General features: G+C 63.1%; 211 protein-coding genes, 4 tRNA genes, 3 pseudogenes and 1 riboswitch. Of the genes and pseudogenes, 119 read left to right on the top strand and 99 right to left on the bottom strand.

Translation table 11 applies throughout. The features are described from left to right. Window positions 1-600 (top strand): TRAP transporter small permease subunit (locus tag V1273_RS00005; protein ID WP_334408310.1); only part of this gene is annotated, 600 nt, incomplete at its 5' end. A gap of 19 nt (window positions 601-619) precedes the next feature. Beyond that, window positions 620-2,002 carry a TRAP transporter large permease gene (locus V1273_RS00010; RefSeq protein ID WP_334408311.1) on the top strand — a complete coding sequence of 461 codons (1,383 nt, stop codon included), beginning with the start codon at window positions 620-622 and terminating at the stop codon, window positions 2,000-2,002. A gap of 118 nt (window positions 2,003-2,120) precedes the next feature. On the opposite strand, the gene V1273_RS00015 is transcribed toward V1273_RS00010, so the two are convergent. From V1273_RS00015 to V1273_RS00030, 4 genes are all read right to left on the bottom strand, one after another. Continuing rightward, the gene (locus V1273_RS00015) at window positions 2,121-2,906 is read right to left on the bottom strand and encodes a molybdopterin-binding protein (RefSeq protein ID WP_334408313.1); all 786 of its coding nucleotides are present in this window, start codon (window positions 2,904-2,906) and stop codon (window positions 2,121-2,123) included. Between the two features lie 17 nt (window positions 2,907-2,923). Further along, window positions 2,924-3,553, bottom strand: a complete 630-nt coding sequence (locus tag V1273_RS00020; RefSeq protein ID WP_334408314.1) for a cytochrome b/b6 domain-containing protein — start codon at window positions 3,551-3,553, stop codon at window positions 2,924-2,926. 180 nt (window positions 3,554-3,733) lie between these two features. After that, on the bottom strand, window positions 3,734-4,288 hold the full coding sequence (locus tag V1273_RS00025) for a fasciclin domain-containing protein (protein WP_334408316.1): 555 nt from the start codon (window positions 4,286-4,288) through the stop codon (window positions 3,734-3,736). 330 nt (window positions 4,289-4,618) lie between these two features. Next, entirely contained in the window at window positions 4,619-5,380 is a 762-nt protein-coding gene (locus tag V1273_RS00030; protein ID WP_334408318.1) for an SDR family oxidoreductase, read from the bottom strand. Between the two features lie 88 nt (window positions 5,381-5,468). Between V1273_RS00030 and V1273_RS00035 the strand changes: the two genes are divergently transcribed. From V1273_RS00035 to V1273_RS00085, 11 genes and pseudogenes are all read left to right on the top strand, one after another. Next, on the top strand, window positions 5,469-6,995 hold the full coding sequence (locus V1273_RS00035) for a malonate--CoA ligase (RefSeq protein WP_334408320.1): 1,527 nt from the start codon (window positions 5,469-5,471) through the stop codon (window positions 6,993-6,995). Window positions 6,996-7,538: 543 nt separating this feature from the next. Beyond that, a complete protein-coding gene (gene sdhC / locus V1273_RS00040; RefSeq protein ID WP_334379755.1) occupies window positions 7,539-7,937 on the top strand; it encodes a succinate dehydrogenase, cytochrome b556 subunit in 399 nt (132 codons plus the stop codon). 14 nt (window positions 7,938-7,951) lie between these two features. Further along, complete coding sequence (gene sdhD, locus V1273_RS00045; RefSeq protein WP_334369080.1) at window positions 7,952-8,326, top strand: succinate dehydrogenase, hydrophobic membrane anchor protein; 375 nt, start codon at window positions 7,952-7,954, stop codon at window positions 8,324-8,326. 3 nt (window positions 8,327-8,329) lie between these two features. Continuing rightward, window positions 8,330-10,186, top strand: a complete 1,857-nt coding sequence (gene sdhA / locus V1273_RS00050) for a succinate dehydrogenase flavoprotein subunit (protein WP_334365648.1) — start codon at window positions 8,330-8,332, stop codon at window positions 10,184-10,186. A gap of 24 nt (window positions 10,187-10,210) precedes the next feature. Continuing rightward, entirely contained in the window at window positions 10,211-10,996 is a 786-nt protein-coding gene (locus V1273_RS00055; RefSeq protein ID WP_334408321.1) for a succinate dehydrogenase iron-sulfur subunit, read from the top strand. Window positions 10,997-11,149: 153 nt separating this feature from the next. Continuing rightward, complete coding sequence (locus V1273_RS00060; protein ID WP_334365650.1) at window positions 11,150-13,303, top strand: hybrid sensor histidine kinase/response regulator; 2,154 nt, start codon at window positions 11,150-11,152, stop codon at window positions 13,301-13,303. A gap of 118 nt (window positions 13,304-13,421) precedes the next feature. Then, window positions 13,422-15,416: an ABC transporter ATP-binding protein/permease gene (locus tag V1273_RS00065; protein WP_334408323.1), complete on the top strand. Its 1,995-nt coding sequence runs from the start codon at window positions 13,422-13,424 to the stop codon at window positions 15,414-15,416. Window positions 15,417-15,668: 252 nt separating this feature from the next. Then, a pseudogene (locus V1273_RS00070) lies at window positions 15,669-16,497 on the top strand (FkbM family methyltransferase). 42 nt (window positions 16,498-16,539) lie between these two features. Next, the gene (locus V1273_RS00075) at window positions 16,540-16,926 is read left to right on the top strand and encodes a VOC family protein (protein WP_334408324.1); all 387 of its coding nucleotides are present in this window, start codon (window positions 16,540-16,542) and stop codon (window positions 16,924-16,926) included. 83 nt (window positions 16,927-17,009) lie between these two features. Then, on the top strand, window positions 17,010-17,240 hold the full coding sequence (locus V1273_RS00080) for a hypothetical protein (protein WP_083754615.1): 231 nt from the start codon (window positions 17,010-17,012) through the stop codon (window positions 17,238-17,240). 226 nt (window positions 17,241-17,466) lie between these two features. Beyond that, on the top strand, window positions 17,467-19,533 hold the full coding sequence (locus V1273_RS00085; protein WP_334408326.1) for an OmpA family protein: 2,067 nt from the start codon (window positions 17,467-17,469) through the stop codon (window positions 19,531-19,533). A 56-nt stretch (window positions 19,534-19,589) separates the two neighbouring features. Here the strand turns inward: V1273_RS00085 and V1273_RS00090 are convergent, their stop codons facing one another. Continuing rightward, window positions 19,590-20,546 carry a homocysteine S-methyltransferase family protein gene (locus tag V1273_RS00090; RefSeq protein ID WP_334408327.1) on the bottom strand — a complete coding sequence of 319 codons (957 nt, stop codon included), beginning with the start codon at window positions 20,544-20,546 and terminating at the stop codon, window positions 19,590-19,592. A gap of 202 nt (window positions 20,547-20,748) precedes the next feature. On the opposite strand from V1273_RS00090, the gene V1273_RS00095 reads away from it, so the two are divergent. Next, entirely contained in the window at window positions 20,749-21,384 is a 636-nt protein-coding gene (locus V1273_RS00095; protein ID WP_334408328.1) for a TetR/AcrR family transcriptional regulator, read from the top strand. A 128-nt stretch (window positions 21,385-21,512) separates the two neighbouring features. On the opposite strand, the gene V1273_RS00100 is transcribed toward V1273_RS00095, so the two are convergent. The 7 genes from V1273_RS00100 to V1273_RS00130 form a co-directional block, all read right to left on the bottom strand. Then, on the bottom strand, window positions 21,513-23,267 hold the full coding sequence (locus V1273_RS00100) for an alkaline phosphatase (protein ID WP_334408329.1): 1,755 nt from the start codon (window positions 23,265-23,267) through the stop codon (window positions 21,513-21,515). A 267-nt stretch (window positions 23,268-23,534) separates the two neighbouring features. Next, a complete protein-coding gene (argG, locus tag V1273_RS00105; RefSeq protein WP_334379746.1) occupies window positions 23,535-24,872 on the bottom strand; it encodes an argininosuccinate synthase in 1,338 nt (445 codons plus the stop codon). 211 nt (window positions 24,873-25,083) lie between these two features. Next, a complete protein-coding gene (locus V1273_RS00110) occupies window positions 25,084-25,845 on the bottom strand; it encodes a phosphatase PAP2 family protein (RefSeq protein WP_334365659.1) in 762 nt (253 codons plus the stop codon). Window positions 25,846-26,116: 271 nt separating this feature from the next. Continuing rightward, the gene (locus V1273_RS00115) at window positions 26,117-26,608 is read right to left on the bottom strand and encodes a hypothetical protein (RefSeq protein ID WP_334379744.1); all 492 of its coding nucleotides are present in this window, start codon (window positions 26,606-26,608) and stop codon (window positions 26,117-26,119) included. Window positions 26,609-26,637: 29 nt separating this feature from the next. After that, window positions 26,638-27,864, bottom strand: coding sequence for a 23S rRNA (adenine(2503)-C(2))-methyltransferase RlmN (gene rlmN / locus V1273_RS00120; RefSeq protein WP_334408331.1), 1,227 nt, complete (start codon window positions 27,862-27,864; stop codon window positions 26,638-26,640). A gap of 184 nt (window positions 27,865-28,048) precedes the next feature. Further along, entirely contained in the window at window positions 28,049-28,678 is a 630-nt protein-coding gene (locus tag V1273_RS00125; RefSeq protein ID WP_334408332.1) for an invasion associated locus B family protein, read from the bottom strand. A 165-nt stretch (window positions 28,679-28,843) separates the two neighbouring features. Next, window positions 28,844-29,683, bottom strand: a complete 840-nt coding sequence (locus tag V1273_RS00130; protein ID WP_334408333.1) for an SDR family oxidoreductase — start codon at window positions 29,681-29,683, stop codon at window positions 28,844-28,846. A gap of 112 nt (window positions 29,684-29,795) precedes the next feature. On the opposite strand from V1273_RS00130, the gene V1273_RS00135 reads away from it, so the two are divergent. The 3 genes from V1273_RS00135 (at window position 29,796) to V1273_RS00145 (ending at window position 33,533) form a co-directional block, all read left to right on the top strand. Then, a complete protein-coding gene (locus V1273_RS00135; protein ID WP_334379741.1) occupies window positions 29,796-30,770 on the top strand; it encodes an NADPH:quinone oxidoreductase family protein in 975 nt (324 codons plus the stop codon). A 155-nt stretch (window positions 30,771-30,925) separates the two neighbouring features. After that, the gene (locus V1273_RS00140) at window positions 30,926-32,224 is read left to right on the top strand and encodes a hypothetical protein (RefSeq protein ID WP_334408334.1); all 1,299 of its coding nucleotides are present in this window, start codon (window positions 30,926-30,928) and stop codon (window positions 32,222-32,224) included. A 145-nt stretch (window positions 32,225-32,369) separates the two neighbouring features. Continuing rightward, complete coding sequence (locus tag V1273_RS00145; RefSeq protein WP_334365665.1) at window positions 32,370-33,533, top strand: TAXI family TRAP transporter solute-binding subunit; 1,164 nt, start codon at window positions 32,370-32,372, stop codon at window positions 33,531-33,533. A 211-nt stretch (window positions 33,534-33,744) separates the two neighbouring features. Here the strand turns inward: V1273_RS00145 and V1273_RS00150 are convergent, their stop codons facing one another. After that, complete coding sequence (locus V1273_RS00150; protein ID WP_334365666.1) at window positions 33,745-34,131, bottom strand: YkvA family protein; 387 nt, start codon at window positions 34,129-34,131, stop codon at window positions 33,745-33,747. A gap of 105 nt (window positions 34,132-34,236) precedes the next feature. Continuing rightward, window positions 34,237-34,545 (bottom strand): 4a-hydroxytetrahydrobiopterin dehydratase, encoded by a 309-nt coding sequence (locus V1273_RS00155; RefSeq protein WP_334369081.1) that lies wholly within the window; start codon window positions 34,543-34,545, stop codon window positions 34,237-34,239. 242 nt (window positions 34,546-34,787) lie between these two features. Between V1273_RS00155 and V1273_RS00160 the strand changes: the two genes are divergently transcribed. From V1273_RS00160 to typA, 3 genes are all read left to right on the top strand, one after another. Beyond that, complete coding sequence (locus tag V1273_RS00160; RefSeq protein ID WP_334408335.1) at window positions 34,788-36,218, top strand: TAXI family TRAP transporter solute-binding subunit; 1,431 nt, start codon at window positions 34,788-34,790, stop codon at window positions 36,216-36,218. Between the two features lie 89 nt (window positions 36,219-36,307). Further along, complete coding sequence (locus V1273_RS00165; protein WP_334408336.1) at window positions 36,308-37,882, top strand: alkaline phosphatase D family protein; 1,575 nt, start codon at window positions 36,308-36,310, stop codon at window positions 37,880-37,882. A gap of 372 nt (window positions 37,883-38,254) precedes the next feature. Continuing rightward, window positions 38,255-40,081: a translational GTPase TypA gene (gene typA, locus V1273_RS00170; RefSeq protein WP_334365669.1), complete on the top strand. Its 1,827-nt coding sequence runs from the start codon at window positions 38,255-38,257 to the stop codon at window positions 40,079-40,081. Between the two features lies 1 nt (window position 40,082). Here typA and V1273_RS00175 read toward each other — a convergent pair whose 3' ends face one another. Continuing rightward, a complete protein-coding gene (locus V1273_RS00175) occupies window positions 40,083-41,936 on the bottom strand; it encodes a hypothetical protein (protein ID WP_334365670.1) in 1,854 nt (617 codons plus the stop codon). A 163-nt stretch (window positions 41,937-42,099) separates the two neighbouring features. Here V1273_RS00175 and V1273_RS00180 point away from each other — a divergent pair, with 163 nt between their 5' ends. Beyond that, window positions 42,100-43,350: a flavin monoamine oxidase family protein gene (locus V1273_RS00180; RefSeq protein WP_334408337.1), complete on the top strand. Its 1,251-nt coding sequence runs from the start codon at window positions 42,100-42,102 to the stop codon at window positions 43,348-43,350. Window positions 43,351-43,499: 149 nt separating this feature from the next. Here the strand turns inward: V1273_RS00180 and V1273_RS00185 are convergent, their stop codons facing one another. The 4 genes from V1273_RS00185 to V1273_RS00200 are packed head-to-tail and all read right to left on the bottom strand — an operon-like array spanning window position 43,500 to window position 46,606. Further along, window positions 43,500-43,907, bottom strand: a complete 408-nt coding sequence (locus V1273_RS00185) for a thiol-disulfide oxidoreductase DCC family protein (RefSeq protein WP_334365672.1) — start codon at window positions 43,905-43,907, stop codon at window positions 43,500-43,502. Between the two features lie 10 nt (window positions 43,908-43,917). Then, a complete protein-coding gene (locus V1273_RS00190; protein ID WP_334408338.1) occupies window positions 43,918-45,237 on the bottom strand; it encodes an SDR family oxidoreductase in 1,320 nt (439 codons plus the stop codon). A gap of 5 nt (window positions 45,238-45,242) precedes the next feature. Continuing rightward, window positions 45,243-45,710: a DUF2269 family protein gene (locus V1273_RS00195; protein WP_334379735.1), complete on the bottom strand. Its 468-nt coding sequence runs from the start codon at window positions 45,708-45,710 to the stop codon at window positions 45,243-45,245. After that, window positions 45,707-46,606, bottom strand: a complete 900-nt coding sequence (locus tag V1273_RS00200) for an alpha/beta hydrolase family protein (RefSeq protein ID WP_334408339.1) — start codon at window positions 46,604-46,606, stop codon at window positions 45,707-45,709. The genes V1273_RS00195 and V1273_RS00200 overlap by 4 nt, the downstream gene beginning before the upstream one ends. Window positions 46,607-46,896: 290 nt before the next feature. On the opposite strand from V1273_RS00200, the gene V1273_RS00205 reads away from it, so the two are divergent. Beyond that, window positions 46,897-47,406 carry a GNAT family N-acetyltransferase gene (locus V1273_RS00205; protein ID WP_057842744.1) on the top strand — a complete coding sequence of 170 codons (510 nt, stop codon included), beginning with the start codon at window positions 46,897-46,899 and terminating at the stop codon, window positions 47,404-47,406. Window positions 47,407-47,504: 98 nt separating this feature from the next. Beyond that, window positions 47,505-48,035: an inorganic diphosphatase gene (ppa, locus tag V1273_RS00210; protein WP_334408340.1), complete on the top strand. Its 531-nt coding sequence runs from the start codon at window positions 47,505-47,507 to the stop codon at window positions 48,033-48,035. 270 nt (window positions 48,036-48,305) lie between these two features. Here ppa and folD read toward each other — a convergent pair whose 3' ends face one another. From folD to V1273_RS00225, 3 genes are all read right to left on the bottom strand, one after another. Continuing rightward, on the bottom strand, window positions 48,306-49,190 hold the full coding sequence (gene folD, locus V1273_RS00215; protein WP_334408341.1) for a bifunctional methylenetetrahydrofolate dehydrogenase/methenyltetrahydrofolate cyclohydrolase FolD: 885 nt from the start codon (window positions 49,188-49,190) through the stop codon (window positions 48,306-48,308). Between the two features lie 85 nt (window positions 49,191-49,275). Continuing rightward, a complete protein-coding gene (locus tag V1273_RS00220) occupies window positions 49,276-49,593 on the bottom strand; it encodes a DUF167 domain-containing protein (protein WP_028348404.1) in 318 nt (105 codons plus the stop codon). Window positions 49,594-49,620: 27 nt separating this feature from the next. After that, window positions 49,621-49,911 (bottom strand): YggT family protein, encoded by a 291-nt coding sequence (locus V1273_RS00225; RefSeq protein ID WP_334408342.1) that lies wholly within the window; start codon window positions 49,909-49,911, stop codon window positions 49,621-49,623. Window positions 49,912-50,095: 184 nt separating this feature from the next. Here V1273_RS00225 and V1273_RS00230 point away from each other — a divergent pair. Beyond that, window positions 50,096-50,171, top strand: a tRNA-Ala gene (locus tag V1273_RS00230). Between the two features lie 130 nt (window positions 50,172-50,301). Here V1273_RS00230 and V1273_RS00235 read toward each other — a convergent pair. The 4 genes from V1273_RS00235 to V1273_RS00250 form a co-directional block, all read right to left on the bottom strand. Beyond that, complete coding sequence (locus tag V1273_RS00235; protein WP_334408343.1) at window positions 50,302-51,114, bottom strand: enoyl-CoA hydratase; 813 nt, start codon at window positions 51,112-51,114, stop codon at window positions 50,302-50,304. Window positions 51,115-51,227: 113 nt separating this feature from the next. Further along, a complete protein-coding gene (locus V1273_RS00240; RefSeq protein ID WP_334408344.1) occupies window positions 51,228-52,028 on the bottom strand; it encodes a glutamine amidotransferase in 801 nt (266 codons plus the stop codon). Between the two features lie 166 nt (window positions 52,029-52,194). Further along, window positions 52,195-52,974, bottom strand: a complete 780-nt coding sequence (locus tag V1273_RS00245) for an SDR family NAD(P)-dependent oxidoreductase (protein ID WP_334379731.1) — start codon at window positions 52,972-52,974, stop codon at window positions 52,195-52,197. A 230-nt stretch (window positions 52,975-53,204) separates the two neighbouring features. Further along, window positions 53,205-53,708 (bottom strand): tellurite resistance TerB family protein, encoded by a 504-nt coding sequence (locus V1273_RS00250; RefSeq protein WP_334379730.1) that lies wholly within the window; start codon window positions 53,706-53,708, stop codon window positions 53,205-53,207. Window positions 53,709-54,080: 372 nt separating this feature from the next. Here V1273_RS00250 and V1273_RS00255 point away from each other — a divergent pair, with 372 nt between their 5' ends. Continuing rightward, a complete protein-coding gene (locus V1273_RS00255) occupies window positions 54,081-54,557 on the top strand; it encodes a hypothetical protein (protein WP_334408345.1) in 477 nt (158 codons plus the stop codon). A gap of 6 nt (window positions 54,558-54,563) precedes the next feature. Here the strand turns inward: V1273_RS00255 and V1273_RS00260 are convergent, their stop codons facing one another. From V1273_RS00260 to V1273_RS00280, 4 genes are all read right to left on the bottom strand, one after another. Then, the gene (locus V1273_RS00260; RefSeq protein ID WP_334379728.1) at window positions 54,564-55,973 is read right to left on the bottom strand and encodes an adenylate/guanylate cyclase domain-containing protein; all 1,410 of its coding nucleotides are present in this window, start codon (window positions 55,971-55,973) and stop codon (window positions 54,564-54,566) included. 103 nt (window positions 55,974-56,076) lie between these two features. Further along, window positions 56,077-57,462, bottom strand: a complete 1,386-nt coding sequence (locus V1273_RS00265) for a cytochrome P450 (protein ID WP_334408346.1) — start codon at window positions 57,460-57,462, stop codon at window positions 56,077-56,079. Between the two features lie 519 nt (window positions 57,463-57,981). After that, window positions 57,982-58,431: a cupin domain-containing protein gene (locus V1273_RS00275; protein ID WP_334408347.1), complete on the bottom strand. Its 450-nt coding sequence runs from the start codon at window positions 58,429-58,431 to the stop codon at window positions 57,982-57,984. A 314-nt stretch (window positions 58,432-58,745) separates the two neighbouring features. Next, entirely contained in the window at window positions 58,746-58,877 is a 132-nt protein-coding gene (locus V1273_RS00280; RefSeq protein WP_442894047.1) for a hypothetical protein, read from the bottom strand. A 174-nt stretch (window positions 58,878-59,051) separates the two neighbouring features. On the opposite strand from V1273_RS00280, the gene V1273_RS00285 reads away from it, so the two are divergent. From V1273_RS00285 to V1273_RS00310, 6 genes are all read left to right on the top strand, one after another. Continuing rightward, window positions 59,052-60,743 (top strand): MFS transporter, encoded by a 1,692-nt coding sequence (locus tag V1273_RS00285; RefSeq protein ID WP_334408349.1) that lies wholly within the window; start codon window positions 59,052-59,054, stop codon window positions 60,741-60,743. A 318-nt stretch (window positions 60,744-61,061) separates the two neighbouring features. Then, window positions 61,062-62,183, top strand: coding sequence for a TRAP transporter substrate-binding protein (locus V1273_RS00290; protein ID WP_334365691.1), 1,122 nt, complete (start codon window positions 61,062-61,064; stop codon window positions 62,181-62,183). Between the two features lie 113 nt (window positions 62,184-62,296). Further along, complete coding sequence (locus V1273_RS00295) at window positions 62,297-62,899, top strand: TRAP transporter small permease subunit (protein WP_334408350.1); 603 nt, start codon at window positions 62,297-62,299, stop codon at window positions 62,897-62,899. Next, window positions 62,896-64,245: a TRAP transporter large permease gene (locus V1273_RS00300; protein ID WP_334408351.1), complete on the top strand. Its 1,350-nt coding sequence runs from the start codon at window positions 62,896-62,898 to the stop codon at window positions 64,243-64,245. The genes V1273_RS00295 and V1273_RS00300 overlap by 4 nt, the downstream gene beginning before the upstream one ends. 31 nt (window positions 64,246-64,276) lie before the next feature. Further along, window positions 64,277-65,692: an amidase gene (locus V1273_RS00305; RefSeq protein ID WP_334408352.1), complete on the top strand. Its 1,416-nt coding sequence runs from the start codon at window positions 64,277-64,279 to the stop codon at window positions 65,690-65,692. After that, window positions 65,689-65,862, top strand: a complete 174-nt coding sequence (locus tag V1273_RS00310) for a hypothetical protein (RefSeq protein ID WP_334408353.1) — start codon at window positions 65,689-65,691, stop codon at window positions 65,860-65,862. Before V1273_RS00305 ends, V1273_RS00310 begins: the two co-directional genes overlap by 4 nt. Before the next feature lie 21 nt (window positions 65,863-65,883). On the opposite strand, the gene V1273_RS00315 is transcribed toward V1273_RS00310, so the two are convergent. Further along, a complete protein-coding gene (locus V1273_RS00315) occupies window positions 65,884-66,105 on the bottom strand; it encodes a hypothetical protein (RefSeq protein ID WP_334371781.1) in 222 nt (73 codons plus the stop codon). Between the two features lie 231 nt (window positions 66,106-66,336). Then, on the bottom strand, window positions 66,337-66,615 hold the full coding sequence (locus tag V1273_RS00320) for a hypothetical protein (RefSeq protein ID WP_334365697.1): 279 nt from the start codon (window positions 66,613-66,615) through the stop codon (window positions 66,337-66,339). Between the two features lie 208 nt (window positions 66,616-66,823). Between V1273_RS00320 and V1273_RS00325 the strand changes: the two genes are divergently transcribed. Continuing rightward, the gene (locus tag V1273_RS00325) at window positions 66,824-67,852 is read left to right on the top strand and encodes a polysaccharide deacetylase family protein (protein WP_334365698.1); all 1,029 of its coding nucleotides are present in this window, start codon (window positions 66,824-66,826) and stop codon (window positions 67,850-67,852) included. A 75-nt stretch (window positions 67,853-67,927) separates the two neighbouring features. On the opposite strand, the gene V1273_RS00330 is transcribed toward V1273_RS00325, so the two are convergent. The 5 genes from V1273_RS00330 to V1273_RS00350 all read right to left on the bottom strand — a co-directional run bounded on the left by V1273_RS00330 (window position 67,928) and on the right by V1273_RS00350 (window position 72,496). Further along, window positions 67,928-68,332, bottom strand: a complete 405-nt coding sequence (locus V1273_RS00330) for a hypothetical protein (RefSeq protein WP_334408355.1) — start codon at window positions 68,330-68,332, stop codon at window positions 67,928-67,930. Window positions 68,333-68,454: 122 nt separating this feature from the next. After that, window positions 68,455-68,530 (bottom strand) — tRNA-Thr (locus tag V1273_RS00335). Between the two features lie 95 nt (window positions 68,531-68,625). Then, a complete protein-coding gene (locus tag V1273_RS00340; RefSeq protein ID WP_334408356.1) occupies window positions 68,626-70,404 on the bottom strand; it encodes a heme biosynthesis protein HemY in 1,779 nt (592 codons plus the stop codon). An 8-nt stretch (window positions 70,405-70,412) separates the two neighbouring features. Beyond that, complete coding sequence (locus V1273_RS00345; RefSeq protein WP_334408357.1) at window positions 70,413-71,630, bottom strand: COG4223 family protein; 1,218 nt, start codon at window positions 71,628-71,630, stop codon at window positions 70,413-70,415. Window positions 71,631-71,740: 110 nt separating this feature from the next. Then, a complete protein-coding gene (locus V1273_RS00350; protein WP_334408358.1) occupies window positions 71,741-72,496 on the bottom strand; it encodes a uroporphyrinogen-III synthase in 756 nt (251 codons plus the stop codon). Window positions 72,497-72,640: 144 nt separating this feature from the next. On the opposite strand from V1273_RS00350, the gene tsaD reads away from it, so the two are divergent. Genes tsaD through V1273_RS00365 form a run of 3 tightly spaced genes read left to right on the top strand, consistent with a single transcriptional unit; the run spans window position 72,641 to window position 75,112 of the window. Continuing rightward, window positions 72,641-73,714: a tRNA (adenosine(37)-N6)-threonylcarbamoyltransferase complex transferase subunit TsaD gene (tsaD, locus tag V1273_RS00355; RefSeq protein ID WP_334412141.1), complete on the top strand. Its 1,074-nt coding sequence runs from the start codon at window positions 72,641-72,643 to the stop codon at window positions 73,712-73,714. A gap of 1 nt (window position 73,715) precedes the next feature. After that, a complete protein-coding gene (locus V1273_RS00360) occupies window positions 73,716-74,696 on the top strand; it encodes an NAD(P)H-dependent glycerol-3-phosphate dehydrogenase (RefSeq protein ID WP_334365703.1) in 981 nt (326 codons plus the stop codon). 2 nt (window positions 74,697-74,698) lie between these two features. Then, window positions 74,699-75,112 carry an EVE domain-containing protein gene (locus tag V1273_RS00365; RefSeq protein ID WP_334365704.1) on the top strand — a complete coding sequence of 138 codons (414 nt, stop codon included), beginning with the start codon at window positions 74,699-74,701 and terminating at the stop codon, window positions 75,110-75,112. A gap of 166 nt (window positions 75,113-75,278) precedes the next feature. Here V1273_RS00365 and V1273_RS00370 read toward each other — a convergent pair whose 3' ends face one another. Continuing rightward, a complete protein-coding gene (locus V1273_RS00370) occupies window positions 75,279-76,433 on the bottom strand; it encodes a DNA topoisomerase IB (protein WP_334365705.1) in 1,155 nt (384 codons plus the stop codon). A 368-nt stretch (window positions 76,434-76,801) separates the two neighbouring features. On the opposite strand from V1273_RS00370, the gene acs reads away from it, so the two are divergent. From acs to cysC, 6 genes are all read left to right on the top strand, one after another. Next, a complete protein-coding gene (acs, locus tag V1273_RS00375) occupies window positions 76,802-78,754 on the top strand; it encodes an acetate--CoA ligase (protein ID WP_334408359.1) in 1,953 nt (650 codons plus the stop codon). Window positions 78,755-79,081: 327 nt separating this feature from the next. Further along, complete coding sequence (locus tag V1273_RS00380; protein WP_334408361.1) at window positions 79,082-79,594, top strand: L,D-transpeptidase; 513 nt, start codon at window positions 79,082-79,084, stop codon at window positions 79,592-79,594. A gap of 176 nt (window positions 79,595-79,770) precedes the next feature. Next, complete coding sequence (locus V1273_RS00385; RefSeq protein ID WP_334408362.1) at window positions 79,771-81,489, top strand: methyl-accepting chemotaxis protein; 1,719 nt, start codon at window positions 79,771-79,773, stop codon at window positions 81,487-81,489. A 160-nt stretch (window positions 81,490-81,649) separates the two neighbouring features. After that, entirely contained in the window at window positions 81,650-82,669 is a 1,020-nt protein-coding gene (locus tag V1273_RS00390; protein ID WP_334408363.1) for a sulfotransferase family protein, read from the top strand. A 5-nt stretch (window positions 82,670-82,674) separates the two neighbouring features. Next, window positions 82,675-83,637, top strand: a complete 963-nt coding sequence (gene cysD / locus V1273_RS00395) for a sulfate adenylyltransferase subunit CysD (protein ID WP_334408364.1) — start codon at window positions 82,675-82,677, stop codon at window positions 83,635-83,637. Then, entirely contained in the window at window positions 83,637-85,532 is a 1,896-nt protein-coding gene (gene cysC / locus V1273_RS00400; protein WP_334408365.1) for an adenylyl-sulfate kinase, read from the top strand. Before cysD ends, cysC begins: the two co-directional genes overlap by 1 nt. Here cysC and V1273_RS00405 read toward each other — a convergent pair. After that, a complete protein-coding gene (locus V1273_RS00405; protein WP_442894048.1) occupies window positions 85,498-86,109 on the bottom strand; it encodes a thermonuclease family protein in 612 nt (203 codons plus the stop codon). The genes cysC and V1273_RS00405 overlap by 35 nt on opposite strands. Before the next feature lie 48 nt (window positions 86,110-86,157). Then, on the bottom strand, window positions 86,158-86,367 hold the full coding sequence (locus V1273_RS00410; RefSeq protein WP_334365712.1) for a DUF1674 domain-containing protein: 210 nt from the start codon (window positions 86,365-86,367) through the stop codon (window positions 86,158-86,160). A 159-nt stretch (window positions 86,368-86,526) separates the two neighbouring features. On the opposite strand from V1273_RS00410, the gene V1273_RS00415 reads away from it, so the two are divergent. The 5 genes from V1273_RS00415 (at window position 86,527) to purH (ending at window position 92,203) form a co-directional block, all read left to right on the top strand. Beyond that, on the top strand, window positions 86,527-87,876 hold the full coding sequence (locus V1273_RS00415) for an RsmB/NOP family class I SAM-dependent RNA methyltransferase (protein ID WP_334408366.1): 1,350 nt from the start codon (window positions 86,527-86,529) through the stop codon (window positions 87,874-87,876). Window positions 87,877-88,039: 163 nt separating this feature from the next. Then, window positions 88,040-89,755, top strand: coding sequence for a heparinase II/III family protein (locus V1273_RS00420; RefSeq protein WP_334365714.1), 1,716 nt, complete (start codon window positions 88,040-88,042; stop codon window positions 89,753-89,755). 67 nt (window positions 89,756-89,822) lie between these two features. Beyond that, entirely contained in the window at window positions 89,823-90,101 is a 279-nt protein-coding gene (locus V1273_RS00425; protein ID WP_334412143.1) for a type II toxin-antitoxin system RelE/ParE family toxin, read from the top strand. Window positions 90,102-90,112: 11 nt separating this feature from the next. Continuing rightward, complete coding sequence (locus tag V1273_RS00430; RefSeq protein WP_334365715.1) at window positions 90,113-90,427, top strand: HigA family addiction module antitoxin; 315 nt, start codon at window positions 90,113-90,115, stop codon at window positions 90,425-90,427. A gap of 79 nt (window positions 90,428-90,506) precedes the next feature. Continuing rightward, a riboswitch (ZMP/ZTP riboswitch) is annotated at window positions 90,507-90,587 on the top strand. Window positions 90,588-90,610: 23 nt separating this feature from the next. Next, window positions 90,611-92,203 carry a bifunctional phosphoribosylaminoimidazolecarboxamide formyltransferase/IMP cyclohydrolase gene (gene purH / locus V1273_RS00435; RefSeq protein WP_334408367.1) on the top strand — a complete coding sequence of 531 codons (1,593 nt, stop codon included), beginning with the start codon at window positions 90,611-90,613 and terminating at the stop codon, window positions 92,201-92,203. A 204-nt stretch (window positions 92,204-92,407) separates the two neighbouring features. Here the strand turns inward: purH and V1273_RS00440 are convergent, their stop codons facing one another. Further along, window positions 92,408-93,793, bottom strand: coding sequence for an MFS transporter (locus V1273_RS00440; RefSeq protein WP_334408368.1), 1,386 nt, complete (start codon window positions 93,791-93,793; stop codon window positions 92,408-92,410). Window positions 93,794-93,921: 128 nt separating this feature from the next. Between V1273_RS00440 and ggt the strand changes: the two genes are divergently transcribed. Together ggt and V1273_RS00450 are read left to right on the top strand one after the other, a co-directional pair. After that, window positions 93,922-95,661 (top strand): gamma-glutamyltransferase, encoded by a 1,740-nt coding sequence (gene ggt / locus V1273_RS00445; protein ID WP_334408369.1) that lies wholly within the window; start codon window positions 93,922-93,924, stop codon window positions 95,659-95,661. A gap of 304 nt (window positions 95,662-95,965) precedes the next feature. Next, on the top strand, window positions 95,966-96,862 hold the full coding sequence (locus V1273_RS00450) for an SDR family oxidoreductase (protein WP_334408370.1): 897 nt from the start codon (window positions 95,966-95,968) through the stop codon (window positions 96,860-96,862). A 102-nt stretch (window positions 96,863-96,964) separates the two neighbouring features. Here the strand turns inward: V1273_RS00450 and V1273_RS00455 are convergent, their stop codons facing one another. After that, the gene (locus tag V1273_RS00455; RefSeq protein ID WP_334379713.1) at window positions 96,965-97,630 is read right to left on the bottom strand and encodes a glutathione S-transferase family protein; all 666 of its coding nucleotides are present in this window, start codon (window positions 97,628-97,630) and stop codon (window positions 96,965-96,967) included. 151 nt (window positions 97,631-97,781) lie between these two features. Here V1273_RS00455 and V1273_RS00460 point away from each other — a divergent pair, with 151 nt between their 5' ends. The 3 genes from V1273_RS00460 to panE all read left to right on the top strand — a co-directional run bounded on the left by V1273_RS00460 (window position 97,782) and on the right by panE (window position 100,203). Then, window positions 97,782-98,393 carry a DUF2239 family protein gene (locus V1273_RS00460; RefSeq protein WP_334408371.1) on the top strand — a complete coding sequence of 204 codons (612 nt, stop codon included), beginning with the start codon at window positions 97,782-97,784 and terminating at the stop codon, window positions 98,391-98,393. Between the two features lie 134 nt (window positions 98,394-98,527). Further along, a complete protein-coding gene (locus V1273_RS00465; RefSeq protein ID WP_334408372.1) occupies window positions 98,528-99,133 on the top strand; it encodes a 2-hydroxychromene-2-carboxylate isomerase in 606 nt (201 codons plus the stop codon). 149 nt (window positions 99,134-99,282) lie between these two features. Continuing rightward, window positions 99,283-100,203, top strand: a complete 921-nt coding sequence (gene panE, locus V1273_RS00470; protein WP_334408374.1) for a 2-dehydropantoate 2-reductase — start codon at window positions 99,283-99,285, stop codon at window positions 100,201-100,203. Window positions 100,204-100,337: 134 nt separating this feature from the next. Here the strand turns inward: panE and V1273_RS00475 are convergent, their stop codons facing one another. Beyond that, window positions 100,338-100,919, bottom strand: coding sequence for a c-type cytochrome (locus V1273_RS00475; protein ID WP_334408375.1), 582 nt, complete (start codon window positions 100,917-100,919; stop codon window positions 100,338-100,340). 87 nt (window positions 100,920-101,006) lie between these two features. Next, window positions 101,007-102,269 (bottom strand): PQQ-dependent sugar dehydrogenase, encoded by a 1,263-nt coding sequence (locus tag V1273_RS00480; protein ID WP_334408377.1) that lies wholly within the window; start codon window positions 102,267-102,269, stop codon window positions 101,007-101,009. 434 nt (window positions 102,270-102,703) lie between these two features. Between V1273_RS00480 and V1273_RS00485 the strand changes: the two genes are divergently transcribed. From V1273_RS00485 to V1273_RS00500, 4 genes are all read left to right on the top strand, one after another. Next, window positions 102,704-105,346: a DUF2235 domain-containing protein gene (locus tag V1273_RS00485; RefSeq protein WP_334408379.1), complete on the top strand. Its 2,643-nt coding sequence runs from the start codon at window positions 102,704-102,706 to the stop codon at window positions 105,344-105,346. A gap of 9 nt (window positions 105,347-105,355) precedes the next feature. After that, window positions 105,356-106,126, top strand: a complete 771-nt coding sequence (locus V1273_RS00490; protein ID WP_334408381.1) for a class I SAM-dependent methyltransferase — start codon at window positions 105,356-105,358, stop codon at window positions 106,124-106,126. A 112-nt stretch (window positions 106,127-106,238) separates the two neighbouring features. Beyond that, complete coding sequence (locus V1273_RS00495; protein WP_334408382.1) at window positions 106,239-106,940, top strand: SIR2 family NAD-dependent protein deacylase; 702 nt, start codon at window positions 106,239-106,241, stop codon at window positions 106,938-106,940. A gap of 2 nt (window positions 106,941-106,942) precedes the next feature. Continuing rightward, a complete protein-coding gene (locus tag V1273_RS00500) occupies window positions 106,943-107,413 on the top strand; it encodes a non-canonical purine NTP pyrophosphatase (RefSeq protein ID WP_334408383.1) in 471 nt (156 codons plus the stop codon). A gap of 170 nt (window positions 107,414-107,583) precedes the next feature. Here the strand turns inward: V1273_RS00500 and V1273_RS00505 are convergent, their stop codons facing one another. Both V1273_RS00505 and V1273_RS00510 read right to left on the bottom strand, forming a co-directional pair. Beyond that, the gene (locus V1273_RS00505; protein ID WP_334408384.1) at window positions 107,584-109,260 is read right to left on the bottom strand and encodes an HTH domain-containing protein; all 1,677 of its coding nucleotides are present in this window, start codon (window positions 109,258-109,260) and stop codon (window positions 107,584-107,586) included. Window positions 109,261-109,559: 299 nt separating this feature from the next. Further along, a tRNA-Gly gene (locus V1273_RS00510) sits at window positions 109,560-109,634 on the bottom strand. Between the two features lie 397 nt (window positions 109,635-110,031). Between V1273_RS00510 and trxA the strand changes: the two genes are divergently transcribed. Together trxA and V1273_RS00520 are read left to right on the top strand one after the other, a co-directional pair. Then, window positions 110,032-110,955, top strand: a complete 924-nt coding sequence (trxA, locus tag V1273_RS00515) for a thioredoxin (RefSeq protein ID WP_334365751.1) — start codon at window positions 110,032-110,034, stop codon at window positions 110,953-110,955. Window positions 110,956-111,029: 74 nt separating this feature from the next. After that, window positions 111,030-111,704, top strand: coding sequence for an LON peptidase substrate-binding domain-containing protein (locus V1273_RS00520; RefSeq protein WP_334365752.1), 675 nt, complete (start codon window positions 111,030-111,032; stop codon window positions 111,702-111,704). Between the two features lie 79 nt (window positions 111,705-111,783). Here the strand turns inward: V1273_RS00520 and V1273_RS00525 are convergent, their stop codons facing one another. Further along, complete coding sequence (locus V1273_RS00525) at window positions 111,784-114,231, bottom strand: EAL domain-containing protein (protein ID WP_442894130.1); 2,448 nt, start codon at window positions 114,229-114,231, stop codon at window positions 111,784-111,786. Here V1273_RS00525 and V1273_RS00535 point away from each other — a divergent pair. Continuing rightward, entirely contained in the window at window positions 114,187-114,336 is a 150-nt protein-coding gene (locus V1273_RS00535; RefSeq protein ID WP_334369290.1) for a hypothetical protein, read from the top strand. The genes V1273_RS00525 and V1273_RS00535 overlap by 45 nt on opposite strands. 175 nt (window positions 114,337-114,511) lie before the next feature. Here V1273_RS00535 and V1273_RS00540 read toward each other — a convergent pair whose 3' ends face one another. Then, window positions 114,512-114,862 (bottom strand): hypothetical protein, encoded by a 351-nt coding sequence (locus tag V1273_RS00540; RefSeq protein ID WP_334408385.1) that lies wholly within the window; start codon window positions 114,860-114,862, stop codon window positions 114,512-114,514. Window positions 114,863-114,954: 92 nt separating this feature from the next. Between V1273_RS00540 and V1273_RS00545 the strand changes: the two genes are divergently transcribed. Together V1273_RS00545 and V1273_RS00550 are read left to right on the top strand one after the other, a co-directional pair. Continuing rightward, window positions 114,955-115,491 carry a TetR/AcrR family transcriptional regulator gene (locus tag V1273_RS00545; protein WP_334408386.1) on the top strand — a complete coding sequence of 179 codons (537 nt, stop codon included), beginning with the start codon at window positions 114,955-114,957 and terminating at the stop codon, window positions 115,489-115,491. A 49-nt stretch (window positions 115,492-115,540) separates the two neighbouring features. Beyond that, a complete protein-coding gene (locus V1273_RS00550) occupies window positions 115,541-115,738 on the top strand; it encodes a Trm112 family protein (protein ID WP_334365755.1) in 198 nt (65 codons plus the stop codon). 116 nt (window positions 115,739-115,854) lie between these two features. On the opposite strand, the gene V1273_RS00555 is transcribed toward V1273_RS00550, so the two are convergent. Next, window positions 115,855-117,072, bottom strand: a complete 1,218-nt coding sequence (locus tag V1273_RS00555; RefSeq protein ID WP_334365756.1) for a ubiquinone biosynthesis hydroxylase — start codon at window positions 117,070-117,072, stop codon at window positions 115,855-115,857. A gap of 210 nt (window positions 117,073-117,282) precedes the next feature. Here V1273_RS00555 and tesB point away from each other — a divergent pair, with 210 nt between their 5' ends. Next, the gene (gene tesB / locus V1273_RS00560) at window positions 117,283-118,143 is read left to right on the top strand and encodes an acyl-CoA thioesterase II (protein WP_334408387.1); all 861 of its coding nucleotides are present in this window, start codon (window positions 117,283-117,285) and stop codon (window positions 118,141-118,143) included. A gap of 12 nt (window positions 118,144-118,155) precedes the next feature. On the opposite strand, the gene V1273_RS00565 is transcribed toward tesB, so the two are convergent. After that, complete coding sequence (locus tag V1273_RS00565; RefSeq protein ID WP_334408389.1) at window positions 118,156-119,043, bottom strand: DUF4339 domain-containing protein; 888 nt, start codon at window positions 119,041-119,043, stop codon at window positions 118,156-118,158. Between the two features lie 248 nt (window positions 119,044-119,291). Between V1273_RS00565 and V1273_RS00570 the strand changes: the two genes are divergently transcribed. From V1273_RS00570 to V1273_RS00585, 4 genes are all read left to right on the top strand, one after another. Then, complete coding sequence (locus V1273_RS00570; RefSeq protein WP_028348351.1) at window positions 119,292-119,630, top strand: P-II family nitrogen regulator; 339 nt, start codon at window positions 119,292-119,294, stop codon at window positions 119,628-119,630. A 91-nt stretch (window positions 119,631-119,721) separates the two neighbouring features. Further along, complete coding sequence (locus V1273_RS00575; RefSeq protein ID WP_334408390.1) at window positions 119,722-121,029, top strand: ammonium transporter; 1,308 nt, start codon at window positions 119,722-119,724, stop codon at window positions 121,027-121,029. Window positions 121,030-121,331: 302 nt separating this feature from the next. Then, complete coding sequence (locus V1273_RS00580; RefSeq protein ID WP_008142813.1) at window positions 121,332-121,670, top strand: P-II family nitrogen regulator; 339 nt, start codon at window positions 121,332-121,334, stop codon at window positions 121,668-121,670. A 38-nt stretch (window positions 121,671-121,708) separates the two neighbouring features. Continuing rightward, window positions 121,709-123,151, top strand: coding sequence for an ammonium transporter (locus tag V1273_RS00585; protein WP_334408391.1), 1,443 nt, complete (start codon window positions 121,709-121,711; stop codon window positions 123,149-123,151). A gap of 165 nt (window positions 123,152-123,316) precedes the next feature. Here the strand turns inward: V1273_RS00585 and V1273_RS00590 are convergent. After that, window positions 123,317-123,732, bottom strand: a pseudogene (locus V1273_RS00590) (type II toxin-antitoxin system VapC family toxin). A 3-nt stretch (window positions 123,733-123,735) separates the two neighbouring features. After that, window positions 123,736-123,963, bottom strand: coding sequence for an AbrB/MazE/SpoVT family DNA-binding domain-containing protein (locus V1273_RS00595; RefSeq protein WP_028348346.1), 228 nt, complete (start codon window positions 123,961-123,963; stop codon window positions 123,736-123,738). Between the two features lie 172 nt (window positions 123,964-124,135). On the opposite strand from V1273_RS00595, the gene V1273_RS00600 reads away from it, so the two are divergent. From V1273_RS00600 to V1273_RS00615, 4 genes and pseudogenes are all read left to right on the top strand, one after another. After that, window positions 124,136-125,362 carry an aminotransferase class I/II-fold pyridoxal phosphate-dependent enzyme gene (locus V1273_RS00600; RefSeq protein ID WP_334379700.1) on the top strand — a complete coding sequence of 409 codons (1,227 nt, stop codon included), beginning with the start codon at window positions 124,136-124,138 and terminating at the stop codon, window positions 125,360-125,362. Between the two features lie 13 nt (window positions 125,363-125,375). Continuing rightward, window positions 125,376-127,824 (top strand): annotated as a pseudogene (locus V1273_RS00605) (DNA translocase FtsK). Between the two features lie 118 nt (window positions 127,825-127,942). Then, window positions 127,943-128,749 (top strand): outer membrane lipoprotein carrier protein LolA, encoded by an 807-nt coding sequence (locus V1273_RS00610; RefSeq protein WP_334408392.1) that lies wholly within the window; start codon window positions 127,943-127,945, stop codon window positions 128,747-128,749. Between the two features lie 249 nt (window positions 128,750-128,998). Next, on the top strand, window positions 128,999-129,814 hold the full coding sequence (locus V1273_RS00615) for an exodeoxyribonuclease III (protein ID WP_028348342.1): 816 nt from the start codon (window positions 128,999-129,001) through the stop codon (window positions 129,812-129,814). A gap of 183 nt (window positions 129,815-129,997) precedes the next feature. On the opposite strand, the gene V1273_RS00620 is transcribed toward V1273_RS00615, so the two are convergent. Both V1273_RS00620 and V1273_RS00625 read right to left on the bottom strand, forming a co-directional pair. Beyond that, entirely contained in the window at window positions 129,998-130,438 is a 441-nt protein-coding gene (locus V1273_RS00620) for a cyclic nucleotide-binding domain-containing protein (protein ID WP_334365765.1), read from the bottom strand. 51 nt (window positions 130,439-130,489) lie between these two features. Further along, window positions 130,490-131,176, bottom strand: a complete 687-nt coding sequence (locus V1273_RS00625) for a response regulator transcription factor (protein ID WP_028348340.1) — start codon at window positions 131,174-131,176, stop codon at window positions 130,490-130,492. Window positions 131,177-131,446: 270 nt separating this feature from the next. Between V1273_RS00625 and V1273_RS00630 the strand changes: the two genes are divergently transcribed. Together V1273_RS00630 and V1273_RS00635 are read left to right on the top strand one after the other, a co-directional pair. Next, the gene (locus V1273_RS00630; protein ID WP_334408393.1) at window positions 131,447-132,016 is read left to right on the top strand and encodes a L,D-transpeptidase family protein; all 570 of its coding nucleotides are present in this window, start codon (window positions 131,447-131,449) and stop codon (window positions 132,014-132,016) included. Window positions 132,017-132,032: 16 nt separating this feature from the next. Further along, window positions 132,033-132,818: a 2-keto-4-pentenoate hydratase gene (locus tag V1273_RS00635; RefSeq protein WP_334408394.1), complete on the top strand. Its 786-nt coding sequence runs from the start codon at window positions 132,033-132,035 to the stop codon at window positions 132,816-132,818. A gap of 148 nt (window positions 132,819-132,966) precedes the next feature. On the opposite strand, the gene V1273_RS00640 is transcribed toward V1273_RS00635, so the two are convergent. Next, entirely contained in the window at window positions 132,967-133,644 is a 678-nt protein-coding gene (locus tag V1273_RS00640; RefSeq protein ID WP_334408395.1) for a YggS family pyridoxal phosphate-dependent enzyme, read from the bottom strand. 117 nt (window positions 133,645-133,761) lie between these two features. Here V1273_RS00640 and V1273_RS00645 point away from each other — a divergent pair, with 117 nt between their 5' ends. The 4 genes from V1273_RS00645 to holA all read left to right on the top strand — a co-directional run bounded on the left by V1273_RS00645 (window position 133,762) and on the right by holA (window position 139,894). Next, complete coding sequence (locus V1273_RS00645) at window positions 133,762-135,453, top strand: diguanylate cyclase domain-containing protein (protein ID WP_334408396.1); 1,692 nt, start codon at window positions 133,762-133,764, stop codon at window positions 135,451-135,453. Between the two features lie 130 nt (window positions 135,454-135,583). Further along, complete coding sequence (gene leuS / locus V1273_RS00650; RefSeq protein ID WP_334408398.1) at window positions 135,584-138,208, top strand: leucine--tRNA ligase; 2,625 nt, start codon at window positions 135,584-135,586, stop codon at window positions 138,206-138,208. After that, window positions 138,195-138,746, top strand: a complete 552-nt coding sequence (gene lptE / locus V1273_RS00655; protein WP_213286618.1) for an LPS assembly lipoprotein LptE — start codon at window positions 138,195-138,197, stop codon at window positions 138,744-138,746. The genes leuS and lptE overlap by 14 nt, the downstream gene beginning before the upstream one ends. Before the next feature lie 119 nt (window positions 138,747-138,865). Next, the gene (gene holA / locus V1273_RS00660; protein WP_334408400.1) at window positions 138,866-139,894 is read left to right on the top strand and encodes a DNA polymerase III subunit delta; all 1,029 of its coding nucleotides are present in this window, start codon (window positions 138,866-138,868) and stop codon (window positions 139,892-139,894) included. 197 nt (window positions 139,895-140,091) lie between these two features. Here holA and V1273_RS00665 read toward each other — a convergent pair whose 3' ends face one another. The 7 genes from V1273_RS00665 to hemJ all read right to left on the bottom strand — a co-directional run bounded on the left by V1273_RS00665 (window position 140,092) and on the right by hemJ (window position 148,471). After that, a complete protein-coding gene (locus V1273_RS00665; protein WP_334365772.1) occupies window positions 140,092-140,976 on the bottom strand; it encodes a ParB/RepB/Spo0J family partition protein in 885 nt (294 codons plus the stop codon). Window positions 140,977-141,167: 191 nt separating this feature from the next. Beyond that, complete coding sequence (locus V1273_RS00670; RefSeq protein ID WP_334408401.1) at window positions 141,168-142,019, bottom strand: ParA family protein; 852 nt, start codon at window positions 142,017-142,019, stop codon at window positions 141,168-141,170. Next, complete coding sequence (gene rsmG, locus V1273_RS00675; protein ID WP_334408402.1) at window positions 142,016-142,714, bottom strand: 16S rRNA (guanine(527)-N(7))-methyltransferase RsmG; 699 nt, start codon at window positions 142,712-142,714, stop codon at window positions 142,016-142,018. The genes V1273_RS00670 and rsmG overlap by 4 nt, the downstream gene beginning before the upstream one ends. Before the next feature lie 130 nt (window positions 142,715-142,844). Next, the gene (gene mnmG, locus V1273_RS00680) at window positions 142,845-144,728 is read right to left on the bottom strand and encodes a tRNA uridine-5-carboxymethylaminomethyl(34) synthesis enzyme MnmG (RefSeq protein WP_334408403.1); all 1,884 of its coding nucleotides are present in this window, start codon (window positions 144,726-144,728) and stop codon (window positions 142,845-142,847) included. 137 nt (window positions 144,729-144,865) lie between these two features. Then, on the bottom strand, window positions 144,866-146,197 hold the full coding sequence (gene mnmE / locus V1273_RS00685; protein ID WP_334408405.1) for a tRNA uridine-5-carboxymethylaminomethyl(34) synthesis GTPase MnmE: 1,332 nt from the start codon (window positions 146,195-146,197) through the stop codon (window positions 144,866-144,868). Between the two features lie 303 nt (window positions 146,198-146,500). Further along, window positions 146,501-147,766 carry a transcription termination factor Rho gene (gene rho / locus V1273_RS00690; protein WP_057834504.1) on the bottom strand — a complete coding sequence of 422 codons (1,266 nt, stop codon included), beginning with the start codon at window positions 147,764-147,766 and terminating at the stop codon, window positions 146,501-146,503. 258 nt (window positions 147,767-148,024) lie between these two features. Next, window positions 148,025-148,471, bottom strand: a complete 447-nt coding sequence (hemJ, locus tag V1273_RS00695) for a protoporphyrinogen oxidase HemJ (protein ID WP_334365777.1) — start codon at window positions 148,469-148,471, stop codon at window positions 148,025-148,027. 445 nt (window positions 148,472-148,916) lie between these two features. Here hemJ and V1273_RS00700 point away from each other — a divergent pair, with 445 nt between their 5' ends. Genes V1273_RS00700 through dnaQ form a run of 4 tightly spaced genes read left to right on the top strand, consistent with a single transcriptional unit; the run spans window position 148,917 to window position 151,757 of the window. Continuing rightward, window positions 148,917-149,756 carry a pyruvate, water dikinase regulatory protein gene (locus V1273_RS00700; RefSeq protein ID WP_334365778.1) on the top strand — a complete coding sequence of 280 codons (840 nt, stop codon included), beginning with the start codon at window positions 148,917-148,919 and terminating at the stop codon, window positions 149,754-149,756. 10 nt (window positions 149,757-149,766) lie between these two features. Beyond that, on the top strand, window positions 149,767-150,375 hold the full coding sequence (locus tag V1273_RS00705; RefSeq protein WP_334379685.1) for a Maf family protein: 609 nt from the start codon (window positions 149,767-149,769) through the stop codon (window positions 150,373-150,375). Between the two features lie 25 nt (window positions 150,376-150,400). After that, window positions 150,401-151,000: a dephospho-CoA kinase gene (gene coaE, locus V1273_RS00710; RefSeq protein WP_334408406.1), complete on the top strand. Its 600-nt coding sequence runs from the start codon at window positions 150,401-150,403 to the stop codon at window positions 150,998-151,000. Then, a complete protein-coding gene (gene dnaQ, locus V1273_RS00715) occupies window positions 150,924-151,757 on the top strand; it encodes a DNA polymerase III subunit epsilon (protein ID WP_334408408.1) in 834 nt (277 codons plus the stop codon). Before coaE ends, dnaQ begins: the two co-directional genes overlap by 77 nt. Here the strand turns inward: dnaQ and secB are convergent. Next, window positions 151,754-152,242, bottom strand: coding sequence for a protein-export chaperone SecB (gene secB / locus V1273_RS00720; protein WP_334365781.1), 489 nt, complete (start codon window positions 152,240-152,242; stop codon window positions 151,754-151,756). The genes dnaQ and secB overlap by 4 nt on opposite strands. A gap of 428 nt (window positions 152,243-152,670) precedes the next feature. Between secB and V1273_RS00725 the strand changes: the two genes are divergently transcribed. From V1273_RS00725 to V1273_RS00735, 3 genes are read left to right on the top strand one after another with little or no spacing between them, the layout of a single operon-like run. Beyond that, the gene (locus V1273_RS00725) at window positions 152,671-153,372 is read left to right on the top strand and encodes a Tim44/TimA family putative adaptor protein (protein WP_334408410.1); all 702 of its coding nucleotides are present in this window, start codon (window positions 152,671-152,673) and stop codon (window positions 153,370-153,372) included. Continuing rightward, a complete protein-coding gene (locus V1273_RS00730; protein ID WP_334408412.1) occupies window positions 153,350-154,948 on the top strand; it encodes an MltA domain-containing protein in 1,599 nt (532 codons plus the stop codon). Before V1273_RS00725 ends, V1273_RS00730 begins: the two co-directional genes overlap by 23 nt. Then, window positions 154,945-155,550, top strand: coding sequence for a Smr/MutS family protein (locus V1273_RS00735; RefSeq protein ID WP_334408413.1), 606 nt, complete (start codon window positions 154,945-154,947; stop codon window positions 155,548-155,550). The genes V1273_RS00730 and V1273_RS00735 overlap by 4 nt, the downstream gene beginning before the upstream one ends. 93 nt (window positions 155,551-155,643) lie before the next feature. Here the strand turns inward: V1273_RS00735 and hslU are convergent, their stop codons facing one another. Genes hslU through hslV form a run of 4 tightly spaced genes read right to left on the bottom strand, consistent with a single transcriptional unit; the run spans window position 155,644 to window position 158,651 of the window. Beyond that, window positions 155,644-156,945 (bottom strand): ATP-dependent protease ATPase subunit HslU, encoded by a 1,302-nt coding sequence (hslU, locus tag V1273_RS00740; RefSeq protein WP_334408414.1) that lies wholly within the window; start codon window positions 156,943-156,945, stop codon window positions 155,644-155,646. 51 nt (window positions 156,946-156,996) lie between these two features. After that, window positions 156,997-157,602: a DUF2585 domain-containing protein gene (locus tag V1273_RS00745; RefSeq protein WP_334408416.1), complete on the bottom strand. Its 606-nt coding sequence runs from the start codon at window positions 157,600-157,602 to the stop codon at window positions 156,997-156,999. Then, complete coding sequence (locus tag V1273_RS00750; protein ID WP_334365787.1) at window positions 157,599-158,084, bottom strand: GNAT family N-acetyltransferase; 486 nt, start codon at window positions 158,082-158,084, stop codon at window positions 157,599-157,601. The genes V1273_RS00745 and V1273_RS00750 overlap by 4 nt, the downstream gene beginning before the upstream one ends. Before the next feature lie 15 nt (window positions 158,085-158,099). Next, window positions 158,100-158,651: an ATP-dependent protease subunit HslV gene (gene hslV, locus V1273_RS00755; RefSeq protein WP_334365788.1), complete on the bottom strand. Its 552-nt coding sequence runs from the start codon at window positions 158,649-158,651 to the stop codon at window positions 158,100-158,102. Between the two features lie 191 nt (window positions 158,652-158,842). Here hslV and hisB point away from each other — a divergent pair, with 191 nt between their 5' ends. From hisB to coaA, 7 genes are all read left to right on the top strand, one after another. Further along, window positions 158,843-159,436, top strand: a complete 594-nt coding sequence (gene hisB, locus V1273_RS00760) for an imidazoleglycerol-phosphate dehydratase HisB (RefSeq protein WP_028348312.1) — start codon at window positions 158,843-158,845, stop codon at window positions 159,434-159,436. Between the two features lie 38 nt (window positions 159,437-159,474). After that, window positions 159,475-160,008: a DUF2628 domain-containing protein gene (locus V1273_RS00765; protein ID WP_334365789.1), complete on the top strand. Its 534-nt coding sequence runs from the start codon at window positions 159,475-159,477 to the stop codon at window positions 160,006-160,008. Continuing rightward, a complete protein-coding gene (hisH, locus tag V1273_RS00770) occupies window positions 160,005-160,655 on the top strand; it encodes an imidazole glycerol phosphate synthase subunit HisH (protein WP_334365790.1) in 651 nt (216 codons plus the stop codon). Before V1273_RS00765 ends, hisH begins: the two co-directional genes overlap by 4 nt. After that, on the top strand, window positions 160,643-161,392 hold the full coding sequence (gene hisA, locus V1273_RS00775) for a 1-(5-phosphoribosyl)-5-[(5-phosphoribosylamino)methylideneamino]imidazole-4-carboxamide isomerase (RefSeq protein WP_334408417.1): 750 nt from the start codon (window positions 160,643-160,645) through the stop codon (window positions 161,390-161,392). The genes hisH and hisA overlap by 13 nt, the downstream gene beginning before the upstream one ends. 11 nt (window positions 161,393-161,403) lie before the next feature. Beyond that, on the top strand, window positions 161,404-162,180 hold the full coding sequence (gene hisF, locus V1273_RS00780; RefSeq protein WP_334365792.1) for an imidazole glycerol phosphate synthase subunit HisF: 777 nt from the start codon (window positions 161,404-161,406) through the stop codon (window positions 162,178-162,180). 83 nt (window positions 162,181-162,263) lie between these two features. After that, window positions 162,264-162,587 (top strand): phosphoribosyl-ATP diphosphatase, encoded by a 324-nt coding sequence (locus tag V1273_RS00785; protein ID WP_334408418.1) that lies wholly within the window; start codon window positions 162,264-162,266, stop codon window positions 162,585-162,587. A 15-nt stretch (window positions 162,588-162,602) separates the two neighbouring features. Continuing rightward, window positions 162,603-163,559, top strand: coding sequence for a type I pantothenate kinase (gene coaA, locus V1273_RS00790; protein ID WP_334365794.1), 957 nt, complete (start codon window positions 162,603-162,605; stop codon window positions 163,557-163,559). A 52-nt stretch (window positions 163,560-163,611) separates the two neighbouring features. On the opposite strand, the gene V1273_RS00795 is transcribed toward coaA, so the two are convergent. The 3 genes from V1273_RS00795 to V1273_RS00805 form a co-directional block, all read right to left on the bottom strand. Next, complete coding sequence (locus V1273_RS00795; protein ID WP_334408419.1) at window positions 163,612-165,846, bottom strand: PAS domain-containing hybrid sensor histidine kinase/response regulator; 2,235 nt, start codon at window positions 165,844-165,846, stop codon at window positions 163,612-163,614. 225 nt (window positions 165,847-166,071) lie between these two features. Beyond that, the gene (locus tag V1273_RS00800; protein ID WP_334408420.1) at window positions 166,072-166,539 is read right to left on the bottom strand and encodes a hypothetical protein; all 468 of its coding nucleotides are present in this window, start codon (window positions 166,537-166,539) and stop codon (window positions 166,072-166,074) included. A gap of 481 nt (window positions 166,540-167,020) precedes the next feature. Next, window positions 167,021-167,998, bottom strand: a complete 978-nt coding sequence (locus V1273_RS00805) for an IS110 family transposase (RefSeq protein ID WP_334408422.1) — start codon at window positions 167,996-167,998, stop codon at window positions 167,021-167,023. A gap of 230 nt (window positions 167,999-168,228) precedes the next feature. Between V1273_RS00805 and V1273_RS00810 the strand changes: the two genes are divergently transcribed. Further along, entirely contained in the window at window positions 168,229-168,417 is a 189-nt protein-coding gene (locus tag V1273_RS00810) for a hypothetical protein (protein WP_334408423.1), read from the top strand. A gap of 298 nt (window positions 168,418-168,715) precedes the next feature. On the opposite strand, the gene V1273_RS00815 is transcribed toward V1273_RS00810, so the two are convergent. The 6 genes from V1273_RS00815 to rsmI all read right to left on the bottom strand — a co-directional run bounded on the left by V1273_RS00815 (window position 168,716) and on the right by rsmI (window position 175,333). After that, window positions 168,716-170,254, bottom strand: a complete 1,539-nt coding sequence (locus V1273_RS00815) for a YifB family Mg chelatase-like AAA ATPase (RefSeq protein WP_334365798.1) — start codon at window positions 170,252-170,254, stop codon at window positions 168,716-168,718. A 519-nt stretch (window positions 170,255-170,773) separates the two neighbouring features. Continuing rightward, window positions 170,774-171,745: an MBL fold metallo-hydrolase gene (locus tag V1273_RS00820; RefSeq protein WP_334408424.1), complete on the bottom strand. Its 972-nt coding sequence runs from the start codon at window positions 171,743-171,745 to the stop codon at window positions 170,774-170,776. Between the two features lie 191 nt (window positions 171,746-171,936). Continuing rightward, window positions 171,937-172,755: a hypothetical protein gene (locus tag V1273_RS00825; RefSeq protein WP_334408425.1), complete on the bottom strand. Its 819-nt coding sequence runs from the start codon at window positions 172,753-172,755 to the stop codon at window positions 171,937-171,939. A gap of 243 nt (window positions 172,756-172,998) precedes the next feature. After that, entirely contained in the window at window positions 172,999-173,946 is a 948-nt protein-coding gene (gene gshB / locus V1273_RS00830; protein WP_334408426.1) for a glutathione synthase, read from the bottom strand. 33 nt (window positions 173,947-173,979) lie between these two features. Beyond that, window positions 173,980-174,393 carry a YraN family protein gene (locus V1273_RS00835; protein WP_334408427.1) on the bottom strand — a complete coding sequence of 138 codons (414 nt, stop codon included), beginning with the start codon at window positions 174,391-174,393 and terminating at the stop codon, window positions 173,980-173,982. Beyond that, window positions 174,380-175,333: a 16S rRNA (cytidine(1402)-2'-O)-methyltransferase gene (gene rsmI, locus V1273_RS00840; protein ID WP_334379668.1), complete on the bottom strand. Its 954-nt coding sequence runs from the start codon at window positions 175,331-175,333 to the stop codon at window positions 174,380-174,382. The genes V1273_RS00835 and rsmI overlap by 14 nt, the downstream gene beginning before the upstream one ends. Before the next feature lie 231 nt (window positions 175,334-175,564). Between rsmI and V1273_RS00845 the strand changes: the two genes are divergently transcribed. After that, complete coding sequence (locus tag V1273_RS00845) at window positions 175,565-176,779, top strand: penicillin-binding protein activator (protein ID WP_334365803.1); 1,215 nt, start codon at window positions 175,565-175,567, stop codon at window positions 176,777-176,779. Window positions 176,780-176,907: 128 nt separating this feature from the next. Here V1273_RS00845 and hemW read toward each other — a convergent pair whose 3' ends face one another. The 3 genes from hemW to rph are packed head-to-tail and all read right to left on the bottom strand — an operon-like array spanning window position 176,908 to window position 179,424. Beyond that, window positions 176,908-178,077: a radical SAM family heme chaperone HemW gene (hemW, locus tag V1273_RS00850; protein ID WP_334408428.1), complete on the bottom strand. Its 1,170-nt coding sequence runs from the start codon at window positions 178,075-178,077 to the stop codon at window positions 176,908-176,910. After that, window positions 178,070-178,699 carry an RdgB/HAM1 family non-canonical purine NTP pyrophosphatase gene (gene rdgB, locus V1273_RS00855; protein ID WP_334379666.1) on the bottom strand — a complete coding sequence of 210 codons (630 nt, stop codon included), beginning with the start codon at window positions 178,697-178,699 and terminating at the stop codon, window positions 178,070-178,072. The genes hemW and rdgB overlap by 8 nt, the downstream gene beginning before the upstream one ends. A gap of 11 nt (window positions 178,700-178,710) precedes the next feature. Continuing rightward, window positions 178,711-179,424: a ribonuclease PH gene (gene rph / locus V1273_RS00860; protein ID WP_065726161.1), complete on the bottom strand. Its 714-nt coding sequence runs from the start codon at window positions 179,422-179,424 to the stop codon at window positions 178,711-178,713. 281 nt (window positions 179,425-179,705) lie between these two features. Between rph and hrcA the strand changes: the two genes are divergently transcribed. Together hrcA and grpE are read left to right on the top strand one after the other, a co-directional pair. Continuing rightward, on the top strand, window positions 179,706-180,794 hold the full coding sequence (hrcA, locus tag V1273_RS00865) for a heat-inducible transcriptional repressor HrcA (protein WP_334365807.1): 1,089 nt from the start codon (window positions 179,706-179,708) through the stop codon (window positions 180,792-180,794). A 118-nt stretch (window positions 180,795-180,912) separates the two neighbouring features. After that, complete coding sequence (gene grpE, locus V1273_RS00870; protein WP_334379664.1) at window positions 180,913-181,533, top strand: nucleotide exchange factor GrpE; 621 nt, start codon at window positions 180,913-180,915, stop codon at window positions 181,531-181,533. A 139-nt stretch (window positions 181,534-181,672) separates the two neighbouring features. Here grpE and V1273_RS00875 read toward each other — a convergent pair whose 3' ends face one another. The 4 genes from V1273_RS00875 to V1273_RS00890 form a co-directional block, all read right to left on the bottom strand. Further along, complete coding sequence (locus V1273_RS00875; protein ID WP_334408429.1) at window positions 181,673-182,101, bottom strand: VOC family protein; 429 nt, start codon at window positions 182,099-182,101, stop codon at window positions 181,673-181,675. Window positions 182,102-182,180: 79 nt separating this feature from the next. Then, window positions 182,181-183,041 (bottom strand): helix-turn-helix domain-containing protein, encoded by an 861-nt coding sequence (locus V1273_RS00880; protein ID WP_334408430.1) that lies wholly within the window; start codon window positions 183,039-183,041, stop codon window positions 182,181-182,183. 32 nt (window positions 183,042-183,073) lie between these two features. Beyond that, a complete protein-coding gene (gene pncA / locus V1273_RS00885; RefSeq protein ID WP_334408431.1) occupies window positions 183,074-183,787 on the bottom strand; it encodes a bifunctional nicotinamidase/pyrazinamidase in 714 nt (237 codons plus the stop codon). Window positions 183,788-183,905: 118 nt separating this feature from the next. Then, entirely contained in the window at window positions 183,906-184,844 is a 939-nt protein-coding gene (locus V1273_RS00890) for a hypothetical protein (RefSeq protein ID WP_334365812.1), read from the bottom strand. Between the two features lie 542 nt (window positions 184,845-185,386). On the opposite strand from V1273_RS00890, the gene dnaK reads away from it, so the two are divergent. The 13 genes from dnaK to V1273_RS00955 all read left to right on the top strand — a co-directional run bounded on the left by dnaK (window position 185,387) and on the right by V1273_RS00955 (window position 199,060). Continuing rightward, the gene (gene dnaK, locus V1273_RS00895; RefSeq protein ID WP_334365813.1) at window positions 185,387-187,288 is read left to right on the top strand and encodes a molecular chaperone DnaK; all 1,902 of its coding nucleotides are present in this window, start codon (window positions 185,387-185,389) and stop codon (window positions 187,286-187,288) included. Between the two features lie 143 nt (window positions 187,289-187,431). Next, window positions 187,432-188,565, top strand: coding sequence for a molecular chaperone DnaJ (gene dnaJ / locus V1273_RS00900; protein WP_334408432.1), 1,134 nt, complete (start codon window positions 187,432-187,434; stop codon window positions 188,563-188,565). A 207-nt stretch (window positions 188,566-188,772) separates the two neighbouring features. Next, window positions 188,773-189,372: a class I SAM-dependent methyltransferase gene (locus V1273_RS00905; RefSeq protein ID WP_334365815.1), complete on the top strand. Its 600-nt coding sequence runs from the start codon at window positions 188,773-188,775 to the stop codon at window positions 189,370-189,372. A 47-nt stretch (window positions 189,373-189,419) separates the two neighbouring features. Next, on the top strand, window positions 189,420-189,998 hold the full coding sequence (locus V1273_RS00910) for an NADPH-dependent FMN reductase (protein ID WP_334365816.1): 579 nt from the start codon (window positions 189,420-189,422) through the stop codon (window positions 189,996-189,998). A gap of 6 nt (window positions 189,999-190,004) precedes the next feature. After that, on the top strand, window positions 190,005-190,715 hold the full coding sequence (pyrF, locus tag V1273_RS00915) for an orotidine-5'-phosphate decarboxylase (protein WP_334408433.1): 711 nt from the start codon (window positions 190,005-190,007) through the stop codon (window positions 190,713-190,715). Between the two features lie 19 nt (window positions 190,716-190,734). After that, a complete protein-coding gene (locus V1273_RS00920; protein ID WP_334365818.1) occupies window positions 190,735-191,037 on the top strand; it encodes a DUF1330 domain-containing protein in 303 nt (100 codons plus the stop codon). 342 nt (window positions 191,038-191,379) lie between these two features. Further along, window positions 191,380-192,738: a calcium-binding protein gene (locus V1273_RS00925; RefSeq protein ID WP_334379659.1), complete on the top strand. Its 1,359-nt coding sequence runs from the start codon at window positions 191,380-191,382 to the stop codon at window positions 192,736-192,738. A gap of 162 nt (window positions 192,739-192,900) precedes the next feature. After that, window positions 192,901-194,586: a type I secretion system permease/ATPase gene (locus tag V1273_RS00930; protein ID WP_334412145.1), complete on the top strand. Its 1,686-nt coding sequence runs from the start codon at window positions 192,901-192,903 to the stop codon at window positions 194,584-194,586. An 86-nt stretch (window positions 194,587-194,672) separates the two neighbouring features. Continuing rightward, window positions 194,673-195,920, top strand: coding sequence for an HlyD family type I secretion periplasmic adaptor subunit (locus V1273_RS00935; protein WP_334408435.1), 1,248 nt, complete (start codon window positions 194,673-194,675; stop codon window positions 195,918-195,920). Between the two features lie 182 nt (window positions 195,921-196,102). Then, window positions 196,103-197,176 carry a helix-turn-helix transcriptional regulator gene (locus tag V1273_RS00940; protein WP_334408436.1) on the top strand — a complete coding sequence of 358 codons (1,074 nt, stop codon included), beginning with the start codon at window positions 196,103-196,105 and terminating at the stop codon, window positions 197,174-197,176. Between the two features lie 16 nt (window positions 197,177-197,192). Then, complete coding sequence (locus V1273_RS00945) at window positions 197,193-197,456, top strand: hypothetical protein (RefSeq protein WP_334408437.1); 264 nt, start codon at window positions 197,193-197,195, stop codon at window positions 197,454-197,456. 141 nt (window positions 197,457-197,597) lie between these two features. Then, window positions 197,598-198,413, top strand: a complete 816-nt coding sequence (dapB, locus tag V1273_RS00950; protein ID WP_334408438.1) for a 4-hydroxy-tetrahydrodipicolinate reductase — start codon at window positions 197,598-197,600, stop codon at window positions 198,411-198,413. Window positions 198,414-198,436: 23 nt separating this feature from the next. Beyond that, window positions 198,437-199,060: a 2,3-bisphosphoglycerate-dependent phosphoglycerate mutase gene (locus V1273_RS00955; protein WP_334365828.1), complete on the top strand. Its 624-nt coding sequence runs from the start codon at window positions 198,437-198,439 to the stop codon at window positions 199,058-199,060. 152 nt (window positions 199,061-199,212) lie between these two features. On the opposite strand, the gene V1273_RS00960 is transcribed toward V1273_RS00955, so the two are convergent. Both V1273_RS00960 and V1273_RS00965 read right to left on the bottom strand, forming a co-directional pair. Next, window positions 199,213-200,109 carry a bifunctional helix-turn-helix domain-containing protein/methylated-DNA--[protein]-cysteine S-methyltransferase gene (locus V1273_RS00960; RefSeq protein WP_334412146.1) on the bottom strand — a complete coding sequence of 299 codons (897 nt, stop codon included), beginning with the start codon at window positions 200,107-200,109 and terminating at the stop codon, window positions 199,213-199,215. Between the two features lie 56 nt (window positions 200,110-200,165). Continuing rightward, window positions 200,166-200,687, bottom strand: coding sequence for a DUF2244 domain-containing protein (locus V1273_RS00965; protein WP_334379655.1), 522 nt, complete (start codon window positions 200,685-200,687; stop codon window positions 200,166-200,168). A gap of 23 nt (window positions 200,688-200,710) precedes the next feature. Between V1273_RS00965 and nth the strand changes: the two genes are divergently transcribed. Beyond that, on the top strand, window positions 200,711-201,463 hold the full coding sequence (gene nth, locus V1273_RS00970; protein WP_334365830.1) for an endonuclease III: 753 nt from the start codon (window positions 200,711-200,713) through the stop codon (window positions 201,461-201,463). Between the two features lie 49 nt (window positions 201,464-201,512). Here nth and V1273_RS00975 read toward each other — a convergent pair whose 3' ends face one another. Continuing rightward, window positions 201,513-202,265: a sulfate transporter family protein gene (locus V1273_RS00975; RefSeq protein WP_334408440.1), complete on the bottom strand. Its 753-nt coding sequence runs from the start codon at window positions 202,263-202,265 to the stop codon at window positions 201,513-201,515. 119 nt (window positions 202,266-202,384) lie between these two features. Between V1273_RS00975 and V1273_RS00980 the strand changes: the two genes are divergently transcribed. Then, the gene (locus tag V1273_RS00980) at window positions 202,385-203,332 is read left to right on the top strand and encodes a hydroxymethylglutaryl-CoA lyase (protein ID WP_334408441.1); all 948 of its coding nucleotides are present in this window, start codon (window positions 202,385-202,387) and stop codon (window positions 203,330-203,332) included. A 267-nt stretch (window positions 203,333-203,599) separates the two neighbouring features. Here V1273_RS00980 and V1273_RS00985 read toward each other — a convergent pair whose 3' ends face one another. Next, complete coding sequence (locus V1273_RS00985) at window positions 203,600-205,996, bottom strand: heavy metal translocating P-type ATPase (RefSeq protein WP_334408443.1); 2,397 nt, start codon at window positions 205,994-205,996, stop codon at window positions 203,600-203,602. A 50-nt stretch (window positions 205,997-206,046) separates the two neighbouring features. Between V1273_RS00985 and V1273_RS00990 the strand changes: the two genes are divergently transcribed. After that, window positions 206,047-206,322, top strand: coding sequence for a metal-sensitive transcriptional regulator (locus tag V1273_RS00990; protein ID WP_334365835.1), 276 nt, complete (start codon window positions 206,047-206,049; stop codon window positions 206,320-206,322). 76 nt (window positions 206,323-206,398) lie between these two features. Here V1273_RS00990 and nikR read toward each other — a convergent pair whose 3' ends face one another. Further along, the gene (nikR, locus tag V1273_RS00995; protein ID WP_334379651.1) at window positions 206,399-206,845 is read right to left on the bottom strand and encodes a nickel-responsive transcriptional regulator NikR; all 447 of its coding nucleotides are present in this window, start codon (window positions 206,843-206,845) and stop codon (window positions 206,399-206,401) included. Window positions 206,846-207,028: 183 nt separating this feature from the next. Here nikR and V1273_RS01000 point away from each other — a divergent pair, with 183 nt between their 5' ends. Further along, window positions 207,029-209,179, top strand: a complete 2,151-nt coding sequence (locus V1273_RS01000) for a TonB-dependent receptor (protein WP_442894131.1) — start codon at window positions 207,029-207,031, stop codon at window positions 209,177-209,179. A gap of 123 nt (window positions 209,180-209,302) precedes the next feature. On the opposite strand, the gene V1273_RS01005 is transcribed toward V1273_RS01000, so the two are convergent. Next, window positions 209,303-210,283, bottom strand: a complete 981-nt coding sequence (locus V1273_RS01005; protein WP_334408446.1) for a YiiX/YebB-like N1pC/P60 family cysteine hydrolase — start codon at window positions 210,281-210,283, stop codon at window positions 209,303-209,305. A gap of 189 nt (window positions 210,284-210,472) precedes the next feature. Between V1273_RS01005 and V1273_RS01010 the strand changes: the two genes are divergently transcribed. Together V1273_RS01010 and V1273_RS01015 are read left to right on the top strand one after the other, a co-directional pair. Beyond that, window positions 210,473-211,870: a flavin monoamine oxidase family protein gene (locus V1273_RS01010; protein WP_334408447.1), complete on the top strand. Its 1,398-nt coding sequence runs from the start codon at window positions 210,473-210,475 to the stop codon at window positions 211,868-211,870. After that, complete coding sequence (locus V1273_RS01015; protein WP_334408448.1) at window positions 211,870-212,631, top strand: ATP-binding protein; 762 nt, start codon at window positions 211,870-211,872, stop codon at window positions 212,629-212,631. Before V1273_RS01010 ends, V1273_RS01015 begins: the two co-directional genes overlap by 1 nt. Window positions 212,632-212,717: 86 nt before the next feature. On the opposite strand, the gene V1273_RS01020 is transcribed toward V1273_RS01015, so the two are convergent. From V1273_RS01020 to rpmI, 6 genes are all read right to left on the bottom strand, one after another. After that, complete coding sequence (locus V1273_RS01020) at window positions 212,718-213,488, bottom strand: sulfite exporter TauE/SafE family protein (protein WP_334408450.1); 771 nt, start codon at window positions 213,486-213,488, stop codon at window positions 212,718-212,720. Between the two features lie 218 nt (window positions 213,489-213,706). Further along, window positions 213,707-216,160, bottom strand: a complete 2,454-nt coding sequence (gene pheT / locus V1273_RS01025; RefSeq protein ID WP_334408451.1) for a phenylalanine--tRNA ligase subunit beta — start codon at window positions 216,158-216,160, stop codon at window positions 213,707-213,709. Window positions 216,161-216,169: 9 nt separating this feature from the next. Continuing rightward, entirely contained in the window at window positions 216,170-216,559 is a 390-nt protein-coding gene (locus V1273_RS01030) for an ASCH domain-containing protein (RefSeq protein ID WP_334379644.1), read from the bottom strand. Continuing rightward, entirely contained in the window at window positions 216,556-217,638 is a 1,083-nt protein-coding gene (gene pheS / locus V1273_RS01035) for a phenylalanine--tRNA ligase subunit alpha (protein ID WP_334408453.1), read from the bottom strand. The genes V1273_RS01030 and pheS overlap by 4 nt, the downstream gene beginning before the upstream one ends. A gap of 225 nt (window positions 217,639-217,863) precedes the next feature. Continuing rightward, window positions 217,864-218,223, bottom strand: coding sequence for a 50S ribosomal protein L20 (rplT, locus tag V1273_RS01040; RefSeq protein WP_028347928.1), 360 nt, complete (start codon window positions 218,221-218,223; stop codon window positions 217,864-217,866). Between the two features lie 77 nt (window positions 218,224-218,300). After that, entirely contained in the window at window positions 218,301-218,501 is a 201-nt protein-coding gene (gene rpmI, locus V1273_RS01045) for a 50S ribosomal protein L35 (protein ID WP_008539890.1), read from the bottom strand. Between the two features lie 264 nt (window positions 218,502-218,765). Here rpmI and V1273_RS01050 point away from each other — a divergent pair, with 264 nt between their 5' ends. Then, window positions 218,766-219,197 (top strand): hypothetical protein, encoded by a 432-nt coding sequence (locus V1273_RS01050; protein ID WP_442894132.1) that lies wholly within the window; start codon window positions 218,766-218,768, stop codon window positions 219,195-219,197. Between the two features lie 148 nt (window positions 219,198-219,345). Here V1273_RS01050 and infC read toward each other — a convergent pair whose 3' ends face one another. Further along, window positions 219,346-219,885 (bottom strand): translation initiation factor IF-3, encoded by a 540-nt coding sequence (gene infC, locus V1273_RS01055; RefSeq protein ID WP_028347926.1) that lies wholly within the window; start codon window positions 219,883-219,885, stop codon window positions 219,346-219,348. A gap of 224 nt (window positions 219,886-220,109) precedes the next feature. Between infC and V1273_RS01060 the strand changes: the two genes are divergently transcribed. Both V1273_RS01060 and V1273_RS01065 read left to right on the top strand, forming a co-directional pair. Next, window positions 220,110-220,916, top strand: coding sequence for an alpha/beta hydrolase (locus V1273_RS01060; protein ID WP_334365850.1), 807 nt, complete (start codon window positions 220,110-220,112; stop codon window positions 220,914-220,916). Window positions 220,917-220,990: 74 nt separating this feature from the next. Beyond that, the gene (locus V1273_RS01065) at window positions 220,991-221,458 is read left to right on the top strand and encodes a nuclear transport factor 2 family protein (RefSeq protein ID WP_334365851.1); all 468 of its coding nucleotides are present in this window, start codon (window positions 220,991-220,993) and stop codon (window positions 221,456-221,458) included. Window positions 221,459-221,563: 105 nt separating this feature from the next. On the opposite strand, the gene queG is transcribed toward V1273_RS01065, so the two are convergent. Beyond that, window positions 221,564-222,787 carry a tRNA epoxyqueuosine(34) reductase QueG gene (queG, locus tag V1273_RS01070; protein ID WP_334365852.1) on the bottom strand — a complete coding sequence of 408 codons (1,224 nt, stop codon included), beginning with the start codon at window positions 222,785-222,787 and terminating at the stop codon, window positions 221,564-221,566. Beyond that, the gene (locus tag V1273_RS01075) at window positions 222,736-223,428 is read right to left on the bottom strand and encodes a glutathione S-transferase family protein (RefSeq protein ID WP_334365853.1); all 693 of its coding nucleotides are present in this window, start codon (window positions 223,426-223,428) and stop codon (window positions 222,736-222,738) included. Before V1273_RS01075 ends, queG begins: the two co-directional genes overlap by 52 nt. A gap of 290 nt (window positions 223,429-223,718) precedes the next feature. On the opposite strand from V1273_RS01075, the gene V1273_RS01080 reads away from it, so the two are divergent. After that, a complete protein-coding gene (locus tag V1273_RS01080) occupies window positions 223,719-224,525 on the top strand; it encodes an undecaprenyl-diphosphate phosphatase (RefSeq protein WP_334365854.1) in 807 nt (268 codons plus the stop codon). Window positions 224,526-224,658: 133 nt separating this feature from the next. Here V1273_RS01080 and V1273_RS01085 read toward each other — a convergent pair whose 3' ends face one another. Then, on the bottom strand, window positions 224,659-225,639 hold the full coding sequence (locus V1273_RS01085; RefSeq protein ID WP_334408455.1) for a complex I NDUFA9 subunit family protein: 981 nt from the start codon (window positions 225,637-225,639) through the stop codon (window positions 224,659-224,661). 149 nt (window positions 225,640-225,788) lie between these two features. On the opposite strand from V1273_RS01085, the gene V1273_RS01090 reads away from it, so the two are divergent. The 3 genes from V1273_RS01090 (at window position 225,789) to V1273_RS01100 (ending at window position 227,017) form a co-directional block, all read left to right on the top strand. Then, window positions 225,789-225,875 (top strand) — tRNA-Leu (locus V1273_RS01090). Between the two features lie 295 nt (window positions 225,876-226,170). Continuing rightward, window positions 226,171-226,362: a hypothetical protein gene (locus V1273_RS01095; RefSeq protein ID WP_334408456.1), complete on the top strand. Its 192-nt coding sequence runs from the start codon at window positions 226,171-226,173 to the stop codon at window positions 226,360-226,362. Window positions 226,363-226,402: 40 nt separating this feature from the next. Further along, window positions 226,403-227,017: a ribonuclease D gene (locus V1273_RS01100; protein ID WP_334365858.1), complete on the top strand. Its 615-nt coding sequence runs from the start codon at window positions 226,403-226,405 to the stop codon at window positions 227,015-227,017. Window positions 227,018-227,057 lie beyond the last annotated feature (40 nt).

Below are 227,057 nucleotides of genomic sequence, written 5' to 3' on the forward strand. Positions count from 1 at the left end.
GCGCTGCCGCGGGATGCGCCACAGCAGGACTTTGTCGCGATGACTGCATTGCTGAAGCTGTCCGAGAACATACGGCGGGCGCTCGAGTTTGTTGCCCTGGCGTCCGGTTGGCTGCTGGTCATCATGGCGTGCGTGACCACGTTCGATGTCGTCGCGCGGAAGTTTGGCTTGCAGCTGCCGTACACCAAGCTGCAAGAGCTGGAATGGCACTTCCACGCCGCGATCTTCTCGCTCTGGATGGGCTACTGCTACACGATCAACGCGCATCCCCGGGTCGACACGTTCACCGACAAGATGTCGTATCGCAACAGGGCATGGATCGAACTCGCCGGCTGCCTTGTGTTGGCGCTGCCCTACATGGCGCTGGTCGCCTACTACAGCCTAGATTTCGTTACGCAGTCCTATCGGCTCGGCGAGCAATCCGACAGCACGGTCGGGTTGACCCACCGCTGGATCATCAAGGGCGTCTACGCTGCCGGCCTGTGGATGGTGGTGCTCGGCATCCTCAGTGTACTGCTCCGCGTGATCGTCTTCCTGTTCGGTGAAAAGTCGGAGCGGGAGGTCAATCTGCAAATCGGACACGTGATTACGGACGTCTAGTCCAACGGAGGACTCCAACGTGCTCGACTGGCTGGCCGACAATCTCGCTCTGATCATGTTCGTGTCGATGTTTTTCTTCATTTTCATCGGCTACCCGGTCGCCTTCATCATGGGCGGACTGGCGCTCGTCTTTGCTGTCCTGGGCGCTTGGCTCGGCACGTTCAAGCTGATGGGCCTGTCCGATATCGTACTGCGCATGTGGGGCGGAGTCGCCAACGATCCGGTGCTGGCGTCGATCCCCATGTTCATCTTCATGGGCGCAATCCTCGAGCGATCGGGCTCCGCGAAGGACATGCTGGACGCAGCCGAGGTCCTGCTCAAGCGGTGCCCGGGCGCGCTGGCGGTCTCCGTGATGGTGATGGGCACGATCCTGGCAGCGCCGATAGGCGTGGTCGGCGCGGCGGTAATCACGCTGTCGGTGATCGCCCTGCCGCAGATGCTGGCCGCGGGTTACGATAAGCGGCTTGCCATTGGCACCATCGCCTCGGCCGGAACGCTCGGCATCCTGATTCCGCCGGCCATCATGCTGGTGGTGATGGCGGAGATGCTGGCGACCTCGGCGGGCAACCTGTTTCTCGCCGCCATCTTGCCGGGCTTCCTGCTCTCCGGCCTCTACCTCGTCTATATATTGCTCGTCGCCATCTTCAGGCCGGGCGCCGCGCCCAAGCTGCCGCCCGGCTACGGGCCGCAGACCCGCCGTGCGTTCTGGTACGCCGTCTGGCGGGGCCTGTTCCCCATGACGGCGCTGTTGGTGATCGTGCTCGGCTCGATCTTCGCCGGCTGGGCCACACCCACGGAGAGCGGTGCTGTCGGCGTGCTCGGCTCCATGTTCATCGCCGCGCTGAACAGGCGCCTGACGTTCAAGATGATGAACGAGGCGATCTATTCCTCCTGCCGCGCCAACGGCCTGGTGTTCCTGATCTTCCTCGGCGCGACCGGCTTCTCCTACGTGTTCCGCGTGCTCGGCGGCGACGACGTGATGATCTCGACGCTTACCCATTTCGGCATCGACACCAAGTGGGAAATGCTCACCTTCATCATGGTTCTGATCTTCCTGCTCGGCTTCCCGTTCGAGTGGATCGAGATCTGCCTGATCGTCCTGCCGGTGTTCGCGCCGATCCTGTTGAAGTACGACTTCTCCGACCACATCGGCAGCAACGCTGCCCTGATGACCTGGTTCGGCACCCTGGTTGCGGTCAATCTGCAGACCGCATTCATGACGCCGCCGTTCGGGGCGACGCTGTTCTACATGAAGGGCACGGCGCCGCCGGGCATCACCATGAGCGACGTGTTCACGGCCATGTATCCGTTCGTTGCGCTGCAGGTGCTCGGCTTGATGCTGTGCATTTATTTCCCAGCCATCAGTCTGTGGCTGCCGAGACTGGCCGGCTTCGTCGAATAGTCGCCATTCCCTTGGACCGTGGAAATTCGGCTTCGGCAATGGCCCGAAGCGGACTTGCGGGACATGTTCGCTTCGCGCCGATTTCGGACGACATCAAACGCGGCTGATCCGAACGTCTCTAACTCCCGCTAAACGAATTATACCCCTGGTCTTCCCAGAAGCCGCCCTTGTAGTCGTTGGTGACTTCCATCGACATCACGTATTTCGGGTTCTTGAAACCGAGCTTGGTCGGCACCCTGATCTTCATCGGGAAACCATAGGCGCGCGGCAGGATCTCGTCACCGAATTTGAACGTCATCTGGGTCTGCGCATGCAGTGCGCTCGGCATGTCGAGCGGCGAATTGTAGCCGTCTTTATCGGCGCACTGGAACCAGACATATTTCGCCCGCGTATCCGCGCCGACCAGTTTGAGGAAATCGCGCAACGGCGTGCCGGTCCAGCTTCCGATCGCGCTCCAGCCTTCGACGCAGATATGGCGCGTCACTTGCTTGACCTGCGGCAGTTGATAGAGCTCGTCCAGCGTCCAGGACCTCTTGTTCTCGACCAGGCCACGCACTTCGAGTTTCCAGGTCTTGCCGTCGACTTCCGGCGCCTCGTCGAGGTCGTAATAGGCGTTGAATGGGAACGGCTTTGTAATTGCGCTTTCCGGGAACGTCGGCGCCATCGCATTGGGATTGAACATCAATGCTTGCACGCCGTCATTGAATTTCGAGACCTGCTTCAGCATCTCCTCGGCCGAGAAACTGTCCGTCACATCGCAGCCGGTCAGAAGCGTCAGCGCGCCGAGGCTGGCGCCGCCCGAGATGAAGCGCCGGCGGGTGAGATCCGGCATGGACTTGACGGCGTCTCTGACGAGAAGCGTCTTGTCGACGCCGGGGATCAGAAGCTTGCGCATGCGGCCCATGGTCGCTCTCCCTTGAACTAGCGGCCGATGATCATGGCGCGCAGGCTCTTCGGTACCAGAAGGGCGAGCGCGACATGAACCACCATGAAGGCGACGATCGCCGCCATGCAGAAGAAATGGACGTAACGGGCGCCCTCGTAGCCGCCGAACAACGCCGCCAGGTATTGCAGTTGCACTGGCTTCCAGATTGCCAGTCCCGACAGCACAATGAGGATGCCGACGACGATGATGCCGGCGTAGAGCAACTTCTGCACATAATTGTATCTGCTGAGGTCGTCGTGCGACAGCTTACCAGTCAGCGCAGCTTTCGTATCTGAAATCACGCCCTCCGGCGTGATCGGCAGCAGCTTCTTGCGGAAGCGGCCGGTGACAAAGCCCATCACCAGGTAGATCAGGCCGTTGACCATCAACAGCCACATCGCGGCGAAATGCCAGAGCAGCCCTCCGGCGAGCCAGCCGCCCAGCGTGACCGAACGGGGAAACGTAAAGCCGAATAACGGCGAGGCGTTATAGATCTGCCATCCCGACATGATCATCAGGACCATCGCGAAGGCGTTGGTCCAATGCAGCGCCCGCACCCAGGCCGGCTGAATGACCTTTGCCTTGGTTGACGCGGCGTGCTCGTCGCTGGCTGTTACGGCCGACATGGCTCATCCCCGCTTGCAATTCGTATCGAATATACGCCCGGAACCGTGGTTTCGTTACTGCCATGATTCTATCAGAACGATGCATGGCGCGTATCGACTTTCACGAAAAAGCGAGCCGGGTTGCCCCGGCCCGCCAATCCACACGCCCCTGTTGGGACCAGTTCAGGGACGCGCGGGAGCTCAGGACGCCGGCATCAGCACGGTGTCAACCACATGGATCACGCCGTTCGACTGATTGACGTTCGAGATCGTAACCATCGAGGTTCCGCCCTTGGCGTCGACGATCCAGGTCTTGCCGTCCTGGAGCTTGACGGACAGTTGTTCGCCTTCGGCAGTCTTGAGCTTCATGCCGTCCTTCAGGTCGGACGCGGCGAGCTTGCCGGGCACGACATGGTAGGTGAGGATCTTGGTCAGGGTCGCCTTGTTCTCAGGCTTCACCAGCGTCTCGACCGTGCCGGCCGGCAGCTTGCCGAAGGCGGTGTTGGTCGGTGCGAACACCGTGAACGGACCCTTGCCTTCCAGCGTCGCGACCAGGCCGGCGGCCTTCACGGCGGCGACCAGCGTGGTGTGGTCCTTCGAATTGACGGCGTTCTGAATGATGTTCTTGGACGGGAACATCGCCGCACCTCCGACCATCACGGTCTTTTCTTCTGCGCTAACTGGCGCGGTGATGGTGGCGGTGAAAGCCAGCGCGCTGAAGACGGCGGCGGACAGAAGTGCAATACGTTTCGACATGGAATCTTCTCCCGAGGATTGCTGTGCCCGGCGGGTATCGCCGGTGATGAAAACAACGACGCTGGTCGATGGACCGGTTGATTTCGTCGTCGTTGGCCTGAGCTACGGGAGGTTTTTGGGCCGGTTTCGGCGAATAATTTATCGTGATGCTTGAAACTTTTGGGGACGTCGTCCGTGCGGCGACACGCCCCGTCGCCCCTGCGAAAGCAGGGGCCCATAACCACCGGCGTGCGTGATTGCGAGCGCTGTGGCCACCGCTGTGCGCAACCACGACCGCCTGTGGTTATGGGTCCCTGCGTTCGCAGGGACGACGATTGGAGAGAGCTCGCTTTAATCCCGGCTATTCGGCGTTTGAATAAATCCGCGATTATGCGTCGGGCTGATCAGGATCTCGTTGACGCAGACCCGCGGCGGCAGGCTGGCGACGAAGGCGATGGTGCGGCCGCAATCTTCCGGCTGCAGCATTTTCGCCTGCTCCTCTTCCGAGGGCACCACCGGGCGCGATTTCAGGATTGGGGTGGCGACCTCGCCCGGCGACAGGCAGCAGGCGCGCAAGCCATTGACGCATTCGTCCATGTTGAAGGAATGGGTCAGCGCCAGCACCGCATGTTTTGTCGTGGTATAGGCCGGGCCCGGCATCTTTGACACATGACGGCCGGCCCAGGACGCGACGTTGATGATGCAGCCGTCCTTTTGCTTGCGCATCGCCGGCAGCACCGCGCGCATGCAGTAGAGCACGCCGTTGAGGTTGATATCGACGACCTTGTCCCAGCCCTCCAGTTCCATGTCGGCCCAGCTTCGCTTGGGCACGTTGATGCCGGCACTGTTGACCAAGAGGTCGATCTGGCCGTGTCGGCTGAGGATCTGGTCCGCCGCCTTGTCTACATCCGCCTTGTTGCTGACATCGAGCGCGATCGCCTCGGCTTTGCCGCCCTTTTGGGTGATATTGGCCACGACCTTGTCGAGGGCATCTTTCCGCCGCCCCGAGACCACCACCGTCCAGCCATCGGCTGCCAGCGCCTCGGCGCCGGCCTCGCCAATCCCGCTGCCACCGCCCGTCACCCAGGCCACGCGTTTCCCGCCATTTGTCATGCAAACTGTCTCCGTTGCTTTTTGAAGGGCGTTCTTGCTATTCCAGCCTGCGAAATTCGCAGGCCAGCGCCCTCTAGGGGAAGTTTGCATGAACACGACTGCCAACGCCAACCTGTTTTCCCGCCTGTTCGACACGCTCGACGATCCGAACCGGCTCGCGATCGAGATGCTCGATGGCACGCGCATCGGCTATGGCGAGCTGATCGCCCGCGCCGGCCAGACGGCGAATGTGCTGGTCTCGCGCGGCGTCAAGCCCGGCGACCGTGTCGCAGCCCAGACTGAGAAATCGGTCCCGGCGCTGGTGCTCTATCTCGCAACCGTACGCGCGGGCGCGGTCTATTTGCCGCTCAACACCGCCTACACGCTCAACGAGCTCGACTACTTCATCTCCGACGCCGAGCCGTCGCTGGTCGTGTGCGATCCCTCGAAGGCCGAAGGCATCGGCGTGATCGCCGCGAAGGTGAACGCAAAAGTCGAAACGCTTGGGCCCGACGGCGAGGGATCACTGACGGACGCCGCCGCCAAGGCCGATGCCGCCTTCGCAACGGTCGCCCGCAGCAATGACGATCTGGCTGCCATTCTCTACACCTCAGGCACCACCGGCCGCTCCAAGGGCGCGATGCTGACGCACGACAATCTGGCGTCAAACTCTTACAGCCTGGTCGACTACTGGCGCTTCACCGACAAGGATGTGCTGATCCACGCGCTGCCGATCTATCACACCCACGGCCTGTTCGTGGCGAGCAACGTGACGCTGTTCGCCCGCGCCTCGATGATCTTCCTGCCGAAATTCGATCCAGAAATGATCATCAAGCTGATGGCGCGCGCCACCGTGCTGATGGGCGTGCCGACCTTCTACACGCGGCTGTTGCAGAGCCCGGCGCTGTCGAAGGAATCGACCAGCCACATGCGGCTGTTCATTTCCGGCTCGGCGCCGCTGCTCGCCGACACCCATCGCGAATGGGCCGCGCGCACCGGCCACGCCGTGCTGGAACGCTACGGCATGACCGAAACCAACATGAATACCTCCAACCCCTATGATGGCGAGCGCGTCCCCGGCGCCGTCGGCCATCCCCTGCCCGGCGTTTCCGTCCGCGTCACCGATCCCGAGACCGGCAAGGAGCTCGCGCGCGACGAGATCGGCATGATCGAGGTGAAAGGGCCCAACGTGTTCAAGGGCTACTGGCGCATGCCGGAGAAGACGAAGTCCGAATTTCGCGACGACGGCTTCTTCATCACCGGCGATCTCGGCAAGATCGACGCCAAGGGCTATGTGCACATCCTGGGCCGCGGCAAGGATCTGGTGATTTCAGGCGGCTTCAACGTCTACCCCAAGGAAATCGAGAGCGAGATCGACGCCATGCCGGGCGTGATCGAATCCGCCGTGATCGGCGTGCCGCATGCCGATTTCGGCGAAGGCGTCACCGCGGTGCTGGTCTGCAACAAGGACGCAGACGTCACCGAAGCGGGCGTGCTGAAAGCGCTCGACGGACGACTTGCCAAATTCAAGATGCCGAAGCGCGTCTTCGTCGTCGACGAATTGCCGCGCAACGCCATGGGAAAAGTGCAGAAGAACATTTTGCGGGATACGTACGCCAAGATCTACGCCAAGTAATTCGATGTCGTCCCTGCGAACGCAGGGGGCTCATACGCCGCGGCGGGAAATGCCGAACGCCATCTCCAGCGCGCGCTTGGACATAGGCACTGTCGCGCGGACGCATCTGGCGGCGCTGAATGGGGCTTCGCCGGCGGCAGCAAAGCGGTCCGCAAAGACCGCATATCCGGTCGGCTCTGGATGAATAGCCTCGATGCGCCACGGCCGCGAAGGGGGCGCCGGCATCGCGCGCGCCGTCGTGGCAGGCCGAGCGGATCTGGCCCGCCTGCCACCTAGTGCGGTTACTCCGCCTATTACGAGCCGGTGCCCGCTCCCGCTGCGCTCCTCAATGAACGGAATATTCATTCAGTTCTTCAGCTAGGTCAACACCCGTGGTATACCAAGCCGCTGAACAACCGCGTTTCGTAGCTCTATAGCGATGAACGATGATTCCGTTCCAAGCGATTTGGGCGTTGCGCGGACTGACTCGACTCCGTAAATAGAATTTATCTACCGCGTTCCCCGATGGGCCGGCCGCGGTCCCATAAAACATGAAGCCGCCGAATGACCGCCAGGATCGAACGACCGCTATCGCCCCATTTGCAGACCTATCGCGTCACCCTGACGATGGCGCTTTCCGTCGTCCACCGCGCCACCGGGATTGCGCTCTATTTCGGTACGCTACTGCTCGCCTGGTGGCTGATCGCAGCGGCGTCCGGCCCCGGAGCCTACGCCAACGTCCAGGCCTTCACCGGCAGCATCATCGGCAAGCTGATCGTGTTCGGCTACACTTGGGCGCTGCTCCACCATCTGGTCAGCGGTATCCGCTATTTCTTCTGGGACCTCGGCTACGGCTTCAAGGCCAACGAGCGCGAAGCCCTCACCTGGGGCGCGCTGATCGCGGGCATTTCGCTGACCGTCCTGGTCTGGATCATCGCCTACACGGTCGGAGGCGGACGATGAGCCGCCCCTCCTCGATGCGCACGCCGCTCGGCCGCGTCCGCAATCTCGGTTCCTCGCATTCCGGCACCACCGATTTCTGGCGCCAGCGCCTCACGGCGGTGGCGATGACGCTGCTGATCGTGCCCGTCATCGTGATCGTGCTGATGCTGATCGGCCGCAATCAGGCCGGCGCTGCGCAAATCCTCGGCTCGCTTCCGATCGCCATCATCCTGGTCCTCTTCATCATCGCCAGCGCCTGGCACATGAAAATCGGCATGCAGATCATCATCGAGGACTATGTGCACAACGAGACGGTGAAGCTCGTGAGCGTGATGGCCAATAATTTCTTCTGTATCGCGGTCGCCTTGGCGTCGATCTACGCGATCGTAAAATTGTCATCGGGAGTGTAACCCATGGCTGCTCAAGGTTCGCCCGCCGAAGGTAACGGCAAAGCCACCAGGGCCAGTGGCCCGGCCAGCAACGGAAAAGCCTATCCGATCGAGGACCACACCTACGACGTCGTGGTCGTCGGCGCCGGCGGCGCCGGCCTGCGCGCCGTGGTCGGCTGCAGCGAGGCTGGCCTGCGTACCGCCTGCATTACAAAAGTGTTCCCGACACGCTCGCATACGGTCGCGGCCCAAGGCGGCATTTCGGCTTCGCTCGGCAACATGCATCAGGACGACTGGCGCTGGCACATGTACGACACCGTCAAGGGGTCGGACTGGCTCGGCGACCAGGACGCGATCGAATACATGGTGCGCAACGCGCCGGAAGCCGTCTACGAGCTGGAGCATTGGGGCGTGCCGTTCTCGCGCACCGAGGACGGCAAGATCTACCAGCGTCCGTTCGGCGGCATGACGATGGACTACGGCAAGGGCCAGGCGCAGCGCACTTGCGCCGCCGCCGACCGCACCGGTCACGCCATGCTGCACACGATGTACGGCCAGGCGCTGCGCCATTCGGCCGAGTTCTACATCGAATTCTTCGCCATCGACCTGATCATGGACGACCAGGGCGTCTGCCGCGGCGTCATCGCGCTCAAGCTCGACGACGGCACGTTGCACCGCTTCCGTGCCCAGACCACGATTCTCGCCACCGGCGGCTATGGCCGCGCCTATGCCTCCTGCACTTCGGCGCATACCTGCACCGGCGACGGCGGCGGCATGGTGCTGCGCGCCGGCCTGCCGCTGCAGGACATGGAGTTCGTCCAGTTCCACCCGACCGGGATTTACGGTGCCGGCTGTCTCGTCACCGAGGGCGCGCGCGGCGAAGGCGGCTATCTCGTCAATTCCGAGGGCGAGCGCTTCATGGAACGCTATGCGCCCTCCGCCAAGGACCTCGCTTCGCGCGACGTGGTCTCGCGCTCGATGACCATCGAGATCCGCGAAGGCCGCGGCGTCGGCAAGAAGAAGGACCACATCTATCTGCACCTCGATCATCTCGATCCGAAGGTGCTGCAGGAACGGCTGCCCGGCATTTCCGAATCGGCGAAGATCTTCGCCAATGTCGACGTCACCCGGGAGCCGATTCCGATCGTGCCGACCGTGCACTACAACATGGGCGGCATTCCCACCAATTATCACGCCGAAGTCCTGACCAAGAAGGACGGCGACGACAATGCCGTGGTGCCGGGCCTGATGGCGATCGGCGAAGCAGCCTGCGTGTCCGTGCACGGCGCCAACCGGCTCGGCTCCAACTCGCTGATCGACCTCGTCGTGTTCGGCCGCGCCGCCGCGCTGCGGCTGGCGGAAAAGCTGACGCCGAACGGCAAGCAGCCCGAACTGCCGAAGGATTCCGCCGACATGGCACTCGGACGGCTCGATCATTACCGCCATGCCTCCGGCGGCACGCCGACCGCGAAGCTGCGGGACAGCATGCAGCACGTGATGCAGAACAATTGCGCGGTGTTCCGCACCGGCGAAATCCTTCACGAGGGCCAGAACCTGATTCACAAGGTGCATGGCGGCATCGGCGACATCGCGACCACCGACCGCTCGCTGGTGTGGAATTCCGACCTGATCGAGACGCTCGAATTCGATAATCTGATCGTGCAGGCGGTGGTTACCATGGATTCGGCGGCGAACCGCACCGAAAGCCGCGGCGCCCATGCGCGCGAGGACTTTGCCGAGCGCGACGACAAGAACTGGATGAAGCACACGCTGGCCTGGATCGATCCGAACGGCAAGACCGTGATCGATTACCGCCCGGTGCACGACTACACGATGACGAACGACGTCCAGTACATCCCGCCGAAGGCGCGGGTGTATTGATGACGACAGCGAAGGCTTGCAAGCATGGCTGAATTCACGCTTCCGAAAAATTCGAAGATCACCGGCGGCAAGGCCTGGCCGAAGCCGGCAAGCGCGACCGAGACGCGCGAGTTCCGGGTCTATCGCTGGAATCCGGACGACGGCAAGAACCCGAGCATCGACACCTATCATGTCGACATCAACGATTGCGGGCCGATGGTGCTCGACGGCCTGATCTGGATCAAGAACAACATCGACCCCACGCTGACCTTCCGCCGCTCCTGCCGCGAAGGCGTCTGCGGCTCCTGTGCCATGAACATCGACGGCCAGAACACGCTGGCTTGCACCAAGTCGATGCACGACGTGGCCGCAGGTGGCGCGGTGAAAGTCAATCCGCTGCCGCATCAGCCTGTCGTGAAGGACCTGGTGCCCGACCTCACGAACTTCTACGCGCAATATGCCTCGATCGAGCCGTGGCTGCAGACCACGACGCCGACGCCGCAGAAGGAATGGAAGCAAAGCCACGAGGACCGTGAAAAGCTCGACGGCCTTTACGAGTGCATCCTGTGCGCCTGCTGCTCGACTTCCTGCCCGAGCTACTGGTGGAACAGCGAACGCTTCCTCGGGCCCGCCGCGCTGCTGCAGGCGACGCGCTGGGTGAAGGATTCCCGCGATGAAGCGACCGGCCAACGGCTCGACAACCTCGAAGACCCGTTCCGGCTCTACCGCTGCCACACCATCATGAACTGCGCCAAGGCCTGCCCGAAGGGCCTGAACCCGTCGGAAGCCATTGCCGAACTCAAGCTGAAGATGGTCGAGCGCCAGATCTAGCCGTGGTGCCGTAGATTTGGGGAACGCGAACGGCCGGATTTGAATCTATTATGATCAATCCGGCTTGACCGCCCGAAGCGCAAGTTCCCTTCGCCGCTCCGCTTTATTCCTCGCACGACTTTGCGTTAAGCTTGGCACGAAGCCGGAGCGAGCGTGCAGACCGCGCAACCTAATTCGCTGAGACTGCTGCAATGGATGATGGTCGCCTCATTGGCGCTTCCGTTGGCGCTCTTTGTATTTGCATCCGCTGTCTCCTGGGTCTCGATCCGCGAAACGGCCGACCGTGAAATCGAGCGCACGCTGGATGTCGCGCACGAGCATGCGCTGAAAGTATTCGAGACCATCGACCGCAGCCTGTCGGAGATCGCCGAGATCATCCGCGACCTTCCCGACGCTGACATCGTTGCCCGCGAACAAGCGCTGCATTTGCGGCTGAAGCAGTTGGTCGCCTCCCTGCCGCAGGTGAAGTCGGCCTGGATATTCGACGCCAAGGGCCACGCGCTCGTCAACAGCCTCGTCGTCCCGGCGCCCGAGATCGATTTTTCCGACCGGGACTATTTCAAAGCCCACGTCGCCGGCGATATCGGAACCTATATTGGCGAGGCGCTCACGCCACGGCCGCCCTATCAGGGCGCGGCATTCTTCGGCGTCGGCAGACGGCGCCCGAGCGAGGACGGCAGCTTCGCAGGTGTGATCCAGACCTCCGTGCTGCCGGAATATTTCGAAAATTACTACGCCCGGATCGGCCGCGAGCCGGGCAGTTTCTTCGCGGTCGGTCGCGCGGACGGCGCCGTGCTAGCTCGCTTTCCCGCTGCAGGCCGCGAGGTCCGTCTCGACCGCAACAGCCCGATCGGAAAACTGCTCGCGGCCGATCCCAAGTCCGATCCCAAGGCCGGCCTCGTCACCGTGACCTCATCGACCGACGGCATCGAACGGCGCCTCGGATATCAGCGGCTGGCCGAATACCCGATCTATGTCAGCGCCGGCCTCGAGACGTCGGTGATCCGGGCGCGCTGGCTGTCCACCATGAGCCAGCACCTGATTTTCGGTGCGCCGGCCACCGCGCTGCTGTTTGCCCTTCTGGGGCTGGCCTTGCGCCGGACGCGCCACCTTTATTTCGAGGCCGAGAAGCGCCGGGTGGCCGAGGAAGCGTTGAAGCACGGTCAGCGGCTGGAGGCGCTGGGCCAGTTGACCGGCGGTGTTGCGCACGACTTCAATAATCTGCTGACGGTGATCCGCGCTTCCGTGGACCTGTTGCGGCGGCCCGACCTGCCGGAACAGCGGCGGCTGCGCTATATCGATGCGATCTCGGATACGGTGACCCGCGCCGCCAAGCTGACCGGGCAATTGCTGGCCTTCGCGCGGCGGCAGACGTTGAAGCCGGAGGTGTTCGACGTCGGGCGGACCGTGCAGATGCTGAGTGAAATGATCGGCACCCTGATCGGTTCGCGCATCGAAATTGTCATCCTTGGGCCGGAAGAACCGTGCTTGGTCAACGCCGACGCCGGCCAGTTCGAAACCGCCATCATCAACATGGCCGTGAACGCGCGGGACGCTATGGAAAGCCGCGGACGGCTGACGATTGCGGTCGGAATGGCGGCCAGCCTGCCCAATGCCGCCCCGCAGCCGCAGCATCCATATGGTTATGTGACCGTATCCGTCGCCGATACCGGCAGCGGTATTCCGCCGGACCAGGTCGAACGTATTTTCGAACCCTTCTTCACGACCAAGCAGGCCGGCCATGGCACCGGGCTCGGCCTGTCGCAGGTATTCGGCTTCGCCAAGCAATCCGACGGCGAAGTGGCTGTGTCCAGCGAAGTGGGCAAGGGCAGCATTTTCACGCTGTATCTGCCGCGCACCGCCGGCAGCGGCAAATCGCGACAAACGCCGGCAGCAGATGCCGCGGCGATCGACGGAAGCGGGATGTCGGTGCTCGTGGTCGAGGACAATGCCGAGGTCGGACGCTTCGCCACCGACGCGCTGGCCGAACTCGGCTACGCCACCAGGCTCGTCGGCAACGCCGTGCATGCACTCGAAGAACTGGCGGCCGGCGCCGAGCATTTCGATGCCGTGTTCACCGACGTCGTGATGCCCGGCATGACCGGCATTGAACTCGCCCAGGAAGTCCGCCGCCGCCATCCCGACCTGCCGGTGGTGCTGACCAGCGGCTACAGCCACGTGCTGTCGGAGCACGGCAGCTACGGTTTCGAGCTGCTGCAAAAGCCCTACTCGATCGAGCAGCTCTCCCATGTGCTGCACCGGGTTGGCCGGCGGAAGGTAGAGCCGAGCGCGGAAACGCGAGCGTGATCCAGGCGCCGTAAGTGCCAATGATTGGCTTCGGCGTTTTCCACGTCATTGCAATGACGGCGGAGGGATACTCGGACAACCAGCGGGAACCATCTGATTTCCCTTACGTTATCGCGGCATGGCCAGACCCGATGTGAAGCCCAAGCCATCTGTCAGGAAATCCTCAGCCAAGAAATCCCCTGAGAAACAAGAAGATTCGGAGTTCGTGGACGTCACGGCGGAAGGCGGTGAACGTGTCGAACCGCCGCCGCCGGAGGTCGTCGAGCCCGATCCGGAAATGTCTCCGGAGGAGGCCGAGCAGGCCCGCAAAAATTATCTGCTGACGCGGTTCTGGATCAGCGCGCGCGGCTATTGGGGCAGCGGCGGCGACCGGCTGGCGTGGCTGCTATCGATCGGCCTGCTGCTCCTGATCGTCACCAATGTCGGATTTCAGTACGGCATCAATGTCTGGCATCGCGCAATCTTCGACGCCATCGAAAGGCGCGACGCCGCGACCGTCTATTTTCTCACCGCGGTGTTCTTTCCGCTGGCCATCGGCAGCGCGTTACTCGGCGTGGCCCAGGTGTTCGCCCGCATGGGCATTCAACGGCGCTGGCGCGCCTGGCTCACGAATGCGGTGATCTCGCGCTGGCTGGCCAACGGCCGCTACTATCAACTCAACCTGGTCGGCGGCGATCATCAGAATCCCGAATACCGCATCGCCGAGGATTTGCGGATCGCGACCGATTCGCCGGTGGATTTCGTCGCCGGCGTCACATCGGCGTTTCTGTCAGCCGCCACCTTCATCGTCGTGCTCTGGACCATCGGCGGCGCTCTCACGATCACGCTGGTCGACTCGACCGTCACCATCCCCGGCTTCCTCGTGATCGCCGCGATCGTCTACGCTGCGATCGCTTCGGGCTCGATCACGGCGATCGGACGAAGCTTCGTGCAGGTGTCCGAAAACAAGAACCAGGCCGAGGCCGAATACCGCTATGTCCTGACCCGCGTGCGCGAGAACGGCGAGAGCATCGCGCTGCTCGGCGGCGAAGAGGAAGAGCGCGACGGCATCAACAAGACATTCTCAAAAGTGCTGCAGCAATGGGCGCGGCTCGCCGGCCAGCACATGCGCACCACGCTGGTGTCGCAGGGATCGCACCTCATCGCTCCGGTGGTTCCGATACTATTGTGCGCGCCAAAATTTCTCGAGGGCAGCATGACGCTGGGCCAGGTGATGCAGGCGGCATCCGCCTTCACCATCGTGCAAACCGCGTTCGGCTGGCTGGTCGATAATTATCCGCGGCTGGCCGACTGGAACGCCTGCGCGCGCCGCATCGCTTCGCTGATGATGTCGCTCGACGGCCTGGAGCGTGCCGAGCAGGGCGACGGCATCGGCCGCATCCAGCGTGGGAAGACGGAAGGCGGCGCCATGCTGAGCCTCAACGATCTCTCGGTGACACTGGACGACGGCACCGCCGTCGTCGGCGAGACCGAAGTCGTGATCGAACCCGGCGAGCGATTGCTGGTGGCCGGCGAGTCCGGCACCGGCAAGAGCACGCTGGTCCGCGCGCTCGCCGGGCTGTGGCCCTGGGGCGGCGGCAGCGTCAATTTCCATCCTGACCGCCGGCTCTTCATGCTGCCGCAAAAACCCTACATCCCCTCCGGCACGCTGCGACGCGCGATCGCCTATCCCGGCGCGGCCGACGACTGGCTCGCCGAGCAGATCTGCGATGCCCTGCACAAGGTCGGCCTCGACCATCTCAGGGAGAAGATCGAGGAAGAGGGACCATGGGACCAGACGCTGTCCGGCGGCGAGAAGCAGCGGCTGGCGTTTGCGCGCCTCCTGCTGCACAACCCCGATATCGTGGTGCTGGACGAGGCGACGTCCGCACTCGACGAAGGGAGCCAGGACAAGATGATGGAGCTCGTCATCAAGGAATTGCCGAACGCCACCATCGTCAGCGTCGCCCATCGCGCCGAGCTGGAGGCATTCCATAGCCGCAAGATCGTGCTGGAACGACGCAAGGGCGGCGCCAAGTTGGTCAGTGACGTCGACCTGATTCCGCGCAAGGACAAACGCCGCTTGCTCGGCCGCTTCCTGCGCCATCGGAAAGCTGCGAAGGAGGCGGCGTAGGCCTCTTTCTCGCCGAGTGGCGCGCACGATCCATCCAGCCCGTCATTGCGAGCGCAGCGAAGCAATCCAGCTCTTCACTCGCCGCGCTATGGATTGCTTCGCTGCGTTCGCAATGACGCAGATAGGCCGCAACGTACCGGTGCCCCGCCTTTGCAAGGACATAGCAGACCGATCGATCGCGACAGAAATTGAACCTGTTTCGCTGCCGTAAAACCGGCTATGCATGCGCCGCTTCTATCCGAGGACCACCGTTTGACGCCCGATAACGACCCTTCGCCCGCGCCGTTCGGCGCGTTCGCCCCGAATGCCGCACAAGCCGCTATTATCTCGCTGGCCCACCGCTCGCGGCTGAAGCGCGGTGCGTTCCGGCCGATGCTGTCGCGGCTGGTGAACCTGTTGCGGACAGGGCCTGTCGACGTGCAATACCAGGGCGCTTCGTTCCGCTTCTATCATCAGGCCAGCGCCACCGAGCGCGGCGCGCTGTTCAATCCCGACTACAATCTCGAAGAACTGAATTTTCTCCGCGCGCATGTGCCCGCTGGCGGCGTATTCGTCGATGTCGGCGCCAATGTCGGCACCTATGCCGCTTGCGCTGGCGCGCCATGTCGGCGCCGGCGGCAAGGTGATCGCGATCGAGCCGCACCCAGTCACGCATGCGCGGCTTGCCTTCAACAACGCCGCCTCCGGCTACAGGCAGGTGCGGCTGGTCGCGGCCGCCGCCGGTCCCGCCGATGGCGAGTTGATGATCGAAACCGATGGCGACAATCTCGGCGCCAGCCACATCGTAACAAGCGAGGCCTCCGGCAAGGCGATCAAGGTGCCGTCGCTGCGGCTGCAGCGCATCCTGGAGGAGGCTGGTGTCTCGCATGTCGACGCGCTCAAGATCGACGTCGAAGGATTTGAGGATCGCGTGTTGACCGGCTTCTTCGCCGACGCACCGCAGGCCTTGTGGCCCCGCGCGATCGTGATCGAGCATCTGTCGAAGGACGAATGGCAGCAAGACTGCATCGCCGACATGCGCTCGCGGGGTTATGCCGAGACCGGCAAGACCCGCAGCAACACGCTGTTGGCGCGAGGCTGAATTTCCGTTGCGAACCCATCACTCAAATCGCAGGAGAGCTTGATGATCGACCACATCGGATTTCCGGTTTCGGATTATGAACGTTCCAAGGCCTTCTATCTGAAAGCCCTGGCGCCGCTCGACTACACCCTCGTGATGGAAGTCACGCAGGAACAACACAGCCACGAACCCGCCGCAGGTTTCGGCGCCAATGGCAAGCCCGATTTCTGGATCGGCGGCGAGGGCGGAATGGACAAGCCGCTGCATGTCGCGATCGTGGCGAAGGACCGCGCCACGGTTGACGCCTTCTACAAGGCGGCAATGGCCGCGGGCGGGCGCGATAACGGTGCACCGGGGATCCGCGCGATCTATCATCCGAACTATTACGGCGCGTTCGTGCTCGATCCCGACGGGCACAACATCGAGGCTGTCTGCCACGCACCCGAGTAGCTCGGTTCCATTATTGGATCATGCGGGAACTTGACGCCCGCGTCGCCGTTATCGCTCCCGGAACTTGTAGTCCGGGAGATCTGATGCCGATTGAACCGCCGGAAGTACCGCCGGCGACACCGGGACAACCGACGGAGCCGCCGCGCGAGGAGCCACCGGGCCGTCCTCGTCCGGAGGTGCCGCCACCGGTGCATGAACCGGGCCGGCCGCCCCAGCCGCGGGAATTGCCGGGCGAGATGCCAGACGAGCTACCAGTGCGGGGGCCGAATGGCCCGCGAACACCTAACCCAGCCACCGATCCGGGGACCGAATGATACAAACTTTGAAACAAACTTTGAAAGCACCGTCTGAACGCGCAATGAACGAGGGGCCATGCAACCCTTTGCTTTCATGAAATAAAAAGCTACGGGCGATTTGTAAGCCGCCATAATCCGGCCTAATGATTAGCTGCTGATCGACCAACTGATACGTCAACACGGCACTTCCGTTACTGCCGGGCCTTTTCCACTGCCAGGCCTTTTCCGGGGACCAAAGGACATCATGACAAACCTTCGCATCGTGCTGCTTGCCACAACTGCCCTGTCGGTAACGCAGCTAGCGAGCTCCGCATCGCATGCGCAGACCGCTCCGCTTGTCCTGGCGCAAGCCAAGGAAGAGGATGGCAAAGCCAAGGGGCAGCAGCCGCCGCCGAAGGGAGCGCCGCCACCGGCGGCCGCCCCCACTCGACCGGCGCCTACTCCGCCGCCTCCGGCCGCGGCGCCGCCTCCACGTCCGGCGCCTGCCCCACCGCCGCCGGCGGCTGCCCCACCGCCACGCCAGGCACCGACGCCCCCACCACCGGCGGCTGCACCGCCGCCACGTCCAACACCGGCGCCGCCTCCTCCGGCAGCCGCACCGCCGCGTCCAACACCGCCTCCGCCGCCGCCTCCTGCGGCCGCGCCTGCGCGTCCGACTCCGACACCGCCACCTCCCGCGGCGGCGCCCGCGCGTCCGACTCCACCGCCGCCTCCGCCACCGGCGGCAGCTCCCACTGCGCCGAAGCAGCCGGCAGCGCCGACGCCTACGCCTACGCCGCCTCCCGCTCAGAAGGGGACGCCGTCTCCCGTGCCGCCCCCGCCTTCCGGTGCAAGGCAACCGCCGGCGCCGACTGCCACGCCGGCTCCAGCCGCGTCGCCGACGACCGCTCCATCGCCCGGCACGGCCGCACCGCCGGCGCGTCCCGGCGCGCCGCCCGCGACGCCACCAGCCGCGGGTACTCCGACGACACCACCGGCTGCGGGCGCTCCGACGACCGCGCCAACGACACCGCAGGGACGCCCCGGCACACCGCCTCCAGCCGCGGGTGCGCCAACGCCGGCGCCAACACCACCGACGGGCCGCCCCGGCGCGCCGGCTCCCGGCGCCCCCGCTGGAACGGCGCCGGCCGCGACACCCGCGCCGACGGCACCCCCGGCTGCTGGAACTCCGGCGGCTCCGGGCACCACGACCGCTCCCGCGGCGCCAACCGCCGTGCCCGGTGCCCCGGCCGCCACGCCGCCGGCAGGCCGGGTCCAGAACGCGCCGCCAACGGTCGCGCCGGCCTTCCAGCGTGCGCCGCAGGTCACGGCACCACTGCCGGCGCCTCCTCCGACCCAAGAGGGGCTCAGGGTGATCGCCCCGGGCACTCGGCCTGCAGGGCCGCAGCGCCTCGACGACTTCCGCGGCCAGCGTCGCGAAGTTCAGGAAGGCGGCCGTACGGTCATCACCGAACCCGGCCGGATCATCGTTCGCGATCCCGGCGGACAGGCCTATGTCCGTCACAACGAGGTCGAGCGCTTCCGCTATGGCGCACGCGACATCCAGACCCAGACCGTCGGCGGCGAGACCCGTACTGTCGTCATCAGACCCGATGGCAGCCAGGTCATCACCGTGATGGGCCGCGACGGCCAGTTGCTGCGGCGTATCCGCCGCGACGAGCGCGGCCGCGAGATCATCATCATCGACAACAGCTACCGCGATCCACGGGCGACCGGCGGCTTCTTCGTCGCGCTGCCGCCGCCGACGATACGCATCCCGTATAACCGCTACATCGTCGATGCCGAGGAGGCGGAGCCGGAGGTGATCTACGACACCTTGATGGCGCCGCCGGTGGAACGGATCGAACGGCGTTATTCGCTGGACGAAATCCGTTACAGCCCGACAGTGCGCCAGCGCATGCCGAGCATCGACGTCAACACCATCAACTTCGAAACCGGATCGTGGGAAATCCCGCCCGATCAGGCGGCGAAACTGCAGGTGATCGCCGACGGCCTCAACCGCGCAATCCAGCAAAATCCGCGCGCGGTATTCCTGATCGAGGGCCACACCGACGCGGTCGGCAACGACGTCGACAATCTGTCGCTGTCGGACCGCCGTGCCGAATCGGCGGCCACCTTGCTGACGCAGCAGTTCAACGTGCCGGCGGAAAACCTGACATCGCAGGGCTATGGCGAGCAGTACCTGAAGGAGCAGACCGACGGGCCGAGCCCGATCAACCGGCGCGTCACCATCCGCAACATCACGCCGCTGCTCACTGGCGGTCAGGCGTCGTTGCCGCCGCCCCCGCCCGGCACCGCGCCGCCGCGCTGAGCTGGCGGTCGATTAAAATGAAAATGGCCGGGAACAATCCCGGCCATTTTTTTGGATCACGCGCTGAGGGCCCGCGGTGGCACGCACGCCTCGCAAATGGCGGCGGCGTGCCGGTGATCGGTGCCGCAGCAGCCGCCAAGAATGCGCATCGTCGGAAACGCGTTCCTGAGCGCAACATAACGCCGCCCGAGATCGGCCGGGTCGCCCGCATCGAGCGTTTCGGATTCGTCGAGTTCGACATGGCTCTTTGTCGAGGCGTTGGCCCTGATGCCATGGATACGTTCGGTCCAGGCTTCGCCCGCCTTCAACGCGTCTTCGAAATGCGTGGGGTGCGCACAGTTGATCAGGAAGTATTCGGGCGCACCATCGGTCTCGCGATCCACGGTCTCGATCGCCTCACGCAACGCTTCTCCTTTCACCAGGCGGCCATTGGTCTCCACAGTGAACGAGATGGCCGCCGGTATCCCTTGCGACCGCGCGGCGCGCGCGATGCCGATCGCTTCATTGATGCTGGTAAGGGTATAGGCGGTGACCATGTCGGCGCCGCCTTCGACGAAGGCCGCAATCTGCGCCCGATGATAGGCCTCGGCTTCGTCAGCCTGCATGTTGCCTGCCTTGTAGCCGTCGCCGCGCGGGCCGATGGCGCCGCTGATGACGCAGGGTGCGCCTGGCCGCTCCCAGCCACTGCGCAGCTCCTCGAGGAATGCAATCGAACGGACATTGATCCCAGCGAGCGCGGATGCATCATAGCCGAGCTTGGTGCCCCAATCCGGATTGGCGCGCCATGTCGGGCTGTCGAGCACGAAGCCAACCCCATGCTCGCGCGCGACCGCGAGATAGGCGGCATAATACTGCTTCAGCTTTTCCCGCCCTTCGGCGCTATCCAGCAGCACAAAGGCAGCGAAATGCGGCAGCTCCACGCCTTCGTGGAAGATCAGCGTGGTTTCCATGCCGCCATCGGTGAGGAAAACGCCACCGCGGCGCTGCGGCAGGGCGTGTCGGTATTTGGCCATTTCAACATCTCCGCGAATTAGAGGACCTCGATACGTCTCTCGCGCATCGGCCAGGTCCGGCGATGTTGGTGCCTCATAGTGTCGCGGCCGGCTAGGCGGCTCGTGGTGCGGATGAACCTTGAGCTGCAAAATGATACGAAATCAAATGGTTGCCGGCAGGGCGCGAAGCTCCTGCGGCTTTCGGCCGTGGAGAAACCGTACCATGAGTGCAGTTTTGGAGATCCCGAAGGGCAAGGGCGAAGCCACCCGCGAGCGCATTCTCGAGATCGCGGAGGCGGCCGTGCTCGCCAAGGGATTCGGCGCGACCTCGATCGAGGAAGTGATCGCCGAGGCCGGCCTCACCAAGAGCGGCTTCTTCTACCACTTCAAGGACAAGAACGCGCTCGCCCGCGAAATGGTCCGGCGATATGTCGCAACCAATGATCGCCTGTTCGACGAAATCTTCGGGCGCGGCCAACAGCTATCGGACGATCCGCTGCAGGCGTTCCTGATTTCACTGAAGCTGCTTGCGGAAACGATGGCCGATCTGCCGAACGGACATCCCGGCTGCCTGATCGCCAGCATCTGCTATCAGGAACGGCTGTTCGACCGTGAGATACGCGATCTCACCGCGCAGTCCGTGCGGGACTGGAATGCGCGCTTCCGCACGATCCTCGACGGCATCGCGGAGGTCTATCCTCCGAGAGAGCCGGTCGACCTCGACGATGTCGCCGACATGCTGTCCTGCATCGTCGACGGCGCCATCATCATGTCCAAGACGCTGAACGATCCCGGCCGTCTCGAACGGCAGATCATGATCTTTCGAAGCTGCGTCAAACTGATGTTTGCACCAAACTAGGCCGTCGCCCCGGCGAACGCCGGGGCCCATAACCACAAATGGCGGTTGTTGAGAGAAAGCCATCGACCAGTGGTTCAACAATATCCGCCGCGGAGTATGGGTCCCGACTTTCGCCGGGACGACAGGGACTACCGTCCCGCCGCGGCAAGGCCGAGCGCGTCCGCCATCACGCGAAAGACTTCGGTATTGTCCATCGAGCCCCGCACCCGTTGGCTGCCAGGCCCAGCCGCGGTCAGGATGACGTCCTCGCCGGAATGCACGCTCGCGCCGACCATCGCCGGCAGGTTGCCCGGCCGCAGCACCGCGCCGGGAACGTCCTTGTATTTTTCATTGGCCTTGAAGGTTGCGGGATCGTCGCCCTTCACGGTCGGCTGGTTCGGATCGTCGAGCTTGGGACGGAAGGTCTCGTAGTGGTCGGGAAGGCTGGCCGAGAAGATGGCAAGCCGCCGGCTGACGTCGACGCGCGACGGATAGCCGTCCGCATCAGGCGCCGGATAGTTGGGGAAGCCGGCCTTGTCATAGACGCCGACGCGCTCGCGGAACGGCACGTTCGGCGTCGTGCTCATATCGTCATTGATGGTGCCGACCAGGCTGTTGGGATGGCTGTGGTCCGCCACGACCAGGATCAGGGTGTCGTCCCCGCGCTTGTTGGCCCAGTCACGGGCAAGGCGCACGGCGTTGTCGAGCATGATGGTGTCATAGACCGCGCGCTCCATGTCGAGCAGATGGGCGTATTTGTCGATCATTCCGGATTCCACCATCAGAAAGAAGCCGGCTTCGTTTCTCGACAGCACGTTCAAGGCGGCCTGAACCTGCTCGGTCAGGTCCGGCTGCTCGGGAAACTTCTTCACGCCGCCACCCTTGAGGAATTTGCGGTCGAGCGCGCCGTCCATGTTTCCGGAGGCAAACAGGCCGAGCAGCCGGCGCGTCTCGGGCTCTGCCGAGAGCGCGTTGAGCTCGCTTGCGGTGGTCGCCACGGGATAGCCGGCCTCGCGGAAGCGCGCGATGTAATCGACATCGTCCTTGCGCTTTCCGGACGCAGCCTTTGGCAGGAAATTGGCGCTACCGCCGCCCAAGAGCACGTCGGGCTTGGCCGCGAAAAACTGCTCGACAATAGGATCATACTCGGCACGGCGACGGGTATGGGCCACCATCGCCGCCGGCGTTGCATCCTCGATTTCGGTGTTGCTGACGATGCCGATGCTCAAATTGAGCCGGCGCTTGGCGAGGCTTGCGATAGTCTCGACCTTGGGATCGTCGAGCGGGTCCCTGGTGCGGTCGGCATAGACGCCCATTGCATTGACGGCGCTCTTGTGGCCGGTTGCGTAAGCACTAGCCGAATTTGCGGAGTCGGTGATGATCGAATCGGAACCCGCGGTCGCCACCAGCGCCATATGCGGCATGTCGTCCATCGCAAGCTTGCCGAGGCTTTTCCCTTCAGCGATGCCCTTGGAAAGCAACCGCGCCCCGACGCGATGGGATAGCGACATGCCGTCGCCGATGAACAGGATGACGTTCTTCGCCCTGCGCGGGCCGGTGTCGTAAACGGTCCATGTCACCTTGCGGCTGCGCGTGCCGTCTCCGGCTTCAACAACGACAGGGCCGGGCGCGGTCACCGCGACGTCGCGGAGCATCAGCGCCGACTGGTCCTTGCCGTCCTCACGCTCGACGAACGTTCCGGCGCGGCCGAAGGCAACGGCATAGTCCTGACCGTTGACCGTCACCTTCAGCTTGGCCGGATCGACCTTGTCGGGAAATTCGACCTTGAAGTCGAACTGCGCACCGGAAAGGATTTCGGCGCGGTCGATGGGATAAATCGTCTGGGCATCGGCCGCCGATGCCGAAAGCAGGAGGCCGAGGGCGATGGTGACAGGCTTGATCATGATCGAGGCTCCGGTCGGACACGCGGAACGGGCAGCGTGCGCGGCTGTTCCCGCGAGAATTCAGGCGGGTAAAATCTATCTGTCCCGGATGACGTATCCATAACGGCGACCAACCCGCGTGGCTCTCGTGCCCCGGACGCAGCGCAGCACGCAGTGCTGCGCTGCTGAGCCGGGGCCCAAAAAGTGCGTATCGGTTGTGTGGTCTTGGGTCCCGGCTTTGCGCCGCACCGCTAACGCGCTGCGTCGCGTCCGGGACACGAGAATTTCTCAGCCTTTATCGCTCTCGAGCTTGAATATCTCCGAGCCTTCGCTGCCGGACAGCAAGCCCGTGTCCGAATAAAGCTTCAGCTTGGCGCGGGTATCGGCGATGTCGAGGTTGCGCATGGTGAGCTGGCCGATGCGGTCCGCCGGCGAGAACGCGGCGTCCTCGACCTTCTCCATGCTCAGCCGCTCCGGCTGATAGGTCAGGTTCGGGCTCTCGGTGTTCAGGATCGAGTAGTCGTTGCCACGGCGCAGTTCGAGCGTGACCTCGCCGGTGACCGCGCGCGCCACCCAACGCTGGGCGGTTTCGCGCAGCATGAGGGCCTGGGAATCGAACCACCGCCCCTGGTACAGCAGTCGGCCAAGGCGCATGCCGCTGATCCGGTACTGCTCGATGGTGTCTTCGTTGTGAATGCCGGTGACCAGGCGTTCGTAGGCGATGTGCAGCAGCGCCATGCCGGGCGCTTCGTAGATGCCGCGGCTCTTGGCCTCGATGATCCGGTTCTCGATCTGGTCGCTCATGCCAAGGCCATGCCGGCCGCCGATGGCGTTGGCCTCGAGGAACAAGGCGACCGGATCGGTGAATGTCTGGCCGTTCAGCGCGACGGGCTGGCCCTCCTCAAAACGCACGGTGACCTGTTCGGGCTTGACGGCGCAGTCGTCGCGCCAGAACGGCACGCCCATGATCGGATTGACGATCTTGATGCCGCTGTCGAGACGTTCGAGATCCTTGGCCTCGTGGGTGGCGCCGAGGATATTGCTGTCGGTCGAGTACGCCTTTTCGGCGCTCATCTTGTAGGCGAATCCGTTGGCGGTCATGAATGCCGACATTTCCGCGCGCCCGCCCAATTCGTCGATGAACTGCTGGTCGAGCCAGGGCTTGTAGATCCGCAAGTTCGGATTGGTCAGCAGGCCGTAGCGGTAGAACCGCTCGATATCGTTGCCCTTGAAGGTGGAGCCGTCGCCCCAGATGTTGACGCCGTCCTCCTTCATCGCCGAGACCAGCATCGTGCCGGTCACCGCGCGCCCGAGCGGCGTGGTGTTGAAGTATGCGATGCCGCCGGTAGAGACGTGGAAGGCGCCCGATTGGATGGCGGCAATACCTTCGTGGACCAGTTGCGTGCGGCAATCCACCAGCCGGGCTTTTTCGCCGCCGAACTCCAGCGCTTTACGCGGAATCTCGTCGTAGTCGGCCTCGTCAGGCTGGCCGAGATTCGCGGTATAGGCAAAAACGCGCGCGCCCTTTTGCTTCATCCAGAGCAGCGCCGCGCTGGTGTCGAGACCGCCCGAGAAAGCGATGCCGACTTTTTCCCCCTTGGGCAGGCTTTTCAGGATCGTACTCATCGAGCTTCCAATCGGTCGAAATGGCGCATGTCGTTATAGCGTTTTCGAGCGAAGTGGATACCGGTTCGCGTGAAGAAAACGCGTCAAAACAATAATTTAGAGTTTCGGTTCTGATTCAATCAGAACCGAAACTCTGGCGGCTTGAGGCGGCGAATAACAAATTTCGCCGCAATGGGCACGCGTTTAATGGCGCCTGGCTGCTGAGGACGGACTATCCTGCCTCGCGCCCGCGCCAGCGCTGCCACAGGCGGTAGCCGGGCCAGCCCCAGCGCGCCAGCGCGGCTTCGATTTGCGCATCGGTGAGCCTGGTCGACGGCCAGCGGTAGATCCAGGCATAGGCCAGCCAGATCACGAAAAAGCTGACGAGACCGGCGGCTGCGACATCGGTGAAGAAATGTCCGCCGAACGCCATCCGTAGCACGCTGGTCGCGATACCGAACAGGGTCGCCGCCGTATAGGCCAACGGCCGCCACGGCGGCGGCGTCAGCGCCGCGGGCGCGTAGGTCCAGAATGCGGTGGCGCCCTCGCCCGAGAAGAACGAGCAATTACGCCCGCAGGCCCCGCGCGGATCCCACCACGGCACGAATTCCCAGGGACCGTTGAACTCCGTCACCACCACCGGCCTTGGCCGTCCCCAATGGCTCTTGAAGGTCAGATTGGTCAGCACGACCGCGGAGAGCAGGATGGTGACCAGGAGGAACACTGCCGCGCGTCCCGGAACCAGCATCGGCCGATCCGGCCGCAGCAGCTTCGCGACAATGGCGATCAGGGCAGGCAGCGCCAGCGCCCAGGCGATCCACATCGCGGCATCGCGCGCGAAAGCGTAAAGCCCGTTCTGTTTCGATGGAAACGAGGTGCTCGCGGGATCGTAGAACAATGCCGCCAGCTTCAGGTCGAGTTCGGGAAAGATTCCAAACAGCAGTCCGAAAACGAGCGACAGGCCCAATGCGATGACAAGTCCGGTCCGGTTCATGGCGCGGGGTTTAGCCGAGGCGATTGGGGATGAAAAGGCCCGTCATTGCGAGCCACCCGGTCGGCGCGAGGCGCCGCCGGATGACAGGCTCCGCGAAGCAATCCATTTTCTCATTCGCGGACAGAATGGATTGCTTCCGCCTTCGCGCAAAGCGCTTCGGCGGACTCCCGGCCCTGCGAAGCTTGCGCAGCAAGCGGAGAAGGGTCGTCGCTGTCGCTCCCTTGCGCAAACGCTTCGCGTTTGTCGCTGGCAATGACGGCCGTACTCTGCATCATGACAGCGGCCGTGACTGCGATGGCAGCGGCGGCGGCGGCTTTATCGGGGGCGGCGGTTCGCGCCAGGCGCCGGCGGTGCGGCCTGCGATCAACCAGTAGACGAGGCCGGCGACGATGCCTGCACCGGTCATGATTTCGAGATGACGGCGCACGATACCATCAAAAGTCAACGTCTCGGGGTCGAAGGGAACGAGGCCGAGATAGCAGGCCGCGCCAACAATCCCGCCGCCGACCGCGTAAGCGAGCACGCTGCGGATGTAGAACGCTTCGGTGATGAGCACGACCACCAGCGCAGGCAGCAGCGCAAAGCCGGACAGGAAGATGAAGCCGAAGCCGAGCACGACATTCAGCGCGCCCTGGTCGATCGGTCCGCCGCCGAGATCGCTGAATTCGGGATACAGCACCGCGCCGACCACGATCATTCCCGCCACGAAGCAGGCGGCGAGGAAGGCGAACAGGATGACGAAGAAGCGGCCGACTAGTGCCATGGTTCATGCACCGTCATTGCGAGGATCGCTCAATCCGTCATCGCCATGGCGCGGAGCGCCTGGCGCTCGCGCGCGGACAGTTTTTCGGTCTCCGACTTCAACTGACCGCAGGCGGCGAGGATATCGCGGCCGCGCGGCGTGCGGACCGGCGAGGAATAGCCGGCGTTGAAGATGTATTCGGAGAATTTTTCGATCTGCTCCCAGTCCGAGCACTCGTAGCGCGAGCCCGGCCACGGGTTGAACGGGATCAGGTTGATCTTGGCCGGAATGCCCTTGAGCAGCTTGACCAGCAGCTTGGCGTCGTCGAGCGAATCGTTGACGCCCTTGAGCATCACATATTCGAAGGTGATGCGCCGCGCATTCGACGAGCCCGGGTAGTCGCGGCAGGCCTGCAGCAGTTCGGCAATCGGATATTTTCGGTTCAGCGGCACCAGCTCGTTGCGCAATTCGTCGCGCACGGCATGCAGCGAGATCGCGAGCATGACGCCGATCTCCTCGCCGGTGCGGATGATGTTGGGCACCACGCCTGAGGTCGACAGCGTAATGCGCCGGCGGGAAATGCCGATGCCTTCATTGTCGGCTGTGATCAGCAGCGCATCGCGCACCGCGTCGAAATTATAGAGCGGCTCGCCCATGCCCATCATGACGATATTGGTGACGAGGCGACTGCCGGTCGGCGTCTCGCGATCGGCCCAGTCGTTGAGGCGGTCGCGCGCCACCATGATCTGGCCGACGATTTCGCCCGCGGTGAGGTTGCGCACCAGCCGTTGCGTGCCGGTATGGCAGAACGAGCAATTCAGCGTACAGCCGACCTGCGAGGAAACGCAGAGCGTGCCGCGATCGGTTTCGGGGATGTAGACGCACTCGACTTCATGCGCCTTCTGGAACGCGTCGCCGCTTGGCAGGCGCAACAGCCATTTGCGGGTGCCGTCGTTGGAAATCTGCTCGGCCACCACTTCGGGACGATCGACGGTAAAATGCTGCTCGAGCTGCGCGCGCATGTCCTTGGAGACGCTGGTCATCTCCGCAAAGGATTTGGCGCCGCGAAAGTACATCCAGTGCCAGAGCTGTTGCGTGCGCATCTTGCGCTGCGCAGGCGCAACGCCGATCTCGCCGAGCCGGTCGGCGATCTCGGCGCGCGACAGCCCGATCAGCGAGGGCTTTGCCGGCGGCACATAGGTTTCGAGTGGAACCTTCTCCAGCGGCGCCACGGGAGCTATCGGCGTGGATTTCGTCTCTGTCGAAACTGCGGTCATCGTATTTCTGTTCTGGAGAGGTTTCTCCCTCATCCTGAGGAGCGCGTCTTCGCCTCGTCTCGAAGGATGAGAGCCGGACCTCTTGGTTCGAGACGGCGCAAGCGCCTCCTCACCATGAGGGGAGACACGTTCAAATAGGCCTTCCAGGGCCCCTAAACAACGCCATTCTGGGCTTAAATGCCGTCTAGCGCTTGCAATCCTGCGCCAGCCGGTCGAGCGCCTGGGACAGCCCCTTGAGCGAGAAGACGTCCGTGGTCTCGGTCCCCTTGGCAGAGACGCCCTTGATGGTGACCTCGGCAGACTTGCGCATGGCCGCGACCATTTGCTCTTCCTCCGCGGCGTTCTTGATCCAGAGCCCATCGCCCTGGGTATACATCGCATAGGACGCGCCGCCGACCTCGAGCGAGGATTCCGAGCCCGGCTTCAGCGCGTAGCCGATCATGATCGAAACTTCGTTGACGACTTTTTCAGCCGGACGCGTCGAGACGAAAGCGTAGGCGGGATCGCGCGGGCGGTTCGGCGGGTTGGTCTTCGACGACGACGGCTTCGCCAACGCGAAGCAAACCTTCTTGCCATTCGGCGCCGCGGTGTAGGCGCCCCAGGTCCCGTACTGACCGATCAAGGTAGGTTCCGCGCCGCCCGCGGCAGCAGCCGCTGCCGGTTCCGGCTTCTTTGCCGCTGGTGCAGGTGCAGGTGCCGCCTTGCCTGAGTCCTTGGCGCCCTTCGCAGCAGGGCTCGGTGTTTGCGCGAGGGCTGTCGTCCCGCACAACGCCGCAATCGCAACCAGAAATGCCAGTATTCGCAACACGGACAACTGGTTCCCTCATTATTGTGACTGGAAGATGGCCCGCGGGCGCATCGCGCCGCCGGGGATGGATAGCCGGGAAATGCTTTTTTGGGAAGGCAGTTACGGTGTTACTCACCGCCGTGGCGACGCTTCGTCCCTGATACCTTCGAATTCAGAGCGCGGGTCTCGACTTCAATCCCTGGAACGGCGCTCGCGCTGCTTCTGCCACTGCGCATCGGTCCATTGCAGCAGATCCTCGGCGCCGGAACTGCGCAAATGCGCGCCGCCATCCTGCACCACCATCTCGCCATTGATGTAACCGGCCTGGTCGGAAATCAGAAAGCTCGCGAGATTCGCAAGTTCGCCATGCTCGCCGGCGCGGCCAAGCGGATTGCGTTGCGCCCAGCTTTCATCGCGACCTTCAGGACGGCGCTGACCCGACGCGCCGGGCGTCGGAAACGCGCCGGGCGCGATCGCAACCGTGCGCACACCCTTCGGTCCCCATTCCACCGCAAGGCTTTTGGTCATCGCCAGCACGGCGGATTTCGCCATCGCCGAGGGTACCGTGAAAGCGCGGCCGGTAATCGTCGAGGTCGACAGTATGCTCAGCACCACGCCCTCGTGCTTGCTGTCGATCCAGCGCCTGCCCGCGGCGAGGGTGCAGTACATCGTGCCGTGCAGCGTCGGCGCCAGGATCGCATCCGCCGCGCGGAACGAAAGATGTTCGGTCTGTGCGATGAAGGTCGCGGCAGCATTGTTGACCAGCACGTCGAGCGGCGCCTCCCGCCAGATCTGGTCCATCATTACATCGACGGCCGCGCCGTCGCGGATATCGCATCGGACTGCAGTAACCTTGCCGCCGAGTTCACCACGCATCTGCGCGGCAGTCGCCTCCAGCAATTCGAGCCGTCGGCCGCAGATGACGAGCTCTGCGCCAAGCTCGACGAAGCGGCGTCCCATCGCCGCTCCAAGCCCCGAGCCGCCACCGGTGACCAGTATCGGTTTTCCGGCCAACAGGTTGTTTTCAAACATCGTTTGAATCCCTTCACCCGCGCGAGTCATGCGTCCGAATCGGATTGTAGCCTGGCTTCAAATCCGGCATGAAGCAGTCAGCTCATCGTTGGTCCGAAAATCAGGTGTGTCCATGAAAGCCATTCTCTGCTCGCAATATTGCCAACCGGACGATCTCGTGCTGGCCGACGTGCCCGATCCGGTGGCCGAACCGGGACAGGCCGTGATCGCGATCAAGGCCGCGGCGCTGAATTTCTTCGACATCCTGATGATCCAGGGCAAGTACCAGATCAAGCCGCCGTTCCCGTTTTCGCCGGCCGCCGAAGTTGCCGGCGTGATCGAAAGCGTCGGCGCCGGCGTGACCGACCTGAAGGTCGGTGACCGCGTGGTGGCGTCCTGCGGCCACAACGGCGCGCGCGAAAAGATCGCGCTGCCGGCAAGCTCGATCGTGAAGATCCCCGACAATCTGGATTTTGACCGCGCCGCCGGGATCATCATCATCTACGGCACGGCACTGCACGCCCTGGAAGATCGTGCCAGCCCGAAGCCCGGCGAGACGCTTGCCGTGCTGGGCGCTGCCGGCGGCACCGGCCTTGCGGCCTGCGAGCTCGGCAAGCTGATGGGCCTGAAGGTGATCGCCTGCGCGTCGTCGGACGAGAAGCTGGAATTTGCCAAGGCGCACGGCGCCGAGCTGACGCTGAACTACAGCAAGGAAGATTTGAAAGAGGGCTTGCGTCGGCTCACCGGGGGCAAGGGCGTCGACATCATCTTCGATCCGGTCGGCGGCCCTTACGCCGAAGCCGCCCTGCGCTCGATCGCCTGGGAAGGCCGCTTCCTGGTGATCGGCTTCGCGGCGGGCGACATTCCGAAGATGCCGCTCAACCTCGCGCTGCTCAAGGGCTGCGATATCCGCGGCGTGTTCTGGGGCGCGTGGACCAGGGTCAATCCCGAGAAGAACCGCGCCAACCTGGAAAAGCTCGTGAAGTGGACGGCGGAAGGCAAGATTTCCTCGCATGTCGACCGCACCTTTCCGCTGGCACAAACCGCCGAAGCGCTGAAGGTGCTTGCCGGCCGCAAAGCTATGGGCAAGGTGATCCTGCATCCCTGAGGTGCGGGATCATCTGTCGAACTTAGTCGCCCACTCGGAAGAAGAGAGGAAGAAGAGGGAGAGCGGTCCGTGCGATGCAAGGACTAGCGACGCACATTTTTTCGCGTCTGCGGCATGAATTTCATCTCACCGATATAGTTTCTCGGTAACAATGCGTGTTTTCAAACGGCAGGATGTCGCTTGTTTGCCTCAATCATACCAAAATATCTCCTCATTCACACCCGCCGCCGCCGTTTTTTGAGCCCAATCCGTGTGCGATTTTAACCATCAGTCAAGGGGCTCCTGTACGTCAACAAAAGCAAGAAGTAGGTGCAGGGGAACGCCCGTCGTTGCGTTCAGTAGTGGGGAGCATCATCATGGCGGAGAACGCCAAGCCGATCCAGGCGAGAGATCCGTTCGACAGATTCGACGAAGCCATCAGCGATCCTCGGTTGTACGAGGCCGATCAGCCTCGGTACGAGCAGCTTCGATACGAGCAACCCCGATACGAACAGCCTCAGTACGAACAGCCCCGATATGAGCAGCCTCAATACGAGCAGCCGCAGTACGCTCAGTCTTTTGCGCCATCGTTTGAGCGGACAGATGTGTTGCCGGAGGAGCTCCCGCCACACGAGCCGGTGCCGCTTTTCCTCTCCAACTACGAGGAAGAGTCACATCAGCAGCTTTCCGAATATACGTTCGGCAGCGGAAGGTTCGGCAGCGGCGGCCTGAAGAAGGCGCGCGCCGGGCGCATCGTAACCGGCGTCGTGATCGTGTCGGCGATAGCGGCCGTTCTCGCGCTGTTTTCGATCGATTCGACCCGGGCCGTCATCTTCAACGCCTCGCTCGGCGGTGGTGGCGGCAGCGCGCCGCCAGCCGCCCAACTCGCCGCAGCGGTGCCGGAGCCCGCACCGCCGCAGCGCGTTGCGGCGCCGCCACTGGCCGCCGAGCCATCCGGTGCGGAGATGGCAGCCGCTCGCCGCTCGCCGCCCACCGCGCTGGCATCCGCATCGCCCACGCGCGACGAAATTGCCGCCGCCTATCAGAGCGCACTCAAGGGCAAGGTCGCGGTGCCGGAGCCGGTGGCGCGCGAAGCAGCCAACGACGTCGTCGCTGCGATCAATCCGGCGGCCCCGGTTGCTGCGGCCGCACCGGCGGCACATGAGCCCGCGCGCGAGGCGGCTCCGGCACGTCGCATCGATCCGGACGAACTTGCGGCGTTGCTAAAGCGAGCGAAGGGCCTGCTCGCGATCGGCGACATTACTTCCGCCCGTCTGTTGCTTGAGCGCGCGGCGGACGCGCAGGAGGCGGAGGCGGCATTGATGCTGGCCGGAACGTATGATCCGCAAGTGCTGGGCAGCCAGGATTTGCGGAGCGTCACGCCCGATCCGGCAGCGGCGCGGCTCTGGTACCAGAAGGCCGCCCAGCTCGGGTCGCCTGATGCGAAGCGGCGGCTCGGCCAGTTGCAGAACTAGAGCATGATCCGGAAAAGTGGGAACCGGTTTTCCGAAAGAATCATGCTCAAATCAAAGACATAGAGCGAGATGACGATTCGAAAAAAGTCATGTCGCTCTACGCAATTACTCAAGAAAATTACTCAAGACCAGCGCAGAGGAACCCATGCGGCACTTAATGGGAATGGCATTGCTTGCCATCACGGTGGCATGCAGCAATACGGCGGCCAAGGCCGCTGAGACGGAATACGATCCGGCCAAAGTCAGCGAAAGCCTGAAGGCCATTTTCCAGTTCGGTTCGGTCGCCACCAAGCAGGCGCTGAACGCCAACACAGTTACGCTGATCTCAGGAACAATCGGCGGCACCTATGTGCAGTTCGGTGCCGACCTCGCTTCCGTGCTCGACGACGGAAACAAGTTGCGCGTACTTCCGATCGTCGGGCGCGGCTCCGTGCAGAGTGTGGCCGACATCCTGTTCCTGCAGGGCGTCGACCTCGGCATCGTGCGCGCCGACACGCTCGACTATCTCGAGAAGAAGGGCTTTGCGAAGGACATCAAGAAGCAATTTACCTATGTGACGAAGCTCTACAACGAGGAGATGTACGTCCTCGCGTCGAAGTCGGTGACCAACATCAGCCAGCTCAACGGCAAGAAGGTCAGCGTCGACCTTCCCAATGGCGGCACCTTCGTAACCGCCGCGATCGTGTTCGAACGGCTCGGCATCAAACCGAATTTCCTCTATCTCGAGCAGCGCATCGCGATGGAGAGAATGCGGGCTGGCGAGATCGACGCCGTGATTGCCGTCGGCGGCAAACCGTACAAGTCCGTCGCGGCATTCAAGGACGACCGCTTCCATCTGGTTCCGGTCGACTATTCGCGGCCACTGCAGGGCGACTACTTGCCGGCCACCCTGACCTCGAAGGACTATCCCAACCTGATCGCCGAAGGCGCGAAGGTCGATACCATTGCGGTGCCTGCGGTGCTCGCAGCCTACAACTGGGCACCCAACACCGAGCGCTACCGCAAGCTGGCCCAGTTCGTGGACGCGTTCTTCACGAAGTTCCCGACATTCCAGAACCCGCCGTTCCACCCGAAGTGGAAGGAGGTCTCGCTGTCGGCGCCGCTCCCTGATTGGCAGCGTCTGCCGGTTGCCGAGCAATGGCTCAAGACTCACAATGTCGAGGCCGTGTCACGCGCCAGGTTCGATGAGTTCCTGAAGCAGAGCCCGACGACGGCGGCCAGCGTCAAGACCGACGCGGACAAGGAAGCGCTCTTCAAGCAGTTCCAGGCGTGGGAAGCGGAGCGAGGCGCCAGGGCGCAGACCCGCTAGAGCGTTTTCCAGCGGAGTGGACACCGGTTCGCGTTAAGAAAACGCGTCAAAACAAAAACCTAGAGCCCGGTTCTGATACAATCAGAACCGGGCTCTAGGCGTCTTCCGGCGGAAGCCGGCGTCGGATTTGGTCCGGGACGGCTGCCGGTTCATCAAGGCCAGAAAATCAAAAGCCCGTTCCGATTCAAGCGGAGCGGGCTTTTGGCATCCGCTATTCCGTCGCTTCATCAGCGTCGATCCCGCGCTTCAGCGCAGCGCGGGCGGCATCGCGATGCTCCTGCGTGATGTGACTTGCGACCAAGCGGATGGCGGTGGCAAGCACAGCCGCATCGTCGGTGAATCCGAGCAGCGGCATCACGTCCGGCATGAAATCGAGCGGCAGGATGAAATAGGCGACGGCGCCGATCAGCGCAGCCTGTACGTGACGCGGCGTCTCTTTGTCGAATGCACAATAGTACGCCGCGAGCAGATCCTCGGCGAACGGAAGCTGCGCCATCACCCGCTTGAACTTGATCCAGAAGCGCCGGCGCACGCTCTCGCGGTCCTGCGCCAGCCGATCGGCCGGCTCAAAACCCGCGGAGTGATCGGACGATGCCATCGCGGCGCTCCCCTTGCATCCGGCGCGGCAGATCGCCGCGGCCAACATGTACAAATGAAGAATTGGGGATGTCCGCCCCACCTCGCAAGATCGCGAGAGGTGACCTCAGGCGACGCCCAATTGCCCGGCGATGGCGTTCATGGCCTTGGCCAGATCGATATCGCGCCTGGTGACGCCGCCGGCGTCATGGGTCGCCAGCACCACTTCCACCGTCTTGTAGACGTTCTTCCATTCCGGGTGGTGGTCGGTCTTTTCGGCCACGAGGGCGGCGCGGGACATGAAACCGAACGCCTCGTTGAAGTCCCTGAAAGTGAAGGTGCGGGTAATCGCCTCGCGGCCGGCCGTTTCCGACCAGCCGGTCAGTTCCGCCAGCGCCGATTTTCGCGCTTCTGCCGACAGCCGTTCCGCCATGATCGCCTCCGCGCTTGAATCAGCCTGTTACCTAACACCCAGGCCTAACACCCAAGCCTAACACCCAAGGCCGCTTCGGGGATCCCCCATGCCCAAAATAGGCATGCAGGGCGCGTCCAATGGCGGTCCCGGACGCCGGTAACCATAACAGAGATGTAACAAAGGTTCCGCGGGAAAATTTGCTAGAATGTTAAGCGAAGCGTGCCGGCTGCGTGAAAATTCCACCCTCAAACCTACGGGGATTGATGACCGACGGCCCCCATTCTGCGGAAACGCCGGCCGCCCCCTCGCCCCGCTCTGCGAAACGACGGCTGACATTCGTGACGCTGGCCGGCGTACTGGCCGTCGTCGGGGCGCTGGCGGCCGGCTATTACTTTGCGATGCGGCCGGTGACGCTGCGGATCGCGGTTGGCCCCGCCAACAGCGACGATCTCAAGGTGGTTCAGAACCTGGCGCAGGCCTTCAATAATCCTCGAAACAGCCAGGTCCGGCTGCGTCCGGTGCAAACCGACGGCGCGCTCGCGAGCGCCAATCTGCTCGGCGAAGGCAAAGCTGATCTCGCCATCATCCGCGGCGACCTCGATGTGCCGAAGAACGCGCAGGCCGTGGCAACGCTGCGCAAGAACGTCGCGGTGTTATGGGTGCCGTCGGCCGGCAAGGCCAAGGCTGCGAGGGGCAGGAAGGCCGCGCCCGAAATCAAGAACATTACGCAACTCGCCGGCCGTCGCATCGGCGTGGTCGGCCGCACCCAGGCCAATGTCAATTTGCTCAAGGTGATCCTGCGGCAATACGGCGTCGATCCCGGCAAGGTCGAGATCGTTCAGTTTCCGGCCAACGAGGCCGCGGAAGCCATTCGCAGCCAGAAAGCGGATGCCTATCTCGCGGCCGGCCCGGTCAACAGCAAAATCACTTCGGACGCGATCGCGGCTTCGACGCGCGACGGCGGCACGCCGAAATTCCTGGCGATCGATTCGGCGGAGGCGATTGCGCAGAACCACCCCGCCTACGAGGCTTCCGAAATTCCCGCTGGGACCTTTGGCGGCGCGCCGGACAAGCCCGAGGCAGAGGTCAAGACCATCAGTTTCGCGCATCACATCGTGGCGCGCAGAGGCATTTCGGAAGCGACCATCGCCGCCTTTACCCGCCAACTATTCGCCATCCGGCAAAACCTGAAGAACGAATTTCCGCTCGCCGCAAAGATCGAGACGCCCGACACCGACAAGGACGCCACGATTCCCGTGCATCCCGGCGCCGCCGCCTTTGTCGACGGCGAGGAAAAAACCTTTCTCGACCGTTACAGCGATTACATCTGGTGGACGTTGATGGCGATGTCGGCGATGGGCTCCGCCGGCGCGTGGTTTGCGGGCTACCTCAAGAAGGACGAGCGCAACGTCAACGTCTCGCAGCGCGACCGGCTTCTCGACATGCTCAGCGCCGCTCGCCAGTGCGATTCGATGGACGAGCTCGACCAGATGCAGGCGGAAGCGGACGACATCTTGCGCCACACGCTGCTGTGCTACGAACACGGCACGATCGAGGAAGGCACGTTGACCGCTTTCAACATCTCGATCGAGCAATTCCACAACGCGGTCGCCGACCGCAAGGCGCTGTTGCTGAGCATGCCGCAAAACCTGCAACGCGCCAGCGCGCAGTTCCGCGCGGCCGGCAATGCCTGATCTGCCAACCCGGTAATCGGGCTGTCATCAATTCTTTCTAGGTCTGACGGTGCTACGCTGCACCCGCGCCAGATCCGAAAGAGGCCCGCATGAGGTTCAGGATTTCCCGCTACCGCCTTCCTGGAATTTCGCGGCGTCGTTTCCTCGCCACCGCCGGAGCAGGCGCCATCGGCGTCATTGCAACGCCTTATCTCAGCCGCGCCGCGGACCGGCCCGTGGTCACCTCCGGCGTGCAGTCGGGCGATGTCGGCGCTGACGGCGGCGTGGTATGGGCGCGCGCCGACCGGCCCTCGCAAATGCTGGTCGAGGTCGCGACGAATGAATCCTTTGCCAGCGCACGGGCTTTGCCGCCGATCGCAACGCTGCCCGAAAGCGACTTTGCCGCAAAAATGCTGCTGGAGAATCTTCCAGCCGGACAGGAGATCTTCTATCGCATCCGGTTTCGCGACCTCGCCCATACCGGCATCGAAAGCGAGCCGGTGGTCGGGCGGTTTCGCACCGCACCTGGCGACCGCCGTAACGTCAGTTTCGTTTGGGGCGGCGACGTTGCCGGACAGGGCTGGGGCATCAACCCGGATGACGGCGGCATGCTCACCTTCGCCACCATGCGCAAGCATCGCCCGGATTTCCTGCTGCACTCGGGCGACACCATCTATGCCGACGGCCCGATCAAGAGCGAGGTGACGCTTCCCGACGGCAAGGTCTGGAAGAACGTGACGACCCCCGAGAAAGCAAAGGTCGCCGAAACGCTCGACGAATTTCGCGCCGCGCACAAGTACAACTTCATGGACGAGCATCTGCGCGCGTTCAATGCCGAGGTACCGGTCTTCGTGCAGTGGGACGACCACGAGGTCGTCAACAACTGGTCGTCGTCCAAGGAACTGCCTGCCGCCTACAAGGAGCGCAACCTCGCCCTGCTCGCGGCCCGCTCAGCACGCGCCTTCCACGAGATGTATCCGATCCGCGCGAACATCACGGAGCCGGGACGGCTCTACCGTACGCTCCGTTATGGCCCGCATCTCGACGTGTTCATGCTGGACGAGCGCAGCTATCGCGGACCGAATGGCTCGAACCAGGAGACCGCTTACGGGCCGGAAAGCTTTTTCCTCGGGCCGGCGCAACTCGCGTGGCTGAAACGGGAACTGTTGAACTCGCACGCCACCTGGAAGGTGATCGCATCCGACATGCCGCTCAGCATCATCGTCTATGACGACGCGCGCAACAGAAAAGGCTCGGAAGCCGTTGCACAAAGCGACGGCCCGCCGCGCGGCCGGGAGCTGGAGATCGCCGATCTCCTGCGCTTCATCAAGACGTCGGGCGTGGTCAACACCGTGTGGCTGACCGCGGATGTGCACTACGCGGCCGCGCATTATTACAATCCCGACAAGGCGCAGTTTCAAGAATTCGATCCCTTCTGGGAGTTCGTCGCCGGGCCGCTGCACGCCGGCACCTTCGGCCCGAACGACCTCGACAACACGTTCGGACCCGAGGTGAAGTTCATCAAGGCGCCGGGACCCGGCAAACAGAATTTGCCGCCGTCCGCCGGAATGCAGTTTTTCGGCCATGTCAGGATCGACGGCGGCAGCGGACAGATGACGGTGACCTTGCGCGACCGCGCCGATGTTGCGCTGTGGTCGACGACACTCGATCCCAAGCCGGTCTAAATCGAGCATGACGAGCAAGTCTCGACCATGGGATCGCTGCGGAACCGGTCCAGCCACTGCAAAGAGGCGGCCAAAGCCCAGTTTGACCAAGTTTTGCGCAGTTTATCCCACCCCCGAAACGGGCAGTCGAGCCCGGCGCCATACCCAAAATCGGCTAACCAAATGCCAAACGAACCATTGTTTTTTGGCGTTTTCTGAATATATTGCGCCGCAACGCGTAAGGTGTGCCCGGTCCTTTTGGCCGGGCTTCCTTTTTGGGGCAGGTTTGAGCCATGGCCCCGTTCGCATCCCAGGTTTGAGCGCGATCCGGAAAAGTGGGTCCCGGTTTTCCGGTGAGATCGCGCCTCCACATGCACGACCAGAAGAAGAGCCATGAACCTTCGTAACGTCGCCATCATCGCCCACGTCGACCACGGCAAGACCACCCTCGTCGACCGTCTGCTGCAGCAATCCGGCACCTATCGCGAGAACCAGAAGGTCACCGAGCGCGCGATGGACTCCAACGATCTGGAGCGCGAGCGCGGCATCACCATTTTGGCCAAGGCCGCCTCGGTGCAGTGGAAGGACACCCGCATCAACATCGTCGACACCCCCGGCCACGCCGATTTCGGCGGCGAAGTCGAGCGCATCCTGAACATGGTGGACGGCGCGCTGGTGCTGGTCGACGCCGCCGAAGGCCCGCTGCCGCAGACCAAGTTCGTGGTCTCCAAGGCGCTCAAGGTCGGGCTGAAGCCGATCGTCGTGATCAACAAGGTCGACCGTCCCGATGCGCGTCCGACCGAAGTCATCAACGAGGTATTCGACCTGTTCGCGGCGCTCGACGCCAGCGAGGAGCAGCTCGATTTCCCGATACTTTACGGGTCGGCCAAGCAGGGCTGGATGGCCGACAGCCCGGACGGCTCGCAGGATGCCGGCATGCAGCCGTTGTTCGACCTGATCGTGCGCCACGTCGCGCCGCCGAGCGTCGAGCAGGGCCCGTTCCGGATGATCGGCACCATTCTGGAAGCCAATCCCTATCTCGGCCGCATCATCACCGGTCGCATCACCTCAGGCGCGATCAAGCCGAACCAGCAGGTGAAGGTGCTGGGCGCTGACGGCAAGACAATCGAACAAGGGCGTATCACAAAGATCCTCGCCTTCCGCGGCATCGAGCGCACTCCGCTGGATGAAGCCGAAGCCGGCGACATCGTCGCGATTGCGGGCCTGACCAAAGGCACCGTCGCCGACACCTTCTGCGATCCTTCCGTCGAGATGCCGCTGGTGGCGCAGCCGATCGATCCGCCGACGGTGTCGATGTCATTCATCGTCAATAACTCGCCGCTCGCCGGCACTGAAGGCGACAAGGTGACCTCTCGCATGATCCGCGACCGCCTGCTGCGCGAGGCCGAAGGCAACGTCGCGCTGCGCGTGGTCGAGGCCGCCGACAAGGATTCCATGGAAGTATCGGGCCGCGGCGAATTGCAGCTCGCGATCCTGATCGAGACCATGCGCCGCGAAGGCTTTGAACTCTCGGTGTCGCGTCCGCGCGTCGTGCTGCAGAAGGACGAAGCCACCGGCCAGTGGCAGGAGCCGATCGAAGAAGTCGTGATCGACGTCGACGAGGAGCATTCCGGCGTCGTCGTGCAGAAGATGAGCGAGCGCAAGGCCGAGATGATCGAGATGCGCCCCTCCGGCGGCAACCGCCTGCGGCTGGTGTTCTACGCGCCGACCCGCGGCCTGATCGGCTACCAGGGCGAACTGCTCACCGATACCCGCGGCACCGCGATCATGAACCGCCTGTTCCACGGCTACGCGCCCTACAAGGGCGACATCCAGGGCCGCCGCAACGGCGTGCTGATCTCCAACGACCAGGGCGAAGCAGTGGCCTACGCGATGTTCAAGCTGGAAGACCGCGGCCCGATGATGATCGAGCCCGGCTGGAAGGTCTACAAGGGCATGATCGTCGGCGAGCACACCCGCGACAACGATCTCGAGATCAACGTGCTCAAGGGCAAGCAGCTCACCAACATCCGCACCACGTCAAAGGACGAGGCGGTGCGTCTGACGCCGCCGATCAAGATGACCCTGGAAAAGGCGCTGGCCTATATCGAGGACGACGAGCTGGTCGAAGTGACGCCGAAGTCGATCCGCCTGCGCAAGAAGTTCCTCGACGCCAACGACCGCAAGCGCGCGGAAAAGGCCAAGGAAGCGGTGGCGTAAACTATCCTGCTGCGTTGGATGCCAGGGCGCTGTCGACCACGGCGACGGCCTTGCCAATATCCGCAAGGTCGATGGCCTCCTGAAGCGCGATGACATGCGGGGCCTGAAACGTTTCAGGCTCGCGGCAAACGTCCCAATAAGCGGTATGGGTGAAGAAGTCCGCGGCGCCATCCCCACGCGTCGCGACCGGGTAGTCGACGATGTGCGACCCGAAGATCGGCGCGAGCTTGCCACCGATCGCGTCGCCCCAGAAGATCTGCACCATCGGAAAGAAGATGTTGGTCCATCGGGTCAGGCCGAACAGCGCGCCATGATGGACCTGTTTCTGCCCTGTCTTCGGATTGCGAAAAGTAAGCAGGCCGTCATTGTCGAGACGTTTCGGCGGGCAAGTCGGGAATTCGCGCTCGGCAACGCGACGGCAGAAATCGGATTCGAGAAGACGGCGGGTATTGCCGATGCACATCAGGAAGGTCGCATGGCTCAGCGCGCTTCCTAGTGTTACGAAATCGGTTACAAGCCATGTCTTTGTCTTTTTATCTTCACCGGCCTTTTCCGCTGCCGCCGCGATGCTCGCGACGGCACGTCGCGCTTTCTCCCGCAGGGCCTTCTTGTCGGCAGCGGATGCCGTGCCGCTTGGCTGCCAGGAGGCAGTGTCGATCTCGTCAAAATCGGTTCCGAAGGTCGTGACCGGAGGCAGATCTCGGCAAATCCGGCTGAAATAGGCGCGCAGCATGTCATATGCGACGACGGTTCCGAGGCTGTGGGCCACGACGATGATGCGGTCGTAATAGCCACTCTGGTGCAGGTTATGAAGCGCGTTCACCGCCTCTACTCGGATCGCGCGGCGCACTGCGACATTGGCCGGCGAGGCACGGAAATAGCGCGCCGCGTCGCCGAGATATGGCTGGAGGAACGCAGCGTTGACGATGAGATAGATGCCCAGGATGGCAAAGGCCACCGGCGCGCTCCAGGGTGAGTTCAAGCCCCAGGGCCATGCCGTAACCAAAGTCTCCATGAAGGGCGTGTCCGAATGCCAGAGTCGGTCGACGCCGACGAACATGCCGGCCACGATCAGCGATATTAGAAGCGCACGCCAGAACGCCCGCAAGCCGGGTTCTCCGGTTAGGAGGTAGGTGGCGATCAAGCCGATCAGCGTTGGGAGTGCTACGATGGTGGCGAGCTCGGCCGCATCCGGTAATTTCTCCGTCGGCTCCCAAAGCGGATTGAACTCAACGCCAAAGTAGACCGCGCTGACAATCACGCCGATCACGCAAAACGCGGCAAGCTTTCTGATGAGACGGAAAGCCCGCCATTTCAGCGCGATAAAGAAACCGAATACCAGCGAGCTGAAGATCAGCAGGAACGGAGCGACCAGCAGATTCTGGACGACAGAGACTTGCGCAAAAATGACCGCGCCCTTTAGCGCCAGCAGGGCGAGAGAAAGATTCATGAAAGACAGGAAGATGGACGCGACCCACCAGAGCCCGTTGATCCCCTCCTTCATGATCGGGCCCTTTCGGCAAAGCTCGTACAGCCAGAGCAAAACTGCGACCGGCTTGGTTTCGCTCATCAGGTGGGCCCAATAAAGTTCGTGGAAATCGACCGCGCGCTTGTCCCTTGATTCGGGCACCTCGTTGGTTGTCATTACCGTCAGGTCGATATCCGCGCCGTCCCGTTGGGGATGGCTCCACAACCTTCGGCCCGCGTCATAGGGATTTTCACTGTTCAACCAGACGCCCTTGACGACGCCACGTACGGTTTCCAGCGCCCGCTGGCTCCCAATGCCATGGACGACGAGCACCGCCGTTCGCTTGTGAACCTTGTCGAATTCGGCATCGGTCATGGTCATGGTCATGGGGAAAATTCCTGCCTAAAAAGTAAAAAGGGAATGGTTCATTCAACACAACTTCAGGCAGAGTGACAAGTAGCTTTGCGCTGGCCACGCAAATCGGCAACTGGCTTCAAGGCGGCGTTACGGCCTATTCAGCCCTCTGCGCGAACGTGCTAGAGCCTTGCGCATGACGTCTCTCCCCTCCTCAGTCGATGTCGCCATCATCGGCGCCGGCGCCGCCGGGCTTGGCGCCGCCAATGCGCTGAAAAATTCCGGCCTCTCCGTCATCGTGCTGGAAGCGCGTGAGCGCGTCGGCGGCCGCGCGCATACCATCATGGCCTCGCCTGACGTCACCTTCGACGTCGGCTGCGGCTGGCTGCATTCGGCGGATGAGAACTCTTTTGTCAAAATCGCCGAACAGCTCGGTTTCGCGATCAACAGGTCACTGCCGCCATGGCGCGAGCGCGCTCACGGCAAGGCATTTCCGCAAGCCGAGCGCGACGACTTTATGCACGCGCTCAATGCGTTCTACGACCGCGCCGAAGCTGCGGCGGCCGAAGCCGAGAAGAGTGGCCGCGACTGCGCCGCAAGCCTTTATCTGGAGCCTGGCAATCGCTGGAACCCGATGATCGATGCGATCTCGACTTACGTCAACGGCTGCGAGCTCGACCAGGTCTCGATCCTCGACATGGACGCCTATGAAGATACCGACATCAACTGGCGCATCCGCCGCGGCTATGGCGCGCTGATAGCGGCCTATGGCGCCACGTGCCCGCTTGCGCTCAACTGCGCGGTGACACTGATCGATCATTCCACCAAGCGCGTCCGCATCGAGACGTCGCGCGGCACGCTGACGGCCGACAAGGTGGTCATCACGGTACCGACCAGCCTGATCGCCGACGAAGGAATCCGCTTTCACCCGCCGTTGCCGCGAAAGGTCGATGCCGCGCGCGGCCTGCCGCTTGGCCTCGCCGACAAGGTGACGCTGGCAGTGGATGAGCCCGAGGCGCTGCCCGTAGAGGGCAATCTGCGCGCCGCCACCATGCGCACCGAAATGGGCACCTATCACATCCGACCGTTCGGCCAGCCCTGCATCGAAGGCTTTTTCGGCGGCCGCTTTGCGCAATCGCTCGAAGATGCCGGCCCGGGCGCGCTGGCCGCAGCAAGCATCGACGAGATCGTCTCTATCCTCGGCAACGATTTTCGCCGCAAGCTGAAGCCGCTCGCGGAATCACGCTGGGCGCACGATCCTTTCGCCCGCGGCTCCTATTCACACGCGCTGCCGGGACATGCGGGAGATCGCGAGGTCCTCGCCGCGCCCGTCGATGGTCGGCTGTTCTTTGCAGGCGAAGCAACCTCGCCCGAGTTCTTCTCGACCGCGCATGGGGCAAGGGACAGCGGTGAGCGGGCGGCGGACGAAGTTTTGACCAAGCGCTGAGCCTGACATCCGTCATTGCGAGCCACCCGGTCGGCGCGAAGCGCCGCCGGATGACAGGCTCCGCGAAGCAAGCAATTTCGCGGCTTGCCGAGACATGGATTGCTTCGTCGCTTTGCTCCTCGCAATGACGGTTGAGGCGACGTTCTTTCCTACTCCATCACCCTCGCCCGAATCTCCGCGTCCGGCACGAAGCACTCGTCATACTTCCCGAAAATCCGATACCGGTTGCGCGCGACGAGATTATAGACGGCATCGCGCAGCGGCTTCGGTACGGCAAACAGCGCGCGCATCCATCGCCAGCCCGGCAGCATGCCGAGTACGGTCAAAGCGGCGTCCGATTTGAGATACGCGACGCCTCCATGCACCACCGCGTTGGTATCGGGATCATGAGGGTCGATACCAAACGCCTGTGCCAGCCGTGTGCCATAGGGCGACTGGATCGCGGTGAAACGAAACCTCCGCTCGACGTCGCGTTTCGCAACGAAGCGGACCCAGCGCGAGCAGAAGACGCAGACGCCGTCATAGAGGATCACGTCATCGTCGGGCCATCGGGTCACGGATTTGGGCTCATCGGTTATCCAGCGTCACCAGCGCCACCAGCATCAGCACGACCGCGGGTCCCGTCTTCACCAGCGCGCCGAGCGGCTCGATCCAGAGGTCCAGCGTCAGGATTGCGGCGCCGGCCATATAGCCGAGCGAGGCAATGATACCCGCCACCAGGCCAAATGCCGAGGTGCGGCGGAACGCGATCAGCACGCCGATGGTCATATCCATCAGGCTGGTACCCACCGTGATGGGCGCGACGAGCGCCGGCGGAAAGCCGTGGCTGCGCAGGATTCCGGCCGCCGCGTCATAGGAAATCACCAGCGCAATGAAGCCGGAGACGACCCAGAACAGCACAAGGCTTGCGATCATCAGCGCCTTGATCGGAAACAGCCGGGCGAACCATTTGTCCTGGATGGTCGCTACGCGTTTTCCCGCCATTTGCCCGATCGTCTTCGGTATGATGCCGGTGGCGGCCATCCAGCCTGCGGGGCTGCCGCTGACGCCGCGCCGCAGCTCCGCAATCGCCGTGGTTCGCATCGGCGGCGTCCAGCCGAGCAAGCTCGTGAGGTCGCCGAGCCTGGCGCCGAGATCGAGCAGGAACGCCGGCATCACAATGCGCCACCATTTGCCGGTGCCGAACACCTCGCGAAATTGATCGATCACGTCGCCGAGCGTGACCGGCTGCTCCTGCATCAGGTCCCACGTCACCGCGTTCGCCTCGCCCGGATCGCGCGCAGCAAGCCAGGCAATGGTCGCCGCAATATCCTCCATGGCGACCGGCTGGAATGGCGTCAACCGTTCGGCGGGCGAAAGATCGATCGGAAGTGCTGCGACCGAGCGCAGCATGGCGCTGCCGCCATAGGCAGCCAATGCCACCACGAAACCCGGCCGCAGGATCGTGTACGGGACGCCGGAATCGGCGATCAGCCGTTCGGCCTCGCGCTTGGTGGTGCTGAAAGCGGTGGCGTCGGTCTCGGCGACACCGGGAATCGAGATATGCACCAGCCGGATCGCGAGGCGGCTTTCGCGGATCGCATGCAACAGCCGCGCGACGAATTCGCGATGCACGGCGGCGGTGTCGCTGCCGGGGCCATCCTGCAGCACGCCGACGCAATTGACGACGAGGCCGATGCCGTGATCGCGCAGCAGTCGCGCAAGTGCTGCCGCATCCATCGACATGAGCGGCAGTTCGAGATCGAGCGCGCCGTTCTTTTGCGAAGCGGATAATTTCCGGGCGACGCCGACCACGCGAAACCCCCTCCCGCGCAGATCGTCGGTCACGAAGCGGCCGATCAGGCCGGAGGCGCCGAGCACGAGGATTTTTCGGATGTCGGCGTTCATGCTGCCTAGAACGGTTTGGCGATCATCAGCCAGAGAATAGCCATGACCGAGCCAAACCCGGGAATCCCAAACAGAAACCAGCGGTGGAAAAGTGCGAAGTAGCGCGACGGCAACTCCCGGTTTTGCTCCGCCGCCTTGCGCGCGAGATCGCGCATTTCAATCTGCATGAAGACGACCGGCACCCAGAACAGCCCCGCCACCGCATAGAGCCCGAGCGAGATCATCAGCCAGCGTTCGCTCCACGCGGTGGAAGACAGCCACATCAGCGCGCCACCGCTCACCGGCTGCAGCAGCACCGCCGTCAGCGTGAACAGCATGTCGGCGACCACGACGGTCTCTGCCGTGCGCGCGATGAACGCCACGTCCCGGCTGCGATGGGCCATCAGCATGAAAAATGCGATGCCGGCGCCGGTGCCGAGAATGACGATCGCGCCGAATACATGCAGATACTTGACGAGGAAATACAGCGTCATCGCTTGACGGCCGGGGTGCGGGACCGCGCCCTCAAGGCACGATCGAGTTCAGGTCCGGCAAGATTTACACCGCCTCCAGTTTCGACCAGCCAGTGGCCTTCACTGCCATGGGCCGGCAGCACGCGAAAATCGGCCTTGCCGCCCGCGGCGCGAAACGCATCGGCCAGTTGACGCGACAACGCGGGCGAAAAGTAGCTGTCATTGGCCGCCACCAGCCAAGTCACCCTCACGCGTGCGGCCTTGCCGAATTCGCCCGCGGCAGCCATCAGCGTGTGCGGCGCGCAGACGCGGCTGGAAGAATCATCGGCATGCCCGCCGCGCCCCGGCGCGAACGCGATGATGGCCACAACGTTCTTCGGATCTTCACCGGCCAGCGCCAGTGCACCCCAGGCACCGGCCGAATGGCCGATCACGACCATGCCCTCGGCACGGATGAAGGGCTGCTTGCGTATGAAGCCGGTGGCAGCGGCGATCGCATCCGCCACAACGCGGCCAGACTTGGCGTAATCAGCCTCGTCGCAACCGCCCTGATCCTCCAGGTATGTTCCGCCCGTCGCGCCGTGGCCCGGGCGTTCAGGAACCAGCACGGCAAAACCGCGGGCCACGAGCCATCCGGCGAGCGCGCGGTATTCGAGCGGCGGCATCTGCGCCCGCCGCAGCACGTTCTGGGTCGAGGCGTGCGCAATCACGGCAAGCGGAAACGGCCCCTTGCCCGGCGGCCTGAACAGCACCGCATGCGCGGCAGTGACAGGATCGGAAGCAGGCACCATCCATTGTTGCGACCGGTGCGGCTCGCCTTCGGGGCCCTGCGCGCCAAGGCTGGGCTGCGCGATGGCGGCCTTCACACCGAGCGCGGCAACGAGGACCAGCGCAGGAAGCATGTTTAGGGGACGCATGAAATGGCCTGGTGCAGCCGAGGGAAGGGCGTATTGCGAGGTCACCAACAGAATACCGCCGGCGAATCAAATCCTGCGCATTTTTCCGTGAACAGAATTCGCCGAGCCGTTTGGTTGGATGATTTTAACAACGATTCCGCCGCCACTGCCTCGGCGAAACACCTGATGAGACAGCCACCTTGTCCTCTTTCGGTACAGAACGACACGAAACTGATGCAGAAAATCCACAGGTTAACCGATAATTAACGATGGACCTTGAAGCCGGCCCGCCGACTTGCTTTGATCAGGATATGAGCACAACCCTGATAGAGGTTCGACCGGCCAAGGCTGCGGATGCAGCCGCGGTGGCGTCTACCCATGATGAAGCCTGGCGCTCGGCCTATCAGGGCATCATTCCCGGCGCCGAGCTCGAAAAACTCATTAACCGTCGCGGCCCGCAATGGTGGGATAGCGCAATCCGCAAAGGCAGCCGCGTCAGCGTGCTGGTGTTCGGCGACAAAGTTGCGGGCTACGCCAATTACGGCCGCAACCGTGCGCGCAGCCTGCATTTCGAAGGCGAGATCTACGAGCTTTACCTGCGGCCGGAATTCCAGGGTCTCGGCTTCGGCCGCCGCCTGTTCACCGCCGCCCGGCGCGATCTGATGCAGAGCGGGCTGAAGAGCATGGTGATCTGGGCGCTGTCGGACAACGATCCGGCGACGGAATTCTACCGCGCGCTCGGCGGTCGCATGGTGGCCCGCTCCTCGGAGAAGTTCGGCGCCAAATCGCTCGATAAAGTCGCTTTCGCCTGGACCAACTGAAGCTATTTCAGGCTTTTCCCTGCTCGGCCGCGGGTCTAAAGGGACCCTGACGCGCGCCTGATTCCCGGCGTGCCCCTTAACGCCAAGCGGAGCCCCTTATGCGCATTGACGCCATCCCGATCGGAGTAAATCCGCCACACGACGTCAACGTCATCATCGAGGTGCCCGTTGGCGGCGAGCCGATCAAATATGAGATGGACAAGGAAGCCGGCACGCTGGTGGTCGATCGCTTCCTCTATACGGCGATGCGCTATCCCGGCAATTACGGTTTCATCCCGCACACGCTGTCCGGCGACGGCGACCCCTGCGACGTGCTGATTGCCAATACGCGCGCCATCGTGCCGGGCGCCGTGATGAGTGTGCGGCCGGTCGGCGTCTTGCTGATGGAAGACGAGGCCGGCGGCGACGAGAAGATCATCGCCGTGCCATCCTCAAAGCTGACCCAGCGCTATGACAAGGTCCGGAACTACAACGACCTGCCCGACATCACGCTGCAGCAGATCCAGCACTTCTTCGAGCACTACAAGGATCTCGAAAAGGGCAAGTGGGTGAAGGTGCTGCGCTGGTGCGGCGCCGAGGACGCCCACCGCCTGATCCTGGAAGGCATCGACCGCGCCAAGAAGAAGTAGCTCCGCCCTTCGTGTCCCGGACGCGGTGCAGCCTAGGCGATGCGAAGCATCGTCCGGTAACGCTGCGCCGCAGAGCCGGGACCCATTGCGCCTATGCGCCGCCTCATCGGGAACGCGGCGCGGCCATTTCCGCCGTCATTGCGAGCCACCCGGTCGGCGCGAAGCGCCGCCGGATGACAGGCTCCGCGAAGCAATCCATAGCTCCGCAAGCGGAGGAATGGATTGCTTCGTCGCTTGCGCTCCTCGCAATGACGAGGAGAGAGCGTCGCGTCACACCGCCGGCTTCGGCAGCCCGTGAATCGCACAGGCCGCACGTAGCGTATTCACCAACAGGCACGCCACCGTCATCTGGCCGACGCCGCCCGGCACGGGCGTAATCGCACCGGCGACCTCGGCAACTTCCTTGAAGGCGACATCGCCAACCAGCCGCATCTTGCCGTCAGCTAAAGGCAGGCGGTTGATGCCGACGTCGATCACGGTGGCGCCCGGCTTGATCCAGCCGGCGCGCACCATCTCGGGCTTGCCGACCGCGGCATAGACCAGATCGGCGCGGGCGCAGAGTTGCGGCAGATCCTTTGAGCGCGAATGCGCGATCGTGACGGTCGCATTTTCATTCAGCAGCAATTGCAGCAGCGGGCGGCCAACCAAGTTGGAGCGGCCGATGACGATCGCGTTCATGCCTTCCAGCGAGGCATGCACGCTCTTGGTCAGGATGATGCAACCGAGCGGCGTACACGGCGACAACGCGGCAAAGCCGCCAGCCAGCCGGCCGGCATTGTTGGGATGCAACCCGTCGACATCCTTGGAGGGGTCGATCGCGTTGATGATGGTTTCGGTGTGAAGCGATTTCGGCAGCGGCAATTGCACGAGAATACCGTGCACGGCGGGATCATGGTTGAGCTTTGCGATCAGCGCCAGGAGATCGGCTTGCGCGACGTCGGCGGGCAGCTTGTGCTCGAACGAGGCCATGCCGGCGGCCTGGGTCTGGGTGTGCTTGCTGCGGACATAGACCTCGCTGGCGGGGTCGTTGCCGACCAGCACCACCGCAAGGCCCGGTGTGACCTGATGCTCGCATTTGACCCGCGCGACCTCTTCCGCGACACGGGCGCGAAGCTCCGCCGCAATGACCTTTCCGTCGACAATGCGTGCCGTCATCTCAATCCTTTGTCTTCGTCTTGACGCATGATCTTTTCGAAAAACCGGTTCTCACCTTGCGCTTCCGCGGCCCTCCGGGTCCGGATCATGCTTTGGCGGCGGCTACCTTTCGCAGCGTTTCGCCGAGAATTTTGGGATCGCCATCAACGGCGACCTGCTTGATGCGCGAGGTCATACCCGACAGGATCTTCACCCTCGCCTTCGGGACGCCGAGCACCTTGGCCAGCAGTTCCGTGACCGCACGGTTGGCCTCGCCGCCGTCGGCGATGGCGCGGACGCGAACCTTCACCACCGAGCGGCCGTTGGCGAGCGTTTCAATGCCATCGATATCGTCGCGGCCGCCGCGCGGCGTCACCCGCAGCGCGACACTGATGCCGTCGGTGGAGTAGCGCCAGGGATCCATCAGGCATTCAGCTATCAGTGCTCACGGTCAGATGACGTTGGGATAGATGTAGTAGAGGATTACCCGCTGGACGAGCATGATGATCAGGATCAGGATGATCGGCGAGATGTCGAGCCCACCCAGGTTGGGCATGAACCGGCGGATCGGTGTCAGCGCCGGCTCGGTAATTCGGTACAGGAATTCAGCCACTGCCGCGACGAACCCGTTGCGCGTGTTCACGACATTGAAGGCGATCAGCCAGGACAGGATGGCCGCGGCGATCAAAAGCCAGACGTATAGGTCAAGGACAATGATGACGATGTCGAGGATAGCGCGCATGGGAGGGGGAGCTCGCGAGGAGGGACAAACAGCTAGATATCGGTTCATCCTCTCGCAAACAAGGGAAGTTCCCGGCAAAATCACGCCAAAATCGGTACTTTCACCGTTCTTGACTTGGCCTTGGGCCGGACTGTAAATGGCGCCGATTGTCGGCTGCTTCGGACGATGTCGAGGCGGTCGCGACGGGGCCATAGCTCAGCTGGGAGAGCGCGTCGTTCGCAATGACGAGGTCGGCGGTTCGATCCCGCCTGGCTCCACCAGCCTTCGCTCGCTTCGCGAGCTTCGGCTGGGCAAGCCACACCGTGCCCTATCGTAGCGAAGCAAGCGAAGGCTGCCACGCCATAGCCCGCAGGGCGAAGGCGGGCCGACAGACCCGACCCCGATCCCCCTTCACTTCCCCGTAAACCGCGGCGGCCGCTTCTCCACAAAACTCGCTACCCCCTCCCGGAAATCGCTCCCCTTCAGCGCGATCTGCATTTCGCGGTTGGCATCGATGGTGGCTTCGGCGAGTGTCTGGAACGGCACGTCATAGAGCTGGCGCTTGATTACCGAAATCGCGCTGGGCGAGACGAAATCGGCGAGATCGCGCGCATAGGCATATGTCTGCTCGCGCAACTGGTCCGGAGGATAGATCCGGTTGACCAGCCCGATGCGCAACGCTTCCTCGCTTGAGACCCGTCGCGCCGACATCAGCAAATCCAGCGCATTGGCGTGGCCGACGATGCGCGGCAGCATCCAGCTAATGCCGTGCTCGGCGATCAGCCCGCGGCGCGCAAACGAGGTGGTGAAGACGGTATTGTCGGCCGCAAAGCGCAGATCGCAATAGAGCGCGTGGACCAGGCCGATGCCGGCGGTAGCGCCGTTGAGCATGCCGATCACGGGCTTTGGGATGGCAGGATAATAGGCGTAGCGCGTCTGCCAGTCCGCCCGGCGGTTCATGTCGAAGGGCGGAATGTTCTCGCCGCGCCTGATCTCGCTGGGGTCGATGGCCTGCAACGCCTCCATGTCGGCACCTGCGCAGAAGGCGCGGCCGGCGCCGGTGAGCACGATGACGCGGACATCGTCGTCGGCGCTGGCGGCCTCCATTGCATGGCGCACGTCGCGCTCCATGGTCGCGGTCCATGCGTTCATGCGGTCGGGGCGGTTGAGCGTGATGGTCGCGATCTTGTCGCTCACCTCGTAGAGAATATGCTGATAGGTCACCGCGGGTCTCCCTGTCATTCTTGTCATTGCCGTGCGGGCTCAGGAGCGCGATCCTATCACATCAGCAGTTTTTGAAAGACGTGCGGTGGCGCGGATGAAATTCCGCGTGGCGGCTATTCGGCCGCTTCCAGCAGAGCCGCGTGCGGCGCGCGCACGATCCAGCCTGCAATGAAATTCTTGAGCCACGCCCGCTCGACGACGTCGTGCACGGCGCGGCCTTCGAAGTGAAGGTGACGCGGCTGCGCGCCCGGCGAATCCATCCGCACGCATCCGCGCGTGGTCCAGCGATGCATCATGGCGTAGGTGACGTCGGGATGAAACTGGAAGCCGAACGCGTGGCCGTGCCGAAACGCCTGCACCGGAAAGTCATCGCCTTCGGCAAGCAGTTCGGCGCCATCAGGCAGTTGAAACCCTTCGCCGTGCCAGTGGTAGACGAGCTCCGGCCAGTCCGAACAGAGCGCGTGACCGGCAGCGGTTGGGCGGATCGGATAGTAACCGACCTCGACCCTGCCTTCATGATGCGGCGCGACCGGCGCGCCCAATTGTTTGGCAAGCATCTGGGCCCCCAGGCAGATGCCGAGAAACGGCCGCCGCTCGCGCAAGGGAATTTCGATCCAGTCAATCTCGCGGCGGACATATTCGTCGGAGTCGTTGGCGCTCATCGGGCCGCCGAAGATGACCGCCCCGGCATGCTGGGCCAGTGTTTCAGGCAACGGGTCGCCGAACCGCGGACGCCTGATATCGAGGGGATAGCCGAGCGCGCGCAGCGCGTTGCCGACCCGGCCGGGCGTCGAGCTTTCCTGGTGGAGAACGATCAGAACCGGTGACAGGGATGCGGCGTCAGGCGCGGCCAGCGCCCCCCTGCCCGGAAAGGACACGATGTTGTCGCCATTTTTGCTCGACCGGAACGACATCGACGTTGCTCAGGTGCCTCGAATCGAAACCATACCTAAGTGAGTGTTAATTTCGGGTGAGTTCACGCACACATACAAAAATGTAAGCAAAACGCGGGCCAGATGCGGTCAGCGCACTGGCCCGCGGTGCGAACGGGCAAGAACACCGGAAAAACCCGGGGTTTCTTCAGCGCTGGCGGAGCTGGAAGCGGCCGATCGCTCCGAGGACAAAGGAGCGCGGAACCAGCCGGAGCAGGAACGGCACAATCTTGATGCCGAGGCCCGGCAACACTGCCCGTTTGTTCGCCATCAATCCGCTGTAGGCCTGCTGCGCGACATCGGCCGACGACATATTGAGGATCGACGAATCATAGCCGGGTCTAAATCCGGCGCGCGCCTGAAATTCCGAAGGCACGGGTCCCGGACACAACACCGTCACGCGCACGCCATGTGGCGCCAGTTCTGCGCGCATCGCTTCGGTGAACGACAGCACATAGGCCTTGGACGCGTAATAGACCGCCATTCCCGGCCCCGGCAGAAAGCCCGCGATCGAGCCGACGTTGAGAAGGCCGCCGCGATTTCGAATCAGGTGATCGGAAAACCGCAGTGACAGGTCGGTCAGCGCGCGGATATTGACAGCGATTATCTCAAGCTGGTTGGAGCGATCACGCTGGATTGCTCTGCCAAACACGCCAAATCCGGCGTTGTTGACGAGGTATTCAACCTCCATGCCGGAGGCGGTCAAGGCCTCGGCAATCCTGTCGCCGCAGTCGGGTTGCGCTAGGTCGCAGGGAATGACGATCGGCGCCGCGCCGCCGGCCGCCTTGATTTCCGCCGCCAACGCTTCCAGGCGATCCGCGCGCCGCGCCACCAGCGCCACGCGATGACCCTTCGATGCAAAAACGCGCGCCAGCTCGGTGCCTATGCCCGCCGATGCACCAGTAATCAGCGTCACACGCTCGGTCACGGTTGAATGCTCTTAAAAATCAAATCAGGGTTATGCCGCCAGCACGGGAACGAGAGCATAGGCGCGCGGTGTGGCGCAAGCCATCCCCCAAACATGGCGCCATGCCGGCCTGTGTGCTCCCACATGCTGAAGTCCCTATGTTTTCAGGCTTATCGCGCACTGTCGCAGCCGGTTGCGGCGCACATCAAAGTTTCGTCATCTGCAATGATGCGTGGCTGCGCCGCGCATTGTCACATTGCTGCGTCTTCGGCCTTCGGCGCACCTGCAGACGAGACCGGCTGCCGCTCAGCCACCCGATGCTTGAGATCGATCCGGTCGCGCGAGGAAATGCCGAGCAGGTCAGCCGCGCGCCAGACGACGTTATCCTCGAACTCGCTGACCTGGCCGTCCGCGTATACCAGTTCCCACATCATCTCGATGATGCGAAGCCGGCCCTCTTCGTTCACCGAACGCATGATGACGCTGGTGAAACGATAGAGATCGACCGCATCGCCTTCGGCCCGCGTCGCCGACGCGATCAAATGATCCGCCGTCCCGGGATCGAGCTTGAAGCGGCTTTCGATCAAACTGTGCAATTTGCGCTTCTCGATCACGCTCGGCTCGCCGTCGAGCGAGACGACATGGACCAGTAGTGCAGTTGCCGCGAGAAGATACCCGGTATCGTCGAACGCGAAATCCTGATCCGCGTTGGGGGCGACGATGTCGGCAATGAATTGGCGCAGTCCGTCGAGCATCAATCTACCTGCAAAGTCTTGTAAAGCCTGTCGGTCGAATATGGGTTTAAAATCTGGCCTCCGCAATCAACGCCCGGCTGCGCGGGCAGATTAAATCGGCGTCACCTTTGAAGTGGCCAAAACATCTGCATCGAGAATTTGGTTGTACCTGCAGGCAGTCACAGAGCCGTCGCTTATCGGTGAGTCAAAGCGCGCCGGCTGAGGTTCAAGAGCGCCACCGCCGAGTGCGTCGAAAGACGGGACATGTCCGCCAAGATCTGACCCGCGCGATTTGCCGCAGCTAGCAAGGCGTCATTCAATTGCAAATCATTCGCATTTGCATTAGAAAACGAACTCATTGTTTCAATGAGTGATTTCTTGGGGGGAACGCGCATGACCAACTTCCGCTTTGCGCTCGGCGCCGCCGTTATGCTCGGAGTCGCCTCGGGCGCCGCGCTTGCGGCAGGTGACCTGTCGCGACAGACGCCGATCGAGGTGACGGTCGATCTCGGCTCGCCCGGCAAACACGAATTCGCGCCGAAGCAACTCAAGTTCGAAACCGGCAAGCTCTACAAGCTGATCCTACGCAATTCGAGCAACGATCCGCACTACTTCACCTCGCACGCGTTCTCGCAGATGGTGTTCACGCGCAAGGCGCAGGTGACGCAGCAGCAGAACGGCAAGACCGTTACGCTCGCCGAATTCAAGGGCGCGATTCGCGAGATCGAGGTCTATCCGGGACAATCCGCCGAATGGTGGCTGGTGCCAATCGCCGCCGGCCGTGCCAGCGACCTGCGCTGCGACATCAAGACCAGCGACGGCAAGACCCACGCCGAACTCGGCATGACCGGTGAGATCGTGATCGAGTAGTATCGTTTAAGGTATCTCGTACACCATCACCTTGTCGGCGATGCCGCGCAGTGCCGCTTCCTTCTGGATCGGCCTGATCGCCTGTTTCGCCAGAATGGTGGCAACGCCCGGCGATTCGATCACAGGTCCTGTGATGTGGATCTCCTGCGAGGTCGACAGGTGCTGCACCCTTGAAGCGATGTTGACGGTCTGACCGAAATAGTCCTGTCGCTCGTTCAGCATGACCGCCAGGCACGGACCTTCGTGGATGCCGATCTTGATAATCAGGTCCTCCCGGCCGCGCTCGGCATTCAGCGTCGCCATTGCCGCCCGCATGCGCAGGCCCGCGACGATCGCATGTTCCGGCCTGATGAAGGTCGCCATCACGGCATCGCCGATCGTCTTCACGACCGCGCCCTTCTCCGATGCGATGATTTCGAGCAGCGCGTGGAAATGCGCCCGCACCAGGTCGAAGGCGGCGAGATCGCCGACCCGCTCATAGAGCGCGGTGGAGCCCTTGAGGTCCGTAAACAGGAAGGTCAGCGAGGTGATCTTGAGGCGCTGATCGACGTTGAGGTTATCCGCCTTGAAGACGTCGCGAAAAGTCTGGTTGGACAGCATCCGCTTGGCGGTCAGGATCGGCTTGCGTTTGCCGAGCAGCTCATGGAGCGTGTCGTTGGCGATCCAGACCGCGGGCAGCACCCGGTGGTCCGTCTGGTTTTCCAGCGACAGCCGTAGCGGTCCCGGCCGCATCACCGTCGAGCCCGTAGGCGGGTGCAGCTTGTTGAAGACGATCGAAAACTGTTGCCGCTCGCGGGTCGGTTCGCCCTGGACATCGAAGAAATGCGCCGAATGCGTCACCGGCTCGAACACGATCACGAACTGGTTGGGCAATTGCAGCGACAGCACTGCCTTTTCGCCCGCCGGCAACTCGATGGCTTCGAGCGAGACTTCATCGATGAGCCGCTTGATCGATTCCTCGCTCAGGTCCATCCCCGAGCTCCAGAACATCTGGCGGTTATATTCCCAGATCGGCAGCGTGTTGGGATCGTGTGCCGCAATGCGCCTGACGCGCGGGCTGACCGTGAAGGCGACCTCGACGCGGTCGTCGACCGACGCCTCGTAACCTTGGGCGCATAGCGCGCAATTGTAATCGTCGTGGCGCAGCGATTTCAGGGTGTTGTGCGCGCCGAGCACGCCACCGCAGCCGGGGCACAGCACATTCCAGGTGAGATCGAACAGCCCGAGCCGCGCCGAATGCAGGAAGGCCGAGATGACCTTTTCCTCGTCGAGCCCGTAGCGCGCGGAGAAATCCAACAGGTTGATTCGGTTGAGGTCGCGGTCCTCGCCCTTGGCGATCAGTTGCGAGATGGCGTCGACCACCGCGGGGTCGGCGGTCTGCTTCAAGACTGCGAACTGGGCCTGAGTATCGCTCATGGTGACAACCTAGATGACGCTCCCAAGACGACTGCGCAAGGTGTGCTCCCTTGTCTGACGCATTTTCTTCGCGTGGTCCGGCAATCGGCCGATCAAAAAAAGACTACCGAGGCGTGATGGCAAACATCGGCGAACGGTCGGGCTGCGTCGTCACCACGCCGATCGGCATCACCGGATCCTTGTCGACCAGCGTGACGCGAAACGCGCCGATCATCTTCGCCAGCGCCAGCGTCGCCTCGACCAGCGCGAAATGCGCGCCGATGCAAACGCGGGCGCCGACGCCGAACGGCAGATAGGCGAAGCGGTCGGGCGGCGTTCCCGTCATGAAGCGGGACGGGATAAACGCGCTCGGATCCCGCCACAGCTTTTCGTGCCGATGAAGCAGCCACGGCGCGATCAGGATGACGTCCTTCTTCTTGACCGGCAGACCCGCGATAGTATCCGGCCCGATCGCCGCGCGGGCGATCAGGAACGCCGGTGGATAGAGCCGCATCGTTTCGTCGATCACCGCGCGGGTGAATTTCAGCCGCTCGATATCGGACGCGCCGTTGACGGCCGCGGTCTGTACTTCGCTCGCCACCTGCTCCTGCGTGGCAGGATCGAGCGCCAGGAGATAGAGCGCCCAGAACAGTGCGGTCGCCGTCGTCTCATGGCCGGCGAGAATCATGGTCGCGACCTGATCGCCGAGTTGTTCGTCGGAGAAGGCTTCGCCGGTTTCCGGATCGCGCGCATCGCCCATCAGGTCAAACAGATCGCGCGCCGGCGCGCCCTCCTGCTTGCCGGCAGCGCGGCGCTCGGCCATCAGCATGCCGATGAATGCAGTCCAGCGCTTGCGGAAGCGGCCGCGCGCAATGTCCTGCGGGCTTGGCCAGTTCAGCGGCAACAGCAAATCCAGAAAATGCGGGCGCGCCAGCCGCTCGCCATATTCCATCACGAAATCGCGCAAGGCGGCGCCATGGCGATCCATCCCGAACGAGAACATGGTGCGGCCGGCGATCTCGAGCGCCATCCGCTGCATCGCCTCGCGCAGGTCAACGTGTCCATTGCTGGCGCCTCTCAGCTTGGCGACCGTCTGGTCGGTCGCCGCCAGCATGTGCGGAATGAGCGGCATCACCGCGCGCGGCGTGAATGCCGGCGCCAACGTGCGGCGCTGATGCTTCCACGCGCGCCCTTCCGCGATCAAAAGGCCCTCGCCGAGAATTGGACGCAGCACCCGGATGCCGGCCGGCGTGCGCGTATAATTTTCGTAATTGTCGACCAGCACATGCTTGATCGCATCCGGCGCGTTGAGAATGAACGTGCTGCGTCCGAAGAAGCGGCCCTGGACGATATCTTCCTCATAGGCCCGCTGGCCCCAGCTACCGATCGGGCTTTCGCGGATGGCCTTCATCCGCCCGAACACTGTCATGTCGTCGGGCGCCCGCGGCGGGCTCGGCGGCACCAGCGGTGCGCGCGCGACCGTCGTGTCGTAGGCTTCGGCTATGCTCATCGGCGCCACTCTCGTAGCCCGGACAGTCGCGCGAATGCGCGCCCCGTTGGCTCATGCGGGCTACGGCTCCAACTATGCATTCGATCCGGGCGCCACAAAGGCGCTCCTGTCAGGAAACAGCTAATAAGTCAGTTCGGCAACCGCAATCCGGTTTTCCGAGGCCGGCCACGCCCGCGCCACGATCCGCTCCTGGTTGAATAATGCCACCACGGGGCGGTTGACCTCCGCGTTGCTTGACAGCCTGGCCGAGCTCGCGGCGCTGGTCTTCGGTCGAGGAACGGTTCGGTTGTTCGAGCTTGTCATCGGAGCGTGATGGCTAGCAGGTTGTATCGGAGGTCGGACTTAGTTCGCTGAGCCCGGACTGCTTGCAATATCATTGCATCGCCCCAGAGGCATTCAGTCCGCAATTAACGCGCTCAGTCACTTATCAATAAGTAAGTGTGCGCCCGATTCAATCAGCCACCCACGTCGGCGGCTGAATTGAATTGCGGAAGCGGATCATGTCGCCACGACAAGCGGCTATTTCGCCGCTAGGGTTGTGGGTTTTCCCTCCTCGCCGGCGAAGACTACCAGGACCTTAGCCGGAACATTGCCCTTATTGAAAAGCTGGTGCGGGTGATTGAGAGCCTCGATGTACGCTTCGCCGGCTTTGTATTGATGCGGCTGTCCGCCGTGACTCTGCAACTCTACCTCGCCCTCTAGGACGTACACGTAGGTCGGTACCGGGTGCTCATGCAATGGCGTGCGGCCGCCTGGCTCGATGGTCCCAATAACGGAGATGATCTCTGGCTTGTCTGTCTTCGGATAGGCAATCGGCTGCTTGTCTCGAGTTTGACCCGTTTTCAGCAGCGGCTGGGTCTTGAACCCGGCCGGCAGCGCACTGTCCTGGGCACGTACTGTCGCGGCTGCGGCCACGAGCCAGATTGCGGCCAGCGTGCTAGCAGTTGAAACAAAACGCGTGGGCGTCATGGAATGTCCTCCTGGTTGCGAATGCGGCCCCCATGAGAGCAGACAGGATCATGCGCCAGGCTCGCAACGCCCGCAGCGGATAGCTGTTGTCGTCTTCTCCGAATGATTACGTCGCATCTGGTCGAGCCGCTGCTCGCGCGCGTCGCGGAACCGCTCAATTCCAATCGTCATGGCGTGTCCCGCTATGGGGTCACATTCAATGATTAACTGGAATGATATCAACCCCAAGCACGCGTTCTATGCGCAATTTGCCGCGCATCGCGAAAGCGATGGCCATGAGCATCGTTCGGAGCCCGCTGGAACCTTCTTGCACGTCAAGGCCCGACACTGCCCTTGAGTCCTTCCGCCTTCTTTGCTGCGAGCGCTTCCCTGGTGCGCTGGCTGATCAACCGGCGCTCCTTCTCTGCAGGGGCGGCGTAGAGCAAGAGATCGGCGTCAGCGCCCAAGCACCAACCGCCGCGACAGCCGCATTCTGAAACCTTCCGTTGCTTTTCAATGCCTTAGCTGTGCGATAGCACCGCCGATAGTGCTGCTTCGACTGGACAGGCCAGGGCTTTCGCAGGCATCACTTTACATTCGCATGGAATCAAGCCGGTGACAGAACGCCAACGGAACCGATCATGACCGACCAGCCGAAACGCTCGCGTCTTGCGACTGACGGGATCGCAGCGCCGTTGCGGCACGCGGTGTTCCGGCGCATCTGGCTCGCCAGCCTCGTTTCCAACCTGGGGATCTTGATCCAGGGCGTCGGCGCGGCCTGGGCGATGACGCAGATGACTGCTTCGGCCGACAAGGTCGCGCTGGTGCAGACCGCGCTGATGCTGCCGATCATGCTGATCTCGATGCCGGCCGGCGCCATCGCCGATATGCACGACCGCCGCATCGTCGCGCTGGTCTCGCTCGGCATCGCGCTTGTCGGCGCAACCGCGCTCACGGTGCTGGCGTGGCTCGGCCTCGTTACGCCGAATATCCTCCTGGCGCTGTGCTTCGTCGTCGGCAGCGGCATGGCGCTGTTCGGGCCGGCCTGGCAGGCCTCGGTGACCGAGCAGGTACCGGCGGAGACGCTGCCGGCGGCGGTCGCACTCAACGGCATCAGCTATAACATTGCGCGCAGCTTCGGTCCGGCGATCGGCGGCATCGTAGTCGCCACATCAGGCGCCGTGGCGGCGTTTGCCGTCAATGCGGTGCTGTATCTGCCGCTGATGGTGGTGATGTTTCTGTGGAATCGCGCCAACGAGCCGTCGCGCCTGCCGCGCGAACGGCTCAACCGCGCCATGGTCTCCGGCGTGCGCTACATCACCAATTCGCCGTCGATCAAGATCGTGCTGACGCGCACGCTGGTCACCGGCATCATTGGCGGCTCGGTCTCGGCGCTGATGCCGCTGGTCGCCCGCGATCTCCTGCATGGCGGCGCGCAAACCTACGGCATCATGCTCGGGGCCTTCGGCATGGGCGCGGTGTTCGGCGCGCTGAATATCGGCGAGGTACGGCGGCGCATGAGCGGCGAGGCCGCAGTACGCGCCTGCGCGATATCGATGGCCGGCGCGATCGCGGCGGTCGCCCTGAGCACCAACGCGGTCCTGACGGCGATTGCGCTCGTGCTCGCTGGCGCGGTGTGGATGCTGGCGGTCGCCCTGTTCAATATCGGCGTGCAGCTCTCAGCGCCGCGCTGGGTTGCGGGCCGCTCGCTGGCGGCTTTCCAGGCGTCGATCGCCGGCGGCATTGCGGTCGGAAGCTGGGGCTGGGGACACCTCACCGACCTCGCCGGCGTGGAGATCGCGCTATTGGTCTCGGCTGGCCTGATGCTGATCTCGCCCCTGCTCGGCATCTGGCTGCGCATGCCGCCGGTCGGCGCGCGCAACGAGGATGCCACCGAACTGCTTGCCGATCCCGAGGTGCGGCTGTCGCTCACGGGGCGCAGCGGACCGCTGGTGGTCGAGATCGAATATCGCGTCGCGCAGGATGACGCGCGCGCGTTTCACAATGTGATGCAGGAAGTGCAGCTCAGCCGCCAGCGCAACGGCGCCTATGGCTGGTCGATCGCGCGCGACATCGGCGACCCCGAATTATGGACCGAGCGCTACCATTGCCCGACCTGGCTCGATTATCTGCGCCAGCGTAACCGTGCGACGCAGTCCGAGCGCGCCCTGCACCAGCGCGCGATCGACTTTCACCTCGGGCCGGAGCCGATCCGCGTCCGCCGCATGCTGGAGCGGCCGTTCGGCTCGGTCCGCTGGAAGGAAGATACCCCCGACCGCGCCGCCAACGAGGTCTTGCCGGTGGTCGCGACCGCAGCCGGCAGCAGCACCTGATCCATCGATAAGGGCGACGCGCCGCGGCCATTGGGCGCAGAAATGGCGCGGGAATAAATCAGCCCAACTTGATTCAGCGTACCGCCGACACGGCGCCACCGATTTCCTGCGACTAAAGTGCAAGACGCCGGTGCGCCGCCGAACGCGAACAGGTCCTGCTTCGCGCCTGCGAGATAGCAACGTTACCCTGCCAATTGAGCGATTCATAACGAGCCCGCGCACTTCCCGCTTGCCAAAATGCCGCGCAAGCCTTTGACTTGTCGTTGAGACAAACAAGCCTGCGGCGACAGCGGGCGACATCTCAACCGGGAGGAGCTCATGAGCAAGCGTAGCGATACAAAAACGACGCGGCGCCGTTTCCTGACGGCCGCGGCCGCCGGCGGTGCGGCGATTGCGATGCCACAAGTCAGCCGGGCGCAGACGGCGACCTTGAAGATGCAGGGCTCGTGGGGCAAGGCCGACGTCTTCAACGAGATGGCCGAAGATTATGTGAAGCGCGTCAACGAGATGGCGGGAGGCCGGCTGCGTATTGACTATCTGGTGGGCGGTTCGGTCGTGCATCCGTTCCAGGTATTCGACGGCGTGCATGGCGGCCAGATCGACGCGGCCCATACGGTGACCGTCTACTGGTACGGCAAGCACAAGGCCGCATCGCTGTTCGGCACCGGGCCGGTGTTCGGCTTTAATGCCAACGAGGGTCTTGGCTGGATTCACAACGGCGGTGGCAAGGAGCTGTTCGAAGAACTCCAGACCCAGATCATGAAGGTCAATATCAAGAGCTTCTTCGCAATGCCGATGCCGACCCAGCCGCTCGGCTGGTTCAAAAAGCCGATCACCAGTGATGCCGACCTGAAGGGGCTCAAGTACCGCACCGTGGGTCTGGCTGCCGACTTGTTCCAGGTGATGGGCGCCTCTGTCGCGCAGCTTCCGGGCGGCGAAATCGTGCCGGCCATGGAGCGCGGCGTGATCGATGGATTCGAGTTCAACAACCCGACATCGGACAGGCGCTTCGGCGCGCAGGACGTCGCCAAGAACTACATGTTAGGCAGCCACCATCAGGCGACGGAATATTTCGAGATCATGTTCAACCGCACGAAATACAATGCGCTGGCGGCCGAGCAGAAGGCGATCCTGCAGTATGCTGCAGAGGCAGTCTCCTCCGCCAACGAATGGAAGGGGATGGACTATTACTCCAAGGACCTGCAGGAGCTGATCAACAAGGACAAGGTCAACGTCCAGCGGACGCCGAAGTCCGTATTCGATGCGCAGATCAAGGCATGGGACGGCTTGATCGCCCAGCTCGGGTCGGATCCATTCATGAAGAAGGTGATGGACTCGCAGAAGGCATGGGTGCGCCGCGTGGTTTACTACAACATGACCAACGCGACGGATTATCGTGGCGCCTTCGAGCACCACTTCCCGGGTGTGCTCAAGGTCTGACGAGCTCGCAGCGCTTGATCGGCGGTACGAATAATGGGCGGCGCGGTTGACGCGCCGCTCAGCCAGCAACTGGGGGACATCCGGATGTGCGATTTACCGCGAGCTCAACTCGCATGAAGAAATTTCTGTTTTTCATCGATGAACTCAGCACATGGGTCGGCAAGGCGTTCGCCTGGCTGATTCTCGTCCTCACGCTCGGTGTCAGCTACGAGGTGTTCATGCGCTACGTGCTGCGTGCGCCGACCACCTGGGCGTTCGACATCAGCTACATCACCTATGGCGCGATGTTCCTGATGGCCGGCGCCTATACGCTGTCGCGCAACGGCCATGTGCGCGCCGACGTGGTCTACCGCCTCTGGTCGCCGCGCACCCAGGCGACGATGGATCTCATTCTTTACATTCTGTTCTTCCTGCCGGCGATTGCGGCATTGATGTATTCGGGCTGGAATTATGCCGATATGTCAGTGCGCTTCCGCGAAGTCAGCATCTTCAGTCCGGCCGGCGTGCCGGTGTTTCCGCTTAAGGCGCTGATCCCGGCCACCGGCGTTCTTCTGTTCCTGCAAGGATTCGCTGAAATCATCCGCTGCGTGCTGTGCATCCGCACCGGCCAATGGCCGCAGCGCCTGCACGACGTGGAGGAGACCGAAAGCCTCATCATTCGCGAACATCAGCAGCATGCGGCCGAGCAGCAGAGCGAGAGGGGAGCAGGCGCATGACCGACCCTCAACTCGGCATGCTGATGCTGGGGCTTTTCATCTTCATCATCATGCTCGGCTTCCCGATCGCCTTCACGCTGATGGCGATGGGTGTCTCGTTCGGCTACTATGCGTACTACACGCCCGGTCAGGAGTTCTTCCAGAACCGCATCTTCACGCTGCTGGTGCAGAAGACGTTCGAGGTCACATCCAGCGACGTGCTGGTCGCAGTGCCGCTGTTTCTCTTCATGGGCTATCTGGTCGAACGCGCCAATATTCTCGACCGCCTGTTCCACTCGCTGCAATTGTCGATGAAGAACGTGCCCGGCGCGCTCGCGGTGGCCACGCTCATCACCTGCGCAATGTTCGCGACCGCCACCGGGATCGTCGGCGCCGTTGTCACGCTGATGGGCCTGCTGGCATTGCCGGCGATGCTGCGCGCGGGTTACGACACCAAGCTGTCGGCTGGCGTGGTCTGCGCCGGCGGCTGCCTCGGCATCCTGATTCCGCCGAGCATTCTCCTGATCGTCTATGCGGCGACCGCCGGCGTTTCGGCGGTCAAGCTCTATGCGGCCGCATTCTTTCCGGGGTTCTTGCTGGCCTTGTTCTATGTCCTCTACGCGATGGCGCGGGCGATCATCAATCCCGCGCTGGCGCCGAAGCTGCCGCCCGAAGAGACCAACGTGCCGATCTCCACGGTGATCTGGGCGCTCGCCACGTCATTCCTGCCGCTGGCGCTCCTCATCGTCGCCGTGCTCGGCGCCATCCTGTTCGGCTTGGCGACGCCGTCCGAAGCGGCGGCGGTAGGCGCTCTCATGAGCATCGTTCTGGCAGCGGCCTATCGCTCGCTCAACTACACGATGATGCGCGAGTCGGTGTATCTGACCGTGCGCGCGACCGCGATGGTCTGCTACCTGTTCATCGGCTCATGGACGTTCTCCGCGGTATTTGCCGTCCTCGGCGGACAGTCGGTGGTCGAGCAATTCTTCACCTCGCTGAATCTGTCACCGGTGCAGTTCCTGCTGCTGACCCAGATCATCATCTTCCTGCTCGGCTGGCCGCTGGAATGGACCGAGATCATCATCATCTTCGTGCCGATCTTCCTGCCGCTACTTCCCCAGTATGGCATCGATCCAATCTTCTTCGGCATCCTGGTCGCATTGAACACACAGACTGCGTTCAATACGCCGCCCGTCGCGATGGCCGCCTTCTATTTGAAGGGCGTGGCGCCGCCGCAAGTGAAGCTCACCGACATCTTCTCCGGCGCGCTTCCCTTCGTCGGCCTGGTCTTCCTCACCATGGCGCTCGTCTACATCTTCCCGGAAATTGCGTTGTGGTTGCCCAGCTATCTCTATGGATCGCGGTGAGCCGGCCCGGTAAAGCGCTGAAAGGATGCGCATGAGTCTCAATGCGCTCGGGCTTGCGGAAGCGGCGGCCGGCATCCGCGACGGCCGGCTCAGCTCAGTGGAGCTTGTCGCCGACTGTTTGAAACGCATCGACGAGGCCGATCGCGACATCGAGGCGTGGGCATTCCTCGATCGCGACTACGCGATGCGGCAGGCCGAGGCCGCCGACGACCATCGCAAGCAGGGCAAGGCCACAGGCCCGCTGCATGGCGTGCCGCTGGGCATCAAGGACATCTTCGATACCGGCGACATGCCGACGGAACTCGGATCCAGCCTGTGGGCCGGACGCACGCCGCGCCGCGATGCGACGGCGGTGGCGCGCCTGCGGGCCGCAGGGGCCGTGATCCTCGGCAAGACGGTGACGACCGAGTATGCCTATTTCAATCCCGGCAAGACCCGAAATCCGCACAACCCGGCTCACACGCCGGGCGGATCGTCGTCGGGCTCCGCCGCGGCGGTTGCGGCGCTGATGGTGCCGGGCGCCATCGGCTCGCAGACCAACGGGTCCGTGATCCGCCCTGCTGCCTTCTGCGGGGTGGTTGGCTTCAAGCCGACACACGGTCTCATTCCACGGAGTGGCGCGCTACTGCTATCGCGGGCACTCGATCATGTCGGCGTGTTTGCGCGATCGGTCGACGACGCAGCACTGCTGGCACAGACGCTTGCGGGTTTCGACGAGGAAGATCCGGATACGCGCCCTCTTGCCCCTCCCCGCTTTGTCGAAATGGCGGCAAGCGAGCCGCCATTACCGCCGCGGTTCGCCTTCGTGCGCTCGCCCGCGTGGAAGCATGTCGAGCAGGTGACGACGGAGGCGTTTGCCGAATTGGTGGAAGTGCTGGGCGAGCAAGTTTCCGAGGTCGAGATCGGCCCGAGTTTCGACCGCGCTGTCGACATGCACCGCACCGTCATGGAAGTGGAGATGGCGCACAACCTGCATCGCGATTTCGAGCAGGGCGGCGAATCCCTAAGCCTGGTACTGCGCGCGCTGATCGAGCGCGGGCGCCAGGTTCCGGCCGTCGACTACACACGCGCCTTGGCCGGCAGCGCGCCGCTCAACGCGACGCTCGACGGCGTGTTTGGCGAATACGACGCGATTCTGACCCCGTCTGCACCGGGCCCGGCGCCGCGCGGCCTCGACAGTACCGGCAACCCCGTGTTCTGCTCGATGTGGACCTATCTCGGCACGCCGGCGGTGACGCTGCCGCTGCTGCAATCGGACAGCGGCCTGCCCATTGGCGTTCAGTTGATTGGGCGCCGCGGCAACGATGCGCGGCTCCTGCGGACGGCCAACTGGCTAGTCAAAACTCTCGGAAAAGGCGGCCGCGACAGAGCCGCGCCTGCCAAAACCGGTGCCAAGACCCGTGCTAAGACCAGTGCGCGTCGCGCGAAAACAAGGAGCGACAGATGACGAATTTCATCACCGGACTGATCGGCGTTGCCGGCGTCTGCGCGTTTCTCGGCATCATGCTCTGGTGGATCAAGGCGGTGCCGCTGATCATCATCTGCGTGTTGGTGATGGCGCTGTTGATCTACGATTTCTACCAATCGCTGCGCGCCAACGGCAATGGGGCGGGATAGATCGCGGCCGCCCGGCGCCTTCTACTGCCCGGCGCTCGCTAGCTTCCGCTGGCAGGCCTTGCTGATCCGTGAGCGGTTCTGCTTCAGGCAGGCCAGAATGACCTGATCACCATCCTGCATCTGCGCCCGGCAATACCGCGAGACGTCGCGCGCGCACTCGTCATGCCCCTCTCTTTTTTGTGTTTGTGCCGACACGCTTGAGGCCATCAGGATCAGCGGAATGACGAAAAGGATCTTGGTCATTTGTTATGCCTTCGTAGCCGGGAAACGCGATCAGCGCGCTCTATAGCGTTTTCTGGCGAGGTTGGAACCGGTCCGCGTCAGGAAAACGCGTCAAACAGGAATCCAGTGCGTCAAAATCCCGGCCGCACGCATTTGTGAACGGTGAAATGCCTCGTTCGCGTTGTGAACGCCGCGAAACGAAAAACGCCTGCGTCGCATCGCCGCAAGCGTTCCCGGAAGCCGGAGGGCCGACTATTGCGCTGCGAGCTTGCCCTTCTTCGCCGCGAGATCGCGATCCATCACGGTGCGGCAGCCCGCGCTCAGGTCGGCGCGATGCTTGATCATGCAGGCGGTGATTTTCGGAATATTCGGGATTTCCGAGCTGCAGAGGCGGAATGCGTCGCCGGTGCACATCTGCTGCTGCTCAGAGGTGAAGGCGAAGCTCGCGGTCGACGAAGCAGCGGCGAACGAGGCGGTCAAGGCCAGCACTAGACTGACCTTGCGAACGGCATTGAAGAACACTGCGGTCATTGTCGGCTCCTGTTGGCTCGGCAGGCGAGCCCGTTGTTGATGGCAGGAGCATGCGCTCGGAACCGCGGGGCGACTGTGACTGACCTCACTCGCGCATAACACCCTCATTTCCTTGTCCTAACCGGCGCTTGTTCGCGAGACGTTAAGACATTGTTGGCATTAATGGCCCGTTGCGTGTGTGTACCCCGAGTATGTGGAAAGAGTAGCGATGCGTAATGCGTTGGGCCTGATGCTGGCCAGTGTAGTGACGGCGCTGGTGATCACCGGCGTTTGGTTCTGGACCTCCTCGCCGCGGGCCGACGCGGTTGCACCCCAAACCGTTGCCGCCCGTGCGGCCGAGCCGGCGCCCGCCGCAGCCAGGCCCGCACTGAGGGACGACGTCGAGACCACGGGCTCGCTCTCGAAGCCGACCCCTGCCCCCGCGCCCATTCCCGCAGCCCAGCCGATGCGATCGGCCTGCGCCAATCCCGACGCACTCGGCGTCAGCCGCACCGTCGTGATCGACACCACCGGCGGCCCCGGCTTCGGCTTCCTGCAATACAAGCAGTTCGACTTCCTGACTGAGAAGGAGGTCGTGCTGACCTTCGACGACGGCCCGTGGCCGACCACGCCCGCTGTGCTCAAGGCGCTATCGGATGAATGCACCAAGGCCCTGTTCTTCCCGGTCGGCAAGCACACGACTTATCATCCCGAGATTCTCAAGCAGGTCGCGACCGCCGGCCACACCATCGGCTCGCATACCTGGTCGCACGCCCATCTCGACGGCAAGAAGCTGACCGAGCCGCAGGTGAGAGAAGAGATCGAGAAGGGCTTTAGCGCCGTGAAGATGGCGCTGGGAACGGCACCCGCGCCGTTCTTCCGCTTCCCGGGGCTCGCGCACACGCAGGCCGCGCTCGGCTATCTCGCCTCGCGCAACATCTCGATGTTTTCAGTTGATGTCGATTCCAACGACTTCAAATCGTCGGGTCCGGACCAGGTGATCCAGAACGTCATGACCAAGCTCGACAAGCAGGGCAAGGGCGTCATCCTGATGCACGATCTGCAGAAAAATACCGCACTGGCTTTGCCGACGCTGCTGCGCCGCCTCAAAGCCGGCGGCTACAAGGTCGTGCAGATGAAGGCCAAGGAGCAGCTCGAAACCCTGCCCGAATATGACGCGATGCTGGTGAAGGACCAGAAAATGCCGGCAGTTGCCAGCCGCCCGATCAGCAGCGTGGTGCAGACGGTTTCGCAGTAAGCCGATAGGCTCAAGCGTCACGCAAAACGCGCCCCTCGGAGTAATCCCGAGGGGCGCGTTTTGCTTTGGCAGTGTTTACCAGTAGATCCCGTGGCGATGCAGCTCGCGGACGATGCGCGCTTCGATCCAGTGGTGCCTGCGGCGCGGCTTCATGTTTCTCGACATGAACGCCGTTCTCCGGGCAACGGGCCTCCCGCGCTCGGCTCTCGACCGCTCAGCGGCCGGCTGTTGAACCTTTGCCGCCACCTTGGGCGCCTCGGCCTTCGATGTCTCAGCCTTCGGAGTCTCGGCCTTGAGCTCGATCGCCGGCCGCTCGACATATTTCGGCGGTTCCGGCGGCTGCGGGACTTCAGCGGTTTTCGGTGCATCGACGGCCTTCGCGGACGCCCGCTCGATGCCACCCAGCGACAAGCTCCGATCCCCAGCCTGAGCAGCAGCGGATGCCAGAACGAATCCTGCGATGAGAATGAGCTTACGCATGTTGGTGTCTCCCCTTGAGGTCGAGGCGGAGACTAGGCCGGGCAGGCGGTGCTTTATGTGAGACAGGTCACGCAACGGAGTTGTGAGCGTGCCTGACGAGTTCTGAGAATTTCGGAAAAGCGTGGTGCCGCAAACAGGACTCGAACCTGTGACCCCGTCATTACGAATGACGTGCTCTACCAACTGAGCTATTGCGGCGGACCGAAGCGGCGTCCGGGCGTTAGCCGCGAACGCCCGCACCTGATATCGGGGAGCGCCCCGATTGGCAAGAAAAACGCTAGGCCTCCGAAACGCTAGCTGCCGCCCCAACGTGACAAAAATCCCCGCCAGCCGCCGGCCTGGGCCTTGGGCGGGGCGAGTTGTTCCGCGAATTCGTCCGCCGGGCCGTCCTCGTCGATACCAGGGTCGTCCGGGGCTCGAATGAGGGGGATTACGGCGGGAATCGAGGCCGGAACCGTCTTTGGAATATCCTGCCGCGAACGGAACAGCGGGGCCGGCTGGCTTGGTACCGGTTCGGCCGGCTTGGGCGGGGCTGCCTCCGGCGTCGGAAGAATGGTGGCTGCTTCGGGGCGGGGAGCCTCGGCGGGAGGCACTTCGGCGACAGCCGCGGGTGGCGGCACATTGTCCTGCGCGGCCGGTGCCGCGGGCGTTTCGGGCGTAACCGGGGCGGCGGGCTCGGCGGGCTGCTCGTCCACGGCCTCGGGCGGTGCAATCACCACGGCACGGCGCGGCGTTGCCAACATGGCTTCCTCGAACGGGGAGGATTCGATCGTGCTCGCCTTGTCGGACGGCAGCGCCGCGACCGGCGTCTGCCACTGGAAGGCATCGAGCCGCCCGGTGACGGGGGAGACCGGCCGCCAGCGATCACTGACATAGCCGTCCGCGGTCCAGGCCGGATCGTGCAGCGCGCGCACCGCGCGCAAGGTCCACGCGCGCGCACGGCCACTATCGCCGTGCTCGGTGCGCTCGATCTCGGCCATCAACAGCGCGACCCGCTGCGTCGGCTGAGCGATGAAGGGTGCCAGCGCCTCGCGTGCCTTGGTGAACTCAGACGCATCGATCGCAGCGCGCGCGATCGCCAGCGCGCCCTCGATGTGACCAGGCACTTTCGCTGCCAGCGTCTCCACCCGCACCAGCCGTTGCCGCGCGGAATCCCCCAACTTCACATGGGCATAGGCATCGGCCAGATCCGGATGCGGCTGCGCCAGCCACGCCGTCTCGACAAGCCGCATCGAGCGCCGCACCTGGTGCGCTTCGCTCTCGAACTTGCTCGCCAGCACCGCGGCGGGCACCAGCGTCGGCGCCAGCTTGACCGCCTCCATCACGCTCTCGCGCGCCAGGTCGCGATCGACCTTTTCCAGTTCGAGCGCGCGCGCGGTCAGCAGCACGCCGCGCTGCCGGCGATAGGTCGCCTTGTCGATCAGCCCGGCCGATTGATTGTTGTCGAGGATCTTTAGCGCGCCGCCCCAGTCGCCCTTGGCGCAGCAGAAGCCGAGCACGGCGTGCGATGCCCATGACGACGACGGCGACAGCTTTAGTGCTTCCTCGGCGAGCATGACGGCGGCGACGGGATCGTCGGCGCGCTGCGCCTCGATGAACAGGCCGCGCAAGCCCAACAGCCGCGTGTCTTCACGCTCGGCCATGGCGCGGAAGGCGCGCTGCGCGCCCTCGCGGTCGCCGTCGAGCTGCGCCGATTGCGCGTGCAGCAGCAGGGCCAGCGGATCATGCGCCGCATGCTTTCGCGCAGCGTCCGCGTGGATGCGGGCAGCCGTGGAATCGCCATGGCCGATCGCGAGCAGGCCTTGCGTGATTGCATGCCGGCCGCGGGCCTGACGACGTTCGCGCCGATTGCGGCGGATCCGTTGCGGTGTGCGCCACAGGCCGCGCAGGGTCGCCCACAGCATCATCGCCGCGACGATGACGATGCCGAGCGCCAGCATGAACACCGGCAGCGTGGTCTGCGCGCGATAGCCGCCCCACGACAGCACGACATCGCCGGTCTGCTCGGCAATCCAGGCCGCGCCCGCTGCACCGAGCGCGATCAACAGCAGAAACAGAATGATCCGGACCATTGAAATCCTTATTGCGCCGGTTTGGCGAGCACAGCCATGGCCTCAGTCGCAAATTGACGGGATGCGGCCAGCGCGGCGTCGCGCGCATCGGCCGACTCAAGCCATGATTGCGCCGCGGCGCGATCGGCTGGCTCCAGTGTCTTCAATTCTCGCCGCGCCTCGTTGAAATCGTTGCGCAGCGCAGCCGCCGTGATACGCGCCACCACAGCGCCGCGGTCCGTGCCGGCGGTATCGGTGCGCTCGATCTTGACCAGTTTGGCAGCGCCCGCCTGCAAACGATCGACGATGCCGGTGCCGGTGGTGGCGGCGCTCTGTTGGGCCGGCAACAGTTTTGGCACCAGCGCCAACAGTTCCGTGCTCAGCTTGCCGGCGTTCGGCACGCCCTTCTCCGCAAATTCATCGAGCGCCTTCAGCGCTTCGGGATTTGGTGCCAGCGCCTTGGCTGCGGCGAGCGCCGTCGGATAGGGATCGCCGATTCTGACCAGCACATCGAGCAGCGCTGCCGATACCACACGGCGCAGCGGCATATCATCCGCAGGTTTGGCGTCGGCTGTCGTGTCGGCAAGCTTGCTGCCTTGTTGCGCGATCTCGGCGCTCTGCGCCCGCATCTGGCTCTCGACCTTGGCGATGCGTTCGGCGAAAGCGAGATCAGGCGACACGGTGCCGTCGCCGCGCGGCGCCGACTTCACCTCGTTGATGGCAGATGCCAGCTTCTCACTTTGCGCACGCGCCGTGGCGAGTTCCCCGCGCAGCGTCGCGACCGATTTTTCAAGTGCGTCAGTGCGCGCGGCCGCGGCGGGATCGGCCACCGGTTTGCCCACCTTGGATTCGAGGCCGGCGATTTGCGCGGTCAAACCGTCGATGGCGGCGGCGTTGAGCTGTGCGGTCTGCGATACGGAGGCCGGCTGAATCGCGGGCCAGCCCAGCATCCAGCCGACGCCGATCACCAGCGCCGCCGCGACCGCGCCGGAAACCGGCGCGACGACCCAGGGCGACACGGGCCGGGACGGCGGCTCCGCAACCCGTGACTCCTCAACTGGAGCCTCCTCAACCGGCGCTTGGGCGACCTCGGGCGCGGGTTCAGCCTCAGGCCCGGATGGCGCCTCGCCAGCACTCTTGGTCTCGCTCGATACTTCGGAGGCATCGAGATCGATGGTCGGCGGCTCACGCTTCGGCCGCCCCGATTCGGGCAACGATCCAGTGTCTTCGGGCCTGTTATCGACCATCACGCGGTTCCCTTAAGGTGGTTAGATGCCGGAACTTAGCAGAATCGAGACGTCTTAGAGCATGATCCGGCCGTGGCGGCACCGGTTTTCCGATAAGACCATGCTCAGACTTAAAGATTAGGACCCGATCGGGCCTGCAACGCCCGGTCCAGCGCCTCGAACAGGGCGTTTTCATCCGGTGAAACCGCCGTCGTGACCTGGGTCGCGCCGGCGTCCCGCAACACCGCGGCGACGCCTGCCGAAATGCAGCACTGCGGCAGCGCCAATGCCGAGATTTCGACGCCGCCGAAGCGCGCCGCCTCCAGAAACGCACGCGCGCTACGCCGCGAGTAATGCAGCACGGCCTCGACCTCATGCGCCAAGAAAGCGTCAGATATCTCCCGCGGCAGGCTGGGCACCGGCACCATCCGGTAGGTGGTATGCGTCACCACCGTAAAACCCTTCTCGCCGAGTTCGCCGGCAAGGTCGCGCGCGAGGTCGGCGCCGGCAAGGTACAGGATCGGGCTCGTCTTCTTCAGTTGCCTCGATTTCGCGTTCGCCGGCACCAGATCGCGTAACGCGCCGGCGTCGCCCCTGGAGGCGATCACGTCGCCAAACCCCGCATCGCGGGCCGCCGCCGCGGTATTTTCTCCGACCGCGAACAACGGCAGTTTGAGAAGCCGGCTGTCGGCAAGATGGGGCGCGATGGCGCGCAGCGCGTTGGCGCTGGTGACGATGACGGCGCCATAGGCCGTGTCCGCATCGTCCTGGAACGGCACCGGCTCGAACCGCAGCATCGGCGCGCGCAGCACATCGAACCCCCGCGCGTGGAGGGCCTTCGCCGTCATCTCATCATCCGGACTTGGTCGCGTCACGAGAACGGCCATATTTTCAGATCTCCGCCAAACCGGTTTCGGGCACGCGCAGGCGATTGCACGTTGTGACCTCGTAATGCTACCCGGTTACGGAAGCGTTGTTTTTGGCGATAGCGCAAGGCTAAACAAGGGTTCAAATTGGACAACGACAAGCCGATGCTGGTGCTGGGTATCGAGACCACCTGCGATGAAACCGCAGCCGCCGTGGTCGAGCGCCAGCGCGACGGAAGCGGAAAGATTCTATCCAATATCGTGCGCTCGCAGACCTCAGAACACGCCCGTTTCGGCGGCGTGGTGCCGGAGATCGCGGCGCGCGCCCATGTCGACCTGCTCGACGGGATCGTCGGCCAGGCCATGAAGGACGCCAATGTCGGCTTCGCGCAATTGTCGGCGGTAGCGGCCGCTGCAGGCCCCGGCCTGATCGGCGGCGTGATTGTCGGACTCACCACCGCCAAGGCCATTGCGATGGTGCATGACACGCCGCTGATTGCGGTCAATCATCTCGAAGCGCACGCGCTGACGCCGCGGCTCACTTGCGCGCTCGTCTTTCCCTATTGCCTGTTTCTCGCCTCCGGCGGTCACACCCAGATCGTCGCCGTGGTCGGTGTCGGCAAATATGTCCGGCTCGGCACCACCGTCGACGACGCGATGGGGGAAGCCTTCGACAAGGTCGCAAAGATGTTGTCGCTGCCCTATCCGGGCGGCCCTGAGGTCGAGCGCGCGGCGGGAAGTGGCGACGCCAAACGTTTCGCCTTTCCGCGGCCGATGCTCGGCCGGCCGGATGCGAATTTCTCGCTGTCGGGATTGAAGACGGCGGTTCGCAATGAGGCCAACCGCCTGGCGCCGCTGGAGCCGCAGGACGTCAGCGACCTCTGCGCCAGTTTTCAGGCCGCGGTGCTGGAATCGACCGCAGATCGGCTGAGCGTCGGCTTGCGACTGTTTCACGAGCAATTCGGCCCGCCCCGCGCGTTGGTCGCCGCCGGTGGCGTCGCCGCCAATCATGCCATTCGCGGGGCGCTGCAGGATGTGGCCTCGAAGGCGCAGACCACGCTGATCATTCCGCCGCCTGCGCTCTGCACCGATAACGGCGCCATGATCGCCTGGGCCGGCGCGGAGCGGATGGCGCTGGGATTGACCGATACGATGGATGCGCCGCCGCGCGCGCGCTGGCTGCTCGACGCCAACGCAACCGCACCGGCCGGCTTCGCCAACACCCGCGCAGGATTCTGACATGGCGTCCTTCAATTCCGTCGCGGTAATCGGCGGTGGCGCCTATGGCACCGCGCTCGCCTGCGCCGCGGTGCGCACCGGCCGCAAGGTCGTGCTCTATGCGCGAAGCGCCGAAAGCGCCGCGCAGATGCAGACGACGCGAAACAATCCAAAACTACCCGGCGTGAGCCTCGACAGCAGCATCGGCGTCACGGCCGACATCGCTGCCGCGGCGCGCGCGGACGTCGTCCTGCTTGCGACGCCTGCGCAAAGCTTGCGCGAAGCCGCGGCGACGCTAGCGCCGCACCTCAAGCCAAAGACACCCGTCGTCGCCTGTGCCAAGGGTATCGAGCGCGGCACCCACCGGTTCATGACCGAGATCATTGCCGAGACCATACCGGAAGCAATCCCGGCGATCCTGTCGGGACCGAACTTCGCCGACGACGTCGCGCGAGGCCTTCCGACCGCCGTTACGCTTGCGGCAAGGGACGAAAAGCTGGCGAGCCGTCTGGTGCAGGCGCTGGGCTCATCAACCTTCCGGCCCTATCACACCACGGATGTTCGCGGCGTCGAGATCGGCGGCGCGGCCAAGAACGTGCTGGCGATCGCAGCCGGGATCGTCGTCGGCCGTCAGCTCGGCGCCTCGGCGCTGGCCGCACTGACCACGCGCGGCTTCAGCGAACTCGCGCGCCTCGGCCGCGCCTGCGGCGCGCGCAGCGAAACGCTGGCGGGCCTGTCGGGTCTCGGCGATCTGATCCTGAGCTGCTCCAGTCCGCAGTCTCGCAATTTGGCATTCGGCGTCGCGCTCGGGCGCGGCGAGCCGCCGAACCGCGACAAGCTCGCCGAAGGCGAATTTACCGCGCCGGTCTTGATCGAACTGGCGGCTTCGCAGAACGTCGATATGCCGGTATCAAATGCGGTCGCGGCGATCCTCGGCGGCAAGGTGACGATCGACGCGGCGATCGAGGGCCTGCTGACGCGGCCGTTCAAGGCGGAGGAATGACGATGGCGTACTGGCTGGTGAAATCTGAACCGTCGGCCTGGTCATGGGACCAGCAGGTCGCAAAGGGAGCAAAGGGCGAAGCCTGGACTGGCGTGCGCAATTTTACCGCACGGCAGAATCTGGTGAACATGAAGAAGGGCGACAAAGCCTTCTTCTACCATTCCAACGAGGGCAAGGAGATCGTCGGCATCGCGGAGGTCATCAAGGAAGCCTATCCCGATCCGACCGACAAGACCGGCAAATTCGTCTGCGTCGACATCAAGGCCGACAAGCCGTTGAAGACCCCGGTGACGATGGCCGCGATCAAGGCTGACAAGAAGCTCGCCGGCATGGCGCTGGTGAAATATTCGCGGCTGTCGGTGCAGCCGGTCACGGCGGAAGAGTGGAAGCTGGTCTGCAAGATGGGCGGGATGTAGCGCGCGTCACTGCGTAGGACCGCCATTGAGTAGGGTGGGCAAAGCCACCGGGTCGCGCGAATGCGCGCCCGATGACAGGCTCCGCCCACCATTCAGTATCCCGATGTCGATAGACGGTGGGCACGCTTCGCTTTGCCCACCCTACGGCTTCTACGAGAGCTACGGTTTACGCCGCAGCCGCCGCCGTCACCACCTGCGCCAGCAGCGCTTCGCGTTTCGCTTGCGTTCGGTAGCCCTTCATCGTCGCGGCAAAGCGCTCGAGGATGCCGTCTTCGAACGCGGTGACGATGGTGTCGTGGACGTAGCTCTTGCGGCAGATCGCCGGCGTGTTCGAGAGTTCGTCGGCCGCCGCGCGCACGGCTTCGAGCACCTGCTTCTTGCGGCCGCGCTCACTTGCTGCGGGTGTAATCCGCGACAGCGATTCCAGCACCACGGCCGATGCCATCAGCGTGCGGAAATCCTTCAGCGAAATCTTGATACCGGCGATCTCGCGCAGAAACGCATTCACGGCCGTGGTCGAGGCGGCGCGCACGACGCCAGACCTGTCGCGGTACTGGAACATGCGCTTGCCCGGCACGGTGCGCAGGATGCCGATCGCGCGCACCAGCTTGGCGGCGTCGCATTCCTTGCGCACGGCCTTGCCGCCCTTGGCCTTGAAGGTCAGGACGAGGCAATCGTCCTCCAGCGTGACGTTCGATTTCAACAGCGTGGTGGCGCCGCGGGTGCCGTTGAGGCGGGCATAGGATTCATTGCCCGGACGGATGGCGGTGCGGGCGATCAACTCGATCACGGCCGAGAGTGCGAACTCCCGCGTCGGCTCCTCGCCCGACAGATACGCAGAGACCTTCCGCCGGATCTTGGGCAGCGCCGCGACCAGTTTGGCCAGGCGGTGCGCCTTGCGGTGCTCGCGAACCTTTTCCCAATCGGCGTGGTAGCGATACTGCAACCGGCCAGCGGCATCGAAGCCGACCGCCTGCAGATGCGAGTTCGGATCGGCCGAATAGCGAACGTCGCGATAGGCCGGCGGCACCGCCATCGAATGCAGGCGCCGGATCGTTCCGGCGTGGCGGATCTGCGTGCCATTGGCGCGAATGAATGAATAACTTTTTCCGCGCTTGATGCGGCGGATGGTCAGGCCGTTTTGATCGCCGAGTTTGAGGCCAAGTTCCTGTGCCAGTGCTTCGACGGAGGCGATGATGTGCGGCTTTGCCGCGGACGATTTGGACGGTTCCTTTGGCAGTTGCCCGAGCGCTTCGGCCAATGCAACGGCAGGATCGGCGGAAACGGGCCGCGTAGCCTCGAAATTCTGCTGATCCATCATATGCGTTGTCGCCCTACTCCGCCTGTTTCGCCGGTAATGCCGTTTGTTATGGCTTGTTCCGGGAGGCCGCCGGCCCCGGGGAGGCCATTTAGGGGGTAACGAACCACTTTGCGAGTCCCGATTCCGTCATTGACGGTTATTAGATACCGGCCATGGGAGCCATTCCGCCGATAACGTTGATTTGCCCTGAGCGGGACCCGCGAAAATGACCTGACTTTGATCCGCGACAAGGCCGGAAACCGGCTGGCCGACCAAGGTCGCACACGTTCCGCCTTGTCCGGGCATCGTCCCGCGACGCATAATCGCTGCAACAATCAGGGACGACTTGTGGCCGCCGAGCATCCGGCCGCAATGAGTGGGAGGGTAACATGTCCGAGAAGATCTACGACGTATCCGCCGATTGGGCCAAACGCGCCTATGTCGATGACGCCAAGTACCGCGAAATGTACGCCCGCTCGGTCTCGGACCCCAATGGTTTCTGGGCCGAACAGGCCAAGCGCATCGACTGGATGAAGCCCTTCCACAAGGTCGAAAACGCCTCCTTCGCCCCCGGCAACATCTCGATCAAATGGTTCGAGGATGGCGTCCTGAACGCCGCCTGGAACTGCATCGACCGGCATCTCGACAAGCGCGGCGATCAGACCGCCATTATCTGGGAGGGCGACGATCCCTCGCAGTCCAAGCATATCACCTATCGCCAGTTGCACGACGAAGTCTGCAAGATGGCCAACATCCTGCGCACGCGGAACGTCAAGAAGGGCGACCGCGTCACCATCTATCTGCCGATGATCCCGGAAGCGGCCTATGCAATGCTGGCCTGCGCGCGGATCGGCGCCATTCATTCCGTGGTGTTCGCCGGCTTCTCACCGGACAGCCTCGCCCAGCGCATTACCGACTGCCAGTCCAAGGTCATCATCACCGCCGACGAGGGACTGCGCGGCGGCAAGAAGGTGCCGCTGAAGGCCAATGTCGACGCCGCGATCGAGAAAGCGGGTGGCGTCGATTGGGTCGTCGTCGTGAGACACACTGGCGCTGCCGTCGACATGAATCCAACGCGCGATTTCTGGCACCACGAAGTGGCCAAGCTGGTGACGACGGAATGCCCGTGCGAGCACATGCACGCGGAAGACCCGCTGTTCATCCTCTACACATCGGGCTCCACCGGTCAGCCGAAGGGCGTGCTGCACACCACGGGCGGCTATCTCGTATACGCGTCGATGACGCATCAATACGTGTTCGACTACCACGACGGCGACATCTTCTGGTGCACCGCCGACGTCGGCTGGGTCACCGGCCACAGCTACATCGTCTATGGGCCGCTGGCGAACGGCGCCACCACGCTGATGTTCGAGGGCGTGCCGAATTACCCTGACACCTCCAGGTTCTGGAACGTCATCGACAAGCACAAGGTCAACATCTTCTACACCGCACCGACCGCGATCCGCGCGCTGATGCAGGGCGGTGACGAGCCGGTGAAAAAGACCTCGCGCAAGAGCCTGCGGCTGCTCGGCACCGTTGGCGAGCCGATCAATCCGGAAGCCTGGGAATGGTATTATCGCGTGGTCGGCGACGGCCGCTGTCCGATCGTCGACACCTGGTGGCAGACCGAGACCGGCGGCATCCTGATCACGCCGCTGCCGGGCGCCACAAAACTCAAGCCGGGTTCGGCGACGCGGCCGTTCTTCGGCGTGGTGCCTGAGATCGTCGATGCCGACGGCAAGGTGCTCGAGGGCGAAGCCACGGGCAATCTCTGCCTCATCAAGTCCTGGCCGGGAATGATGCGCACGGTCTATGGCGACCACCAGCGTTTCGAGCAGACCTATTTCTCGACTTACAAGGGCAAGTATTTCACCGGCGACGGCTGCCGCAGGGATGCCGACGGCTATTACTGGATCACCGGCCGCGTCGACGACGTCATCAACGTCTCCGGCCACCGCATGGGCACCGCCGAGGTCGAAAGCTCGCTGGTAGCGCATGCCAAGGTGTCGGAAGCCGCCGTGGTCGGCTATCCCCACGACATCAAGGGCCAGGGCATCTACGCCTATGTGACGTTGATGGCCGGTACCGAGCCGACCGAGGAGCTGCGGAAAGAGCTGGTCGCCTGGGTGCGCAAGGACATCGGCCCGATCGCGTCCCCCGACCAGATCCAGTTCGCGCCGGGCCTGCCGAAAACCCGCTCAGGCAAGATCATGCGCCGCATCCTGCGCAAGATCGCCGAGGATGAGCCCTCCAGTCTCGGCGACACTTCGACGCTCGCCGACCCCGCCGTGGTCGACGACCTCGTGATGAACCGGCAGAACAAGAAGTCGGCGCCGGCGTAGAACGACGCTATAGCAAGCCTCTCGTCCCGGGACCCCCGGGACGAGGCGAATGCCGAATTTTGCGGTAATCCGATCGCTCACGCGTTTGTCAGTGGCGAGCCCGCCTCACGGGCCTCTTCGCCGCTGCGTGTTGTTTTACGGTCATTTACTCTATTTCGAACATTCCCTTTGTTCCCTCCATCGAAAACAATCTCGAAGGCTGGCGTTGAAACCAGCCGGTCAGTTCGTGCGACTAAACTGAAAACGGGTGGACGAGACAGCGGGCCGTCAAGGCTTGAAAGGACATTTTGAGAGCCCCTGAGAGGGCGGGCAGAGTGGAGCTGGGGAATGTCAATGAGGATTGCGGTGGCGTTGGCCGCCACCTTGGCTGCGGGCACTATGATGTCTTCGCAGGCACAAGCGAGGCCGGAGCTGGTCGATGTCAGCGGCGAATACGCGCCGGGCACGATCGTGGTGAAGACCGGCGAGCGACGTCTCTATCTCATTCTCGAATCCGGCCGCGCCATGCGCTATCCGGTCGGCGTCGGCAAGGCCGGCAAGCAATGGTCGGGCACCACAAAGATCGACGGCAAGTATCTCAACCCGGCCTGGTCGCCCCCGAGCGAAGTCAGGCGCGACAAGCCTTATATGCCCGACGTGATTCCCGGCGGCTCGCCGCGCAACCCGATGGGCGTCGCGGCGATGACGCTGGCCGGGGGGGAGTATGCCATTCACGGCACCAACGTGCCGGGCTCGGTCGGCGGCTTCGTGTCCTACGGTTGTATCCGCATGCTCAACGACGACATCTCCGATCTCTATCAACGCGTGCCGGTCGGAACCACCGTGACCGTCACGCGCTGATCGTCCCAGATCATTTTCACCTGAAAAAGCTGCGCCTTGGCGCGGCTTTTTTGTTTCGGTAGTTCTGCAGAACGCGGTTTTGCGGAACTCTCCCTGTAGTTGTACGGGGTTTAGTTTTTACGTTTGGTTTAGTTGTATGTCGCCTACTGCTTCAACTGCAAGGGGAGCGGCGCGCCATGGGACGGTTCAAGCTTCGTATCGGTACAAAGCTGGGTCTGACGGCCGGTATCGGCGTCATTTTGGTGGGCGGCATTCTGACCAACCAGATGCTCGGCCACCGGTCGATTGTGGAATCCAACCGCCTGGTCATCATCAACTACCTCAACAAAGGCAATGCGCAGGCGACGCAGACGGCGATGGCGCGCGCGCAGCTCGCCGCTCTCGAGATCGGCTCCGCGCCGTCAGTTGCAGAGGTTGACAAGTTCCTCGAGATTCTCCGCACCCACGCAACTGAAGCCGGGACCGAAATCAACGCCGCAATGGAACGGGCGACGCGGAAGGTCACACAGGATGCCTACCGGGAGACAAAGAGATTCGCGGATGCCTATCTGGCCAGTGCCGTCGAGCTGGCGACGGCGCAAAAGGCCGTCATCGGCGCTGCCGCCGGCGACGCCAAGGCCGCGGCCGAAACGGCGAAGGCGAGCATTCTCACAGGGCGTATGCGCCCGGCGGCCCAGGAAGTCAGCAAACGCATTGACGACTTGGTGGGCGTCGCCAACGAATTCGCGGCGCGACGCAGAGGCGAGTTGCTGGCGGAACTGGATCGTGTCGCCAACTTCGCGTTCATCGTCGGCGCATTCGTCATGGTGATGTTGATCGCCTCCGCGGTTTTTTCGGTGTTGAGCATCGCCCGCCCGATCCGGCGTATCGGCGACGTGCTCATGCAACTCGCCGGCGGTAATAAGGCCGTCGAGATTCCCTACACGGCCCGCGGCGACGAAGTCGGTGACAACGCCCGCGCGGCCCACACCTTCAAGGATAACCTGCTCCGCATCGAGCAGATGGAAGCCGAGCGGAAGGATCAGGAAGCCGCTGCGGCCGCACGACGCAAGTCGGAAATGATCAAGCTTGCCGACGCTTTCGAGTCCGCCGTCGGCGGCATCGTCAGCACGGTATCGTCGGCATCCCAGCAGCTCGAGGCCGCCGCCGGCACGCTGTCGGGCACCGCTGCGCAGACGCAGCAGCTCTCCGGCATGGTCGCCGCGGCTTCCGAGGAGGCTTCCACCAATGTCGGCGCGGTGGCTTCCGCCGCCGAGGAAATGAGCACGTCGGTTGTCGAGATCAGCCGGCAGGTCCACGATTCCAGCCGCATTGCGAACGAGGCCGTGAGGCAGGCGGAGCAGACGGACCTGCGCATCAATGAACTGCTGAAGGCAGCGGGCCGGATCGGCGACGTCGTCAAGCTCATCACCGCGATCGCTGAACAGACCAACCTGCTGGCGCTGAATGCTACCATCGAGGCTGCGCGCGCCGGCGAATCCGGCCGCGGCTTCGCCGTGGTGGCGAGCGAGGTGAAGGCGCTGGCGGCTCAGACGGCCAAGGCCACCGACGAGATCGGCGCACAGATCATGGGCATGCAGGCGGCGACCGAAGACTCGGTCAGCGCGATCAAGGAGATCGGCGCCACCATCGCCAGGATTTCGGACATCTCGACGACCATCGCTGCAACCATCGAGGAGCAGGGTGCCGCAACGGCCGAGATCGCCCGCAATGTCAGCGAAGCAGCCAAGGGCACCGCCGAGGTCGCGGAGAGGATCACCCAGGTCAACTCCGGCGCGAGTTCCACCGGTTCGGCCTCGGCCCAGGTACTGGCATCGGCGCGCTCACTGTCCAGCGAAAGCGGTCTCTTGAGGGCGGAGGTCGAGAAGTTCCTCAACACTGTGCGCGCCGCCTGAGCCGCCAACGAGGCAGCGAGCACACGTTCGGTGCTCGCTCGATATACGCAGCACGCCCCGGGATTGTACGGGTTTGACCAGCACCGTCGAACAACTATAGGTTGGCTGAGAAGCCACAAGCAACCTCGCTTGCGGAACCTGCCTCAGTGAGCCTCCCGACATGAACATCCACGCGACCTCAGCCGATTCGCTCGAACGAATCCCCGATCTGGTTCGGCAGCAGCACAGTTCCCTCGACACCATGCTGCTTTCGCCAGTTGGCGAATTCCAGACCAGGACCGTCGCGCTCGAAACCTTGATGCGCGAAGTGACGGAGTGCCTTGCCGAGAACTTCCGGCATCGCCCGGCGCAAGACTTCCCGATGCTTTATTTCGCATGCGGCAAGGCCCGGGTCGGATCGACAGCTCTGAGCAACCTGTTCGGCATGATCGGGATGCCTTCATACTATCAGCCGCTCAAGGCGATCCTGCGCGATGCGCTCGTCGGCCAGTCGCTGACGCCCTGGATCGTGCCGTCGGCGACCGATGAGCCTGACATCTTCAGCAAGGAGACGATCGGGCCCTACGTGCTCGCCGAGAGCCTGTTCAATCCGCTGCAGCTCTTGATCGAGGCGGGCTATCCGCAGGCCCGGCTGCACCTCATCATGCTCGATCGCGAGCCGGCGAGTGCGCTGGCGTCATGGCTCGAGAAGCTGATCTCTCGCGCGCCGGAAAGTACGTTGCTACAGCATTATGTCATCGCCGCGCTGAGCGCGGTTCGGGTGGAAAGCTACGCCAAGCGACAGGGCGTTCCGGTCACTCACTACGTTTACGAGGTGAGCAAGGAGGCCATATCGTCGGTCCGTGTCCTGTTCGACCGCCTTGGCCTTTCGAGCAGCTTTACCGAAAATGCCGTCACGTCGTGGCGGGAGCCGGGACAAGTGCAGGTGAACAACGCGCGCGTCATCTTCCCGAGCGAAGCGACGATTTACAAGGTGCCCAATCTACACACCTCCGATAGCGCCTATCGCTACCAGTGCCGCGCAACGGCCTCGCTGAGCGAAGCCCAACTGGACATCCTGGAGCGGTGCGGGGTCAATGATGCCTATCGCGCCTCGGTTGCGGCGTGTGTTCGGGATCTTGGCCTGAGTGCGGCCACGTCGGAGCGCTTGTTCGGCGATTGGTTCGCCGCGGCCGCGTGATCGCCATGCTGGACATTCGCACGATCGCCGAGCCAGCCCTCCCTGGAAGGGCTGGCAAGCAGCCCCGCACCGCCACCAGCCATCTGCAGCGCCTGGAGTCCGAAAGCATCCACATCATGCGCGAGGTGGCGGCCGGATTCCGTAAACCCGTGATGCTCTATTCCGTCGGCAAGGACTCCTCGGTGCTCTTGCACCTGGCGATGAAGGCGTTCTATCCCGGCAAGCCGCCGTTTCCGCTGCTGCATGTCGATACGACCTGGAAGTTTCGCGAGATGATCGCGTTTCGCGATCAGCGCGCAAGCGAGCTTGGGCTCGATCTGATCGTCCATGTCAACGCCGACGGTCTGAGGCAGGGCATCGGCCCGTTCAGCCACGGCTCGGCGCTTCATACCGACGTGATGAAGACGCAGGCGCTGCGGCAGGCACTGGAAGCCGGCGGCTTCGATGCCGCGATCGGCGGTGCGCGCCGTGACGAGGAGAAATCGCGCGCCAAGGAGCGCATCTTCTCGCATCGAAGCGCCACGCACCGCTGGGACCCGAAGCAGCAGCGGCCGGAGCTGTGGAGCCTGTACAACACCATGCTCGCGCCCGGCGAGAGCATGCGGGTGTTTCCGCTGTCGAACTGGACCGAGCTCGACGTCTGGGAATACATCCCGATCGAGAACATTCCGATCGTGCCCTTGTACTTTGCCGCGCGGCGGCCGGTGGTCGAGCGCGACGGCGCGCTGATCATGGTCGACGACGAGCGGATGCCGCTGCGCGCTGGCGAGCAGCCGATGTGGCGCTCGGTGAGATTTCGCACGCTCGGCTGCTATCCTCTGACCGGCGCGATGTCGTCGACGGCGGCCAACCTGCCGGAGATCGTCCATGAGATGATGATTTCGCGAACGTCCGAACGGCAAGGACGCGTCATCGACCGCGACTCGACCGCGTCGATGGAACGGAAAAAAGCGGAGGGCTATTTCTGATGTCTTATCACGAGGCGCCCGCGGTAGCCGTTCTCGACGCGTTGCAGCTCGGGCAGGATGACCGGCCGACGCTGCGCTTCGTCACCTGCGGCAGCGTCGACGATGGCAAGAGCACACTGGTCGGCCGCCTGCTCTACGATTCGAAGACGCTGCTCGACGACCAACTGGCGGCGCTCGCCTCCGAGAGCAAGGTCGCCGGCACCACCGGCGGCGATCTCGACTTTGCGCTTTTGGTCGACGGCCTGCAGGCGGAGCGCGAGCAGGGCATCACGATCGACGTCGCCTACCGTTTCTTCGCCACCCAGCGCCGCCGCTTCGTCGTCGCCGACACGCCGGGCCACGCCCAGTATACCCGGAACATGGCGACCGGCGCGTCCGCTGCCGATCTCGCGGTGGTGCTGATCGACGCGCGCAAGGGCGTGATCACGCAGACCCGCCGCCACAGCCATATCCTCGCGTTGCTCGGCGTGCGCCACGTCGTGCTGGCCGTCAACAAGATGGATCTGGTCGGCTTCGATGCCGATCGTTTTGCCGCGATCGCCGCCGACTATCAAACGCTCGCGACCCGCCTCGGCATTCCGCAGGTTCAATGCATTCCCGTCGTGGCGCGCGACGGCGACAACATCTTCGCCGCGAGTACGCGGATGCCCTGGCACGACGGGCCGACGGTGATGGCGCATCTGGAGACGGTCGACGTGACCGGCGACATCGCAGAGCGACCGTTCCGGCTTCCGGTGCAATGGGTGAACCGGCCGAATGCGGAGTTTCGCGGCTTCAGCGGGCGAATCGCCAGCGGCACGGTGCGCATAGGCGACGCGATCAGCGTGCGGCCGTCCGGCCATCTCACCCATGTCGCCGGCATCATCACCGCCGCCGGCGAGCAGGACCACGCCACAGCCGGCCAATCGGTAACCCTCACGCTGACTGAGGAGATCGATGTCAGCCGCGGCGACGTGCTGACCGCGGGCGCCGCGCCGCTGGTATCGGATCAACTGGCCGCGCATCTCGTCTGGTTCGACGGCGACGCCATGCTGCCGGGCCGCCGCTACGTGCTCAAATGCAGCACCGCCTCGACCGGCGCGGTCATCTCGACGCTAAAGCACCGCGTCGCGATCGACACCATGGAGCATCAGGCCGCCACCACGCTCGCCGCCAACGAGATCGGCTACGTCAATCTTAGCCTCGACCGTCCGCTGGTCTGCGAGGCCTATCGCGAGGATCGCGAGCTCGGCAGCTTCATTCTGATCGACCCGATCAGCCACCGCACGGCGGCGGCAGGCATGATCGATTTCTCGCTGCGTCGCGCCACCAATATCCGCCGGCAGGCGCTCGACGTCGACAAATCCGTGCGCGCCCGTCTCAAGCAGCAGCGGCCCTGCGTGCTCTGGTTCACCGGCCTGAGCGGCGCCGGCAAGTCGACCATTGCCAATCTCGTCGATCGCCGCCTTGCCGAACTCGGGCGCCATGCCGCGCTGCTCGACGGCGACAATCTTCGTTACGGCATCAACCGCGACCTCGGCTTCACCAGCGAGGCGCGGGTCGAGAACATCCGCCGCGTCGCCGAGATCGCGGCGCTATTCGTCGATGCCGGCCTGATCGCGCTGGTCTCGCTGATCTCCCCGTTCCGCGGCGATCGCGAAACGGCGCGGCGCCGGCTCGACGACGGCGAGTTCATCGAGATTCATGTCGCGACATCGCTGTCCGAATGCGAGCGCCGCGATTCCAAGGGACTCTATGCCCGGGCGCGCGCCGGCGAGTTGCCGAACTTCACCGGCATCGACCAGGCCTACGAGACGCCGCTTGCACCGGAAATCACCATCGACACGTCGGAGATGTCGGCCGAAGCGGCCTGCGAGCGCATCATCGCTTACTTGCGGGAGCATCGTTACCTGTAGCGGTCGCGCACCATCCGTTGCGGTGACCGCCGCCATAGCCGCGCGCATGACCTGCCGCGAGCATGGCCGCCGAAACGTTCCCGGTGCGCCGGGTCGCGGCCTCCGCCACGACCCTGCCGCTATATTTGTCCGGTCCAATGTTGAAGATCGTGACGCCGCCTTCGCCGAGCAGCGCGCGCAGGGCACCGGTCGCGGCTTCCGCCATCTGCAATTCCCCAGGGCACGATGCCTTCAATTCGGGCGCGTCGATGCCGCGCAGGCGTATGCGCGTGGTCGGCTCAACGCCGGGCGACAAATGCACCCGCGCCTCAAACGTGTCGCCATCGATGGTCCGGATGACATCGACGGGATGGCGCACGTCAGGACTTCCAGAGCGCTTCCAGACCATCTCGGCATCGCGCGCCGCCTGGCTGTCGGCGAAGTCAGGCAACGACCAGCGTACCCAGTCTCGCACCGGCCGCGTCGTCGCCGCCGCGACGCAAAGCACGAACATCCACGGCAAGGCCGCCGCAAACCAGCGGCGCCGCGGACCCCGGCGCGAGGTCCGGTAAGCATTTATCTTCTCGTACGGAGGCATATTCCCGACTAAGGGCTGAGTCGGGCCGTTCGGCAAGAGCCGGTGCCGTCAAAAATCCGAAGCTATCCCTTTGCGCTCCCAATCGCCGTAGCGGGTCGGTTCCAGGCCCTTCGGACCCTGGAATTCCTTCTGCAGCGGCATGGCGCTGGCGTCAGTGGCCTTGCGGCGCGCTTCGGCCTCGGCGAGCGCGCGCTCGGCTGCGGGCGTCAGCTTCTTTCGTTCCGCAACCGGCGCGGGGGATGAATAATTGTCGGCCATCGCAACTCTCCCATAGCACGGGATGAGCGCACAGATGACATCACAATCGAGAAATTGTCTGTGGCGATTCTTACATTTGGCATATTCGCATGCCAAATGAGCGTTTCATTTCATTGGCATGAGCCGAAACCTTTCCGCCTTCCGAGACATTCCTGCTTCATGCCCCCTTCAAGATTCGCAGTACCTTCAGAAGTGCCCGGCCTCGCGGCGCGGCGGATCGCGGCTGATATTCTCGACGGCGTGCTGCACAAGCATCGCACCCTCGACGACCAGCTCGACGGCGCGGGCGCCCATCCCGGACTGAAGGCGCTCGCCGATCGCGACCGCGCGTTGATGCGGCGGCTGGTGGCGACGATCCTGCGGCGGCTCGGCACGCTCGGCCATTTGCTGTCGCGCCTGCTCGATCGCGGCATTCCAACGGATGCGCCGCGGGCACAGAGCGCGCTTCTGATCGGCGCGGCGCAGATTCTCTGGATGGACGTGCCGGATCACGCCGCCGTCGATCTTTCGGTGCGGCTGGTGCAATCGGACCGCCGCGCCGCAAAGTATGCCGGCCTCGTCAACGCCGTGCTGCGCCGCTGCGCCCGCGAGGGACAGCCGCTGATCGAAGAAGTCAAGTCGCAGACGCTTGATGTTCCGCCGTGGCTGTTGACGCGCTGGATCGGCGCCTATGGCGAGACCACCGCGCGCGAGATGGCGCGCGCCATCGGCCACGAGCCGTCCCTCGACATCACCGTGAAGACGGACGCCGCGCAATGGGCGAGCCGCCTGCATGGCGAAGCCTTGCCGACCGGAACCGTGCGCACGCTGCTGCAGGGTTCGGTGACCATGCTGCCCGGTTTCTCCGAGGGACAGTGGTGGGTGCAGGACGCCGCCGCCGCACTGCCGGCGCGGCTGTTCGGCGATGTCGCCGGCAAGAGCATCGTCGATCTCTGCGCCGCGCCCGGCGGCAAGACCGCGCAGCTCGCGTACGCCGGCGCGCGCGTCACCGCGGTCGATCGCTCGCCGGCGCGCATGGCACGGCTGCGCGACAATCTGGCCCGGCTTTCGCTGCAGGCCGATGACGTGGTGACCGATGCGGCCGAATGGCAAGGCAGCGGCAATGGCGGTTACGACGGCGTGCTGGTGGATGCGCCCTGCACCTCCACCGGCACCATCCGCCGACACCCCGATGTCGCCTGGCTGCGTCAGGAAGCCGACATTGCGGCGCTGTCCGCGCTACAGAAACGGTTGCTGCAAAAGGCGGTCGCCCTGCTCAAGCCGGGCGGAACGCTGGTCTATTGTACCTGTTCGCTGGAGACCGAGGAAGGCGAACAGGCGGTCGCGTCCCTGCTCGCTACCGAACCGGGCATGCGCCGTGTCCCGGTCGAGGCGGACGAGGTCGCAGGCCTCAGCGAGATCGTGACCGCAAGCGGTGATTTACGCACCCTTCCCTGCCATTTGCCCCATGACGACCCCCGGCTCGGCGGGCTGGATGGATTTTACGCAGCGCGGCTGGTTAAAACCTGATTTTAGACCGGAATCACCCTGCCTTCGGGTGATTCGTCGATTTTCAAGATGGTGTCTTACCGGCGTTTCCGGATTAAAAGGATTCGCCAGAATACCCCTCCCTCTCCTTAAGCCAAGGCACGGCGTGTCGGTCGCTCAACGCAGACGCATCTCGACGCTTATCATGAGCCGCTCGGCGCGGACCGTGATCGCGCGCGCGACCGGCGCCACCGTGGCGGTATCGCGGCTGTGGCCGGGGCGCGCCGACCGGCTGATCATCGCCCCGCACGATCTGCGCACCGCCGACGCCACCCGCGCCGCGGAAATCTATGCCGGCCGCTTCGTGTTCGCCGGCAAAATCGTCACCTGCCATGGCCGCTCGATCTTCGATCTGGAGCCGCCGTCGGAAGATTGGGAAGTCGCGCTGCTCGGCTTCGGCTGGCTGCGGCACCTGCGCGCTGCCGACACCGCGCTGACCCGCGCCAATGCCCGCTCGCTGGTCGACGACTGGATATCGAACCCGGCGCGCAGGCGGCCGCTCGAACGCCGCCCCGACGTGCTGGCGCGCCGCGTGATCTCGCTGTTGTCGCAGGCGCCGCTGGTGCTCGGCGACACCGACGGAAAATTCTATCGCAAATATCTGCGCGGGCTGACCCGCGAAATTCGATATCTTCGCTACACGATGCTCGACATCGCCGACGGCGTGCCGCGGCTGCAGGTCCTGATCGCGCTGTGCTACGCCTCGCTGTGCCTGGCCAATCAGGCGCGGCACATCCGCTCCGCCACGCGACGGCTTTCTGACGAATTGCAGCGCCAGATCCAACCCGACGGCGGGCATATTTCGCGCAACCCCGGCGCGCTGGTCGAACTGCTCAGCGACCTCCTGCCCCTGCGTCAGACCTTTGCGGCTCGCAACATCGCGCCGCCGCCCGCGCTGTTGAATGCGATCGACCGCATGATGCCGATGCTGCGCTTCTTCCGTCATGGCGACGGCAGCTTTGCGCTGTTCAACGGCATGAGCAACGCGCCCTCGGACCTGGTGGCGACGCTGCTCGCCTATGACGACACGCACGGCGTGCCGATGGCGAACATGCCGCATACCGGCTTCCAGCGGCTCGACGCCGGCACGACGACCGTCATCATCGATAGCGGCCCGCCGCCGCCGCCGAATGTCAGCCAGGAAGCGCACGCCGGATGTCTCTCGTTCGAACTGTCTTCGGGGCCGAGCCGGATCGTGGTCAATTGCGGGATGCCCTCGACCGGCCGGGATAATTGGCGCACCTTTGCCCGCAGCACCGCGGCGCATTCGACCCTGACCTATCACGAGGCGTCCTCGTGCCAGTTCGTCGAATTGTCGGCGATGAAGCGCCTCTTGCAGGGCGCGCCGGTCGTCAGCGGGCCGGCCAACGTGGAAAGCTACCGCGAGGCGGTGGCCGACGGCGATCTCCTGACCACCTCGCATGACGGCTATCTCGCACGCTTCGGCGTCGTGCATCGCCGGGTGCTGATGATCTCCCATGACGGCGCAAGGCTCGACGGCGAGGACACCGTGTCGCCGGCGCCGGGGACGCGCATCAAGGGCGCCGAGACCGATTATGCGCTGCGGTTTCATCTTCATCCCGCGGTGAAGGCCAGCCGCCTCAGCGATGCGCGCGGCGTCATGCTGGTATTGCCCAACCGCGAAGTCTGGACCTTCGAGGCGCTCGACGACAAGGTCGATCTCGAGGACAGCGTGTTTCTGGCCGGCAATGACGGCCCGCGCCGCACCGCCCAGATCGTGATCCGCCAGGATTCCCGCCACGCCTCCTCGATCCGCTGGAGCTTTGTCCGCTCGAGCACGTCGGCGGGCGCCGCCAACACCCGGCGCAATGCGCGGCGCGAGCCGGAATTGCCGCTCTGAGGCACCGCGCAGAACGTCCGCGAACGATCGGCTTGACCAACGTAAGCTATTTGCTTACATTGCTCGTGTGATCCGGTCCTTCAAGAGCAAGGCCCTCTCCGAGCTGTGGGCGAAGGGCAGGAGTTCGAAAATAGACGCAAAAATGCACAAGCACATTTTCGCGAGGCTCGATCGTCTCGACGTCGCGGTCCGGCCGGAGGAAATGAACGTGCCGGGTTTTGACTTTCATTCCTTGCATGGATTCAATCCGAGGCGATATTCCGTCCACGTCAACGGACCTTGGTGCATTACCTTCGAGTTCGAAGATGGTGAAGCGTGTCGTGTCGATTTCGAACAGTACCATTAGAGGAGCAAAACATGGCGTATGCGGCCAAGCGCGGCAAAAGCCGCTGCCCCACTCATCCCGGCGCGTTGCTTCGTGATGAGATTATTCCGGCCACCGGCCGGACCAAGTCGGAAATCGCGGGGCTGCTCGGGATTTCGCGGCAGCATCTTTACGACATCCTGCAGGAGAAAAAGCCGGTGTCCCCGACCGTGGCAGTTCGGCTCGGCAAGCTTTTTGGCGATGGAGCGGGAATTTGGACCAGAATGCAAGCCGCCTACGATACTTGGCAGGCGGAGCGAACTGAGGACGTCAGTCAGATCCCGACCATCAAGGCAAAGGCGGCTTGAGACGCCCTCATGCAGTTTCGAGAGCGCCGGAACAGCAATCCGCCCCCATTGTGAACCCTGCCAAAAGCTGCTAACCAGCCGGCGCTCGCGCGACTGGCGACTTTGGATGGAGCACCATCGGGAAGCGCGAGAGTAATCGCCGCGCGCCTGGGCATAAGCATCCCCTAACAAAGGACCTTGCCCATGACTGATGCCACCCGCCGCGTAACCCGCGCTCTATTGTCCGTTTCCGACAAGACCGGCCTGATCGAATTCGCCAAGGCGCTCGCCGGCCATGGCGTCGAGCTCGTCTCCACCGGTGGCACCGCGAAGGCCATTGCGGCGGCGGGCCTGGAGGTGAAAGACGTTTCCGAACTCACCGGCTTCCCCGAGATGATGGACGGCCGGGTCAAGACGCTGCATCCGAAGGTGCATGGCGGCCTGCTCGCGATCCGCGACAACAAGGAGCACGCCGACGCCATGAGGGCGCACGGCATCGCGCCGATCGATCTGCTTGTCGTCAACCTCTACCCGTTCGAGGCGACCGTCGACAAAGGTGCTGCTTACGAAGACTGCATCGAGAATATCGATATCGGCGGGCCCGCGATGATCCGGGCGGCCGCCAAGAACCACGACGATGTCGCCGTCGTCGTCGAGGCGCAGGACTATCAGGCCGTGCTCGACGAACTCGCCGCCAACAAGGGCGCAACGACGCTCGCGTTGCGCCGCCGCCTCGCCGCAAAGGCCTATGCGCGCACTGCCGCCTACGATGCCGCGATCTCGAACTGGTTTGCTACGCAGCTCAAGGACAACGCGCCGGATTTCCGCGCCTTCGGCGGGCGGCTGATCCAGTCCTTGCGCTATGGCGAGAACCCGCACCAGACCGCGGCGTTTTATGCGACGCCCGACAAGCGGCCCGGCGTCTCCACCGCGCGCCAGTTGCAGGGCAAGGAACTTTCCTACAACAACATCAACGATACCGATGCAGCTTACGAATGCGTCGGTGAATTCGATCCGAAGCGCACGGCCGCCTGCGTTATCGTGAAACATGCAAACCCGTGCGGCGTTGCGGAGGGACCTGATCTCGTCACCGCCTATCGCCGCGCGCTCGCCTGCGACTCGACGTCGGCCTACGGCGGCATCATCGCAGTCAACCGCACGCTGGACGCGGAGGCCGCGCGCGCCATCATCGGCATTTTCACCGAAGTAATCATCGCCCCCGACGCCACTGAAGAGGCGATCTCGATCATCGGCAGCAGGCGTAATTTGCGCCTGTTGCTCGCGGGCGGCCTGCCCGACCCGCGCACGGTCGGCCTGACCGCCAAGACGGTTGCCGGCGGCTTGCTGCTGCAGAGCCGCGACAACGCGGTGGTTGAGGACATGGACATCAAGGTCGCAACCAAACGCGCGCCGACCGACGCCGAACTGCGCGATCTCAAATTCGCCTTCCGCGTAGCCAAGCACGTCAAGTCGAACACCATCATCTACGCCAAGGATCTCGCCACTGTGGGCATCGGCGCCGGCCAGATGAGCCGGGTCGATTCGGCGCGTATTGCCGCCCGCAAAGCACAGGACGCTGCGGCCGAAATGAAGCTTGCCGAACCGCTGACCAAAGGCTCCGTGGTCGCATCCGATGCGTTCTTCCCCTTCGCCGACGGCATGCTGGCCTGCATCGAAGCCGGCGCAACGGCGGTAATCCAGCCCGGCGGTTCGATGCGCGATGAAGAAGTCATCAAGGCCGCCGACGACCACGGCATCGCCATGGTGTTCACCGGCGTCAGGCATTTCAGGCACTGATGCATGGGCAAAAGAGAATGCAAACCTCGGGCGCGATGCGCCGCGAGATCGTGAAGCTGTATCCACGTCATTGCGAGCGAAGCAATCCACGCCTCAGCGCGGGGATAGATGGATTGCTTCGCTTCGCTCGCAATGACGTGGATGGACCGCGGCAAAACCGGAAACCCGCCTTCGTGGAGAGCAATGCGCGACCGTCGTCCACCCTCACTGCCGCACGCGCGCCAGCAGCGCCAGGCCCGCGACGAAGAACACCACCAGCAGCGCCATGCCGGCCTTCTGGCTTGCGGTGATGGCCGTGATCGCGCCGATCAGGAGCGGACCGATGAACGACGTCACCTTGCCGGTCAGCGCGAACAATCCAAAGTATTGCGCGATGCGATCCTTCGGCGCGAGACGGATCAGCAGCGTGCGCGACGCGGCCTGCAGCGGGCCGCCGGCCGCGCCGATCAGGCACCCGAGCACGAGATAAGCGCGCTCGGCGGCGCCGGAGAACAGCACGCCGCCCGGAGCTGGTGGCGCGACCTTCACGAACAGGATCGAATCCTTGTCGACCAGCAAGATCGCAGCGAGCGCAAGCAGCAGGATCGTGAGGCTGCCGGCGATGACGCGCTTGGGTCCGAACCTGTCGTCGAGCTTGCCGCCGAGCCAGGCGCCGAAGGTACCCGCAATCGCCAGTAGAATTCCGAACGTCCCGATCTGGATCGTATGCCAACCGAAGGTGCCGGCGGCGTAGATGCCGCCGAACGCGAACAGCGACACCAGTCCGTCGGTATAGATCATGTTGGCGAGCAGGAACGTCGCCATCGATTTCTGCTTCGGCAATTCGCCGAGCGTTCGCTTGAGCCCGCTCAATCCTTCGCGCAACGCCTCGCGGATCGGACGTTTGGCCGGATAATCCGGTGTGAGCAGGAACATCGGCGTCACGAAAATGACGAACCAGATGCCGGTCAAGGGACCGGTGATGCGATCGCCCTGGTGCGTGACCGGATCGAGACCGAACAACGGCGCGAGGCCGAACAATGTCCGCCCGGTCTCGGGACTGGCTGCCAGAAAGCCGAGCACGAGGATGAGGCTGAGGATACCGCCGATATAGCCGGTCGCCCATCCGGTGCCGGACAACCGCCCGATTCTGTTCGGCGGCACCAGCGTCGGCATCATCGCATTGTTGAAGACGGTGGCGAATTCGACACCGATGCTCGCAATAGCATAGGCCAACAGCAGTGGCGGGATGACGCTGGGGTCGCCCGGCTTTCCGAACCACATCAGGCAAGAGCCGATCACCAAAAGCGACCCGAAGCCGGCGATCCACGGCTTGCGGCGCCCGCTGGCGTCGGCGATGGCACCCAGCACCGGCGACAGCAGCGCGATCACCAGACCGGCGGCAGCAGTGGCGAATCCCCACAGCGCCTGTCCCCTCGCCGGATCTGGCGCGACGAAGCCCGCGAAATAGGGCGCGAAGACAAACGTGGTGATCAGCGTGAAATAAGGCTGCGCGGCCCAATCGAAGAAGATCCAACTCACGACGGCGGCGCGGCGCGGATAGGACTGCGGAATCTCGGCGCCAACTGCCTCGGAAGCGATCACCGCCATGCCGGATATTTCCTTCAAAAGTCTCGCGAAGCGTTTTGCGTGCCGAAGCCGAACCCATATAGCATGCGTCACCAACGCTGGCGCTGTTGCCCACGCGCCACACAGGCTCAAACTGCGGCGGATTTTCGATGACACTCTTTCAAATCAGCCGGCGCAAGGCGATTGCCGCAATCGCGCTGGTATTCGCCTGCGGCACGACTGCCTTCGCGCAAGAACGCCGCTTTTATTCGCCGGACCTCTCCGCCGTTCGTTCCATTCCAGCCGAATACGGCATGGTGGTCGCCCAGGAAAGGATCGCGGCGGAAGTCGGCGCCGACATTCTCCGGCAAGGCGGCAACGCGGTTGATGCCGCGGTCGCCACCGGCTTTGCGCTTGCCGTCACCTATCCACGCGCCGGGAACATCGGCGGCGGCGGCTTCATGGTGATCCATTCGGCCGAGCGCAATGAAGACGTCGCCATCGACTATCGCGAGACCGCACCGGCCGCCACCACGCGCGATATCTTTCTGGGACCGGACGGCAAGCCTGATACCGACAAGTCGCGCAATTCCGCGCTTGGTATCGGCGTGCCCGGCACGGTGGCCGGATTGGCGCTGGCGCTGGAGAAATACGGCTCCGGCCGCTTCACGCTTGCGCAAATCCTCAAGCCCGCCATCGAGCTCGCACGAGATGGTTTCGTGATCGCCGACGACACCGCCGACACGCTGCCGGACCTGTATCGCCGGATGGCGCGCTGGCCGAACCCGGCCAAGACGTTCTCCCGTGACGACGGCACGGCGCTGCGTGAGGGCGACCGTCTGGTTCAGGCCGATCTCGCGGCAACGCTGTCGGCGATCGCCGAGCAGGGACCGCGTGGATTTTACCAGGGGCCGGTCGCCGAACGGCTGGCAAAAGCCGTCCGCGATGCCGGCGGCATCATGACGGCGGACGATCTCAAATCCTATGAGGCGGTGATTCGCAAGCCCGTGCGCGGCAGTTATCGCGGCTACGAGATCGTGTCGATGCCGCTGCCCTCGTCCGGGGGCACGGTGTTGCTGGAGGCGCTGAACATTCTCGAAGGGTTTCCCATGGCGGACATGAAGCAGAGCTCGGCGCCCTCATTGCATGTCATGATCGAGGCCATGAAGCGTGCTTACGCCGACCGGGCGCGCTATCTCGGCGATCCCGCCTTCGTCGATGCGCCAGCGAATCTCCTGATCGCGAAGGATTACGCAGCAAAGCAACGCGCCAGCATCGACCTTGCGCGCGCTACGCCCGCCGACGCATTATCCGTGAGCCTGCCGCGCGAGGGCAGCAATACCACACATTATTCCGTCGTCGACGCCGCCGGTAATGCCGTCAGCAACACCTATACGCTGAATTTTTCCTATGGCGTCGGCCTCGTCGCCGATGGCACCGGCGTGCTGCTCAACAACGAGCTCGACGACTTCACCGCAGCACCCGGCGCGGCGAACGCGTTCGGCCTGGTCGGCTTCGAAGCCAACTTGCCGGGCCCGGGCAAAAGGCCGCTGTCGTCGATGTCGCCCACCATCGTGCTGAAGGACGGCAAGCCGGTGCTGGTGACGGGCTCGCCGGGCGGCAGCCGCATCATTTCAGCCGTGCTGCAGGTCGTGGTCAACGTGCTCGATTACAAGATGGACGTCGCCACCGCCGTGGCCGCACCCCGTCTGCACCATCAATGGATGCCGGACGTGGTGCGCGTGGAGCGCGGTTTCCCGCAGGAAACGCTGGACGAGCTCCGGGCGAAGGGCCATCAGGTGATCGACCCGCTCGGCCAGACCTCGGCCAATTCGATCGCCGTCACGCCCAGCGGCCTGCTCGGCGCCCCCGATCCGCGAACGAGAGGCGCGGCGGCGGTGGGGCATTGAGCGTACCAGTGGGACAAATGAAGCCGCGCACTCGTGAGGGACGTACCAGTGGAAGGGTTCCCTCCCCCCTTGCGGGGGAGGGTTAGGGAGAGGGGTGCCACTTGCTCGACTGTTCGACGCATCGCACGGACAAGGCTCTCGGCTTCGCCGATCGCTTCGCGAGGGTCGTTGATGCAGGGACGCATTATGTCTGCCGTCCGAGCCCGGGGCTTACCCCTCTCCCCAACCCTCCCCCGCAAGGGGGGAGGGAGCCGGGCAGTGTGCGTCCCTCACGTAGTGTGTTTCTTTCGCAGGAGATTTTCAGATGACATCACTCAAAGACAAGACGTTGTTCATCTCCGGCGCCAGTCGCGGCATTGGGCTGGCGATTGCGCTTCGCGCCGCGCGTGACGGCGCCAATGTCGCGATTGCGGCGAAGACCGCCGAGCCGCATCCGAAACTCAAGGGCACGATCTACACCGCGGCGGAAGAAATTCGCGCCGCCGGCGGCAAGGCGTTGCCGGTGCTGTGCGACATCCGCGACGAGGCGCAGGTGATGGCGGCGATCGAGCAGACCGTCGCCGAATTCGGCGGCATCGACATCTGCGTCAACAACGCCAGCGCCATCAGCCTGACCAACTCGCAAGCAACCGACATGAAGCGGTTCGACCTGATGTTGGGCATCAACACCCGCGGCACGTTCATGGTGTCGAAATACTGCATCCCGCATCTGAAGAAGGCGGAAAACCCGCACATACTGATGCTGTCGCCGCCGCTCGACATGAAGACGAAATGGTTCGAGCATTCCACCGCCTACACGATGGCGAAGTTCGGCATGAGCATGTGCGTGCTGGGCTTGTCGGGTGAGTTGAAATCCGCCGGCGTCGCCGTCAACGCGCTATGGCCGCGCACCACCATCGCCACCGCCGCGGTCGGCAACCTGCTCGGCGGCGAGGCGATGATGCGCGCCAGCCGCACGCCCGAGATCATGGGCGACGCCGCGCACGCGATCCTGACCAGGCCGGCGCGGGAATTCACCGGACAGTTCTGCATCGACGACAAGGTGCTGTACGCGTCCGGCGTCAGGGATTTCGAGCACTACCGCGTCGATCGGTCCGTGCCGTTGATGTCGGATTTCTTCGTCCCCGACGACGACGTGCCGCCGCCCGGCGTCACCGTGCAGGCGCTGCCCTCGGTCGGCGCCGCGCAGACGTCGCGCTAGAAGCCCGTGGAGCATGTGAACTTGCGAAAGTGGATCGCCCCGGCTGGTGAGGGAAGTGATTGCGGCGGTGCAGCCATGAGAGACCGTCAGTGCGAGGAGATGTCACCGCCCGACCACATACGGCCCGCCCTTTTCCAGCGCGCGCGCATAGGCCGGCCGACCCTGGATGCGTTCGAGAAACGCCATCGCCTTGGGATGGCCCTGCTCCAGCCCGCCGCGCGCCGCGGCGGCTTCCAGCGGAAAGCTCATCTGGATATCGGCGGCGGTGAATTCATTGCCGGCGAACCATTCGCTCTTGCCGAGCTCGCTCTCCCAGTAATCCATGTGCTGCTTGAGCTGCGGATTGACCAGGGTGGTCAGCGCCGTGTTGGAGACCTTGCGCACCAGCGGCCGCAGCAGCGCAGGCGCGCGCTTCGGCATCAGCGTGAACAGCAGCTTCAAAAGCAGCGGCGACATCGCGGAGCCTTCCGCATAGTGCAGCCAATAAGTGTAGCGCAGCCGCTCCGGCGTGTTCGGCGGCGGGATCAGTCGACCATTGCCATAAGTGCCGACGATGTATTCGCAGATCGCGCCGGACTCGGCGATCGTGTTGCCGTTGTCGGTGATGACGGGCGATTTGCCGAGCGGGTGAATGGCGCGCAGCTCCTTCGGCGCGCGCATGTCCGGCTGGCGCTGATAGCGGACGATCTCGTAAGCGACGCCAAGCTCTTCGAGAAGCCAGAGCACACGCTGGGAGCGTGAGTTGTTGAGATGATGAACCGTCAGCATGGCGTCCCCCTGGAGTTGGCGTGGCGTTGGTGCCAGCCGGGGGATGGAAAGTCGAGACGACCTTGAATCAGGTCATATTTTACCCGGGGAATATTGACATCCAAAATTTATCCGGGTAAATATAACACACTGAAAATCCAGAGTATCTTCAATGGCCGACACGTCTCGCCCCCTGTTCACAGCCTTCATCGGCCCGCAACGCCTGGCGGCCGGCCCGCTCGCCGAGGTCGCGCTGGCGGTCATGCAGGCTTCCCGCAGGCCTGCCGTGCTGCCGATCATCATATTCAACGACGCGACCGGCCAGCCGATCGATCTCGACCTTCGCGGGGCCGAGGGCGACGTTATTGCCCGCCTGCCGCAACCGGCCTCGCCTCCGGAAGTCGAAGCCGATGAGGCTGCGGCGGCGATTGAGCCGCGCGGACGGGGGCGGCCCAGGCTCGGCGTGGTAGCGCGCGAGGTGACGCTGTTGCCGCGCCATTGGGAATGGCTCGGGGCGCAGCCCGGCGGAGCCTCGGTGGCGTTGCGCAAGCTCGTCGACGAGGCGCGCCGCGCCAATGGCGATGCGGATCGCGCCCGCGCGGCAAGGGATGCCGCCTATCGCTTCATGTCGGTGATGGCCGGCAATCTCGCCGGCTTCGAGGAAGCCTCGCGGGCGTTGTTCGCCGATGACCGGCGGCGCTTCGTCGCTCTCGTCGCCGGCTGGCCCGACGATATCCGCGACCACGTCGTCAAGCTCGCCTTCAGCGATCGCACCGAGCCATAGGCGCGATCGCCCTTCAGCCGAATTTCCAAAGTCGCTCGCCCGCCACGCCTTCCAGAATATTACGATCGTCATAGTGCTGTGGACGCGCCGGCTGCCTTGCGCCACAATGCGCCAAAACGTCCAAGGAGACTGCCGTGAGTTCAAATCCGCAATTCCTGTTCGATTTCGGCAGCCCCAACGCCTTCCTCAGCCATGAAGCGATTCCGGCGATCGAAAAGCGTACCGGCGTAAAGTTCGAATATGTGCCGATCCTGCTCGGCGGCATCTTCAAGGCCACCAACAACAAGTCGCCCGCCGAAACGCTCGCCGGCATCAAGAACAAGCGCGAATTCCTCGCGCTGGAAACCGAACGCTTCGTGAAGCGCTTTGGGGTCAAGCCCTATGTCTGGAACCCGTACTTCCCGGTCAACACGCTGAACCTGATGCGCGCGGCAGTGGCAGCCCAGTTCGAGGGCGTGTTCGAGAAGTATGTCGATGCTGCCTTCCACCACATGTGGGTCGAGCCAAAGAAGATGGATGACCCCGAAGTCGCAGCCAAGGCGCTGACCTCGTCCGGCCTGGATGCTGCCAAGCTGCTGGCGCGATCGCAAGATGCGGATGTAAAGGCCAGGCTGATCGAGAATACGCAAAACGCGGTCGACCGTGGCGCGTTCGGCTCGCCGACGTTCTTCGTGGGCAAGGAAATGTTCTTCGGCAAGGAACAACTTCGCGAAGTCGAGGAAATGATTTCGGGGAAGTAGCTGCCCAGACCAGACCACATGGTAGGCAAGCGAATGGTGAGTAGCGAATAGCGAATAGTTGGGAGTAGATTGCAGCCAGCATCTTCCTACTCGCCATTCGCTACTCGCTATTCGCCCGTTCCAAAATCAACAATAAGGAAAGTTGATCCATGCGTATTCTCGTGGTCGGGGCCGGCGCCATCGGCGGCTATTTCGGCGGCAGGCTGCTTCAGGCAGGAAACGACGTGACGTTCCTGGTCCGGCCGAAGCGCGCATCCGAACTCGCAAGCACAGGTCTCGTCATCAAGAGCCCCGCCGGCGACGTGACGCTCGAGAACCCGCCGACCGTAGAGGCCGACAAGCTCACCGAGACATTCGACGTCGTGCTATTGAGCTGCAAGGCGTTTGACCTGGAGGATGCGATCAAATCTTTTGCTCCTGCGGTCGGGCCGCAAACCGCAATCATTCCGCTGCTCAACGGCATGCTGCACCTCAACGTGCTGGACAAGAAATTCGGGGCCGACCGCGTGCTCGGCGGCCTCTGCGCGATCGCGGTGACGCTCAACGAGGCCCGCGAGGTGGTTCAGCTCGCGCCGATGCAATCGCTAAATATTGGCGAGCGCGACGGCTCGATGTCGGAGCGGGTGCGTGCGATTGCAAAAGTGTTCGACAGCGGCAAGTTTGGTGCCGTGGCCAGCGAACACGTCATGCAGGACATGTGGGAAAAGTGGGTTTTCCTTGCTTCGCTCGCAGCCTCCACCTGCCTGATGCGCACCTCAGTCGGCAACATCCTGGCGGTGGCCGGCGGCAAGGATTTTCTGCTCGGCATGCTCGATGAATGCAGCGCGATTGCAAAGGCGTCGGGCTACGAGCCGACGGGACCGTTCTTCCAGCGTACCAGCGGCTTGTTGACCACCGAGGGTTCGCCGATGACCGCCTCGATGTTCCGCGATATCAAGGCGGGACTGCCGGTGGAAGCCGATCATGTGATCGGCGATCTCGTCGCACGCGCCGACGCGGCGAAGATTCCGGTGCCGAAGCTGCGCATCGCCTATACGCATCTGAAAGCGTATGAGAAGCAGCGGGGGTGAGGTTCACATCCGGTGTCGTCCCTGCGAACGCAGGGACCCATAACCACCAACGCAGATTGTTAGCGCAAACCAGACCTACATCACCCAAACGGAGAAGCCGCGGCGTATGGGTCCCTGCGTTCGCAGGGACGACGTCAGAGATGCGCGAGATAATGCGCGAGCGCCTCAATCTCTTCCTCGCTGAGGGAATAGGCGACGTCCGTCATCGCAGCCATCGCGCCGCCGGATCGCACTCCCGATTTGTACTCGCGCAGCGCCTTGACCAGGTATTCCTCGCGTTGGCCGGCGACGCGGGCGACCCCCTTGGTGCCGGCGTAGCTATCGGTGTGGCATGACGCGCAGCGCCGGCCAGCGGCCGCCTGCGCGCCTTTTTTGGAGAGATCAGGGTTTTCGTCAGGCTTGGGCGCTTTCGGCGGTTCGAGCGAAGCGTAGTAGGCGCCGAGGTTGCGAATATCCTCATTATTGAGCTGTTCGACGATCGGCTGCATCTGTTCGTTCTTGCGGGTGCCGGCACGAAAGAACACGAGCTGCCACTGGATGAATTGATCAGGCTGCGCCGCCAGCGAGGGAGTGTTCTCGATCTGCGAAATGCCGCCCTCGCCATGACAACCGACGCACAGCTCGGCTTTCGCCTTGCCGGCCGCGATATCGGCGGCGCGGGCGAGCGGCACGCAAATCACGAGCGCCAGCAGCGACCCCATCAATGCACTTCGCATTTCAACTACTCTCCGCCCGTGCATCAAACAGCAAAGGCTGCGGCCACCCGTTCCCCAGGCAAACCGCAGCCTCTGCCAGCTCAAATCCTACTTCTTGGTGTAGCTGATGCGGTAAATCGCACCGGCCCAGTCGTCGGCCACGAGGATCGAACCGTCCTTGTCTAGCAAGATATCGTTCGGCCGGCCGAGGTAGCCCTGGTCGCCTTCGAGCCAGCCAGAGGCAAAGATCTCCGATTTGGCGTTCTTGCCGTCGGCATCGACGATGACGCGCTTGATCCGGGCGCCCTGGTACTTATGCCTGTTCCAGGAGCCATGTTCGGCGATCAGGATGTTGTTCTTGTACTCGGCCGGGAATTGATCTCCGGTATAGAACTTCATGCCCAGCGGCGCGACGTGCGCGCCCAGATTGACGACGGGCGGCGTGAATTCCGAACACTTGTGGCCCATCGCGAATTTCGGGTCCGGCATATCGCCCTGGTGGCAATAGGGATAGCCGAAATGCTCGCCGATCCTGGAGATCATGTTCAGCTTGTCGCTCGGCATGTCGTCACTGACCCAATCGCGGGCGTTCTCGGTAAACCAGTATCGCCCGCTGCGTGGATCGATGTCGCCGCCGACGCTGTTGCGGACGCCGAGCGCCCAGATTTCGGCGTTGCCGGTCTTGGGATCAACGCGGCGTATTTGCGAAACGCTGGTCGGCGGAATGCCGATGTTGAAGGGAGGACCGAACGGCAGGTAGAGCCAGCCATCCTTGTCGACGGTGATGTATTTCCAACCATGAGCGATGTAGGACGGCATGTCGTCATACACCACCTTGCCGGCGCCGAGGTTGTCGAGATTGGCCTCGGCATTTTCGTATTTGATCAGCTTGTCGACCGCGACGACGTAAAGCGCGCCATCGAGAAAGGCGAGGCCGGTCGGCATCTTGAGGCCCTTGAGAATGGTCTTGACCTCCTGCTTGCCGCCATTGTCCTTGATCGCATAGACATTGCCGAGGTCGAACGAGCCGACGAACAGCGTGCCCTTGTCGCCCCACGCCATCTGCCGCGCGGACAATACGTTAGACGCGTAGACTTCGATCTTGAAGCCGTCGGGCAGCTTGATCTTCTTCATCAGCGCCGCCAGTTCTGCGTCCGAGGCGCCGGTCGGCGGCCCTGACGGCGGAGCGAGGCCCTTTTGTTGTTCGGTCTCATCGCCGAGGAACCAGTCCGGCGGCGGATTGGTCCAAAAATCCTTGGTGCCGGACTCGTATTTCTTCAGGGCCTTCTGCTGCGCGCTGGCCTGGCTGACCCCCGCTACAACGAGAATGGCTGCGAGCGCAAGAATAGATCGATTGAAAGCCGATTTCATCGCGTCACTCCCCTAGTGCAGCCTGGCGGCTGCGCCTGTTATTATTTTGAACGTTCGAGAGGCGAATTTGGTCTGGTGAAGTAGGACAGACCAAAAAATGGTAGCACATCCGCTGCCGGAGAGAAGCGCACGCCGCGCGGCTCGGTACGACCAAGACAAATTGTGAGACGGATTGCCAAACCGCACGTTCAATACGCTCTTGCAATCCGCTTTTGCGCCGCTGCATCGCAATATCCGCCTCGAGCTAACGCGCGCAAGGCGCACGAGTGGGCGGCGTTCCACATCAAGTGGACTGCTTGCGCTGGCACCCAATTGGTAAACGAACAACGCAATTGTGGTCCATTTCATACAGGAGTGGATCAAACCCTGAGAAAACCATTCGGCATATCCTTCAATGTCAGTCTCCCCTCGCCCGGGTTTGAGCGAGCGTCCGTATGGCCAACAAGCGGATCATTCTGCTCTCGGACGGCACCGGCAATTCCGCCGGCAAGGTCTGGCGGACGAATGTCTGGCGTGTGTTTGAATCGCTGGATCTGACGAGTTCGCAACAGATTGCGTTCTACGACGACGGGGTCGGCACCTCGTCCTTCAAGCCGTTCGCAATCCTGGGCGGCGCCTTCGGCTTCGGCCTGAAGCGGAACGTGCTCGATATCTACAAGTTTGCCTGCCGCAACTATCGCTCGCATCTGGACTATCTGGCGCTCGAGGCGGCCGCTGCGAAGACCGAGGGTCGCGAGGAGAGATACGGTCCATGGCAGAGCGACGACATCTTTGCATTCGGGTTCAGCCGGGGGGCCTTCACCATCCGCGTGGTAAATGGGCTGATCTGCGAACAGGGCCTGGTGAAATACCAGACCGAAGAGGAGCTCGATCGAAAGGTCGCGGCGGCCTACCGGGCGCACCGGGCAGAGACGTTCAAATCGCAGTTTCAGGTCGAATGGGCATTTCGAAAGCTGCGCAACCTGTTCGTGTCAGCCAAGCACGACAAGAACGAGCGCCCGGTCGATCACATCGCCTTCCTCGGCCTTTGGGATACCGTCGCCGCTTACGGCCTGCCCATCGACGAAATGACCCGCGGCGTCAGCCGCTATCTCTGGCCGCTCGAACTGCCGGACCGGCAGCTTCATCCACTGGTGCGCAAGGCCTGCCATGCTCTCTCGCTCGACGATGAGCGCACCACGTTTCATCCGCTGCTGTGGGACGAGAGTCCCGAGACCGTTGTCACCGGCACCCGGAAGACCAGTTCGGAACGGATCACGCAGGTCTGGTTCGCCGGCGTGCATTCCAATGTCGGCGGCGGATATCCGGACGACTCGCTCGCCCATGTGTCGCTGACCTGGATGTTGTCAGAGGCGCGCAGCCGCGGCCTTACCTTGAAGGCGGCGCCGGGAGCCGATCCCGACGCATTCACGCGGGTGCGGTCGACCCAGGACAAGGACGGCCGCATCTACGATTCCCGCAACGGGCTCGGCGGCTACTACCGCTATGGGCCACGGAGCGTGGCCGCGCTGTCGGATACGAAATTTTCCGACGACAAGCGCGATTGCGTGAAGATCGCAGTGCCGAAGATCCACGAAAGCGTATTCGACCGGATCTCCGTCGATGCGCATCTCTATGCGCCGGTCGCACTGCCACCGGTCTACGAAGTATTGACCTACGACGAGAGGATCGTCACCCCGGACAAGCTGACCGTCCCGCCGGGCAGACCGAAATATGAGAGCCTGGCCTCCGCCCGTCGGCGCGAGCTCACCCAGGAGCACGTCGTCGGAAGTTCGATCTGGCGGCGACGCATCATCTATTTCCTGACCGTCATCGCGTCGCTCTATTTGCTGACCTATCCGCTTACATCCACCGCGCCGGCGGCCGCCGAATTCACCACGCCCCTGCGGCCGCTTTCCGACCTCATTCGGATGGTCGGGCTCGCGTTGCCGGGCGCGGCCTCGCGCTGGATCAACGCCTATGCGAGGGAGCCGCTCTGGTTTGTGCTTTGCGCCGGTCTTGTCGCGCTGCTGCTATGGTTGAGCGCCAGCCTTAAGAACCGGATCACCGATCAGATGCGCCGCGCGTGGCGCGTGAGCCTTGCAAAGGTCGACCTGCACCGGAGCGAATCCAAACCAAGGCTCGGCCTGAGCACATCGCAAATGGTGGTGCTGGCTGGCCTGCTCTTTATCGCGCTCTATCCGCTACCGGGCTGGACCGGCTACAGCCTGCCAAAGCTGTCTGCCTCGCCGCAGACCTTCATCGACCGGATAACCCATCCCTATTTCCAGTTCTTCGCCTTTGCCGTCCTGGTCACCATGTTGCTCCCCGACAGGACTATCGCGCGCTTCAGACTGAAGGACGCCTACCGGCGATTGCTCACCACCATCAAACTCAAGGTCGCGCCTGCATTCTTTGCGGTTTTCTTCCTGGTCGGCGGCATCGCTTTCGCCAGCCACTATCTTTTCAACATTCGCGACAGCCTTGGCCACTTCTGCCAGCCAGTGGAAAAGCCAATCACGCTGGAGGTGTGCGATCCCGATGATATGAAGCTGTGCAAGCGCGCGCCCGACGGCAGCTTCCCTGCCACCTGCACGTCGGCGGCGTGCCGAGGGGTCGACTTGGCCGCATTCAACACCGCCGATCTTTGCACACCCGTGGGCGTCATGCTCGAGAGGCGCGGACATTATCAGTTCATCCTGGAGAAGGATGGCGACTGGTCGTTTCTCGGCGCACCTTCGAGCCCAGGCGGAATGCCGCTCCGTGCGTTCCTGCCCAACTGGAAGAAGAACGGTGTAACAACCGATCCAACCGTTCCACTGGGCCGATTCGCTTTGCTGGCGGCAGCTTACCCGCTCAAGCGAACGCTCGACCGGCCCTTTGGCCACGTTATCCTTCGCTACGGCGAGACCGGCAATGAAGAGAACTTCATTGATGGCGAGCCAGCGAACGGCCGCCTTGACGAGAAATTCAGAGCGACCCGCGACGGGCAGTTGTTCGTCTATCTGAACCAGCCGGTCAGCGGCGTCTTCCCGGGTCTGTTTCGCAACGTGAATTCGGGAAAGGCCAGGGTCTGGGTCTATCGCATCCCGAGGTGAGCTTCCAAAGTGAGCGTCACCCGAGGCTCATCGCTGGGCCGTGTTATTGCAACGGCAGCCAGCAAAGCGGTTGCATTCCTGTTCAAATCGTATTCAGAATTGCATCCCAGTCATCGCTCATCTTGGTCTTTCATGAACGCTGCCGGTCGAAGTCCCATGGGCGATGGAGGATATGACGATGGCTATTCCGCGTGCCCCTGTTTTTGGGGACAGGTGCCGGGCTCCCTGGTTAGAGATTTCGTGGCGGCCAATCCTTTGTTGACCGGGCGCACTGTCCTTGACCTAGGGTGCGGAGAAGGAAAGAACGCCAATGCTTTTGCGTTGGCCGGCGCTTCAGTGGACGCGGTCGATTGCTCGGCGTTGGCTATCGCCAATGGAAAACGCGCGTTCCCAAGCCAGAACATTAATTGGATAACGTCAAACGCGGCAGATCACCTAAGAAGATGCCAGACCTACGATTATGTTGTCCTGTATGGATTGCTTCATTGTTTACCCTCCGCTGAAGACATTTCGGAATTGATCGCCTTAGCGATACGAAAGACAGCGAATGGGGGAGCGCATTTTTTAGTCGCATTCAACAACGGTCCACATGATCTGTCCGCACATCCAGACTTTAGGCCGACCCTTGTTTCGCACGCCTTTTATTGCGAGCAGTACAAAAGGCAGGCCATTATCTCGGCAAGCGACACCGTTCTTCATGAGACGCATCCACACAATCAAATTCCACATTTTCACAGCATCACGCGAATCATTGCGAAAGTGAGAGATGAGCTGTCCTGAAGAACTACGCAGGCTCTACCACGAACGGCGCGTGGTGCCATTCGTTGGCGCAGGCGCATCTATGTCCGTCTCGTGGTCTGGCGGATCAGCGCGAGGACCATCATGGGAACAGATGGTCGATCAGGCGATAAAGCTTCTCGGTAGCAATGACCCTGAACTGTTGCGCCTACGCGGTAGCGATCTCCAGATTTTGGAATACTTCAAAATCAAAGTTGGAGATTTAGCGCCGTTGACCCATTGGCTTTCTCGCGAATTCTCAATGGCTACTGATAGCGACATACTGGGCTCACCCATCTTGTCCGAACTGGTCGAACTAGACCGCTGCAGCATTTTCTACACAACGAATTATGATGATTTCTTAGAGAGAGCTTTAAGGAAATCGGGCCGCCCGACTCAGGCGATCACGGCTGAACGCAGTATTGCACATAACCGCTCCGATGTTGAGGTCGTAAAGTTTCATGGTGACTTTAATAGCCCGATGGAAATGGTGGTTACCGAGTCTCAGTACATGGACCGAATGAGACTCGAAAATGCAATGGACTTCAAATTGCGTGGCGACATTTTGGGTCGTGCCGCGCTGTTTATTGGCTATAGCTTTCGTGACCCAAACGTGAACTACATTTTTCACCTAATAAATCGACTGTTTGCAAACCTGCCCGATTCGTTCACGGGGCGCCGCGCATATATCGTTTTAACGGACCCATCAGACTTCGAGCGAAGACTTTTTCAGCAAAGGAACATTGAGGTTATATCCGTGGGTTCGAATGATCGACCTCGCGAAATCGCAAATTTGATAAGGGAAATGAGATCGTAAAAATGCGCCCGATAAAGATCGTCTATTGCTCATGGAGCGATTTCAAAAAAGAAGAATGGAGAATTGCGAAGGATCATCTCGAACTGAAGTCAACGCCCGGTAAGAAGTTGGGTGAACTCTTTGACTTGGAATTTAGACAGGCGTCAACTTCGGAACCTCTTCTTTGCGACCTTGAGGCGATGGTGAAGGCCAAGATTGCGTCAGCTTACCGCCATGTCCAAGTGCCGTGCATCGTCGAGCACGCTGGACTAGTCCTCGAAGGATATGAGGTCAAATCTTTTCCAGGCGGCCTGACGCAGCCGATGTGGGACTCATTGGGTGCTGAGAAATTTGTTGGTTGCTGTTCAACCCTTAGCACCAAAGCAATTGCCCGTGCGGTGGTCGGTTACTGCGACGGAATGAATGTATCGACGTTCGTAGGTGAGACAACGGGTGTTCTCGCCGCCACCCCACGCGGCGACCGAGATTTCTAGTGGGACACTGTTTTTTGTCCCGATGGTGGAGGCGGCAAGACATACGCAGAAATCGTCGGGGTAGATCGAAGCGGATTGCTGACGAAGCTGAAGATATCCCAATCGATGCGCGCGCTGCAGAACTTCCTTGAATTTCGTCTTTCGAACGATGCTAAGCTCTTCCCAGCATATTAGGGCGAAAGTGTCTTGACGACGTAATCCAGAGTTCGACGAAACGCTTCAAGGCCAAATGAATTGTATACGACAGCGCTCGCGTGCCTGCCCAAGCTTGAAATCTCTTCCTCGACGGGGGCATCGTAAATCTTCAGGAAATCCCGATAGCTGAAGGTGAGTGTGCCATGAGCTTCACGCGCGCGGTACATTTCAAAAGCAAGGTCGGCGGGCGCTTGAACAAACAGGAGTGCAACGGAACCTTGTGAGAGACCTCGCAGCTTTTCGTAAGTCGATAGATTTCGAATACCGTCAACCACACATCTGCCGTCGCCAAAAGTGCTGACCTGTTTGAAAATTTCCGCCGCGAGCCTGTCGGGGCCACCGGGAGTGAGAATAAATCTCAGGGCACGAGCTTGAAATTCCTCGCGACCGATGTCGGATAAAGGCGGCGAGGCCATCAGGCTCGCGAGAAGCGACCCAGTTTTGACGAGAGGCAGTTTCAACCTTTCGCTTAGGTAGCTCGCTGTCTCCGACTTACCCGAGCCAATTCGACCCGACACAGCGATGATGCGATCGGTCGTAAGTTGCGTGTGATTTAAGACTTCAAATCTTGCTTTGGCGATGACCGTTGATGGATAGAATCGTCGCAAGCACAACTGCGACCAATATTCAAATTCGGCAAGATCGACTGTATCCTTCGATAGATCAATCCACCCAATTCCCTTAATTGACGAATCTCCCTTCTGGAGCTGTCTCGCTTGGGACCAGTCCGATAGCCAAGCTCTATAAACGACCGCAACGTGCCTGCGTCCAACCTCCGAAGAGTCATCGTTGAGAATCGCCAAGCGCTCAAGAGGCACCCCTTGGAATAGCTTAAGCGTTTCGTGACTGGGTGCGTGCGGGCCGTCTTTTGTCGCTCCGTTTCTAGTTTTGTCCGGCAGCTTAAGTTCTTCAGACAGCTCACGTCGTGCGCAGGATGACAGGCCGTGATCCGTATGAGAAAGTATGTCCATATCTGCAGCGCTAACATGGCCGCCAAAACCAATGCATTTTGAGCCGCGTAGAAATTCGGCGGCTCGGCTAAGGTACGACCTTTTGAAGAAGAGAAGGCGCTGACCGCATTGAACTAGGACATACGTGATGAACTGCTTTGCGTCGTCTCTGGTTTCAGCTTCAGAGCGTGCGACATATTCAAGATTTTTTGGCTGAAGAAGTTGCGTCAGGATTTCTCCCGGATCGGTATCAACGCCTTGAAACGTCAGCAGCTCGCTAAAGCTGTTCTCTTTCACGCATAGCACTTCTTCCTTGGGTGTTCGAAGAACCCGAGGCACTGCTAGATACTCGGTAGTCGGGTGATGCGACCCGTTGACAGAATGGGGAACAAAAGTGGCGTTTGCCAGCTTTGCCCGTACTGTAAATCTTCCCTTTGATGTCCTTGCAAACCGCGAGTGCTGTCCACGCGTCAGGATATCGATGCTCAATCGAGCTTGCATCGACTTCTCGGGCGTTCGGCTCATGACGTGATCGCCGAACAGACCTTGATCGATTCCGCGGTCCACTATTTCACGCGCTTTCAGAGGCGATAATGCCTTCGACAAGACGGTCTCGGCCACTCGGAGATAGGTCTGACTTTCTCCATCCCCGTGACTGGCGGCATCCTGCAACGAAACCGTTTGCTTTTCGTAAGCGCGCATCAACTCTCTCAAAACTCTAACGCCATTTTGCGGCGGTATCGTTTTCGCGGGAAGCGGGACTACTACAGCTTATCGCATGGGCACCATTGAGCCACGGGCCGAACGGCCATCTTTGTTCTTCGGTCCACCAAAGACTGTGTGGGATCAACAGAAATCATCGGCGTGAAATGCCGTGTCAGGGACCGTGCCCATGGCCCGCAAGTTACGCCCCGCTGTTTACCCCTGCCCCCGGACGGAAAGCGCATAACGGCCGGCCCCCCGAAGGGGTCAGCTAAGTCATTGCCAAAATTGAGAGAGATTGGAGCGGGCGAAGGGGCTCGAACCCTCGACCCCGACCTTGGCAAGGTCGTGCTCTACCACTGAGCTACACCCGCATCCGAGATGGCGGCGATCGCTCGCCGTCAACGGCAGACCTATGCCAAATGCGGGCTGCGAATGCAACAGTCCGCGCACGGTCCGAAGCTTTTCCGGATGATCCGATTTCTTTTGACTAAATAGGCTCGAATCGGTCCGAAACAACAGCAAAATGGAATTTGTCGGGCCTCATGCCATCGCCGGGAACCCGGAGTTAGCCGCCAGGGCGATAGCCCGATTCGCGGGCCGCCGGCCCCGGAGGCACTCGGACGGTTCGGAACGCCGGCCCGGACCGATTGATTTTTGCGGCCAAGCCGCCATCTAGCGAACGAGAACTTGGTTCCGGACCGTGCTAGAAGCAGCCCGACCCGCAGCCGATATTCTGCGTTCCTTCTCGAGACATCAGGCGAGGATACCGTGACGATAGTTGAGCAGGGCGGCGGCCCGGCACCGCAGGCAGTACCCGATCTGATCAAGGAGACGACCACCCAGACCTTCGTGAAGGATGTCATCGAGGAATCGAAGCGCCAGCCGGTGCTGATCGACTTCTGGGCGCCCTGGTGCGGCCCTTGCCGTCAGCTCACGCCGGTGCTGGAGAAGGCGGTTCGGGCCGCCAAGGGTAAGGTCAAACTGGTCAAGATGAATATCGACGAGCATCCGGCCATTCCGGGCCAGATGGGCATTCAGTCGATCCCGGCGGTGATCGCGTTCGTGGGCGGCCAACCCGCCGATGGTTTTATGGGCGCGGTGCCGGAGAGCCAGGTCAACGCCTTCATCGACAAGCTCACCAAGGGCATGACGGCGCCGGGTGAGCCGAACATTGCGGAAATTCTGAAAGAGGCTGAGGCCGTGCTGGCGGAAGGCGATCCGGCCGCCGCAGCACAGATTTATGCCGAGATACTCGGTTTCGATGCCACCAATATCGCCGCACTGGCCGGACTGGCGAAGTGCTACGTGACGACGGGTGCCGTCGAACAAGCCAAGCAGACGCTAGCGATGGTACCGGAATCGAAGCGCAACGATGCCGCCGTCAAGGCGGTGCAGGCCTCGATCGATCTTGCCGAGCAGGCGCAGTCGGTCGGCCCGGTGACCGAGCTCGAACAAAAGGTCGCCGCAAACCCGCTCGACCATCAGGCGCGATTCGACTTGGCGACGGCGCTCAATGCGCTCGGCAAGCGCGCGGAGGCGACCAACCAACTGCTGGAAATCGTCAAGCGCGATCGGAAGTGGAACGACGACGGCGCGCGCAAGCAGCTCGTGCAGTTCTTCGAGGCGTGGGGCGGCACCGACGAGGCAACCGTCGAGGGACGCAAGCGGCTGTCGACGATCCTTTTCTCGTAGGACGTATTCCGCGCGCGGGACATGGTTTTGTGAAGAGAACACCCACCAAACCAACGAACTGACCGGGACTGCAGATGCCGATCAATGCCGAATACCGCGGACCCGGCGAGCTTCCCGAAATCATTCCGGTATTTCCGTTGCCGGGCGCGCTGTTGCTGCCGCGCGGCCAGATGCCGCTCAATATTTTCGAGCCGCGCTATCTGGCTATGGTGGACGACGCGCTGCGCGACGGCCACCGGCTGATCGGGATGATCCAGCCGGACATTTCCCACTCCAGGGACGAGACAAGGCCGGTGCTGTTCCAAGTCGGCTGTGTCGGCCGCATCACCCAGCTCGCCGAATCCGGCGACGGCCGCTACATCCTCGAATTGACCGGGGTCGCGCGCTTCAAGGTGGTCGAGGAAATCGCAGCACTGACTACGTACCGGCAATGCAAGGTGGACTTCTTCCCCTATGCCGACGATTTCGTCGCGCGCAAAGGCGAGGAGGAAGTCGACCGCACGGCGTTGCTCGACGTGCTGAACGATTTTCTAAAAGCCAACAATCTGAAGGTGGATTGGGAAGGTATCGAGAGCGCGCCGAACGAGGCGCTGGTCAATGCGCTCGCGATGATGTCGCCGTATGGTCCGGCGGAGAAGCAGGCGATGCTGGAGGCGCCGGACCTGAAAACCCGCGCCGAGATCCTGATTGCGGTGACCGAAATGGACCTCGCCAAGAAGCGCACCAGCGGCGACACCGGGCTGCAGTAGATGCAACCCACTCCCCGAAGCGGTTCAGGCACGTTGCGACGCCTGCCGCTAATCCACATCTACCCTGCTTGACGCCCCTTCAGTGCGCCATGGTCCGAGCAGCCTTGCGCCGTCGCGCCGGTTGAGCCTGGGGGCGCACCATTGACAGAACGCTGGCGCCACTCATTGGTCGGCCAAGATAATAGCCCTGCATTTCAGTGCATGCCTCTGCATGGAGGATTTCGAGCTGTTCCTCGGTTTCGACTCCTTCGGCCGTCGTCGTCCTGCCGAGATTGACCGCAAATCGAACCACCGCGCGAGCAATCAGGCGCGATTCCTCCTTTGCATCCGACAATGCGTTGACGAAGCTGCGATCGATCTTGATCTTGTCGAATGGAAACCTCTGAACGAGGCTTAGCGATGAATAGCCGGTCCCAAAATCGTCCAGGGCGATTCGCACACCCAATTTGTGTAACTGATCGAGCGCAGCGAACACGGCCTCGCTGTCATGCATGGTGACCGTCTCGGTGACCTCGAGCTCAAGTCTTTGTGGCGCAATTCCCGAATTCGCGAGCGCCGCCACGATGATCGAAACCAGCTCTTTGCTCCTGAATTGAGCGGGTGACAGGTTTACTGCGATCCGCAGATCGGTGGGCCATTTGGCCGCCTCGGCACAGGCGGCCCTCAGCACCCATTCTCCGAGAGGCACGATCAAGCCTGTTTCTTCCGCAAGCGGGATAAAATCGGCAGGCATGACCAGGCCGCGCTGAGGATGATACCAGCGCAACAGCGCCTCAAAGCCGCTGGTTTCTCCGCTCGCAACATTGACAATCGGCTGGTAGTGGAGCTCGAATTCACCCTTGGCAAGCGCATCACGCATATCGCGCTCCAGGTTGCGCCGGGCACGCATGAGCTGGTCCAGCTCGGGCTCGAAGAAGCGGAATGCGCCGCGTCCGCCGCTCTTGGCGGAATAGAGCGCGAGATCTGCGCTCTTCAGGATCTCGTCAGGGCTGGTTCCGTCGCGCGGCGCGATAGCAATGCCGATGCTGGTGCCGATGGTCACCCGATGGTCGCCGAGATCGAAAGGTTCGCAGAGCGCGTGGCTGATTTTCTCGGCGAGGGCCGCGGCTTCGACGACGGGATTGGTCACGTAGTCGATAACGGCGAACTCGTCGCCGCCCAGCCGTGCAATCAGCGCCGTATCGCGGATGCATTCGAGCAGCCGCGCGGCGACGGCTTGCAGCAGCTTGTCACCTGTCGGATGACCGAGCGTGTCGTTGACTTCCTTGAAGCGATCGAGATCGAGCATCAAGACGGCAAGACCGGATCCGCCCTCGCGGATGATTGCAAGCGCGTGCTCCATGCGCACTCTCAGCCGCACGCGATTTGGCAGGTCGGTCAGCGCGTCATGCTGGGCCATATGGATGATCCGGGCTTCGGAGCGCCGCTGCTCGGTGACGTCGAGGTGCGTCGCCACCCACCCGCCGCCTGCCATTGGCTGTCGAGTCACGCAGATCAGCCGGCCATCGGCAAACTCGTCGATGCGGCTTGCGGTTGCGTTCACCGGCAGCGCGTTGATGGTCGAGACTAACTGCTGCGCAGCCTCGCGCTTGAGGATACCGGTGGCGATGCGATGCTGGATGATCTCGCGGTGCGGTGTCCCCGGTCTCAGCAGTTCCGGCGGCAGCCTGTACATTTCGGCATAGCGGGCATTGCAGACGACGAGCCGCTTTTCTGAATCGAACATGCAGAGGCCCTCACCCATGTGATTAATGGCTGTGTCCAGCCTGAGCTTCTGTTCTTGCAGTTCTCGCTGGGAGCGTTCGACCTGCTGCCGGGCGACCGAAAGCTGGCTGATTATTTCCTCGAATTTGCTGGTGCGGCTGGCGAGGCGGCGATCCGCCAACACGCCAATCAGGCTCATTCCGAGCACCGATAAAGCCACGCCGGCGATCGCCAAGGCAAGGAAGCCGGGAGAGAGCGACAGCGTGTGGGATGTCTGCGTCGGGTCGGGAACGATCTGCACCGCGCCCATGGCGGTGAAATGATGCGAGACAATTGCAAGCGTCAGCATGAGCGCCGCTGCCAGCGTGCCCCATTTTTCCTTATAGCCAAGCGCAATCGCCAGCGCGGCAGAACTGAAGAATATGCCGAGGCCGATCGAGACAAACACGAGGTCGAGCGACCAGGTTACGTGGCCCGGCACTTCGAGCGCCCACATGCCGAGATAGTGCATGCTCGCAATGCCTGCGCCTATGACGGCACCGCCGGCTGCCGCGCGCCACCGTCCGGAATTCCTGACAGCAAGTCCAAAGCCACTGGATGTCAGTATCATCGCTGCGGCAAGCGACAGCGCCGTCAGGACGAGGCCGTAGTCGGTTGATACGCCAGGCTCGTAAGCGAGCATTGCGACGAAATGCGTCGCCCAGATTCCGTATCCGATCGCAGCGCCGGCAATTGCGATCCAGATCAGCCGCGTTCGGGCCTGTGAAGCAATTGCGCGATGAAAGATGTTGACGGCAACGGTGCTGGAAACGAGGCAAACCAAACCAGCGAGCAGAACAAGCCGCCAATCGTGCTCGGCAATAAGGCAATTAAAAACGCGGAACATATTACGGGCCCCATCGTCAATGCTGCCGATGAAAGCGCGTAATTGGCATTGTCCCGTTAATTTCGTGCAATACCGGGTTCCATGCTTATTGGGCCGTAAATGCAATCGGCGCAATGACAGCCGAATCCCCGTAAAACCACCGGAAGCTTGTTACCTTGATACCGTAATGATTGCGCAACAGGTCGAGCGACGTAGCACTAGTTGCCAGGAGCGTGGGCTAATATCCCGCAATTGCCAGTACCACGACGGCGCCAAGGGCTTTCCAGCCGAAGCCGCGTCCGCGCGACCACCACGCATTGGCGGCGGCGGCAAAGGCGTAGACCGCGACGATCGTTGCGACGATCCAGTGCCGCGCGCTCTCCGATCCAAACGAGGGCGCGGCAATCAGCAGCACTCCGCCGCCGATCCAGGCCACCGTACCCGCCTGCCATACCAGGCGGATGAGGGTGCGCAGGCTTTCGGGCTGAATGGTCGCCTTGGCGAACACCTTGGTTTCCCCGAGCACGCCATGGATCAGGGCCACCGCTATGCCGGCGACGCCGGCGCATTGCAAAATCAGATCGCGCATCGATAACGTCTCCATACACTGCTGTATGGTATGCGCTGCATTCTGGCGCCTGTCAATACAGTGGTGTATGGTGGCAAGATCGCGGAACCCAGATGAGCAATCAACTAGCGGCAAAGGACTGGCTCGATCAGGGCCTGAAGACGTTGGCGACCCGTGGCTTCACCGCACTGAAGGCGGAGCCTTTGGCCAAGGCGATGGGAGTGTCGCGCGGCAGCTTCTATTGGCATTTCGCCGATATCGGCGCGTTCCATGCCGCAATCCTCGCACGCTGGCATGAGGTCGCGGCCGAGCAGATCATCGCCAATGTCGAGGCGGCCTCGAAGGACGAGAACCCGCTCGCGCTGCTGCTGCGCCGCGTGTTCGGCGAACGGCTGATGCTGGAACGGGCGGTCCGCACCTGGGCGAGCGTCGATCCTGCCGCCCGCGCCGCCGTGCAGGCGATCGACCGGCGCCGGCTCGGCTATGTCGAAGGTCTTTTGGCGCAATCCGGATTGTCGACGGATGTGGCCCGCGCGAGGGCGCAAATCCTGTATTGGGCCTTTCTCGGCTTTGCGCTGTCAGATCAGCCATTGCCGAAGGCACGACAAGAGGCCGTGGTCGACGAATTGGTACGGATGTCAGCGCCATGACACCTCGCGATTTGGTATGCTAAGGGCTACGCCTATCTGGAGAGAGTAAATGACAGCCCCGCCCGAACGCCTCGACGGCACCGTCGATCGAAAATTGCTGGAGATCCTGGTCTGTCCGGTGACCAAGGGCCCGCTCGAATTCGATTCGAGCCGGCAGGAATTGATTTCGCGTTCCGCCAAGCTCGCCTATCCGATCCGCGACGGCATCCCGATCATGCTGCCGGAAGAGGCGCGGAAGATCGAGTGAGGGTGAGCGCTGCCCTCTCCACGTCATTGCGAGCGAAGCGAAGCAATCCATCTCTCCGCTTGTTGCTGCATGGATTGCTTCGTCGCTTCGCTCCTCGCAATGACGACAGCTAGCAGCTACAGCGCCTCGCCCTTCAACAATCGCGGCACCTCGCCCGACAATCCCGCTGCCTGGCGGATGAACAAGTTCTTCAGCGGCGGCGCGCGATCGACGAGGCCGAGCCCGATATCCCGCACGGTGCGCAGCAGCGTCGATTCGTTCGAGAACAGAAAATTCAGCGAGTTGGTCGCAACGCCCATGGCCATGGTGTCGAACCGCCGCCAGCGCTGGTAGCGGTCGAGCACATCGGCCTGCCCAGGATCGATGCCGAGCCGGGCCGCATCGACCACGACTTCGGCCAACGCCGCGACGTCCTTCAGGCCCATATTGAGCCCCTGTCCCGCGATTGGATGAATCACATGCGCGGCGTCGCCGACCAGCGCCAGCCGCTCGGCGATGAATGAACGCGCAACGAAATAGCCGAGCGGAAACGCGCGCGGCTTGTCGAGCGCCTTGATCTCGCCGAGGTGCAGCCCGAAGCGCTTCTCGAGCTCATCGTGGAATTCGGCTTCGCCAAGCGCAGTGATGCGTGCGGCCTCGTTCCGGTTCTCGGTCCACACCAGCGACGAGCGCTTTCCATTCAGCGGCAGGATCGCGAACGGACCCGCCGGGAGAAAATGCTCTTCGGCACGACCGTGATGATCCCGCTCATGGCCGACGGTGACTACGATGCCGGATTGATCGTAGTCCCAGCCATGGGTGGCAATGCCGGCGCGCTCGCGCAGTCTTGAGCGCGCGCCGTCGGCGGCGACCAGCAAGCTTGCCTCGATGACACCGCCGTCGGCGAGCGTCACGGTGACGCCATCGGAACGTGAATCGTAAGTCGAAACGGCGGTAGCCCGGAGATCGATGCCATCGGCTTCGGCGCGCTCCACCAGCGCGTCGATCAGGCGGCGATTCTCGACCATGTGGGCAAACGGCTCGCCGGGTTCGACATCTCCCGCAAACGTCAGGAATACCGGGCGTGTCGCGTCATCCAACCTGGAGTCGGTAACGACCATGTCGAGGATGGCTTGCGAATCCGACACCTGATTCCAGACGCCGAGCGTCTCAAAAAGCCGCCGGCAGGCGGCCACAATAGCGGTCGCGCGTGGGTCGCGGCTCGGCCGCAGCCCGAGCGCGGGATCGGCGACGACAACGGGAATCTCCGCGCCAAGGCCCTGGCGGAGCGCCAGCGCCAGCGCCAGCCCGGCAAAGGCGCCGCCGCAGATGACAATACTTCGCTGTGTCGCCATGCCATCCGTACCCGGTTACGCCCTCAGACCAGACTTGCTACCTGATAATAGCTGGGCGAAACAGAGCCGAGAAACAAGGTCCTTAACCAGATGTCACTCCGGGGCGCACTTAGCGCGAACCCGGAATCCAGAGGTTTGGCACGAGATTCCGGGTTCGCCTCTTCGAGGCGCCCCGGAATGACGGCGCCTCCACGAATTGAAAGCACTACCATGTCCAAAGGCCTGATTGACCTGATTTCCATCCTCGATCTCGAGCCGCTCGAGGTGAACCTGTTCCGCGGCAACAGTCCGAAGACGAGCTGGCAGCGGGTGTTCGGCGGACAGGTGATCGGGCAGGCCATGGTCGCGGCATGCCGCACTGTCGAAGGCCGCCTGCCACATTCGATCCATTGCTATTTCATCCTGCCCGGCGATCCGCAGATTCCGATCATCTACGAGGTCGAACGGCTGCGAGACGGCAAGAGCTATTCGACCAGGCGCGTCACCGCGATCCAGCACGGCAATGCGATCTTCTCCATCATGGTTTCTTTTCATGCCGAGGAGGAAGGCGCCTTCGACCATCAGGACAAGATGCCGGACGTGCCGCCGCCGGAGAAACTCACCGCCGAGGAAGTGGCAAAACAGCCGATGTTCCGCGAGATGCCGGAATTCATCCGCCGCTACTACGAATCCGACCGGCCGATCGAACTGCGCCCGGTCGAGCTCGGCCGCTATTTCGGCCAGAAGATCGACGACGGGCGCATCCATGTCTGGATCCGCACAGCAGCCAAGCTGCCCGACAATCCGGCGCTGCACATGTGCGCGCTGGCCTATGCGTCGGATTTCTCGCTGCTTGACGCCGTGATGGCGCGCTACGGCCGCACGCTGTTTGACAAGCGCATGATGCCGGCGAGCCTCGATCACGCGATGTGGTTTCACCGACCGTTCCGCGCCGACGAATGGCTGCTCTACGCGCAGGATTCGCCGAGCGCGCAGGACGGCCGCGGATTGACCCGCGGCCTGATCTTCAAGCCTGACGGCACACTGGTGGCGTCGGTCGCCCAGGAAGGCTCGGTCCGCCAGCGCAAGTAAGAGCGCGACCTCTTACGCTTTCGCCAGCGTTCCGCGCTCGGCCAGCGCGAATTGCGACGCGTACCAGCGTGCGTACCAGGCCAACATCCACGGGATCGGAATGATGAAGATGCAGGCGATCACGAACACGAAGGTTCGCCACAGCACTTCCAGTCCGGACGCGGTGAAGATGACCTCGCGCTGCGTGCCGTCGATGTTGCGGCAGATCCAGCGCATCCAGGCCGTGACCACCCAGGCCCAGCCGACGATGGTAATGAAGGACACGTACAACAGCACATGCCAGCCGACATAGCCCAACGCGCTGCCGTTGAAGGCGATCGGAAGCGGCTGGTCGTTGGAGCTCAGGTTGGAAGCGATCCAGCGAATGACCATCCAGGCCAGCACGGCCTGAAGCGGGATCGAGAGGTATTGCAGGTAATAGAGGTCGGCCGAGCCCACATAAGTCAAAATGCCGATGGCGATGAAGACGTACCAGATGTCGAGGGGCTGGCCGGTGAAAGCAAGGTTCGGTCGGCCCGGCACGTAGAGCCGGGAAAAGATCCAGCGATAGAACCAGGTCGCAACCCAAGGCGCCGGAATCACCAGCACCATGCCGATGACGAACACAAGGCTGCGTCCGAGGAGCTCCCACAGCCCGACATCGATCGATAGCGCACCGCCGCCGTACCCTCCACCTGCAGCTGTAGGCGGGCCACCAGGTTGCGCGAAGGCGGGCGGGCCAGATCCGCCGGGTATCATCCCCGGAATTTCTCCTGCCCGCTGCCAGCCCGACATTCCCTCGGTCCAGACCAGCGTATCCGCCCCGACCATGCCGCGGGTGATAAGGTCGCGAAGCTGGGCCTCCGGATAAGGGCCCTGTTGCTGTCCGTTGGCTGCATAAAACCACGATCGGTTCGACATTTTATTTCCTTGAGCCGTGGAAAATGGAGGTAGCCGGCGGGCGGCTGGGGGTGAAACCGCATTTTGGCGGACGTTACAGGTGCCTGTACAGTGATCGATGTCACCAGCTCGAAATGTTTTCCCCTTCTACCTGCAACTTTTTTGTGCCATTTGCCCAGAAAGATGCCAGATTTGCCTCGGCGGTCCGCCGTCGGGGCACCCAGCCTGTCGCATGCTCAAAAATACCCCAGAGAAATGAAGGCCTGACCATGAAGCTCGTCGTCGCGATCATCAAACCCTTCAAGCTTGACGAGGTACGCCAGGCGCTGACCGCCATCGGCGTCCACGGCATGACGGTGACGGAGGTCAAGGGTTACGGCCGCCAGAAGGGCCACACCGAAATCTATCGGGGCGCCGAATATGTCGTGAACTTTCTGCCCAAGCTCCGAATCGAAATTGCGGTCGCCTCCGACGTTGCGGACAAGGCGGTCGAGGTCATTACCGCGAACGCGCGTACCGGGCAGATCGGTGACGGCAAGATCTTCGTCACGCCGATCGACCATGCACTGAGAATCCGCACCGGCGAGACCGATAGCGACGCGCTCTGAGACATCACGGAATTCAAGGCGCGGCGGCAACGACGCTGAACGCGCGAAGCCAAGAAGCGGCAACGAAACGACAACCGGCCGGGGGAATTTTATGGGGGCACCATCGTACCGCGCAGCAGGCAATGCTGCGCTCATTGCTCTTGCGGCGAGCTTCGCACTCATCACGCCGGCGCAAGCCGAGACGTCGACCATCAGTGCCGCCGACACCGCGTGGATGATCGTCGCCACCGCGCTGGTGTTGATGATGACGATACCGGGCCTGGCGCTGTTCTATTCCGGCATGGTGCGCAAGAAGAACGTGCTGGCGACCATGGCGCAAAGCCTCGCCGCCGTCGCGATCATCTCGATTCTCTGGGTGGCCTTCGGCTATTCGCTGGCTTTTGTCGGCGATGGCGCCTGGATCGGCACGCTCGATCGCTGGTTTCTGACCGGCATGACGATGGAGAGCGTCAATCCGGCGGCGAAGACGATTCCGGAAGCGCTTTTCATGCTGTACCAGATGACGTTTGCGATCATCACGGTGGCGCTGGTGGCGGGCGCGGTGGCCGACCGGATGCGGTTCTCGGCCTATCTCCTGTTCTCCGTCGGCTGGTTCATGTTCGTCTATGTGCCGCTCGCGCACTGGGTGTGGGGCGGCGGTTTTCTTGCCACCATGGGCGTGCTGGATTTCGCCGGCGGTCTCGTCGTGCATCTTTCCGCCGGCGTCGGCGGACTGGTGGCTGCGATGGTGATGGGCCGGCGTCACGGCTATGGCAGCGAGAACCTCGCGCCGTTCGACCTCTCGCTCGCCGTGATCGGCACCGGATTGCTGTGGGTCGGCTGGTTCGGCTTCAACGGCGGATCGGCGCTGGCCGCGAACTCGCGCGCGGTCATGGCGATCACCGCGACGCATCTGGCCGCCTGCGCCGGCGCGCTGACCTGGGCCGCGATCGAATGGGCAACACGACGCAAACCGTCGGTACTCGGCATGATCTCGGGCGCGGTTGCGGGCCTCGGCACAATCACGCCAGCCTCCGGATTCGTTGCGCCCCGGCATGGCGTCGTGATCGGCGTCGTCGCGGGAACGCTCTGCTTCTGGGCCTGCACCTGGCTCAAGCAGCGCTTCAAATATGACGACTCGCTCGACGTGTTCGGCGTTCACGGCATCGGGGGATTGACCGGCACATTGCTTGCCGGCGTCTTCGCGGTGAACGCGATCGGGGGCACTGCCGGCCTGATCGAGGGCAATGCACAGCAGGTACTGACCCAGCTCTATGGCGTCGCGGTCACGCTCGTCTGGTCTGGCGGCATTACCTTTATCCTGCTCAAGCTGGTGGGCGTGTTCGCGCCGCTGCGGGTATCTTTCCAGCAGGAGCTGGAAGGCCTCGACATCTCGCAACACGGCGAAGCCCTGCAATAGGCCACCCACCGGGTTACCGTTTGCTCTGCTGCTGAGCACGATTGCGCTGGCCGTCAGGCCCTGCCCACGTTTTGGGCACGTCTGACTACGCTTTGGGCGCGGCGGAATGGCGCAGGAAGATGCAGTTCTCCTAGAGGGCGAAAAGGTCCGGATTCATAGTCTGTTAGGGAACGATCCCGATCTGGCACGGCATTTGATTCTAAGGGTCTCGGCTGTGCCCGCGTAGTGAACATCTCCGCGTGGTGAACCTCAGTCGAGAACGCCCGGTCCGCTGACCCGGGCCCAAGCGGGGACCAAGACCCATGAAAATTGTTATGGCGATCATCAAGCCATTCAAACTCGAAGAAGTCCGGGACGCCCTGACCGCCATAGGCGTTCACGGCCTCACGGTGACGGAAGTCAAAGGCTATGGCCGCCAGAAGGGCCATACGGAAATCTATCGTGGCGCCGAATACGCCGTGAGCTTCTTGCCCAAGATCAAGATCGAGGTCGCGGTCGCCTCGGATCAGGTCGACAAGACCATCGACGCCATCACATCGGCTGCCAAGACCGGACAGATCGGCGACGGCAAGATCTTCGTCATCAACCTCGACCATGCGGTACGCATCCGCACCGGCGAGGCAGATGCCGCGGCCCTCTGATTTCGCGCACAAACCTTACCACTCAGGAGTAAAATCAAATGACGTTTAAACGTCCCTATAGCGCGGGACTGGCGGCCCTCGCAGTCGGCCTGTTCGCCGCGACCGCTGCCTACGCCGAGCCGACGGTCAACAAGGGAGACAACGCCTGGATGCTGACGTCGACAGTGCTGGTGCTGTTGATGACGATTCCGGGTCTGGCGCTGTTCTATGGCGGTCTCGTCCGCTCCAAGAACATGCTCTCAGTGCTGATGCAGGTTTTCTATACCGTCTGCATCGTCACCCTGCTTTGGGCGCTCTACGGCTACAGCCTCGCTTTCACCGGCGGTTCCGACTTCATCGGCGGCTTCTCCAAGGCCTTCCTGATGGGCGTGACGACCGATTCGAAGGCCGCGACTTTCAGCGTCGATGCCAACATCTCGGAGCTCATCTATATCTGCTTCCAGATGACCTTCGCGGCGATCACCCCCGCCCTCATCGTCGGCGCCTTCGCCGAACGCATGAAGTTCTCGGCGATCGCCTTGTTCGTCCCGCTCTGGGTCACGCTGATCTACCTCCCGATCGCGCACATGGTTTGGTATTGGCCGGGTCCGGACTTGATCACGGACGCTGCCAAGGCGCTTGCCGCGGCGGCTGACGGTGCAGCGAAGACCGCGGCCCAGGCCAAGCTCGACGAGATCAACGCCGACGCCGGCTGGATCTTCAAGAAAGGCGCTATCGACTTTGCGGGCGGCACCGTGGTGCACATCAACGCCGGCATCGCCGGTCTGGTCGGTGCGCTGCTGATTGGCAAGCGCGTCGGTTACGGCAAGGAGCTGATGGCTCCGCACTCCCTCACCATGACCATGATCGGTGCTTCGCTGCTCTGGGTCGGCTGGTTCGGCTTCAACGCCGGATCGAACCTCGAAGCCTCCGGCGGCGCCGCGCTCGCCATGACCAACTCCTTCGTTGCGACCGCAGCGGCGGCGATGGCCTGGATGTTCGCGGAATGGATCGTCAAGGGCCACCCCTCGGTGCTCGGCGCGCTGTCGGGCGCGGTCGCGGGCCTCGTCGCCGTCACGCCCGCGGCCGGCTTCGCCGGTCCGATGGGAGCGATCGTGCTCGGTCTCGTGGTCGGCGTCGTCTGCCTGTTCTTCTGCACCGTGGTGAAGAACTCGCTCGGCTATGACGACTCGCTCGACGTGTTCGGCGTCCACTGCGTCGGCGGCATCGTCGGCGCGCTCGGCACCGGTATCCTGGTGAATCCGGCCCTCGGTGGCACCGGCGTCATGGATTACGTCGCGGGCAAGATCGCAGACTACGACTTCGTCGCGCAGATGACCTCGCAGCTCTGGGGGGTCTGCACCACGCTGGTGTGGTCCGGCATCGGCTCGGCGATCCTGTTCAAGGTCGTCGATGTGATCGTCGGGCTGCGCGTCAACGTCGAGACCGAGCGTGAAGGCCTCGACGTCACCGAGCACACCGAGCGCGCATACAACATGTAAGTTCTCCCGGGGTGCGATCTCTTGGAAGGGGTCGCATCCACAACTCCGGTTCGGGCACATACCCGGCAATGCCCTGACCGTTGAGGGGCTCCAGCGCAAGCTGGAGCCCCTTTCTTTTTGTGCGCGCCTTGAGCTTTGAGCGGCTGCGCCGCGGTAGGCCTCCGGCTACACGCCTGTCTCGCCGTTCGGTGCGATCAACGTCACTGTCGGAAAGTAAGTTCGATAGCGGCGCGTATCGCGTGTCAAAAGCGGAAGCTGTTCGACCGCCGCATGGGCGCCAATAAAAAATCCGGAAGCACGCTGCTGCGGGCGCCGCCCGCGTTGCGATACTGAACAGAAGCCTTACCTGCGAGAAACAGCGCCATTCTCGGTATCGGCGCGACGGTGATGCCCGCCTGCGACAAGGCCGCTTCGAAATCTTCGATCACCGGAAAACGTATGGACGTTTCAGCAAAAATCACGTCATTGATCAGCAGCGGCCCTTGGCGGGCGGCGTCCTCCAGACGAGCAAGCGACCACTCCCACCGGCCCGGAGTCTGGATAAAGACATCCAGAAGGACGTTGGAATCGACCAGCGTCACACGCTAGTCCCCGCGCGTGATCGCCATAATCTCATCCGTGGAAAGACCCGGGCCGACGATACCAACCAGTTTGGCAAAACGACTGGGCTCGCTTGTATCGGCTTTTTCGATCACGATGGTACCATCCGCAGCGCATCGGAACTCGACCTTGCTTCCCGGAACGATCCCCAGATGTTCACGAACGGGCTTGGGAATTGTCACTTGGCCCTTACTCGTAACTGTCGTCGCCATAGCGGAACTCCCGGAAGTAATACCCGCTCAAAACATGGTAATACCCCGCAACTTGTCCAGACCAGCCGATGGTTAATCGCGTCTTAACCTCGCCGTATCTATGGTGGTTTGATCGGTTTCCGGGGCTCGCTTAAGTCCTTTGATCGCTTTTGAAAGTGCTGGCGTTTCAGACATGGCAATGATCGCCTCTTCCGGCGTGGCGCAGGGCGCCGGCAGTGCAACCCCTGCCGGTCAGGCCGAACGCTCGCCGTTCTTGCGCACGACCGAGCTGCTGGCGCCCTACCAGCCGGCCAAGCCATTGATCACGCTGTCATTGGGCGAGCCGCAGCACCCGGTGCCTGGCTTCGTCGGGCCGGTGCTGGCGAAACACATTGCCGAGTTCGGCCGCTATCCGTTAGCTAAGGGCATCGAGCCGTTCCGACGCGCCGCCGCCAGCTGGCTTTCGACCCGGTTCCAGCTCCCCCGCCCGATCGACCCCGAGAGCGAAATCCTGGTGCTGAACGGCAGCCGCGAAGGGCTGTTTTTTGCGGCGATCACCGCCGCCCGCTATGTTGGCCCGCGCAAGGGCAGGCCCGCGATCCTGATGCCTAACCCGTTCTATCCGGCCTATGGCGCAGGCGCCCGGGCCGCTGGTTGCGAACTGATCTACCTGCCGACCACACTCGCCAACGGATTCCTACCGGATCTCGATACGCTCGACGAGGCGACACTGGCCCGAACCGTCGCGATGTTCATTGCCTCGCCCGCCAATCCGCAAGGCGCCGTCGCCTCGCGCGACTACTTCACGCGGCTGAAGACCCTCGCCGACCGCTACGGCTTCATGATCCTGAGCGACGAGTGCTATTCGGAAATCTACACCAGGCAGGCGCCGGGCAGCGCCCTGGAATGCGCCGGGCCTGATTTCACCAACGTCGTTGCATTCCAGTCGCTGTCGAAGCGTTCCAATCTGCCGGGCATGCGCGTCGGCTTTGCCGCCGGGGATGGAAAGTTCCTCGCTGCCTTTCACGAGTTGCGCAACGTCGCGGCACCGCAGGTGCCGGTGCCGCTGCAACACGTCGCGGTCGCCGCCTATAGCGACGAGACGCATGTCGAAGAAAACCGCAGGCTTTATCGCATCAAGTTCGATCTTGCCGATCAGATCCTGGGCAGCCGCTACGGCTATGTGCGGCCTGCCGGCGGCTTCTGCGTCTGGCTCGACGTATCCCAGCGCGGCGGCGACGAGGCGGCGGCGGTGAAGCTTTATCGGGATGCTGGCGTCCGCGTGATCCCCGGCAGCTATCTGTCGCGGCTGCAGCCCGACGGCTTCAATCCCGGCGCGGGCTACATCCGTCTCGCGCTGGTCTCAGACAGTGAATCAACGGCCGAGGCATTGCACCGGCTGGTCGAAATTCTGGATTAATCGCAGGGCCCCAATGAGCATGCCAGCGATCGAACGTGTCATTCCCCTGGTCGGTCATCTGCCGGTCTCGATCCGCGAGGCCCTGGCGCGGCGGCTGCGCGAGCTTGCCGGCCTCAGCCTGATCGCGCTGTCCGGCGTGGCGGCGGCGGCGCTGATGACGTGGTCGGTGCAGGACCCAAGCTTGAGCCACGCGACGTCGCGCCCGATCCGCAACGTTCTCGGCTACCCCGGCGCAATCGGCGCCGATCTGTTGATGCAGATTCTCGGCCTCGGCGCGATCATGCTGATCCTCCCCGTCGCGGTGTGGGGTTGGCGCATGCTGACCCATCGCGCCTTCGACCGCGAAGCGCTACGCCTTGGGTGCTGGATTCTATCCACGGTGATCGCGGCAGGCTTTGCAAGCTGCTGGCCGCATGGCGGCGCGTGGGCACTGCCGACCGGGCTTGGCGGCGTCGTCGGCGACGCGCTGGTGCGTGCCCCCGCCGTCGTGTTTGGCCCAGCCGGCTTCACCTATCGTCTCGTGCTCGGCATCATCCTGTTTGCGGCGATGGCTGCGGCCTTTCTGTTTGCCAGCGGCTGGGGCTCGCGCCCGAAAGAGGAAGAGCTGACGCCGATCGAGGACGATGACGCGCCCTTCGTTGAAGAAGAGGATCGCAGTTCGGTATCGCTCGGATGGGTGTACCATGCCCTGATGAGCGCAAAGGCTCGGCTCGGATGGCTGATGGGCGTGGCCTACCGATCGCTGGTGTCGAGTTCGCCGCCGCCTCGCAAGTCCTCATTCGAACGTCAGGAACCGAGCCTCGGCGGTCGCTCCGCGCCGGCATTGGCCCCGCAGCAAGAGGAATTCGAGGACGAGGAAGAAGAGGAAGAGGAGGACGAGGAAGTCCCGGCCGCACGCGCTCCGCGTAAGAAGCCTGCACCGCGCGCGGCGGCGCGCAAGTCCGACAAGTTCGAACTCCCTTCAGTCTCGATGCTGACGGCGCCGAAGGCGTCGGACCGGCAACCGCTCAGCAAGGCCGAACTGGAGGCCAATTCGCGCGCGCTGGAAGGCGTGCTCGGCGATTTCGGCGTCCGCGGCGAGATCGTCAAAGCCAATCCCGGCCCGGTCGTGACGCTGTACGAACTCGAACCGGCGCCCGGCATCAAATCCTCGCGTGTCATCGGCCTTGCCGACGACATCGCCCGCTCGATGAGTGCGCTTTCGGCGCGCGTCGCCGTGGTTGCCGGCCGCAATGCCATCGGCATCGAGCTACCGAATGCGCATCGTGAAAAAGTTTACCTGCGTGAATTGCTGACCACAAAGGACAGCAACGAGTCGACGGTGAAGTTGCCGCTCTGCCTCGGAAAAAACATCGGCGGCGAATCCATCATCATCGATCTTGCTCGCACGCCGCATATGCTGATCGCGGGCACCACCGGCTCCGGCAAATCAGTCGCCATCAACACCATGATCCTCAGCCTGGTCTATCGCCTGAGGCCGGATCAGTGCCGCCTGATCATGGTCGATCCCAAGATGCTCGAGCTCTCCGTCTATGATGGCATCCCGCATTTGCTGACGCCGGTCGTGACCGACCCGAAGAAGGCGGTGGTGGCGCTGAAATGGGCTGTGCGCGAGATGGAGGAGCGCTACAAAAAAAATGGCCAAGCTCGGTGTGCGCAACATCGACGGCTATAACCAGCGCCTCGTCGAAGCCAAGGCCAAGGGCGAGGAGCTGACGCGCACGGTGCACACCGGCTTCGACAAGGAAACCGGGAAGGCGATCTACGAGGAAGAAAAGCTCGAGCTCGAGCCGCTGCCCTATATCGTCATCATCGTCGACGAAATGGCCGACCTGATGATGGTGGCCGGCAAGGACATCGAAGGCGCGGTGCAGCGCCTGGCGCAGATGGCGCGCGCCGCCGGCCTGCACGTCATTCTCGCGACGCAGCGTCCGTCGGTCGACGTCATCACCGGTACCATCAAGGCTAACTTCCCGACCCGCATCGCATTCCAGGTCACGTCGAAAATCGATAGCCGCACCATTCTCGGCGAGATGGGCGCCGAGCAACTGCTCGGCCAGGGCGACATGCTCTATATGGCCGGCGGCGGTCGCATCAGCCGCGTGCATGGACCATTCGCTTCAGACGAAGAAGTCGAGAAGGTGGTGCGTCACCTCAAGACGCAAGGCGCACCGGAATATCTGGAAGCGGTCACTGCGGAGGAACCGAGCGAAGAAGACGGCGCGGTATTCGATTCCACCGGCATGGGCGGCGATGGTGGCGGTGACCTGTTCTCGCAGGCGGTTGCGATCGTCAAGCGCGACCGCAAGGCCTCGACGTCCTATATTCAGCGCCGGCTGCAAATCGGCTACAACCGCGCCGCTTCGCTGATGGAACGAATGGAACAGGAAGGCATCGTTGGGCAGGCGAATCACGCCGGCAAGCGCGAAATTCTGGTCGAGGAGGAAGAGGGCGGATTCTAAAGCGCCGAACGTGGATTCGGCGCAACGATTTCACGGAAAAACGATATCTCCTTTGGTCGAAGCGCGATAAACTGGCCGGCAGCGGGATGCCTCGTCGAATAGAGATCCGAAATATCTGATGACACAACAACCCACCCATCGCGGGCTGCGCTCCGGACTGGCCCTTTTGATCGCCACATTCATCGCCGGCTTCGCGACATCGGCTCTCTCGCAGACCGTGCCGGTTCCGAAGCCCGCGCCCAAGGCCCGCGACGGCAGCATGCAGATGAGCGCACAGGAAAAAGCGCCGATGACCACCGGCGCCACCCAGGCGCCGCCGAATCCGGTGCTTCCGGACCCGCGCCGCAATGTCCCGGCCAATGTTTTTGCAACCTTTGATGCCAGCCAGAAGGCGCAGGCTGCGCGGGTGAGTTCATATCTATCGTCGCTACAGACGTTGGTGGGAAATTTCGTGCAAGTCGGCCCAGACGGCAGCAGGACCAAGGGCGATTTCTACATTCAGAAGCCGGGCAAGGTACGTTTCGAATATGACGACCCGAGTCCGATCGCGATTATCGCCGATGGTTCATCGCTGGCCGTGCGCGATCGCAAGCTCGCCACCCAGGACATCTATCCGCTGTCGCAAACGCCGCTGCGTTTCCTGCTGTCGGACAGGATCGATCTGTTGAAGGACACCAATGTCGTCAGCGTCACGGCCGATGACGTCTACATCAGCGTCACCATCGAGGAGAAGCAGGCCCTGATCGGCACCAGCCGATTGATGCTGATGGTTGGCGTCAAGGACGGCCAGCTCAAGCAATGGACGGTGACCGACCCGCAGGGTTACGACACCACGGTTGCGGTCTACAATCTGGACTCGTCCAAGAAGGTCGACCCCGGCCTGTTCAAAATCGACTTCACCAACTACTTCACTCCGGCGAACTGAGCGACGGCGTTCGTTCTCCTTCCTTCTGCGGAGCCTCAGGGTGGGCAAAGCCACCGGTCGCGCGAATGCGCGCCCAGCGACGAGCGCAGGGCGCTCGCGGAGTGATGACAGCTCCGCGTGCCCACCATTTTCGTCGAGATTGGGGTGCATGGTGGGCACGGCGCAGAGCACCTTTGTCCCACACTACGAAATTCCGCCTGTGGACAAAGCGCGCGACGTCATCATGAACCGTGGTAAGACGCGGCTCCCATGCGTTTTTCCCTGACAACGTGGAATATCAACTCGGTGCGCCTGCGCATCGATATCGTCGCCAAATTCCTCAAATCGGCGCGACCGGATGTATTGTGCCTGCAGGAAACCAAATGTATCGACGATGCTTTTCCGCTGAAGCGGTTCAAGCGTCTCGGCTATGAGCATGTCGCGCTGAACGGGCAGAAGGGCTATCACGGCGTCGCTATCGTCTCGAAACTGCCCTTCGATACCACCGATATCAGAACCTTCTGCGAAAAGATCGATTCGCGGCATATTTCGGTAGCTTTCGGCGAGAAGGCCCAGCTTGCAAAGCCACTGGTGCTGCACAATTTCTACGTTCCGGCCGGCGGCGACATTCCCGATCCCGCGCTCAATCCGAAGTTTGATCACAAGCTGAAATTTCTCGACGAGATGAAAGCCTGCGAACCGCTGCATCCGCGTGGTGACGACCGGCATATCCTGGTCGGCGACCTCAACGTTGCACCACATGAAAACGACGTGTGGTCGCACAAGCAGCTTCTGAAGGTCGTCTCGCACACGCCGATCGAGTGCGAAAAGCTCCTGGCCGCGCAGGCCCATGGCGAATGGTTCGACGTCGCGCGCGAACGGATCCCGCTTTCGGAAAAGGTCTATACGTGGTGGAGCTACCGCGCCGCCGACTGGACGGTGGGCGACCGTGGCCGTCGGCTCGACCACATCTGGGTCTCGCGCGCGCTGAAGGACGCCGTCAGCGATTTCAGGATTACCCGCGATGCGCGCGGCTGGGAGCGTCCATCGGACCACGTGCCTGTCACGGTGACGCTGGAGGTGTAGGTTCTTCGTCGCCCCTGCGAACGCAGGGCCAATAACCACAGGCCTGTTGTTACGAAAGCCATCTACCAAATTACCCAAAAGAGTAGCCGCGGCGTATGGATCCCGGGTCGCGCTCGCGGAGCCTGTCATAGGGCCGGCCGAAAAGGCCGGCCCCGTTGGCTCGCTTGTCCGGAACGACGGGGCTCAAATACTGAGTTTCGCGCCCGCCATCAGAATATCGCTGGCGAGCTGGCTGGTCCGGGTGGCGAGTTCATCGCGCAGGCGGCGCGCCGCAGCGGGGTCACTTTCGAGCACGCGCTGAAACAGGCTGCGTGACACCCGGATAACCGAGGAATGAACAAGCGCGACCGCGCTGGACGGCCGTTTCATGGCCACGATCAGCGCCAATTCGCCGATCAGGGCCCCGGGGCCCGCAACGACTTCAGCGCCGCCGTCCTCGACGCGGAACGAACCGCGCTGAACGATGTAGCCCGCATCCGCTTCATCGCCCGCATTGAACAGATAATCGCCGGGAGAGAAATCGCGCTGCTCCGAGCCGATCGCCAGCATGCGCAGCGCCGCCGTTCCCAACAGGCGTAATGTCGGGACCCGCTCAAGCAGGGCTACATCATCGTCGATCGACATGAACCGTTGACCGGGATGCGCGAAAATTACGAATCGTGGCTGCGAATCGTATCACGGCACCAGTTTGTAACCACCGGCTTCCGTCACCAGGATTTCCGGGTTGGCCGCATCTTTCTCGATCTTCTGCCTGAGGCGGTAGATGTGGGTTTCCAGCGTGTGCGTGGTAACGCCCGAATTGTAGCCCCAGACTTCCTGCAGCAGCGTCTCGCGCGACACCGGCAGTTGGCCGGCGCGATAAAGGAAGCGCAGGATCGCGGTTTCCTTCTCGGTCAGTCGCACCTTTCTGGCATTGGCGGCGGTCAGCATCTTGGAGCCGGGCCGGAAGCTGTAAGGACCGACGGAGAATACCGCGTCCTCGCTGGCCTCGTGCTGGCGGAGCTGCGCCCTGATTCGGGCGAGCAGGACGGCAAACCTGAACGGCTTGGCGACGTAGTCGTTGGCACCCGATTCGAGCCCCAAAATAGTGTCGGAGTCGGTGTCGTGGCCAGTCAGCATGATAATTGGCGCCTTGAAGCCGCCCTTGCGAAGGCTGCGCACGACCTCCCTTCCATCCGTATCCGGCAGGCCGACATCCATCAGCACCAGATCGGGGGAATTGGCTTTGGCGGCGCTGGCGCCCTTGGCGCCGGTATCGACTGCGGAGGCTTCGAATTCCTCATGCAGCGACAATTGCTCCACCAACGTATCGCGCAGATCGGTGTCGTCATCCACGATCAGGATCTTGCGGGCATTGGGCATAGGATACGATCCTCTTGAGGCAGGCGGCGGACACAAGCGAGAGCGTCTCAAAGCCGGGTCTTGGTCGATAACAACCTGATTCGCAGGCAAACTTCACAAGCAAGCCGGGTTATCAGGCACTGATTCGCATTGAGGTAGGAGATTGTTACAGTTTCACAAGCCGAACCGCAGTCTATCCCAAATTTGAGGCGCGTTTGGATGAATGTCCTGTAATGCCGCCAAATAGAGCAATTGAGGTAGGGCAAGCAACCCCAGGGTTCGGGTATTGGCATGGAAAGTAACGCCATTTCAATCACTTATCAGACATATGCGCGTGATCGGCCGTTGACGGCAATCCGGGTCCGCAGGGCTGCCGGCGACCCCTGCCGGGGCTGGCTGACGGCGGACGGTTGGACCGTGCCGGTGGCACTTGGCCGCGGCGGCATCCTCGTCAACAAGCGGGAGGGCGACGGCGGCACGCCGCGAGGCACCTATCATGCGCTGCAATTGTGGTGGCGCGCCGACCGCCATCCCAGGCCGCGGACCTATCTGCCGGTCCGGCCGATCCGGCCCGAAGATGCCTGGTGCGAGGACCCGCAGGACCGCCGTTATAACCAGCCAATCCGTCTGGTCCGGGATCAGGCCGGTGACCGGCTGACGCGCGAGGATCACCTCTACGACTTCATCATCGAAATCGATCACAACAGCGCGCCGCGAATTGCCGGCCGTGGCAGCGCCGTGTTCCTGCATCTGGCGCGGACCAATTTCTCGCCCACGGCGGGATGCGTCTCGATGACGAAATCCGCCATGCTGCGGCTGCTGCGGCGGATGGGACCGCAGACTAAAATCATCATCGGCTGATGGGGAAGCGAAAACAATGCTCGACAGGAACGCAATAACGGCCGCGTCAAAGATCCTGCACGACCACTGGCGCGCCGGCACCAAATTTTCCGGCCTCGACGAATCGCTGCGGCCGCGCGATCGCATTGAGGCCTACGCGATCCAGGCGGGAATCGAAAAATACTCGTCCGATAGCTTGTTCGGCTGGAAGATCGCGGCCACCAGCGAGGCCGGACAAAAGCACATCAACGTCGACGGCCCGATGGCTGGGCGCATTCTGGCCGAAACCGTCATCCACGACGGCGGAACGGCTTCGATGGCAGGCAACGAAATGCGCGTCGCCGAACCCGAATTCGCCTTTCGCATGCGTGTCGATCTGCCGGCGCGCTCCACGCCCTATACGACGCAGCAGGTTCTCGATGCGGTCGACACGCTGCATCCGGCCATCGAAATTCCGGATTCGCGGTTTGAGAATTTCGTTACCGCCGGCGAAGCCCAACTCATCGCCGACAATGCCTGTGCGCATCTGTTCGTATTGGGGCCGGCGGCAACCGCCGACTGGCGTTCAATGGACCTCGTCGAGGAACGGCCGATTATCACGATGCGCGGCCACCAATTCGTTGGCCACGGCAAGAACGTGTTGGGCGATCCGCGCATTGCGCTGACCTGGCTCGCCAATGAACTGCGCCAGCTTGGCGTGATGCTGAAGGCCGGCCGCGTCGTCACTACCGGCACCTGTCATGCACCGCTGCCGATTCAGTCAGGCGATTTTTGCGCAGCTGATTTCGGTTCGCTCGGCAACGTGTCGGTGAGGTTCGGATAAGCGTTGCTCACAATCGATGTCGTCCCTGCGAACGCAGGGACCCATAACCACCGTCGCTAGTTGGCACGGAAAGTAGCTACCCCATCACCTTACCGATAAGCCCGCGGCGTATGGGTCCCTGCGTTCGCGAGGGACGACGGCACAGACTTTATCGCGCGCCAAAAATCGCCGAGCCGATGCGCACATGCGTCGCACCCATCTGGATCGCGACTGCAAAATCGGCGCTCATGCCCATCGACAGATTTTTCAGCCCGTTGCGCGCGGCGATCTTGGCTGTCAACGCGAAATGCGGCGCCGGCGCCTCGTTGACCGGCGGGATACACATCAAACCGGAAATGACCAGGCCGTATTTGTCGCGGCAGCTCGCGATAAAGGCATCTGCCTCGCCGGGCGCGATGCCAGCCTTCTGCGGTTCCTCGCCGGTGTTGATCTGAACGAACAATTCCGGACGTTTGTTCTGCGAATTGATTTCCTTGGCGAGCGCTTCGCAGATGCTGGGTCGGTCGACCGAGTGGATGGCATCGAACAGCGCGACGGCCTCCTTCGCCTTGTTGGATTGAAGTGGCCCGATCAGGTGCAACGCCGTTCCGGGATAGGCCGAGACCAGGGCAGGCCATTTCGCTTTGGCCTCCTGCACGCGGTTTTCGCCGAACACCCGCTGTCCGGCCTCGAGGACAGGTGAAATGGCCGTGGCGTCGAACGTCTTCGACACCGCGATCAGCGTCACCGATGCGCGCTCGCGGCGCGCCTCCTTGCAGGCGCGCGCGATCTCTTGCTCCACCTGAGCCAGGCCATTTGGTAAAGACTTGGTTAGCGGTGTCGCCATCTCTCTCGCGTGATGTCCCGATTTCGGTCGGATGTTTTACGGCATTTCCTCGAATTTTACCAAGTTCGAGAAAGCCTTTTTGAGCCCTTCACACTACCGTGCCGTGTGGGGGGCATGATGTCTGGCGTTACTTTCAACCGCAAACGGGTCAAACTCAAGAAGCTTCTGGGAATCCGGGCACGGCTTGCGCTGCTCGCCGTGATGCTGGTGGCGCCCTTGATGCTGGAACGGGTCCGTTCGCTCGAAGACGCGCGCGCCAAGCAGATCGCGATGGCTTCGGAGGAATACGCCAACACTACGCTGCACACTGCGGAGACCCAGCGCGAGGTCGTCTCCTCGGTCGAGGCCATGCTGAAATCGGCTGCCTATATCCGCGCCTCCAGCGGCATCGGGCGCAGTTGCGAAATCTTGCGCGCCAGCCTGCCGACCAACCTGCCCTGGATCCGCAGCATCATGATCGTCAGCAAGGACGGCGTGGTGCAGTGCTCGACGCTGAACATGCTGGTCGGCCTCAACATCGGCGACCGTGAGTATTTCCGAAAAGCACAACAGACCCGCGACTTCGTTTTCAGCGACTATTTGTTCGCCAGGGTAAGCAATAGACCGATCCTGATGGCGGCCTATCCAGTAGCCGCAATCAATCAAGAAGAAGACGCCGTGGTGGTCGCCGGCATCAATCTCGACTGGATGTCGAAGATCATGGCCAAGCTCGGCGGACGGCCGGGGATTTCAGCGCTGCTGGTCGACGGCGCCGGCGTCGTGCTGGCCGCGCCGGCGGATGAGGCCAGCATGATTGGCAAGCCGCTCAACAACGTGCCGCTGCTGACGGCCATCGCTCACAAGGCGCTTGTTTCCGACACCCCGATGGGCTCGCTTTCCTTCACCGCAGCCGACGGGTCGCAACGCGCGATCAGTTTCGCGCGCATTCCCGGCACGCAGTCCCGCCTGATCGTCAGCATCGACGAGGCCAAAATCACGGCGGCGATCAACCGCGATATCCGCACCGCCTACCTGCAGCTCGGACTAGTCTGCCTGTTCGTGTTGCTCGGCGCGCTGATCGGCGCGGAAAAGCTCATCATCAACCCGATCGAAGTCATGACCGGCATGGCCAGGCGATTCGGCGAAGGCGACTGGTCGGCCCGCGTCTCGCACAGCCGCCTGCCGTCGGAATTCATGCCGCTGGCCCGCGCCTTCAACGCGATGGCGGCGCAACTCAGCCAGCGCGAACGCGAGCTCGTTGCCACCAACGACCGGCTCACCGTGATGGCCTCGATCGACATGCTCTCCGGCCTCGCCAACAGGCGCGGTTTCCAGAGCCGGCTCGATTTCGAATGGATGAAGGCGCAGCAGTATCATAGCGAGCTGTCGCTGCTGATGATCGATGTCGATCACTTCAAGCTCTACAACGACACCTATGGCCACCCGGAAGGCGACGCCTGCCTCACCCGGATCGGCGAAGCGCTGGCCGGCATCGCCGCCGACAATCTGGGCTTTGCCGGCCGCTATGGCGGCGAGGAATTCTGCCTGCTGCTGCCGAACACCAGCACGCAGAAAGCACTCGAGATTGGCGAAACCGTGCGCGCCACCGTTCAAGGCCTCGGCCTGCCGCACATCACCTCCAGCCACCGCACCGTCACCGTCAGCGTCGGCGTCGCCGCGACGCTTCCGAACGACGCCCAAACCCCCGGCGAGCTGATCGAGGCGGCGGATGCCGCCCTCTACGCCGCCAAACACCGCGGGCGAAATACCGTGGTCGAGCACGGCTTTGCAAAGCTGGTGGGCGAGGCGGGGATCGCGATGGCCGGGTGAGCGGACGCTCCACGCCATCGGCTAAAACGCCCCATCCCACTGTCCCAACCCGTTGACCCCGCAGCCGCTTTTATGGCCTAGTCCGCCGTCCTCTGGATGGGACCCGAATCCACAAAAAGCCTGCGATTCCATGACTTCCGAACGTTACAACGCCCGTGATTCCGAGCCGCGCTGGCAACGCCAGTGGGACGAAAAGGCGATCTTCGCCTCGAAAAACGACGATCCGCGGCCGAAATACTACGTGCTCGAGATGTTCCCCTACCCGTCCGGGCGCATCCATATCGGGCATGTCCGGAACTACACGCTGGGCGACGTGCTGGCCCGCTTCATGCGCGCCAAGGGTTTCAACGTGCTGCACCCGATGGGCTGGGACGCCTTCGGGCTGCCGGCCGAGAATGCCGCGATCGAGCGCAAGGTCGCGCCCAAGGCCTGGACCTACGACAATATCGCCGCGATGAAAAAGCAGTTGCGGTCGATCGGGCTGTCGCTCGACTGGTCGCGCGAGTTCGCGACCTGCGATCCCGCCTATTACAAGCATCAGCAGAAGATGTTCTTGGACTTTCTGCGCGCGGGACTGGCCGAACGCGAGAAGCGCAAGATCAACTGGGATCCGGTCGACATGACCGTCCTCGCCAACGAGCAGGTGATCGACGGCCGCGGCTGGCGCTCCGGCGCCGTCGTCGAGCAGCGCGAGATGAACCAGTGGGTCTTCAAGATCACGAAGTACTCGCAGGAACTGCTGGACGCGCTGGATGGGCTGGATCGCTGGCCGGACAAGGTCCGGCTGATGCAGCGCAATTGGATCGGCCGCAGCGAAGGCATGCTGGTGCGTTTCGCGCTCGATCCGGCCACAACGCCGACGGGCGAATCCGAGCTGAAAGTCTTCACCACGCGACATGACACGCTGTTCGGCGCAAAATTCATGGCGATTGCAGCGGACCATCCGCTGGCGCAGGCTGCGGCTGCGAAGAACCCGAAGCTTGCGGAATTCATTGCCGAGGTCAAACGGATCGGCACCGCGCAGGAAATCATCGATACCGCTGAGAAGCAGGGTTTTGACACCGGCATCCGCGCGGTCCATCCGTTCGATCCGAACTGGAAGCTGCCGGTTTACGTCGCCAACTTCGTGCTGATGGAATACGGCACGGGCGCGATCTTCGGCTGCCCGGCGCATGACCAGCGCGACCTCGATTTCGTCAACAAATACGGGCTCGGCAACACACCGGTGGTCTGTCCCGAAGGCCAGGACCCGAAAACCTTTGTTATCACCGATACCGCCTATGACGGCGAGGGCCGCATGATCAATTCTCGCTTCCTCGATAGGATGACCATCGAGCAGGCGAAGGAAGAGGTGGCGAAGCGGCTCGAAGCAGAAGTTCGCGGCAATGCGCCGGTCGGCGAACGCAAGGTGAATTTCCGACTGCGCGACTGGGGCATTTCGCGGCAGCGTTATTGGGGCTGCCCGATCCCGGTGATCCACTGCCCGAAATGCGACGTGGTGCCGGTGCCGGACGATCAGCTTCCGGTGACGCTGCCGGAGGACGCTACCTTCGACAAGCCCGGCAACGCGCTCGACCATCACCCGACCTGGAAGCACGTCACCTGCCCCAAATGCGGCGGCAAGGCGCAGCGTGAAACCGACACCATGGACACCTTCGTGGATTCGTCCTGGTATTTTGCGCGCTTCACCGATCCCTGGAACGAGAAGGCGCCGACCACGCCCGATGTCGCCAACCGGATGATGCCGGTCGACCAGTATATCGGCGGCGTCGAGCACGCGATCCTGCATCTGCTCTATAGCCGCTTCTTCACCCGCGCGATGAAAGCGACCGGCCACATCGGCATGGATGAGCCGTTCGCCGGCATGTTCACGCAAGGCATGGTGGTGCACGAGACCTACCAGAAAGCCGACGGCTCCTATGTGACGCCAGCCGAGGTGAAGGTCGAGACCGGCGGCAATGGCCGCCGGGCCACGCTGCTCGACAGCGGCGAAGAGGTCACGATCGGCGCGATCGAAAAGATGTCGAAGTCGAAGAAGAACACCGTCGATCCCGACGACATCATCGCGACCTATGGCGCCGACGTGGCGCGCTGGTTCATGCTGTCGGACTCGCCCCCGGATCGCGACGTGATCTGGAGCGACGAGCGCGTGCAGGGTGCATCACGCTTCGTGCAGCGGCTGTGGCGGCTGGTCAACGAGTCCGCCGAAATCGCCAAGGTGGCCCCGGCCGACCGTCCGGCCTCGTTCGGGGCGGATGCGCTTGCCTTGCGCAAGGCCGCCCATGGCGCGCTGGACAAGGTGTCGTCCGGGATCGAGCGGCTGCATTTCAATGTCTGCCTTGCTCATATCCGGGAATTCACCAATGCGCTGGCCGAGGTGCTGGGCCGTGAGGAGAAGCCGGCGCCGGATCTGGCCTGGTCCGTCCGGGAGGCGGCAATCATCCTGGTTCAATTGTTCTCCCCGATGATGCCGCATCTGGCCGAGGAGTGCTGGCAGGTTCTGGGGCAGTCCGGGCTGATTTCGGAGGCCAACTGGCCCCAAATCGAACGCGATCTGCTGGTTGAAGACACTGTGACGCTGGTGGTCCAGGTCAATGGCAAGAAGCGGGGTGATGTTACCGTGCCACGGGTCGCCCAAAATCCGGAAATTGAGGCTGCCGTTTTGGCGCTCGATGCGGTAAAACTCGCCCTCGGCGGCAAGACCGTCCGCAAGGTAATCGTAGTTCCCATGAGGATCGTGAATGTCGTTGGCTAGGACCCGGATCGCCGTTCGGCTCATCGCCGTCGCCGCTCTGGCGGCGCTCACAGCGGGCTGTTTCCAGCCGATGTATGCCGAACGCACGGACGGCAAGCCCGGCTTGCGCGAAAAGCTGATGGGCGTGGAAATCCCGCCGGTCGACAAGAACAACGCCTCGCGGGAAGCCCGAATTCAGGTCGAGATCCGCAACGCGCTGGCGTTCAAGCTCTACGGCAACGCCACCGGCATGCCGCCGACCCATCGGCTGGTGCTGCGGTTCAACACCACCCGCTCTTCGCTGATTCTCGATCCGGCCACCGCCCTGCCGTCGAGCGAAAACTACGGCATCGACGCGCAATACAATCTCATCGACCTCGCCACCAACAAGTCGGTCATGACGGGCACGACGTTCTCCCGCGTGTCCTATGACGTCCCCGGCCAGTTGCAGCGCTTCGCCCGCGCCCGCGCCTTCCGCGACGCCGAGGACCGCGCCGCCAACGAGATCGCGGAAAACATCCAGACTCGGCTCGCGTCCTACTTCTACGCCGGCACCTGACAACGATCGTCATTCCGGGGGCGCGCGAAGCGCGAACCCGGAATCTCGTTCCGACAATCTCCAGATTCCGGGTCTAAGGCCTTCGCCCGCATCCCGGAAATGACGAATGAAGGTCCGTCGTGGTCGCGCTCCGCGGAAAAGACATCGACGCTTTTCTCGCCCGGCCTGATGCCGGCCGCCCTATCATCCTGCTGTACGGTCCTGACGCCGGTCTCGTGCGCGAGCGCGCCGACGCGCTGATTGCATCGGCAGTCGACGATCCCAATGATCCCTTTTCGCTGGTGCGGCTCGACGGCGACGAGCTGGCGGCCGAGCCATCGCGACTGGTCGATGAGGCCATGACGATCCCGATGTTCGGCGGCCGGCGTGCCATTCGTGTGCGCGCCGGCTCCCGCAGTTTTGCCAGCGGCGTCGATACGCTGGCTGATTCGCCGATCAAGGATTGCCGCATCGTGATCGAGGCCGGCGAGTTGCGACCGGAATCGCCGCTGCGCAAGGCCTGCGAGCGCGCCAAGAGCGCAGTCGCCATCGCCTGCTATCCCGACACCGAGCGCGACCTTGCTCGATTGATCGAGGAGGAACTACGGACTTCCAATTTGCGCATCGCCTCCGATGCCCGCGCCGTGCTGATGTCGCTGCTCGGCGGCGACCGCCAGGCCTCGCGCAACGAGCTCCGCAAGCTTGCTCTCTATTCCCACGGCAGGGGCGAGATTGCGCTCGACGACGTCATGACCGTCGTCTCCGATGCGTCCGAGCTAAAGCTCGACCCGATCGTCGATGGCGCGTTCGCCGGCAAACCTGACCTGGTCGAAAGCGAATTCGCCAAGGCGATGGTCGCCGGCACCTATCCCGGCGTCATCATTTCGGCCGCCCAGCGTCAGGCTGCCTGGCTGCACAAATCGGCGCTTGCGGTTGCTGACGGAACGCCCGTCTCCACCTTGCTCGAGGGCGGCTATCCGCGTCTGCACTTCTCGCGAAAGGGCGCCGTCGAAATCGCGCTGCGCAATTTCAGCGCGCCGCGGCTGGCCACCATCATCGATCAGCTCGGAACCGCCGCCCTCGACATGCGCAAGCAGGCTTCGCTCGCGTCAGCCATCGCGCTGCGCACGCTGCTGTCGATTGCGGCGAATGCCAAGCGGCGGGGGTGAGCCATCAGGCGATAATCTCGGCGTCGTCCCTGCGGAAAGCAGGGACCCATAACCACAGGATCTTGTTGACTAGGAAGGCCGTCGAGCAGTTCGCCTAATAAATTCCGCCGCGGCGTATGGGTCCCGGGTCGCGCGGAGCCTGTCATCGGGCGCGCGTTCGCGCGACCCGTTGGCTTGCCCGGGACGACGGAGATATCTCAACTCCCCTTCTCCAGCCTTCGCATCACTTCGTCGAGTTGTTCGAGGTTACGGTAACTGATCTGGACGGTGCCGCCGGGATCGCGGTGGTTGACGGTCACTTTGAGGCCGAGCGCGTCGCTGACGCGTTTCTCCAGCGCGATGGTGTCGGGATCCTTTGTCTTGCCGCCACCGCTGCGCGCCTTCTGCGGCTTGCGCTCTGGCACGCCCTCTTCGTGGGCAAGCGCCTCGGTCTGACGGACGTTGAGGCCTTCGGCGACGATGCGCTTGGCGGCCGCCAGCGGATCGGGCACGCTGATCAGCGCGCGGGCGTGTCCCGCCGACAATTCACCGCTCGCGATAAGGGCCTGCACCTCCGCCGGCAGCTTTGTCAGCCGCATCATGTTGGCAACGTGGCTGCGGCTCTTGCCGACTTCCTTGGCGATGTCTTCCTGGCTTCGTTTGAATTCGTCGGCCAGCGCGTGATAACCTTGCGCCTCTTCCATCGCGTTGAGGTCTTCGCGCTGCACGTTCTCGATGATCATGATCTCGAGTGCGTCGCTGTCGCTGACATCGATGGGAACGATCGGCACCTCGTGCAAGCTGGCGAGCTGCGCCGCCCGCCAGCGCCGTTCGCCAGCGATGATCTCATAGCGGTCTTGCGCGCCTTTCACCGGCCGCACCACGATCGGCTGGATCACGCCGTGCTGCTTGACGGAGGAGGCGAGCTCGCCCAGTTCGGCATCGGAAAATGTCCGGCGCGGGTTGCGGGGATTTGGTTTTAAAAATTCGATCGGTACCTTGCGCTGGTTGCGCGGCCGTTCGACATGCGCGGCCTCGCCGCCGACGTCCCCGATCAGACTTGCGAGACCACGACCCAGTCGCGAACGCGTTTCGTCGGCCATCGCCGCCAACTCCCTAGGATTCACTTGGCTACTCCACTACAGAATTCGATTGCCAGTAGGGTGGGCAAAGCGACGCGTGCCCACCAGCTTTCGCGACGGCGCGCGTAGGATGGGTAGAGCGAAGCGAAACCCATCTCCTTCATCGCGCGCCTTGATGGGTATCGCTGCGCTCAACCCATCCTACATTCCCTCTAATGCGTCCGCAGCTCGCGCTCGCGCTGGATCACTTCCGTCGCAAGCTTCAGATACGCTTCGCTGCCAACGCATTTGAGATCGTAGACCAGCACCGGCTTGCCGTAGGACGGCGCCTCGGAGATGCGGACGTTGCGCGGGATCATGGTGTCGTAGACCTTGGAGCCCATGAATTGCCTGACGTCGGCGACCACCTGATTCGACAGGTTGTTGCGCGAGTCGAACATCGTCAGCACGATGCCGTGGATCGACAGGTTCGGATTGAGCGTCGAGCGCACCTGCTCCACCGTCTGCAGCAATTGCGACAGACCTTCGAGCGCGAAAAACTCGCACTGCAATGGCACCAGGATCGCGTCCGACGCTGCCATCGCGTTGACGGTGAGAAGATTGAGCGACGGCGGACAATCGATCAGCACATAGGTGTAGTCGGTGTCGGGCGCCGCGTTCTTGTTCAACGCCGCGATCGCATCGCGCAGGCGGAACGCGCGGCCCGGCGTCGTGCCGAGTTCGAGCTCGAGGCCCGACAGATCCATCGTCGAGGACGCGATGTGCAGCCGCGGCACCGCGGTGGCAACCACCGCGTCGCGCAGCGGCGCTTCACCGATCAGCACGTCGTAGGTCGAGCAGTTGCGGTTGCGGCGATCGATGCCAAGGCCTGTCGAAGCGTTGCCCTGCGGATCGAGATCGACGATCAGCACGCGCTCGCCAATCGCCGCGAGCGCGGTGCCAAGATTGATCGCTGTGGTAGTCTTACCGACGCCTCCCTTTTGGTTGGCGAGCGACAGGATGCGTGGATGAGGCGGCGGAGTTGGCTCCCTATCCTCTTGATATAATTCATCTAATTCGGTCATGCCCGATCGCCATGTGTGATCGCGGAGGGGTTGCGCCGCTCGATCCGATCGAGTTCGACGATCCAGCCGTGCCCGCCCGTTCGGCTGGAATGGAGTCGCGGTTCAATATTCCAATATTTGGTGGCCTCGGTCAATTCAGCCTCTACATCTTGACCCTTGAGAAACAAAGCTTTTGCGCCTTCTCTCACAAACGGCTCCGCGAAGCCGACAAGCTGATGTAATGGAGCCAGCGCCCGCGCGGTGACGCAATCGACGCGGTCACCGATTCTATCCACAATATCCCCGATTCCTGCCAAATGCACGATCGCAGCCGCAGATGTCACGCGGACCGCCTCGCGCAAAAAGGCTGCCTTTTTGGCGTTGCGCTCGACCAAATGGACGTTGGCGCCCGGCGTCTCCGCCAATACGCAAGCGAGCGCCACGCCGGGGAAGCCCCCACCGCTGCCGAGATCGACCCAGGTCTTTGCGGACGGCGCCAAGTCGAGGAGTTGCAGCGAATCGGAGATGTGGCGAGTCCACAGATTCGAAAGCGTCGACGGCGCCACGAGATTCGTTTTGGTCTGCCATTCGATGAGGAGATCGACATAGTGATTCAGCCGTGCCTCCGTTTCACGTGAAACGGGGGTGAGGGCCAGAGCGGCGGCCTTGTCTGAGGGCAGGACTGGGGAGAGGCTGGGAGCGGCGGCCTTCGCCATAGTGGTCTCACTGAGCGCAGCATGGGTAGGATGGGTGAAAGCGGAGCGACACCCATCAATCGCCGGAGCGCCAGGCGATGGGTATCGCAACGTTTCCATCCTACATTCTTGTTTCACGTGAAACAGATTCTTAAGCGGTCGCCTTCGCGTTCTTGCGCCGCGCTTCTCGGCGCAGGTAGGCGGCTAAGATGCCAAGCGCCGCGGGCGTCAGACCGTCGAGCCGACCCGCCTGCCCCACCGTTCGAGGCCGCGCCGCTTCAAGCTTGGCGCGCGCTTCGTTGGAAAGTCCGGGCACGTCGGCATAGTCGATATCGGTCAGGACCAAACCCTCATCGCGCCGAAAGGCATCGACGTCGGCGGTCTGGCGCTTGAGATAGACATCGTATTTGGCGTCGATCTCGAGATGCACGGCGATCGACGGATCGATGGCCAAGAGCTCCGGCCAAATGCTGCGCAGGGCAGTCCACTCAATCTCCGGGTAAGCAAGCAATTCAAACGCCGAGCGCCGATGGCCGTCCCGGTTCAATGCCAGGCCATGCTTCGCAGCTTCGCTGGGGGTGATCGCCAGCGACTTGGCGAGCGACTTCGCGGACTCCAACGCGGCCATCTTGCCGCGATGCCGCTGCGAGCGCACCTGTCCTACGCAGCCCAAGGCAATGCCTTTGTCGGTCAGACGCTGGTCGGCGTTGTCGGCTCGGAGCGTCAGGCGGTACTCGGCCCGCGAGGTGAACATCCGATATGGTTCGGTGATGCCGCGGGTCACGAGGTCGTCGATCATCACCCCAAGATAACCGTCAGCGCGATCGAGCACGATCGGATCGGCGTCACCCGCCATCAATGCAGCGTTCAGACCGGCAACGATTCCCTGGGCCGCCGCCTCTTCATATCCCGTCGTGCCGTTGATCTGCCCGGCCAGGAAGAGACCCGGCAGGCGCTTGGTCTGCAGGGTCGGCTCCAGTTCGCGCGGATCGACGTGATCGTATTCGATGGCATAGCCCGGCCGAACCATCTTCACCCGTTCGAGCCCGGGGATGGTCGCGAGGATCGCGAGCTGAACTTCCTCCGGCAGCGAGGTCGAGATGCCGTTGGGGTAGACGGTGGAGTCGTCGAGCCCCTCCGGCTCCAGGAAGATCTGGTGGCCATCACGATCGCCGAATCGGACAATCTTGTCCTCGATCGAGGGACAATAGCGTGGGCCGCTGCTCTTGATCTGCCCGGAATACATCGGGGAACGATGCACATTGGCCCTGATCACCTCGTGGGTCGCCGGGGTCGTCCGGGTGATCCCGCATTGAATCTGCGGCGTCGAGATCCGATCGGTCATGACCGAGAACGGCTCAGGCGGATCGTCGCCGGGCTGCATTTCAACGGCGGCCCAGTCGATGGTCGTGCCATCGAGCCGCGGCGGCGTGCCGGTCTTCAGCCGTCCAAGCGTAAAGCCGGCGCGCTCGAACGAGGCCGACAGCCCCATCGCAGGCGCCTCCCCGACCCGGCCCGCGGGCCAGTTCTTCTCACCGAGATGGATCAGCCCGCGCAAAAAGGTCCCCGTCGTGACGACCACGGCGCCCGCCGAAAGCTGCCTTCCCTCGACCAAGCGAACTCCAGCGACCCGGCCGTTCGAGACGATCAGTTCGTCCGCTTCACCTTCGATCACGCTGAGATTGGCTGTCTCCTGGATCGCCGTCTGCATGGCCGCAGCATAAAGCTTGCGATCTGCCTGGGCGCGCGGTCCGCGGACGGCCGGACCCTTGCGGCGGTTCAACACCCGAAACTGTATACCGCCGGCGTCGGCCACCCGGCCCATCAGGCCATCGAGAGCATCGACTTCGCGGACCAGATGACCTTTGCCGAGACCGCCGATAGCGGGATTGCAGGACATTGCCCCGATGGTCGCAAACCGATGGGTCACCAAGGCCGTCTTCGCACCCATCCGCGCAGCCGCGCTCGCGGCCTCACAACCGGCGTGGCCGCCACCAATAACAATGACGTCGAAGGCGTCTGCTTGGAAAATCATGCCGCGACTTCTATCGCGGAGTTGGAGAACGCGGAAGGAAGAATTGTTGGACGGGAATTTGAGGGGTCCGGTGTTTCACGTGAAACATTCCAGGGCTCACGGATCTGTTTCACGTGAAACGGGATGGTAGGGAAGGCTCACTTACCCACACAGAACTCCCGGAAGATAACGTCCAGAATGTCCTCGACATCCACGCGCCCCAAGAGCCGCCCCAGCGAATGGGCTGCCATGCGCAATTCTTCCGCCGCCAGCTCCTCGCCCCGCCCGACTACCTGAACACAGCGCCGCAACGAGGCCGCGGTCTCCTGCAAGAGTAGGCGCTGCCGGGTTCGGCCGATCAGGCCACCCTCGCTTCCGCCAAAGTAATTCTGCGTGAAACCAACCAGGGCCGCGATCAGCTCGGGCAAGCCATCGCCTCGGCTCGCCGAGATCTGAAAACCGCCCTGCCCTGACGCATCGGCCAATGGCCGACCTATCTGTTCGAGATCGATCTTGTTTCGCACGCTCCAAACCGGCGCATCCCAATCGTGGTCGATCGCTGCGTCTGGCGAGTCGGAGAGCCACAGCACGAGATCCGCATCCGCGGCCCGGGACCTAGCGCGACGGACGCCCTCCTGCTCGACTGGATCGTCCGTCTCACGAATCCCAGCGGTATCGATCACGGTCACTGGATAGCCGTCGAGATCGAGCTGCACCTCAATAATATCACGCGTGGTGCCGGCGTGCGGCGAGACGATCGCGACCTCGCGGCGCGCCAGCTGGTTCATCAGCGTCGACTTGCCGACATTCGGCGGTCCGGCGATCGCGACGACGAGGCCATCGCGAAGCCGCTCACTCCGCCCCTGCTCCGCCAGGACTTCCTCGATCTCAGCCAACAGCACTTCGACTTTCGCCAACGCCGGCGCGATCAATTCGGCAGGCACGTCGCCCTCATCCGAAAAATCGATCCCAGCCTCGATCAGGGCCGACGCTTCGATGATCCGCGCACGCCAGTCGCGAGCTCGGTCGCCAAGCAGCCCCTTCAATTGGCGCAGCGCCTGGCGCCGCTGCCGATCGGTATCAGCATGGATGAGATCGTCGAGTCCTTCGGCTTCGGTGAGGTCGAGCTTGCCGTTCTCGAAGCCGCGCCGGGTAAATTCGCCGGGCTCGGCCGGACGCACATTTTCAAACGCAGAAAGCGCCGCGAACAACGCGTCCAGCACCGCGCGCCCGCCATGGACGTGAAATTCCGCGACGTCTTCCCCGGTCGCGCTGGCCGGACCCGGAAACCACAACACCACGGCATCATCGATCGGCCGCTGGCCGACATCATGGAGGAGCGCCCGCGTGGCCATTCGCGGCGACGGCAATTTACCAGCCAGCGCCGTCACGAGCTTCCCGGCCTGCGGACCCGAGACGCGCACCAAGGCAATCGCGCTCGGTGGCCGGCCCGACGATAGCGCAAAAATGGTTTGGTCCCGCGGATGCATAGCCTATTTGTGCGGGAGGTCCTGAAAAGGCAACGCGATTCGATTCGGCGGCTGAGAACGCAGGCCGACGTCCGCTGACCTTATTGCAGCAAAGGTGCAGCAGCTATGCTGCAAAACTGGAAGAGGCGCCCCTGCCCTGATCTCAGTTCGAAATAAACCATATGAAATTCAATGGCTTATTTGGTTAACCAATCAATAGCGCCAGTTTTCCGATGCTGCATCGGTGCCGCAGCGATGACCGCAGCATGAAAAAGGGGGCGCCCCGCGGTGCGAGACGCCCTCCCCTAAGCCTGGCTTGGCGGCTCAGGTATTCATCGAGTCGAAGAACTCGGAATTGTTCTTGGTGTTGCGGAGCTTGTCGAGCAAGAAGTCGATTGCGTCCATGGTGCCCATCGGATTGAGGATCCGGCGCAGCACGTACATCTTCTTCAGAAGCTGCGGATCGGTGATCAGCTCTTCCTTGCGGGTGCCGGAGCGCGAGATGTCGATCGCCGGGAAGGTCCGCTTGTCCGAGACCTTGCGGTCGAGGATCAGTTCGGAGTTACCGGTGCCCTTGAACTCTTCGAAGATGACTTCGTCCATGCGGCTGCCGGTATCGACCAGCGCGGTGGCGATGATCGTCAGCGAACCGCCCTCCTCGATGTTGCGCGCGGCGCCGAAGAATCGTTTCGGCCGCTGCAGCGCGTTGGCGTCGACACCGCCGGTCAACACCTTGCCGGATGACGGCACCACGGTGTTGTAGGCGCGGCCAAGACGCGTGATCGAGTCGAGCAGGATCACGACGTCGCGGCCGTGCTCGACCAGGCGCTTGGCTTTCTCGATCACCATTTCGGCGACCTGAACGTGACGCACCGCCGGTTCGTCGAACGTCGAAGACACCACCTCGCCCTTCACCGATCGCTGCATGTCCGTGACTTCTTCCGGACGCTCGTCGATCAGAAGCACGATCAGATAGCACTCCGGATGATTGGCCGTGATCGAGTGCGCAATGTTCTGCATCAGCACGGTTTTGCCGGTGCGCGGCGGCGCCACGATCAGCGCGCGCTGGCCCTTGCCGATCGGGGCGACGATATCGATCACCCGTGCAGAGAGGTCTTTTCGCGTCGGGTCTTCGAGCTCGAGACGAAAGCGCTGATCCGGAAACAGCGGCGTCAAATTATCGAAATTGACCTTGTGCTTGGACTTTTCCGGATCTTCGAAATTGAGCGTGTTGACTTTCAGCAGCGCGAAATAGCGTTCGCCTTCTTTCGGGCTGCGGATGTGGCCTTCGATGGTGTCGCCGGTGCGGAGTCCGAAGCGGCGGATCTGCGAGGGCGAGACGTAGATATCGTCGGGGCCGGGCAGGTAGTTGGCGTCGGGCGAGCGCAGAAAGCCGAAGCCGTCGGAGAGAACCTCGACGACGCCTTCGCCGATAATGTCGATTTCCTGGATCGCGAGTTGCTTGAGAATGGCGAACATCAGCTCCTGCTTGCGCATGGTGCTGGCGTTCTCGACCCCGCTCTCTTCGGCGAACGTAACGAGCTCGGCCGGCGTTTTCGATTTGAGGTCTTGGAGTTTCATTTCCCGCATTGGGGTGGTCCTGTGGAGTGTCTTTTAAGAAGGATGCGAAGCTGGCTTTGGGGAAAGCCGGACACGAAAAATGGAAGGTCCGCAGGTCTAAGCAAGGAAAGCGCCGGTGAGGCTTCAAACCTGATGCGGCGGCCGGTCCAATGAAGGAGCCGGAACGCAGCCACATCCGCCTGCGTGGGGTGGGATTTCGATAATATAGAAAATCGGCCGCCGCTTCGCAAGCAGGTGAAAAACCGACCGACCCACGAAAAGGGCGCCCTAGAACGGCTTCACGATCACCAGGATGACGATAAAGATCATCAGGACGGTTGGTACCTCATTGATAATACGAAAGAATTTCTGGCTTCTGGTATTCCGGTCGGCAGCAAAATCCTTAACCCAGCGAGAAAAAAAGCCGTGGACACCCGACAGGATGAGCACCAGCGTCAGTTTGGCGTGAAACCAGCCGGAAGTGTACCAATGTCCGCTCCAGGCCATATAGATGCCGGCCAGCCACGTGACGATCATCGCGGGGTTGATGATCACCTTCAGCAGGCGCCACTCCATCACTTTGAAGGTTTCGGATTGCTTCGATCCGACCTCGGTTTCGCAATGATAGACGAACAGCCGCGGCAGATAGAGCATGCCGGCCATCCACGAGATGACGGCAATCACATGCAGCGCCTTGATCCACGGGTAGGCCGTGATCGTGATCCACTCGTACATTGCAGCCGCCCTGATCTCCGGAACGTTCCGATCTTCTGAAGCGTTGCGAAGAAGCTCCGCAAGCGTGGGACGCAAGACATATCCGCAAAGCACCGCTTCCCTAAACTAATAATTTTAGAATCTTAGGTTTGAGTCTAAGTGACGGTGATTTGGACTCATACAAAATCGTCCAGCCTCTTTGCGAGGCTTGTTCACATCCATCACCAATTCTGGCCAAACACCGGATCGTCCTGATAACACCACGTGCATCAATCGCTTGCGATGTTTTGTGGTCAGCTTATGAAGAGACAAATCCACATCTTCTCACTATCATTGCCGCGAGGCGTTGGACTTGTCCTCGCGTGAGGCCCTGTGAAGAAACCAAGGGTTTTCCCGAAGGCGACGATCCAGGGCCCGATATCTCGGTTAAGCTCCACAGGATTCACAGGAATACACAGGGGTTCTGGTGCCCACGACCGGCAACTATTTTCATCTTCATCTGGTCTCGGACTCGACCGGCGAGACGCTGATCACGGTGGCGCGCGCGGTCGCCGCGCAATACGCCAACGTGACGGCGGTCGAGCATGTCTATCCGCTGGTGCGCAGCCAGAAGCAGCTCGACCGCGTGCTCGACGAAATCGAGGAGGCACCGGGCATCGTGCTCTTCACATTGCTCGAAAAGGACCTAGTCGCCCGGCTGGAAGCCAAGTGCAGGGATATCAACATACCGAGCCTCTCCATCATTGGTCCGGTGATGCAGTTGTTCGAAGCCTATCTGGGCGCGGCGACGACGGGCAGGGTAGGCGCCCAGCACGTTCTGAACGCGGAATATTTCAAGCGCATCGACGCCCTGAACTACACCATGATGCATGACGACGGACAGCACGTCGAAGGCCTGGAAGAGGCGGATGTCGTTCTCGTCGGCGTATCCCGCACCTCGAAGACGCCGACTTCGATCTATCTCGCCAACCGCGGCGTCCGTACAGCGAACGTGCCGCTGGTCCCTGGCATTCCGCTGCCGCACCAACTGGAGGCACTGAAAAAGCCGCTGGTCGTCAGCCTTCATGCGACGCCGGAGCGGCTGATCCAGGTCCGGCAAAATCGCTTGCTGAGCATGGGCGCCGATACCCCCAATGATGATTACATCGATCGTCAGGCAGTGGCCGATGAAGTAGCCTATGCCCGAAAACTGAGCGCCAGATTCAGTTGGGCGCAGCTCGACGTGACACGGCGTTCGATCGAGGAAACCGCGGCGGCGGTGCTAAAATTGTTCACCGATCGCCAGCGGCAGCGGCTTCCGGAATGACGCAGCCAAGATGACCATTTGGCGTGGACAACACCAGCTGATTCTCGCCTCTCAAAGCCGCGCGCGGCAAATGCTGCTTGCCAATGCCGGCATTTCCTTCGACGCCGTTCCTGCCGATATCGACGAACGATCCGTGCAGGAGAATTCAGGCCTTTCCGCGCCTGGTGAAATCGCCGGCCTCCTGTCGCGCGAGAAGGCGTGTTTCGTATCGTCGAAAAATCCCGGCCGTTATGTCGTCGGCGCCGATCAGACGCTGGCTTTGGGAAGCCGGCTGTTCACCAAGCCGGCTAGCCGCGCACAGGCCGCAGAGCAATTGCGCCTGCTTGCCGGCCAGACGCACGAGCTGCACTCCGCCGTTGCGGTTGCCCGCGACGGCAAGCTAGTATTTTCCGATGTTTCGGTCGCGCGCCTGACCATGCGCGCTCTAAGCGGGGCGGAGATCAGAGCGTATCTGGACGAGGCCGGCGAAGCCGTGACATCCAGCGTTGGCGCCTATCAGCTCGAAGGACTGGGCATACATCTATTCGATCGCTTCGAAGGCGATCACTTCACGATTCTCGGCCTGCCGTTGTTGCCGCTGCTTGCATTCTTGCGCCGCGAACGACTGTTGGGAATTTGATATCCCTATGAGAGTGACGAACCCTATGCGGATTCTCGGACTCACCGGCTCGATCGGGATGGGGAAATCCACCACCGCAAAACTGTTCACCGAGGCGGGCGTGCCGGTTTACGACGCCGACGCAGCCGTTCACAAAATCTATGAAGGCGAGGCGGCGCCCGCGATCGAAGCCGCGTTTCCCGGCACGACGGTGGACGGCAAGGTCGATCGCGCCAAATTGTCCGCCAAGGTGGTGCATGACCCTGCTGCCATCAAGCAGCTCGAGCAGATCGTTCACCCAATGCTCGGCGCGTCCCGCCAGAAATTCCTCGATGAGGCCGAGCGGTCCGGCGCGCCGGTTGTCGTGATGGACATCCCGCTGTTGTTCGAAACCGGCGGCGAGAAACGCGTCGATGCGGTAGTCGTGGTCACGACCGATCCGAAAACCCAGCGTGAACGAATTTTGGCGCGCGGCACCATGACATCAGAGGCGCTCGACGCCATTCTGGCGCGGCAATTGCCCGATGCCGAAAAGCGCAAGCGCGCGGATTTCGTGGTGGATACCTCGCATGGGCTGGACCCGGTGCGCGCGCGGATCCGCGACATTCTGGCCAAGGTTGTTAAGATGCCGCAGCGGCGGACCTGATTCGTCGAAACTTCGGTCTCTCACATCCATGCGCGAAATCGTTCTCGATACCGAAACCACGGGCCTCGATCCGCTGCGCGGCGATCGGCTGGTCGAAATCGGCTGCATCGAGATCTTCAACCGCATGCCGACGGGGCAGACGTTTCACCGCTACATCAATCCCGAGCGCGACATGCCGGCGGAAGCCTTTGCCGTGCACGGCCTGTCGACCGAGTTCCTCGCCAGCAAGCCGCTGTTCACCGAAGTGGTTGAGGAGTTCCTGGAATTCATCGGCGACGCACCGCTCGTCATCCACAATGCCTCATTCGACATCAGCTTCATCAATGCCGAGCTCGTCCGCATCAAGCGGCAGCCGATCTTGCGCGACCGGCTGGTCGATACGCTGCTGTTGGCGCGCCGCAAGCATCCCGGTGTATCGAACCGGCTGGACGATCTCTGCTCGCGCTATGCGATCGACAATTCCCGCCGCACCAAGCATGGCGCGCTGCTCGACGCCGAGCTCTTGGCCGAAGTCTATATCGACCTGATCGGCGCGCGGCAGTCGCAACTGATCCTGGCGTCGGAAACCCGCATCACGGTTGCCAGCGGAATTGGTGATACGCCACGCCGGCAGCGCGAAATACCGCTGGCGCCGCGAATCACCGAGGCCGATCGCGAGGCCCATCGCGCCTTCATCGCCACGTTGGGCGACAAGCCGATCTGGAACGATTTTCTTCCGGCAGGTCTAGCGGCAAACAAGACGCCGCTCGCCCTTTAGCTCGGCTTTGCGCCCGAGGTGGCCTGTGCCGCAGCCTGCCGTTCCATGTTCTGGCGGTACAGGCCGACAAAATCGACGGGATCGAGCATCAAAGGCGGGAAGCCGCCGTCGCGCACCGCGGTTGCGATGATCTCGCGCGCGAACGGGAACAACAGCCGCGGGCATTCGATCATGACCAGCGGATGAAGCTGTTCCTGCGGCACGTTGACGATGCGGAACACGCCCGCATAGGCGAGTTCGAAACTGAACATCACTTTGCTGGCATTTTCTGCCTTGCCCTCGATCGAGAGCGTCACTTCGAACTCGTTTTGCGCGAGATTGTTCGCCGAAACGTTGATCTGGATGTTGATCGCCGGCTGCTGCTGTTGCGGCGCCAGCGAGGAGGGCGCGTTCGGATTCTCGAACGACAGGTCCTTGGTGTACTGGGCCAGCACGTTGAGCTGGGGAGGGGCCTGTTCGGGAGGCGCGCCGTTGCCGTTGGTCATGAAATCTCTCCTGAAGCGCTCGCGAGCGCGGCCCGGGTTCGTCTGAGAATGCGTTTTCCGGGCGAGTGGCTATCATAGCCGCGGCTCATTCCACAAGGACGACGGCTCGCGGGCAGACCAGCCCGGCCGTCAATTATGGCGGATATGCCTAATACCGCCCCGCCAGCCGCGCAAAATGTACCGTAAATAATTGAATGTGCGTGATTTCCGGCCATGATCGGGTTTCCCCTCGCCGCCAAAACGCGCTACAATTAGCCCGCGCCAAAACGCGCCATTGGCCGGGCGCAGTTTCATGCCTACATGCTGCAGTCTCGATCGATGATGTAATCTCTGCCGTTCTCAGGGAAATCTCGTAAGAGAGCTTCTCACCAGGGAACGCTCGACCGCCGGGCCCGTTGCCGGCGCTGGAACCAGAAAGCGAATACGACGTGGATATTTATACCATCATCTTCCTGGCGCTGGCGGTCTTTATCTTCCTGCGCCTGCGCAGCGTCCTCGGACAGCGCACCGGGAGCGAACGTCCGCCCTATGATCGCGCCGCTCCCAACGTCGTGCAGCGTACGCAGGACAACAACGTCGTTCCCATGCCGGGTACCGTCATCGATCAGACGCCGCTGGCGCCGAATGCCGATGTTGCGCCGGCCGATCGCTGGAAAGGCATTGCCGAGCCGGGCACGCCGCTCGCCGCAGGCCTCGACGCCATCACCGCCCAGGATTCCTCATTCGATCCGCGGCACTTTCTCTCCGGCGCCCGCAGCGCCTACGAGATGATCGTGCTGGCCTTCGCCAATGGCGACCGCCGGGCGCTGAAGGATCTCCTGTCGAGCGAAGTCTATGAGAGCTTCGAGGCCGTAATCAAGGATCGCGAGAAGCACGAGCAGAAAACCGAAACGCGGTTTGTTTCGATCGACAAGGCCGAGCTGGTGAATGCGGAAGCCCGCGACCGCGCGGCGCAACTGACGGTTCGCTTCGTGTCGCAGATGATTTCGGTCACACGCGACAAGACCGGCGCCATTGTCGATGGCAACCCCGATAAGGTCGCCGATATCACCGATGTCTGGACTTTCGCCCGCGACACGAGCTCTCGCGATCCGAACTGGAAGCTGGTTGGCACTGGAAGCGCGGGCTAAGACGCGAAGCCTTGCGGGGCTTGCGCTGGGCGTGCTCGCTTTGGCGTGCTCGATCGCACCATCGGATGCCGCGGCAGTGCGCCATTCGCGTGCGCAAAAGCCTTCGCATCCGCTGCCTGTCCGGCAGCTGCCATACCCACTATTCGAATTCCCGTTTCAAATTAGCGGCGGCCAGTATGCGCCGGTCGCCTGGTCCGAGATCGCGGGCTGGCGCGAGGACGATCATCTCGCCGCCTACAAGGCATTTCGCACGAGCTGCAGGCCGATAGCGGCGCAGCAAAAGCCGCCCGCCGATCCAAAGGCACTCGGTATGTCGCTCCGCGATCCCTGCCGTATCGCCAAGGGTCTCGAACTATCAGATGGCGTGAAGGCGAGGGCCTTCTTCGAGGAGCACTTTCTTCCCTTGCGCATTTCGCGGCTTGGTGAAGGCGAGGGTTTTGTTACCGGCTATTACGAACCCATCGTCGACGGCTCACGGACGGAGAACGAGGTCTACAAGGTACCGGTCTATCGCCGGCCCTCGAACCTGTTCGTCCGGGGCACCACGCAGAGCTCGGCCGGCTTGCCCAACAAGGGCCAGGTGTTCCGCAAGATCGGCCGCCGCAAGCTGGTGCCCTATTACGATCGCGCCGAGATCGAGGATGGCGTAATCGCCGGCCGCGGCCTCGAAATCTGTTGGCTGAAGGACCAGACCGACCTGCTATTCTCGCAGATCCAGGGCTCGGCGCGGGTCAGCCTCGACGACGGCTCGACCGTTCGCATCAATTACGATGCGCATAATGGTTTTCCCTATACGCCGGTCGGCCGCATCCTGATCGAACGCAACATCATCCCCAAGGATCAGATGTCGATGCAGAAGATCCGGGAATGGATGGAACAGAATCCTAACGAGGCCGACGAGCTGCGGCGGCAGAACAAGTCCTACGTCTTCTTCCGCGAGGTGCAGCTTTCCGACAAGGACGAGGCGGTTGGTGCCCAGGGTGTGCCGTTGACGCCGGGCCGGTCGATCGCGGTCGACAAATCACTGCATGTCTATGGCACGCCGTTCTTCATCGAAGGCGAACTGCCGATCGAATCGGAGCGATCGAAGACACCGTTTCGCCGCCTGATGATTGCGCAGGACACCGGCTCCGCCATCGTCGGCCCCGCGCGCGCCGATCTCTACTTCGGCGCCGGCCTCGACGCCGGCAAGGTGTCCGGCCGCCTCCGCCACAGTGCCCGCTTCGTGATCCTGGTGCCGAAGAGCCTTGATCCGGTGGCGCGTGGCCGCAAGATGCCGGTGCCCGACGAGCGGCCATCGGAGACGATCGCAAAACTGTTCCCGCAAACCGATCCATCGAAGGATCCGTCCAAGGATCCGAAGAATGCCGGAAAGCCGTCCGATGTAACGGCGGCGACCAACGCCAAGCCCGCGATGCAGGTGACGACATCGTCTGCAACCAGGCCCTCGTCGGCCCCGGCCGTCCAGGCCGCCGTAGCAGAGCCAATACCGCTTCCAGAACCGCGGCCGAAGGTTGAAGCGGTTTCGGCAAAGCCGCAGCCGCGTCACATGCGCCGATATCGCTATCGTCGATGAAACGCCGGTCGTCGAGTTTGATTCCCGAATTGCCGGAGCCGCCGCGCCGCAAGCGCGGCCTGAGCGAAGAAGAGCGCGCGCTGTGGGAGAGCGTCGCCAAGCAGGTCAAGCCGCTGCGCAAGCGGCACCGCGCCTCGAAGCCGTCGGCTGCTCCGGCGGAAGCCGAGCACAAGATGGCTCCGAAAGCCGCCGCTTCACCGAGGCACGTTGCGCCGGCGCGAATGGTTGCGCCTTCAAAGCCGGAACCGCCGCCGCTGGCGCCGATCGGCCGTCGCGAGCGATCGCATCTGTCGCGTGGTCGCAAGGAGATCGATGCAAGGCTCGACCTGCATGGCATGACGCAGACGCGCGCGCATCGCGCGCTGTTAGGTTTCCTGCAGCGCGCCCATCATGACGGGCTGAGCTTCGTGCTTGTCATCACCGGCAAGGGCAAGATGGGTGCTGAGTCCGAGCGCGGCGTGCTGCGCCGTCAGGTGCCGCAATGGCTCGGACTACCGGAATTCCGCGCGCTGGTAGTCGGCTTCGAGGAAGCCCATATCGGCCATGGCGGCGAGGGTGCGCTGTACGTGCGCGTGCGACGTGCGCGTTCTAACCTCGCTTAGAGCGCTTTCAAACGAAAGCCTGCCCCGGACTTGATCCGGGGTGGACACCGGTTCGTGTCAAGAAAACGCGTCAAAACAAGGGTCTGTTGATGGCTACAAAATAAACCGGCTCAGATCCGAGTTCTTGGCGAGATCGCCGATGTGGTTCTGCACGTATTCGGCATCGACCTTGATGGTCTCGCCATGGCGGTCCGGTGCGGAGAATGAAATCTCGTCGAGCACGCGCTCCATCACCGTCTGCAGCCGCCGCGCGCCGATATTCTCGACCGTCGAATTGACCGCGACGGCGACATCGGCCAGCGCATCGATCGCGTCGCCGGTGATGTCGAGCGTCACGCCTTCGGTCTGCATCAGCGCGACATATTGCTTGATCAGCGATGCCTCCGGCTCGGTCAGGATGCGGCGCATGTCGTCGCGGCTCAGCGCTTCCAGTTCGACGCGGATCGGCAGGCGGCCCTGCAATTCCGGCAGCAGGTCCGAGGGCTTTGCGATGTGGAAGGCGCCGGAGGCGATGAACAGGATATGGTCGGTCTTCACCGCGCCGTGCTTGGTCGTGACGGTGGTGCCTTCGATCAGCGGCAGCAGGTCACGCTGCACGCCCTCGCGCGAGACGTCGCCGCCGACGCGGCTTTCGCGCACGCAGATCTTGTCGATCTCGTCGAGGAATACGATGCCGTTGTTCTCGACCGCGGCGATCGCCTCCAGCACGAGCTGATCGTTGTCGAGCAGCTTGTCGGATTCCTCGTTGACGAGGATTTCATGCGAGCCCTCCACCGTCAGGCGACGGGTCTTGGTCCGCCCGCCAAGCTTGCCGAAGATGTCGCCGATCGAAATCGCGCCCATCTGCGCGCCCGGCATGCCCGGGATCTCGAACATCGGCATGCCGCCGGACGACTGCGTCTCGATCTCGATTTCCTTGTCGTTGAGCTCGCCGGCGCGCAGCTTCTTGCGGAAGGAATCGCGCGTGGCCGGGCTCGATGCCGGGCCGACCAGCGCATCGAGCACGCGTTCCTCGGCGGCGAGCTGCGCGCGGGCCTGCACGTCCTTGCGTTTGCGCTCGCGGACCTGGATAATCGCGACCTCGACGAGGTCACGGATGATCTGCTCGACGTCGCGCCCGACATAGCCGACCTCGGTGAATTTCGTGGCCTCGACCTTGAGGAAGGGTGCGCCGGCGAGCTTTGCCAGCCGCCGCGCGATCTCGGTCTTGCCGACGCCGGTCGGCCCGATCATCAGGATGTTTTTCGGCAGCACCTCTTCGCGAAGCGAGCCGGTGAGCTTCAGCCGCCGCCAGCGGTTGCGCAGCGCAATCGATACCGCGCGCTTGGCGTCGGCCTGGCCGACGATGAAGCGGTCGAGTTCGGAGACGATTTCACGGGGAGAAAAGTCGGTCATGGGTCCTAGGTAGGTGTCCAATGTTGCGAGAGCAAGCGGTGCACGAGACTGCTAAATGATCGGCGGGCCACCCTGCCACAGCTTGATCGCCTCGAAGGGGTGAATCAGCATGATAATGTTGAGCGTCAGATTGTCGCGAATGTGGAGCGTCATCACCAGCTCGAACAACATCGCAAGAGCGACGGTGACTGCCACGGGAAGTTTGCTCGCCAGCAGGAAGCCACCGATCATGAAGAGCATATCGGAAATCGAATTGACTATGGTGTCGCCGAAATAATCCAGCGAGATCGTGCCGGCGCGGTAGCGGTTGATGATCCAGTCGGAATTCTCGACCAGTTCCCAGCTGCCTTCGACCAGCATGGCGAGTATCAGCCGGCCCTGCCAGGCCAGGCGCGGGAACGCGAGGAAGGCCGCGCCGTAGAACAGGAAGCCGTGCAGGATATGCGATAACGAATACCAGTCGGCGATGTGCTGGGAGTTTTCCGAGCTCTGCACGACGCCGTGCCAGAGCTTGACGTAGCCACAGGCGCAGATCGGCAGGCGTCCCATCCCGTACAGGATCGCAGCTTGCGCCGCGAGGATGCCGGCTGCAATTAATATCCAGTGTCGGCCCGAAAGCGTGACTGGAGCTTTCTCGATACTGTTAGTGGAGGTCATGCGTTGCGGACCATCAATAAAGCGGGGCCATCAGGTGTATCGACCATACCGACTTTTTCAAAGCCCGCCTTCTCGTAGGCACGCACGGCTCGGGTATTGGCTGGATCGGGATCGGTCACAATGCGCGGCGCGCCGTGCCTCAACCGGTCCTCGACGAAGGCCCGGATGAGCGCCGAACCATGGCCGCGCCCGATCATGTCCGGCTCGCCGATGAAGAGGTCGATGCCGCGGGTGCCGCGCGGATGTTTGCCAAAGCCTGAATTCCACGCCGTCAGGTCGTAGCACTGCAGGTAGGCGAAATCGTTACTTCCCGCCGAGACGATGAACTGATCCATCGCCGGTTCTTCGAGATCGCCGCTGACCAGTTCATATTGTTCAGAGGGGTTGCCCCACCATTCGCGCACATGCGCTCGCGCGAGCCACTGCCGGATCAACGGCAGGTCGTCCATAGCCATCGGGCGGAAGACATATTCCGGCGCCATGACCGGCGGCTCCCCTCAGAGCGTTTCGATCGTGACGTTCCGGTTGGTGTAAACGCAGATGTCGGCAGCGATATCGAGCGCCCGGCGCACGATGGTTTCGGCGTCCTTGTCGGTATCGACAAGCGCGCGGGCGGCCGCCAGGGCATAATTGCCGCCGGAGCCGATCGCCATCACGCCGGCCTCCGGCTCCAGCACGTCGCCGGTGCCGGTCAGGACCAGCGAGACGTCCTTATCGGCGACGATCATCATCGCCTCCAGTCGGCGCAGATAGCGGTCGGTCCGCCAGTCCTTGGCCAGTTCGACCGCCGCGCGGGTCAATTGCCCCGGATATTGCTCAAGCTTGCTCTCCAGCCGCTCGAACAGGGTGAAGGCATCGGCGGTCGCCCCGGCAAAACCGCCGATCACGTCGCCCTTGCCGACCTTCCGGACCTTTTTGGCGTTGGCCTTGATGACGGTCTGGCCGATCGAGACCTGACCGTCGCCGCCGATTACCACTCTGCCGCCCTTGCGGACCGTCACAATCGTGGTGCCGTGCCAAATCGGCAGGTTGTTTTCAGATGCTTGCATGGATCGCCCTCTTTCCAGTCAGATTTAGGGGTTGAGGGGAGGGGTTACAATCGCGCCGTTTCACCCCCGAATCCGGTCACCATGGGCTGAAGTTCAGCCCTTCAAACGTCATCCCGCAGTAGCGAAGGTGACATCCGCCTGTTAAAAGGGCCGCGTTTTCGGCCCCAAGCGGCCCAAGGGAAGCAGTTTTCATGCGCACAGCGTCCATCAAGCGCAAGACCAAGGAAACCGACATCGAGGTCGCGGTGAACCTCGATGGCACGGGCGTGTCCAAGGTTTCGACCGGTATCGGCTTTTTCGACCATATGCTCGATCTCTTGGCCAGGCATTCCCGCATCGACATCACGGTCAAGGCGGATGGCGATCTGCATGTCGACCACCACCACACCACCGAGGACGTCGGCATCGCGCTGGGCCAGGCCGTCAAGCAGGCGCTCGGCACCATGGCCGGCATCACCCGCTATGCCTCGATCCACATGCCGATGGACGAAACGCTCTCGCGCGTCGTCATCGACATTTCGGGCCGGCCGGTGCTGGTGTTCAAGGTCGACTTTCCGCGCGACAAGGTCGGTCAGTTCGATACCGAGCTGGTGCGCGAATGGTTCAACGCCTTCACCATCAACGCCGGCGTGACTTTGCACGTCGAGACCTTATATGGCGAGAACAGCCATCATATCGCCGAATCCTGTTTCAAGGGTCTGGCGAGGGCGCTTCGTGCCGCGGTTGCGATCGATCCGCGCGCGGCGGGCGAGGTGCCTTCCACCAAGGGTCAGCTCGGCGGCTGATTGCCTGTTCTCGTTTTCGTTCGCGGCGGAGAGATTCGATGCCGGTCTACACAGTGCATGCTCCCATAGCCAATGGCGCCGATCTTCCGGCGACCGACAAATTCGTGTTTGTCCGTGACGGCTTCCATTTCTGGGCTGCGGTCGCGGGCGTGATCTGGCTTTTGTGGCATCGGCTGTGGCTGGCGCTGATCGGCTGGATTGTTCTGATGACAGCCGTGCAGTTCGGGATGTCGGCGCTGGGCGCCAGCCGCGGGACGATCTTCGCTGTTGATGTCCTGCTCGCCATCCTGATGGGCCTCGAAGCGGCCAGCCTGCGGCGCTGGACGCTGTCACGGCGCAATTGGCGCCAGCTCGATATCGTGGTGGCCGACGACGAGGAAGCTGCCGAACACCGCTTCTTCGAACGCTGGACCGGCCGGCAGCGCGGGCTGATCAACGACCAACGGTCGGTCGATCGCGGCGCACCGCCGCCGACCCGCAACATTCCGGGCCAGTCGTTCTCCAAACCACCGCCGCCCTTGCCGCAAGGCGGAATCATCGGCTTGTTTCCGGAGCCGGGAGGGCCACGATGACCGTTGCGATCGTCGATTACGGCTCGGGCAATCTTCACTCGGCGGCAAAGGCCTTTGAGCGCGCCTCGCGTAGCATGGAAGATCCGCAGAAGGTCATGGTGACGCGCGATCCGGAGGCCGTGTACCGCGCCGACCGCATCGTGCTGCCCGGCGTCGGCGCCTTCGCCGATTGCCGCCGCGGCCTCGATGCGGTGGACGGCATGCTTGACGCGATGACGGAAGCCGTGCGCGTCAAGGCGCGGCCTTTCTTCGGCATCTGCGTCGGCATGCAGTTGATGGCGACGCGCGGCAAGGAGCACGTCACGACCGAGGGCTTCAACTGGATTGAAGGCGACGTCGAGAAGATCTCGCCCCGCGAGGAAAATCTGAAAATCCCGCACATGGGCTGGAATACGCTTGACCTGGTCCGCGAGCATCCGGTGCTGGAGCGGCTGCCGCTCGGGCCGAAGGGCCGCCATGCCTATTTCGTGCACTCCTATCACCTCAACGCCTCCAATGAGGCCGATGTGCTGGCGCGTGCCGACTACGGCGGGCCGGTGACCGCGATCGTAGGCCGAGACACCGCCATCGGCACGCAGTTTCACCCCGAGAAGAGCCAGCGTTTCGGCCTGGCCCTGATCTCGAACTTTTTGAAGTGGAAGCCGTGATCCTCTTTCCTGCCGTCGACCTTAAAAACGGCCAATGCGTGCGCCTCGAGCAGGGCGACATGGCGCGCGCGACCGTGTTCAACCTCGATCCTGCGGCGCAGGCGTGCGCTTTTGCCGAGCAAGGGTTTGAATATCTCCACGTCGTCGATCTCGACGGTGCCTTTGCCGGCAAGCCGATGAACGCGCGGGCGGTTGAGGCGATGCTCAAAGCGGTCACCATGCCGGTGCAACTCGGCGGCGGCATCCGCGATCTCAAGACTGTGGAAGCCTGGCTCGACAAGGGCATCGCCCGGGTCATCATCGGCACCGCGGCGGTGCGCGATCCGGAGTTGGTGAAGGGTGCGGCGAAAAAATTCCCCGGCCGCGTCGCGGTCGGACTCGATGCGCGCGACGGCAAGGTTGCGGTGGAAGGCTGGGCCGAGACCTCGCAGGTGACCGCGCTCGAAATCGCGCAACGGTTCGAGGATGCCGGTGTCGCTGCCATCATTTTCACCGACATCGCGCGCGACGGCCTGTTGAGGGGCCTCAACCTCGATGCCACGATAGCGCTCGCAGAGCGTATTTCCATTCCCGTGATCGCATCCGGCGGGTTTGCCTCCATCGAGGACGTCAAGGCGCTGCTCGAGCCGCGCGCCAAAAAGCTCGCCGGCGCCATTGCCGGCCGCGCGCTCTATGATGGGCGGCTGGATCCCGCCGCCGCTTTGACGCTGATCCGCAGCGCGCGCGCCGCGGCCTAGGAGTTTTTGCGATGTTCAAGGTCCGCGTCATTCCCTGTCTCGACGTCAAGGACGGCCGCGTGGTCAAGGGCGTCAATTTCGTCGACCTGCGCGACGCCGGTGATCCTGTCGAGGCGGCGATCGCATATGACGCGGCCGGCGCCGATGAATTGTGCTTCCTCGACATCACTGCCACCCACGAAAACCGTGGCATCATGCTCGATGTGGTGCGGCGCACGGCGGAAGCCTGCTTCATGCCGCTGACGGTCGGCGGCGGCGTCCGTACCATCGAGGACATCAAGACGCTGCTGCGTTCCGGCGCCGACAAGGTCTCGATCAACACGGCAGCCGTCTCCAACCGTGAGTTCGTCAAGCAGGCGGCGGAAAAATTCGGCGAGCAGTGCATCGTGGTCGCGATCGACGCCAAGCGGGTCAAGCGCGGCGGCGGCTCGGACCGCTGGGAGATTTTTACCCATGGCGGGCGCAACTCCACCGGGATCGACGCCATCGAATACGCGCAGGAAGTGGTCTCGCTCGGCGCCGGCGAGATCCTGTTGACCTCGATGGATCGCGACGGCACCCGCCAAGGCTTCGACCTGCCGCTGACGCAGGCCATCGCCGACAGTGTCCCTGTACCGGTCATCGCCTCTGGCGGCGTTGGCAATCTCGACCACCTCGTCGACGGCATCCGCCAGGGCCATGCCACCGCGGTGCTGGCCGCCTCGATATTCCACTTCGGCGAATTTACCATACGCCAAGCCAAGGAGCATATGGTGCGCGCCGGGCTGCCGATGCGGCTTGATCCCTGACGACTCCCTGTCACAAAAGTGCTAAGTCCTTGCTTGGGACGGCGTCCTGGCCTTTGGTCGGTCGCGAGTGTTGAGTTCGGTTGATGTCGCGTTTTACGATCCATGATCTGGCCGCCACCATCGATGCACGGGCCGCATCGGGAGGAGAGGCGTCCTACACCCGCAAATTGCTCGACAGGGGCGCCGAGCACTGCGCCAAGAAGCTGGGCGAGGAAGCGGTGGAGACCGTGATCGCGGCGGTCGAGAACGACCGCAGCCACCTGATTGCCGAAAGCGCCGACCTGCTGTTTCATCTGCTGGTGTTGTTGAAGTCGCGGGGCGTGAAGCTGGAGGACGTCGAAGCCGCACTGGCGCAGCGGACCTCGAGGTCCGGGCTCGAGGAGAAGGCGTCGCGCAAGCGCGACTAGCCGAGAGGGCAGCTCATGGATATCCGCACCCCGGAACAGCAATACAATCCCTACCGTATCTTCACGCGCGAGCAGTGGGCGCGGTTGCGCGACGACACGCCGATGACGCTGGAGCCGGGCGAATTCGAGCGGTTGCGCTCGATGCATGACCGCCTTGACCTGCAGGAGGTCGAGGACATCTACCTGCCGCTGTCGCGACTGTTGTCGATCTATGTCGATGCGACCGATCGGCTCTTCCGGGCGCAGCGCCAGTTTCTCGGTATCCGCGACCGCAAGGTCCCCTACATCATCGGCGTCGCCGGCTCGGTCGCCGCCGGCAAATCGACCACCGCCCGCGTGCTGCAGGCGCTGCTGGCGCGCTGGTCGCCCCGCCCCAAGGTCGACCTGGTGACGACCGACGGGTTCCTGTTTCCCAATGCCGTGCTCGAGCGGCAGGGGCTGATGCAGAAGAAGGGCTTTCCCGAGAGCTACGATCTGCCGATGCTGCTGGCGTTTCTTTCCGACATCAAAGCCGGTCGCCGGCCGGTACGCGCGCCGGTCTACTCGCATCTGGTCTACGACATCGTGCCGAACGAGTGGATCGAGGTCGATCGCCCGGACATCCTGATCGTCGAGGGCGTCAACGTGCTGCAGACCGGCCGACTGCCGCGCGATGGCAAGGCGGTGCCGGTGGTGTCGGACTTCTTCGACTTCTCCGTCTATATCGATGCCGAGGAACCGGTGCTGCGCGAGTGGTATGTGCGGCGCTTCCTGGCGCTCAGGGATACCGCGTTCCACGACCCCAAATCGTACTTCCATCGCTACGCGGTGCTCTCCGACGAGGAGGCGACCGCGACCGCGATCGCGATCTGGGAGCGCACCAATCTCGCCAACCTCGAGGACAATATTTTGCCGACCCGGCCGCGGGCGACGCTGATCCTGAAAAAACGCGCCGATCATCTGGTCGAGACGGTGGCGCTGCGGCGGCTGTGATTGCTGTCGTCCCTGCGTTCGCACGGACGACATCGAGTTTTTTGTTTCGACCTCACGCCGCGATGTGCCGTGACGCGATCAGCCCGGCGAGCGCCTCGGCGAGTTTTTCGCGGTCGAGCGGCTTGATCAAGAATCCGTCCATGCCGGCTTCGAAGCAGGCGTAGCGATCTTCCACCAGCGTGTTGGCGGTGAGTGCGAGGATCGGCGTCCGGCTGCCCGGCTCGCCGGATTCGAGGGTACGAATCCGTTTGGTGGTTTCGATGCCGTTGAGCTGCGGCATCTGGATGTCCATCAGGACGAGATCGTAGGGGCTGCCCGCGGATTTCGCCGACAGCCAGGACTCCAGTGCCTCGGCGCCGTCGGTGGTGATGACGGCGTGATGGCCGAGCCGGCTGAGCAACGATCGGATCAACAGCGCATTGATCTGGTTGTCCTCGGCAACCAGGATCGACAGGCCCTTGGCTGACGGCTCGGACGGCGTCTCGCTTGGGTCGATGGCCGGATCCAGGCTCGGTGCGGCCACTTCCGGCGCGGCCGTCATGCGCGCCGCGAGCGAGGCTGCGCGCAGCGGTTTGACCAGATAGCCGGTGAGGGCGGAAGTGGCGGATGGTTGCATTTCGTGCCGCGTCGCCGGCGTAAACATCACGATGCGCTGGGTGGCATGAAGGCGCGCGGCTTCGCCGAGCCGTTCGATTTCGGCGAGCCCCAGCGCGTGATCGATCAGCACGGCGTGCCAGGCGCGCTCGGGCAGCAGGGCCTCTGCGACGTTGGCGTCTGATACCATGCAGGTCTGCCCGCCCCAGCGCTGCAGCCGCCGCGCGGTCAGCGAGGCCTCGATGCTCGCGGGGGAGACCAGCATGATCGAGTGGCCGGAAAGATCCGGCGCCGCAAATGAGATTTGTTCGCCGCCCGCGGCGGCAAGGGGAAGCGATACCTCGAATGTCGAGCCCATGCCGGGCGTGCTCGCCAGCGCGATGCGGCCGCCCATGCGCTTGACGATACGGTCGGAGATGCTCAAGCCGAGACCGGTGCCGCCGTAGCTGCGGGCGATCTCGTCGTCGGCCTGCTCGAACTCGCGAAAGATCCGCTCGCGTGCTTCGGGGGCGATGCCGATGCCGGTATCGCGCACCAGGAAACTGATTTCATTGGGCCAGATGCCGGGCTCGACGATCAGGGCGACACCGCCGGTGGAGGTGAATTTTATCGCATTGCCGGCGAGATTGAGCAGCACCTGCCTCAAGCGAGCTGCGTCGCCGATCACGTGCGTCGGCAGCCGTTCGTCGACATAGGCGGCCACCTCGATCTTCTTGGCCTCCGCGCGCGGCGCGAGCAATTCGGTGATGTCCTCGATCAGGCCCGACAAGGCGAACGGACGATGTTCGAGGTCGATCTTGCCGGCCTCGATCTTGGAATAATCCAGCAGTTCCTCGATCAACGAGAGCAGCGCATCCCCGGAGGTCTTCACCGCCTTGACATAGGTCGCCTGCTCCGGCGTCAGCGGTGTATCCATCAATAGGCCGCTCATGCCGATGATGCCGTTGAGCGGCGTGCGGATCTCGTGGCTCGCCATCGCGAGGAAGCGCGACTTGGCGCGGCTTGCGGCGTCCGCCTGATCACGGGCCTCGGTCAGCGCGCGTTCGCTCTCGGTGCGATCGGTAACGTCGCGGCCGACGCTTTGCATTTCCGCTCGTTCTCCGGCGTCGTTGCGGACGAACCCTTCGCGCCATGCGATCCAGCGCGGGCCGAGCGGTCCTTCGATCCGCTGGTCGTGAACGCGGGTGCCGCTCGGTTCGAGCGCGGTGTCGCCCTGCTCGAGAACGGTAAGCGCGAAGCGGCTGCCGATCAGCGCGTCGCGCGGCATTTGCGCCAGCTCGCAATAGGCGTCGTTGGCGTAGGTGATGCGACCCTCGCCGTCGCGCAGAACGATCAGATCGCCCTGCGATTCGAACAGCCGTCGGGTACGCTGTTCGGCTTCCTGCAATTCCCAGTTCCGGTCAGCCAACGCTTCGTTATGCAGCGCGACCTTGCGCATCTTCTTGCGCAGCAGGCGGAGCCGGAAGCTGAAGGTGGCGAGCGCGACGCAGGCGATAGCAAACAGGAAGGCGACGCCGATTGCAAAAGAGTGCGGATCATAGCCGGAGTTTTCCGTCTTGGCTCCGGTGATGAAGCCAAAGGCTCCGCCGAACACGACCGAGAAGATCATTAAGGAGCGCAGCGCGAAGGTAAGCCAGGGATGACGGCGGCCGAAGCGGCGAAAGCGAAGTTTGATCCGGAAAGTCCGTCCCATCGCCAATGACCCTAAGCTTGCTGCTTGAATTGAACCGGCCTGCTTCGCCGCCTCTCGCGGAAGAACGATGCGTCGCCGATGTTGCAAAGTGCTTGAGGCTCCCAGCGGCATCACGGCCGCGATGAGAACAAGGTGAATGAAAGGTTAACCGAGCATGGTCCGGACCCGGAGGGCCGCGTTCGCGCAAAGTGGCAACCGGCTTTCCGAAAAGACCATGCTCCAAACCTAGAGCGACGCCGCTTCGATGCGGTGGCGCTCGCCACGAGCGCCGACGATCAGGGCGGCGGCATCGAGCAGCGAAAAGCTCTTCGAAGACACGAAGATGCGGTGCTCGGCCGGTCCATCCCTGGAAAGGTAGATCACGGGATCGGAGCTTGAGGGATTTCGGGAGATCGCAACCAGAAGCGGCGGCGCATTGCTCGCGCAGGCGCCGGCTTCGGCCGTGTCGATATCGTCGATCACGGTGAAGTCGGCCGCTTCCGGGTTGTCGGAAATCTGGACCCGCACCGTCGCGCGGCCCGGATCGCTGGTGAAACTGACGTGCCGGTGCGCCTGCCAGGAGAGGGCGGCGATCTGTACGGAAGTGCCTGATAATTCGATGCAGGGCCGCGGACCGGCCAAAAATTCGCCGCGCGCGAACAGCGCGACAATTGCCAGCGGAATCACCGAGGCCAGAATCTTCAAACGCAACATGACACGCTACTCGCTCACCATAAGTCCGCGACATGGGAACTATGGTTGGCAGAGGGTAAAGGAAACTAGTTACCGCCGCGTTGACGCGGGTTGTTTTTGCGTGGCTCAGCATCTTTGGTGCGAGTGAGGCGAAGCGGGCTGGCGGGCGAACGACGTGGTGGGATGTCACACCCCGCGAAGGCGCGGTACTCAGTACGCTGCGGCCCATCCACGTCATTGCGAGCGGAGCGAAGCAATCCATCTCTGCGCGCATGTGGTGACGATGGATTGCTTCGCTCCGCTCGCAAGGACGGGAAGATAGCGACACACACACCACTGTCGTCCCCCGCGAAGGCGGGATCTACCGTGATGTTCGTCAAGAGGTCGATCATGGGCGAGAGTGCGGCATCGTGCTCGCCGGTCAAGGCGACCGCTGCGCGGCGGCGATGCCGGCCTTGACCGGCTGCGCTCGCTGCCGCGTTGGCTTGCCATGATCGAAGGCTCATGCCGCAGGCCTGGCTGCGTGTCTCCAATCTGATCGGTCACGGATCATGGCGTTGAGCGTCACCAGCATTTTGCGCATGACGGCGGTGAGCGCGACCTTGCCCAGGCGATGATTGTCATCGACCAGATGTCGGTAGAAGGCCTTCATGACCGGATTGTGCTGGATCGCGCTGCGGGCGCCGTTGAAGAGCACTTTGCGCACGCTGGAGCGGCCATGACCAATGGACGCATGCCCGTGCTGCTTGCCGCTGTCGCGCGTGTGCGGGGCAAGGCCGCAAAGGGCCGCGATTTTCTTGCCTGACAGATGTCCGAGTTCCGGCAGGTCCGCGATCAATGTTTCCGCGATGGCGGGGCCGACACCGCAGAAGGTTTGCAGCCGCCGGCTGGTCTCGGCATGCGCGGAGCTTGCGATGCGTTCGGCGATGGCCTTGTCGACCGTAGCGAGTGAACGCTCAAGGGCGGCAATGACCGCCCGCAGGCTCTTGCGCACAATGGCGCTGTCTGCCACGTCGCAGCGGCAGGTCTCGGCATGCAGCAGAGCCTGTAACTGCCGGCGCCGCGATGCGAGTTCACGTAAGACCTCATCGGCCTCTGGAACCGACTCGATGTCGCGGCGAGCGAGCTCCTCGGCGGCAAAGTCGGCCAACAATTTGGCGTCGATGCGGTCCGTCTTGGCCTTGATGCCACGCCGCCTGCGATAGGCGACGACTTCGTTCGGGTGCACCTGCTTGAAGGCGACCTTCGCGCGGCGGAGACACCGTCGCAGAAGCCGCTCATAGCCGCCCGTCGGCTCGAACGCGACCAGGCCGATCGAGCCGGCCCCGATCTGCATAAACCAAGCGTCAATCGCTCGCTCACTGTTCGCGATCCGCTTGACCCGACTGTCACCCGCGATCGCAATGTCGATCCACTCCTTGGCAACGTCCACCCCGATCACCATCTTGTCCATGTGGCTGTTCTCCGACAGAATATGCATCTGGTCGGCACGCCGGATTGCAATGCGGGCTCAGGCCCTCTCTACCGTGCGCGTGTCAGACCGTAACGCCGGCGGTCCTAAGATTCCCACGGTCTTGCAGGACCTGACCAGTACTCGAGGGGCCGCCGGCGCCCCATCCAACAGGATGGCGACGCCATCATGCAATCCAGTACGCTGCGGCTTATCGGTTCTATCACCGGCGTCTCTGGGTCGCCCGGTCAAGCCGGGCGATGACGACTGAGTATGAGGAGCCGATCTCGCGACGCGTTGCGCCCGACCTGCTCTCAACTGTCGAGATCATCACGCAGGCTGTGCCCGGCCGCGCGTTACTGTTCGGCTGCGGTGACGACCACCGGCCAGATGAAGGCGGCGATGACAGCGAAGACGAACAGCTCAGCACGACGACCGGTCTCAGGTAACTTGCCGGGCTGCGCATCATCTTTCGTTGACGTGTCGACCATGTACCGACCTGCCGTCTCGGAAATCGAACAACCAGCGAGCCGGCCACACGTTCCCCTTGTGCTAGGCTATTCTGCCGCCATCGGACGAAGGCGACGCCATTCCGCCCCACTTCTAGATGCGCCACCGGGCCCGCTGGCAGCATGATTGCGTGCCAGGGGTCACTCATTGATCAGGATCAAAAGAAGAATGATAAATGAAGGAATTATTTTATGCTCTTTCGGCATTCCGCGCGCCGAGCAGGGATGGCGCGATGCACTACGCCGCCCTTCGCAAATCCTCCGCCAGCGCGCGATACGATAGCGCCTCCGCCAGATGCAGCCGGCCGATCTTTTCCGCACGATCGAGATCGGCAAGCGTGCGCGCGACGCGCAGCACGCGGTGATAGCCGCGTGCAGTCAGCTTCATGGTTTCGGCGGCGTCGCGTAGAAGTTTTTGCCCCTGTGCATCCGGCTGCGCAATTGCTTCCAGCAGCGAAGCCGGCGCTTCGGCATTGGTGCGGATGTGCGGCATGCCGGCCGCGGCGTAGCGCGCGAGCTGGATACTGCGGGCAGCGGCGACACGCGCGGCGACTTCGGCAGAGCCTTCGCTTGGCGGAGGAAGTATCAGATCGGCGGCGGTGACCGCCGGTACCTCAATGCGCAGGTCGATGCGATCCATCAGCGGGCCGGAGATGCGCATCTGGTAATCCGCGGTGCAGCGGTCGACCGGTGCGCGCCTGCAGGAATAGCCGGGATCATAGGCCTGGCCACAGCGGCAGGGATTCATCGCCGCGACCAGCATGAAGCGCGCCGGGTAGGTGACACGGTGGTTGGCGCGGGACACCGAGACCTCGCCGTTCTCCAGCGGCTGGCGCAGCGAGTCGAGCACGCGCGGATCGAATTCGGGCAGTTCGTCGAGGAACAGCACGCCCTGATGCGCCAGCGAAATCTCGCCGGGTCTGGCGCGCAGGCCGCCGCCGGTCAGCGCAGCCATGCTGGCGGAATGATGCGGTGCGCGGAACGGCCGCCGCGCGGTCAGCGCGCCGTCGCGGATTTCGCCGGCGACGGAGGCGATCATCGACACTTCCAAAAGCTCGGATGGCGACAGCGGCGGCAGGATCGAAGGCAGCCGCGCCGCCAGCATCGACTTGCCCGCACCGGGCGAGCCGATCATCAGCAAATGATGTCCGCCGGCCGCCGCGATCTCCAGCGCACGCTTGGCGCTCTCCTGACCCTTGATATCGCGCAAGTCCAGATGCGTCGCTTCCGGCTCGTGCACTTTCGGCTGCGGCCGCGACAGCACCTGCGTGCCTTTAAAATGGTTGGCGATCTGGATCAGCGATTTGGCCGCGATGATCTGGATGTCCGGGCTCGCCCAGGCCGCTTCCGAGCCGCACGCCGCGGGACAGATCAGCCCTTCCTCGCGCGCGTTCGCGCCGATCGCCGCCGGCAACACGCCCGCAACGGGCGCGATCGAGCCGTCGAGCCCGAGTTCGCCGAGTACGGTAAAGCCGTTGAGCGCATCCGGCGGGATCGCGCCGATCGCCGCCATCAGGCCGAGCGCGATCGGCAGATCGTAATGGCTGCCTTCCTTCGGCAGATCGGCCGGCGCGAGATTGACGATGATCCGCCGCGCCGGCAGGGCCAGCCCCGAGGCGATCAGCGCCGAGCGCACCCGCTCACGCGCCTCCGACACCGCCTTGTCGGGCAGACCCACAATGGCAAAGGCCGGCAGCCCAGGCGCGACCTGCACCTGCACGTCGACCGCGCGGGCCTCGATCCCCTCAAAAGCTACGGTAGATACCCGCGCAACCATGCTGCCCCCCGCGACGCAATCGAAGGTAGCGGGGAACCGGGGAGCAAGTCAAGAACATTAAGAGAACATTGTGCGCCTAGGGCCAGTCAACGCACATCCTGCATCGACATACCGGTGCTCAACCGATCGTCGACATTTCGACCCGCGCTAGCGCTCCGTTCGCATGTACGGGCTGTGCTCAGAAACAAGCTTCAGCGCCGGATCATCAGCGAGAACGCGCACCGCCTCTGTCTTTGCAGGGCTCTCATTCTCGGGGGTACCCCGGACGCTCCACACAGCGAGCCAGACGACGAGCATTCCGGCTCCGATAGCTACCATATCCTTGGTCACTTGCCGGGCCTCCAAACTGGCTGCCAAGCGCTGAAGGAAGACCAATTTCGGCGAAGCGGGATGGTTCCTAAGGTGGGCCTTTCGATGAAGGCCCTCGACGACGCATCTCACCCGCACGCATGCAGGTGTGCGGCAGCACCTGGATGATCCGGGGCCGACCACCGGCCGACCCCAAATCAAGCGTTCTTCTCAGAGCTGCATGTTCATCGGTTCGGGATAATACCTGAAACCGTCGCCGTTCTTGGCGACGTGGCCGTAGCCGGGCCAGGCGAAGTGATAGGACATGACCGGGATCTTCTGGGCGGCGAGCATGTCCAGCATCTTCACCCGCGAGGCGGCCGCCTGCTTTGGGTCGCTGTCGTAGGAGAATTCCATCCGCGGTTTCTCCAACAGCAGCACCGCGTGATGCGAGAGGTCGCCGAGGAAGCAGAAGGATTTGCCTTTCGAACTGACCATGAAGATGGTGTGGCCGACGGTGTGGCCGGGCGCTGCGAGCGCGGTGACGCCGGGCAGGAATTCCTGGTTGTCCTTGATGAAGACGATGCGGTCGCGCACCGGCATCAGGTTCTTGCGGGCGTGGATGATAAAATCCTTCAACGGACTACCGAGCTTGCCTTCATCGGTCCAGAAATCGAAATCGCTCTGGGCGATGTAGACCTGCGCGTTCGGGAATAGCGGCTTGTCGTCGGCGCCGACCAGGCCGCCGATGTGATCGATATGGGCGTGCGAGCACACCACGGCGTCGATATCGCTCGGCTTGATGCCGGCTGCCATCATGTTCTTCTGCTGCTGGCCGGTGGTCGGGCCGAACGCCTTTGACGTGCCCATGCCGGTATCGAACAGGATCAGCTTGTCGCCGGTATTCACGATCGGCGAGTTCTGTTCGAGCACGACGTGGTCCGGATTGAGGAAGTTGTCGGACAGCATCTTCTTCACTTCCTCCTTCGGCACGCCGGTAAATGTGCCGGAGGGATCGCCGAGCGGCAGCGGGCCGTCGGAGACGACGGTCACTTCGGCGTCGCCGAGCATGAAGCGGTGCCAGTAGGGCGTCTGCGTGCCGAGTTTTGGCGCCTTGGCCAGCGCGCCGCCGCCGAGCATCGTTGTCGCGCCGAACCCGGCGCCGAGCGCAAGCAAAGACCGTCGCGAAAGATTCGTCGTCATGCCTCTTCCTCCACAAATTTAATTGATTGCAGTACGTGCCCGGACGAACTCATCCGTGCCTGCAGGCTGCTCCCGCTTCCCGAAATTGGCAAGTGGGATGAGGAGGCACGACAGGGATGCGAAAATGACGATGACACCGCGGCGCGTCGCGGCGATAGTGCAGGACAGATTTCGAAGGTCGGCATCGACAGCTACCAATCGTAGTCGTCGTACATCCACTCCCTTGGGTATCGAGGCCGCGATCTCGCTTGCGGCGGCGACCGCTCTGGTTTGCGCAAGGTCGGAGCCGGCTGGGTCGGACGCGCTGACGTCTTGGGCGGGGTCTGCTCGGAAACCTTCGCGAGATCGCGCTTCATCTCTTCCTGGCTCGTCTTCAACTCGCCAATGGCTTTTGCATTGTCGCTGGCCATTTCTTGCTGGTTCGCCTTGAGCTGTTCGATGGTTCGCTCCAGGTTCGCGAGGTCGCGCGCGATCGTTTGCAGCAACTGTGTCTGTTCGGGGGGCATGGCGGCCGTTGGCGGCGGGGCGTCTTGCGGCGGTGCGGCCTGAGCCAAGGTCGGTGCTTGCGGTGGCGATACTTGCGGTGGTGGTGCGGTTTCAGCCGCGGCTACGTGAACGGTTGATGGATCGGGCTGCGCGGGAGATGGCGGATCTTCCGGCGGCGACGATGGCGTTGAAACGGGCTGCGGCGCCCACCAGGCGATAACCGGCTTGGCCCCGTCGCCATAGGACGATTGCAAAACGAGGGCAGCGACAACGATGCACGCTGCCAGAGGCAAAGCAACGAGGGTCCGGAGCGCCGGCCTTTTTTCCGGTGATGGCGCGCCAGGTCGCGGCGGGTCGGGTCGGGCCGGAGCCGATGCATCGCGTTCCATCTTTGCAAGCTGTTCAGTCAAGCGCGTGAGCTGCTCATCCGCGCGCTTGATCTGTTCGTGGGCGTGCGAGAGCCGCTCGTCGGCGCTCACGACCTGGGGATCGCGCCTTTCAGTTTCTTTCGGAGTGGAGTTCATTGGCGTTTTCCTCTTCGTCCAATGTCGTCCGAAGGTGGCCGGTCGGCCATCCGGCAGCGCTTCGTGCAGTCTTGCCCACAGCATGGCCGCATGATGGTAGAATATGGGATCACACGGCGATAGCGCATTCAATCCGGCAGGCTACGGCCGACGACGCAGAACGACGCGGCTCTCCTCGCCGGTTCCAATCGGCCAGCGCACGCAATTCATCCGGCCTAAGTCGCGTATGAGCGCGCAGCGAAATTATTTCCCGGCGCGCTTCTTCTCGATGGTATCCCAGATCTTTGCCGCCACGTCCGGGCCGTTGAGACGCTGGATGGCGCGGATGCCGGTCGGGCAGGTCACGTTGATCTCGGTGAGGTTGCCGTCGATCACGTCGATGCCGACGAACAGCAGGCCGCGTTCGCGCAAGTCCGGGCCCAGCGTGTCGCAAATCTCGCGCTCGCGCGGGGTAAGGTCGGTCGCCTGGGCGGCACCGCCGCGCACCATGTTGGAGCGGAGGTCGTCGGGGGCCGGCACGCGGTTGACGGCGCCGGCGAACTCACCGTCGACCAGGATGATGCGCTTGTCGCCGTGCTTCACCTCGGGGAGGAAGCGCTGGATCACCCAAGGCTCCCTGAAGGTGACGGAAAACATGTCGAACAGCGAGCCGAAATTCATGTCCTGCGGCATCACGCGAAACACCGCCGCGCCGCCATGGCCGTGCAGCGGCTTCATGACGACCGCGCCATGCTCATCGCGGAACGAATTGATTTCGTCGAGGTCGCGCGAGATCAGCGTCGGCGGCATTAGCTGCGGAAAGTTCAGCACGAACATCTTTTCCGGCGCGTTGCGCACGCTGGCGGGATCGTTGACGACCAGCGTCCTGGGATGGATTCGTTCCAGCAAATGCGTCGAGGTGATGTAGGCGATATCGAACGGCGGCTCCTGCCGCAACAGGATGACGTCGAAGGCTTCGAGCGGCTCGCGCTTCGGCTCTCCCAACGTAAAGTGATCGCCGACCTCGTCGCGCACCGTGAGGCGCTGCACCGGCGCCACCAGCTCCTCGCCGCGCAGCGAGAGCTGGTCCGGCGTGAAATAGGAAAGGCTGTGCCCGCGCTTTTGCGCTTCCAGCATCAGGGCAAAGGTCGAATCGCCGCGGATGTTGATACGCGCGATGGGGTCCATCTGGACGGCGATATTCAGTTTCATGAGTTGAGGGTCCGCAGGTCAGGAGGGATTGGTTCAGGTGCTGGCGTCGAATGCCGCTAACAGATGGCGTGGCAGACGCCTGGGCGCAATCAGGACGGCGTCAAAACGGAGCTCGAATTCGGCATGCTCGGGATGCGCCATCAGCCAGGCTTGGGCGGCGTCGATGATGCGGGCCTGCTGGCGCGGCGTGACGGCATAGGCGGCGTCATCGAGGCTGGCGCGCGCCTTGACCTCGATGAAGGCAATCAAACCGCGCTTCCTCGCCACCAGGTCGATCTCGCCATAGGGGGTGCGGAAGCGTTTGGCCAGGATGCGGTAGCCTTTTGCCATCAGATAGGCCGCGGCGCGGCTTTCGGCGGAAAGCCCGGTGCGAAATGCCGCAACCCGCTCGGGCGCAGCGAGTTTCGTGGTCGCGTCAGGCGGCGTGGTGCCGTCAGTCTTCGCCATCGTCGCCCCTGACTTCTTTGGCGAGCTCCAGCGCGCGGGCATAGACTTCGCGGCGCGGGCGGCCCGAAAGCTCGACCGCATGCGCGACGCTGTCCTTGACGCTTTCGCGCGCCAGCGACGATCGCAGCAGGTCGTCGAGGTCGTGCTGGGTCATGACATCGGCGTTCTTGCGCGGCGGGCCGACCACGAGCACGAACTCGCCACGGGTTTCCAGCGTGGCGGCCGTCCTTGCCAGCTCGGCGATGGGGGCGCGCTTGATGTCTTCGTGCAGCTTTGTGAGTTCGCGGCAGATCGCGGTGTCGCGCCCGGCCATGATCTCGGCGAGGTCGGCGAGCGTTTCCTGCACGCGGTTGCCGGATTCGAACATCACCAGCGTGGCATCGATCCTTGCCAATTCGGCCAGCCGGGTCCGCCGCGAGACTTGCCGAGCCGGCAAAAATCCCTCGAAGTAAAACCGGTCGGTCGGGAGTGCTGCGACCGAAAGCGCCGTCAGCACCGAGGACGCACCGGGCACCGCGATCACGGCATGGCCGGCGGCAGAGACCTCGCGCACCAGCTTGAAGCCGGGATCGGAGATCAGGGGCGTGCCGGCGTCCGACACCAGGGCGATGGAAGCGCCCTGCGCCAGCCGCTCCAGGATTTTCGGCCGCGCCATCGCCGCGTTGTGCTCATGATACGGCTTGAGTTCCGCCGAGATCGCATAGCGCTCGATCAGGCGGCGGGTGATGCGGGTGTCCTCGCAGGCGATGATGTCGACGCCGGCCAAGGTCTCCAGCGCGCGCAAAGTGATGTCGCCGAGATTGCCGATCGGGGTTGCCACCAGATAGAGGCCAGGAACCGGCTTCGGGGCATTAAGAAGGTGGCCGCCAATCAAAAATGTTCTGTTGGCCGAACCCGGTTCGGTATCGGAGCCGTAGCTTGAACTGGGTTTGGCGCGCATGACGGCAATCTAAAGGGGTCTTGGGGCAAGCGCCATATCTGGCGGGATGGCGGCAAGGGCGGAGAGTTCCCCGCGGGAAGACAATGCGCGGCGAGGTGTTAATCCTTTTGTTTTGGTTAACTAATCCTCGACAATATGCAGAATCCCAATTGGGTTCAGTAGCGGTTCAGGTGCCTCGGCCCAGAAGGCCGGAATCCTGGCCGACGGCGGTCGGTCAAGAGAAGAGACAGAATGGAAGGCCCGTTCAATCGCAAGCTTGGATCCCCGGACTCGCGGCCGTCGGGCCCGACCCGGCGGACGGCAGTCGGTCTTATCCTCGGCGCGCCCCTGCTCGGCGCCTGCTCCGGTGGTGGACAGATTTCCAATCCGTTTGGCCCGTCCGCGCCCGAGGGGCCGCCAGGCCCGCAGCAGCAGCCGCTCGCCGTCGGCACCGGGCAGGTCAAGGTCGGCCTGATCCTGCCGCTTTCGGCCGCCGGCAATGCCGGTGTCGCCGCGCAATCGATGAAGAACGCGGCGGAGATGGCGCTGGCGGAATTCCAGAATCCGAACATTCAGCTTCTGATCAAGGACGACGGCGGCAGTCCGCAGGGCGCCCAGCAGGTCACCCAGGAGGCGCTCGGCGAGGGCGTGGAAATCGTTCTGGGCCCGCTGTTTGCGGCCTCGGTGCCGGCGACCGCGCAACTGACGCGCGCGCGGAGCATTCCAGTGATCGCGTTCTCGACCGATTCCAGCGTCGCCGGACGCGGGGTTTATCTGCTGAGCTTCCTGCCCGAATCAGACGTCAACCGGATCGTCGATTATTCGGCCAGCATCGGAAAGCGATCGTTTGCGGCGCTGTTGCCCGACAACGCCTATGGCAATGTGGTGGAAGCGGCGTTCAAGCAGGCGGTCGGCCGCAAAGGCCGCATCGTCGCCTTCGAAAAATACACCGCCGATCGTGCCGGCGCGGCGCGGACGGTGGCGCAGTCGCTCGGCTCGGCGGACGCGCTGTTCATCGCCGACGACGGTGAATCGGTCGTGGCAGCGGCGGATGCCTTGACCTCGGCGGGCGCGAACTTGCGCAACATCCAGTTGCTCGGCACCGGGCTCTGGGACAATCCGCGCATCTATGCGAGCGCGACGCTGCAGGGCGGGCTTTATGCTGCGCCGGATCCGTCGGGCTTCCGCGCCTTCTCCGGCCGCTACCGCGCCAAATACGGCACGGACCCCGTGCGCACCGCAACGCTCGCCTATGATGCCGTCGCGCTGGTTGCTGCGCTGTCGAAACAGCAGGGCGGCCAGCGCTTTGCGCCGGAGACGCTGACCAACCCGTCGGGCTTTGCCGGCATCGACGGGCTGTTTCGATTCCGTTCCGACGGCACCAACGAGCGCGGGCTTGCGGTGATGAAGGTCGCAAGCGGCGGCAGCACGCCGGTTGCCGGATCGCCGAAGAGTTTTGGGGCGTGATCCTTCGTCGCCCCTGCGAACGCAGGGGCCCAGAGCCACCATCTTTGGTTTTGAGAGAAGCCGTCGCCTTGTGCCCTTTACGCGGGTTGCGGCGTATGGGTTCCTGCGGTTCGCAGGAACGACGGCTGTTACGCGGCGAGATCCGCCACCACCGCGTCGAGCACCGGAAAACCTTCCTTCGTCACGCGCAATCTTCCATCGGAGTCGACGGATATCGCGCCTTCCGCGCGCAGGATAGCGATGCGGCTCGGATCAAGCGCGCGGCCGGATAGCGCCGCATAACGCCTGGGATCGATGCCTTCGGCGAGCCGCAAGCCCATCAGCAAGAATTCGTCGGCGCGCTCTTCGCTGTTGAGGTGGTCGTCGGTGACGACGCCGTGGCCGTTGGCCTCGACGCGCATCAGCCAGGCCTCCGGGCGCTTCTCGGTCGCGGTGGCGTGTCGCGCGCCGTCGATGTCGAGGCGGCCATGCGCGCCGGGACCGATGCCGGCATATTCCTCGCCGCGCCAATAGACGAGATTGTGCTGGCACTCCGCGCCTTCGCGGGCGTGATTGGAAATCTCGTAGGCCGGCAAGCCATGATGCGCGCAGACTTCCTGCGTCACGTCGTACAGCGCACGCGCCACCGCCTCGTTCGGTGTCTTGAGTTTGCCCGCCGCATGCAGGCCGAAGAACGGCGTGCCTTCCTCGATGGTGAGCTGGTAGAGCGAGAGATGCTCGGCGGCTTCGGAAATCGCGAGCTTCAGTTCATCCGCCCACATAAGCGGCGTCTGATCGGGGCGGGCGTAGATCAGGTCGAATGAATAGCGATCGAACGCGGCGCGCGCGATCGCGACCGCATCGAGCGCCTCGCGCGCGGTATGCAGCCGTCCGAGCGCTTTCAGCGAGGCGTCGTCGAGCGCCTGCACGCCGAGCGAGACGCGGTTGACGCCGGCTGAGCGATAGCCGCGAAACCGCGTCGCTTCTACGCTGGTCGGATTGGCTTCGAGCGTGACCTCGACATTGCCGGCGACGCGCCAATGCTTTCCGATCGCATCCAAAATCGCGCCGACGGTCTGCGGCTGCATCAAGGAAGGCGTGCCGCCGCCGAGAAAGATCGATGTGACGGTTCGCCCCGGTGCGCGCGCCGCCGTGGTTTCGATCTCGCGCGCAAACGCGCGCGCAAAACGTTTCTCGTCGATCGGTGCGTGGCGGACGTGGCTGTTGAAATCGCAATAGGGGCATTTCGACAGGCAGAACGGCCAGTGCACGTAGACGCCGAAGGCATCTTTGGGGCGGGGTCGCTCGCGACTAGCCAAGGCAGATCTCCGCCAGTTTGACGAAGGCTCGTGCCCGGTGCGACAGGCCAAGCCCAAGCGGCGGCAGGCCGTGCTTTTCGATGGAAGTCATCTCGCCAAAGGTCCGCGTGTGCCCGTCGGGCAGGAATACCGGATCATAGCCAAAACCGGCGGTGCCGCGCGGCGGCCAGACCAGGGTTCCGTCGGCGCGGGCCTCGACCTCTTCGAGATGGCCATCGGGCCAGGCGACGCACAGGGCCGAGACAAAATGCGCACTTCGCTTGTCGGGCGCGGTGGCGCCGCGCTCCTGCAACAGGCGCTCGACCCTGGTCATCGCCGCCATGAAATCCTTGCCATTGCCGGCCCAGCGCGCCGAATAGATTCCGGGCGCGCCGTCGAGCGCATCAACTACGAGACCGGAATCATCGGCAAAGGCCGGCAATTGCGCGGCTTTCGCCGCCGCGATCGCCTTGATCGCGGCATTGGCCCGAAACGTCTGGCCGGTTTCCTCGGGCTCGCCGAGACCCAGCTCGCCCGCGGAAACCGCCTCGACGCCGTGCGGCGCGAGCAATTCCTGCATCTCGGCGAGCTTGCCGGGATTGTGGGTCGCGATCACGAGCCGGCCGGTGATTCGACGGTGCATGTGCGATCAGACTACGCCACAGCCAGCTTCTGCAAGTCCACCAGACGCGCGACACCCTTGCGCGCCAGTTCCATCAGCGCCAGGAACTCGTCTTGTGAAAACGGCGTCTTCTCAGCGGTGCCCTGCACCTCGATGATGCGGCCGTCGCCGGTCATGACGAAATTGGCATCGGTCTCGGCCTCGGAATCCTCGGCATAGTCGAGGTCGAGCACCGGCGTGCCCTGATAGATGCCGCAGGAGATCGCGGCGACATTGTCGCGCAGCACGTTGGCTTTCAGCATGTTGCGGTTCTTCATCCAGCCGATGCAGTCGGCCAGCGCCACCCAGGCGCCGGTGATCGAGGCCGTGCGCGTGCCGCCATCGGCCTGGATCACGTCGCAATCGACCGTAATCTGGCGCTCGCCGAGCGCTTCGAGGTCGACGGCTGCGCGCAAGGAGCGGCCGATCAGCCGCTGGATCTCGACGGTACGCCCGCCCTGCTTGCCGGCGGCGGCCTCGCGGCGGGTACGCTCCAATGTGGCGCGCGGCAGCATGCCGTATTCGGCGGTTACCCAGCCGCGGCCCTGGCCCTTCAACCAGGGCGGCAGCCGTTCTTCCAGGGTGGCTGTGACCAGCACATGGGTGTCGCCGAACTTCACCATGCAGGAACCTTCGGCATATTTGACCACGCCGCGTTCCAGCGACACGGGGCGCAACTGATCGGGCGCACGGCGGCTCGGCCGCATGGGGAATCCTTCCAAAAATCGAGCGAAAATTCGTTCGCGGTGCTTGTAGGAGGGGGAGCGGGCAGCGGCAAGGGTTTTTGCCTTGTTTCGGGGTAGAGGTTCGGTTCTGAATCAATCAGAACCGAACCTCTATCTTCTTGTTTTGACGCGTTTTCTTCACGCGAACCGGCGGCCGCCCCCGGATCCAGTCCGAGGGCATGCTTCGCTCGAAAACGCTATGTGAAGCGGACGCTTGTCATCGGCGCGCCGGATCGACAAATTAGGGTATCAGGGAGTTAACAGTGGCCCACCACGATCCGATTGGCCTGATCGCGCCGCATGCGGGGCTCGCCCAGCTCAACGAGCGCTCGCGCGACATTTTTCGTCAAATCGTCGAGAGCTATCTCGCGACCGGCGAACCCGTCGGTTCGCGCAACATCTCCCGCTTGATCGCAGTGCCGCTGTCGCCGGCTTCCGTCCGCAATGTGATGTCGGACCTCGAAGCGCTCGGCCTGATCTATGCGCCGCATACCTCGGCCGGCCGCCTGCCGACCGAACTCGGCCTGCGCTTCTTCGTCGACGCCCTGATGCAGGTCGGCGACCTCACCGAACCCGAACGGGAATCGATCCAGAACCAGCTTGCCTCCGTCGGTCGGGCGCAGTCGGTCGAGGCGGCGCTCGGCGAGGCGCTGACGCGGCTGTCGGGCCTGACCCGCGCGGCCGCCGTGGTGCTGACCGCAAAATCCAATTCGCGGCTGAAACACATCGAATTCGTGCGGCTGGAGCCGGAGCGCGCGCTGGTGGTGCTGGTCGGCGAAGACGGCCAGGTCGAAAACCGCGTGCTGACGCTGCCGCCCGGCGTGCCTTCCTCGGCGCTGACGGAGGCGAGCAATTTTCTCAATGCGCGGATTCGCGGCCGTACGCTCGCTGAAGCGCGCCTCGAACTCGAAACCGCGATGGCGCAGAGCCGCATCGAGCTCGACCAACTGACGCAGAAGGTGATCGAGGCGGGGATTGCGAGCTGGTCGGGCGGCGAAAACGAAGACCGGCAATTGATCGTGCGCGGGCATGCCAACCTGCTGGAAGATTTGCACGCGCTCGAAGATCTCGAACGCGTCAAGTCGCTGTTCGACGATCTCGAGACCAAGCGCGGCGTGATCGACCTGTTGGGCCGGGCCGAGCGCGCCGAAGGCGTGCGGATCTTCATCGGATCGGAGAACAAGCTGTTCTCGCTGTCCGGTTCCTCGACCATCATCGCACCCTATAGCGACGCTTCGCACCGCATCGTCGGGGTTCTCGGCGTGATCGGGCCGACTCGGCTGAACTATGCGCGGGTGATTCCGACGGTGGATTACGCCGCCCGCATTGTCAGCCGGATGCTGGGCGGCTGATCCGCCACGAATCGACCTTAATCAGGGCTGGTTGCGCTTGATTTTCGGCCCCTAAAGCACGATATCCCCGGCAGCAAATCCCCATCCAACCAGAACCGTTTTTTGAGAAGGCAGTCTTATGACCGATCCCAACCGGCCGAGTGACGACGGGGCACAACCCGCCAACCAGACCGGCGAGCCCGTGGTCTCAAAACCCTACATCATGCCCGACGATCCCGAGGATGGATCGGTCGAGGCGTTGACGAAGGAAGCGGCGGGAGCGCGCGACAAGATGCTGCGCACGCTGGCTGAGATGGAAAACCTGCGCAAGCGCACCGCCAAGGAAGTCGCCGACGCGCGCGCCTACGGCATCACCGGCTTCGCCCGCGACATTCTCGAAATCGCCGACAATCTGCAGCGCGCGCTCGATGCCATGCCGGCCGAGACCAAGGCCACCGCCGATCCGGCGCTGAAGGCGTTCATCGAAGGCGTCGAGTTGACCGAGCGCTCGCTGCTGAACACGCTGGAGAAGAACGGCGTCAAGAAGTTCGATCCATCGGGCGAGAAGTTCGATCCCAATTTCCAGCAGGCGATGTACGAAGTGCCCGATCCGTCCGTTCCCGCAGGGACGGTGGTTCAGGTCGTGCAGGCCGGCTTCATGATCGGCGAACGCATACTGCGCCCGGCGCTGGTCGGCGTGTCGAAGGGCGGCGCCAAGGCGGCACCGGCCGCCAACAATGAGCCGAACAGCGCGGCGTAAATAGGCGCGCAAGTCGTTTCGAACCATGAAGGCCCCGCTGCGGAAGCTCGGCCTTCATCCTTCGAGACGCGCGCAGGCCGCTCCGCAGGGATGAGCGGTCTACGGAGTATCACCGAAGGCGGTTGACGCGGGCCTATGCTTACAGCGGCCTCTCGTCCGCCCTTGGCCGGTAGGTCCCAAAACTCCAGAGATTGCCTTCCGGGTCGCGGCAGGCGAAATCGCGGCTACCATAGTCGGTGTCGCGCAGGTCCATTTCAATGATGGCGCCGGAGGCTTTGACCTTCGCATGTAGGGCGTCGGGATCGTCGACCGCGACATACAGCGCGTCCGTGCGACGGCCGCCGATATCGCCGACGAGCTTGCCGTATTCGTCCTCCCTGCTCTGGCCGAGCATCAGGATCGAGGGTCCAAAGGCAAGCTCGGCGTGATGGATGGTGCCGCCGTTCCGGTAGACGGCGCGTTCGGTGAAACCAACAACCTCCTTGAGCCAGCGGATCATCGCTTCGGCATCCCGGCAGCGCATCGTCGGATAAAGGCGCGGCGTTTCGCTTTTGCTTGGACTGGTCACCGGCAACTCCTCGCATTGCGTTACCTCACTAGTATCGCGAGGCGAGGACGGTCGGCTTGAAGATTTGTTACCTGACCGGCTACGCGTCCAGTGCGTCCAGTGCGTCCAGCGGGCGCAGCAGGCGGCTGTCAGTCAGCGCCAGCCGGTGGGCCCAGGCCGTTGGCGATTCGCCGGCAAGGGTTGAAAATTCGCGGGCGAGATGCGCCTGGTCGGCATAGCCGCTTTCGGCCGCAATCCCTGCCCAGCCGCTTCCCGCTCCCGTCCGCGCCAGTCGGCAGGCTTCGTGAAAGCGCATCATGCGGGCGACCGGCTTCGGCGCCAGACCAATTTCCGCTCGGAAGCGATCGACCAAGTGCTTGCGGCTCCAGCCGATCTCTCTTGCAAGCGCAGTGATGCGCACGCTGCCCGCGCTGCGTGCGAGCCGTCCATAGGCGAATGCGATCTCGGGCGAAGGCCGATGGCTGGCGCGCCCTGCAACAAAATCCTCGACCAGATCGAAGCGATCCTGCCAGCAGGATATCGCGCCAAGCCGCTCGCGCAGGTACGGTCCCTCAGGCCCCAGTACGTCACCGATGTCGACCATGCGCGCGGTGAGATCGGCGACGGCCCCGCCAAAGAAGCGATAGGCGCCAAGCGGCGTGAAATCCACCTGCACGCCTTCGGCGCCGCCATCGGATTCGATATGAACCGGACCGGCATAAAGCCCGGCGGCGAAACTCGGCTGCCGATCATCAGCGTCAGGATCGCGTCCGAGAGCGATCAGGAACGGTGTGCCGAAGCTGATGATCAGCGGGACTACCAGACCTGCGGTTTCGCGCTGGAAGAACCGGCCGGGCGCGGTTTCGCGATAGCCCGTCATGCCGGCGATCAGGCCTGTCATACGCTGCGATGGCGCACGACGAATCATCTCGAACGCGAGTGGAGCCGCTGGACCTGACATCCCAAACCCCCGAAGCGGGCAAGACGAACGCACTAGGCCGCGATATCGCCCGACTGGATGCGCTTGACGCCGGCCTTGGTCATGTCGGCCCAGGCTTTTGCGAGCGAGCCCTGGGTGTCGATGCCGCGGCAGGCGTCCTCGATCACGTAAGTCTCGAAGCCCGCCTTGCACGCATCCAGCGCGCTCCATGCCACGCAGAAATCGGTCGCGAGGCCAGCGAGGAAAACCCGCTTCACCTTGCGCGCCTTCAGGTACGCCGCGAGCCCCGTCGTGGTCTTGCCGTCGGCCTCGGTGAAGGCCGAATAGCTGTCGATGTCCTTGCGAAAACCCTTGCGGATAACGAGGCCGGCATGCGGGATCGCGAGGTCCTTTGACAGCGACGCACCCTCGGTCCCCTGTACGCAGTGATCCGGCCACAGCACCTGCTTGCCGTAGGGGAGATCGATGGTTTCGAACGGCTTCTTGCCGGAATGGGTGGAGGCGAACGAGACGTGGCCCGCGGTGTGCCAGTCCTGCGTCATCACCACATTGGCAAAGCCCTTGGCGATGCGGTTGATGACGGGCACCACTTGATCGCCGTCTTTCACGGCAAGGCTGCCGCCTGGCAGGAAGCAGTTTTGCACGTCGATGACGAGGAGCGCGGAGGCGTTGTCGGGTTTCATCGGTGCAGCCCATGGCGTCGTTGGAACGAGGGCGAGGACGGATGCCGCGCCAAAGCCTGTCAGAACCAGTCTGCGAGAAAGCATAGCGCGTCTCCCTGCCATGAACCCGGCAGGGGGAAGGCTAGTTCCATTGGTGTACGAACGAAAGCCCGAAATTTCAGCGCGTCCTGAATATCAGGGCGCGCTTTTTTCGAATTCGCGATCAGGCTCGCGGCCGGATTCCGTCGCGCACGGCGCGGAAGCGTGGAAAGGCCTTGGTCCAATCATCGCGCGGCGAAGAGCCGATGATGCGCATCGAGGTCTGGGCGCCGAACCGCAGCCATTGCACGATCGTCACCGGCGTATTGTCCTTGCCGCTGATGGCGTCGATCCGGGTCTCGTAGCCGGGCTGGCCATCGATGCGGACCGGCTCCGACATCGTGATCCTGCCATCGCGGACGCCGGGAATGGTGGTCGCGATCTGCTGGGCAAAGCGGCCGCGGTCGTCAGGCGACGCCGCCGTCGAGCCGATCAGGCCGATGATCATGAACGGCGCGACCTCGAAGCCCTTCTTTTCGTCGCTGTCGGAGAGAATGAGGGCGGCGCCCGGCGCCAGCGTACGGACGTTCTTGAAGCTCGAGAGTTCGCCGATCTTGAACGGCATCATCCCGAGCTGTTCCTCGACAGGAACCTCAACGCGGATCACGGCAGATGCGAACATCTGGCGCACGGCATCGTCGGTATAGATCTTCGAGGCGTTCTCCGGCACCTGCACGGCGACGTAGCCGGAGAAGGTAGGGCCGGGCAGGATCATGGAATAACGGCGCACGCTGGTGGCGCCGTCCTTGGCGTTTTCGACGGTGTAGTAGGCGAGCCCCGCTTTGGTCTCGATGCTTTCCGGCTTGATGCCGCCAGTGCCGCCGGGATTGGCCTTGAAGGCATTGGCGACCTCGCCATAAGCCTCGGCGGGCAGGTCGGCGACCAGCACCTTGACGCCCTGGTCTTCGGTCTCGAATCCCGTGAACGCCCTGGCCTTGTTGAGGCCGACCAGCGGCGTCATGCCGACCCTGGCGCCCGGCGGGAAAACCGGGTCCGCGGCGAACGCGGAGGAGGTGGCGGCAACGAGGAGGGCAACCGCAGCAAAATATCTAAGTGGCTTCATGGAGGGTCTACCGGGTTTGCATGGAGGCCGTTCAAAGATCGGACGGTGGTGGAATCTGGGCCTCGGGGCGCGACTGGGTCGTTCCGTTCGGCCCGCTTTTAGCGGTTTTGGTGTCCCTGCAACAGGGCAGGACGGGCGTCCGTTCCCCCGCCTCGCTCCTATTTCGCGGCATTCTGCCCGGCCTCCGAGCTCTTTTTTTGGGCGCTTCCAGCGGCCAAATACCGCGTCCCCTCAACCGGCGGCCGGTCCACGCCGTGAGGATGCTGCCGTATCGCTGTGCAACGCTTCGGGGTGTGAGCGATAAAGGAGTTGCCGATTTCTTAACGCCGGTCACGGCACGGGGGCCCGGCCCCAGGCGGCACAATCTTTCAAACGCCAGCCTTTTCAGGCCCTAAGCTTGCGCTCGGTCCTTGCAGGCACAACCCCCCCTCCTATATGAGGCTCACCGTCGCAATATCGCGAGTATTTGAACGTTGGGGGTTCGGTTAGGTGCGCCGTCCAGGGCCCAGCCAACCTGCCGCAAAAAGAAGGATATGAGGACCATGGGAAAGGTCATTGGGATCGATCTCGGCACCACGAATTCGTGTGTCGCAGTAATGGATGGCAAGACTGCAAAAGTCATCGAGAACGCGGAGGGCATGCGCACCACGCCCTCGATCGTTGCCGTCACCGATGACGGCGAGCGCCTCGTCGGCCAGCCTGCCAAGCGCCAGGCGGTGACCAATCCCGAGCGGACATTCTTCGCGGTGAAGCGCCTGATCGGCCGCCGCTATGACGACCCGATGGTCGAGAAGGACAAGAAGCTCGTTCCCTACAAGATCATCAAGGCATCGAACGGCGACGCCTGGGTCGAGGCCGACGGCAAGACCTATTCGCCCTCGCAGGTCTCCGCCTTTATCCTGCAGAAGATGAAGGAGACCGCGGAAGCCCATCTCGGCCAGAAGGTCGACCAGGCCGTCATCACCGTTCCCGCCTACTTCAACGACGCGCAGCGTCAGGCCACCAAGGATGCCGGCAAGATCGCTGGTCTTGAAGTGCTGCGCATCATCAACGAGCCGACGGCGGCAGCGCTCGCCTACGGTCTCGACAAATCGAAATCCGGCACCATCGCGGTTTACGACCTCGGCGGCGGCACCTTCGACGTCTCGATTCTCGAAATCGGCGACGGCGTGTTCGAGGTGAAGTCGACCAACGGCGATACCTTCCTCGGCGGTGAAGATTTCGACATGCGCCTGGTCGGTTATCTCGCCGACGAATTCCAGAAGGAGCAGGGTATCAACCTGCGCAACGACAAGCTCGCCCTGCAGCGCCTGAAGGAGGCGGCCGAAAAGGCCAAGATCGAGCTGTCTTCGACGACGCAGACCGAAATCAACCTGCCGTTCATCACGGCCGACCAGACCGGGCCGAAGCATCTGACGATGAAGCTGACGCGCGCCAAGTTCGAGGCTCTCGTCGACGATCTCGTTCAGAAGACCATCGAGCCCTGCCGCAAGGCGCTGAAGGACGCGGGGCTCACCGCCGCCGAAATCGGCGAAGTGGTGCTGGTCGGCGGCATGACCCGCATGCCGAAGGTCCAGGAGGTCGTGAAGCAGTTGTTCGGCAAGGAGCCGCACAAGGGCGTCAACCCGGACGAAGTCGTCGCCATCGGTGCGGCCATTCAGGCGGGCGTGCTGCAGGGTGACGTCAAGGACGTGCTGCTGCTCGACGTGACACCGCTGTCGCTCGGCATCGAGACGCTGGGTGGCGTGTTCACCCGCATCATCGACCGCAACACCACGATCCCGACCAAGAAGAGCCAGGTGTTCTCGACCGCCGAGGACAACCAGAATGCCGTCACCATCCGCGTCTTCCAGGGCGAGCGTGAAATGGCGGCCGACAACAAGGTGCTCGGTCAGTTCGACCTGATGGGCATTCCGCCGGCGCCGCGCGGCATGCCGCAGATCGAGGTCACCTTCGACATCGACGCCAACGGCATCGTCAATGTCTCGGCCAGGGACAAGGCGACCGGCAAGGAGCAGCAGATCCGGATTCAGGCATCCGGCGGCCTCTCCGAAGCCGACATCCAGAAGATGGTCAAGGACGCCGAGGCCAACGCGGCCGAGGACAAGAAGCGACGCGAGGCGGTCGACGCCAAGAACCATGCCGACGCGCTGGTGCATTCCACCGAGAAGGCGCTGGCCGAGCACGGTTCGAAGGTGGAAGACTCAGAGCGCCGCGCCATCGAGGACGCCGTCAGCGATTTGAAGGAAGCGCTGAAGGGCGACGACGCCGAGGCCATCAAGGCCAAGACCAACACGCTGGCGCAGGCTTCGATGAAGCTCGGCGAGGCCATGTACAAGCAGCAGGCCGAGGCGGACGCCAAGCGGGATGCTGCCAAGGATGACGTGGTCGACGCGGAGTTCACCGAGGTCGACGACGACAAGAACAACAAGAAGTCAGCATAAGCGGGCTTTCGATCATGACCCTCATCCAAAAGAGCGCACGGCTCGCGTTCGATGGGTGGGGGTCATTTTTCTTTAAGCCGATGGCGGCATCTTCGATTGAAGGTGCTTTCGGCATGAAGGCGAATTTCGGGCGGGTTTGACTGATGTCCACCAAGCGCTGCTATTACGAAACCCTGGAAGTCGAGCGGAACGCGGACGAATCCAAGCTCAAGTCGGCCTTCCGCAAGCTCGCGATGAAATGGCATCCGGACAGGAATCCAGGTGATGCCACCAGCGAAATGAAATTCAAGGAAATCAACGAGGCCTATGAAGTCCTGAAAGACGGCGACAAGCGCGCCGCCTATGACCGCTACGGCCATGCCGCGTTCGAGCAGGGCATGGGCGGCGGTGGTCCTGGCTTCGGCGCCGGCTTCGCCTCGTCGTTTTCAGATATTTTCGAGGACCTGTTCGGCATGGCCGGGCAGCGCGGGCGCGGCGGCGGACGCGAGCGCGGCGCCGATCTGCGCTACAACATGGAAATCACGCTGGAGGAAGCCTACCTCGGCAAGACCGCGCAGATCGAAATTCCGGTCTCGGTCACCTGCGAGCCCTGTTCGGGCACCGGCGCCAAGGCCGGCACCAAGCCGAAGACCTGCGCGATGTGCGGCGGCGCCGGCCGCGTCCGTCAGGCTCAGGGCTTCTTCACGCTGGAGCGGACCTGCCCCGGCTGTCAGGGCCGCGGTCAGATGATCGAGGACGCCTGCCCGAATTGCGCGGGCACGGGACGGGTGACGCGCGATCGAACGTTGTCGGTCAACATTCCGCAGGGCGTCGAGGACGGCACGCGTATCCGGCTGGCCGGCGAAGGCGAGGCCGGTGTCCGCGGCGGCCCGCCCGGCGACCTCTACATTTTCTTGTCGCTGGCCACCCACGAATTCTTCCAGCGCGACGGCGCCGATTTGCACTGCCGGGTTCCGATCTCAATGGTCGCGGCCGCGCTCGGTGGCGAATTCGAGGTGCCCACCATCGACAAGGGCAAGACCAAGGTGAAGGTGCCGGCGGGAACGCAGTCCGGCCGCCGCTTCCGCATTGCATCAAAGGGCATGCCGGTGCTCCGATCGCGCCAGACCGGCGACATGTATGTCCAGGTCATGGTCGAAACGCCGCAGAATCTGACCAAGAAGCAGCAGGAACTGCTCGCCGAGTTCGAAAAGCTGTCCTCCGGGGCAACCCAGCCGGAGGCGTTAGGCTTCTTCACCAAGGTCAAGGACTTCTTCGGCAGCCGCGCTGGCTCCTGAACCGTATGCACGTCGCCGGGGCGAGCGCCGTTCTCGCCCGGCAGTCATGATTCATTCAGCTTGCACAGGGTGTTATCGCCGGATCGCGGGCACTTTGGCGCGTCTGGCGCATTACCGTCTGGCTTGACCATATCCCCGTCGACCTATACGTGTTCATGACTGTTTTTTGACATTCCCGCCCGTCAGCGGGTCCCGCCTGGTAGCGACATGCCTTTGCAATCGTCCGTGCGTGCGTTGAAGAAGCCTCGTCTCGACGACGAGGTGCGCTTCCTTCGTTCATGGATTGAAAAGCCGCTGCACATGGGCGCGGTGATGCCGTCGAGCAAGGTGCTCGCCCGCACCATGGCGCAATATGTCGATGTCGATTCCGAAGGGCCGGTCGTCGAACTTGGGCCCGGGACCGGCGCGATCACCAACGCGCTGATCGAACACGGCGTGGATCAGAAGCGGCTCGTGCTGGTTGAATATAATCCGGGCTTCTGCGCCCTGCTGCGCGATCGCTATCCTCAGGCCAAGGTCGTACAGGGCGATGCCTACACGCTTCGCGCTTCGCTCGGAGATGCGCTGGATGCGCCGGCGTCTGCCGTGATCTCCGGCCTGCCGCTCGTGACAAAACCGATGCTGACCCGCCTAAAGCTGATCCGCGACGCCTTCCTGGCGCTGGCGCCGGGCGCGCCCTTCGTGCAGTTCACCTATTCGGTGGCGCCGCCGATTCCGAAATCGCTGCCGGGCGTGTCCACAGAGGCCTCCGAGCGGATATGGATGAACCTTCCGCCCGCGCGGGTCTGGGTGTATCGCAAGGGCTAAGCCGTCCGCCTGCGCGGACGGTTGGCCCCGAGTGCGATTTCTAAGAAATGTCCGCGTTGAAAATCCTCGTGATCCCGGGATCGCTCCGCACCGGCTCGCTCAATGCGAGGCTGGCGGCGGTGGCCGTGCACGAACTGGCGCAGGCCGGCGCCGAAGTCACCCGCATCTCGCTGGTTGATTTTCCGCTGCCGATCTATGATGGCGACCTGCAGGCGAAATCGGGCGTGCCGAAACACGCGGTCAACCTGAAGCGGATGATGGCAGCCCATCATGGCGTGCTGATCGTGACGCCGGAATACAATTCCTCGGTGCCGGCGCTGGTGAAAAACACCATCGACTGGGTCAGCCGGGTGCAGGACGCGCACGAGACCCGCGGCCAGGTGTTTCGCGATCGGGTGTTTGCGATTGCGTCGGCCTCCGGCAACCGGCTCGGTGGCGCCCGCGCGCTGGCCGCGCTGCGGCTGATCCTGTCGGCGTGTCATGCAACCGTGATACCGAACCAGTTCGCGCTGGCATTCGCCGACGATGCCTATGACGAGATGGACCGCCTGAAGAATGCTGCTGATGCCGAGGGGCTGAAAGCGCTGGTGCGGCAGTTGATCGACGTTTCCCAACGCATGATGTGAGGTGACATGCAGCCAGCCAGTATCGCGCCGAAGGATCGGCTGATCGTTGCGCTCGACCTGTCCGGAGTGACTGAAGCGGAAGCGTTGATCGCGCGGCTCGGCGACAGCGTGAGCTTCTACAAGATCGGCTATCAGCTCGCCTATGCCGGCGGATTGCCGCTGGCGCAGCAACTGGCGAAGTCAGGCAAGAAGGTTTTTATCGATCTCAAGCTGCACGACATCGGCAATACGGTGGCGCGCGGCGTTGAGAGCGTCGCCAAACTCGGCGCGACCTTCCTAACCGTGCACGCCTATCCTCAGACCATGAAGGCCGCGGTCGAGGCGCGCCAAGGCTCGGGTCTGAAAATTCTCGCCGTCACCGTGCTGACCTCTTATGACGATGGCGACCTGCATGCCGCCGGCTATCGTCTCAACGTCTTCGACCTGGTGGAAGCGCGCGCCCAGCAGGCGCAGGTGCTCGGCGTCGACGGCCTCGTCAGCTCGCCGGAAGAGGCGGCCGCGTTGCGCAAGATCGTCGGTCACCAGATGCATCTGGTGACACCGGGTATCCGCCCGGCGGGCGCTGCGACCGGCGACCAGAAGCGCATCATGACGCCGGCGAGGGCGATTGCCGCGGGTGCAGACTATCTGGTGGTCGGACGCCCGATCACGGAAGCCGCCGATCCCAGGCTTGCTGCGGATGCCATTCAGGCGGAAATCAAGCAGGCGATCACGTAACAACAAGAAGGAGATTGAGATGGCCAAAGGATACTGGATCGGACGCGTCGACGTTCACAATGACGAGGGCTACAAGCCGTATATGGCGGCCAATCCGGCCATCTTCCAGAAATTCGGCGGGCGCTTCATCGTGCGCGGCGGCAAGTTTACCGCGGTCGAAGGCCAATGCCGCTCGCGCAATGTGGTGATCGAATTCGACAGCTATGAGAAAGCGCTGGCCTGCTACAATTCGCCGGAATACCAGGCCAACATCAAGGTCCGTCAGCCGCACTCCATCGCGGACCTCATCGTCATCGAGGGCTATGACAGCCCGCAGCCCTGAGCGCTATTCTTACGCACGACATCTACGCCCCTCAGGGCCTCCGCAAAGGTGCGAGGTCCCGTGGAAGCGGCTATTTCCGCGCCGCTTCGCGGGACCCCATCCCATCAAGAAATATGTGCGAATGTTTCCGATCGTGCTTGGCCGATCGGCTCCCGTCGAAAATAGCAGATAGCTGATCGTCATTCCAAGCGAACGCGGGTCTGCGGGCCCAACGTCCGCTATCCGACATTTCTTTTGTCCCCAACTGGGGATTGTGACGCCGCCCCGGCTTCATCAAGTTGCGCGCCATCGAACTCCACATGGATCGTGATGGAAATCGAGCCAACACAAAATCGCTAGTGCATGACGGGCCGCGAGCCGACCCGCATCGCGAACGCGCGGGCGCAAGGAGTAGAAACCATGGCACTCATCAATGGAACGGCTGGCGACGACACATTACCTGGCACGGCAATGGACGACCAGATTAACGGCCTCGCCGGCATGGATACGATAACTGCGTTGGAAGGCGATGACGAGGTGAGCGGCGGGCCCGGCGACGATGTAATCGACGGCGGGGCGGGCAACGACACGCTGAATGGCAATGCCGGGAATGACGAGGTCACCGGTGGCGATGGCGATGATGAGATCAATGGTGGCGCCGGAGACGATACGCTGAACGGAAATGCCGGCATGGACACGATCAATGGAAACGCCGGTAACGACATTATCGACGGCGGAGCCGACGATGATGTTCTGTCTGGTGGCGCAGGCGATGACGACATCCACGGTGGAGATGGAAACGATACCGTTAGCGGCAACGCCGGTGTCGATACCCTCTGGGGCGATGCCGGTGACGACACGCTCAATGGCGGTGCCGGCAACGACGAGCTGAACGGCGGTGACGGCGTCGATACGCTGAATGGCGGTCTCGGCGATGATGTCCTGAACGGCGACGCGGGAACCGATACGCTCAACGGCGGCCTGGGCAATGACGAGTTGAACGGCGGTGCCGATAACGACGTTCTGAATGGTGGCGCCGGCAACGATACGCTGAATGGCGACGACGGTGACGACACCATGAATGGTGGCGCCGGCGCGGATACCATGGATGGCGGTGCCGGCAACGATACGATGTCTGGCGACGCCGGCGACGACGTCATGGCCGGTGGCGCGGGTGACGACGTCATGAGCGGCGGCGACGGAGACGACGAGCTCAGCGGTGGCGACGGCACCGATACGTTGGACGGCGATGCCGGAGATGACACGCTCGATGGCGGCGACGGCAGCGATACGCTGAATGGCGGCGACGGAGCCGACATACTGGCGGGCGGTGCCGGCGCCGACACTCTGAACGGCGATGCCGGTGACGACGAGCTGGACGGCGGCGCTGGCGCCGATGTCCTCAATGGTGGAGCCGGCGACGATCTGCTGACCGGCGGTGGCGGAACGGATACGCTCAACTTCGGCGATGGAACCGGAGCCAGCTTCGGCGACGACGAAGTCACCGATTTCAGCTTTGACGACGGCGATCAGATCAATGTCGATGCCGCAGTCGGATTTGATCCGACCACGGTCGTCGTCGATGACGACGGCACCAATACGGTGATAGACTTCGGCTTCGGCAGCATCACGCTCGATGGAATCTCGGGTGGCGCAACGGCATTCACGTCGATCGACGACATCAACGACGCCGCCGGCGATACGCTTATCGAAATCGTGTAATGCCTGCTTCGGTGGGGCGGCCGCCGGGCCGCCCCGCTCCGGCCCTCTGCAGTACTCAATTCGTGACAGTGCCGGCCGCTCATGCACTTGCGTACTCGTTGTGAAACCCCAGCGCCTAGCCAGCGCTCGCTGCTTGGATTGATTCCGGGGCGATCCGCATTGATGTGGATCGTCGCATTCAGCGTGTCGATCAACATGCTGCTCCTGGTCGTGCCCTTGTACTCTATCGAAGTGTTCGATCGGGTGATCAGCAGCGGTAGCGTCGAAACGCTTGTCGGTCTCACCGTGATCGCCGTAATTGCTCTTGTTTTCTGCGCCGCGTTCGACACCCTGCGCAGCCGGCTACTCAGTCGCTTTGCGGTTAGATTTGAGCGCTACCTCGCTCCCATCGTGCTTGAAAGCATGATTGTTGATGCCACCAATCGCGGCGACAGCAGGGCGCAAGATCTTGTAAGGCTACGCGAGTTGAGGACGTTCCTTTCCAGCGCAACGATTGCATCGCTGCTCGATGCTCCCTTTCTTCCGGCGTTTATTTTCATCCTGTTCTTTCTGCACCCCTGGTACGGCCTGATTGCGCTGGTCGGATCGGCGATTCTGCTCGCCATGGGCATCGCCAGCCGCTGGATCGCGCGCACTGAAATTGCGCAGTCGTACCAGGCCGCACAGAAGACCCAGGCTGCTCTCGACGGAATTGTCCGGCATTCCGCTCTGGTGCGTGCGATGGGCTGGACCAGAGGTGCCATCCGCGAATTCATGGACCTCAACGACCAGGCCTTGTCTCCCGTGGTTCGAGCCAGCGAGCGCGTTTATGCAATCGGCGCTGCGGCGCGCATGGTGAGAACGATATTGCAGGTAGCCGCGATCGGCGCAGGTGCCTGGCTCGTTCTACAGAGCGAAGTGCTGGCGGGCAGCCTGATTGCGAGTTCGATCCTGATCGCCCGCACGCTGCAGCCGATGGAGGGTCTGATCTCGGCGCGGCGCGTGCTTACATCCGCGCGCGAGGCCTGGACACAAGTTCAGGCTGCTGCAGCGCCGGTTCTTGTTCGAGAGAAACGTACGCTGCTTCCGTCGCCATCCGGCAGAATTGAAGTCGAGCGGGTGACATATCGGACGGCTACGATGCCGCGCCCAATCCTCGCAGGCATAAATTTTCGATGCCCGCCCTCCAGGCTAGTCGTCGTGATCGGCCCAACTGGCGCCGGAAAATCGACCTTGCTGCGCCTGATGGCAGGGCTGGAACGACCGAGTGGCGGCACGATCCGGCTGGACGACGCGGCCCTGCATAACTGGGACCCTGACCAGCTTGGTCAGTTTGTCGGTTACCTTCCTCAGGACGTGCAGCTTCTGGGCGGCACGGTGGCCGAAGCTATCGCCGGCTTTGAAGAGCATGCGCGTGACCAGGACATCGTTGCCGCGGCCATGCTCGCGCAGGCTCATGAAATGATCCAGTCTCTGCCAGCCGGCTACCAGACCGAAATAGGGCGCGACGGTAACAAGCTTTCCGGTGGCCAGCGCCAGCGTATCGGTCTTGCCCGTGCCTTCTTTGGCAATCGCAAATTAGTCCTGCTGGATGAACCAAATGCCAATCTCGACCCGGAGGGCGAGCAAGCGCTATGTTCCGCCATCGAGCTGGCGAAAGCGCGCGGCACGACACTGGTCATTGTCACCCATCGGCCTCGACTATTGACCATCGCAGATGCAGTGCTCTTTTTGAGGGATGGCGTGCAGCTCGCTTTCGGGCCGCCTGATGACGTTCTCCGTTTCCCTGTCACCTCCGTCTCGAAGCCGCACGTAGTCCGGCACAGTACGGAATCTCCGAAACTGGCCACGGGGAGAACTGCTCGATGACGGAAAGAGGTCAAGATCGTGCAGTCGTCGTTCCCCACAAGGAACGGCCACGATCCGATATGCGGCGGATCGTCGGATGGGGATGCGTGCTGCTCGTTCTGCAATTCTGCTGCTTCGGGGTGTGGGCTATGACAGTCCCGCTTCGCGGCGCGGTTGTGGCATCAGGTGTCATAAAGGTTCATTCGAAGCGCAAGGCAGTCCAGCATCTTGAAGGAGGAATAGTAAGATCGATTCACGTCAGGGAGAACGATCAGGTCAAGGCCGGCCAGCTCATCGCCCGGCTCGACACCACCCAGATTGAAGCAAACCTCGGCTCGTTGGCGACGAAATATTTCTCGGTCCTGGCGATGGAGGCGCGGCTGGCGGCAGAAGAGGCCGGCGCAGAATCGATCTTGTTTCCTGACGAACTGAAGAAAAACGCGAACCATGCGTCCGCGCGCATTGCCATGCAAACGCAGGAGGCCGAGTTTGCGGCGCGACTGGCCGCGATCGAGAATGAGCGCAAAATGATCGATCAACAGATGCTGCAATTGACGGACTCCATCCGCGGCCTCGAAAGCAGCACCAAGGGTGTCGAGCAGCAACTTGCGTTATTGCAAGAGGAAATAGCTGACACCAGCTATCTCCTCTCAAAGGGCCTCGCCCGAAAGCCACGGCTGTTGGCCCTGAAGCGAGCCGAAGCCGAAGCCAGCGGGCAGATTGCTCGCAATTCGGCGTCGGTGGCGGAGAAGCGAGGCAAAATGGCGGAGCTCGAGGACAGGCGTCGACAACTCGGCTTCAATCAGAATCAAGAAGTCGCGAAGCTGCGGCATGCGGCGAGCGAGGAGATTGGGGATCTGCGACATCGAATTGCCGCTTTGCGGGATCAATTGAGCCGGTCTGAACTGCATGCTCCCGAGAGTGGAAAGATCGTGGGCCTCAACAGCCGAGATCTTAGAGCCGTGCTTGCGCCCCGCGAAACGCTCCTCGAAATCGTTCCAACAGAGGACCGGCTTGTCATCGAGGCAGCATTGAAACCAATAGATCGGGAGGAGGTTCATGCCGGACAGGCCGCGCGCGTGCGGGTTCACGCCCTGAATATTCGTCGCCGCCCCATGCTCGATGGAAGGGTCGTCGCCGTGGCGGCAGACGCGCTGACCGATGCCAAGAGCGGCGTCACGTCCTACATGGCGGAGGTGGAACTCGATACCGACGCGCCGACCGCCTCGTACTTCTCTTCGTTAGTGCCGGGAATGCCCGTTGAGATATTTATCGAGACGGGAGAAAGAACCTTTGCGGAATATTTACTGCAGCCAATGGAACTGCGTATCAACCGCGCGTTTAAGGAGCACTAAGCCGTCGGCATGAGTTCGACGGCATCTTGTTACGGGAGGCGCCCGTGCATGAAAATGGCAAAACACTACCCTCCAGGCAGGGTGGATTTCGCTTCAATGACGCTGAGCGCGGCGAGCCTCTTCAGTACGCCGAAGACCCCCCGATAGGGGGCCCTGCGAAGCAAGGCCCAGACCGGAGCGCGATGGAATATTTCGGCAAGGCTGTTGCCGAACTGTTCGATTGCAACAGTTGCTACGTCGCGGCCATGTCTCACACCGGTGGATCGGAGCTTAACGAGGTCCGGATCGGACACGCCGCAATCGATCCCTCGTGCACCATGACCGTCGCCCGAATTGCCCGCAAGGGCGCCGGGGCAGATTGCGCCTTTCTCGAACCTGTCAACGCACGCACCACGTTTGTGCGGAGACTGATCGGCTCCGAGCCAGGAACAAGCGGTCATTCCGTCATCGGCAGATTTGCCTCTCGCGACAGATCGACCGTAGTGTTTGTCGCAGGTTGGCGGCAGGCTGCGCTGGTTCGGGCCGAAATTCCGTGTCTCGCGCGTGCGGTGCGTACGGTTTGGGAGACGGCTCATTCCCTCGTGCAGTGTTCACCCAATCGACATCCGGACGCAGAAATCTGGCTGGAAAACCTGGCATTCCCAGCGTTCATCGTGGACGAAGGCCTGCATGTTCACGAGGTCAACCGCTGTGGTCGAGCACTATCTGCAAGGGGCGAACTTCTCAGGGTGGATGGTGGCAGGCTCGCAGGGTCCAGCAGACTGGTAACCGAGCGTTTGAGGGTGGCGATCCGCGAGGCGTTGATTCCCAGGCCCGGTCAGGGCTGGCTGAACACAACCGTGCCCCTCTCTACCGAGCGTCAGCAGTTTGCCTTCGCCAAGATCGGAGCCGCACCAACACATTGCGACAGGGGGATGGCGTTGGTCATCGTGCCGCAATTCGATGAAGTGCTGGGGGCACACCGTATTGCATCCGCCTTCGGCTTGAACTGGGCTGAAGAGAGAATCATCGCCCGGATTCTTCAATTCCAGAGTCCACGTGATATCGGCGCCGACCTTCGGTTGACCGAGGCGACCGTAAGAACCTACACCAAGCGCATCATGCTCAAGTTGGGAATTAATCGGCAGGCCGAGTTCTTTCTGCTTTATCATCTCACGCAGTCCCCATTCGGAGCCGGCAGGCGCGAAAAGGCCGTCGCGCCGATGTCACCGGATTGCCGGTTGCTCTGTGCGGCTGACAAGCGGCCTCCGAATTGATGCGCCAGCTTTTGCGATGGTCCAGGACTTCAAGCGTCGTGTGACTTCTTATCGAGCCTTTGCCATCGCGGCGGCACTGGGCTTTTCTTCCAATGCGATCGCCGAGAGCATTCAATTGAACATGCACGTGGCCCTTCAAGGCCACATATGGAGCGCGACGGCCGGATGGTTCTGGAGAGAAAGCTGGAACTCACCCTCTAGAGCAACCGGTCTTCGGGGCATCTGGTTTCCGTCGGCGGACACGACGCCGACCGATCCCGATCATGGCAGGATCGAGTAGGGCAGGGCAGGATCGCCACCCTGATTGCCCTCTCGCCTCCGCCCGTCCGGATCGCTTTGGCCGCCGGCGGGAGCCGCAAAAGCGCCTGATTGGTTGCCGGAACGGCCTCATCCCGCTATAGGGCGTGCAGAGGTAAAAGCCATGGCCGATATGCGATTGATCGTAGCGGGGGCCGGCGGCCGGATGGGCCGCGCGCTGGTGCGCGTCATTTCGGAAACGCCGGGTGCGGTGCTGACCGGGGCGCTGGAAGCGCCGGGCTCGGAACTTCTGGGCAAGGATGCCGGCGTGCTCGCCGGCCTGCCGGCCAATGGTGTCGAGTTGTCGGCGGACCTCTGGAAGTTGTCTTCCAATGCCGACGGCATTCTGGATTTCACCGTGCCCGCCGCCACCATCGCCAATGTCGCGATCGCCGCCGAACGCGGCCTGGTGCACATCGTCGGAACCACCGGCCTGTCGGTATCAGACATGGCGGTCATCAAGAGCGTCACCTCGCGCGCGGTGGTGGTGCAGTCCGGCAATATGAGCCTCGGCGTCAATCTGCTCGCCGCGCTGGTCAAGCGCGTCGCGCAGTCGCTGGACGAAAGCTTTGACATCGAAATCCTCGAGATGCACCACAAGGCCAAGATCGACGCGCCCTCGGGCACGGCCTTCCTGCTCGGTGAAGCTGCCGCGGCCGGCCGCGGCGTCGACCTCCACGCCCGCTCTGCGCGCGGCCGCGACGGGCAGACCGGCGCCCGCCGACCCGGCGATATCGGCTTCGCTTCGCTTCGCGGCGGTACCGTCACCGGCGATCACTCCGTGATCTTCGCGGGTCCGATGGAGCGGATCGAACTGACCCACCGCGCCGAGGACCGGACCATGTTCGCGCAGGGCGCAATCAAGGCGGCGCTGTGGGCGCGGGGCAAGACGCCCGGCTTCTACACGATGACCGACGTGCTGGGGCTCGCCGACTTCTAACCATCGAAAAACGGAATCCTGGAATGAGCGATCGTCTTCTCGTGCTCGTGCGGCACGGCCAGAGCGACTGGAATTTGAAGAACCTGTTCACCGGCTGGAAGGACCCCGACCTCTCCGAACTCGGTGTATCGGAAGCAAAAGAGGCTGGCCGCAAGCTGAAGGCGCAGGGATTGACGTTCGATGTCGCCTTTACCTCGGTGCTGAAGCGGGCGCAGCGCACGCTCGACCTGGCGCTGGCCGAGATCGGCCAGACCGGATTGCCGACCAAATGCGATCTGGCGCTCAACGAACGCGATTACGGCGAGCTCTCGGGACTCAACAAGGATGACGCCCGCAAGAAATGGGGTGAAGAGCAGGTCTTGATCTGGCGCCGCTCCTATGACGTGCCGCCGCCCGGAGGCGAAAGCCTCAAGGACACGCTGGCGCGCGCGCTGCCGTATTATGTGCAGGAGATTCTGCCTGGCGTGCTGCGCGGCGAGCGCACGCTGGTCGCCGCCCACGGCAACTCGCTGCGTGCGCTGATCATGGTGCTGGAGAAGTTGACGCCCGAGCAGATATTGAAGCGCGAACTCGCGACCGGCGCGCCGGTGATCTATCGGCTCAATGCCGATTCGACGGTCGCGTCGAAGCTCGATCTGGCGGCGTAGGTGGGCAAAGCCAACGGGTCGCGCGAATGCGCGCCGGCGACGAGCGCAAGGCCGCTCGCGGAGTGATGACAGGCTCCGCGTGCCCACCATTTCAATTGACGATGAGAGATGGTGGGCACGGCGCAAGAGCGCCTTTGCCCACCCTACGAAATTCAATGCAACCCGACCTGCCCCGCTTCCCAGCCGAGCATCGCCTGCTTGCGCGTGATGCCCCAGTGATAGCCGGTGAGCGCGCCGCCTTTGCCGAGGGCGCGATGGCAGGGCACCACGAACGACACCGGGTTGCGGCCGACCGCGGCGCCGACCGCGCGCGAGGCTTTCGGGCTTTTAATCTTGGTGGCGATGTCGGAATAGCAGACCGCGCGGCCCATCGGGATCTTCAACAGCGTCTCCCACACCCGCACCTCGAAATCGGTGCCGATCAGCACCACGCGCAGCGGCTGGTCCGGCCGCCACAGCCGCGTATCGAAGATGCGTTGCGCGAGGCCGACGGTGCCGTCATGGTCCTCGACATAGGTCGCATTCGGCCAGCGTCGCTTCATGTCGGCGAACGCTGTCGGCTCGTCGCCGGGGTCGGCGAAGGCGAGCCCCGCAAGGCCTCGCTCGCTCGCGATCACGATGGCCGTGCCGAATGGCGAAGCATGGAACCCGTAACTCAGCGTCAAGCCGGCGCCGCCATTCTTCCATTCGCCCGGCGACATCGCTTCATGGGTGACGAAGAGATCATGCAGCCGGCCCGGGCCAGACAGCCCCGAGTCGAGCGCGGCATCGAGCACGCTCGCGGAATCGCGCAACAAGCCCTTCGCATGGTCCAGGGTAAGCGCCTGCATAAACGCCTTCGGCGTCAGCCCGGCCCAACGGCGGAATAGATGGTGCAGTTCGTCCGGCGTCACGGCGGCGGCATCCGCCATCGCCTCGATGGTCGGCTGCGTCCGCCACTGTTCCGAAATGAACGCGATGGCCCGGCGCACCGAGTCATAGTCGCGCAGCGCGGCGCTCTGGTGGCCCGGCTTGGCCAGGCGCTGGTCATGTATGGCTGATATCATCATGGGCTCTGATTTAGGGCGCATACGGCCTCCAAACCACCCGATTTCTGACAAGCACCTCAAGCCACCGGATTATAGGTCGGCCCACGCTTGGCGACCTGTAGTGCGGCCAATAAGGCTTTGGCAAAGCTGGCTTTTTCGTCGGGTCCCAGGACTTGGCCGATCGACACCCGGTGGCCGCGGGAGACCAGGTAAAGCCGCTCGATGCCGAATTCCGGGTCGCCGGTCTGCTCCAGTTGCACCCAGAGCGGATTGCACGACCATTCCATCAGATGGCCGCGATGGCTGACCCGCCGGACGCGCAACTCCGTCGGCGTCACCATGATGTCCTCGGTGGCATCAGCACTGCGAAAATTGACCCGGAACGCCCAGTAAATCACCAGCACATCAAGGCCGAAAAAGCCGACCACTGGCCAGGCGCCCATCAGCATAAATGCGATGCCGGCGACAAAGCTCACGCCGCCGATGAAAATCATCAGCACCAAAAAGCCGGTGCGGTTGAGCGAACGATGCGGCGTCACCCGCGCCGAAAACAGCGTCGGCTGATCAAGCGTCGGATCAAAGTCGTTGCTTGCGGTCATCGCGTATCAGTATATCCCCGATCATGGCCAAAATCATCCGCGCTTCCGGCGCCAAGACCAATGTTCCGTCCGTGCCGAAGAAGCCGACGAAGAGGGGCGCCAAGGCGTTGCCCAAGCCGAAGAAATCGCCGAAGCCAAAACCCTGGACGCCGGCCGAGATCCACGAGGCCTTCAGCCGATTTCGCAAGGCCAATCCGGAGCCGAAGGGCGAACTCGAACATCTCAACCCTTACACGCTGCTGGTGGCGGTGGTGCTGTCGGCGCAGGCGACCGACGCCGGCGTCAACAAGGCGACGCGCGCGCTGTTTGCGGTGGCCGATACGCCGGAGAAGATGCTGGCGCTCGGCGAAGACAAGGTGCGCGACTACATCAGGACCATCGGGCTCTATCGCAACAAGGCGAAAAACGTCATCGCGCTATCGCAAAAGCTGATTGATGAATTCGGCGGCGAGGTGCCGCGCACCCGCGCTGAAATCGAATCGCTGCCCGGCGCCGGGCGCAAGACCGCCAACGTCGTGCTCAACATGGCCTATGGCGAACACACCATGGCGGTCGATACGCATGTGTTCCGCGTCGGAAATCGCACCGGTCTCGCGTCCGGCAATACGCCGCTCGAGGTCGAGCTAGGGCTGGAAAAGGTGATCCCGCCGGAATTCATGCGGCACGCCCATCATTGGCTGATCCTGCACGGGCGCTATACCTGCCTCGCCCGCAAGCCGCGCTGCGAGGTGTGCTTGATCAACGATCTGTGCCAGTGGCCCGAAAAGACGGTGTGAGTCCCTTCTCCCTCTCCTCGCGAAAAGCGGGAGAGGGAGAGGGAGAAGATTACACCACCGGCATGCCCGGCTTGCGCGCGGGCTCGATCAACTCCGGCCGCGGGCCCGATAACCGCTTGTGCATGTGGACCATGAAGGCCATGCCGAATAGCGGCGTCGCCAGATTGACGATCGGAATCGACACGAACGCCGCAATGAAGAGGCCCGCGGTAAACACGGTCGCGGCGTGATCCCTGCGCATCGCCTTGGCTTCCGCCGGCGGGCGAAAGCGCATGGCGGCGAGTTCGAAATATTCGCGGCCCAAAAGCCACGCCGTGGCGATGAAGAAGATCAGGAAGCCCGCGCCTGCGAACAGCACGAAGGGCAGCGCAATCAGGTAGACCAGAATGGTGAGCAGCGCCGTCTTGATGCCCTCGGGGATGGCGACGCCGAGCGGCAGCGCGTCGCCGGGACGCTCCGCCGGATAGTGTTCGCGCTCGACATGCTCGGCGACGTCATCGACGAACACGCTCGCAACCAGCGAGGTGACCGCCGGCATCAGGAAGATCCCGCCGAGCACGACGCCAAGGCCGGCTGCGATCGAGATGATCCAGGAAAGGATATTGAGCGACGTGTGGAAGCCCGGGCCGAGCATCGCCTCGGCCCAGACTTCCCCGTACTCAGCGAACCAGCTCAACGCGCGCTGCAAGCCAACGGCCAGCACCGTAATCAGCACCAGCGCCAGCCCGATCGAGCGCCACAGGATGGTGCGCATCGGCGGCGACAGGATCTGCGAAAGCGCCTTGGCGGCGGCGTCCAACATGGCGGTTCTGCCTCTTGTGAAAAAGCCCTCGCGAGAGGTAGATAGCCGCAGGGGCTTCGGCAAGAGCCTGCCCCCGGGAGGCGAGACTGCCGTCAAAAACAGCGCCGCATGAGGCTGCCATGACCCGTGTCCAGGAAATCTATCCCGACAACAAGATCGTGCTGCGCGAGGTGGGCCTGCGCGACGGCCTGCAGCTCGTGAAGATATTTCCGTCCACATCCGCCAAGCAGCGCTGGATTCGCGATGAGTATGCCGCCGGTGTGCGCCATTTCGAGGTTGGCTCGTTCCTGCCGCAAAAGACGTTTCCGCAGTTCGCCGATGTGCACGACATCATCGGGACCGTGGCGTCGCTGCCCGGCGCCTACGGCATCGCGCTGACGCTGAACGAGCGTGGCGCCAACGAGGCGCTGGCGTCTGGCGTGGCCGAAGTGGCAACCGTGGTCTCGGCAACCGAGGAACACAGCCAGGCCAACGCCAACCGGTCGCGGGTGTCAGCGATCGCCAACGTCAGGCGGCTCTGCGAATTGCGCGAGGCCAGCGCGCACCGACCGGTGGTGAACGCCGCGATCTCGATGGCGCTGGGCTGTTCGATCGTAGGTCCCGTAGACCCTGCCGAAGTGCTGCGGCTGACGGAAAAGCTGTTCGAGGCCGGCGTCGACATGGTCGCGATCGCCGACACGGTCGGCTATGCCGGGCCGAAGCAGGTCGGCGAACTCGTCGCAGGCGCAGTGAAGATCGCAGGTGGAAAGCCGATCTGCATTCACCTGCATGACACGCGCGGCATGGGGATCGCCAACGCTTCCGCCGCGCTCGATGCCGGCGCGCGCGTGCTCGATGGATCGCTCGGCGGCCTCGGTGGTTGCCCGTTCGCGCCGGGCGCGACCGGCAACGTGGTGTTCGAGGATCTGGTGTTTCTGTGCGAGAGCAAGGGATTTGCCACAGGCATCGATATTGAAAAGTTGATCGCAGTGCGCGGCATTCTGAAATCGGAAATGCCGGGTGAGACGCTGTATGGCGGGCTGGCACGCGCCGGATTGCCGCGCGGGAAGGCGGCGACGGCGGCGTGATGGGCGTCGACTGAGTTGGCTTACGACGACGCTTCTACACGGGAAGTATGTTCCCTCCCCCCTTGCGGGGGAGGTTAGGGAGAGGGGTGGCCGCAACGGCAGTGCTCGTTGTCAACGGGACCCGTGGGCAAAGCTATCGACGATCTGTCCGGTCCGTGCGCGTGGAGAGAACCCCTCTCCCCAGCCCTCCCCCGCAAGGGGGGAGGGAGCTCACCGTTCGTGCGGTGAGAGTGTCGCACATTGCCCTATCGTCGTCCGGAGCGACTCCTACAGCCGCGCCAGCCGCAATCGTAGCGCGTTGCCGACGACGCTGACCGACGATAGCGCCATCGCCGCCGCCGCGATGATCGGTGACAGCAATAGCCCGAACGCCGGATAGAGAATGCCGGCGGCGATCGGGATGCCGGCCGCGTTGTAGATAAAGGCGAAGAACAGGTTCTGCCTGATATTGCGCATGGTCGCCTGCGACAGCCGGCGGGCGCGGACGATGCCGCCGAGATCGCCCTTCAGCAACGTGACGCCGGCGCTTTCCATCGCAACATCCGTTCCCGTGCCCATTGCAATGCCGACTTCGGCTGCGGCGAGCGCCGGCGCGTCGTTGACGCCGTCGCCGGCCATCGCAACGATCTTGCCGGCCTTCTGCAGTTTTGCGACCACCGCGCTCTTCTGATCGGGCAGTACTTCCGCCTCGACCTCGGCGATACCAAGGCCGCGTGCGACGGCGTTCGCCGTGGTCCTGTTGTCGCCGGTCAGCATGATGACCTTGATGCCGTCCGCCGCAAGTGCATTCAGGGCGTCAGGTGTCGACGCCTTCACGGGATCGGCGATCGCGAACAATCCCGCAAGCTTGCCGTCAACCGCCATGTTGATCACCGTCGCGCCGTCGCCGCGCAGACGTTCGCCCTGTTCGTTCAACGGGCTGGCATCGATGCCGAGGGACTGCAGGAAGTTCGCGTTGCCGAGCACGATGGTCTTGTCGTCGATCTTGCCGGTGGCGCCCTTGCCGGTCGGCGAATCGAATGTTTCGACCTTGCCGAGATCGAGATTGCGCTCTTTGGCCGCCCGCACGATGGCGTCGGCCAGCGGGTGTTCGCTCGTCCGCTCGACACTCGCCGCCAGCCGCAGAATTTCTGCCTCTTCAAATCCCGCGGCCGTCACGACGCTGACCACCTTCGGCTTGCCCTCGGTCAGCGTGCCCGTTTTGTCGACCACCAGCGTGTCGACCTTCTCCATGCGCTCCAGCGCCTCGGCATTCTTGATCAGAACGCCGGCCTGGGCGCCGTGGCCGACGCCGACCATGATCGACATCGGCGTGGCGAGGCCGAGCGCGCAGGGGCAGGCGATGATGAGGACGCTGACGGCGGCGACCAGGCCAAATGCCATGCGCGGCTCCGGTCCGAACCAGGCCCAGGCGCCGAATGCGATCAGCGCCACGGCGATGACAACGGGCACGAACCAGCCGGAAACCTGATCGGCCAGCCGCTGGATCGGCGCACGGGAGCGCTGCGCATCCGCCACCATTTTCACGATCTGGGAAAGCAGCGTATCGCGGCCGACTTTGTCGGCGCGCATGATGAAGCCGCCGGACTGGTTGAGCGTGCCGGCGATGATCTTGCTGCCGGGCTCCTTGCTGACCGGCATGGATTCGCCCGTTACCAGCGCTTCGTCGACCGAGGAGCGGCCTTCAAGGATGACGCCGTCGACCGGCACCTTTTCGCCGGGCCGGACCCGCAGTTTGTCGCCCACCGCCAACGCGTCGATCTCGACCTCATGATCCGTGCCGTCGTCGCCGATGCGGCGCGCGGTCTTCGGCGCAAGCTGCAGCAACGCCTTGATCGCGCCTGACGTCGCTTCGCGGGCGCGGAGTTCGAGCACCTGGCCCAACAGCACGAGCACGGTGATGACCGCCGCCGCTTCGAAATAGATCGCGACTGCACCGCCATGGCCGCGGAAGGTGGCCGGGAAGATGCCGGGCGCAACCGTCCCGACCACGCTGTAGGCATAGGCCACGCCGGTGCCCATCGCGATCAGCGTGAACATATTGAGATTGCGCGTTACCAGCGACTGCCAGCCGCGCACGAAGAACGGCCAGCCGGCCCAGAGCACGACCGGGGTGGCGAACGCTAGCTGAATCCAGTTCGACAGCGTCTGGTCGACCCAGCCATGGCCGCCGACGAGGTGGCCGCCCATTTCGAGGACGACGGCCGGCAGCGCGAGCACGAGGCCGATCCAGAAGCGGCGCGTCATGTCCGCCAGTTCTGGATTGGGCGGCGCATCGAGGCTTGCCACCTCCGGCTCCAGCGCCATGCCGCAGATCGGGCAGCTTCCGGGACCGACCTGGCGGATCTCGGGGTGCATCGGGCAGGTGTAGATCGTGCCCTCCGGTACGGCGGCCTTCGGTGCCTTGTCCTTATGGAGATAAGGGACGGGATCGGCGGCGAATTTGGTGCGGCAGCCGGCCGAGCAGAAATGAAAGGTCTCGCCGTGATAGTCGAAGCGGTGCTTGCTGATCGCGGGGTCGACGGTCATGCCGCAGACGGGATCGCGCACGGTTGCCGAGCCGGCGGCTTGATGGCCGTGGTGGCTGTGACTGGCGTGGTCATGCCCGCCGCAGCACGCGCCCTTCGAAGCGCCGTTTCGATCGGCGTTTTCATTGTTGTTCATCATCATCTCCGGCACTTGAAACCTATACCCTGTAGGGGTATATAAGCCGCATGCGAAAAGACATCAAGGCATCCTGTCAGAAGCGTCTCAACCGGATCGAGGGCCAGGTCCGCGGCCTGTCACGAATGGTTGATGAGGACCGTTATTGCATCGACATCGTCACCCAGATCTCCGCCGTCCGGGCCGCGTTGCGGCGCGTCGAGGAGGAGGTCTTGCGGGATCACGTGGCGCACTGCGTCGAGCACGCCATCACCAGCGGCAACAAGGCCGATCAGCGCGAAAAGATCGCTGAACTGATGGACGTGATCGGGCGCTCGGACCGGTAGCATCGCGGCAATGGTCTCGTGAGATGGTCGGCGATTGTTGCTTCCGAGCCAGCCGCCGCCTTGATCCAGATCAGTGTCAGTCGTGCCGGTGCGTGTGCCTGCGCGCCCGCGGCTTCTTGGCCGACGCCGTCGGGATCATCACCACGCGTCCGTAACGCACGCCGCGCTCGGCGATGATGTGATCGGCCAGGTGTTGGACCTCGCCGCTTGCACCCTTCAGCGCCGTCACCTCCATGCAGCTATCGTCGTCGAGATGCACATGCAGCGTCGCCAGCGACAGATCGTGATGGCCGTGGAAATTCTGTATCAGCCGTTTTGAGAGATCCCGCGCGGCATGATCGTAGACGTAGACCAGTGCAGCGACGCATTGGCCCGACGGCGTGGCGTTCTCGGCGCTTTGCTGCAGGCCAGCGCGGGCGAGATCGCGGATGATCTCGGAGCGGTTCTGGTAGCCGCGGGCTTCCGCGGCCGCGTCGATCTCGGCAAGCAGTTCGTCTTCGATGGTGATGGTGATCCGTTGCATCCCAAATCCGTCCTGACGCAGTATGATATTCCTGTTGAGTCGTCATACTTCACTTGCTAACATGAGGCGCCCGGTCAAATCGAACTGAAGCGGTCGCGCGCCGACTGTAGCAGTTATCATGCGGGGGCATGAGCGTTGCGTAGAGCTGCCTGGGGAGTGTTTTCCACCGCGTCATTATTTGTCATGGTGCCCGCAGCGGACGCGCAGAACGTCGCGGCGCCTGCGTCCGGCGAGCTTCCTGCTGTGACCGTCTATCCCCCCGAAGCGAGGCCGCGCAACCGGCCCAGGCCGCCGCGCCGCGAGCGTACCGCGCGAAATCCATCAGCAATTCAACCAAGCGTGCCCGTTCCACCGCAGGTCAGCACCGGCGTGACGTCGGAGTCCGCGACTGCAGGGCCGGCATACATGCAGCCCACCGCTGCCAGCGCCATGACCATCAGCGGCGCGGAAGTGAACGCGCAGCCATTCGCGCGCGTCGGCGAGGCGCTGGAGGTGGTGCCAGGGCTGATCGTCACCCAGCATTCCGGCGAAGGCAAAGCCAACCAGTATTTTCTGCGCGGCTTCAATCTGGATCACGGCACCGACCTCGCCATCACGGTCGACGGCATGCCGGTCAACATGCCGACCCATGGCCACGGTCAGGGCTATGCCGACATCAATTTCATGATTCCCGAGCTGGTGCAGTCGATCACCGTGCGAAAGGGGCCTTACTTCGCCGACCGCGGCGACTTTGCCTCCGCGGGCTCCGTTGCCATCGACTATATTAACAGGCTCCCGAAGAACATCGCCGAGCTAACGTTCGGAAGCTTTGGCTACCGCCGCGCGCTGGCGGCAGGATCGACAGCGGTCGGCGCGGGCACGTTGCTCGCCGCCTTCGAGGGCGTCAGGAATGACGGTCCGTGGGACGTGCCTGACAATGTGCGCAAGCTGAACGGCGTGCTGCGCTACAGCCAGGGCACCGCGACCGACGGGTTCACGCTGTCGGCGATGGCCTATTCCAACGGCTGGAATTCGACCGACCAGGTGGCGCAGCGCGCGATCGACCAGGGTTTGATCGGCCGGTTCGGGACGCTCGATCCGACCGATGGCGGCGTCTCGAGCCGATTTTCGCTGTCGAGCAATTGGGCGCAGTCGAGCGAATACGGACAGAGCAAGGTCAACGCCTATGTGATCAATTCGTCGCTGCGGCTCTACAACAACTTCACCTATTTTCTCGACGATCCCGTCAATGGCGATCAGTTCAGCCAGATGGATCGACGCACGGTCTATGGCCTTAACGCCAGCCACGCCTTCGATGTACGCGTGGGCGGGATCGAAACGCAGACCCGCATCGGATTGCAAACGCGCGGTGATGATATCCGGGTCGGCCTGTTCAAGACGTTGCAGCGCGAGACGCTTTCGACCGTTCGCGAAGACAGCGTGAGAGAAGGCAATGTCGGCCTGTGGGCCGACACGACGGCGCGCTGGACCGATTGGCTGCGCACCACGGTCGGTATTCGTGAGGACTATTTTGCGGGCCGCGTCGTCAGCGACACGCCGCAAAATTCGGGAAACGCACAGGCGTCGATGACGAGCCCCAAAGCCGGTATCGTGCTGGGGCCGTGGCACAAGACCGAGTTCTACGGCAATGCCGGTTACGGCCTGCACTCCAATGATATCAGAGGTACGACCATCACGGTCGATCCGATCGACAAGGTGACGCCGCAGGATCGCGTGCCGCTACTGGTGCGATCAAAGGGCGCCGAGATTGGCGTCCGCACCAAGGCGGTCGAAGGCCTCACCAGCTCACTTGCGGTGTTCGTGCTGGACTTCGATTCGGAGTTGCTGTTCGTCGGCGACGCCGGGACGACCGAAGCCAGCCGGCCGAGCCGGCGCGTCGGCGTCGAATGGACCAACCAGTATCAGGTGCTGCCGTGGATGCGGCTCGATTTCGATGTCGCCTATACCCGCGCCCGCTTCACCGATTTCGATGCCGCCGGCAACTTCATCCCGGGCGCGCCGGCGTGGGTCGCGAGCGGCGGTGTGACATTTGGCGGTGAGGCCGGCTGGTTCGGCGCGCTGCGGGGACGCTATTTCGGCCCACGTCCGCTGATCGAGGACGACAGCGTCCGCTCGCAGTCATCGCTGATCTTCAATGCACGCGCGGGCTACAAATTCGACAATGGCCTGCGGCTGCAGCTCGACGTGCTCAATCTCTTCAATGCGAAGACCAACCAGATCGAGTACTACTACCTGTCGCGATTGCCGGGCGAGCCGATGGGCGGCGTGGCCGATCGTCATGTTCATCCGGCCGAGCCGTTGGCCGTGAGGCTGACGCTGGCGGGAAGATTTTAGATTGGAGGGTGGGCAAAGGCGCGTCAGCGCCGTGACCACCATCCATCCGGAGTGTCTCTTTTAATGGTGGGCACGCTTCCGCCTTCGCTCGTTGAGCTACGGCGGACAAGTCGCTTTGCCCCTCTACACCGTCATCTCCGATGTGCGCGGCCTCATGCGGCGCTCCGGCTGGCGGACCGGGACATATTCGACGGCGAGATAATGTTCCGACACGGTGATGCGTTCGACCATCGTCGCAACAGTCACTTCTTCAGCCGCAGCCGGAAGCGGCGTCTCTTCGTCAATCTCTTCAGGAACAAGCGGCGGCGACTTGACCTCTGGAAACACACCGAATTGGCCCGCTACCTCCGGGAGCGGCTTCTGCTTGTCGGCCCAGTGCAGGGCCGTGTAGTCGAAGCCGTGCACGATGGTGGGTTTGACGACTTCGAAATAGGGCGAGATGTCGAAATCGCGCGGCATGTAGAGCGAGGAATCACGGATATGCAGGATTTCGCGCCGGGCCTTTCGCGAGGCGGCGCGGGTAATCTTCGGCAGGATCGGATAGCGCACGGCGTCGAATGCCTGCGCGATCAGCGCCGAGCAGATGATCTTGGTGGGATCGCCGGAGCCGAACGCGATCATGCGCCGCCGCCATCGCTGCGGTATCGGCAACGGAATCAGATAGCGCATCAGGTCGACGATGTTCTTGGTGTCGTAGCCGAAGCCGATCCGGTTGATGGCGTAGCGGCACACCGTGGTGCGGTCCTCGTAGGACAGGCCGACCGGCCGACAGATCCGGGTGTGATAGGGAAAATATTTCGACAGCGGCGCCGAGGTGACGCCCTCGCCGATATTGGCCTCGATCAGCACATGCGGCTCGCCGTCGGGCTCGGTGGCGCCGTCAACCGGGCCGACATAGAGCGCGCCATGCGACCAGGTCGACTGCGTGAGGTATTTGATGATGCCGGAGATCCGGTTGTTGCCTTCGACCAGCAGCACATCGCCGGGCTCGATGACGCCGCGCAGATGTTCGGGGTCGCTGGGCGTGAACGGCTCATAGCCCGGGACTTCCTTCTGCAGGTAGCCGGCGATCAACTGGCCGATGGTGTCGAGCATTACGCCCATGAAACTCCCCCAGAGCGGCTTTTCTTCCGCTTTTTTTGTTTCCTGATCATGGTCGCAAGCCGTTTCAATTTAGTTCATGCGGGAGGCGGGTCAATCATGATTGATTTACCATGAGTGTTGCTGCGTCACGTGAGATGCTGCACAGTTCGCTAGCTGTTCTCGCGTCCTTCAGGTCCCGGAAACCATGACATGACATTGACCCGCCGCACCTTTCTGTCGGCGTCCGCTGGCCTGGCGACGGTTCCGGTTTTGTCTGGTGCGCGTGCGGGGGCCGCGCCCTTGCCGCGGGACGCCGACATCGTCGTGATCGGCGCAGGCGCGGCCGGCATTGCTGCGGCGCGGCGGATCATGGCGGCGAACCGCAGGGTGATCGTGGTGGAGGCGGCAAGCCAGATCGGAGGCCGCTGCCAGACCGACGTTTCGACTTTCGACGTACCGTTCGACCGCGGCGCGCGCTGGATGCACAATCCCGAGACCAATCCGATGATCAAGCTGGCGCGGGCGGCCGGGCTCGAGATCACGAGCGCGCCATCCGGCCAGAAGATCCGCATCGGTCGCCGCAACGCCCGCGCCGGCGAGACCGAAGAGTTTCTGGCGGCGCTGGTTCGTACCAACCGCGCCATCGACGACGCCGCGCGGCGGTTCGATGTTTCCTGCGCCTCGGTGCTGCCGAAGGATCTCGGCGTTTGGGCGGGCACGGCAGAATTCGTGCTCGGGGCCGGCTTCTCCGGCAAGGATCTGAACGACGTCTCGGTCGGCGACAAGTCGCGCGCGCAGGACCGCAACATCGCGATCGGCTGCCGCCAGGGACTGGGCACGCTGATCGCAAAACTTGGCGAGCAGGTGCCGGTGGCACTGTCGACGTCCGCCAATCGCATCGTCTGGAGCAATCGCGACGTCATGGTGGAAACACCTGCCGGAAAGATCGTCGCCCGCGCTGCCGTCGTCACAGTGTCGAGCAACGTGCTGGCGGCCGGCAATATCAAATTCGCGCCCGACCTCCCGAAGCGCATGCTCGACGCGGCTTCGAAACTCAGCCTCGGCAGCTACGACCGGATCGCGCTGCAGATGACGGGCAATCCGCTCGGCCTCGCCCGTGACGACGTCGTCATCGAGCAGAGCAATTCGACCAAGACGGCGCTGATATCAGCCAATATCGGCGGCTCGTCGCTCTGCACCCTCGATGTCGGCGGCTCGTTCGGCCGCGATCTTTCCGCGCAGGGCGAGAAGGCCATGGTGGCGTTTGCGGTGGAATGGCTGACGAAGCTGTACGGCAGCGAGGCGGCCGCCGCGGTGACGAAATCGAGCGCGACGCGCTGGAACGCCGCGCCGTTCGCGCTCGGCGCGATGTCGGCGGCCGGTCCTGGCGGGCAGTCATCGCGAAAGGTTCTGACCGATCCGATCGGCTGCATGTATCTCGCGGGCGAGGCGACCCATGAAACGCTGTGGGGAACGATCGACGGCGCCTGGGAGAGCGGCGAACGCGCGGCGGACGCGGCACTGCGGCGGATCGGTGCGTTGAAGGACCCCGAACCGGAGGCGCGGCCAGCGAAGCAGCGGCGGCGCGCACCGTCTCCGAGCAACTGATGGCCCGTCCCAAAGCACTGATCTCCTGGTCGAGCGGCAAGGATTCAGCCTTTGCGCTGCATGAAGTGCTGCGCGCGGGAGAATTCGAGGTGGTCGGCGCGCTGACCACGGTGACCGAGACGTTCGGCCGCGTCTCGATCCACGGCGTGCGGCAGGAGATCTTGCAGGCGCAATGCGAGGCCGCCGGCCTGCCGCAGCGGATCGTGGCAATTCCCTATCCCTGTCCGAACGAGATTTATGAAGCGCGGATGGGTGAGGCGGTCGCGCAAGCGGTTGCCGACGGCGTCACGCACATGATCTTCGGTGATCTGTTCCTGGCCGACATCCGCGCTTATCGCGAACAGAAGCTGGCAGGCACCGGAATCACGCCGCTGTTTCCGCTCTGGGAGCGGCCAACGTCGGAGCTCGCGCGAGCAATGATCGCAAGCGGGCTGGAAGCCCACATTGCGACCGTCGATCTGAAGAAGCTGCCGGCGGAATTTGCCGGTCGCAAATTCGACACAACGCTGCTCGCCGACTTGCCGGATGGCATCGATCCCTGCGGCGAGAACGGCGAGTTTCACACCTGCGTCGTGGCAGGGCCGATGTTTTCGCGGCGGGTGGCGGTAACATCAGGCGAGCGCGTCGAGCGCGACGGTTATGCGTATTGCGACCTGGTAATGGATAATGAATCCGTCGTCGCGGCCAAGCCAACGGGTCGCGCGAATGCGCGCCCGATGACAGGCTCCGCGCGAGCCTGGACCCATAACCACAGTTGCTAGTGCTGTAGCACGCTGGGGCTACGTCCAATTCGAATCCCAAGCGCCTGTGGTTATGGGTCCCTGCTTTCGCAGGGACGACGGTGACGTCACCGCAGCACTCCATCCAGCGCCGGCAACCCGAAGATCACCGCGGCCGCGATCAGCGCGTAACAAATCGAGCGGAATACGGCTTCGCTGGCCTTGCCGAACAGCGATGCGCCGAACCAGACGCCGATGCCGTAGACGGGGCCGACCACCAGCGCGAACTTGATCGCATCCGTCGTGATCAGTCCGGCCGCGGTGTAACTCACGGCGGAGAAGAAATCCGAGGCGCCGAAGAACAGCACGATGTTGGCGCGGGCAACGACGGAAGCGATAGGCCGGCCGAGCCAGTAGCCGACGATCGGTGGCCCGCCGGTCTGGGCCAGCCCGCTGCAAAAGCCTGACAACCCGCCGATGCCGATCGAGACCGCCACGTGGTCCTTGCCGCGGTAACGCCAGCCCGAGAGCAGCAGCAACAGCAATGCGAACACGAAGACGGAAATGACCCAGCGCGTCGTCACCGGCTCTAACCGGCTCAGGAAATAGGTGCCGATCGGCACGCCGATCAGCGCGCCCACCACTATGACCGCAGTCGCCTTGCGGTCAGCCTTCTCCCACGCGTTCGGCAGCAGCGGCGCAGCGGCAACGAAATCGATGATCAGCAGCAGCGCCGCCACCAGCCGCGGGTCGGCGATCGAGCTGGCCAGCGGCATGAAGATCAGCGCCGAGCCGAAGCCGGAAAAACCCCGCGCCGTTCCCGAGACGAAGGCAACTGCGCAAATCGCGAGGGCGGCGTTGAGACTGATGTCGGGTGGAATCAGGCCAAGCGAGTTCATTCTTTAGCGCCTGAGATTGGGTTGAGCTGCGACCGCATCAGAGGTGGGCGCCTTCTCCCGCTTGCGGGGGAAGGCTGGGATGCGGGTGTCGCAACAAATGAGACTGTTCGAGAGGAGGGAGCCCCCACCCGCATCGCATCTTTCGATGCGATGCGACCTCCCCCGCAAGCGAGAGAGGTTGCAGCTCGTCGTGCGGTTATCCTGTCAGACCCGTCGGCTCATCCCCGCAACGTGCCGCCGGTCTTCTTCGTCACTTCGGCCACGATCTTCGCCGCTACGGCGTCGATCTCCTGATCCGTCAGCGTCTTCTCGCGCGGCTGGATCGTTACAGCGATCGCGATCGACTTTTTGGTCGGGTCGATGCCCTTGCCTTCATAGACGTCGAATACGGCTACGTCCGTGATCAGCTTCTTGTCCGCGCCTTGCGCCGCGCGCACCATGTCGCCGGCCTTGACGGCGCGATCGACGATGAAGGCAAAGTCGCGCGATACCGGCTGGAACGCGGAGAGTTCGAGCAGCGGCTTGGCGCGGGTCGGCCTCTTCTTGGCGTCGGGAATGCGGTCGAGGATCACCTCGAACGCGATCATCGGGCCATCGGCGCCGAGCGCCTCCAGCGCGCGCGGATGCAGCTCGCCGAAATAGCCGAGCACGTTCTGCGGTCCGATCTGGATCGTGCCGGAACGGCCGGGATGCAGCCACGCAGGTCCACCGGGAACGATCTGCAGCGCCTGCATCGGCGCGCCGGCCGCCGCGAGCACCGCGAACGCATCGGCCTTGGCGTCGAGCGCGTCGGTCTGAGCAGAGCCGGACCAGTGCCGGCCCGTGCCGTTCGAAGAGGCATAGCCGTGGCGCACGCCGGAGGCTGCAACCAGTTGATCTCCCGGCTTGTCGCCGGCGAAGACCTGTCCGACTTCGAACAGTGCCAGATCCGGAACACCGCGGTTGATATTCGCCTGCGCCGCCGTCGCGAGACCGGGCAGCAGGCTCGGCCGCATGTCGGACATATCAGCCGCGATCGGATTGGCCAGCGACAGTTCAGGGTGGCCGCGGCGGTTCGCCAGCGCATGGTCAGGCAAAGCGCTGGGCGGATCGCGGTCGAACATCTCAGCGTGCGGCTTGGAGATGAACGACCAGGTCACGGCTTCCACCATGCCGCGTGTGGCCAGCGCGCGCTTGGCGCGGCGGGTGCGGGACTGAATCGTGGTCAGCACTGGCTTGCGCGCTTCGTCGCCGCGCTCGAACGGCGTCATCGGCACCTTGTCGACGCCGACGATGCGGACGATTTCCTCGACGATGTCGGCCTTGCCGTGCACGTCGGTGCGCCAGGAGGGAACGGCGACCTTCACCACCGGGCCGTTGCCGGCCACCATGAAGCCGAGATGGCCGAGGATGCGCCGCATCTCGACCAGCGGCACCTCGATTCCCGCCAGACGTTTGACCTCGCTCAGCGGGAAATCGATGATGCGGTCATCGCCGAACGCATTGCCGACGACCACCGTCTCGGACGGCGTGCCGCCGCAGAGCTCCATCACCATTTTGGTCGCGAGCTCGAGCCCCGGCACCATGAAGGCCGGATCGACGCCGCGCTCGAAGCGGTAGCGCGCATCCGAATTGATGCCGAGCTTGCGCCCGGTTTGCGCGATGTTGATCTCATTCCACAGCGCCGATTCGATCAGCACGTCTGATGTATTCTCGTCGCAACCGGAAGTCTCGCCGCCCATGATGCCGGCGAGCGATTCGACGCCGTGCTCATCCGCGATCACGCAGATCGAGGGATCGAGCGTGTAGGTGCGGCCGTCGAGAGCCAGCAGGCTCTCGCCTTCTTTGGCGCGGCGCACCGTGAGATTGCCCGTCACCTTCCTGGCGTCGAACACATGCAGCGGGCGGGCGCGGTCGTAGGTCATGAAGTTGGTGATGTCGACGAGCGCATTGATCGGCCGCAGCCCGATCGCGGTCAAGCGCTTCTGCAGCCATTCCGGCGAGGGACCGTTCTTGACGCCGCGCACCAGCCGCAGCGCGAAGCCCGGACACAGCGTCGCATCTTCGACCGTCACTTTCACCGGGCAGGGGAATTCGCCCTTCACCGGCCTGATGCCGGGGTCGATGAGCTTGCCCATATCGGCGGCGGAGAGATCGCGCGCGATGCCATGCACGCCGGTGCAGTCCTGCCGGTTCGGCGTGAGGTTGATTTCGAGCACGGGATCGCCAAGCCCGGCCCATTCGGCATAACCCTTGCCGATCGGCGCATCGGCCGGCAATTCCATGATGCCGTCATGGTCTTCGGAAAGCTGCAGCTCCGCCGCCGAGCACAGCATGCCGCGGCTCTCGACGCCCCGGATGGTGCCGACGCCGAGCGTGATGTTCTTGCCCGGGATGAACGTGCCGGGCGGCGAGAACACGCTGACGAGCCCAGCGCGCGCATTCGGCGCGCCGCAGACCACCTGCACCGGCGCAGCACCATTGCCGGTGTCGACCATGCAGACCCGCAGACGATCGGCATTGGGATGCTGCTCGGCCGAGATCACCCGCACGATGGAGAATGGCGCGAGCGCCTTCGCCTTGTCCTCGATGCTCTCGACCTCGAGCCCGATCATGGTGAGCTTGTCGGCAAGCTTTTCCAGCGGCTCGTCGGTGTCGAGATGTTCCTTCAGCCAGGAGAGCGTGAATTTCATTGTGCGTTCCTAGAAAACCTCGACCAGCCGGAATCGTTCACACATCAGCGTCATATCTTCGCTGAACCGGCCTAGCCGTCCGAAATAATTGCGGTGTGCCTGCCGCCAGTAGGCGAGGCTGCGGTCGCCTTCGCCTTCTTCACAGGCAAAGGCAGCATCCACCTCGGGGAAGCGGCGGTAGCTGACTTCGATCGTCTCAATCACGCAACGTGGCTCGCCGCGCCCGTCGAGCACAATCCATTGCTCGCCCGGCGTCGACGTGTTCGGCTCGTCCTCGGTAGAGCAGGTCGCGGTCTTCACGCCCTTGATCACTAGGTCGAGCAGTTCGTCGGCAAGCTCCGGCCCGTCGCCGAACGCGAAGGAGCGCAAACCCTGATATTTCGCAGGGACGGCACTCACGTGCTCAATCCCCCCGCCAGCGTCGGGACGTCGAGCGGCTTGAAGCCGTAATGCGAGAGCCAGCGCACGTCGTTCTCGAACAATTGCCGGAGATCGGACATGCCGTATTTCAGCATCGCGATGCGGTCGATGCCCATGCCCCAGGCAAAGCCTTGGTAGACATCAGGGTCGATGCCGCAGGCGCGCAGCACGTTCGGATGCACCATGCCGCAGCCAAGAATCTCCAGCCAGTCCTCGCCCTCGCCGAAACGGATCTCGCCCTTGTCGCGGCGGCACTGAATGTCGACCTCGAGCGAGGGCTCGGTGAACGGGAAGAACGACGGGCGGAACCGCATGTTGATGTGGTCGACCTCGAAGAATGCCTTGCAGAACTCGTGCAATATCCATTTGAGGTGGCCGAGATGCGACCCCTTGTCGATCACGAGGCCTTCGACCTGGTGGAATTGCGGCGTATGGGTCGCGTCCGAATCGATGCGATAGGTGCGGCCCGGGCAAACCACGCGGATCGGCGGCTTCTGCGACAACATCGTGCGCACCTGCACCGGCGAGGTGTGGGTACGCAGCAGCATGCGCGAACCGTCTTCCTTCGGATTGAAGAAGAAGGTGTCATGCATCTCCCGCGCCGGATGGCCCTCGGGGAAGTTCAGTTTCGTGAAATTGTAATCGTCGGTCTCGATATCAGGACCTTCGGCGATCGCAAATCCCATATCGGCGAAGATCGTGTTGACTTCCTCGAAGACCTGGCTCAGCGGATGGATGCGGCCCTGTTCGGCAGGCGTCTCGCGCAACGGCAAGGTGACGTCGATGGTCTCGGAGGCAAGCCGGGCATCGAGTGCGGCCGACTTCAGGATGTCGCGGCGCGCCGAGAGCGCCTGCGTCACCTTATCCTTGGCGAGGTTGATCGCGGCGCCTTGTGTCTTGCGCTCGTCCGGCGACATCTTGCCGAGGGTGGCGAGCAGCGCGGAGATTGAGCCCTTCTTGCCGAGTGCTGCGACGCGCACGGCTTCGAGCGCGGCTTCGTCGCCGGCGGCAGCGATCTGGCCGAGAATTTGGGATTCGAGTTGAGCTAGGTCGGACATGGCGACGGTACCTTTGGGCAACGCGCGCTCGCAGTCCAAACGGGACCCTCACCATCCGCGACTTGTCCGCCGAAGCTCAACGAGCGAAGGCGGAAGGCGGATGATCCAGTAACCCCCGGAGTCAAAATGTCGGTCGGTGGTTACTGGATGCCCCGCCCCAGTGCGCAATTGCGCACAAGGCGGAGCATGACACCGGAATTGCAAGAACGCCGCAGCGATTGCGAATTAGGCCGCCAGCGCGGCCTTGGCCTTCTCGGCAATCGCCTGGAACGCCGCCGGCTCGTTGATGGCGAGATCCGACAGCACTTTTCGATCCACCGTGATGCCCGACTTCGAGAGGCCGTTGATAAAGACGCTGTAGGTCATGCCGTACGGACGCACGGCGGCATTGAGACGCTGGATCCAGAGCGCACGGAAGGTGCGCTTCTTGCGCTTGCGGTCGCGAAACGCATATTGCCCGGCCTTCTCGACCGCGGCCTTGGCGGCGCGGATGGTGTTCTTGCGGCGGCCGTAAAAACCCTTGGCGGCCTTGTAGACTTTCTTGTGCTTGGCGTGAGCGGTCACACCGCGTTTGACGCGAGACATGACTGGTATCCTTGATCAGAAACAAGATGACGGGATCGCCGCGCGGGCGCGGCTCGGCTGTAATGACGTGAACGCGATCAGGCGTTCGGCAAGAAGTACTTCTTGACGTTGTCGCCGTCGGTCTTGAACAGCACGCGGGTGCCGCGGAGCTGACGAATCTGCTTCTTCGTCCGCTTGATCATGCCGTGGCGCTTGCCGCGCTGGGCGTGCATCACTTTGCCGGTGGCAGTCACCTTGAAGCGCTTTTTAGCGCCTGACTTGGTCTTCAGCTTGGGCATTTGGCTCTCCTGTGGCCGCAGAAAAACGCGCCCGAGGGGCGCTTTTGCGGCTTAAAATGCTCGTTAGAGCGTTGAAAGTGCTCAGGTTTTTCTCAAAAGCGAGGCAACCCGCACGGACATCGACACGGCAGCCCTTGATCAGCCGGGCGATGAAGGTCGGGCTTATGGCAGAGGAAGCGCCAAATGGCAACGATGAACCGCGAAAGGCAGTGTCGCTACCTACCGCTGACGTCATCTAACCATCCGCGCCCGGAGCAGGAACAAATGGCCCATTTTCAGCGATTGATCGCCCGTTTTGGCGCTTCTCTTGGCCTGCGCACCGCGCGCGGGCTTCCTGTTTTCGTCGCGCTGGCCGTGATGGCAGCCCCGGACACAGCCGAAGCCGCGCGGAGGGGAAGCAGGGCGGTCCGAGCCTATGATGGCATCTGGAACGTGGTGTTTGCCACGACGCGGGGTAATTGCAGTTCCGGTTATCGCGTTCCCTTCACCGTTATCGGCGGCCGGGTTTCATCGGCTGGCGGCGGCAGGGTTTCAGGATCAGTCAGTCGCACTGGTGCGGTTGCGGTCAGTGTTTCGGTCGGCGCATCCCGCGCGAGCGGCGGCGGCCGGCTTGTGGGCAGCTATGGCGCAGGCCGGTGGCGCGGCATCATCACCGGTGACTACTGCAGCGGCACCTGGCAGGCCACGCGGACCTAGATCCAACTCGTGTCCCGGACGCGATGCAGCGCGACAAGCGCGTGAACGCGCTGTTGGCGTTGCGCAGCATCCGGGGAACGCAATCGTCACCAACGAAAACGGCCCGCCGGATCATCCGACGGGCCGCTTTCGATTCTACTAACTCAACTTAGCGCGGCGCCAGCACCATCACGACCTGGCGTCCCTCGAATCTGGCGTCCTGCTCGACCTTGGCGAATTCGGCGACGTCGGCCTTCACCTTGTCCAGGAGCTTGGTGCCGATCTCCTGGTGCGCCATTTCGCGGCCACGGTAGCGCAAGGTGATCTTCACCTTGTCGCCTTCCTCGAAGAACCGCTGCATGGCGCGCATTTTCACGTCGTAATCGTGATCGTCGATCATCGGCCGCAGCTTGATCTCCTTGATCTCGACGATCTTCTGCTTCTTGCGCGCCTCGGCGGCTTTCTTCTGTGCCGAATACTTGAACTTCCCGTAGTCCATGATCTTACAGACGGGAGGATTGTTGTTCGGCGAAATCTCGACAAGATCCATACCCGCCTCGAGCGCCATCTTGATGGCGACCACGGTCTCGACCGTTCCGTGGTTGGTGCCGTTCTGATCGATCAGTTGGATTTGCGCGTTGCGGATATCATCATTGGTGCGCGGCCCGTCTTTGGTTGCAGCGGGCGGGGCTCTGTTGGGACGGCGAATGGGTAACTCTCCAAAGTTGTGAAAGAAGGGCCGCAGTTTGAAGCAATACGCTCAAGACAGCAAGCGAACTCGCGGTCTGCGCCCGAAAACCGTCAAATGCGAGGCATTTCGGTCACGTCCGGCAAATATAGCGCGGCGGCCTGATCCGCAAGCGCCGGGCGGTCTCGTGCTTGACCGATAGAGCGCGCTCGCGGACAAAGCGGCAGGGCGAGAGTGACAGATCCATGACTGATTCAGCGACAAATTCAGCGCAAATCGACCAGGAACCGACCTTTATCGAGGTGGGGGAGCGTGCCGCCGGCCGCCGGATCGCGGTGCGCGCCCGCGCCGGCAGCGGGCCCGGGCTATTCTGGCTCGGTGGCTTCAATTCCGACATGCGGGGCACCAAGGCGCTCGCGCTGGACGCTTGGGCTGCGGAACATGGCCGGGCCTGTATTAGATTCGATTATTCCGGCCACGGCGAATCGGGCGGCGCTTTCATCGATGGCACTATCGGACGCTGGCTGGAAGACAGCGTTGCTGTATTCGAGCAGTTCTGCCGGGGCCCGCAGGTCGTGATCGGCTCATCGATGGGCGGCTGGCTGGCGCTCCTGCTGGCGCGCGCCATCGCCGAGCGTGAGGCAGCGCCTGCGACGCTTGCTGGCCTGGTGCTGATCGCACCGGCGCCTGATTTCACCGAGCAATTGATGTGGAACAGCTTCTCCGACGAGGTTCGCGAGGAGATCAGGACCAAGGGCGTGTGGATGCGGCCTTCGGAGTATGGCGACGGCGCACCCTATCCGGTCACGCGCGCACTGATCGAGGAGGGCCGCAACCACCTGTTGCTCGGCAGCGCTATCGAGGTTGGATGCGCCGTGCGCATCCTGCAGGGTGCGCAGGATCCCGACGTGCCCTGGCAGCATGCCTTCGCGCTGGCGCACCGGTTGCCGGCCGAGGACGTGGTGCTGACCATGATCCAGGACGGCGACCACCGTCTGTCCCGCCCGCAGGACATCGCGCGGATCATCGCTGCGGTGGCGGAGATGGGGTAAGTTCTCACCGGTAGCTACGGTGTCATCGTCCGCGAAGGCCTTCGCGGGGCATGACGAGTTCGGGAGGCAACACCGTGAACACCACAACCATGCTCCGCGCCTTCTGCGACGCGGTCGAGCAGCGCAACGGCAGGGCGTTCGCGGAACTGTTTACGGAAGACGGCGTCTATCACGACGTGTTCTATGGTGCGTTCGAGGGCCGGGCCAAAATCGCTGACATGATCGACGACTGGTTCTACCGCACGGCGACCGATTTTCGCTGGGACATGCATGATCCCGTCAGTGACGACCACGCGCTCTATGCGCGCTATACGTTCAGCTATCGTTCGACGCTGCCGGAAGCAAAAGGGGCGCGGGCGATGTTCGAGGGCGTCGCGATCATGCGGCTGCGCGACGGCAAGATCATGGAATATCACGAGGTCGCCAACACCGCGCCGGCCTTCGTCGACCTCAAATTCGCGCCTGAGCGGATCGCCAAGATCGTTGCCAAGCAAGGCGCGGCGCTGAAGGCGCGGCCGGAGATGAAGCGGCATTTGGCCTGAGCGCTAATCTCTCCGCCGTCATTGCGAGCGAAGCAATCCATAGTTCGGCGTATGCGGGACGATGGATTGCTTCGTCGCTTCGCTCCTCGCAATGACGGGTGAGATCTACGGCGGCGGCACGTTCGCCACCGGCTTGCGTTGCGCCAGGGTTAGGCGCCACTCTTCGCGCACATTTATGTCAGCCTCGGCGCTTATCGCCCTCGCAGCCAGCGCGTCGAATCTCTCCTGCTCCATCAATTGCGACAGCGCCCAGACCGCTGCGCCACGCACGAGCGGGCTTGCATCGTCAAGCAATCGCTCTGCTTCAACCGCCAGCGCCGCATCCCCGGCATTGCCGATCGCGATCAGCACGTTGCGGACAAACCGGTCACGGCCGATGCGCTTGACCGGCGATTTCGAAAACAGAGCGCGAAATGCGACGTCGTCGAGCCGCGCCAACTCCCCTAGCGAAGGCGCGCGCAATTCCGCGCGCGCGGCGAGTTTGGTTTCTCGGCCTTTTTGCGCGAATTTGTTCCACGGGCACACGGCGAGGCAATCGTCGCAGCCATAGATGCGGTTGCCGATGCTCTTGCGAAATTCGTGCGGGATCGGGCCCTTGTTCTCGATCGTCAGGTAGGAAATGCAGCGCCTGGCATCGAGCTTGTAAGGTGCGGGGAACGCAGCAGTCGGGCAGATCTCCTGGCAGGCGTTGCAGGTTCCGCAATGGTCGGTGTCGGCAGTGTCGCGCGGCAGCTCGGCGGCGGTGAAGATCGCGCCGAGAAACAGCCATGAGCCGAACTCGCGCGAGACCAGATTGGTGTGCTTGCCTTGCCAGCCTAGCCCTGCCGCCTGCGCCAGCGGCTTTTCCATCACCGCTGCGGTATCGATGAACACTTTCACTTCCTCGCCCGATGCCGCGACCAGCCACCGCGCCAGCGTCTTCAGGCGCTTCTTGATCACGTCGTGATAGTCGTCGCCCTGGGCATAGGCGGAGATTGCGCCACGTGTGCGCTTTTCGAGGAGCGCGAGCGGATTGTCATCGGGTCCGTAATTGAAGCCGAGCATGATGATCGACCGTACGCCCGGCCATAGCACGCACGGATCCATCCGCCGCTCGGGCTGAGCGGCGAGCCAGTCCATGTCGCCATGCGCGCCGGCATCGAGGAACTCGCGGAAATACTTTCCGGCATTGCCGAGCGCGCCGGGATCGGTGACGCCGATGCAATCGAAACCGAGCGTCGCGGCTTCGCGCATGAGCGCGGACTTTAGATCGCTGGCGGAGAGCTTGACGGCCTGGTTCAGAAGTCGAGGTCCACGTAGGTGCGTGACGCCGGCACGCCCGCCAGCCACTCGCTCAAGAGCGGGCGGAACGACGGGCGGGATTTCACCCGCGCGTACCACATCTTTGCCGCTTCGTCCTCGCTCCATGGCACATCGCCCAGATAATCGATCGCCGAAAGGTGCGCCGCGGCGGCGAGATCCGCGTAGCTCAGCCGGTCGCCGGCGAGGAAGTTCCGCGTCTGCGCCAGCCAGCCGATATAGGCCAGATGATAGCGCACATTGGCCTTGGCTGCGCGGATCACATCGGCCGCCGGCGCGCCGCCGCCATTCTCCTCGCTCATGAAACGCTTATAGATGCGCTCGGTTACCAGCGGGTTCGATGCCTCCTCGAAGAATTTTTCGTTGAACCACGCCATCAGCCGGCGCACCTCGACGCGCTCCGCCATCGACGCCGGCAACAGCCGCCGCTCGCCGGCCTCCAGGCCGTGCGTCTCGTCGAGATATTCGGCGATGACGCCAGCGCCGGGAATCGGCGGAAAGCCGTCAGCCATCAACACCGGCGTGGTGCACGCGGGATTGAGCGCGAGAAACCCTTCACGCCGCTCCCAGGCTCGCTCTTCCACCAAGCGCAGGTCGAGGCCGTGTTCGCCCAGCACCAGGCGAATGAAGCGCGAATGCGGACAGAACGGATGATGATAGAGCGTGTACATGAAATCCTTGAACAATTCGCGGCGACGCTCAAGGAACCCGAGCGGTCGAGCCGCGTCATGCGAATCGCAATACTAGAGCCTATTCGGTTCTGCCTGAAATCAGAACGGAGTAGGCTCTAGCCTTTGTTTTGACGCGTTTTGTTTGCGCGAACCGGGATTCAGTTCGCCCGAAAACGCTATAGCCAAGCCGGCGCAAGAGGCAACTGTCTTTGGCGTATTTTTTGCGATTGCGGCATGGGGATGAATAGGCGAGAAGGACGCGGTTTTTCCAGACAAAACGGACCCCCATCATGATGTCGGATGTAGTGAAGGCGGTGGTTCTCGGCATCATCGAGGGCGTCACGGAATTCCTGCCGGTTTCGTCGACCGGCCATATGCTGGTCGCGCAACGATTCTTCGGGCTTGGCGAGGGCGCGTTCTGGCAGAGCTTTGTCGTGTTGATTCAGCTCGGCGCGATCCTCGCCATCGTCATGCTCTATTTCGTCAAATTGTCGCGCGTCGCGCTTGGCATGTTCACCAACCCCGACGACCGGCGTTTCGTGATCGGCGTATTGCTGGCGTTTCTGCCTGCGGTGGTCATCGGCCTGGTTGCCGGCAAGTACATCAAGGAGTTTCTCTTTAATCCATGGGTGGTGTGCTTCACCCTGATCGTCGGCGGCGCAATTCTGTTGTGGGTCGATCAACTCTATCTCAAGCCGACGCAGCACGATGCCACGCGCTATCCGCTGCTGATGTATCTGTGGATCGGCATTGCGCAATGCGTGGCGATGATTCCCGGCGTGTCGCGCTCCGGCGCCAGCATCGTGGCGGCGATGCTGCTCGGCGGTGACAAGCGATCGGCCGCGGAGTTTTCGTTCTTTCTCGCGATCCCGACCATGATCGGCGCGTTCGCCTATGATTTCTACAAGAACCGCGCCGAGATGACGACCGATCACATCGGCATCATCGCGGTCGGCTTCGTGGTCTCGTTCATCACCGCGGCGATCGTGGTGAAGACGTTCCTCACCTACGTCACCCGCCACGGATTCACGTTCTTTGCGTGGTGGCGCGTCGCCATCGGCGCGCTCGGCCTGATCGCACTGGCGCTGGGGAGGTAGGTCTCTGTCGTCCCCGCGAACGCGGGGACCCATAACCACGAGTGCACGTGGTTATGCCGTGCTGGCGGCCCAGCGGGTTAAACAACCATCAATGGTGGTTATGGGTCCCTGCGTTCGCAGGGACGACGAAAACCTACGCGCTCTTCCTTTGAAACTGGCCGGCGGCGCGGAAGCGCCAGAGATATTGCGGGGCGATCGCTTCCATCGCTTCCGGCGTAATGCCGAGCCCCTGCAGCGTCAGACCAGCCGCCTTCGCTTCGTCCGACACGACATTGTCGACTTGCAGCATCGCCACCTGGTCCGGCGTCAGCTTCAACGGACCCGGCGCGAATTGCAGGAACAGCGACTTTAGCCTCGCCAATCCCCACGGCAGCGAAACCAGCATGCGCTTGCGGTCGGTGATCTTGAGGATGATTTCCATGATCTCGCGCATGGTCAGCACGTCAGGCCCGCCGAGCTCGTAGGTCGCGCCCGGCTTGGTCTTGTCCTCGGCAGCGTCGGCGACCGCGTTGGCGACGTCGGCGACATAGGCCGGCTGCACCCGCGTCTCGCCGCCGCCGATCAGCGGCAGGAACGGCGATATCCGGGCGAGCGACGCAAAGCGGTTGGTGAACTGATCCTCGGGCCCGAACAGCAGCGACGGCCGCAGGATCGTGGCCGATGGCGCCGCCGCCAGCACGGCCTTCTCGCCTAAAGCCTTGGAGCGGAAGTAGGCCGAGGGCGAATTCTCGTCGGCGCCGATCGCCGATACATGCACCATCTGCGCGCCGATGGCGGCGGCGGCCTTGGCGATGGTTTCGGCGCCTTTGGTCTGCACCGCGTCGAAGGTCTGCGCGCCGCTCTCGGCCAGGGTGCCGACCAGGTTGACCACGGTTTCGGAACCGCGCACCACCGCCTCTACCGAAGCCGGGTAGCGCAGATTGGCCTGCACGGGGTGGATCTGGCCAACGCGGCCGAGCGGTTGCAGGTGCCCGGCCAGTTCGGGCCGCCGCACCGCTACCCGAATCCGATAGCCGCGCTTGGCCAGCGCCCGGACCACGTTTCGCCCCAGAAAGCCCGATCCGCCAAACACCGTGATGAGCGTTTCCAGGTTCGCTGCCGCGTGCGATGTCATCGGGGTCAATTCCTGCCGGTCAAATTCGAAGATATCGGTGGGATTTAGCGGATTCGCGATACGCCAACGTGGGCCCGCTGTACAGCGGATTTCGGATGGCATTGAAGCGATTTGACAAGCGCGTGACTGATCCTTACTAACCCGCCCGGGCCCAGGTGGCGGAATTGGTAGACGCGCTGGCTTCAGGTGCCAGTGGCTTCACGGCCGTGAAGGTTCGAGTCCTTTCCTGGGCACCATTGCCCTTGCCCATGTATTGCCCCCCAAGTATTGCCCATGCCCAAGTCATGTGAGCGGCTGGCGAGGCGCCGGCCGGACGCGCCCGAACATGGGCCATAGCCGTTCTATTTGATCTGATCGCCGACAGGAGCAGCACCCTGCGGATTCGGCAGCGCAGCGAAACAGCCCCGTTTCCCACCCGACCGGTTGCCAGCGAGCCGGCTTCCATGGCTAAATGGAACTGTACGTTTGTTTTTTAAGACAAGGGATATGCTGCAGTCCGGGCGAGCGTATAATTCCCGCTGGAGAATACCCATGACAGGGACCGTCAGGCTGCCGCGCAAGCTGTCCAAAGAGCGGAAGCCGGCCCTGCCTTCCGGCAGCGGGCTCGTCGCCTTGCGCGAAGCGGGCGATGGCCTGATTAGCGGACAAAATCACGGCGAACTCCGCAATTCCCGTCCTATAAGCCATGCCCAACCGCTCGCCTCCGACGGTTTCGGGCGCTAGTGTTTCCGCCGAATCGACTGAAGACACGAGGCTTCCCTTCATGACAATCCGCCTGCATCGCGGCGACCTGCCCGATCTGTCCCGCTACAAGGATTCGGTGGCGATCGATACCGAGACCATGGGGCTCAATCCGCATCGTGACCGGCTCTGCGTGGTGCAGATGTCGAATGGCGATGGCAGCGCTGATGTCATTCAGATCCCGAAGGGCCACACCGACGCGCCGAACCTGAAGGCGCTGCTCGCCAATCCCGCCATCACGAAGATCTTCCACTTCGCCCGCTTCGATGTCGCCGTGCTCTACAACACCTTCGGCGTGATGCCGCAGCCGATCTATTGCACCAAGATCGCCTCGCGGCTGAGCCGCACCTACACCGACCGTCACGGCCTGAAGGACCTGGTGCGCGAGGTGCTCAACATCGATCTGTCGAAACAACAGCAGTCGAGCGACTGGGGATCAGAGAGTCTGAGCGAGGCGCAGCTCGCCTATGCCGCGTCCGACGTGCTGCATCTGCATGGCCTTCGCGAGCGGCTCGATGCCATGTTGGCGCGCGAGGGACGCACGGCGATGGCGCAGGCCTGTTTCGATTTCCTGCCGACCCGGGCCAAGCTCGATCTCGGCGGCTGGGAGGCCGAGGACATCTTCGCGCATTCGTGACCGGGACCATTTGAAGCGCCTGGCTGCCCGCCTCCGCCCC

The organism is Bradyrhizobium sp. AZCC 1721 (assembly GCF_036924715.1).
Taxonomy (GTDB): domain Bacteria; phylum Pseudomonadota; class Alphaproteobacteria; order Rhizobiales; family Xanthobacteraceae; genus Bradyrhizobium.

Coding starts and splice junctions, on each gene's coding strand:
- V1273_RS00520 (WP_334365752.1), top strand. CDS start 111,030: ATGCCGATCAATGCCGAATACCGCGGACCCGGCGAGCTTCCCGAAATC.
- V1273_RS00020 (WP_334408314.1), bottom strand. CDS start 3,553: ATGTCGGCCGTAACAGCCAGCGACGAGCACGCCGCGTCAACCAAGGCA.
- V1273_RS00265 (WP_334408346.1), bottom strand. CDS start 57,462: ATGAGCATAGCCGAAGCCTACGACACGACGGTCGCGCGCGCACCGCTG.
- sdhC (WP_334379755.1), top strand. CDS start 7,539: ATGACCGCCAGGATCGAACGACCGCTATCGCCCCATTTGCAGACCTAT.
- V1273_RS00505 (WP_334408384.1), bottom strand. CDS start 109,260: ATGCGCGCTTACGAAAAGCAAACGGTTTCGTTGCAGGATGCCGCCAGT.
- pheT (WP_334408451.1), bottom strand. CDS start 216,160: ATGAAATTCACGCTCTCCTGGCTGAAGGAACATCTCGACACCGACGAG.
- V1273_RS00475 (WP_334408375.1), bottom strand. CDS start 100,919: ATGCGAAGTGCATTGATGGGGTCGCTGCTGGCGCTCGTGATTTGCGTG.
- V1273_RS00945 (WP_334408437.1), top strand. CDS start 197,193: ATGGTCCAGGACTTCAAGCGTCGTGTGACTTCTTATCGAGCCTTTGCC.
- V1273_RS00345 (WP_334408357.1), bottom strand. CDS start 71,630: ATGGTCGATAACAGGCCCGAAGACACTGGATCGTTGCCCGAATCGGGG.
- V1273_RS00430 (WP_334365715.1), top strand. CDS start 90,113: ATGGCGTATGCGGCCAAGCGCGGCAAAAGCCGCTGCCCCACTCATCCC.
- V1273_RS00705 (WP_334379685.1), top strand. CDS start 149,767: ATGACCATTTGGCGTGGACAACACCAGCTGATTCTCGCCTCTCAAAGC.
- V1273_RS00960 (WP_334412146.1), bottom strand. CDS start 200,109: ATGATGATATCAGCCATACATGACCAGCGCCTGGCCAAGCCGGGCCAC.
- V1273_RS00735 (WP_334408413.1), top strand. CDS start 154,945: ATGAAACGCCGGTCGTCGAGTTTGATTCCCGAATTGCCGGAGCCGCCG.
- V1273_RS00985 (WP_334408443.1), bottom strand. CDS start 205,996: ATGAACAACAATGAAAACGCCGATCGAAACGGCGCTTCGAAGGGCGCG.
- V1273_RS00015 (WP_334408313.1), bottom strand. CDS start 2,906: ATGGGCCGCATGCGCAAGCTTCTGATCCCCGGCGTCGACAAGACGCTT.
- V1273_RS00785 (WP_334408418.1), top strand. CDS start 162,264: ATGTCGCGTTTTACGATCCATGATCTGGCCGCCACCATCGATGCACGG.
- rph (WP_065726161.1), bottom strand. CDS start 179,424: ATGCGGCCGAGCCGCCGTGCGCCCGATCAGTTGCGCCCCGTGTCGCTG.
- V1273_RS00420 (WP_334365714.1), top strand. CDS start 88,040: ATGAGCCGCTCGGCGCGGACCGTGATCGCGCGCGCGACCGGCGCCACC.
- hisB (WP_028348312.1), top strand. CDS start 158,843: ATGCGCACAGCGTCCATCAAGCGCAAGACCAAGGAAACCGACATCGAG.
- V1273_RS00090 (WP_334408327.1), bottom strand. CDS start 20,546: ATGGCCAAATACCGACACGCCCTGCCGCAGCGCCGCGGTGGCGTTTTC.
- cysC (WP_334408365.1), top strand. CDS start 83,637: ATGTCTTATCACGAGGCGCCCGCGGTAGCCGTTCTCGACGCGTTGCAG.
- V1273_RS00410 (WP_334365712.1), bottom strand. CDS start 86,367: ATGGCCGACAATTATTCATCCCCCGCGCCGGTTGCGGAACGAAAGAAG.
- pyrF (WP_334408433.1), top strand. CDS start 190,005: ATGCAGCCAGCCAGTATCGCGCCGAAGGATCGGCTGATCGTTGCGCTC.
- V1273_RS00795 (WP_334408419.1), bottom strand. CDS start 165,846: ATGGGACGGACTTTCCGGATCAAACTTCGCTTTCGCCGCTTCGGCCGC.
- V1273_RS00175 (WP_334365670.1), bottom strand. CDS start 41,936: ATGACCATGACCATGACCGATGCCGAATTCGACAAGGTTCACAAGCGA.
- grpE (WP_334379664.1), top strand. CDS start 180,913: ATGACCGATCCCAACCGGCCGAGTGACGACGGGGCACAACCCGCCAAC.
- V1273_RS01060 (WP_334365850.1), top strand. CDS start 220,110: ATGACTGATTCAGCGACAAATTCAGCGCAAATCGACCAGGAACCGACC.
- V1273_RS01000 (WP_442894131.1), top strand. CDS start 207,029: ATGGTGCCCGCAGCGGACGCGCAGAACGTCGCGGCGCCTGCGTCCGGC.
- pncA (WP_334408431.1), bottom strand. CDS start 183,787: ATGCTTTCTCGCAGACTGGTTCTGACAGGCTTTGGCGCGGCATCCGTC.
- V1273_RS00880 (WP_334408430.1), bottom strand. CDS start 183,041: ATGTCAGGTCCAGCGGCTCCACTCGCGTTCGAGATGATTCGTCGTGCG.
- V1273_RS00965 (WP_334379655.1), bottom strand. CDS start 200,687: ATGACCGCAAGCAACGACTTTGATCCGACGCTTGATCAGCCGACGCTG.
- rpmI (WP_008539890.1), bottom strand. CDS start 218,501: ATGCCCAAGCTGAAGACCAAGTCAGGCGCTAAAAAGCGCTTCAAGGTG.
- V1273_RS00990 (WP_334365835.1), top strand. CDS start 206,047: ATGCGAAAAGACATCAAGGCATCCTGTCAGAAGCGTCTCAACCGGATC.
- V1273_RS00540 (WP_334408385.1), bottom strand. CDS start 114,862: ATGCGCGATCTGATTTTGCAATGCGCCGGCGTCGCCGGCATAGCGGTG.
- V1273_RS00595 (WP_028348346.1), bottom strand. CDS start 123,963: ATGGCGACGACAGTTACGAGTAAGGGCCAAGTGACAATTCCCAAGCCC.
- V1273_RS00065 (WP_334408323.1), top strand. CDS start 13,422: ATGGCCAGACCCGATGTGAAGCCCAAGCCATCTGTCAGGAAATCCTCA.
- V1273_RS01010 (WP_334408447.1), top strand. CDS start 210,473: ATGACATTGACCCGCCGCACCTTTCTGTCGGCGTCCGCTGGCCTGGCG.
- panE (WP_334408374.1), top strand. CDS start 99,283: ATGCGTATTCTCGTGGTCGGGGCCGGCGCCATCGGCGGCTATTTCGGC.
- dnaJ (WP_334408432.1), top strand. CDS start 187,432: ATGTCCACCAAGCGCTGCTATTACGAAACCCTGGAAGTCGAGCGGAAC.
- V1273_RS00550 (WP_334365755.1), top strand. CDS start 115,541: ATGACAGCCCCGCCCGAACGCCTCGACGGCACCGTCGATCGAAAATTG.
- V1273_RS00160 (WP_334408335.1), top strand. CDS start 34,788: ATGACCGACGGCCCCCATTCTGCGGAAACGCCGGCCGCCCCCTCGCCC.
- V1273_RS00555 (WP_334365756.1), bottom strand. CDS start 117,072: ATGGCGACACAGCGAAGTATTGTCATCTGCGGCGGCGCCTTTGCCGGG.
- hisF (WP_334365792.1), top strand. CDS start 161,404: ATGTTCAAGGTCCGCGTCATTCCCTGTCTCGACGTCAAGGACGGCCGC.
- V1273_RS00545 (WP_334408386.1), top strand. CDS start 114,955: ATGAGCAATCAACTAGCGGCAAAGGACTGGCTCGATCAGGGCCTGAAG.
- V1273_RS00085 (WP_334408326.1), top strand. CDS start 17,467: ATGACAAACCTTCGCATCGTGCTGCTTGCCACAACTGCCCTGTCGGTA.
- rdgB (WP_334379666.1), bottom strand. CDS start 178,699: ATGCACCGTCGAATCACCGGCCGGCTCGTGATCGCGACCCACAATCCC.
- V1273_RS00565 (WP_334408389.1), bottom strand. CDS start 119,043: ATGTCGAACCGATCGTGGTTTTATGCAGCCAACGGACAGCAACAGGGC.
- V1273_RS00805 (WP_334408422.1), bottom strand. CDS start 167,998: ATGCATATTCTGTCGGAGAACAGCCACATGGACAAGATGGTGATCGGG.
- dapB (WP_334408438.1), top strand. CDS start 197,598: ATGGCCGATATGCGATTGATCGTAGCGGGGGCCGGCGGCCGGATGGGC.
- V1273_RS00920 (WP_334365818.1), top strand. CDS start 190,735: ATGGCCAAAGGATACTGGATCGGACGCGTCGACGTTCACAATGACGAG.
- hslV (WP_334365788.1), bottom strand. CDS start 158,651: ATGCAAGCATCTGAAAACAACCTGCCGATTTGGCACGGCACCACGATT.
- V1273_RS00955 (WP_334365828.1), top strand. CDS start 198,437: ATGAGCGATCGTCTTCTCGTGCTCGTGCGGCACGGCCAGAGCGACTGG.
- V1273_RS00905 (WP_334365815.1), top strand. CDS start 188,773: ATGCCTTTGCAATCGTCCGTGCGTGCGTTGAAGAAGCCTCGTCTCGAC.
- V1273_RS00980 (WP_334408441.1), top strand. CDS start 202,385: ATGACCCGTGTCCAGGAAATCTATCCCGACAACAAGATCGTGCTGCGC.
- V1273_RS00800 (WP_334408420.1), bottom strand. CDS start 166,539: ATGTTGCGTTTGAAGATTCTGGCCTCGGTGATTCCGCTGGCAATTGTC.
- dnaQ (WP_334408408.1), top strand. CDS start 150,924: ATGGGCTGGACCCGGTGCGCGCGCGGATCCGCGACATTCTGGCCAAGG.
- V1273_RS00370 (WP_334365705.1), bottom strand. CDS start 76,433: ATGATGGATCAGCAGAATTTCGAGGCTACGCGGCCCGTTTCCGCCGAT.
- tsaD (WP_334412141.1), top strand. CDS start 72,641: ATGCTGGTGCTGGGTATCGAGACCACCTGCGATGAAACCGCAGCCGCC.
- V1273_RS00645 (WP_334408396.1), top strand. CDS start 133,762: ATGTCTGGCGTTACTTTCAACCGCAAACGGGTCAAACTCAAGAAGCTT.
- hslU (WP_334408414.1), bottom strand. CDS start 156,945: ATGACCGACTTTTCTCCCCGTGAAATCGTCTCCGAACTCGACCGCTTC.
- V1273_RS00035 (WP_334408320.1), top strand. CDS start 5,469: ATGAACACGACTGCCAACGCCAACCTGTTTTCCCGCCTGTTCGACACG.
- V1273_RS00630 (WP_334408393.1), top strand. CDS start 131,447: ATGGAAAGTAACGCCATTTCAATCACTTATCAGACATATGCGCGTGAT.
- V1273_RS00095 (WP_334408328.1), top strand. CDS start 20,749: ATGAGTGCAGTTTTGGAGATCCCGAAGGGCAAGGGCGAAGCCACCCGC.
- V1273_RS00765 (WP_334365789.1), top strand. CDS start 159,475: ATGCCGGTCTACACAGTGCATGCTCCCATAGCCAATGGCGCCGATCTT.
- V1273_RS00930 (WP_334412145.1), top strand. CDS start 192,901: ATGTGGATCGTCGCATTCAGCGTGTCGATCAACATGCTGCTCCTGGTC.
- V1273_RS00195 (WP_334379735.1), bottom strand. CDS start 45,710: ATGACGCTGTATTTCCTCGTCAAGTATCTGCATGTATTCGGCGCGATC.
- V1273_RS00180 (WP_334408337.1), top strand. CDS start 42,100: ATGACGTCTCTCCCCTCCTCAGTCGATGTCGCCATCATCGGCGCCGGC.
- V1273_RS00295 (WP_334408350.1), top strand. CDS start 62,297: ATGAAGAAATTTCTGTTTTTCATCGATGAACTCAGCACATGGGTCGGC.
- hemJ (WP_334365777.1), bottom strand. CDS start 148,471: ATGTACGAGTGGATCACGATCACGGCCTACCCGTGGATCAAGGCGCTG.
- V1273_RS00810 (WP_334408423.1), top strand. CDS start 168,229: ATGACGACTGAGTATGAGGAGCCGATCTCGCGACGCGTTGCGCCCGAC.
- V1273_RS00570 (WP_028348351.1), top strand. CDS start 119,292: ATGAAGCTCGTCGTCGCGATCATCAAACCCTTCAAGCTTGACGAGGTA.
- rsmG (WP_334408402.1), bottom strand. CDS start 142,714: ATGGCGAAGGCCGCCGCTCCCAGCCTCTCCCCAGTCCTGCCCTCAGAC.
- secB (WP_334365781.1), bottom strand. CDS start 152,242: ATGACCAACGGCAACGGCGCGCCTCCCGAACAGGCCCCTCCCCAGCTC.
- V1273_RS00575 (WP_334408390.1), top strand. CDS start 119,722: ATGGGGGCACCATCGTACCGCGCAGCAGGCAATGCTGCGCTCATTGCT.
- mnmG (WP_334408403.1), bottom strand. CDS start 144,728: ATGATTTTCCAAGCAGACGCCTTCGACGTCATTGTTATTGGTGGCGGC.
- V1273_RS01005 (WP_334408446.1), bottom strand. CDS start 210,283: ATGGGCGTAATGCTCGACACCATCGGCCAGTTGATCGCCGGCTACCTG.
- hisH (WP_334365790.1), top strand. CDS start 160,005: ATGACCGTTGCGATCGTCGATTACGGCTCGGGCAATCTTCACTCGGCG.
- V1273_RS00250 (WP_334379730.1), bottom strand. CDS start 53,708: ATGCTCGACGGACTGCGCCAATTCATTGCCGACATCGTCGCCCCCAAC.
- V1273_RS00315 (WP_334371781.1), bottom strand. CDS start 66,105: ATGACCAAGATCCTTTTCGTCATTCCGCTGATCCTGATGGCCTCAAGC.
- V1273_RS00275 (WP_334408347.1), bottom strand. CDS start 58,431: ATGACGCCCACGCGTTTTGTTTCAACTGCTAGCACGCTGGCCGCAATC.
- V1273_RS00320 (WP_334365697.1), bottom strand. CDS start 66,615: ATGACCGCAGTGTTCTTCAATGCCGTTCGCAAGGTCAGTCTAGTGCTG.
- V1273_RS00975 (WP_334408440.1), bottom strand. CDS start 202,265: ATGTTGGACGCCGCCGCCAAGGCGCTTTCGCAGATCCTGTCGCCGCCG.
- V1273_RS00610 (WP_334408392.1), top strand. CDS start 127,943: ATGACACAACAACCCACCCATCGCGGGCTGCGCTCCGGACTGGCCCTT.
- V1273_RS01050 (WP_442894132.1), top strand. CDS start 218,766: ATGGCCCATTTTCAGCGATTGATCGCCCGTTTTGGCGCTTCTCTTGGC.
- V1273_RS00495 (WP_334408382.1), top strand. CDS start 106,239: ATGGTCGATCAGGCGATAAAGCTTCTCGGTAGCAATGACCCTGAACTG.
- V1273_RS00360 (WP_334365703.1), top strand. CDS start 73,716: ATGGCGTCCTTCAATTCCGTCGCGGTAATCGGCGGTGGCGCCTATGGC.
- V1273_RS00300 (WP_334408351.1), top strand. CDS start 62,896: ATGACCGACCCTCAACTCGGCATGCTGATGCTGGGGCTTTTCATCTTC.
- V1273_RS01095 (WP_334408456.1), top strand. CDS start 226,171: ATGACAGGGACCGTCAGGCTGCCGCGCAAGCTGTCCAAAGAGCGGAAG.
- V1273_RS00890 (WP_334365812.1), bottom strand. CDS start 184,844: ATGAAGCCACTTAGATATTTTGCTGCGGTTGCCCTCCTCGTTGCCGCC.
- argG (WP_334379746.1), bottom strand. CDS start 24,872: ATGAGTACGATCCTGAAAAGCCTGCCCAAGGGGGAAAAAGTCGGCATC.
- V1273_RS00385 (WP_334408362.1), top strand. CDS start 79,771: ATGGGACGGTTCAAGCTTCGTATCGGTACAAAGCTGGGTCTGACGGCC.
- V1273_RS00290 (WP_334365691.1), top strand. CDS start 61,062: ATGAGCAAGCGTAGCGATACAAAAACGACGCGGCGCCGTTTCCTGACG.
- V1273_RS00305 (WP_334408352.1), top strand. CDS start 64,277: ATGAGTCTCAATGCGCTCGGGCTTGCGGAAGCGGCGGCCGGCATCCGC.
- nth (WP_334365830.1), top strand. CDS start 200,711: ATGGCCAAAATCATCCGCGCTTCCGGCGCCAAGACCAATGTTCCGTCC.
- V1273_RS01085 (WP_334408455.1), bottom strand. CDS start 225,639: ATGACATCGCACGCGGCAGCGAACCTGGAAACGCTCATCACGGTGTTT.
- V1273_RS01075 (WP_334365853.1), bottom strand. CDS start 223,428: ATGTACACGCTCTATCATCATCCGTTCTGTCCGCATTCGCGCTTCATT.
- V1273_RS00600 (WP_334379700.1), top strand. CDS start 124,136: ATGGCAATGATCGCCTCTTCCGGCGTGGCGCAGGGCGCCGGCAGTGCA.
- rsmI (WP_334379668.1), bottom strand. CDS start 175,333: ATGCGCGCCAAACCCAGTTCAAGCTACGGCTCCGATACCGAACCGGGT.
- V1273_RS00670 (WP_334408401.1), bottom strand. CDS start 142,019: ATGACCGAATTAGATGAATTATATCAAGAGGATAGGGAGCCAACTCCG.
- V1273_RS00615 (WP_028348342.1), top strand. CDS start 128,999: ATGCGTTTTTCCCTGACAACGTGGAATATCAACTCGGTGCGCCTGCGC.
- V1273_RS00200 (WP_334408339.1), bottom strand. CDS start 46,606: ATGCGTCCCCTAAACATGCTTCCTGCGCTGGTCCTCGTTGCCGCGCTC.
- V1273_RS01015 (WP_334408448.1), top strand. CDS start 211,870: ATGGCCCGTCCCAAAGCACTGATCTCCTGGTCGAGCGGCAAGGATTCA.
- V1273_RS00075 (WP_334408324.1), top strand. CDS start 16,540: ATGATCGACCACATCGGATTTCCGGTTTCGGATTATGAACGTTCCAAG.
- V1273_RS00365 (WP_334365704.1), top strand. CDS start 74,699: ATGGCGTACTGGCTGGTGAAATCTGAACCGTCGGCCTGGTCATGGGAC.
- V1273_RS00330 (WP_334408355.1), bottom strand. CDS start 68,332: ATGCGTAAGCTCATTCTCATCGCAGGATTCGTTCTGGCATCCGCTGCT.
- V1273_RS00130 (WP_334408333.1), bottom strand. CDS start 29,683: ATGTTTGAAAACAACCTGTTGGCCGGAAAACCGATACTGGTCACCGGT.
- V1273_RS00845 (WP_334365803.1), top strand. CDS start 175,565: ATGGAAGGCCCGTTCAATCGCAAGCTTGGATCCCCGGACTCGCGGCCG.
- tesB (WP_334408387.1), top strand. CDS start 117,283: ATGTCCAAAGGCCTGATTGACCTGATTTCCATCCTCGATCTCGAGCCG.
- V1273_RS00380 (WP_334408361.1), top strand. CDS start 79,082: ATGTCAATGAGGATTGCGGTGGCGTTGGCCGCCACCTTGGCTGCGGGC.
- V1273_RS00145 (WP_334365665.1), top strand. CDS start 32,370: ATGCGGCACTTAATGGGAATGGCATTGCTTGCCATCACGGTGGCATGC.
- V1273_RS00115 (WP_334379744.1), bottom strand. CDS start 26,608: ATGGCACTAGTCGGCCGCTTCTTCGTCATCCTGTTCGCCTTCCTCGCC.
- typA (WP_334365669.1), top strand. CDS start 38,255: ATGAACCTTCGTAACGTCGCCATCATCGCCCACGTCGACCACGGCAAG.
- cysD (WP_334408364.1), top strand. CDS start 82,675: ATGCTGGACATTCGCACGATCGCCGAGCCAGCCCTCCCTGGAAGGGCT.
- lptE (WP_213286618.1), top strand. CDS start 138,195: ATGTCGTTGGCTAGGACCCGGATCGCCGTTCGGCTCATCGCCGTCGCC.
- V1273_RS00405 (WP_442894048.1), bottom strand. CDS start 86,109: ATGCCTCCGTACGAGAAGATAAATGCTTACCGGACCTCGCGCCGGGGT.
- V1273_RS00225 (WP_334408342.1), bottom strand. CDS start 49,911: ATGCGCGCTATCCTCGACATCGTCATCATTGTCCTTGACCTATACGTC.
- V1273_RS00825 (WP_334408425.1), bottom strand. CDS start 172,755: ATGAACTCCACTCCGAAAGAAACTGAAAGGCGCGATCCCCAGGTCGTG.
- dnaK (WP_334365813.1), top strand. CDS start 185,387: ATGGGAAAGGTCATTGGGATCGATCTCGGCACCACGAATTCGTGTGTC.
- V1273_RS00135 (WP_334379741.1), top strand. CDS start 29,796: ATGAAAGCCATTCTCTGCTCGCAATATTGCCAACCGGACGATCTCGTG.
- V1273_RS00325 (WP_334365698.1), top strand. CDS start 66,824: ATGCGTAATGCGTTGGGCCTGATGCTGGCCAGTGTAGTGACGGCGCTG.
- coaA (WP_334365794.1), top strand. CDS start 162,603: ATGGATATCCGCACCCCGGAACAGCAATACAATCCCTACCGTATCTTC.
- V1273_RS00925 (WP_334379659.1), top strand. CDS start 191,380: ATGACGGGCCGCGAGCCGACCCGCATCGCGAACGCGCGGGCGCAAGGA.
- V1273_RS01080 (WP_334365854.1), top strand. CDS start 223,719: ATGATGTCGGATGTAGTGAAGGCGGTGGTTCTCGGCATCATCGAGGGC.
- V1273_RS00910 (WP_334365816.1), top strand. CDS start 189,420: ATGTCCGCGTTGAAAATCCTCGTGATCCCGGGATCGCTCCGCACCGGC.
- V1273_RS00665 (WP_334365772.1), bottom strand. CDS start 140,976: ATGGCCGACGAAACGCGTTCGCGACTGGGTCGTGGTCTCGCAAGTCTG.
- V1273_RS00835 (WP_334408427.1), bottom strand. CDS start 174,393: ATGGCGAAGACTGACGGCACCACGCCGCCTGACGCGACCACGAAACTC.
- V1273_RS00585 (WP_334408391.1), top strand. CDS start 121,709: ATGACGTTTAAACGTCCCTATAGCGCGGGACTGGCGGCCCTCGCAGTC.
- V1273_RS00165 (WP_334408336.1), top strand. CDS start 36,308: ATGAGGTTCAGGATTTCCCGCTACCGCCTTCCTGGAATTTCGCGGCGT.
- V1273_RS00940 (WP_334408436.1), top strand. CDS start 196,103: ATGGAATATTTCGGCAAGGCTGTTGCCGAACTGTTCGATTGCAACAGT.
- V1273_RS00460 (WP_334408371.1), top strand. CDS start 97,782: ATGGCCGACACGTCTCGCCCCCTGTTCACAGCCTTCATCGGCCCGCAA.
- V1273_RS00080 (WP_083754615.1), top strand. CDS start 17,010: ATGCCGATTGAACCGCCGGAAGTACCGCCGGCGACACCGGGACAACCG.
- mnmE (WP_334408405.1), bottom strand. CDS start 146,197: ATGCATCCGCGGGACCAAACCATTTTTGCGCTATCGTCGGGCCGGCCA.
- V1273_RS00745 (WP_334408416.1), bottom strand. CDS start 157,602: ATGACCTCCACTAACAGTATCGAGAAAGCTCCAGTCACGCTTTCGGGC.
- coaE (WP_334408406.1), top strand. CDS start 150,401: ATGCGGATTCTCGGACTCACCGGCTCGATCGGGATGGGGAAATCCACC.
- V1273_RS00485 (WP_334408379.1), top strand. CDS start 102,704: ATGGCCAACAAGCGGATCATTCTGCTCTCGGACGGCACCGGCAATTCC.
- purH (WP_334408367.1), top strand. CDS start 90,611: ATGACTGATGCCACCCGCCGCGTAACCCGCGCTCTATTGTCCGTTTCC.
- pheS (WP_334408453.1), bottom strand. CDS start 217,638: ATGTCCGACCTAGCTCAACTCGAATCCCAAATTCTCGGCCAGATCGCT.
- gshB (WP_334408426.1), bottom strand. CDS start 173,946: ATGAAACTGAATATCGCCGTCCAGATGGACCCCATCGCGCGTATCAAC.
- V1273_RS00480 (WP_334408377.1), bottom strand. CDS start 102,269: ATGAAATCGGCTTTCAATCGATCTATTCTTGCGCTCGCAGCCATTCTC.
- V1273_RS00640 (WP_334408395.1), bottom strand. CDS start 133,644: ATGGCGACACCGCTAACCAAGTCTTTACCAAATGGCCTGGCTCAGGTG.
- V1273_RS00030 (WP_334408318.1), bottom strand. CDS start 5,380: ATGACAAATGGCGGGAAACGCGTGGCCTGGGTGACGGGCGGTGGCAGC.
- V1273_RS00580 (WP_008142813.1), top strand. CDS start 121,332: ATGAAAATTGTTATGGCGATCATCAAGCCATTCAAACTCGAAGAAGTC.
- V1273_RS00205 (WP_057842744.1), top strand. CDS start 46,897: ATGAGCACAACCCTGATAGAGGTTCGACCGGCCAAGGCTGCGGATGCA.
- V1273_RS00340 (WP_334408356.1), bottom strand. CDS start 70,404: ATGGTCCGGATCATTCTGTTTCTGCTGTTGATCGCGCTCGGTGCAGCG.
- V1273_RS00240 (WP_334408344.1), bottom strand. CDS start 52,028: ATGTCGTTCCGGTCGAGCAAAAATGGCGACAACATCGTGTCCTTTCCG.
- V1273_RS00415 (WP_334408366.1), top strand. CDS start 86,527: ATGCCCCCTTCAAGATTCGCAGTACCTTCAGAAGTGCCCGGCCTCGCG.
- V1273_RS00260 (WP_334379728.1), bottom strand. CDS start 55,973: ATGAGCGATACTCAGGCCCAGTTCGCAGTCTTGAAGCAGACCGCCGAC.
- V1273_RS00150 (WP_334365666.1), bottom strand. CDS start 34,131: ATGGCATCGTCCGATCACTCCGCGGGTTTTGAGCCGGCCGATCGGCTG.
- V1273_RS00055 (WP_334408321.1), top strand. CDS start 10,211: ATGGCTGAATTCACGCTTCCGAAAAATTCGAAGATCACCGGCGGCAAG.
- V1273_RS00025 (WP_334408316.1), bottom strand. CDS start 4,288: ATGTCGAAACGTATTGCACTTCTGTCCGCCGCCGTCTTCAGCGCGCTG.
- V1273_RS00350 (WP_334408358.1), bottom strand. CDS start 72,496: ATGGCCGTTCTCGTGACGCGACCAAGTCCGGATGATGAGATGACGGCG.
- V1273_RS00625 (WP_028348340.1), bottom strand. CDS start 131,176: ATGCCCAATGCCCGCAAGATCCTGATCGTGGATGACGACACCGATCTG.
- V1273_RS00255 (WP_334408345.1), top strand. CDS start 54,081: ATGACCAACTTCCGCTTTGCGCTCGGCGCCGCCGTTATGCTCGGAGTC.
- rplT (WP_028347928.1), bottom strand. CDS start 218,223: ATGTCTCGCGTCAAACGCGGTGTGACCGCTCACGCCAAGCACAAGAAA.
- V1273_RS00500 (WP_334408383.1), top strand. CDS start 106,943: ATGCGCCCGATAAAGATCGTCTATTGCTCATGGAGCGATTTCAAAAAA.
- ggt (WP_334408369.1), top strand. CDS start 93,922: ATGACACTCTTTCAAATCAGCCGGCGCAAGGCGATTGCCGCAATCGCG.
- leuS (WP_334408398.1), top strand. CDS start 135,584: ATGACTTCCGAACGTTACAACGCCCGTGATTCCGAGCCGCGCTGGCAA.
- sdhD (WP_334369080.1), top strand. CDS start 7,952: ATGCGCACGCCGCTCGGCCGCGTCCGCAATCTCGGTTCCTCGCATTCC.
- V1273_RS00390 (WP_334408363.1), top strand. CDS start 81,650: ATGAACATCCACGCGACCTCAGCCGATTCGCTCGAACGAATCCCCGAT.
- V1273_RS00455 (WP_334379713.1), bottom strand. CDS start 97,630: ATGCTGACGGTTCATCATCTCAACAACTCACGCTCCCAGCGTGTGCTC.
- folD (WP_334408341.1), bottom strand. CDS start 49,190: ATGACGGCACGCATTGTCGACGGAAAGGTCATTGCGGCGGAGCTTCGC.
- sdhA (WP_334365648.1), top strand. CDS start 8,330: ATGGCTGCTCAAGGTTCGCCCGCCGAAGGTAACGGCAAAGCCACCAGG.
- V1273_RS00190 (WP_334408338.1), bottom strand. CDS start 45,237: ATGAACGCCGACATCCGAAAAATCCTCGTGCTCGGCGCCTCCGGCCTG.
- V1273_RS00100 (WP_334408329.1), bottom strand. CDS start 23,267: ATGATCAAGCCTGTCACCATCGCCCTCGGCCTCCTGCTTTCGGCATCG.
- V1273_RS01020 (WP_334408450.1), bottom strand. CDS start 213,488: ATGAACTCGCTTGGCCTGATTCCACCCGACATCAGTCTCAACGCCGCC.
- V1273_RS00535 (WP_334369290.1), top strand. CDS start 114,187: ATGAAAGATGTTGACGGCAACGGTGCTGGAAACGAGGCAAACCAAACC.
- ppa (WP_334408340.1), top strand. CDS start 47,505: ATGCGCATTGACGCCATCCCGATCGGAGTAAATCCGCCACACGACGTC.
- nikR (WP_334379651.1), bottom strand. CDS start 206,845: ATGCAACGGATCACCATCACCATCGAAGACGAACTGCTTGCCGAGATC.
- V1273_RS00620 (WP_334365765.1), bottom strand. CDS start 130,438: ATGTCGATCGACGATGATGTAGCCCTGCTTGAGCGGGTCCCGACATTA.
- V1273_RS00285 (WP_334408349.1), top strand. CDS start 59,052: ATGACCGACCAGCCGAAACGCTCGCGTCTTGCGACTGACGGGATCGCA.
- V1273_RS00815 (WP_334365798.1), bottom strand. CDS start 170,254: ATGGTTGCGCGGGTATCTACCGTAGCTTTTGAGGGGATCGAGGCCCGC.
- V1273_RS00310 (WP_334408353.1), top strand. CDS start 65,689: ATGACGAATTTCATCACCGGACTGATCGGCGTTGCCGGCGTCTGCGCG.
- rlmN (WP_334408331.1), bottom strand. CDS start 27,864: ATGACCGCAGTTTCGACAGAGACGAAATCCACGCCGATAGCTCCCGTG.
- V1273_RS00220 (WP_028348404.1), bottom strand. CDS start 49,593: ATGGATCCCTGGCGCTACTCCACCGACGGCATCAGTGTCGCGCTGCGG.
- V1273_RS00440 (WP_334408368.1), bottom strand. CDS start 93,793: ATGGCGGTGATCGCTTCCGAGGCAGTTGGCGCCGAGATTCCGCAGTCC.
- V1273_RS00820 (WP_334408424.1), bottom strand. CDS start 171,745: ATGACGACGAATCTTTCGCGACGGTCTTTGCTTGCGCTCGGCGCCGGG.
- V1273_RS00750 (WP_334365787.1), bottom strand. CDS start 158,084: ATGGCGCCGGAATATGTCTTCCGCCCGATGGCTATGGACGACCTGCCG.
- rho (WP_057834504.1), bottom strand. CDS start 147,766: ATGCGGGAAATGAAACTCCAAGACCTCAAATCGAAAACGCCGGCCGAG.
- V1273_RS01100 (WP_334365858.1), top strand. CDS start 226,403: ATGACAATCCGCCTGCATCGCGGCGACCTGCCCGATCTGTCCCGCTAC.
- V1273_RS00450 (WP_334408370.1), top strand. CDS start 95,966: ATGACATCACTCAAAGACAAGACGTTGTTCATCTCCGGCGCCAGTCGC.
- V1273_RS00110 (WP_334365659.1), bottom strand. CDS start 25,845: ATGAACCGGACCGGACTTGTCATCGCATTGGGCCTGTCGCTCGTTTTC.
- V1273_RS00635 (WP_334408394.1), top strand. CDS start 132,033: ATGCTCGACAGGAACGCAATAACGGCCGCGTCAAAGATCCTGCACGAC.
- acs (WP_334408359.1), top strand. CDS start 76,802: ATGTCCGAGAAGATCTACGACGTATCCGCCGATTGGGCCAAACGCGCC.